Origin of the sequence: Allobaculum stercoricanis DSM 13633, from assembly GCF_000384195.1 — a bacterium.
GTDB lineage: Bacteria > Bacillota_I > Bacilli_A > Erysipelotrichales > Erysipelotrichaceae > Allobaculum > Allobaculum stercoricanis.
Genome location: NZ_KB913034.1, coordinates 951816 through 1182501 on the forward strand (window position 1 = coordinate 951816; position 230686 = coordinate 1182501).

General features: G+C 36.5%; 188 protein-coding genes, 3 tRNA genes, 2 riboswitches and 3 other annotated features (2 of these 196 only partly in view). Of the genes, 51 read left to right on the forward strand and 140 right to left on the reverse strand.

What is annotated here, in order from left to right:
* The 10 genes from ALLST_RS0104430 to ALLST_RS0104485 form a co-directional block, all read right to left on the reverse strand.
* Nucleotides 1-338, reverse strand: the 5' end (the start) of a protein-coding gene (locus ALLST_RS0104430) for an NAD(P)H-dependent glycerol-3-phosphate dehydrogenase (protein WP_019892882.1). The gene continues 658 nt to the left of window position 1, outside the view; 338 of the gene's 996 nt are visible here — the first part of the coding sequence; the start codon lies at nucleotides 336-338; its stop codon lies off the left edge, out of view.
* Nucleotides 339-342: 4 nt separating this feature from the next.
* Entirely contained in the window at nucleotides 343-1647 is a 1305-nt protein-coding gene (der, locus tag ALLST_RS0104435; RefSeq protein ID WP_019892883.1) for a ribosome biogenesis GTPase Der, read from the reverse strand.
* Between the two features lie 2 nt (nucleotides 1648-1649).
* On the reverse strand, nucleotides 1650-2315 hold the full coding sequence (cmk, locus tag ALLST_RS0104440; RefSeq protein WP_019892884.1) for a (d)CMP kinase: 666 nt from the start codon (nucleotides 2313-2315) through the stop codon (nucleotides 1650-1652).
* Nucleotides 2315-3124 (reverse strand): hypothetical protein, encoded by an 810-nt coding sequence (locus ALLST_RS0104445; RefSeq protein WP_019892885.1) that lies wholly within the window; start codon nucleotides 3122-3124, stop codon nucleotides 2315-2317. The genes cmk and ALLST_RS0104445 overlap by 1 nt, the downstream gene beginning before the upstream one ends.
* A gap of 112 nt (nucleotides 3125-3236) precedes the next feature.
* A complete protein-coding gene (gene efp / locus ALLST_RS0104450) occupies nucleotides 3237-3800 on the reverse strand; it encodes an elongation factor P (protein ID WP_019892886.1) in 564 nt (187 codons plus the stop codon).
* 259 nt (nucleotides 3801-4059) lie between these two features.
* A complete protein-coding gene (gene gltA, locus ALLST_RS10135) occupies nucleotides 4060-5478 on the reverse strand; it encodes an NADPH-dependent glutamate synthase (protein ID WP_051087241.1) in 1419 nt (472 codons plus the stop codon).
* Nucleotides 5479-6321 carry a sulfide/dihydroorotate dehydrogenase-like FAD/NAD-binding protein gene (locus ALLST_RS0104470; protein ID WP_019892889.1) on the reverse strand — a complete coding sequence of 281 codons (843 nt, stop codon included), beginning with the start codon at nucleotides 6319-6321 and terminating at the stop codon, nucleotides 5479-5481.
* 216 nt (nucleotides 6322-6537) lie between these two features.
* Nucleotides 6538-7512: a zinc dependent phospholipase C family protein gene (locus tag ALLST_RS0104475; RefSeq protein WP_019892890.1), complete on the reverse strand. Its 975-nt coding sequence runs from the start codon at nucleotides 7510-7512 to the stop codon at nucleotides 6538-6540.
* A complete protein-coding gene (locus tag ALLST_RS10140; RefSeq protein WP_019892891.1) occupies nucleotides 7513-9018 on the reverse strand; it encodes a DUF2779 domain-containing protein in 1506 nt (501 codons plus the stop codon).
* The gene (locus tag ALLST_RS0104485) at nucleotides 9002-9952 is read right to left on the reverse strand and encodes a helix-turn-helix transcriptional regulator (RefSeq protein WP_019892892.1); all 951 of its coding nucleotides are present in this window, start codon (nucleotides 9950-9952) and stop codon (nucleotides 9002-9004) included. The genes ALLST_RS10140 and ALLST_RS0104485 overlap by 17 nt, the downstream gene beginning before the upstream one ends.
* 392 nt (nucleotides 9953-10344) lie before the next feature.
* Between ALLST_RS0104485 and ALLST_RS0104490 the strand changes: the two genes are divergently transcribed.
* Nucleotides 10345-10758, forward strand: a complete 414-nt coding sequence (locus tag ALLST_RS0104490) for a hypothetical protein (RefSeq protein ID WP_019892893.1) — start codon at nucleotides 10345-10347, stop codon at nucleotides 10756-10758.
* A gap of 172 nt (nucleotides 10759-10930) precedes the next feature.
* Here ALLST_RS0104490 and ALLST_RS0104495 read toward each other — a convergent pair whose 3' ends face one another.
* The 3 genes from ALLST_RS0104495 to ALLST_RS0104505 all read right to left on the reverse strand — a co-directional run bounded on the left by ALLST_RS0104495 (nucleotide 10931) and on the right by ALLST_RS0104505 (nucleotide 13882).
* The gene (locus ALLST_RS0104495) at nucleotides 10931-12247 is read right to left on the reverse strand and encodes an alpha-amylase family glycosyl hydrolase (RefSeq protein ID WP_019892894.1); all 1317 of its coding nucleotides are present in this window, start codon (nucleotides 12245-12247) and stop codon (nucleotides 10931-10933) included.
* 170 nt (nucleotides 12248-12417) lie between these two features.
* Nucleotides 12418-12894 (reverse strand): Cys-tRNA(Pro) deacylase, encoded by a 477-nt coding sequence (gene ybaK, locus ALLST_RS0104500; RefSeq protein WP_019892895.1) that lies wholly within the window; start codon nucleotides 12892-12894, stop codon nucleotides 12418-12420.
* A 175-nt stretch (nucleotides 12895-13069) separates the two neighbouring features.
* A complete protein-coding gene (locus ALLST_RS0104505) occupies nucleotides 13070-13882 on the reverse strand; it encodes a MerR family transcriptional regulator (RefSeq protein ID WP_019892896.1) in 813 nt (270 codons plus the stop codon).
* Nucleotides 13883-13965: 83 nt separating this feature from the next.
* On the opposite strand from ALLST_RS0104505, the gene ALLST_RS0104510 reads away from it, so the two are divergent.
* Entirely contained in the window at nucleotides 13966-14595 is a 630-nt protein-coding gene (locus tag ALLST_RS0104510; RefSeq protein WP_019892897.1) for a GNAT family N-acetyltransferase, read from the forward strand.
* Between the two features lie 223 nt (nucleotides 14596-14818).
* Nucleotides 14819-16912: a glutamine synthetase III family protein gene (locus tag ALLST_RS0104515; RefSeq protein WP_019892898.1), complete on the forward strand. Its 2094-nt coding sequence runs from the start codon at nucleotides 14819-14821 to the stop codon at nucleotides 16910-16912.
* 105 nt (nucleotides 16913-17017) lie between these two features.
* Here the strand turns inward: ALLST_RS0104515 and ALLST_RS0104520 are convergent, their stop codons facing one another.
* Both ALLST_RS0104520 and epsC read right to left on the reverse strand, forming a co-directional pair.
* The gene (locus ALLST_RS0104520; protein WP_019892899.1) at nucleotides 17018-17371 is read right to left on the reverse strand and encodes a cyclophilin-like fold protein; all 354 of its coding nucleotides are present in this window, start codon (nucleotides 17369-17371) and stop codon (nucleotides 17018-17020) included.
* A gap of 80 nt (nucleotides 17372-17451) precedes the next feature.
* Entirely contained in the window at nucleotides 17452-18090 is a 639-nt protein-coding gene (gene epsC / locus ALLST_RS0104525) for a serine O-acetyltransferase EpsC (protein ID WP_019892900.1), read from the reverse strand.
* A gap of 635 nt (nucleotides 18091-18725) precedes the next feature.
* Between epsC and mgtA (ALLST_RS0104530) the strand changes: the two genes are divergently transcribed.
* From mgtA (ALLST_RS0104530) to ALLST_RS11770, 5 genes are all read left to right on the forward strand, one after another.
* The gene (gene mgtA, locus ALLST_RS0104530; RefSeq protein WP_026472781.1) at nucleotides 18726-21386 is read left to right on the forward strand and encodes a magnesium-translocating P-type ATPase; all 2661 of its coding nucleotides are present in this window, start codon (nucleotides 18726-18728) and stop codon (nucleotides 21384-21386) included.
* 14 nt (nucleotides 21387-21400) lie between these two features.
* The gene (locus tag ALLST_RS0104535) at nucleotides 21401-21904 is read left to right on the forward strand and encodes a winged helix-turn-helix domain-containing protein (protein ID WP_019892902.1); all 504 of its coding nucleotides are present in this window, start codon (nucleotides 21401-21403) and stop codon (nucleotides 21902-21904) included.
* Between the two features lie 273 nt (nucleotides 21905-22177).
* The gene (locus tag ALLST_RS0104540) at nucleotides 22178-22486 is read left to right on the forward strand and encodes a DUF3784 domain-containing protein (RefSeq protein WP_019892903.1); all 309 of its coding nucleotides are present in this window, start codon (nucleotides 22178-22180) and stop codon (nucleotides 22484-22486) included.
* A gap of 160 nt (nucleotides 22487-22646) precedes the next feature.
* Entirely contained in the window at nucleotides 22647-25412 is a 2766-nt protein-coding gene (gene mgtA / locus ALLST_RS0104545) for a magnesium-translocating P-type ATPase (protein ID WP_019892904.1), read from the forward strand.
* 32 nt (nucleotides 25413-25444) lie between these two features.
* Complete coding sequence (locus tag ALLST_RS11770; protein ID WP_019892905.1) at nucleotides 25445-25567, forward strand: hypothetical protein; 123 nt, start codon at nucleotides 25445-25447, stop codon at nucleotides 25565-25567.
* Between the two features lie 567 nt (nucleotides 25568-26134).
* Here the strand turns inward: ALLST_RS11770 and ppdK are convergent.
* Nucleotides 26135-28765 (reverse strand): pyruvate, phosphate dikinase, encoded by a 2631-nt coding sequence (ppdK, locus tag ALLST_RS0104555; RefSeq protein ID WP_019892906.1) that lies wholly within the window; start codon nucleotides 28763-28765, stop codon nucleotides 26135-26137.
* 102 nt (nucleotides 28766-28867) lie between these two features.
* A complete protein-coding gene (locus ALLST_RS0104560; RefSeq protein ID WP_019892907.1) occupies nucleotides 28868-29305 on the reverse strand; it encodes a hypothetical protein in 438 nt (145 codons plus the stop codon).
* Between the two features lie 358 nt (nucleotides 29306-29663).
* Here ALLST_RS0104560 and trpS point away from each other — a divergent pair, with 358 nt between their 5' ends.
* Nucleotides 29664-30647 carry a tryptophan--tRNA ligase gene (gene trpS / locus ALLST_RS0104565; RefSeq protein ID WP_019892908.1) on the forward strand — a complete coding sequence of 328 codons (984 nt, stop codon included), beginning with the start codon at nucleotides 29664-29666 and terminating at the stop codon, nucleotides 30645-30647.
* 64 nt (nucleotides 30648-30711) lie between these two features.
* Here trpS and murD read toward each other — a convergent pair whose 3' ends face one another.
* From murD to ALLST_RS10145, 3 genes are all read right to left on the reverse strand, one after another.
* On the reverse strand, nucleotides 30712-32034 hold the full coding sequence (gene murD, locus ALLST_RS0104570; RefSeq protein WP_019892909.1) for a UDP-N-acetylmuramoyl-L-alanine--D-glutamate ligase: 1323 nt from the start codon (nucleotides 32032-32034) through the stop codon (nucleotides 30712-30714).
* A 452-nt stretch (nucleotides 32035-32486) separates the two neighbouring features.
* Entirely contained in the window at nucleotides 32487-33491 is a 1005-nt protein-coding gene (gene mraY / locus ALLST_RS0104580; RefSeq protein ID WP_019892911.1) for a phospho-N-acetylmuramoyl-pentapeptide-transferase, read from the reverse strand.
* 175 nt (nucleotides 33492-33666) lie between these two features.
* On the reverse strand, nucleotides 33667-34188 hold the full coding sequence (locus tag ALLST_RS10145; RefSeq protein WP_019892912.1) for a hypothetical protein: 522 nt from the start codon (nucleotides 34186-34188) through the stop codon (nucleotides 33667-33669).
* 486 nt (nucleotides 34189-34674) lie between these two features.
* On the opposite strand from ALLST_RS10145, the gene rpmB reads away from it, so the two are divergent.
* Nucleotides 34675-34866 (forward strand): 50S ribosomal protein L28, encoded by a 192-nt coding sequence (gene rpmB, locus ALLST_RS0104590; RefSeq protein ID WP_019892913.1) that lies wholly within the window; start codon nucleotides 34675-34677, stop codon nucleotides 34864-34866.
* Nucleotides 34867-34946: 80 nt separating this feature from the next.
* On the opposite strand, the gene ALLST_RS0104595 is transcribed toward rpmB, so the two are convergent.
* The 11 genes from ALLST_RS0104595 to ALLST_RS0104645 all read right to left on the reverse strand — a co-directional run bounded on the left by ALLST_RS0104595 (nucleotide 34947) and on the right by ALLST_RS0104645 (nucleotide 47122).
* Entirely contained in the window at nucleotides 34947-36263 is a 1317-nt protein-coding gene (locus ALLST_RS0104595; RefSeq protein ID WP_019892914.1) for a hypothetical protein, read from the reverse strand.
* Nucleotides 36241-36846: a thiamine diphosphokinase gene (locus ALLST_RS0104600; protein WP_019892915.1), complete on the reverse strand. Its 606-nt coding sequence runs from the start codon at nucleotides 36844-36846 to the stop codon at nucleotides 36241-36243. Before ALLST_RS0104600 ends, ALLST_RS0104595 begins: the two co-directional genes overlap by 23 nt.
* Nucleotides 36840-37496: a ribulose-phosphate 3-epimerase gene (gene rpe / locus ALLST_RS0104605; protein ID WP_019892916.1), complete on the reverse strand. Its 657-nt coding sequence runs from the start codon at nucleotides 37494-37496 to the stop codon at nucleotides 36840-36842. Before rpe ends, ALLST_RS0104600 begins: the two co-directional genes overlap by 7 nt.
* A 28-nt stretch (nucleotides 37497-37524) precedes the next feature.
* Complete coding sequence (gene rsgA / locus ALLST_RS0104610; protein ID WP_019892917.1) at nucleotides 37525-38394, reverse strand: ribosome small subunit-dependent GTPase A; 870 nt, start codon at nucleotides 38392-38394, stop codon at nucleotides 37525-37527.
* Nucleotides 38395-38396: 2 nt separating this feature from the next.
* Nucleotides 38397-40070, reverse strand: a complete 1674-nt coding sequence (gene pknB, locus ALLST_RS0104615) for a Stk1 family PASTA domain-containing Ser/Thr kinase (protein WP_019892918.1) — start codon at nucleotides 40068-40070, stop codon at nucleotides 38397-38399.
* Nucleotides 40063-40806 carry a Stp1/IreP family PP2C-type Ser/Thr phosphatase gene (locus ALLST_RS0104620; protein WP_019892919.1) on the reverse strand — a complete coding sequence of 248 codons (744 nt, stop codon included), beginning with the start codon at nucleotides 40804-40806 and terminating at the stop codon, nucleotides 40063-40065. The genes pknB and ALLST_RS0104620 overlap by 8 nt, the downstream gene beginning before the upstream one ends.
* Before the next feature lie 12 nt (nucleotides 40807-40818).
* Nucleotides 40819-41880, reverse strand: coding sequence for a dual-specificity RNA methyltransferase RlmN (gene rlmN, locus ALLST_RS0104625; RefSeq protein WP_019892920.1), 1062 nt, complete (start codon nucleotides 41878-41880; stop codon nucleotides 40819-40821).
* A 200-nt stretch (nucleotides 41881-42080) separates the two neighbouring features.
* Complete coding sequence (gene rsmB, locus ALLST_RS0104630; protein ID WP_019892921.1) at nucleotides 42081-43331, reverse strand: 16S rRNA (cytosine(967)-C(5))-methyltransferase RsmB; 1251 nt, start codon at nucleotides 43329-43331, stop codon at nucleotides 42081-42083.
* Nucleotides 43332-43333: 2 nt separating this feature from the next.
* Nucleotides 43334-45481, reverse strand: a complete 2148-nt coding sequence (priA, locus tag ALLST_RS0104635; RefSeq protein WP_019892922.1) for a replication restart helicase PriA — start codon at nucleotides 45479-45481, stop codon at nucleotides 43334-43336.
* 3 nt (nucleotides 45482-45484) lie between these two features.
* Complete coding sequence (locus ALLST_RS0104640; protein WP_019892923.1) at nucleotides 45485-46354, reverse strand: DUF4438 domain-containing protein; 870 nt, start codon at nucleotides 46352-46354, stop codon at nucleotides 45485-45487.
* A gap of 39 nt (nucleotides 46355-46393) precedes the next feature.
* The gene (locus tag ALLST_RS0104645; protein ID WP_019892924.1) at nucleotides 46394-47122 is read right to left on the reverse strand and encodes an RNA methyltransferase; all 729 of its coding nucleotides are present in this window, start codon (nucleotides 47120-47122) and stop codon (nucleotides 46394-46396) included.
* A 326-nt stretch (nucleotides 47123-47448) separates the two neighbouring features.
* Here ALLST_RS0104645 and ALLST_RS0104650 point away from each other — a divergent pair, with 326 nt between their 5' ends.
* Together ALLST_RS0104650 and ALLST_RS0104655 are read left to right on the forward strand one after the other, a co-directional pair.
* Entirely contained in the window at nucleotides 47449-48579 is a 1131-nt protein-coding gene (locus tag ALLST_RS0104650) for an AI-2E family transporter (RefSeq protein ID WP_019892925.1), read from the forward strand.
* 151 nt (nucleotides 48580-48730) lie between these two features.
* Entirely contained in the window at nucleotides 48731-49645 is a 915-nt protein-coding gene (locus ALLST_RS0104655; protein WP_019892926.1) for a putative manganese transporter, read from the forward strand.
* Between the two features lie 164 nt (nucleotides 49646-49809).
* On the opposite strand, the gene tnpC is transcribed toward ALLST_RS0104655, so the two are convergent.
* From tnpC to ALLST_RS0104680, 5 genes are all read right to left on the reverse strand, one after another.
* Nucleotides 49810-51591: an IS66 family transposase gene (tnpC, locus tag ALLST_RS0104660; protein WP_019892927.1), complete on the reverse strand. Its 1782-nt coding sequence runs from the start codon at nucleotides 51589-51591 to the stop codon at nucleotides 49810-49812.
* Between the two features lie 132 nt (nucleotides 51592-51723).
* On the reverse strand, nucleotides 51724-52104 hold the full coding sequence (gene tnpB / locus ALLST_RS10150; protein ID WP_019892745.1) for an IS66 family insertion sequence element accessory protein TnpB: 381 nt from the start codon (nucleotides 52102-52104) through the stop codon (nucleotides 51724-51726).
* Between the two features lie 53 nt (nucleotides 52105-52157).
* On the reverse strand, nucleotides 52158-53927 hold the full coding sequence (locus ALLST_RS0104670) for a CHAP domain-containing protein (protein ID WP_019892928.1): 1770 nt from the start codon (nucleotides 53925-53927) through the stop codon (nucleotides 52158-52160).
* Nucleotides 53928-54247: 320 nt separating this feature from the next.
* On the reverse strand, nucleotides 54248-55105 hold the full coding sequence (locus ALLST_RS0104675; protein ID WP_019892929.1) for a deoxyribonuclease IV: 858 nt from the start codon (nucleotides 55103-55105) through the stop codon (nucleotides 54248-54250).
* A gap of 3 nt (nucleotides 55106-55108) precedes the next feature.
* Nucleotides 55109-56431, reverse strand: coding sequence for a DEAD/DEAH box helicase (locus ALLST_RS0104680; RefSeq protein ID WP_019892930.1), 1323 nt, complete (start codon nucleotides 56429-56431; stop codon nucleotides 55109-55111).
* Between the two features lie 277 nt (nucleotides 56432-56708).
* On the opposite strand from ALLST_RS0104680, the gene ispH reads away from it, so the two are divergent.
* Entirely contained in the window at nucleotides 56709-57587 is an 879-nt protein-coding gene (ispH, locus tag ALLST_RS0104685) for a 4-hydroxy-3-methylbut-2-enyl diphosphate reductase (RefSeq protein ID WP_019892931.1), read from the forward strand.
* A gap of 85 nt (nucleotides 57588-57672) precedes the next feature.
* On the opposite strand, the gene rho is transcribed toward ispH, so the two are convergent.
* The 8 genes from rho to ALLST_RS0104730 all read right to left on the reverse strand — a co-directional run bounded on the left by rho (nucleotide 57673) and on the right by ALLST_RS0104730 (nucleotide 68785).
* A complete protein-coding gene (gene rho / locus ALLST_RS0104690; protein ID WP_276885161.1) occupies nucleotides 57673-58833 on the reverse strand; it encodes a transcription termination factor Rho in 1161 nt (386 codons plus the stop codon).
* 205 nt (nucleotides 58834-59038) lie between these two features.
* Nucleotides 59039-59716: a class I SAM-dependent methyltransferase gene (locus ALLST_RS0104695; protein WP_019892933.1), complete on the reverse strand. Its 678-nt coding sequence runs from the start codon at nucleotides 59714-59716 to the stop codon at nucleotides 59039-59041.
* Nucleotides 59716-60777, reverse strand: coding sequence for an RNA polymerase sigma factor RpoD (gene rpoD, locus ALLST_RS0104700; protein WP_019892934.1), 1062 nt, complete (start codon nucleotides 60775-60777; stop codon nucleotides 59716-59718). Before rpoD ends, ALLST_RS0104695 begins: the two co-directional genes overlap by 1 nt.
* 25 nt (nucleotides 60778-60802) lie before the next feature.
* Nucleotides 60803-62539: a DNA primase gene (dnaG, locus tag ALLST_RS0104705; RefSeq protein ID WP_019892935.1), complete on the reverse strand. Its 1737-nt coding sequence runs from the start codon at nucleotides 62537-62539 to the stop codon at nucleotides 60803-60805.
* Between the two features lie 186 nt (nucleotides 62540-62725).
* The gene (locus ALLST_RS0104710; RefSeq protein WP_026472784.1) at nucleotides 62726-64111 is read right to left on the reverse strand and encodes a glycine--tRNA ligase; all 1386 of its coding nucleotides are present in this window, start codon (nucleotides 64109-64111) and stop codon (nucleotides 62726-62728) included.
* Nucleotides 64112-64413: 302 nt separating this feature from the next.
* The gene (ltrA, locus tag ALLST_RS0104715; protein WP_019892937.1) at nucleotides 64414-65718 is read right to left on the reverse strand and encodes a group II intron reverse transcriptase/maturase; all 1305 of its coding nucleotides are present in this window, start codon (nucleotides 65716-65718) and stop codon (nucleotides 64414-64416) included.
* Between the two features lie 584 nt (nucleotides 65719-66302).
* Nucleotides 66303-67091: a protein phosphatase 2C domain-containing protein gene (locus ALLST_RS0104720; protein ID WP_019892938.1), complete on the reverse strand. Its 789-nt coding sequence runs from the start codon at nucleotides 67089-67091 to the stop codon at nucleotides 66303-66305.
* 1121 nt (nucleotides 67092-68212) lie between these two features.
* The gene (locus ALLST_RS0104730) at nucleotides 68213-68785 is read right to left on the reverse strand and encodes a hypothetical protein (RefSeq protein ID WP_019892940.1); all 573 of its coding nucleotides are present in this window, start codon (nucleotides 68783-68785) and stop codon (nucleotides 68213-68215) included.
* A 434-nt stretch (nucleotides 68786-69219) separates the two neighbouring features.
* Nucleotides 69220-69388, forward strand: a riboswitch (Lysine riboswitch).
* Nucleotides 69389-69449: 61 nt separating this feature from the next.
* Between ALLST_RS0104730 and lysA the strand changes: the two genes are divergently transcribed.
* The 3 genes from lysA (at nucleotide 69450) to dapB (ending at nucleotide 72479) form a co-directional block, all read left to right on the forward strand.
* The gene (gene lysA / locus ALLST_RS0104735; protein ID WP_019892942.1) at nucleotides 69450-70763 is read left to right on the forward strand and encodes a diaminopimelate decarboxylase; all 1314 of its coding nucleotides are present in this window, start codon (nucleotides 69450-69452) and stop codon (nucleotides 70761-70763) included.
* A gap of 115 nt (nucleotides 70764-70878) precedes the next feature.
* A complete protein-coding gene (dapA, locus tag ALLST_RS0104740) occupies nucleotides 70879-71766 on the forward strand; it encodes a 4-hydroxy-tetrahydrodipicolinate synthase (RefSeq protein WP_019892943.1) in 888 nt (295 codons plus the stop codon).
* Entirely contained in the window at nucleotides 71763-72479 is a 717-nt protein-coding gene (dapB, locus tag ALLST_RS0104745) for a 4-hydroxy-tetrahydrodipicolinate reductase (RefSeq protein WP_019892944.1), read from the forward strand. The genes dapA and dapB overlap by 4 nt, the downstream gene beginning before the upstream one ends.
* A gap of 181 nt (nucleotides 72480-72660) precedes the next feature.
* Here dapB and ALLST_RS0104750 read toward each other — a convergent pair whose 3' ends face one another.
* From ALLST_RS0104750 to ALLST_RS0104785, 7 genes are all read right to left on the reverse strand, one after another.
* Entirely contained in the window at nucleotides 72661-72966 is a 306-nt protein-coding gene (locus ALLST_RS0104750; protein ID WP_019892945.1) for a (Fe-S)-binding protein, read from the reverse strand.
* 196 nt (nucleotides 72967-73162) lie between these two features.
* Nucleotides 73163-73741, reverse strand: coding sequence for an electron transport complex protein RnfA (locus ALLST_RS0104760; RefSeq protein ID WP_019892947.1), 579 nt, complete (start codon nucleotides 73739-73741; stop codon nucleotides 73163-73165).
* Entirely contained in the window at nucleotides 73741-74418 is a 678-nt protein-coding gene (gene rsxE / locus ALLST_RS0104765) for an electron transport complex subunit RsxE (RefSeq protein ID WP_019892948.1), read from the reverse strand. Before rsxE ends, ALLST_RS0104760 begins: the two co-directional genes overlap by 1 nt.
* Nucleotides 74419-74429: 11 nt before the next feature.
* On the reverse strand, nucleotides 74430-74957 hold the full coding sequence (locus ALLST_RS0104770) for an RnfABCDGE type electron transport complex subunit G (RefSeq protein WP_019892949.1): 528 nt from the start codon (nucleotides 74955-74957) through the stop codon (nucleotides 74430-74432).
* A complete protein-coding gene (locus ALLST_RS0104775) occupies nucleotides 74957-76111 on the reverse strand; it encodes an RnfABCDGE type electron transport complex subunit D (protein ID WP_019892950.1) in 1155 nt (384 codons plus the stop codon). The genes ALLST_RS0104770 and ALLST_RS0104775 overlap by 1 nt, the downstream gene beginning before the upstream one ends.
* A 14-nt stretch (nucleotides 76112-76125) precedes the next feature.
* Nucleotides 76126-77436 (reverse strand): RnfC family protein, encoded by a 1311-nt coding sequence (locus ALLST_RS0104780; RefSeq protein WP_019892951.1) that lies wholly within the window; start codon nucleotides 77434-77436, stop codon nucleotides 76126-76128.
* A gap of 623 nt (nucleotides 77437-78059) precedes the next feature.
* Entirely contained in the window at nucleotides 78060-78296 is a 237-nt protein-coding gene (locus ALLST_RS0104785) for a hypothetical protein (RefSeq protein WP_019892952.1), read from the reverse strand.
* Nucleotides 78297-78812: 516 nt separating this feature from the next.
* Between ALLST_RS0104785 and ALLST_RS0104790 the strand changes: the two genes are divergently transcribed.
* The 4 genes from ALLST_RS0104790 to ALLST_RS0104805 all read left to right on the forward strand — a co-directional run bounded on the left by ALLST_RS0104790 (nucleotide 78813) and on the right by ALLST_RS0104805 (nucleotide 82688).
* Nucleotides 78813-79928, forward strand: a complete 1116-nt coding sequence (locus ALLST_RS0104790; RefSeq protein ID WP_019892953.1) for an FAD:protein FMN transferase — start codon at nucleotides 78813-78815, stop codon at nucleotides 79926-79928.
* 280 nt (nucleotides 79929-80208) lie between these two features.
* Nucleotides 80209-80859 carry a rubrerythrin gene (gene rbr, locus ALLST_RS0104795; protein ID WP_019892954.1) on the forward strand — a complete coding sequence of 217 codons (651 nt, stop codon included), beginning with the start codon at nucleotides 80209-80211 and terminating at the stop codon, nucleotides 80857-80859.
* Between the two features lie 496 nt (nucleotides 80860-81355).
* The gene (locus ALLST_RS0104800) at nucleotides 81356-82462 is read left to right on the forward strand and encodes a M56 family metallopeptidase (RefSeq protein ID WP_019892955.1); all 1107 of its coding nucleotides are present in this window, start codon (nucleotides 81356-81358) and stop codon (nucleotides 82460-82462) included.
* A 4-nt stretch (nucleotides 82463-82466) separates the two neighbouring features.
* Nucleotides 82467-82688, forward strand: coding sequence for a hypothetical protein (locus ALLST_RS0104805; protein WP_019892956.1), 222 nt, complete (start codon nucleotides 82467-82469; stop codon nucleotides 82686-82688).
* Nucleotides 82689-82936: 248 nt separating this feature from the next.
* On the opposite strand, the gene ileS is transcribed toward ALLST_RS0104805, so the two are convergent.
* The 4 genes from ileS to hpf all read right to left on the reverse strand — a co-directional run bounded on the left by ileS (nucleotide 82937) and on the right by hpf (nucleotide 88595).
* Nucleotides 82937-85666, reverse strand: coding sequence for an isoleucine--tRNA ligase (ileS, locus tag ALLST_RS0104810; protein WP_019892957.1), 2730 nt, complete (start codon nucleotides 85664-85666; stop codon nucleotides 82937-82939).
* 110 nt (nucleotides 85667-85776) lie between these two features.
* Nucleotides 85777-86022: a binding site (T-box leader), on the reverse strand.
* Nucleotides 86017-86850, reverse strand: coding sequence for a YlmH/Sll1252 family protein (locus ALLST_RS0104815; RefSeq protein WP_019892958.1), 834 nt, complete (start codon nucleotides 86848-86850; stop codon nucleotides 86017-86019). It overlaps the preceding feature by 6 nt.
* A gap of 3 nt (nucleotides 86851-86853) precedes the next feature.
* Nucleotides 86854-87324 (reverse strand): cell division protein SepF, encoded by a 471-nt coding sequence (locus ALLST_RS0104820; RefSeq protein WP_019892959.1) that lies wholly within the window; start codon nucleotides 87322-87324, stop codon nucleotides 86854-86856.
* Nucleotides 87325-88064: 740 nt separating this feature from the next.
* The gene (gene hpf / locus ALLST_RS0104825; RefSeq protein ID WP_019892960.1) at nucleotides 88065-88595 is read right to left on the reverse strand and encodes a ribosome hibernation-promoting factor, HPF/YfiA family; all 531 of its coding nucleotides are present in this window, start codon (nucleotides 88593-88595) and stop codon (nucleotides 88065-88067) included.
* Between the two features lie 406 nt (nucleotides 88596-89001).
* Here hpf and aroF point away from each other — a divergent pair, with 406 nt between their 5' ends.
* Together aroF and mnmL are read left to right on the forward strand one after the other, a co-directional pair.
* Nucleotides 89002-90015 carry a 3-deoxy-7-phosphoheptulonate synthase gene (gene aroF, locus ALLST_RS0104830; protein WP_019892961.1) on the forward strand — a complete coding sequence of 338 codons (1014 nt, stop codon included), beginning with the start codon at nucleotides 89002-89004 and terminating at the stop codon, nucleotides 90013-90015.
* A gap of 10 nt (nucleotides 90016-90025) precedes the next feature.
* Complete coding sequence (gene mnmL / locus ALLST_RS0104835; RefSeq protein WP_019892962.1) at nucleotides 90026-90979, forward strand: tRNA modification radical SAM protein MnmL/YtqA; 954 nt, start codon at nucleotides 90026-90028, stop codon at nucleotides 90977-90979.
* 241 nt (nucleotides 90980-91220) lie between these two features.
* On the opposite strand, the gene ALLST_RS0104840 is transcribed toward mnmL, so the two are convergent.
* Both ALLST_RS0104840 and aroD read right to left on the reverse strand, forming a co-directional pair.
* Nucleotides 91221-92366: an iron-containing alcohol dehydrogenase gene (locus tag ALLST_RS0104840; protein WP_019892963.1), complete on the reverse strand. Its 1146-nt coding sequence runs from the start codon at nucleotides 92364-92366 to the stop codon at nucleotides 91221-91223.
* A gap of 286 nt (nucleotides 92367-92652) precedes the next feature.
* A complete protein-coding gene (gene aroD / locus ALLST_RS0104845) occupies nucleotides 92653-93414 on the reverse strand; it encodes a type I 3-dehydroquinate dehydratase (RefSeq protein WP_019892964.1) in 762 nt (253 codons plus the stop codon).
* A gap of 671 nt (nucleotides 93415-94085) precedes the next feature.
* On the opposite strand from aroD, the gene ALLST_RS0104850 reads away from it, so the two are divergent.
* Nucleotides 94086-94886, forward strand: a complete 801-nt coding sequence (locus tag ALLST_RS0104850) for a shikimate kinase (RefSeq protein ID WP_019892965.1) — start codon at nucleotides 94086-94088, stop codon at nucleotides 94884-94886.
* Between the two features lie 21 nt (nucleotides 94887-94907).
* Nucleotides 94908-95777 (forward strand): shikimate dehydrogenase, encoded by an 870-nt coding sequence (gene aroE, locus ALLST_RS0104855; protein WP_019892966.1) that lies wholly within the window; start codon nucleotides 94908-94910, stop codon nucleotides 95775-95777.
* 265 nt (nucleotides 95778-96042) lie between these two features.
* Here aroE and tyrS read toward each other — a convergent pair whose 3' ends face one another.
* The 3 genes from tyrS to ALLST_RS0104870 all read right to left on the reverse strand — a co-directional run bounded on the left by tyrS (nucleotide 96043) and on the right by ALLST_RS0104870 (nucleotide 101375).
* A complete protein-coding gene (gene tyrS, locus ALLST_RS0104860; protein WP_019892967.1) occupies nucleotides 96043-97278 on the reverse strand; it encodes a tyrosine--tRNA ligase in 1236 nt (411 codons plus the stop codon).
* 90 nt (nucleotides 97279-97368) lie between these two features.
* Nucleotides 97369-97564, reverse strand: a binding site (T-box leader).
* Nucleotides 97565-97624: 60 nt separating this feature from the next.
* The gene (gene leuS, locus ALLST_RS0104865; RefSeq protein WP_019892968.1) at nucleotides 97625-100021 is read right to left on the reverse strand and encodes a leucine--tRNA ligase; all 2397 of its coding nucleotides are present in this window, start codon (nucleotides 100019-100021) and stop codon (nucleotides 97625-97627) included.
* 409 nt (nucleotides 100022-100430) lie between these two features.
* On the reverse strand, nucleotides 100431-101375 hold the full coding sequence (locus ALLST_RS0104870) for an NAD(P)-dependent oxidoreductase (protein WP_019892969.1): 945 nt from the start codon (nucleotides 101373-101375) through the stop codon (nucleotides 100431-100433).
* Nucleotides 101376-101703: 328 nt separating this feature from the next.
* Between ALLST_RS0104870 and ALLST_RS0104875 the strand changes: the two genes are divergently transcribed.
* Nucleotides 101704-102951, forward strand: a complete 1248-nt coding sequence (locus ALLST_RS0104875; protein WP_019892970.1) for an MFS transporter — start codon at nucleotides 101704-101706, stop codon at nucleotides 102949-102951.
* 605 nt (nucleotides 102952-103556) lie between these two features.
* Entirely contained in the window at nucleotides 103557-104861 is a 1305-nt protein-coding gene (ltrA, locus tag ALLST_RS0104880; protein WP_019892971.1) for a group II intron reverse transcriptase/maturase, read from the forward strand.
* Nucleotides 104862-104964: 103 nt separating this feature from the next.
* Here the strand turns inward: ltrA (ALLST_RS0104880) and ALLST_RS0104885 are convergent, their stop codons facing one another.
* From ALLST_RS0104885 to ALLST_RS10160, 4 genes are all read right to left on the reverse strand, one after another.
* Nucleotides 104965-106629 carry a sensor histidine kinase gene (locus ALLST_RS0104885; protein ID WP_019892972.1) on the reverse strand — a complete coding sequence of 555 codons (1665 nt, stop codon included), beginning with the start codon at nucleotides 106627-106629 and terminating at the stop codon, nucleotides 104965-104967.
* Nucleotides 106622-107329: a response regulator transcription factor gene (locus tag ALLST_RS0104890; RefSeq protein ID WP_019892973.1), complete on the reverse strand. Its 708-nt coding sequence runs from the start codon at nucleotides 107327-107329 to the stop codon at nucleotides 106622-106624. Before ALLST_RS0104890 ends, ALLST_RS0104885 begins: the two co-directional genes overlap by 8 nt.
* Nucleotides 107330-107475: 146 nt before the next feature.
* Entirely contained in the window at nucleotides 107476-109170 is a 1695-nt protein-coding gene (locus ALLST_RS10155) for a Na/Pi cotransporter family protein (RefSeq protein ID WP_019892974.1), read from the reverse strand.
* Between the two features lie 276 nt (nucleotides 109171-109446).
* Nucleotides 109447-110514 (reverse strand): pyruvate kinase, encoded by a 1068-nt coding sequence (locus ALLST_RS10160; protein ID WP_019892975.1) that lies wholly within the window; start codon nucleotides 110512-110514, stop codon nucleotides 109447-109449.
* A 320-nt stretch (nucleotides 110515-110834) separates the two neighbouring features.
* Between ALLST_RS10160 and ALLST_RS0104905 the strand changes: the two genes are divergently transcribed.
* Together ALLST_RS0104905 and ALLST_RS0104910 are read left to right on the forward strand one after the other, a co-directional pair.
* A complete protein-coding gene (locus ALLST_RS0104905; protein ID WP_026472789.1) occupies nucleotides 110835-111689 on the forward strand; it encodes a Cof-type HAD-IIB family hydrolase in 855 nt (284 codons plus the stop codon).
* 274 nt (nucleotides 111690-111963) lie between these two features.
* Nucleotides 111964-112980: an N-acetylmuramoyl-L-alanine amidase gene (locus ALLST_RS0104910; protein WP_019892977.1), complete on the forward strand. Its 1017-nt coding sequence runs from the start codon at nucleotides 111964-111966 to the stop codon at nucleotides 112978-112980.
* Nucleotides 112981-113104: 124 nt separating this feature from the next.
* On the opposite strand, the gene ALLST_RS0104915 is transcribed toward ALLST_RS0104910, so the two are convergent.
* The 6 genes from ALLST_RS0104915 to ALLST_RS0104940 form a co-directional block, all read right to left on the reverse strand.
* Nucleotides 113105-113431, reverse strand: coding sequence for a hypothetical protein (locus ALLST_RS0104915; protein WP_019892978.1), 327 nt, complete (start codon nucleotides 113429-113431; stop codon nucleotides 113105-113107).
* Between the two features lie 34 nt (nucleotides 113432-113465).
* A complete protein-coding gene (locus ALLST_RS0104920; RefSeq protein ID WP_019892979.1) occupies nucleotides 113466-113870 on the reverse strand; it encodes a prepilin-type N-terminal cleavage/methylation domain-containing protein in 405 nt (134 codons plus the stop codon).
* Entirely contained in the window at nucleotides 113851-114204 is a 354-nt protein-coding gene (locus tag ALLST_RS0104925; protein WP_019892980.1) for a hypothetical protein, read from the reverse strand. Before ALLST_RS0104925 ends, ALLST_RS0104920 begins: the two co-directional genes overlap by 20 nt.
* Nucleotides 114188-114610, reverse strand: coding sequence for a hypothetical protein (locus ALLST_RS0104930; RefSeq protein ID WP_156816564.1), 423 nt, complete (start codon nucleotides 114608-114610; stop codon nucleotides 114188-114190). The genes ALLST_RS0104925 and ALLST_RS0104930 overlap by 17 nt, the downstream gene beginning before the upstream one ends.
* Before the next feature lie 4 nt (nucleotides 114611-114614).
* Entirely contained in the window at nucleotides 114615-114920 is a 306-nt protein-coding gene (gene comGC / locus ALLST_RS0104935; protein ID WP_019892982.1) for a competence type IV pilus major pilin ComGC, read from the reverse strand.
* A 1534-nt stretch (nucleotides 114921-116454) separates the two neighbouring features.
* Nucleotides 116455-117138: a YoaK family protein gene (locus ALLST_RS0104940; protein WP_019892983.1), complete on the reverse strand. Its 684-nt coding sequence runs from the start codon at nucleotides 117136-117138 to the stop codon at nucleotides 116455-116457.
* A 125-nt stretch (nucleotides 117139-117263) separates the two neighbouring features.
* On the opposite strand from ALLST_RS0104940, the gene ALLST_RS0104945 reads away from it, so the two are divergent.
* On the forward strand, nucleotides 117264-118214 hold the full coding sequence (locus ALLST_RS0104945; RefSeq protein WP_019892984.1) for an ATPase, T2SS/T4P/T4SS family: 951 nt from the start codon (nucleotides 117264-117266) through the stop codon (nucleotides 118212-118214).
* Nucleotides 118207-119136, forward strand: a complete 930-nt coding sequence (locus tag ALLST_RS0104950; RefSeq protein WP_019892985.1) for a type II secretion system F family protein — start codon at nucleotides 118207-118209, stop codon at nucleotides 119134-119136. Before ALLST_RS0104945 ends, ALLST_RS0104950 begins: the two co-directional genes overlap by 8 nt.
* A 133-nt stretch (nucleotides 119137-119269) precedes the next feature.
* Here ALLST_RS0104950 and ALLST_RS0104955 read toward each other — a convergent pair whose 3' ends face one another.
* The 12 genes from ALLST_RS0104955 to ALLST_RS0105010 all read right to left on the reverse strand — a co-directional run bounded on the left by ALLST_RS0104955 (nucleotide 119270) and on the right by ALLST_RS0105010 (nucleotide 129757).
* Nucleotides 119270-119905, reverse strand: coding sequence for an HAD family hydrolase (locus ALLST_RS0104955; protein ID WP_019892986.1), 636 nt, complete (start codon nucleotides 119903-119905; stop codon nucleotides 119270-119272).
* Nucleotides 119902-120543, reverse strand: a complete 642-nt coding sequence (gene thiE, locus ALLST_RS0104960) for a thiamine phosphate synthase (RefSeq protein ID WP_019892987.1) — start codon at nucleotides 120541-120543, stop codon at nucleotides 119902-119904. The genes ALLST_RS0104955 and thiE overlap by 4 nt, the downstream gene beginning before the upstream one ends.
* An 86-nt stretch (nucleotides 120544-120629) precedes the next feature.
* Nucleotides 120630-120750, reverse strand: a riboswitch (TPP riboswitch).
* A gap of 119 nt (nucleotides 120751-120869) precedes the next feature.
* Entirely contained in the window at nucleotides 120870-121499 is a 630-nt protein-coding gene (locus ALLST_RS0104965) for an MBL fold metallo-hydrolase (RefSeq protein ID WP_019892988.1), read from the reverse strand.
* 233 nt (nucleotides 121500-121732) lie between these two features.
* Nucleotides 121733-121882, reverse strand: coding sequence for a 50S ribosomal protein L33 (rpmG, locus tag ALLST_RS0104970; protein WP_019892989.1), 150 nt, complete (start codon nucleotides 121880-121882; stop codon nucleotides 121733-121735).
* A 209-nt stretch (nucleotides 121883-122091) separates the two neighbouring features.
* A complete protein-coding gene (locus tag ALLST_RS0104975; protein WP_019892990.1) occupies nucleotides 122092-124155 on the reverse strand; it encodes a peptidoglycan D,D-transpeptidase FtsI family protein in 2064 nt (687 codons plus the stop codon).
* A gap of 186 nt (nucleotides 124156-124341) precedes the next feature.
* A complete protein-coding gene (locus tag ALLST_RS0104980; protein ID WP_019892991.1) occupies nucleotides 124342-125220 on the reverse strand; it encodes a YitT family protein in 879 nt (292 codons plus the stop codon).
* A gap of 302 nt (nucleotides 125221-125522) precedes the next feature.
* Nucleotides 125523-125610 (reverse strand) — tRNA-Leu (locus tag ALLST_RS0104985).
* A gap of 202 nt (nucleotides 125611-125812) precedes the next feature.
* Nucleotides 125813-125900 (reverse strand) — tRNA-Leu (locus ALLST_RS0104990).
* A gap of 4 nt (nucleotides 125901-125904) precedes the next feature.
* A tRNA-Cys gene (locus tag ALLST_RS0104995) sits at nucleotides 125905-125979 on the reverse strand.
* A gap of 324 nt (nucleotides 125980-126303) precedes the next feature.
* The gene (locus tag ALLST_RS0105000) at nucleotides 126304-126900 is read right to left on the reverse strand and encodes a hypothetical protein (RefSeq protein ID WP_019892992.1); all 597 of its coding nucleotides are present in this window, start codon (nucleotides 126898-126900) and stop codon (nucleotides 126304-126306) included.
* Nucleotides 126901-127156: 256 nt separating this feature from the next.
* Nucleotides 127157-127903 (reverse strand): Bax inhibitor-1/YccA family protein, encoded by a 747-nt coding sequence (locus ALLST_RS0105005; RefSeq protein WP_019892993.1) that lies wholly within the window; start codon nucleotides 127901-127903, stop codon nucleotides 127157-127159.
* Between the two features lie 69 nt (nucleotides 127904-127972).
* Entirely contained in the window at nucleotides 127973-129757 is a 1785-nt protein-coding gene (locus ALLST_RS0105010; protein ID WP_019892994.1) for a phosphoenolpyruvate carboxykinase (ATP), read from the reverse strand.
* 1055 nt (nucleotides 129758-130812) lie between these two features.
* On the opposite strand from ALLST_RS0105010, the gene ALLST_RS0105020 reads away from it, so the two are divergent.
* Nucleotides 130813-132654, forward strand: coding sequence for a DUF885 family protein (locus tag ALLST_RS0105020; protein WP_019892996.1), 1842 nt, complete (start codon nucleotides 130813-130815; stop codon nucleotides 132652-132654).
* Nucleotides 132655-132835: 181 nt separating this feature from the next.
* On the opposite strand, the gene ALLST_RS0105025 is transcribed toward ALLST_RS0105020, so the two are convergent.
* The 3 genes from ALLST_RS0105025 to ALLST_RS0105035 all read right to left on the reverse strand — a co-directional run bounded on the left by ALLST_RS0105025 (nucleotide 132836) and on the right by ALLST_RS0105035 (nucleotide 136805).
* Nucleotides 132836-134530: a proline--tRNA ligase gene (locus tag ALLST_RS0105025; RefSeq protein ID WP_019892997.1), complete on the reverse strand. Its 1695-nt coding sequence runs from the start codon at nucleotides 134528-134530 to the stop codon at nucleotides 132836-132838.
* A gap of 168 nt (nucleotides 134531-134698) precedes the next feature.
* Nucleotides 134699-135919 (reverse strand): peptidase U32 family protein, encoded by a 1221-nt coding sequence (locus ALLST_RS0105030; protein ID WP_019892998.1) that lies wholly within the window; start codon nucleotides 135917-135919, stop codon nucleotides 134699-134701.
* On the reverse strand, nucleotides 135906-136805 hold the full coding sequence (locus tag ALLST_RS0105035; protein WP_083922013.1) for a peptidase U32 family protein: 900 nt from the start codon (nucleotides 136803-136805) through the stop codon (nucleotides 135906-135908). The genes ALLST_RS0105030 and ALLST_RS0105035 overlap by 14 nt, the downstream gene beginning before the upstream one ends.
* Nucleotides 136806-137059: 254 nt before the next feature.
* On the opposite strand from ALLST_RS0105035, the gene ALLST_RS10165 reads away from it, so the two are divergent.
* Nucleotides 137060-138169: an aldose epimerase family protein gene (locus tag ALLST_RS10165; protein WP_019893000.1), complete on the forward strand. Its 1110-nt coding sequence runs from the start codon at nucleotides 137060-137062 to the stop codon at nucleotides 138167-138169.
* 55 nt (nucleotides 138170-138224) lie between these two features.
* Here the strand turns inward: ALLST_RS10165 and lacZ are convergent, their stop codons facing one another.
* Nucleotides 138225-141272, reverse strand: coding sequence for a beta-galactosidase, LacZ type (gene lacZ, locus ALLST_RS10170; RefSeq protein WP_019893001.1), 3048 nt, complete (start codon nucleotides 141270-141272; stop codon nucleotides 138225-138227).
* A gap of 284 nt (nucleotides 141273-141556) precedes the next feature.
* Nucleotides 141557-145084, reverse strand: a complete 3528-nt coding sequence (gene nifJ, locus ALLST_RS0105050; RefSeq protein ID WP_019893002.1) for a pyruvate:ferredoxin (flavodoxin) oxidoreductase — start codon at nucleotides 145082-145084, stop codon at nucleotides 141557-141559.
* Nucleotides 145085-146009: 925 nt separating this feature from the next.
* Here nifJ and ALLST_RS0105055 point away from each other — a divergent pair.
* The gene (locus tag ALLST_RS0105055) at nucleotides 146010-147224 is read left to right on the forward strand and encodes an enhanced serine sensitivity protein SseB C-terminal domain-containing protein (RefSeq protein WP_019893003.1); all 1215 of its coding nucleotides are present in this window, start codon (nucleotides 146010-146012) and stop codon (nucleotides 147222-147224) included.
* Between the two features lie 228 nt (nucleotides 147225-147452).
* Here ALLST_RS0105055 and ALLST_RS0105060 read toward each other — a convergent pair whose 3' ends face one another.
* The gene (locus ALLST_RS0105060; protein WP_019893004.1) at nucleotides 147453-148727 is read right to left on the reverse strand and encodes a glucose-6-phosphate isomerase; all 1275 of its coding nucleotides are present in this window, start codon (nucleotides 148725-148727) and stop codon (nucleotides 147453-147455) included.
* Nucleotides 148728-148889: 162 nt separating this feature from the next.
* Here ALLST_RS0105060 and ALLST_RS0105065 point away from each other — a divergent pair, with 162 nt between their 5' ends.
* The gene (locus tag ALLST_RS0105065; RefSeq protein WP_019893005.1) at nucleotides 148890-149351 is read left to right on the forward strand and encodes a divergent PAP2 family protein; all 462 of its coding nucleotides are present in this window, start codon (nucleotides 148890-148892) and stop codon (nucleotides 149349-149351) included.
* Between the two features lie 25 nt (nucleotides 149352-149376).
* Complete coding sequence (locus ALLST_RS11275; protein ID WP_019893006.1) at nucleotides 149377-149739, forward strand: NifU family protein; 363 nt, start codon at nucleotides 149377-149379, stop codon at nucleotides 149737-149739.
* Nucleotides 149740-149857: 118 nt separating this feature from the next.
* Here ALLST_RS11275 and ALLST_RS0105075 read toward each other — a convergent pair whose 3' ends face one another.
* The 3 genes from ALLST_RS0105075 to ALLST_RS0105085 form a co-directional block, all read right to left on the reverse strand.
* Entirely contained in the window at nucleotides 149858-151999 is a 2142-nt protein-coding gene (locus tag ALLST_RS0105075) for a hypothetical protein (RefSeq protein WP_019893007.1), read from the reverse strand.
* A 546-nt stretch (nucleotides 152000-152545) separates the two neighbouring features.
* Nucleotides 152546-153226, reverse strand: coding sequence for a hypothetical protein (locus ALLST_RS0105080; protein ID WP_019893008.1), 681 nt, complete (start codon nucleotides 153224-153226; stop codon nucleotides 152546-152548).
* A gap of 215 nt (nucleotides 153227-153441) precedes the next feature.
* Nucleotides 153442-154194 carry an alpha/beta hydrolase-fold protein gene (locus tag ALLST_RS0105085; protein ID WP_019893009.1) on the reverse strand — a complete coding sequence of 251 codons (753 nt, stop codon included), beginning with the start codon at nucleotides 154192-154194 and terminating at the stop codon, nucleotides 153442-153444.
* A 171-nt stretch (nucleotides 154195-154365) separates the two neighbouring features.
* On the opposite strand from ALLST_RS0105085, the gene typA reads away from it, so the two are divergent.
* Nucleotides 154366-156207 carry a translational GTPase TypA gene (typA, locus tag ALLST_RS0105090; protein WP_019893010.1) on the forward strand — a complete coding sequence of 614 codons (1842 nt, stop codon included), beginning with the start codon at nucleotides 154366-154368 and terminating at the stop codon, nucleotides 156205-156207.
* Nucleotides 156208-156288: 81 nt separating this feature from the next.
* Here typA and ALLST_RS0105095 read toward each other — a convergent pair whose 3' ends face one another.
* The 4 genes from ALLST_RS0105095 to ALLST_RS0105120 form a co-directional block, all read right to left on the reverse strand.
* Nucleotides 156289-156627 carry a hypothetical protein gene (locus ALLST_RS0105095; protein WP_156816565.1) on the reverse strand — a complete coding sequence of 113 codons (339 nt, stop codon included), beginning with the start codon at nucleotides 156625-156627 and terminating at the stop codon, nucleotides 156289-156291.
* A gap of 128 nt (nucleotides 156628-156755) precedes the next feature.
* Nucleotides 156756-157538 (reverse strand): hypothetical protein, encoded by a 783-nt coding sequence (locus tag ALLST_RS11045; protein ID WP_019893012.1) that lies wholly within the window; start codon nucleotides 157536-157538, stop codon nucleotides 156756-156758.
* Nucleotides 157539-157656: 118 nt separating this feature from the next.
* Complete coding sequence (locus ALLST_RS11475) at nucleotides 157657-157836, reverse strand: hypothetical protein (protein ID WP_019893013.1); 180 nt, start codon at nucleotides 157834-157836, stop codon at nucleotides 157657-157659.
* 447 nt (nucleotides 157837-158283) lie between these two features.
* The gene (locus ALLST_RS0105120) at nucleotides 158284-160905 is read right to left on the reverse strand and encodes a valine--tRNA ligase (RefSeq protein WP_019893014.1); all 2622 of its coding nucleotides are present in this window, start codon (nucleotides 160903-160905) and stop codon (nucleotides 158284-158286) included.
* Between the two features lie 42 nt (nucleotides 160906-160947).
* Nucleotides 160948-161195, reverse strand: a binding site (T-box leader).
* Between the two features lie 379 nt (nucleotides 161196-161574).
* Here ALLST_RS0105120 and ALLST_RS0105125 point away from each other — a divergent pair.
* Nucleotides 161575-162930 carry a sodium-dependent transporter gene (locus tag ALLST_RS0105125; protein ID WP_019893016.1) on the forward strand — a complete coding sequence of 452 codons (1356 nt, stop codon included), beginning with the start codon at nucleotides 161575-161577 and terminating at the stop codon, nucleotides 162928-162930.
* A gap of 176 nt (nucleotides 162931-163106) precedes the next feature.
* On the opposite strand, the gene ALLST_RS0105130 is transcribed toward ALLST_RS0105125, so the two are convergent.
* The 9 genes from ALLST_RS0105130 to ALLST_RS0105170 form a co-directional block, all read right to left on the reverse strand.
* Nucleotides 163107-163385: a DUF2651 family protein gene (locus tag ALLST_RS0105130; protein ID WP_245553762.1), complete on the reverse strand. Its 279-nt coding sequence runs from the start codon at nucleotides 163383-163385 to the stop codon at nucleotides 163107-163109.
* Between the two features lie 102 nt (nucleotides 163386-163487).
* A complete protein-coding gene (locus ALLST_RS0105135; RefSeq protein ID WP_019893018.1) occupies nucleotides 163488-163868 on the reverse strand; it encodes a hypothetical protein in 381 nt (126 codons plus the stop codon).
* Between the two features lie 59 nt (nucleotides 163869-163927).
* Nucleotides 163928-164677 (reverse strand): ABC transporter ATP-binding protein, encoded by a 750-nt coding sequence (locus ALLST_RS0105140; RefSeq protein ID WP_019893019.1) that lies wholly within the window; start codon nucleotides 164675-164677, stop codon nucleotides 163928-163930.
* Nucleotides 164670-165542 (reverse strand): ABC transporter permease, encoded by an 873-nt coding sequence (locus tag ALLST_RS0105145; protein WP_019893020.1) that lies wholly within the window; start codon nucleotides 165540-165542, stop codon nucleotides 164670-164672. Before ALLST_RS0105145 ends, ALLST_RS0105140 begins: the two co-directional genes overlap by 8 nt.
* A gap of 85 nt (nucleotides 165543-165627) precedes the next feature.
* Nucleotides 165628-166659, reverse strand: a complete 1032-nt coding sequence (locus ALLST_RS0105150; RefSeq protein WP_019893021.1) for an ABC transporter substrate-binding protein — start codon at nucleotides 166657-166659, stop codon at nucleotides 165628-165630.
* Nucleotides 166660-167233: 574 nt separating this feature from the next.
* Nucleotides 167234-168415 (reverse strand): toxic anion resistance protein, encoded by a 1182-nt coding sequence (locus tag ALLST_RS0105155; RefSeq protein ID WP_019893022.1) that lies wholly within the window; start codon nucleotides 168413-168415, stop codon nucleotides 167234-167236.
* 160 nt (nucleotides 168416-168575) lie between these two features.
* The gene (locus tag ALLST_RS0105160; RefSeq protein ID WP_019893023.1) at nucleotides 168576-169193 is read right to left on the reverse strand and encodes a hypothetical protein; all 618 of its coding nucleotides are present in this window, start codon (nucleotides 169191-169193) and stop codon (nucleotides 168576-168578) included.
* 320 nt (nucleotides 169194-169513) lie between these two features.
* On the reverse strand, nucleotides 169514-171217 hold the full coding sequence (gene ptsP, locus ALLST_RS0105165) for a phosphoenolpyruvate--protein phosphotransferase (protein WP_019893024.1): 1704 nt from the start codon (nucleotides 171215-171217) through the stop codon (nucleotides 169514-169516).
* Nucleotides 171218-171535: 318 nt separating this feature from the next.
* Entirely contained in the window at nucleotides 171536-172171 is a 636-nt protein-coding gene (locus ALLST_RS0105170) for an ECF transporter S component (protein WP_019893025.1), read from the reverse strand.
* Between the two features lie 370 nt (nucleotides 172172-172541).
* Between ALLST_RS0105170 and ALLST_RS0105175 the strand changes: the two genes are divergently transcribed.
* Entirely contained in the window at nucleotides 172542-172883 is a 342-nt protein-coding gene (locus ALLST_RS0105175) for a cupin domain-containing protein (RefSeq protein WP_019893026.1), read from the forward strand.
* Nucleotides 172884-173065: 182 nt separating this feature from the next.
* Nucleotides 173066-173752, forward strand: coding sequence for a DUF6652 family protein (locus tag ALLST_RS0105180; protein ID WP_019893027.1), 687 nt, complete (start codon nucleotides 173066-173068; stop codon nucleotides 173750-173752).
* 161 nt (nucleotides 173753-173913) lie between these two features.
* On the opposite strand, the gene fusA is transcribed toward ALLST_RS0105180, so the two are convergent.
* The 9 genes from fusA to ALLST_RS0105225 form a co-directional block, all read right to left on the reverse strand.
* Entirely contained in the window at nucleotides 173914-175992 is a 2079-nt protein-coding gene (fusA, locus tag ALLST_RS0105185) for an elongation factor G (RefSeq protein ID WP_019893028.1), read from the reverse strand.
* A 13-nt stretch (nucleotides 175993-176005) separates the two neighbouring features.
* Entirely contained in the window at nucleotides 176006-176680 is a 675-nt protein-coding gene (locus ALLST_RS0105190) for an ankyrin repeat domain-containing protein (RefSeq protein WP_019893029.1), read from the reverse strand.
* 448 nt (nucleotides 176681-177128) lie between these two features.
* The gene (locus ALLST_RS0105195; RefSeq protein WP_019893030.1) at nucleotides 177129-177557 is read right to left on the reverse strand and encodes a hypothetical protein; all 429 of its coding nucleotides are present in this window, start codon (nucleotides 177555-177557) and stop codon (nucleotides 177129-177131) included.
* Between the two features lie 38 nt (nucleotides 177558-177595).
* A complete protein-coding gene (locus ALLST_RS11280) occupies nucleotides 177596-179236 on the reverse strand; it encodes an AAA family ATPase (RefSeq protein WP_019893031.1) in 1641 nt (546 codons plus the stop codon).
* 281 nt (nucleotides 179237-179517) lie between these two features.
* Nucleotides 179518-180759: a trypsin-like serine protease gene (locus tag ALLST_RS11285; RefSeq protein ID WP_019893032.1), complete on the reverse strand. Its 1242-nt coding sequence runs from the start codon at nucleotides 180757-180759 to the stop codon at nucleotides 179518-179520.
* 452 nt (nucleotides 180760-181211) lie between these two features.
* Nucleotides 181212-183281 (reverse strand): ribonuclease R, encoded by a 2070-nt coding sequence (gene rnr, locus ALLST_RS0105210; RefSeq protein ID WP_019893033.1) that lies wholly within the window; start codon nucleotides 183279-183281, stop codon nucleotides 181212-181214.
* A 48-nt stretch (nucleotides 183282-183329) separates the two neighbouring features.
* Nucleotides 183330-183560 carry a preprotein translocase subunit SecG gene (gene secG, locus ALLST_RS0105215; RefSeq protein ID WP_019893034.1) on the reverse strand — a complete coding sequence of 77 codons (231 nt, stop codon included), beginning with the start codon at nucleotides 183558-183560 and terminating at the stop codon, nucleotides 183330-183332.
* Nucleotides 183561-183619: 59 nt separating this feature from the next.
* Nucleotides 183620-184399 carry an HAD-IIA family hydrolase gene (locus ALLST_RS0105220; protein WP_026472796.1) on the reverse strand — a complete coding sequence of 260 codons (780 nt, stop codon included), beginning with the start codon at nucleotides 184397-184399 and terminating at the stop codon, nucleotides 183620-183622.
* Nucleotides 184400-184940: 541 nt separating this feature from the next.
* Nucleotides 184941-186215, reverse strand: coding sequence for a galactokinase (locus ALLST_RS0105225; protein WP_019893036.1), 1275 nt, complete (start codon nucleotides 186213-186215; stop codon nucleotides 184941-184943).
* Nucleotides 186216-186398: 183 nt separating this feature from the next.
* Between ALLST_RS0105225 and ALLST_RS0105230 the strand changes: the two genes are divergently transcribed.
* Nucleotides 186399-187412 (forward strand): LacI family DNA-binding transcriptional regulator, encoded by a 1014-nt coding sequence (locus tag ALLST_RS0105230; RefSeq protein WP_019893037.1) that lies wholly within the window; start codon nucleotides 186399-186401, stop codon nucleotides 187410-187412.
* Nucleotides 187413-187555: 143 nt separating this feature from the next.
* Here ALLST_RS0105230 and nusG read toward each other — a convergent pair whose 3' ends face one another.
* The 12 genes from nusG to ALLST_RS0105290 all read right to left on the reverse strand — a co-directional run bounded on the left by nusG (nucleotide 187556) and on the right by ALLST_RS0105290 (nucleotide 196288).
* Nucleotides 187556-188107 carry a transcription termination/antitermination protein NusG gene (gene nusG / locus ALLST_RS0105235; RefSeq protein WP_019893038.1) on the reverse strand — a complete coding sequence of 184 codons (552 nt, stop codon included), beginning with the start codon at nucleotides 188105-188107 and terminating at the stop codon, nucleotides 187556-187558.
* A gap of 194 nt (nucleotides 188108-188301) precedes the next feature.
* A complete protein-coding gene (secE, locus tag ALLST_RS0105240) occupies nucleotides 188302-188505 on the reverse strand; it encodes a preprotein translocase subunit SecE (RefSeq protein ID WP_019893039.1) in 204 nt (67 codons plus the stop codon).
* A 16-nt stretch (nucleotides 188506-188521) separates the two neighbouring features.
* A complete protein-coding gene (gene rpmG / locus ALLST_RS0105245; RefSeq protein WP_019893040.1) occupies nucleotides 188522-188671 on the reverse strand; it encodes a 50S ribosomal protein L33 in 150 nt (49 codons plus the stop codon).
* Between the two features lie 154 nt (nucleotides 188672-188825).
* The gene (locus ALLST_RS0105250; RefSeq protein WP_019893041.1) at nucleotides 188826-189500 is read right to left on the reverse strand and encodes a sigma-70 family RNA polymerase sigma factor; all 675 of its coding nucleotides are present in this window, start codon (nucleotides 189498-189500) and stop codon (nucleotides 188826-188828) included.
* Between the two features lie 42 nt (nucleotides 189501-189542).
* Entirely contained in the window at nucleotides 189543-190283 is a 741-nt protein-coding gene (gene rlmB, locus ALLST_RS0105255) for a 23S rRNA (guanosine(2251)-2'-O)-methyltransferase RlmB (protein ID WP_019893042.1), read from the reverse strand.
* Nucleotides 190280-190666, reverse strand: a complete 387-nt coding sequence (locus tag ALLST_RS0105260; RefSeq protein ID WP_019893043.1) for a Mini-ribonuclease 3 — start codon at nucleotides 190664-190666, stop codon at nucleotides 190280-190282. Before ALLST_RS0105260 ends, rlmB begins: the two co-directional genes overlap by 4 nt.
* Nucleotides 190666-192009 (reverse strand): cysteine--tRNA ligase, encoded by a 1344-nt coding sequence (cysS, locus tag ALLST_RS0105265; RefSeq protein ID WP_019893044.1) that lies wholly within the window; start codon nucleotides 192007-192009, stop codon nucleotides 190666-190668. The genes ALLST_RS0105260 and cysS overlap by 1 nt, the downstream gene beginning before the upstream one ends.
* Before the next feature lie 80 nt (nucleotides 192010-192089).
* Entirely contained in the window at nucleotides 192090-192764 is a 675-nt protein-coding gene (locus tag ALLST_RS0105270) for a hypothetical protein (RefSeq protein ID WP_019893045.1), read from the reverse strand.
* A complete protein-coding gene (locus tag ALLST_RS11520; RefSeq protein ID WP_019893046.1) occupies nucleotides 192761-192925 on the reverse strand; it encodes a hypothetical protein in 165 nt (54 codons plus the stop codon). Before ALLST_RS11520 ends, ALLST_RS0105270 begins: the two co-directional genes overlap by 4 nt.
* A 244-nt stretch (nucleotides 192926-193169) precedes the next feature.
* The gene (gene gap / locus ALLST_RS0105280) at nucleotides 193170-194183 is read right to left on the reverse strand and encodes a type I glyceraldehyde-3-phosphate dehydrogenase (RefSeq protein WP_019893047.1); all 1014 of its coding nucleotides are present in this window, start codon (nucleotides 194181-194183) and stop codon (nucleotides 193170-193172) included.
* Between the two features lie 405 nt (nucleotides 194184-194588).
* Nucleotides 194589-195449 (reverse strand): hypothetical protein, encoded by an 861-nt coding sequence (locus tag ALLST_RS0105285; RefSeq protein ID WP_019893048.1) that lies wholly within the window; start codon nucleotides 195447-195449, stop codon nucleotides 194589-194591.
* A 14-nt stretch (nucleotides 195450-195463) separates the two neighbouring features.
* Entirely contained in the window at nucleotides 195464-196288 is an 825-nt protein-coding gene (locus ALLST_RS0105290) for a hypothetical protein (protein ID WP_156816568.1), read from the reverse strand.
* Nucleotides 196289-196712: 424 nt separating this feature from the next.
* Here ALLST_RS0105290 and ALLST_RS0105300 point away from each other — a divergent pair, with 424 nt between their 5' ends.
* Both ALLST_RS0105300 and ALLST_RS0105305 read left to right on the forward strand, forming a co-directional pair.
* On the forward strand, nucleotides 196713-197210 hold the full coding sequence (locus ALLST_RS0105300) for an Lrp/AsnC family transcriptional regulator (RefSeq protein WP_019893050.1): 498 nt from the start codon (nucleotides 196713-196715) through the stop codon (nucleotides 197208-197210).
* The gene (locus ALLST_RS0105305; RefSeq protein WP_019893051.1) at nucleotides 197210-198385 is read left to right on the forward strand and encodes a pyridoxal phosphate-dependent aminotransferase; all 1176 of its coding nucleotides are present in this window, start codon (nucleotides 197210-197212) and stop codon (nucleotides 198383-198385) included. Before ALLST_RS0105300 ends, ALLST_RS0105305 begins: the two co-directional genes overlap by 1 nt.
* Before the next feature lie 978 nt (nucleotides 198386-199363).
* Here the strand turns inward: ALLST_RS0105305 and ALLST_RS0105310 are convergent.
* The 6 genes from ALLST_RS0105310 to ALLST_RS0105335 all read right to left on the reverse strand — a co-directional run bounded on the left by ALLST_RS0105310 (nucleotide 199364) and on the right by ALLST_RS0105335 (nucleotide 205763).
* On the reverse strand, nucleotides 199364-201073 hold the full coding sequence (locus ALLST_RS0105310; RefSeq protein WP_019893052.1) for a phospho-sugar mutase: 1710 nt from the start codon (nucleotides 201071-201073) through the stop codon (nucleotides 199364-199366).
* A 156-nt stretch (nucleotides 201074-201229) separates the two neighbouring features.
* Nucleotides 201230-201496, reverse strand: coding sequence for a phosphocarrier protein HPr (locus ALLST_RS0105315; protein WP_019893053.1), 267 nt, complete (start codon nucleotides 201494-201496; stop codon nucleotides 201230-201232).
* A gap of 111 nt (nucleotides 201497-201607) precedes the next feature.
* Entirely contained in the window at nucleotides 201608-202054 is a 447-nt protein-coding gene (locus tag ALLST_RS0105320; RefSeq protein WP_019893054.1) for a 2-thiouracil desulfurase family protein, read from the reverse strand.
* A 3-nt stretch (nucleotides 202055-202057) separates the two neighbouring features.
* Entirely contained in the window at nucleotides 202058-203494 is a 1437-nt protein-coding gene (gene glgA, locus ALLST_RS0105325; RefSeq protein ID WP_019893055.1) for a glycogen synthase GlgA, read from the reverse strand.
* The gene (gene glgD, locus ALLST_RS0105330; RefSeq protein ID WP_019893056.1) at nucleotides 203494-204621 is read right to left on the reverse strand and encodes a glucose-1-phosphate adenylyltransferase subunit GlgD; all 1128 of its coding nucleotides are present in this window, start codon (nucleotides 204619-204621) and stop codon (nucleotides 203494-203496) included. Before glgD ends, glgA begins: the two co-directional genes overlap by 1 nt.
* A 2-nt stretch (nucleotides 204622-204623) precedes the next feature.
* Nucleotides 204624-205763 (reverse strand): glucose-1-phosphate adenylyltransferase, encoded by a 1140-nt coding sequence (locus ALLST_RS0105335; protein WP_019893057.1) that lies wholly within the window; start codon nucleotides 205761-205763, stop codon nucleotides 204624-204626.
* Between the two features lie 933 nt (nucleotides 205764-206696).
* On the opposite strand from ALLST_RS0105335, the gene ALLST_RS0105345 reads away from it, so the two are divergent.
* A complete protein-coding gene (locus ALLST_RS0105345) occupies nucleotides 206697-207029 on the forward strand; it encodes a putative quinol monooxygenase (RefSeq protein ID WP_019893059.1) in 333 nt (110 codons plus the stop codon).
* Nucleotides 207030-207119: 90 nt separating this feature from the next.
* Here the strand turns inward: ALLST_RS0105345 and ltrA (ALLST_RS0105350) are convergent, their stop codons facing one another.
* The 4 genes from ltrA (ALLST_RS0105350) to ALLST_RS0105365 all read right to left on the reverse strand — a co-directional run bounded on the left by ltrA (ALLST_RS0105350) (nucleotide 207120) and on the right by ALLST_RS0105365 (nucleotide 211906).
* A complete protein-coding gene (gene ltrA, locus ALLST_RS0105350) occupies nucleotides 207120-208424 on the reverse strand; it encodes a group II intron reverse transcriptase/maturase (protein WP_019893060.1) in 1305 nt (434 codons plus the stop codon).
* 620 nt (nucleotides 208425-209044) lie between these two features.
* The gene (locus tag ALLST_RS0105355) at nucleotides 209045-210475 is read right to left on the reverse strand and encodes a hypothetical protein (RefSeq protein WP_019893061.1); all 1431 of its coding nucleotides are present in this window, start codon (nucleotides 210473-210475) and stop codon (nucleotides 209045-209047) included.
* A 299-nt stretch (nucleotides 210476-210774) separates the two neighbouring features.
* Entirely contained in the window at nucleotides 210775-211341 is a 567-nt protein-coding gene (locus tag ALLST_RS0105360) for a hypothetical protein (RefSeq protein ID WP_019893062.1), read from the reverse strand.
* Nucleotides 211342-211519: 178 nt separating this feature from the next.
* Nucleotides 211520-211906: a desulfoferrodoxin family protein gene (locus tag ALLST_RS0105365; protein WP_019893063.1), complete on the reverse strand. Its 387-nt coding sequence runs from the start codon at nucleotides 211904-211906 to the stop codon at nucleotides 211520-211522.
* Between the two features lie 314 nt (nucleotides 211907-212220).
* Here ALLST_RS0105365 and ALLST_RS11050 point away from each other — a divergent pair, with 314 nt between their 5' ends.
* Nucleotides 212221-213123: an RluA family pseudouridine synthase gene (locus tag ALLST_RS11050; protein ID WP_019893064.1), complete on the forward strand. Its 903-nt coding sequence runs from the start codon at nucleotides 212221-212223 to the stop codon at nucleotides 213121-213123.
* 37 nt (nucleotides 213124-213160) lie between these two features.
* Here the strand turns inward: ALLST_RS11050 and ALLST_RS0105380 are convergent, their stop codons facing one another.
* The 3 genes from ALLST_RS0105380 to ALLST_RS10190 all read right to left on the reverse strand — a co-directional run bounded on the left by ALLST_RS0105380 (nucleotide 213161) and on the right by ALLST_RS10190 (nucleotide 216266).
* Nucleotides 213161-214651 (reverse strand): patatin-like phospholipase family protein, encoded by a 1491-nt coding sequence (locus ALLST_RS0105380; RefSeq protein WP_169336052.1) that lies wholly within the window; start codon nucleotides 214649-214651, stop codon nucleotides 213161-213163.
* 50 nt (nucleotides 214652-214701) lie between these two features.
* Nucleotides 214702-215262: a hypothetical protein gene (locus ALLST_RS0105385; RefSeq protein WP_019893067.1), complete on the reverse strand. Its 561-nt coding sequence runs from the start codon at nucleotides 215260-215262 to the stop codon at nucleotides 214702-214704.
* 101 nt (nucleotides 215263-215363) lie between these two features.
* Nucleotides 215364-216266: an RluA family pseudouridine synthase gene (locus ALLST_RS10190; RefSeq protein ID WP_019893069.1), complete on the reverse strand. Its 903-nt coding sequence runs from the start codon at nucleotides 216264-216266 to the stop codon at nucleotides 215364-215366.
* Between the two features lie 325 nt (nucleotides 216267-216591).
* On the opposite strand from ALLST_RS10190, the gene ALLST_RS0105395 reads away from it, so the two are divergent.
* Entirely contained in the window at nucleotides 216592-218127 is a 1536-nt protein-coding gene (locus tag ALLST_RS0105395) for a 4Fe-4S dicluster domain-containing protein (RefSeq protein WP_019893070.1), read from the forward strand.
* 393 nt (nucleotides 218128-218520) lie between these two features.
* Here the strand turns inward: ALLST_RS0105395 and ALLST_RS0105405 are convergent, their stop codons facing one another.
* Nucleotides 218521-218994 (reverse strand): hypothetical protein, encoded by a 474-nt coding sequence (locus ALLST_RS0105405; RefSeq protein WP_169336053.1) that lies wholly within the window; start codon nucleotides 218992-218994, stop codon nucleotides 218521-218523.
* A gap of 1956 nt (nucleotides 218995-220950) precedes the next feature.
* Here ALLST_RS0105405 and ALLST_RS0105415 point away from each other — a divergent pair.
* A complete protein-coding gene (locus ALLST_RS0105415; RefSeq protein ID WP_019893074.1) occupies nucleotides 220951-221181 on the forward strand; it encodes a hypothetical protein in 231 nt (76 codons plus the stop codon).
* A 272-nt stretch (nucleotides 221182-221453) separates the two neighbouring features.
* Here ALLST_RS0105415 and ALLST_RS0105420 read toward each other — a convergent pair whose 3' ends face one another.
* The gene (locus tag ALLST_RS0105420; RefSeq protein WP_156816569.1) at nucleotides 221454-222545 is read right to left on the reverse strand and encodes a hypothetical protein; all 1092 of its coding nucleotides are present in this window, start codon (nucleotides 222543-222545) and stop codon (nucleotides 221454-221456) included.
* A gap of 995 nt (nucleotides 222546-223540) precedes the next feature.
* On the opposite strand from ALLST_RS0105420, the gene ALLST_RS0105425 reads away from it, so the two are divergent.
* From ALLST_RS0105425 to ALLST_RS0105445, 5 genes are all read left to right on the forward strand, one after another.
* Entirely contained in the window at nucleotides 223541-224320 is a 780-nt protein-coding gene (locus tag ALLST_RS0105425) for an ABC transporter permease (protein WP_019893076.1), read from the forward strand.
* 14 nt (nucleotides 224321-224334) lie between these two features.
* On the forward strand, nucleotides 224335-227049 hold the full coding sequence (locus ALLST_RS10195; protein WP_019893077.1) for a glycosyltransferase family 2 protein: 2715 nt from the start codon (nucleotides 224335-224337) through the stop codon (nucleotides 227047-227049).
* Nucleotides 227050-227052: 3 nt separating this feature from the next.
* Nucleotides 227053-228216, forward strand: coding sequence for an ABC transporter ATP-binding protein (locus ALLST_RS0105435; protein WP_019893079.1), 1164 nt, complete (start codon nucleotides 227053-227055; stop codon nucleotides 228214-228216).
* Nucleotide 228217: 1 nt separating this feature from the next.
* The gene (locus tag ALLST_RS0105440; RefSeq protein WP_019893080.1) at nucleotides 228218-229243 is read left to right on the forward strand and encodes a glycosyltransferase family 2 protein; all 1026 of its coding nucleotides are present in this window, start codon (nucleotides 228218-228220) and stop codon (nucleotides 229241-229243) included.
* 127 nt (nucleotides 229244-229370) lie between these two features.
* On the forward strand, nucleotides 229371-230686 hold the 5' portion of the coding sequence (locus ALLST_RS0105445; protein WP_019893082.1) for an NAD(+) synthase. Its footprint extends 640 nt past the window's final position; only the first 1316 of its 1956 coding nucleotides appear in the window; it begins with the start codon at nucleotides 229371-229373; the stop codon falls past the right edge of the window.

Below are 230686 nucleotides of genomic sequence, written 5' to 3' on the forward strand. Positions count from 1 at the left end.
CTTTCGTCTGTTTTAGGGTTAAAACCTTTCGCAACATTGATCACAATTACTTGTTTTTCTAAATAGCTAGCAGCTTGTGTTGCGACAGATTCAATCGCTTGAGTAGGAACGGCAAGTAAGACAATATCTGCATCTTTTAAAACAGAATAGTCTGTTGTTGCGTGCAAATCTTTATTAAGTTCAACGCCTGGGAAATATTTGCTGTTACGATGATTTAAATTAATATCATTTACTTCATCTTGATTTACCCCGATAAGTTGAACGGGTTGTTGATTATCCGCAAGTACTTGGGCTAAAGCTGTACCCCAACTTCCGCTTCCAATAACTACAGTTTTCATATATTTATCTCTTTCTTGCCTGAATATTAATCGGTGTTCCTACAAATCCAAATGCTTCACGCAATTTATTTTCTAAATAACGTTTATAGGAGAAGTGGAACAATTCCGGTTCATTAACGAAAATTAAAATGTTAGGTGGAGCAACCGACACTTGTGATGCGTAGTAAATTCGCAACTGTTTTCCATTGTGTGGTTTTGGTGGGTTCATCATCTGTGCATCCATGATGACATCGTTTAATACATTCGTTGGTACACGAAGTGTACAAGATTCATGGACTTCATCGATTAAAGGCATTAAGTTTTGCACTTTAGCTCCTGTTAATGCCGAAACAAATGCGATTGGTGCATAGGATAAATATTTAAATTCTTCACGAATTTTTTTCGTGATTTGAATCATTGTTTTATCATCTTTTTCCACGGTATCCCATTTGTTATAGACGATGATGACACCCTTGCCAGCTTCATGAGCAATTCCGGCAACGTGCTTATCTTGCTCGCGAATTCCCTTTTCGCCGTCAATGAGAAATAATACAACATCAGCACGATTAATGGCACTAACAGCTCGTAAAACAGAATATTTTTCTACATTTTCGTAGATCTTTCCTCGTTTACGCATTCCAGCAGTATCGATAATGACATAATCGCGTCCTTCATATCGAAATGGGGTGTCAACGGCATCACGAGTCGTGCCTTCAACATTAGAAACGATCGCTCGTTCTTCGCGTAAAATAGCGTTTGTTAAAGAGCTTTTTCCAACGTTTGGACGACCGATTACACAGAATGTTGTCATCCCATCATAAGTTTTCATTTTTTTATCTGGAAGTAATCGAACAATTTCATCGAGAACTTCGGCAACACCTGTCCCGTGGGCAGCAGACATTGCAATTGGATCACCAAGACCTAAAGAATAGAAATCATAAATTCCCATTCGTAAATCTTCGTTATCCGCTTTATTGACTGCTAAAACGACTGGTTTTTTAGAACGTTTCAGCTTTCTGGCAACAGCCATATCATCCTCTGTGACACCTTCAATGGCGCTTACTAAATAGAGAACGACATCGGCTTCTTCAATCGCGATATCGACTTGCATACCAATTTCATCTGCGAAGTCTTGATCTTCGATTTGAATACCACCTGTATCAATTAAATAGAATTGCTGAGTCAACCATTCCGCAACTCCGTAAATACGGTCCCGTGTTACGCCTGGCATATCATCAACAATACTTTTACGTTCGCCAATCATACGATTAAATACGGTTGACTTCCCTACATTTGGGCGGCCGACGACCGCGACTGTACCTTTAATCATAGTTATTCATCCTTTAGAGTATTTTCGATCAGGTCGACAATTTTTGCGACAGTTTCATCAAATGTCAAATTGCTAGAATCGATAACAGTTGCTTGTTTTGAGATTGTTAACGGATCTGTTTTTCGAGTACGATCGGCATAGTCACGATCTTGAATCGCCTTTAAGACTATTGAATAAGGAACTTGAATACCTTTTTCTAAATCTTGTAACATGCGGCGTTTTGCTCGTGATTCTACTGATGCATCCAAATAGATTTTGATTTTAGCATCAGGTAAAACGACATCGCAAATGTCTCGACCATCTAAGATATATCCTTGTTTTGAAGCGATTTGTTGTTGTAATGCAACGAGTTTTTTTCGTACCTGTGGTAAGGCAGAATACTGTGAAGCTAATGCAGATACGTGAGGTTCACGAATCTTATTGGTTAAATCAACGCCATTGACCACAACTTTTCCATTATCCATGGAAAGTTCAATTGCGTCTAATGCTTGCTGAAAGGTTTCATTGTAGGATGCAGGAACATTTTGTTCGTGAAGTGCAAGGGCAATTGCACGATACATTGAACCAGTATCTAAATGAATTAAGTGATATTTTTGGGCAATGACATCACTAATCGTACTTTTTCCTGCTCCACTTGGCCCATCGACAGCAACGTTAAAAAGTTTCATTAAAAAATCCTCAATTTTGACATCCAGAAAATTGTCAGACCGATTAACACGGACAAAATAATGCAACATAAAATCATAAAAATTAATGCTGCTTTACTTGCCGGTTTATCTAGCGAAGAATCATGAACAATTTGACGCGATTGGCGTCGAGGTTTTTTGGAGGCGAAGTATTGCTCTTGGGCAAGATCCTCCGGTGACTTTGTTCGTGATAGTTTTTGTTGAGGTTGATCTTTTTGGATTGTCTTTTTTTCTTGTGAAGGTGCATTCACCTTCGCGTCAAGAAGCTCATCTGTCTCGAGTATTTCTCTAAACTGCGCACTGCGACTGGTTTTGGTAGGTGTTGGCTTATGCGCTGTACGCACGGGCATGTCCGCAAATAAATCAATTTTTGATTCTTGATTTTTTGGGGACGGTTGTTTGACATTTGTATTTTGAACAACGGAAGAAAGATCTGAGGAGAACAAGTTTCTTGTCGTTCCCCCATCGTCTTGTTTTTGTTCCATTGTCATTAAATGCGAATTGCGTCGTTCAACGTCATGTGAAGGATTCGAAATTCGATTAAGAATTTCAATTTGTTTATCTTCTAAATGAGCGTATGAACTGTTTTGGTTATAAACAGACACTTCATCAAATAAATCATCCATGACAGAATGTGTCTGGGGTAAAACATGTTGTTGTGACGGGGATTTTTTGTTTAAATCCGACCCGACATTTTTTTCGATTTTGGGTTGATCATTGCGATCAACTTGATCGAATTGTATGGAATCCCGAAGATCCTTATATCTATCTTTACGAGATAATTTAGCCATTGAATGCCCTCCTTGGACAGTGTTTCCATTATACCAAACTTACCTAGGGCTAGTTAGTGTTTTTACCTTACATAAAGGCTAGCATAAAAAAAGCCGCAGGGCGGCTCTTGGATTAGGATTTAGCGCGTCCGGAGTATTTACCGTCAGCAGTTGAAACGACGATCATTTCTCCTTCGTTGATGAATAATGGCACTTTTAACTCAAGACCAGTTTCAAGTTTTGCGTTCTTTTGAGCAGAAGAAGTAGTGTCTCCTTTAACTGCTGGTTCGCATTCAACAACTTGGAGAGTTGCTTTATCTGGAAGAGAAACACCGATGATTTCTCCTTCATAGCTTGTGATATTTACGTTGTCGTTTGGTTTAACGAATTTACGTTCCCATTCAAGACGAACCATAGGAATTTCTACTTGTTCATATGTTTCGTTATCCATGAAGACCATTGCATCTTCAGTATCATATAAATATTGCATTTCACGTTTGTCGATCATAGCTGGTTCTACTTTTTCGCCGCCGCCCCAAGAAAGTTCAACGTTACTTCCAGTACGAAGGTTACGAACTTTTGCTTTTACGACCATTGCGGAACGTGCTGTTTTGTTTTGTAAAGTATCTAATACGATATAAATTTCACCATCTACAGTGATTGTTTGACCCGGTTTTAAATCGTTGGAACTAATCATCTTTATATAACTCCTTATTTTGTCTAAATTTACAGATCTTTATTCTAATAGTTTTCGTTTTTGTGTCAATGATTTTAGCTTTATCCATCGCTAAAATTTGAATCGTCTTCGTTTGTGTCGAGAATATCGAACATATTTTCGATTTGACTCAATTTTGAAACGCTATCTTTATTGATCAATTTAAAATATACTTCAAAATCACGAAAGAAAAACTGCTCATTTGCACCTTCCATTCATAAAGGCATTGAGCAGTTTTAATTCAATTAGAAGTAGAAAACGTCAGGCGTTTTCGCGAACTTTTTTCTGGACGAATTGATCCATTGCTGCTGCTGCTTTTTTTACCGGCACCCATTGCCGAAATAACAGTTGCTGCGCCAGTAACAGCATCTCCCCCGGCAAAAATTCCTTGACGAGAAGTCATTTCATTTTCATCTACGATCAAGCAACCTTTACGATTCGTTTCTAAACCTTCTGTAGTTGAACGAATCAATGGGTTTGGAGATGTTCCGATTGCCATAATCATGCAGTCTGCTTCAACTAAGAAATTGCTTCCTTCTTTCGCAATAGGACGACGACGTCCGGATTCATCTGGTTCACCGAGTTCCATTTTGATGCATTCTACAGAAGCAACATTTCCGTTTTCATCCGGATGCACTTCAACTGGGTTATTTAATAAATCAAAAATGATTCCTTCTTCCATTGCGTGTTCGACTTCTTCTTTACGAGCAGGAAGTTCTTCTAAAGAACGACGATAAACAACATGGACTTCAGAACCTAAGCGACGTGCACAACGAGCTGCATCCATTGCCACGTTACCACCACCTACGACAACGGTTTTTCTTGGGTGTTGAATTGGTGTATCACTATCGTCTTTGTAGGCTTTCATTAAGTTAAAGCGAGTTAAGAATTCATTTGCCGAATATACCCCTTTTAATTCTTCTCCAGGCATATTCATGAAGTTTGGCAAACCGGCACCAGATCCAACAAAGATTGCTTCGTAGCCATCGGATTCAAGATCTTCGATCGTACCAGAACGACCAACAATATAGTTTGTGACAAATTCAACGCCTAAATTGGATAATTTAGAAATTTCATGTTGCACGATCGATTTTGGTAAACGGAATTCAGGAATTCCATACATTAAAACACCACCAGCAACGTGTAACGCTTCAAATACAGTCACTTGATAACCAAGTTTTGCTAAATCGCCTGCAGCAGTTAAACCCGCAGGTCCACCACCAACGATAGCGACTTTATGACCATTTCTTTGTGGAGCAGCTAAAGGCGCCTCGCCTTGTTCTCTCATATAATCCGCAACAAAGCGTTCTAAGCGACCAATTGCGACTGGTTCACCTTTAATGCCACGAACACATTTGGACTCACATTGTGTTTCTTGGGGACAAACACGACCACAAATAGCAGGTAATGAGCTTGTTAAAGAGATAATTTCATAAGCTCCTGCAAAATCCCCTTCAGCAACTTTAGCAATGAAATCAGGGATATGAATATTTACTGGGCAACCTTCTACACAAGGTTTGTGTTTACAATTTAAGCAACGTTTTGCTTCATCGATCGCCGTTTCAGGAGTGTAACCCAAAGTTACTTCTTCAACGTTAGTAATTCGCACATTTGGATCTTGTGCAGGCATTGGGTTTTTATCCATGCGCATATTAGGCATTTAGTTTTCCTCCTTTTTATTGAGCAAATTGCATGTTGCTTCATAGTCATGACGTTCTTTTTCAAAGTATTGACGGTTACGAGACATTGCCGCATCGAAATCAACGAGATGGCCATCAAAATCTGGTCCGTCAACGCAAGCAAATTTCATTTTGCCATCAACCATTAAACGACATCCGCCACACATACCAGTACCGTCAATCATGATAGGGTTCATGGAGACAACTGTTGGAATATCATATTGTTTTGTTAATTGGCAGACGAATTTCATCATGATTAGTGGTCCAATCGCGATGACTTTATCGATTTTCTGTCCGCTTTGAATGAGCTCTTCTAATTTTTGAGTCACTAATCCTTTTTCACCAACACTACCATCATCACTCATTAAATAGTAATGATCAGAAACAGCTTTAAATTCATCTTCTAAAATCACAAGATCTTTATTGCGGAAGCCGACAATTGTATCGACATGTTTTCCTGCTTGATGGAATGCTTTAGCTGTTGGTAAAGCAATAGCACATCCAACACCACCACCAATAATGACGACATTTTCACCTTCAATTTCAGAAGGTTTGCCAAGAGGACCAGCAAAGTCAGCTAAATAATCCCCTTCATTTAAAGCCATGAGTTTACGAGTAGATGCACCTACGACTTGGTAAATAATCGTCACTGTTCCTTCTTGTGGATTGGCATCAGCAATCGTAAAAGGAACACGTTCACCTTCTTCGTCAACTCGCAAGATGATAAATTGGCCTGCTTTGGCAAGGCGTGCAGCGTTAGGCGCTTCAACTGTGATGGAAATGACTGTTGGGTTTAAAACTTTTTTGCGAAGAATTTTATACATTCTCTTTCTCCATTTCTTTAATTCTTATTAACTGATTTACGATGATAAGGATGTAAAACAGAATGAATTTCCAATATTAAATTGCTTGATCTTGATTAGTATAACCTGTTTTTGTAAAAACAAAAAACTTTATGTAATTATATTTACATTCGCTTTCAATAATTTACATTCTTGAGTAAGAAATAGATCTTTTTTCAATATCAACGATGTACCGTTTTAGATCGAAAGGTCAATAATATCGAATTCTTTCATTTCATAACCGTTTGGAAGTCCCATTTCGTAGTTACGATCCCCGATAAATTCCAACATTTTTTCTTCACTTTTTGGATCTTTAATCGCCTTTAAAAAGTAAGAAATAACAGTAATTGCTTTTTGTTGTGCTTCTTTATAGAGATCAAACAAACTTGCATTTGATTCTTCTAATGAAGCTGGGTTTTTCCATTGTTTATGCAATAAGTTACAAATATCGACATTATCCTCACATACGTTTGGAATCGAAAAGCCTGAAAGTGCGTGTTGTAAGCCTAATGCTTTTTCGATCGGTTGTAGGAATCCTTTTTTATAATTTTTTGGATCACGGAAAATTTTTTGCATCGTTTTCCAGTCTTGCAAAGCTTCTACAATCGCTGTTGGTTCAATTTTAGTGTCATAAATTTGTTGAATTGCTGGAATATAGATACGACAAATTGCGCGAGCTACAGGAAGACTTGTCGAAAGACATTCTTCTCCTGGATCATAGTCAGTGATTGTTGTGTTCTTTTTATATTTGAGCATTGCCGCATCTAATAAAGATTCAAACCGGTGATGATAGAAAGCACATTTTGCTGAATAACTATAATTACCTGTACGGTAGTAAACGTAAGGGTGGAATGTACTATCCATTGCCCAGTGGCAAAGATGACCACAAAGATAAGCGATCATTTCTTGTTGAATCGGATGTTTCTTTTCACGACGAATCGATTCTAGTGCACTGGCATAAAAAGCATTGACATTTTCTTCATGAAATTTATGGCCAAATTGAGAGATTTTATTTGGTAATAAAAGTTTGGTTGGTGTTGTGTGATAAAAGAATAAAAAGTCAGGTCCTTGTGAGCCAGTGATCGCAAACATCGGATAGCGATTCAATACTGGATCATTTAAGCTTTTCATCACATCTTCACAAAATAGCGCATGTGTAACTAAATTAGGCATCTATAGTTCCTCCAACTTCTTTTTTAAACCCAGAAATAATTCCCGTTCTGCATAAGTATCCATCGAACAATATTCACTAATCTGTTGACCTATTTTTGCTACTTCATCAGGGTCTTTAGAAAGCAAAGCTTGGCGATAGGCAAAAACAGCTTCCATACCATTATGAATATCGAGTTGTTCATAGCTTGCCCGAGATGAAAACAATGGCATCAAAGTTTTGAGTGAGCTTTTCCCTCTTTGTCTTAAATCATAGAAACATCCATTTTCAAATGGTGATTGCAAGTCGATCATGCGATTGGCAAGTTGTTCAAGTTGAATACGATACTCGGGATACTGGTTTGCAAGTTGCCGTAGACGCAACTTTTCGGCACCTTCCATATTAAAAACCATAATACTGCCTTGTTCAGGAATATCCTGCAGTAAATGATCAATAAAATCTTTTCGACAATCTCCAGTCGCAAAAAACGTCTTATGATCAAGCTGACCTTGTTCATCTTCAATATGAATAGAATATTGAAAACACAACACGTCAAAAGCTTTCATATTGACATATGGTGGAATTGCGAAGGTTTCCCATTCAAAATCTAGATAACTAATTGGATATTCAATTTGTTCTATCCAATAACGAATAGCTTGCTCATCCATGAACAGCCCGCCATTTTGGTCCGCTTTAATTTGCGCATATTGCATCGGCGTTCCTTCAAACAAATCGCTAGTAATATCGCTTAATCTAGTAATTCCTTTTTCTTCGATCCATTCTCTACTGCTCGAACTGGATAAAAAAGCACTAGCGAAATCCGGTAAATCTTGTTCATTGAAGCATTCTTCATAATACGGACATTTATTGGGTCGGGTACAAGCACTCACACGGCGCACACAAAAGTCATCTAAGTTAGAATGAAGTAATTTTTGCGTCATTTGGGCTAATTGTTCAAAACGGATATGACTCATTTTTTGCTGAATTTGTTCCGTAGCACTTAAGCGATTAAAACCGCCCCGTTTTTTCATTAAGTGAGAAGTGATTTTAAAGAAATCAGCGGGTTGAGAATTCTCTTTGCGTACATAACTTGGATTTAAATAAACAAACTCGTGCTCACTAATATCAACTCCACAAGCTTGACAAATCATCGTATCGATTACGAGTCCATTTAAAAGAGATTCTTTAGGCGAAGTGGAACAATAAGGATAAATCGCTTTATACGTCCCATCTTCTTTTTCAAACAAAAATGGAATGTTTGTGCGCAAACCATCTTTTTCAAAACGAAGGTTTCGTCCACAAGTCTCAGCTTTTAAAATGTCTAAAGAACGTTGGGTTGGATCATGAGGTTGACCACTAATCAGTGCGAATGGTCGAACAAGTTTTTCTAATTGTTCATAGTATTCCGTTCGAAGCGGAAACAAAATTGTGCTTTGCGCAAGGCTTTGTGCATATAAAAATCGTCTTGGACAATTGAGGGCTTGAACAAGTTGATTGGTATGGACAGATTGGTTAGTTGTAGTTTTCAAGAATATCTTTCAGTCCCTTCAAATATTTTTGTTTGTTTTTTTCAGGTTCTAACAAACGAATTTGATTTTGTAATTTATATAGCTGTTTAAATACCTCTTCTTCGTCATCACTATCGAATGCAAAACGATGCCAATTCGAACGGATCGGTTCTATTTCAATTAAGTTTTCTCCCCATTCAATTTCTAAAAAAGGGCGGAGTTTATCTTCATTGATTTCAACGACATAATGAACCATTTGTTGTTCGACTAGCGCTCGCTGTCCAATGTGGTCTGTGAGGTGGAATTGTTTATCCCGTGTAAAATATTGGAATGTTGGTTCAACAGAATGCATCCGTTGCTCCGAAACACGGTAAGTTCGGTATTCACAATGGGTATGATCATAACCGCATAAATACCAATAGCGATCTTTTAAAATCAAAGCATATGGATCAACAAAGCGTTTTTTCGATGTAGTGGCATGAATTGCTTGATAATCCATCTCTAACGTATTGCTTGAGTAAATCGCTTTACGAATAGTATAAAGCAGTTTGCTTACTTTTTTAGAAATAGGTTTTCCATTGTGATAAACAAATAGCCATTCTTGCTCGCGCAAATCTCCATTAATTTGGGCGATAATCTTTTCTAAGCCTTGAATGGCATTTTTTTCCCAACTTAGCGAAAGATTTGCTTGCAAGTATTCATTGACATGAATTAAAGCGTGAATTTCTTCATTTGTCAGTTGTGGCAAGATAAGACGTGCACGATGATCAAGTTGGTATCCCCCATTCGATCCCCGATACGAATGAATCGTATATCCAGCTTCAACTAATTCTTTTTTATATTCCCGAATATTCCGTGGATTCGTGTTAAGTTTTTGTGCAAGTTCTTCAATAGAAACAATATTTTTGTTTTTAAGAAGGATTAACATTTGGATACATTTAGCGGTTCGATTCATGATATCTCCAGTAATTAATGATATAAATCAAATTTACAGATTGTTCATAATTTGATCGTCTATAGTCCATCTTAAAGGATAGTTGTTTGAAAGTGTTGTATTTCAAAAAAATGTAAGTGTTTTGTTGAAATTTAAATCATTTAAATTAAAAATCGTAAAAAATCTTTCAAAAACTAAATTAGAAGATAATTTATGATCCTAATTGGCATATATACCTTCCTTTTAAGGCTTCGTTTTTTATTTTGTTCGTTTTATATTTAAATGAAATTTTTCAGAAAACATGAAACACATTGAAAGTTTTTAATCTGTTATTATGTTTAGGATTTCGAAAAGTGATTAGGAGAAAAAAAATAATTTTGTCTTAATCTCATTGAGAAGAGGAGGACTATTTAATGAACAAAAAAATTCTTGCAGCTGCAATGACTGCTGCTATGTTATTCGTAGGATGCAGCAACGGTAATTCCGATAAAGCTGCTGGCGAAACTGAAAAAACAGCTACTGTTGAAAACGTTACTGCTACTGTAACTAAAGACGAATCTGGAAAAATCGTTAAAGTTGTTATCGATGAATTTGATGATGAAGGCGTTTCTAAAAAAGATTTAGGCGAAGAATACGGAATGAAAGACGCTTCTTCTATCGGTAAAGAATGGAACGAACAAATCGAATTCTTAGAAAACTACATCGTTGAAAACGGAATCGATGCCGTTAAAGTTAACGCTGACGGTTACGCTGAAGAAGACGTTAAAACTGGATGCACAGTTTACATCGCTAGTTATTTAGACGCTGTTAAACAAGCTGCTGAATAATTCCAAATATAAAGAAATGAAGGGATCAGTCAAACGATTGATTCCTTTTTCTTTGTTTATTTAGTGCATCAAAAACAAAGAAAAAGGTGCAATTCTTTACTATACGAATCACACCTTGATTTTTATACCTATTTTATAGATTGATGATATTATTCGATCTGATCACCATTGATTAGAAGTAGCGAAAGAAAATAAACTTAAAGGAGTTAGGTTCCATATGAACAAAGCCTGGAATTTTTTCCACTTCGTCAGTAAATAAGTTGATTCCATCTTTCGTCGAGTTAACTGGAATATCCATAGGCTCATCTTTAATATTGAAACAAGCCCAAATTGCCTTTCCTTGATAAGCTCTTTCGAAAATACAATAAAGATTACTTAAAGCGATTTGTGTATAATCCCCATATACGAGTTCTAAATGGAGATGACGCATACGATTTAAAACACTGATTAAATCACAAAGTTCATTCCATTCCGGCTTTTCAATATAAGGTCTTAAAGATGTGTCATTATAGTTTTTAACACCTTCAATTCCCCATTCACTTCCATAATATACGCTAGGAATACCAGGCATCGCATATAACATAGCATAAATGAGTGGAAGCCATTCTTTCTTTTCTAAAATAGAAGCGATGCGATTGACATCATGATTATCTACAAAAGATAACGGATGTTTTCCGGTATATAAACACCAAGGTTCTTTTCCGAATTGACGGTTGAAAGAATACATGATTTCAAAGAAGTTTCGCGTATTAAAAGAGGAATGCAATCCTTTATAACACTCATAGTTGGTGACTGAATCCAACATATTATTATTCATCCATTGGTTATAATCACCATGTAATGTTTCGCCAAGTAAGAAGAAATGGCGATTTTTTTGTTTAACATGATGATGGAGATATCTTAAAAAATCTTGATCAAGGCAATAAGCAACATCCAATCGTAAACCATCAATATGGTATAAATCGATCCACTCATCAATGACATCAAAAATAAACTCGCGCACTTTTGGATTTTTTAAATTCAGGCGAACAAGCTCATCATGTCCTTCCCAGTTTTCATAGCGTAAGTGATCGTCGTATGAATTATTGCCATCAAAATCGATCATGAACCAATCTTTATATTCCGAAAGACGACGTCTTTTTAAGACGTCTTGAAATTGTGAAAAATCTCGTCCCACATGATTAAATACACCATCAAATAGAACATGTAAATCTTGATTATGAAGTGTTTGACAAACAAGTTGTAAGTCTTCAACTGTCCCTAATCTTTGGTCGACAGTATGAAAATCGATCGTGTTATACCCATGAGAGGTCGATTGAAAAACAGGATTTAATAAAATGGTATTCACTCTCAGCTTTTTATAGTGTTTAAGCCACTCAGGTGAAATCAAGTGAAGAATTCGATGTTCCAATTTAAAATCATTTTCAAATGGAGCCCCGACTGCACCTAGAGGATAAATTTGATATATATTACGTTCAACTACTTTCATTCAATTCCCTTTCTTTTCATTATTTTTTGCAATTAAAGATTAAATGGCATATCCTTTGTCCTTTCCCCATCACAAATGAATCCATTCAATCTTGATAAACATTGATTTTATTATATCGAAATTCAAATTTTAAAACAAAAACGTCCATTGCAATGGACGTTTTTTCAATCTTATTCTTCACAAAGATCAGCCGGTTTTGCTTTCGCGGATGGATCTAAATATTGTGGGTCCATTTCAATTTGGACGCCAATTTTTCCAGCTGAAAAATAAATTGTCTCAAAGTTTAATGCACTCTGATCAAAATAAGTTGGAAATTGTTTTTTCATTCCTAGTGGTGAACATCCCCCATGAACATAGCCAGTTAAAGGGAGTAATTGTTTTTGCGCAATCATTTCGACTTTCTTTTTGCCCACAATTTTAGCTGCTTTTTTTAAAGATAGATGGGCTTGGGCTGGAATCATGAAAACAAAATATTCTTTATCATTGGATACTGTAACTAATGTTTTAAAAACACGATCAACTGAAGCGTCTAATTGATTAGCGACTGTGATCGCATCAACCGCTTCACCTAATTTTAATTCATGTACAGAGTAAGGAATTTTTAATGTATCTAAATGGCGCATGGCATTTGTTTTTTTAATTTTCATAGTCTATCCTTTCTGATCCTCAATTTTTTAATTCACAATGGAACAAACCTTGTAAATTTTTTTATTCAAGGAATATGTATCGAACATAATACGAAGATACATTATAGTAATTTTTAAAATGAATGAAACATTGAATTAGAATGGAATAAGCTTCTATTCCTAAATATCGTGAAACCTATTTATTTTCAACAATTTGAATCATGATTTTGGTGATATAGTCCACTTCTTTTGAAATAACAAAGTCATTCATTCCTACTTCATAAGCATAACCAGTTAGTTCAAGATGGTGGCTTTTTGCATAATCAAGCATCTGTTGATATAAGTTGGGTAAATCGTCCCATTCTCCTTTTTGATATCCACAAAGATATTTTCCTTTTGGTTTAACAAAACAATCCAAATCTGTTTTCGGATTCAATGCCACAGTAAAGATACCGTCATAGCGTTCGAAATCCATCTCATAAACTGAATCGAGTGCTATATAACTTCCAATCCCCATTCGAATTTGTGCAATTCCCCAGATCTCTTTTAAATGCGCAAACATCTGCGAAAAATCATCTTGAGTCACATCTAGAGGATAAACCAATAGCTGTTTTTCTTCGCACTCTTCAATTCGAATGGTTTGTCCTTGCAAAGTTTCACAGAAAAGGATCTGTTCTTTTTTGTTTTGAATGATCGTTCGAATATTGCTTAACTTTTGAATTTGTTTGTCAATTTCTTGTTCTTTCTCATCCACGATGTTTAAAAAATCAGCCGGTGTTGGATTTTGACGAAATGCGGCGATCTCTTCAATACTCATATTCAATTCTTTTAACATTCGGATATATTCAAAATCTAAACTTTGTGAAACATCATAATAACGATAACCATGATCAGATTTTGTATAGGGGCAAAATAGTCCGATTTGATCATAATAATGCAGCGTTCGTTTATTGACTTCATGTAGCTTGGCAAATTGAGCAGTCGTTAGCTTTTTGGTCTCTTTACGCATTATTTAATGCCTCCTTGTTGACATTACAGTTACTGTATACCTTACCGTACAGAATGGATACGATGAAAACAAGGAGAATTACTATGCAAGTACAATTACGTGAATACCACAAGTCAGATTTTAATGAGTTAGAAGGAATTATTCGCCAAACATGGCATTATGACGAATTTGCAAGTCCTAAAATAGCCACAAAACTCGCTCGTGTATTTTTAACAAGTTGCTTAACAAACTATACGTTTTCTCGAGTTGCGGTTATGAATGGAAAAGTTGTTGGGATTATTCTGGCTAACAACATCGCCAAACATAAATGCCCATTCTCGAACCGTTTTGCCCAATTCAAAGCAATCCTATCTTTATTTTTATCGAAAGAAGGGAGAAATGTTTCAAAAATTTTCGGCAACGTTCATGGCATCGATCAACAATTGCTTGATGAAAACAACAAAAAATATCCAGCTGAATTAGCTTTATTTGCGGTTAGTTCTGAATGTAGAGGTAAAGGGATAGGAAAAATGCTATTTCAATCTGCCCTTGAATATATGAAACAAGAAAAATTAGATAACTTCTATTTATTTACAGATACAAGTTGTAATTATGGCTTTTATGAACACCAAGGTATGGAAAGATGTGTGGAAAAAGAACATATCTTTAACATTAAAGGGCAACGCGCAAGCATGAAATTCTTTATTTACGAATATCTGCTAAGCGTTGCTTAATATTCCTAAATGAATGCGGACGAACTCTTCAATCAATTCATTTCATTTTCCATCCTTTTTTTTACGTCATCATCAAGATTTCTTGACATGATCTTTTGAACTTTGTATTGTTGCATCATTGAGGGCAATGACGCCGTATTTGCTTCATCCAATTCCTTCAACCTTAGAAGACTGGTGCGGCTCGCGGAGTTTTGCCTTTTTTTTGTTAACAGGAGATCGACAGATGAAAACGAACGTTACAGAGATTTTCGGCGAAAACGTTTTTGACGATGCTACGATGCGGGAGCGTCTACCGAAAGAAACGTATAGAGAACTTCGCAAAACGATTATTCAAGGACTTCCTTTAAATCGTAAAATTGCGAACGCTGTTGCTCATGCCATGAAAGTATGGGCAATCGAAAAAGGCGCTACTCATTATACTCACTGGTTCCAACCGATGAATGGAATTACTGCAGAAAAACATGATTCATTTATCAATCCTGATGGACCAGGAAAAGTCATCATGTCCTTTGAAGGAAAAGAGTTAATCAAAGGTGAACCAGATGCCTCTTCTTTTCCAAATGGCGGATTACGTACAACATTTGAAGCACGTGGCTATACCGCTTGGGATCCAACAAGTAATGCTTTTATTAAAGAAGGTGTTCTTTGTATTCCAACCGCATTCTGCTCGTATACTGGACATGCTTTAGATAAAAAGACTCCACTACTACGTTCAATGGATGCGATCACGAAACAAGCGTTACGCATTGTCCACTTATTTGGCAATGATGATGTCCATAAAATCAATACAACCGTTGGTGCTGAGCAAGAATATTTCTTAATCGATAAAGAATATTACTCACAACGCCGAGATTTAAAATATACTGGCCGTACTTTATTTGGTGCAATGTGTCCAAAAGGTCAAGAAATGGAAGACCACTATTTTGGAACAATCCAACCTCGCGTCAAAGCCTTTATGGATGAATTAAACGTCGAGTTATGGAAACTTGGAATCATGGCTAAAACACAACATAACGAATGTGCTCCTGGCCAGTTTGAAATTGCTCCAATCTTTACAACTACAAACTTAGCAACTGACCAGAACCAATTAACGATGGAAATTATTCAACGTTTAGCAAAAAAACATGGCATGGTTGCTTTATTACATGAAAAACCATTTGAATACGTCAATGGAAGTGGTAAACACAACAACTGGTCTTTATCTACAGATACAGGTATCAATTTATTTGAACCAGGTGATACACCATATGAAAATCTGCAATTCTTAGTATTCTTGGCTGCGATTGTAAAAGCAGTCGACGATCACCAAGATTTGCTTCGCCTTTCTGTTGCAACAGCCGGAAACGATCATCGTTTAGGGGCGGATGAAGCACCACCTGCTATCCTTTCTATCTTTACAGGTGAAGATCTAGCAGCAGTGATCGAAGCGATCATCAAAGACGAAGACTATGATTCAAAAGACAAAGCATTTATGAATATTGGATCGGATGTTTTACCAAATCTTCCTATTGATGCAACAGATCGTAACCGAACTAGTCCATTTGCTTTTACAGGGAATAAATTCGAATTCAGAATGCCTGGTTCTAGCCAATCCATTGCTGGAATCAATATGATTTTGAATACAACAATTGCAGATGCCTTAGAACAATTTGCCAATTATTTAGAAGGTGCAGACGATTTCGATTCTGCTGTTCATAAATTGTTGCAAAATACTTTCAAAAAACACTCTAGAATTATTTTCAATGGTAATGGCTATTCTGATGAATGGGTTGAAGAAGCAAAACGCCGTGGTTTATTAAATTTACCAAGTGCCGTTGATGCCCTTCCTTACATGAAGGCGGAAGAAAACATTCAATTATTTGAACACGCTCACGTCTTAACCCGTGAAGAAGCCGTTTCTCGTTACGAAATTTTAATGGAAGAATACGTCAAATTGCTTAACATCGAAGCATGTACGATGGTATCCATTACTCGTAAAGAAATTTTACCGGCAGTGATGAAGTATCAAAAAGAATTAACAGATTCTGCTTTGGCTAAGATGCAATTATTAGGCAAAGATGCAGGAATTTATGAAGTAGAAATTCTTAAAAAAGGTCAGGCTTTACTCGATCAAGCCTACCTTGCTAGTGAAAAATTGTCTGAAGCCAAAGATGTTCTTAAACAATTTGACACAATTGAAGATAAAGCTAACTATGTAAAAGAAACTATCGTTCCATTAATGGATGAATTACGTGTACCCTGTGATGAATTAGAAGTCATTACTGCAACAACTGCATGGCCATTCCCTACTTATGGAAAACTCTTATATGGTCTTTAATCAAAAAGCGGCTTAAGCCGCTTTTTTTGTATCTTGAAATAAAAGAAGACAAAAAAACGGTAAGGACAAACATGTCTTACCGCAAAATAAACAACGTGAATGAGATTATTGAACTTCTTCAATAAAAACTGGACCATGAAGATGGCGTGCTTGTTCATTACCACTAATAGGCATACCAATTTCATAAAGATCTTCGTATTGAGAATATCCATCATAGTAAATGAGGACTTCATTCCATGGTTGATGATAGCAAAGCGCTTCAACACCACCTGGCGCCGTGCAGGCATCGTAAGTAATCATTTTTTTAGGACTTACAAAAGAGAATTCGTTTGATCCAGATTTTTGTAAAACAACCGTTAAAGGCAACATTTTGCAAAAAGCATGAGATAGTTCATCATCATGAACTTTATAGATGACCTGATTACCGAATTCATCTGAAAATTTAACTTTCATTTCCATTAATTCCTTTTCTTTATCTCTATTTATCACTATTGACGCTATCTATTGTATCGCTTTGTTGCATAAGAACAACTCTGTTTTTAATTTTGGTCATCTTTAGTATGTGGACATTGGTTCAATGAACCATTTTTCATGCATAAATGAGCATTCTCACAGTTCCATCTTTCTTTGCCTTGCGCACAAAGGTTAGACATTTTGCCACTTTTTAATCGGACTTGATAAGCTGGTGGACTCACTACTGTTGCATGCGGCAATACATCACGAATAACGATTGCCCCCGCTCCAACTTTACTTTCTCTACCTAAAGTGATGTTACCAATAATTTTCGCACCAGCACCGATCAAAACATCATCTTCAACTGTTGGATGTCTTCTCCCTTTTTCTTTGCCTGTTCCGCCGAGTGTTACGCCTTGATAAATTTTGACATTATTACCAATTACACACGTTTCACCAATGACAACACCTACGCCATGGTCAATAAAAAATCGTTTGCCGATCGTTGCTCCTGGATGAATATCGATCCCGGTTTTTCGTTGATTTTTTAAAGACAACCAGCGGGCGAGTACGTAATGCTTCTTTAAATAAAGTCGATGTGAAAAATACCAAGTCCTGATTGCTTTGAACCCAGGCATCATTTTAATTTCTCTTTTTGAATGTAAGGAAGGGTCTTGTTCCATAAAAACTGCTATTTCTTCCTTAATAAATTCATGATAGCTCATTGAATCCTCCCTTTTTTATTAAGCAACATTTTATCAATCGAAATTTTAAATATGTATTTCAAGCTCATTTTCTTCATAAAAGCGAAGCGAAAGATTAAATTTTGAAAATGTAAAAAGACAATGAAAGCGTTTTATCTCAAAGGTAAATAGCCATGAATTTTTTCTTGATCATCAAATACCACAAATGATATGAAAGCTCACAAATATCATCGATATTGATCTTTTAAGTTCAGTAACCCCAACGATCGTATACCTCCATTTATAATGATGGATCGGTGAATGAACACAACAATGCGTTAAGCGTATACTTTTGTAAAAATTAGATATTGAAGTGCTATTCGTATAGTCACGATCATAAATGAACTTGATTCGAGAACGATTCATGTATTTTCATAATGATAAATATTTGAAAATTGCTTTTAGACATTCACTTTATGGCATTGAAAATAAACCTGATAGATCTGCTGTTGTATTCGTAAATAGAACCATCTATGATCGAAAAAATATAAATAACAGTAGGTATCATGCACAATTGCCCCCTTTAATCAAAGAGTAAAAAAGCAATGATAAAAAAAGAGTTTATAAGTGATGATGTTAAAATAACGATATTGTCAGACAAAAGGAGGGATCATCCCGTGTCAAAAACAACCCCATTTGATCGTCGCATCACAAAATATGCCTATAGCGATCCTACACAAATTTACAAAGATATCGGTACGTCCCCGCAGGGCTTAACGAGTGAAGAAGTAGAAAGTATGCGGGAGAAGTTTGGCGCAAATTGCTTTGCAGGGCGAAAAAACGATACGTTTTTTTACAGGCTGCGACGAGCATTTATCAATCCTTTCAATGTTATCCTCTTTACCTTAGGGATTATCTCTCTTGTCATGGATGTTCTACTCGCTTCGGATTTCAGTAAAAACACATCCACTGCCATCATTATCTTGTCGATGACATTCATCAGCGGTTCGATCCGTCTCATTCAAGAGTTGCGGGCAAAAAATGCAGCTCAACAGCTTAACCGCCTCATTCACGAGAACATTATGGTAAAAAGAGCAGGAGAACGAGTAGAGATTCCGGCAGAAAATCTCGTCATAGGCGATGTTGTCCTTCTTTCTGCCGGAAATCGTGTGCCGGCAGATATTCGTCTAACTCAAGTCTCGGATCTCTATATATCCCAAGCGGCCATTACTGGAGAAAGCGCCATCGTCGAAAAAAGCAGTCGCACCCTCGACGATGACAATCATAAAACGCTCATGCAGTTTGATAACCTTGCTTTTATGGCAACCACTGTAATCAGTGGTAAGGGGGAAGGCGTAGTCATCGCCGTAGGTAAGAACACGCTCTATGGCAATTTTGCAAAGCCGGACACTGAGAACAAAAAATCCTTTCAACATGGGGCAAACTCTATTGCATGGGTCATGCTCCGCTTTATGGCAGTATTAATTCCCTTTGTGTTTATTCTTCTTGTCATAACCAAAGGACAATGGCTTCAATCCTTTGTGTTTTCACTATCTATAGCTGTGGGATTGATGCCAGAAATGCTCCCAATGGTGATCACGGCATGCCTAGCAAAAGGAAGCCTTTTAATGGGTCGTAAACAAACCATCATCAAGGACATCGACGCAATGCAGGGGTTTGGTAGCATGGACGTATTATGCATGGATAAAACCGGCACCTTAACGAATGAAGGCATCTTGCTAGAGTACTACATGGATGTGCTTGGAAACGAAAGTAACGAGGTATTGGATCTCGCTTTTCTCAACAGTAGCTATCACTCTGGGGTACGCAACCCGATTGATCATGCCATTCGATCTTGTCAAACTATGCCATTACATCAGAATCATTTTGCTACACTACTTGCTTCGTATCAAAAAGAAGACGAAATTCCCTTTGACTATTCGCGCAAGATTGTCAGCACCCTTGTAAACGCCCCAGATGGCAACAACTACATGATTATGAAGGGCGATATTGATCACATCATTTCCCGTTGCAGCCATATTGCGTATCGTGGAGATGTGTTCACTATGGAAAACGTTAGAGAAAGTGTTTCTTCTGTAGTGGACGAGATGCTACAAGATGGCATGAAGGTCATCGCCGTCGCGCAAAAAAACATGGGACATCAAACGCAGATCTCACCAAACGATGAACAAAACATGATTTTAATCGGGTACTTAGCATTTTTTGATGCTCCGAAGAAAACCGCAAAAACATCAATTGATTCGCTAAAGCGCTTGAAGGTTACACCTAAGATTTTGACAGGCGATCAAACAGATGTGGCAATTTCTATCTGCCGTCGAGTAGGCATTTGCGCTAACGTTGTACTAACAGGTGCACAGTTGAATGAAATGACGGACGATGAATTAAGAATTGAGGTAGAACGGGTCCATGTGTTTACTGAGCTAGCGCCCGGACAAAAGGTGCGACTCGTATCCGCCTTGGAACAGAACGGCCATACTGTCGGCTTTTTGGGAGATGGTATCAACGATATTCCTGCCCTTTGTGAAGCGAATGTTGGTATATCAGTAGATACAGCGGTAGATGCTGCCAAAGATGCAGCAGATGTTGTTTTGCTGCAAAAAGATCTCGGTGTTCTCGAACAAGGAATTTTGGAAGGACGAAAGACCTTCACGAATATGCTCAAATATATCAAGATCACGGCTAGTTCTAATTTTGGCAATATTCTCTCGATCATTTGTGCTAGTGCATTTTTGCCCTTTCTACCTATGACTGCCTTACAACTTTTGCTGTTGAATTTGCTTTACGATGTATTGTGCATAATCTTGCCATGGGACAATGTGGACGAAGAGGAAACCCTTTCACCAAGAGAGTGGTCAGGTAAGACATTAGGACAGTTTATGCTCTCCTTTGGTCCGATTAGTTCGCTATTCGACATTGTAACCTTCCTGTTTCTCTACTTTGTTCTTTGCCCTATGTTGTGTGGCGGTGTGACCTATTTACAACTCACCGATCCTGCCTTACGAATTCAATACGAGGCTATATTCCACACCGGTTGGTTTTTAGAATCGATGTGGACGCAAGTGCTAATTTTACATTTCCTTCGTACCCGTAAAATTCCCTTCTTGCAAAGTAGACCTTCTTTTTACGTAATGTTTACTACTCTTGTCGGGATCGTCATATTTACTAGCATTACCTTTACCAAGGCGGCAGGGCTATTTGGCTTGATTGCGTTGCCTCATTGGTACTTTGGATTTCTTTTGGGCATAGCGCTTTTGTATATGCTGATGACTACAATAGTCAAAGCGTTTTATCAAAAGAAATATCAAGGATTGATTTGAAAGGAGGAATTCACATGAAAAAAAGTATCGGATTTGTCCTCATGGATTCCTCCCTTACCACATGGCTACTCGAAAAACTGACGAATGATCCCCCGGTAAGCGATTGTGTTGACGATCTGCGCGATGGTGTTGTGAATATGCTTAGCGGAGAGGTGAATTCTTTGTTGCTGAGTAGAACGGAAGACACAAAACTTCCTTACCTTAAACAAGCAGATGAAATTCAAATCGGCGAATTGGAGATCTATCCTAAAAGTAGACGGGTTATTTTTGCAGGCAAAGAGGTCAGTCTAACGCCAAAAGAGTTTGACATTCTTTACTTCCTTGCTCAAAACCGGGGTGAGGTATTTACCAAGGAGCAGATTTACCGGGCGGTGTGGTCAGATGACTATTTACTCGATGACAGCAACATCATGGCCTTCATCCGAAAGTTAAGAAAAAAGATCGAGCCTGATCCTGATGCACCAAAGTACATCTTGACCATTTGGGGGATCGGCTACAAAATGAATGATCAATTATAAAATGGGCGAACGTTACGGCGTCCGCCTTAGTTCTTGCTAAATCGCAAGGAAATCGCAAGGTTTTCGCCATGTGATCCTCCTTGCGATTTTTTTATGCTTTGCACGGTCAAAGGAAACTAATTTCAATGAAAAGAACAATTTGAGTTCTGATTCGCTCTTTCAACTATTGTGTGATGGGTTGATCAGTTTCTTCTTGCTTTGGATGTTAAATCCTATTGCAACGACTATAAAAGCAAAACAACAAAAATCAATTAGCAAAAGGAGTGATCTACTATGAACTTTATCTGCATAGTTTTTGGCATTTTATTCATCATCGCAGGACTTATATTTGCCACAGGTAATGGACACATTCACCTTTATGCCTGGACAAATATGCCCCAATGCGAAAAAGACAAAATCAAAATTAAACCCCTATGCCGCAATATCGGACTGGTCATTGCCTTGAATGGCTTCATATTTTTGATCAAAGGCTATTTTCCTAAATTCAATCAATCCTGGTTTGTTGCGACGATGATCGCATGGTCATTCATTGCAATTTTAGATGTGTGGTACATAAGCAAAAGCAAACGATATCAAAACTGACTCGTCGCATTCAGAATTTTCAAATTCTGTAACGTAACGAAGTAAATGACATAGACAAAAGCAATAGTTTGAAAAAGCATGGAGCATGATAAGCCAAGTCTCTACATTTCTAGGCTATCTATAAACGCTTTTGCTAAAGCAAAATAAGGAGGTAATAACCATGAACAAAAAAGAAAAACGTTTAACGATTCGTCATGAGATTCAAAATAACTTGATCCATGACGATCAAAACCGCCGCATTCAGTTTGTGGCCACCCATCCTGTTACAGAAATTATGCATAACTTGCATACTACACCACGTGGTTTAGATGAAGATGCTATAAACATTAGCCGTAAACAAAACGGTAGTAATAAAGTGACCCACGAAAAGAAGAAATCTCTTGCGAAACAGCTAGCGAGTGTCTTTATCAATCCCTTTACCGCAATACTGTTCTGTTTGGCCATTGTATCCGCACTGACAGATATGGTGTTTCCTTACTTTTCCCTCTTTGGCAGCGTCCCAAACGATTTTAACCCTATGACAGTGACCATTATTTTAACCATGGTACTGATCTCTGGAACCCTTCGTTTCGTGCAGGATTCACGAAGTGGTAATGCGGCGCAAAAGCTTTTAGCAATGATCACCACCACATGCACTGTGACTCGCAAAGAACAAGAAAAGGTGGAAATCCCCATGGATGATCTAGTCGTTGGTGATATCGTTCATCTTTCTGCCGGGGATATGATTCCAGCTGATTTGCGTATGATTAAAACAAAGGATTTGTTTATTAGTCAAGCAAGCTTGACTGGTGAAAGCGAACCAATTGAAAAAACCTCTCATGAAAATGCTGAATGCAAAAGTATCACCGATTATTCCAACATCGCATTTATGGGAAGTAATGTGGTGTCCGGCAGTGGGGTTGCCGTTGTTGTTTGCACTGGAGATAGAACGTTATTTGGCTCGATGGCAAACGCCATTGCCAAAGAATCAGTAGAAACGAACTTCACTAAAGGCGTCAACGCCATTTCTTGGGTGTTAATTCGCTTCATGTTAATCATGGTCCCTTTGGTATTTTTCATCAACGGTGTCACAAAGGGCGATTGGCTGAATGCGTTTTTGTTCGGGATCTCGATTGCAGTGGGTCTTACCCCAGAGATGTTGCCCATGATCGTTACCACTTGCCTTGCAAAAGGCGCAGTTTCCATGAGCAAAAAACAAACGATTGTCAAAAACCTCAACTCTATTCAAAACTTCGGTGCTATGGATATCCTGTGCACAGATAAGACCGGTACGCTAACGCAAGACAAAGTGGTACTGGAATACCACCTCAATGTTAACGGTGAAGACGATATTCGAGTGCTTCGTCACGCTTATCTCAATAGTTACTTTCAGACCGGCTATAAAAATCTAATGGATATTGCGATCATCCATAAAACGGAAGAGGAAGAAGCGCAAGACTCTCGACTAGTTGATCTGTCCGAAAACTATATAAAAGTGGACGAAATTCCCTTCGACTTTTCTCGTCGAAGATTAACGACAGTTGTACAGGACAAGACTGGCAAAACTCAGATGGTGACAAAAGGAGCGGTAGAGGAAATGCTCTCCATCTGTTCCTATGCAGAGTTGGATCATTGTGTAGAGCCTTTGACCAAAACCATTTGCAATAAAATTCTTGCAACTGTAGAAGCTCTAAATAACAAGGGGTTCCGTGTACTTGCTATTGCTCAAAAGAGCAATCCTTCTCCAGTCGACGTCTTTGGTGTCAAGGACGAGTGTGACATGGTGTTATTGGGTTATCTTGCTTTTCTTGATCCACCAAAAGAATCGAGTGCCGATGCGATTCAAGCCCTCAAAGCACATGGCGTAACAACTAAGATTCTGACCGGCGACAATGACAAAGTAACTCGTACGATCTGCAAGCAGGTTGGATTAGAAGTTCACAATATGTTGTTAGGAGCTGATCTCGAAAATATGAGCGATGAACAACTGGCAAAGGTCGCAGAATCCACCGATGTATTCGCTAAGCTTGCCCCCTATCAAAAGGCCCGCGTGGTATCTATTCTACGAGAAAATGGTCATACAGTAGGCTATATGGGTGACGGGATTAATGACGCTGCTGCAATGAAAGCTTCTGACATTGGTATTTCCGTCGATACCGCCGTGGATGTAGCAAAAGAATCAGCAGACATCATTCTGCTCGAAAAAAATTTAATGGTTTTGGAACAAGGTATCATTGAAGGTCGCAAAACCTACATCAACATGATCAAATACATCAAAATGACGGCATCCTCGAACTTTGGCAATATGTTTTCAGTACTTGCTGCCTCGGCATTGTTACCATTTTTGCCGATGATGAGTGTACATCTTATCCTTCTAAACTTGATTTATGATTTAAGCTGCACAGCAATTCCTTGGGATAATGTAGACGAGGAATTCATCAAAAAGCCACGGAAATGGGACGCATCTAGTGTAGGAAGTTTTATGATTTGGATCGGACCAACTAGCTCAATTTTCGACTTTACCACCTATGTTTTTATGTATTTTGTAATCTGTCCTTTGTTTATTTCTGGCGGCATCTTGTTTAACGATTTAGCAGCGCACTACAGTGGTGCACAACTATTCGCGATCCAAGCACGATACATTGGCATGTTCCAGGCCGGCTGGTTTATTGAGTCGATGTGGAGCCAAACCTTGGTCATTCACATGATCCGAACTGAAAAAATTCCATTTATCCAAAGCCATGCCTCCTTAAGCGTAACGTTACTCAGCATCATAGGCATCGCTGTTTTGACGATAATTCCCTTTACGCCCATTGGTACGGCATTAGGATTTGTCGCGCTGCCCGCTGCTTATTTTGCTTATTTAATCCCTTGCATCTTGCTCTATATGGTTCTAGCAACTAGCTTAAAAAAAGCATATGTTCGTCACTATGGCGAGCTGTTGTAAATGGAGGTGTTCATCATGAATTGGAGATATTTATGGATAACCATGTTTGGAAAAACCAACTGGCTTGGTCTGAATATGGGATTTTGGGTATCTATGGTTGTGATCGTTCTGATTGTCATCTTGATGAATGTGTTTTTTTGGAGTTTAAAGCCTAAAAATTCATCGATAAACTAGAACGAATAAAACTCAATATCGAATTATTATGATCCACCTTAAACATTCATTCCATGATTAACGTCAGAAGTTTGTTCTCAGTGTATTTATGATAGTAAAAAATAAAGATATTACAGAATTATATTTTTTGATGATCATCATTCTATGTTCTTAGGAAGAGGAGAACATATAAATTATTGGTTAGCTTGTAGTCAATATAATTCAGGATTCCATTCATACTCATTTAAGTTGCACCAAGTATTTCGTTTAAAATACGTCAATCTTGGTGCATCTTTTTAATTTGACTTCTGCTTTAAAGTCACTTTATGGACAAGATCTAGCAGTATTCATTTCTAAGACGAAATAGATTCAATATGAATAATCGTTGGCTAGTCTATAGAATCTTAGAATCTATAGTATTTTCATCCATTAATTAAGCTTTGCTTTTGTTAGATTCATCATCGATTTTAGAATTTCGCATAGATCATGACCGGAAACGCCGAAAAAAAGCGGCAAGAATTAAAATGATTCTCACCGCTCATTGTTTGTAAATTTTATAGAGGTACTCTCTATTTTCTATGTTTAATTGCAGCTTGTGCAGCAGCTAAACGTGCGATTGGGACACGATAAGGAGAGCAAGATACATAGTCTAATCCAATGCCATCAACAAATTCGATAGACGATGGATCACCACCATGTTCACCACATACACCTAAGTGTAAGTTTGGACGAGTTGCACGACCACGTTGGGCAGCGATCTGAATCAATTCACCAACGCCTTCTTGGTCTAATTTTGCAAATGGATCTTGTTCATAGATTTTTGCTGAGTAGTATGCTGGTAAGAAGCTTCCGGCATCATCACGAGAGAAGCCAAAAGTCAGCTGTGTTAAGTCATTTGTACCAAATGAGAAGAATTCAGCTTCAGTAGCTAATTCACCAGCTTTTAAAGCAGCTCTAGGCACTTCGATCATAGAACCAACATGATATTTCATATTAGATCCTTCATGAGCAATGAGTTCGTCTGCTGTTTCTGTAACCAATTTCTTCACGAATTTCAATTCTTTAAGATCACCGATTAATGGCAACATGATTTCAGGTTCAACGTTCCATTCTGGGTGTTTTTTGTTCACATTTAATGCAGCGCGAATCACGGCTTCAGTTTGCATGCGAGCAATGCCTGGATAAGAAACATCAAGACGGCTTCCACGATGACCCATCATTGGGTTCACTTCGCGTAAGGAATCTACTTTTGCCTGGAGTTCTTCAACCCCCATACCCATTTCGTTTGCAAGTTCTGCAACTTCTTCTGGTTTATGAGGTAAGAATTCATGCAGAGGTGGATCTAAGTAACGAATAGTCACTGGACGGCCTTCCATTGCTTCATAAATGCCTTCAAAGTCTTCTTGTTGTAATGGTTCAATTTTCTTCAATGCATTTTCCATTTGTTCATTTGTTTTAGCAAGGATCATTTCACGGATGGATTTGATCTTATCGCCATCGAAGAACATATGTTCAGTACGGACAAGACCGATACCTTCAGCACCAAATTTTACTGCCTGGGCAGCATCTCTTGGCGTATCAGCATTTGTACGGATTTGTAAACGACGAGATTCGTCAGCCCATTTCATAAAGCGTTCAAAATAACCAGAGATTTCAGCAGGAATTGTTTTAATCGCTTGGCCATAAACTTTACCTGTAGAACCATCTAAGGAAAGCCAATCGCCACGATTAAATGTTTTGCCATTTACTGTAAAGGAGCTTTCATCAGCAGCAATAGAAATATCGCCAGCGCCAGATACGCAACATTCACCCATTCCACGAGCAACAACAGCAGCGTGAGAAGTCATACCACCACGAACTGTAAGGATACCTTCGGCAGCAGCCATACCTTGAATATCTTCTGGAGAAGTTTCAAGACGAACGAGAATGACTTTTTTACCTTTTGCGACTTCTTCGATTGCTTCATCAGCAGAGAACACGATCTGACCACATGCAGCTCCTGGAGATGCTGGAAGAGCAGCAGTTACAGGTTGTGCTTTTTTTAGTTCTTCAGGATCGAACATTGGGTGAAGAAGAGCGTCTAATTGGTTAGCTTCTACAGTCATTAACGCTTCTTCAGGAGTTAACAGTCCTTCATCCACCATGTCACAAGCAACTTTTAAAGCAGCTTGTGCAGTACGTTTACCGTTACGCGTTTGGAGCATATACAATTTTCCATGTTCAATGGTAAATTCCATATCCTGCATATTTTTATAATGATGTTCAAGAGTATTACAAATTTTCTTGAATTGTTCGTAAGCTTCTGGAGAAATTTCAGCAAGTTGTTCAATTCTATTTGGAGTACGAACACCAGCAACGACGTCTTCGCCTTGGGCGTTCATTAAGAATTCGCCATATAGTTTATTTTCACCTGTAGCTGGGTTACGAGAGAATGCTACACCAGTACCACAATCGTTTCCACGGTTACCAAATACCATCATTTGGACGTTAACGGCTGTACCCCAACTAGAAGGAATGTCGTTTTGGCGGCGGTAGTAAATAGCACGTTCATTATTCCAAGATTTAAATACCGCTTCAACTGCTTCCATCATTTGTTTCTTTGGATCAGTTGGGAATTCTTCGTTCATATTTTCTTGATAGAATTCTTTGAATAACTGAACCAATTTTTTCATGTCATCTGCATCAAGGTCGAGGTCTTCTGTAATTCCCTTTTCTGCTTTGATTTCGTCAATGATTTCTTCAAAACGTTTTTTCGATAAGCCTTTAACGACATCAGAGAACATTTGAATAAAACGTCTGTAAGAGTCGTATGCATACCGTGGGTTGCCTGATTTTTCTGCAATAGCATCAGCAACTTCGTCATTAATACCTAAGTTTAAAATGGTATCCATCATCCCTGGCATTGATGCACGCGCACCAGAACGAACAGAGACTAACAATGGATTTTCGGGGTCTGCAAATTTTTTACCAGTTTCTTTTTCTAATAAGTCTAAATATTTGAAAATTTGGGATTGAATTTCATCGGAGATTTTTTCTCCGTCTTCATAATATTTGTTGCAAGCTTCTGTAGTAATTGTAAAACCATTTGGCACTGGCATACCAAGGTTGGACATTTCAGCTAGGTTAGCACCTTTGCCTCCTAGCAAGTCACGCATATCAGCATTGCCTTCATTGAAAAGATAGACATATTTCTTTTCCATGCTTTTCCTCCTTGTGAATAAAAAATGTTTTTTTGTACTCACTTATTGTAACCGCTTTTCATTATAAATAAATAAACGCTTACAATTTGAAGGATTTTGGTTCTATTTCGTCATTTCCAGTTTATTTTTTGGAAATTTTTGCCATGATCCGACATTTTCAGTGCAATCTTTGCAGTGGGGGATTATCAAAATATCAATTTTACGCTCTCGTGCTGGACATACTGTGCTTTTCGCGCAACTCGTTTCACAACATTCAAAATAGCCTTTTTCTTGAAGTTGCTCTAAAAAAGTCACTTCTTCATCGAGTAATTCAGGTTCAATTAAAATCAAAGGCTTAGAAATGATCGATGGCGTATTTTGCAGTTTTTCTTTCGAAACATGATAGAAGTCGGCAATCATTTGAAATTCTTCTTCATGATGAATAGAATCTAAAAAATACTTTAATTGGTTAATCTCTTGATAAGGACAACTCGTATTTGTCGCAATTACTTTAATCGGTTTAACCCGGGAACATCCTGAAATAGATAAAATGCGTATCATTACGTACCTCCAATAAGTTCTATTTTTCTCATATCCATACAAAACGGTTCTTTTTTACTCTAACAAGCGTTGAAGTGAAAATCAGTTTTTATTGATTTTTCTGTTTCAAATGATCAATCAATCTTTTTTAAATCATTACTCTAATCATTCAATGCCTTTTCTGTTTACGAATTTACACATTTGAGACATTTGTTCTAAAAGATCCGTAATCCGATACAAAATCAGATCGATTTAAACAATATTTTCATTTTTTCAATATAATATCAAAAGAGTGATTTATTCCCTTACCATCACACAACACATTCAATAAAGGCAAGGTGGATAATTTCATTATTAGATTTGAAAAGAGGATTTGATCATGAAAACAATGTTAAGCGGAATTAAGCCAACAGGACGCCTAACTTTAGGAAATTATATTGGTGCAATTCGCGAATTCGTAAAATATCAAGACGAATATGAAATGTTTATTTTCATTGCTAATGAACATGCATTGACTGTTCCAATTCAAGCAAGTGAGTTAAGAAAAAATACAAAAGACTTAATCGCACTTTACTTAGCTTGCGGTTTAGACCCAGAAAAATGCACGATCTTTTTACAAAGTGATATCGCTGCTCATGCTCAACTTGGTTGGATTATGACTTGCATGTCCGGTTATGGCGAACTGCAAAGAATGACTCAATTTAAAGATAAAATGGCAAAACAAGAAACAGGAATTACTGCTGGATTATTCACTTACCCACCTTTAATGTCAGCAGACATCCTGTTATATGATCCAGATTACGTACCAGTTGGTGTTGACCAAAAACAACACGTTGAACTGACTCGTGATTTGGCAGAACGCTTTAATAAACGTTATTCTGATACATTTAAAGTTCCTGAACCACTCGTTACAAAAGTCGGAGCTAAAATCTTTGATTTACAAGATCCAACGAAGAAAATGTCTAAATCAGATACAAATCCAAAAGGATGTATCGATTTATTAGATAATCCAGCAACAGCACGCAATAAAATCAAAAGTGCAGTGACGGATTCATTAGGGGAAATCCGTTTCGATCCAGAAAATCAACCAGGCTTAGCCAATTTAATCACGATCTTATCTGCTTTAACGGATGAACCGATCGAATCAATTGTCGAACGTTACCAAGGCAAAGGTTATGGTGAATTAAAGAAAGAAACTGGCGATGTTGTCTTTAATTTCCTAACTGATTTACAAGCTCGTTATCAAGACATTACCTCAAGTGGTAAAATTAACGAAATCTTAAATGAAGGTGCCCAAAAAGCATCAAAAGTTGCCAACAAAAAAATCGCTAAAGTTTATCGTAAAGTTGGATTAACGATTTAATTCTTTTTAAACAACGAAAAGACGGAATCAATATCGATTCCGCCTTTTTTCGTTGTTAATGATTTTACGATTCAATTTTTTCGGCTTGTTTTTTAACAAGTTCTTTAAAGATTTGACCACGCACTTCATAGTTTTTAAATTGATCAAAAGAAGAAGTTGCTGGACAAAGCAAAATCACTTCCCCTTCCTTAGCTTGTTCTAAAGCGCGATTGAGGGCGCATTCCATCGTATGACAAATTTCTGTACGTGAAAAAATATCTTCAAAGACATGTTCAATTTGACCAAATGCATAGCATGTTTTGACTCGATCGTCATATTGTTTTAATTCAGAATAATCAATTCCTTTATCTTTTCCTCCTGCAAGCAAATGGACACCTGATTCAAAACTTGATAAAGCTGCCATCGCAGAATGAGTATTTGTCGCTTTAGAGTCGTTATAAATACGAACCCCGCGAATCGTATCAACATATTCAATACGGTGTTCTACCCCTTTAAAATCTTCAATCACGTGTTGAATGGTTTCTGGATTTACGCCAAGTAAATAAGCAATACAAGCAGCTTGCATTGCATTCATCAAGTTAAATTGACCAACTAGTTTTAAATCAGAGATGCAAAATAGCTGAATATCATGCAAACAAACAAATCCATCTTGGATATGTAAAGCCACATCTTGTCGATTCAGTGAACAATCAATGACTTGGCAAGGAATATTTTGGGCATATTCAATAATTGTAGGATCATCGACATTCCGAATAAAGAAGTCGTTTTCATCACAATTTTCGTAAATTTTAAATTTAGAAGCATAATAATCTTCTAAACTATTCATGTAATCTAAATGATCCGGTGCAAGGTTCGTGACAACACTGACATGAGGTCTAAATTTTTCAATTCCTAACAATTGGAAATTGCTCAGCTCTAATGCGACATGGGCTGTTTGTTCTTCATTACCTAAAACAATTTCACTTAATGGTACACCAATGTTTCCAGCTACTTTGGCATCGGAAAATTGCGCTTTTAACATCTCGTAAAGCAAAGTTGTTACAGTTGTTTTTCCATCAGTTCCGGTAATTGCGCCATAACTAAATTTTGGGGCAAACCAAAAAGCTGTTTCGATTTCAGTATAAATTGGTACTTTCTTTTCAAGAAAATAAGCAATAAAAGGAACGCGATAAGGGATTCCTGGGTTTTTCACCACAAAGTCGTACTCTTTTTCTTTCAAGCAATCAGGATGTCCTTGGTCAAACACTTCAATTCCTAGCGTTTCTAATTCTTCTTTATTTTCAATTTTATTTTGATCCGTCAACACAACATGATAGCCATGGTTGTTGAGTAACTTGGCAGCATTAATTCCTGATCTGGCTGCTCCAATTAACAATACTTGTTTCATCTTATTTGTCCTCTTTATTTTAAATCCATCCTCAAGCGATGGTTGATCTGTACATAAACGATATTATTATGAACGTTTCCTTTTCGTTTTGCATGATTTCTGTCTTGTATCGATTGATTCTTTCATGAGTTTAGTCAATTTCGCAAGTTTATCTTTTTAAAATCACTTATCCAACCAAAACAAAAAAGAAAGCTAAGATCTTCACTAATCCGATTTATTGCTTAATCACGCTAAAAACACCCTTACTCGCCAAAAGTGTTCAATCCAAATCATTCTTAAAAACCAAAATCGTCAGCATGATCAATTTTTCTAACTGAATCTCTATTTTAATCGATCCAAAACTCATCAATTGACTCAAAACAAAAAAGGTCTTCAAAGTAAGTATGAGCATTACACTCAACTTCTTTAAAGACCATTTTGCATCAATTTAAAACTTTGCCATTTGCTCGATACTAAAGAGCCAGGAATGCTAAGAAAATCGAAATTGCAGCTAGGATCGCTCCCCATGACCAGAAGACAGTGCAGACTTTCATTTCTGACCAGCCTTTCTTTTCGAAATGGTGGTGTAAAGGAGCCATCAAGAACACACGACGATGTGTCTTTTTATAATACAGAACTTGGATAATATCTGAGAGTGTTTCAACAATAAACACGCCACCTGCGATCAATAACAACAACTCCATCTTAGTCGTCATTGCTGCTGCGGCTAAAATACCACCTAAAGCCAAAGATCCGGTATCGCCCATGAAGACTTTTGCCGGATGGATATTAAATCGTAAATATCCAAACAAAGCAAAGATCACCATGATCAAAATCGCACATGCACTATATTGGCCTTGCCAAGCAAACACTAAAGCAAATGGAACAAAGGAAATAATGGACAACCCTGCGCAAAGACCATCTACTCCATCAGATAAATTGACCGCATTACTTGATCCTGTGAATAAGAAAAAGATCAAAATCACAAAGAACCAAGTTGGTGCTAACCATTGAATATGACCTGGTAAATGGATCAACGTTGGATTATGCATCATGTAATAAACTGTTAACAACACAGCAAGGACAGCTTGTAATCCAAACTTTAAGGCTGGTTTTAATCCTTCATTCGATTTTTGAACAACGATAATATAATCATCGACAAATCCAATTAATCCAAATCCTAAATAAGCGATCCACATAATGACGGTGGAATTGTCCCAGTTTAATGGCGTAAAGAAACTTGCAATAAAATAAACAATAAAAGGCACAATTAAGAATGCAAGTCCGCCCATTGTAGGCGTTCCTGTTTTCGCCTTATGGCTTGCAAGTCCTTCCTCACGTTCAGTTTGACCAAATTTTAATTTATGTAAGTAACGAATCAGAGCTGGCATAAAGGCTAGCATTCCAATGAGCACTACAATACCTAATACAATTGCTAAACCAATCATCGACCAGTCAATCGGCACAATATGATTCATAATTTCACCCTTCTTTTTGCTTGAAGATTATAACACAGAACTTTCTATATTTTTTTAAGTGTAAAAAAATTGAAAACAGAAGAACTCGTTAGATTGGTAGATCTATAAGAAAAGACGCCGTATTTAAACGACGTCTTTTCTTGATCATTAAAAATTTTATTGAAACGAATCACGATTAGTATGCAGAACCATACCAAGCAATTCCTTCATATCTCCATCCTAAACGTTGTAAAGCACGAACTTCATTTGCATTTTTTGTATAATGGTGCGTCGCTGTCGTTGCGTATGGATTGTAACAACGATAAACAGGAATACCTCTTGCTGTTTTACGATCTTCCCAAGCTAAGCTGACAGATCCCCAGGCAACTCCTTCATATACCCAGCCGCGAGCAATTAATGTATCTTTTTCATTTGTGTCCATGCAATAGTGGTGATCGCCTGTATTTGGGTTTAATAAACGGTAAACATACCATCCTGAAACAGGAGCATTCCAACCTACCCCTTCATACGTCCATCCCGCATTCACAAGATTGTAATATTCTTGAGAGAAAACAGTATAGAAATGTTCACCTGTTTGGCTATTATATAAACGGTAAACAGGTGTGCTATTGGCAGCAAGAACTGGTGTTGGTGCAATCGTTCCAAATAGAGTGCAAAGTGAAACAGCACCGGCAATTAATTTATTTTTGAATGACATAATCCATTCTCCTTTTCATCGTCATAGCTAGTTTCAATCTTCATTTAAAGATTTAATATAAATCATTGTAAATCACGAGTCTTTATAATAGATTTCTCTATCATTATGTTTGGATCAAAAGTACTATGCTCATTTAAATTATACTAAAAAGCATACAAAATGGAAATTTTCGCTTTTTTTCGGATACTAAATAGATTTAACGAATAAATGATTAATTGTGCAAAAATTCAAAACATTTAGATTTTAACCTAAAAACGAATCATTTTCTGCCAATTTATCCCTTTTTATGGCGAATTTTCCTACTCCTGGTTTATCTTGAGCGATCAATTTGTTAAAATTTCCGAGTTAATGAACATCTTCATTTTCCATTTACCCAGCATTTTGATGAGAATTATCGTTTCTTCTTGAAAAGTAATGGGTTGGGTGTTAATATGTCAAAGCGACTGTAAAAATAGTTGCTTACTTATTGGAGAAGGAGGGATACAAATGTCTAGAAAGTGTGCAATCTCTGGTAAAGGACCTCTGTCCGGTAACAAACGTTCTCACTCCATGAGAGCTTCCCGCCGTAAATGGAACGTTAACCTGCAGAAAGCTACAATCATGGTTGACGGCAAACCTCAAACGGTTAAAGTTGCTGCAAGAACCCTGAGAACATTGAAAAAACAAGGAGCTATCTAAACTCCTTTCTAAGCCGCGTTAAGCGGCTTTTTTATTCTGTATTTTTATACTTTTATCAAAACAAAAAGAAGCTAGCAACTCTATTTTTGAGTTAAGCTAGCTTCGAATGAGTGAACTCGCCTTTGAATAATGGGCGAGTTTTCTTTTTGATATTCATTTTCTAAATAATCATAATATGTACCCGGTGTGAGAATTCCTTTAACCGATAAAACATCAGCACCGACAGTACCTAAAATCAAATCAGAAAATAAGGCACAATTATCCCCAACAACCCAATACGTCTTAAATGAGCCAGATTTAAACTTATAAAACTTAGCTCCTGTACGATAATGTAAACGGCTAGGATAATCTTCTTCTAATTCAGCAAGCTTTGATGCTTTTCCCTTCCGTTCTATTTTGCTATACCAGCGTACAGAACGATGAAACAACTCATCAAGCTGTTCTTCGATTTTTTCATCTTCTTGTGGAGTTGTAACAATCGAATATTCAAATAACGTATTATGCTCGTATTTAACGAGATTCGGAACATAAAGATCTTCTGGAACAATAAAGTAAACGCCATCCCCTAATAACTGTAAAAAGCGATAGCTTTCCGTATCATAATTGCCATACGAATAGATCATACCGCGCCAAGAAAACGTAATATGACCAATTTTTTGAAAACCGTCACTCCCTATATGAATAAAAACTTTAAGCTTAGCTGGAGCATCGCGATCAACTTTGACGGTCTTTTTCCCATAGTCTTGGCCTAATTTAATTTTTTCATTAATTACCTTTAAAGCAGCATCAGGCAATAGTGTTCCTAAAACGATCGGTAAACCGATATATAAACCTCTTTTCCAAGTATAGGAAGAAGAATAGGCATCATATAAGTTCACTGCAATTCGTGCAGCAAGTAAGATAAAATATACGCCAAATATCCTTAATAAATTGACAGTATCAACGTAATCAGTAAACAACAAAACGCAACCAATAATTCCATAAATCGAAATCAAGACAACACTGCGCACTCTAATCTTGACGCGATTAGACCAGTTAATGCAAGCTTGCACAAGCATCGATATGGAAGCAATTAAACAATACCAACCAAACGATGTTCGGATAATCCACTCTGGTAGTCTTTGATTAAAAAGCAAAAGGATACCAAAGGCAATAGTGATTCCACCATAGAAATAGTTTGACTTTTTCTTTCGCGATTGAATGAAATTTTGGCTAATCAAATAAAAACCATAGATAAACACCGCAACAACCGCAATCTTTAAATTCAAATCATAAAATGCGGCCGGTATGACAAGCGAATAAATCCCCATGCCCAATAAAATCAAAACAAGGAATAAAGTGGAGATAATTTCATATGGATGATAAGTGTTTTGCTTATCTAAAATTGGTTTCGACACTAATCACCCTCCCTTCATGAACGGTTACAGTTGCCGATTCATTAGGAATTGAATTAGAACAAGTATAAATATCCTGAACATCAATCCAGCGCTGATCTAACTCATATTCAAAATGATCTAATGAAATACAAGTCTTTTCTAGCGCAAAAAAGGAGATATGCGAATATTGTGCTTTAAATTCATACTGTCCTTTTGTTAGCACGCGAATTCGCGTATTTTGATCTAACACGACTACATTGGGATATTGCCATCCGATTATTCGCAAATTAGCTAATGTATGATCTAAACGTTTTCCAATAGCACCACAAATATAAATTTGCGAGTAACCCATTTCTTTAGCCTTCATCAAGGCGAGCTCCATGTCCGTTTCATCCTTATGCGTTGGGTGTATAAAAACAGGACAATCGAGTTTAATCTCTTCATTTTTAGAATCAAAATCCCCAATCACAAAATAAGGTTGAATGTTATGTTCTAACAGCACTTGAAAACCAAAATCAACACCGATCCAGTCTACGTCTTTAAAATCAGGTAAATCGGTGGCAATCGGACTAACTAAAACTGCAATATCATGCTTTTTTAACAAAGTGAATCCACCGCTTTCTCAATATCATTTTTGAAGACATAGCTTCCTGCAACTAAAGTATCAACCCCAGCAGCTTTTGCTTCTTTGGCTGTTTGATCATTAATTCCGCCATCAATTTCAATACGGTAGTTTAATCCATGTTCTTGACGATAAGCACTTAATGTCCGTACTTTTTCAAGTGTTTCTGGCATAAAGCTTTGACCACCATATCCTGGTTCAACTGACATGATTAAAACGATATCTACTTCTTTTAATAAAGGTAAAAATGGTTCGATTGGAGTATTAGGTTTCACACTAAATCCTGCTTGAATTCCTTGTTGATGAATGTCTTCAATTAATTTCGAAATAGAAGATAAGTCATTATCTAAAGCTTCAGTATGGAATACGATCAAATCCGCACCGGCATTAATAAATACTTTAGAAAAATAAGTAGGATCGCTCACCATTAAATGAACATCTAAAAAGAGATCCGTTGATTTTTTAAATTGTTTTAAAATATCTGGTCCAAATGACAAGTTAGGAACAAAATGTCCATCCATTACATCATAGTGGATCCATTTCGCTTTTGAAGCTTCCAAAGCTTTAATTTGTTCGAGCATTTTGGTGTAATCCATCGATAAAACGGATGGGGCAATCACTAATTCTGGCATACTATTCTCCTTCATTTGTTTATGTTTATTAATACTGTTTTCTATTTTTTTGCTCTTTCATGAGCTGACAATAATCTTCATATAACACAGGATTAATCGTGTTATTTTTCACGCCTTCTTTTATAGCGCAATCTGGCTCATCGACATGAATGCAATCAGCAAAACGACACCCTTGTTCAATTCCTTCTTGAAAATCAAATAATAAATGGTCTAAACGACTGACATCCATTCTTGAAAAATCTAACGAAGAAAATCCTGGTGTATCCGCCACTAAGCCATCACCAATGGGATGGAGCTCACAATGGCGAGTAGTATGTTTCCCACGTCCAAGCGCTTTAGAAATTTGTTGGGTGTGGAGTTTAAATGTTGGATCTAAACGATTCAAAAGCGAGCTTTTCCCCGCTCCGGATTGACCACACAATACGCTAATTTTATTGGATAACAATTCACGGAGCTCTTGATCATCACTTCCCGGATGAGAAAAGAACATGCGATATCCAGCTTTACGATACCAATCGAGAATGGACTGAATCTTTTCTAATTGTTCCGGTTCAACTAAATCTGATTTTGTAATACAAATGACTGGCTCTATGTCACAAAGTAAAACCAAAAAGATTAAGCGGTTTAAAAGGTGTTCGCTAAAGTCTGGATCTTTAAGAGAGGTTACAATGAGCGCTTGATCAACATTGCATACTGATGGTCGCAATAGTCGATTTTTACGTTCTAAAACTGAATCAATTCTGACACTGTCTTCGATGATTTCATAATTCACCCAATCTCCGACATAAGGCGTTTGCCCTTTACGCATTTTACCTCGCGGTTTTGCGATGAACTGTTGTTGACCATCAAGTATCGTATATTGATTCGAGATTACTTTAATAATTCGTCCTTGTTTCATAATTAATGGTACAGCGTAATGACGCTGTCACTTCCTTCTTGTGTATAATTCGTCCCTACTGGAGGATCAATTGATTGAACTGTTTTGGATCCTTGAATATTTTTTGTGATCACTGCCATACCTAAATCATTTAATTCCTGCTTTGCTTGATCAACATCCATGCCAATATAACGATCAGAAATCATGATTGTCGGATATGCGGAAACGACAAATTCAATATTCGCTTGATCTTTGGGATCAATTCGGGTTCCAGCTAATAATCCATGTTGTTCTAAAATTACTCCTGGTGCCCGATCAACAGTTTCTTTGGTTGTGGTCGTAATCCAAATTGATAAATTGTTGTCTGTAAAGATTTTTTGAACATCTTCTAAATATTGACCCGTATAGTCTCCGACTAAAAATGTCGGTCCTTTTGCGATGTAAAGGCTAATTTTATCTTCATTAGAAACAAAATGGCCGGCAGGAATATCCGTTCCCGACGCAATTCCCGGTTCATATTGATCGACAGCAACTTCTTGAATTTCAATTTGGTTCTCCAATATTCCCGATTCAGTTAATTTGTTGAGGGCATCTTCTTGTGAAAGACCCGCAACATTAGGAACTTGTTGCCAGCCAAACCAACCATCAATGGCAACCACGCCACTACTAATTAACATCAAGCCACTAAAGGCACAAACTAAAATTCCAATCAATCCGGTTAATGCAGTGATCGGCCAAGTCGGTGTTTTTTCTTTACTGACATGTGATAGCGGGCGTTGAGTAGACGTTTGCGTAATATCAGATGTTGTAACGACCGATTCGTCTTTAGCCGGTAATTCTAGAGATGGAGTTTTCAGTTCTAGTTTTTTTACATTTTTAAATTCCGGATTTTGACACGTTTCAAGCGCATCTAATAATTCTTGAGCACTTTGATAACGTTCATCAGGATTTTTTGCGGTTGCTTTAATGACCACATTTTCAATTGCCTGTGTAACAGTTTCGTTATAGGGCAAAATTGAAGGTAATGGATCTTGCATATGTTTTAGGGCAATTGCGGCAGGTGAAGTCCCCGTAAAAGGTACACTACCGCAAAGCAATTCAAAGAATACAATCCCTAGTGCATAAATATCGACTCGATAATCTGGGGCAAGTCCAGCAGCTGATTCAGGGGCTAAATAATGAGATGAGCCCATAATGGCTTGATTTGCGGTCATATCCATAGAATCAGCAGCAATTGCAATGCCAAAATCAGTAATCTTTAATTGACCATTTTTATGAATTAAGACGTTTTGCGGTTTAATGTCGCGGTGAATAATGTTATTTTTGTGCGCTGCAGCAACAGCACTCGTCAGCTCTTTCATCATTAAAATGGCCTTTGGCGCACTCATTTTTCCTGATTTTGCGATCAACTCTTTTAAGGTGATGCCTGGAATGTACTCCATGACTAAATAATGTAAGTTTCCGCATTCTCCAACATCATAGACTTCAACAACGTTTGGGTGACTTAGTTTACGAACTGCCGAGGCTTCACGAATGAAGCGCACGACAGCTTGCGAGTCATCAGCGACTTTCGGGCGCAATATTTTTATTGCTACCGGCCGATTCATAATTTCATCATACGCAAGATAAACATCAGCCATCCCACCTTGTCCAATCAAACTTTTGATGTGGTAACGGTTTGCGATCGTATCAAGCATAGTACTTTCCTGGCGAGGTAACGATCACCGTACAATTGTCCAGGCCTCCAGCATCATTGGCAAGTTCAATCAACAAATCGCATTTGGCTTGAAGTGATAGATCCGACTCCATCACTCGCGCAATGTTGCGTTCAGTTACATAACTGCTCAAACCATCTGAACAAATCAATAACGCTTTATAGTTCGATTGGATTTTTTGAATATCTAGACGAAATGTTCGACCAACTCCTACTGCATTGGTCAAAGCTCCTTGATGTTCATGACGTTTTGCATCTTCAAGAGAAAGCTTTTGATCTTGAATTAACTCATTGAGATAGGAATGGTCTTCACTCATTTGAATTAAACCATCGCTATACAAAGCATAAAGTCGTGAATCGCCAGCATTGAAAATATAAGTTCCAATATTGGTGATGATGGCGCCAACGCAAGTTGTTCCCATGCCACGATTTTTCCGCGTCCACATTGACTTCGAATAAATCGCATCATTGATTTTACTGATCACCTTTCGCAACCATTCATCCACTTCATAATCCTTTTGAAAAGCTGGTGCATTTTCAAAATGTTTTCGAGCAAGCTCACAAGCCATACCACTTGCAACTTCTCCACTCGCAGCACCGCCGATTCCATCGCAAATGATCAAAATCTGATCTTGATGTTGATTTTCAGCAATCAAAAAGCTATCTTCATTTAATTTTCTTGATTTGCCGATATCCGACTTTCCAAAGACTTCAAGCATGCCGAATCCTTTCTATTGATGTTCTTCTTTTAGACGTTTTTCTTTTCTTAATTCTTTAATACGTAACTGACCACATGCAGCATCAATATCCGAACCATGTTCTTTACGGATTGTGACTGCAATGCCTTGTTTTTTTAATGCATCATAAAATTTCATCGCTTCTTGGCGAGTTGTCGATTGATAACCATTTTCATCCACACTGTTATAAGGAATTAAATTCACATAACAAATATAGGGACGAAGCAAATTTGCTAATTGTTTAGCATGTTCTAAAGAATCATTAACACCTTTAATCAAGATATATTCAAACGTCAAACGACGATTGTTTTCTTTTGTATAGTATTCCACTGCATCCATCAATTCTGCTAATGGATAAGCTTTATTGACAGGCATTAATTTTGTACGCAATTCATCATTTGGCGCATGTAAAGACACAGCCAAATTGTATTGATAATGACCATCGGCAAATTGTTTAATTTTAGGCACAATTCCCGATGTCGAAATCGTAATGTGACGAGAACCAATCGCTAAGCCACGATCGTGGTTGGCAGTAAGTAAAAAGTTCATCACTGCATCGTAGTTATCAAAAGGTTCACCTGTACCCATCACAACGATATGAGATAAACGTTCATTCTTCTTATCTAATTCATGTTGAACGTGCATGACTTGGCCTAACATTTCGCCAGGTGTTAAATCGCGTTGTTTTTTTGTTAACCCTGAAGCACAAAATGTACAACCCATATTACATCCGACTTGGCTAGAGACACAGATGGAATTTCCATAATCAAAGACCATCATGACACTTTCCATCAAAGCACCATCTTTTGTTTTAAACAAGAATTTGGTTGTTCCATCACTAGCAACTTGTTTAGTCACGAGAGCTAAAGGGTTAAACATAAAGTCTTTCTTTAATTCTTCCCGTGTTTCTTTTGATAGATTGGTCATCTCATCAAAATCGATAACTCTTTCTTTATATAACCATCTAAAGATTTGTTGAGTTCTAAATTTCTTCCAACCTTTAGATAGACACCATTCTTCCATTTGTGAGTAAGTTAAATCATAAATACTACGCATTCAAATTCTCCTATCGCTCATTGATATTTAGATTTGAATCCTCAAGATTCGAAATCTTCCTTTTAGTTTAACCTATAAGTGTGCTGATTTTCCATTCTGCGCTTTCGATTCGATAAATTAGACAAGAAACTGCGCAAACAAAATCAACTAAAAAAACGGACAGACTCTTCATGCCCGTTTTTTATGGCGATCTATGGCCACTATTGTTCTTTTTTAATTAATTTTGCAATATAGAACCCACCATTTTGAGAAGTTGGTTCAATCGTGATGTCTTTTTCTAAAACAAAGTTAGGATGGTCGGCTAAAAACGATTCGACTTGTTTTTCATTTTCTTTTTTATCTAATGTACAAGTCGAATAAATCAGCGTTCCATTTACTTTCGTTTGTTTAGCTGCAGCGATCAATAATTCTTTTTGAATTGGTAATAAAGAATCGATTGTTTTTGGATCTAATCGCAATTTTAAATCTGGTTTTCGTGAAAGAATTCCAAATCCACTACAAGGAACGTCGCATAGAACAACATCATATTGCACAAGCGGATCACTCACGATCGTCGAATCTTGTTGGCGCGCTTGAATGTTTGTAAGATTTAGACGTTTGGCATCTTGTTGAATTAAACGTACGCGATGTTCATGGACATCTTGCGCAACGATTTTGGCTTGGTCTTTTGCCATTTCGGCCATTGCCATTGTTTTGGTCCCTGGTGCTGCACAACAATCCAATACCGTTTGGTTGGCTTTAACATTCGCCCATTTAGCAATTTCAAAACTGCCCGGATCTTGAATGGAGATTTTTCCTTCTTGATATAGGACATCATGACCAATTTGGTTGCCGGTATAGATAAACAAACCAGTCTGTTCTGAATAATCTTGTCCAAACGTGCGTAATCTTGGACATTGTTTAGCTTCATCGATTGACCATTTCAAAGGATTGACGCGTACGACAACAGGCAGTGCTTCTAAAGAGGCATGCGCAAATTTAAACGCTTGTTGCGGCGAGTATTGTTTAATCCATAGTTGGATCAGCCATTTCGGCATCGATGTTTTGAGGGCTAAGGCTTCAATCGGATCATTGGGTAATTGTAAAGAAACATCTTTAACTTTCCGTAATAGTGCATTGACAAGTCCTTTTTGTCCTCTTAGTTGATGAACAGCTATTTTATTAGCATCATTGATCACCGCGTATGCTGGAACTTTATTTAAAAAGAGCAACTGATAGCAAGACATCGTGAGTAAAATCCCTGTTTTGGATCCAACTTTGCCATCCGTAAATCGACTCCAAGCATAATGACATAAATCATAATTTTGAAGCGTTCCATAAAATATATTTGATGCTAAAGCGCGATCTTTAGGATCCACTTCATGGAGGTGATCTTTTAAGTAGAGATTTGAATAGGTGTTCTTTTTAATCACGTCAACAAGGGCTAAGTAGACCCATTCTCGCATAAGCATGTTTATTCCTCCAATGTCATCGGATGGACGTTAATATCCATCCGGGAACGAGACGCATTCTCTTCAAACCATAGTGCACATTGCCATAGTGTTTGAATTAAATGTTCGTCATCTTTATCTTTAATTAATAATCTAGTTCGCGCTTGTTTATTGCGCATGGAAATATCGACTGGTCCAAGAACTTCAACGCCATATGCTTCTAGTCGATATTTAATTTCAAGAGCTCTTTGATACGCTTCAAATGCATCATGATTGCGAATCACTAATGTTGCTAAATAGACATAGGGTGGATAATTCCCCGCATGTCGATATTGCATTTCTTGGACGAAAAAGTCGGTATAAGAATGCGATTTTATGCATTGTAAGACGAAATGTTCGGGATTATAGGTTTGGATAATGACTTCCCCTGGTTCATTGCCTCTACCTGCTCTTCCCGCTGCTTGTTCCGTTAATTGATACGCTCTTTCATTACTCAAATAATCAGGACGATTCAACATAGAGTCGATCGAAAGCACACCAGCAAGTGTAATATCATGAAAATCAAGGCCTTTGGCAATCATCTGTGTTCCCATTAAAATATCGCCATCTTCTTTAAATTCATCTAGTAGACGCTGATGCGAACCTTTTTGTCGCGTTGTGTCATGGTCCATTCGCACAATTTTAGCTTGCGGAAAAAGACTTGCAGTATCTTCTTCAAGACGTTCTGTCCCTTGCCCTGTTTGGGTCAGTTGTTTGGAATGACAATGCGGACATTCATAAACGATTGGATAGCGATTTCCACAAACATGACAAACAAAACGATCTTCGTTTTTATGATAACTAAGGGGAACATTACAATCCTCGCAAACGAGATATTCATGGCACGATTGGCAACGAACTGTCGGTAAGTAACCACGTCGATTTAAGAAAATCAATGTTTTTTGATGTTTCGCTAATCGATTTGTGATCCGATCAATTAGCTCCGAGGAGTAATTATGAAATGAAGGGGTGATTCTTAAATCGACTAAGCGAATGGAAGCATCCCGTCCGGAAACACGTCTTGGCAAAGTGGCTAAAGCATAAACCCCTTTAATTGCTCTTGAATAACTTTCCAAACTAGGTGTTGCCGATGCGAGAAGCAGTTTGCAGTGGTGATATTTGGCTCGAAATAAAGCAGCGTCACGTGCATGATAACGAATATTGGTGTCTTGCTTATAACTCGTATCATGCTCTTCATCCATAATGATTAAACCCAAATTTTTCATCGGCAAAAAAACTGATTTTCGCGTTCCGATTACAATACAGGGACCTGCTTGTTCAATATTTTGCCAAACAGAGACAAATTGTGAATCACTTAATCGGGAATGACAACCATAGACATCACAATCAAAACGACTCGCAATTCGTTCTTCCATCATTGGGGTCAAAGAAATTTCAGGAACAAGGATCAAGACTTGTTTTCCTTGCTCTAGTTGTTCTTTTGCTAGATGGAAAAAGACTTCTGTTTTTCCCGAACCCGTTACTCCATGTAATAAAACAACTTGTTTATTGGCTTGGCGTATTGTATTCAAGGCTCGTTGTTGATCGGCATTGAGCGCTGGCCATTCGACTTGCTTGCGCTTAGGTAGCGTTCCATAATCAATAATTCGCTTTTCTTTTGTCGCTAATCCTTTTTTACATAATGCATTTACGCTATATGCGCCAAATTCATTGACGGCATCTGTATAAATCATCTCTTGCCATTCTTGTTCGTAAACCATTTTCAGCTTTGGCGTAAGGCTTACTGGATTTTGTGAATCCAGAGGTTGTTTAACCAACCACATGCGATAGGAAAAATCTGGTTTAGAACTTTTAGCATCTAATGCGCGGGGCAACATGAGATGAATCATCCCCATAATTGGTGAGATCGTGATCCATGCTAAATATCTTGCAAGTTCAATTTGTTCATGATCTAAAACAGGTTTATCATCGATGATCGTTTCGATCTCTTTAATACGAATGTTTGAATCGTGTTGTTTTTGGCCTTCTTGAATCACTAATCCAGTCAATTTCTGGCGACCAAACGGAACGAAAACCCGACAGCCAGGCTGTACGGGTTGCTCGCTATAATAAGTAAATTGTTTTGATAATGCAATCGTAGAATGTTCAATCGCTACCTCGTAATAAGGCATTCTTTATTCGTTCTCCATCTTTGAAAAATAGTGTTTTAAATTTGCCTGATCACTGACAAAAGGCATAATTGCTCCACTTTGTGATGTTGCTACGATGGCAACACCTGGGCCATGTCCGGAAGTGAAGGAATCAGAATGAACGATAACCCCAACGCTTACCGCGCCTTTTTTATAATGAGGACCATATGTGCAATCGTGATCTAAAATTGCTACGAAGTCACCAAAGCGTAAATCATTCAAACCAAATTGTTCATTTGCCTCTTTATCTTGAGTCATGATGTCATAATCACCAGACATCATAGTGGAAGATCCTAAACCAGAACCCATTAAAAATGCTGGAATAATCGTTGCGACTGGGAAACGCAATTGACCTTGATCATCCACGTCCACGTTCATCACGCTCAATAATCTTGGATCGATATTCATCCAAAATACATCCGGGGTTTGATCGACTTTCAATCCTTGACCATAAGTGCGAATTAAGAAATTCTCATTTCCTTCCATACGCTCTAAGTCTTCTGCTTTAAAATAAGCCATTGTATGTTCAATTCCACCATGTGTACCTGTTACATATCCTTTTGCACCGGCAGCAGGCCCACTTAAACAATAAACTGGATTTCCGATGCAAGAGAATGTTTCAACGGCCATATTTTCATCTGGATTTGGATTGGCCATAGAAACACCTGGTTCAACATGGTCGCCGGCAATATGCATGCAGCAATCCCCAATAGCATGAGAATAGGTAATGCCACCAGTTGCTATAGTAATACGAGCGCGTCCATCAAAACCGCCTCGGTAACCTTTAACACGAGGATGATCGACTTTAGCATTAACGGCCATTTCTACTAATTGATTTTGATTATATGTCAGCATATTTATCTCCTTATTTATTTTGATTCATAAATGTTGTCTTTATTCTATCGTATCGATATGTTGGTTCATCCAATAAAATGAGAAAACGGAAGTTGCGGAAACAGAATCCAGTGCATTTCTAAACTCTCTTCCATAAGGAATATAGTAATGTTCAGTCGATGCATTCAAAATCCGACTGGATAAACCACGCATAGCCCCACCGATACAAAGCAATACATCACGATCAAGTGAGCAATCAAATAACGATTTTGCTTGATCATCGCGCGCTGCGCTACAAATATCGCGATTTTGCGCTTCGGCAACTTCGATCAGTTGATCATCTTGACAAATCGTAACAATATTTAACCGTTCCCAAGCACCCGCTGAAGAACGAAGTAATGTCGATGTTGCATTGGACCAATCTCTTTCTTGAATGATCATTAAACTTGCACCGGCTGCATAAAGTGTTCGGGCAATACTGCCTAAATTATATGGATCTTCTACGCCACTAATGTAAACACAAAGTCCATTTAACTTTGTTTCATGACTCAATGACGGAAAGATTCTAGTTTCTGTTTTTAAGATGACTCCCCCATTATTAGGAGCCATTTCATTCATCGTCTCTTTTGAACAAAATGTCACAGGGATTCCTTTTTGTTTGGCGATCGCGATAATATAGGCGATATCACGGGATCTTTTTTTCGGATTCACGAATAATTCATAAGCTTTTCGCTTTCCTTCTTCTAAAATTGCTTTCGTTGAAATCGTACCCCAAACTAATGTTTCCATAACGAGTCCTTTCTTTTATTTCTCAAAATTGAATCTAATTTCTTATCTATCATACCATTTTGTGAACCATTCATGAGCAACAAACACTTGTCTATGCAAAAAACAAAAATTTGAATTTTCTTCCTCCGTTCTATTTTGTTTGTATTTTGTGGTCTTCAAAAATTCTTTTTTACAATTCTGTAATGAAAATAGTGATTGAATGCCGAATTTGTTATGATTGGAAATAGAAAGTTGAAAGGAGGCCAAGAAGAATCGATATCCTTTTTATCTTTCAAGATTTTGGATATCTTCGTGATCCGATTCAAAAAAATATATTTATCCGTTCAATGTCATTGATTATTGCCATGATTGCCTTTCTTTTTTTATGGCGCATCAATGATCTGATTCATTTTGTTGGATCTGTTGTAAGTTTGCTGACTCCGTTTTTACTCGGATTTGGTCTAGCATTCCTTTTGGATGGTCCAGTCAACTGGACGATGAATCGACTAATGGAGTTTAACTTAAGCCCAAAACTTTCGCGCTCTTTAGCGATCGCGATTGTAACAATCTTCTTTGTGTTATTCATCCTCTTCACATTTTGGGTGCTAATTCCGTCGTTGATTGATTCCATTACAGTCTTTGTGAATAACTTTTCTGGTTATGTGAGCCAATTGGAAAACATTTTGACACATTTAGCGGAACGCTACAACATTGATATTTCTGCACTATTAAGTTCTTTTGAAAGCATGAATATATCCGATACGTTCCAAAAAATGGTCCAAAGTTCTATGACAAAAATGATGTCCTATTCAATCGACATCATTCATTTTGCGACAAATGCGATCATCTCGCTAGCTGCCGCAGTTTACATGATTGCGGATAAAGAACATTTATTGCGAACATTTAAAGTCCTCGTCTATATGATCTTTGGTCAAAATAAAGGAAACTTTATCCAAATCTATTCCATGGATGCAAAAAATGTCTTCCAACAATATATTGTTGGAAACTTAACAGATTCCTTTATTATTGGCTTAATCACATGGTTTGGTTGCATCGTTTTAAAATTACCCTATGCTCCAATGATTGGATTAATCGTAGGCATCACCAATATCATCCCGGTATTTGGACCATTTTTAGGGGCGATCCCGGTGATCATATTATTAGTATTAATCAAACCGATGTATGCGGTAATTTTTGCGGTATTTATTCTCATTATTCAACAGATGGATGGTAACGTCATTAAACCTTTGATCTTAGGTGATAAATTAGGAATTTCTGGATTCTGGATTTTATTCTCTGTCTCAATTGGCGGTGCTTTATTTGGTGCTGTAGGCATGTTCTTAGGTGTTCCTGTCTTTGTCTTAATTTATGAAGCACTCAAAGACATTGCCGAAATTTCGTTAAAAGAAAGACATTTAGTCATTCCTGATTCATCAAGTGTCGTCATCGAACAAAAAGTAAAAAACGAAACAAAATAAAACATTAAAATAGTTAAGCATCACAGATCTTATAGGACGTGATGCTTTTGCTTTGAAATGTAATCGTTTGATTTCATTTGAACTCATTTAGTTTGTTAACAAACTAAGCGAATCAATAAACATTGACAAAAAAGGTGATATAAAAAATAACATGGAAATATTAATTGATAGTTTAATGGATGCCGTAAAAGATACCTGGTTAATGCTTCCGCTTCTTTATGTGGTTTACTTGTTTTTAGATGCCATGCAAAGAAGATCGGATGAAGATGACTCGATCTTTTGGCGTTTACAAAAATACGGCCCTCTATTTGGTGCGCTATTAGGATTGATTCCTCAATGCGGATTTTCAATTTTAGCAGCGATGTTATTTGTCTCCAAAAACATTACCCTTGGAACAATGATTGCTGTATTTCTCGCAACGAGTGATGAAGCGATTCCTATTCTTTTAGCAAACCCAAATATGCTTAGCTCTCTTTTACTACTTCTTGTATGCAAATTTGTGATAGCTGCTCTTGTTGGAATGTTCATCGATCGCGTTTTATTTCCGCATCAAAAACTGATTTATTTCTCTGAACTGCCCAACGAACCAGAAAATGAAGAAGAATTTGAAATCGAACAATATGAAGAAGAATCTTCTCAAGCTCCAAGCTGTGCTTGTTGTTATCCGCAATATCCAGTATGGCTTTCCGCATTGATTCGAACACTACGTATTTATGCTTTCGTCTTCATTGTGACCTTTGGTTTTAATGTAATTACCTTAGCGATTGGTCATGAACGCTTAAGTTCATTTTTACAATCGAGCTATGCAATTCAGCCATTACTCGCTTCCCTGTTTGGTTTCATTCCAAATTGTGCTGCAACTGTAATTCTTTGTGAGTTATTTGCGAATGGAACATTAACTTTCGCATCTCTACTTGCTGGGTTGATGACCAATGCTGGACTCGGTTTAGTTGCCTTATTCCAATATGATCCAAATCGCAAGCAACTTTGGAAAGTGATTCTTTTGATGTTAATTCCTTCTTTGCTTTGTGGATATCTCATTCAATGGCTATTGCCTCTATTCTAGAAGTAAAGAAAATCGCCTGTTCTTTGATCATTCAAAGTTACAGGCGATTTTTTTGTATATTTATTTTTCAACGACTTCTTCAAATGTAAGCGTCAAATGAATGACGTGTGTTATTAGAATAAAAGGCGCTGTATTCTGTTTGTAGCTAAACAGAATACAGCGCCTTAATTATTTGACTGAAGATATAAGTTTTCAGGAAGATTTTTAGAGTATGGAACTAACTCTTCCACTACTTTCTGTGGAATTTGCTCTTCTTTGTAATACTTCAATGTATTCAAAACGTGTTCTAGGTACATGAATGGGTTTAATCCATTCATTTTAGCTGATTCTAGCAGTGTCATATACCCAGCAGCCGATTCTGCTCCGCTGACACTGTTCGAGAACAAGAAATTCTTTCTTGCGATCACGAAACTCTTTATTTTTCTTTCGGCTAAATTATTATCGATCGGATAAATGCCATTTTCTATGTATCTCGCTAATTCTTCTTTACGCTCCAAGAAGTATGTTGCAGCTTTATGGGCTTTCGTTTTCTCTTCGAATCCTTCTGCTACAATTTCAACTTCTTGCACTAACTTTTCAAAACGAGGATTGCTTAGCTTTTTTCTAGCTTGTGTTCTCTGTTCAGTTGAACAATCGGAAAAGTTATTCTCGATTTGATACAGTTCTGCGATTTGTTTTAAAATGGCAACTAAACGATTTAAAGACTCATGTTCTTGAAGGAAGGCTTGAGCTTTTTCCGGAATATCATCGGAATTTTTATACGCATTCAAAATCTTTTTCAATTGGGCATAATCATCCCTACAGTTAACGGCATCATAAAAGTACCGTCTTGCATGTGCCAAACAAGATAGTTTTGTGCATCCTGGATAGGATCTGTAGCCTTGCAGTCCATCTGTCATGAGTGCGCCGGTAAAATCTGTCCCAAGCATACTTGTGATAAATTCTTTTTTTCGACTTTCATTGAACTGGTAAAGAACCATTTGTTGTTGTGCATATTCTCCACTAACTCCACAGATCATATAGGAAGTCGATCGGTCTTTTAAGGCAAGACACTGTAGCGGTGTTTCATCCATATGGATAACATTTTGCTTCACTAGATCCTGATTGATCTGTTCGCAGATGGGGATTAGATATTGTTCATAGCACGTCTGTAAAATATTACTCATTGTCTGTCTAGACAGATCTACTCCCAAAGCAGAGGCGTCCTTTTCAAGGCGGTATAACGGTGTGCCCATCATGAATTTTTCATAAGCGAGGCCGGCAACAAGAGAAGTTGTGGCAATGCTCTTGTCAATGAGATCTGGTTCTTTCGGTTGAGCTTTGACGATCATCGATTTTCCGTTTTCATCTGTACATCCTACCGGACAAACCTTTTTTTCCAGTTTGATTTTTCTGATTAGGTATTGAGCTGGTTGGTATTCAATAACGGTTTTTTCCGAATAATCTAAATGGGACATCTTTCTGCCACAGAATGGGCAGAGAGTGTTTTCATCGAGTTGAATAACATCGATGATATCGGGTTCGTGGTTTCTGCAGTCTTTTCTTGGTTTGTTTTTCTTAACGGCATCTAGCTTTTTCAGATCGTTTAATTGGTTGTCCAACTTTTTTCGATGATTTTGGACTTTAGCTAAAACTTCGCGATACTGTTCTTCAGTAATCTCACAGGCTTCACGTTTTTCGTTCAAGAATTCGATTGTGTCTTTTTCCAAATCAGTTGGTTCTAAGGTATCTAAGTCAAAGAGTCTGAGTTGAATGTTTTCAGTTTTTGCGGCAAAAAGAGCGTTTTGGAGATAATTATTGAGCTCTTTTCTGCCTTGAGATTCGCAGACTGTATCAATAAGTAAATTCACGACATCGTTTTTGTCCATGTCTTTTGTTTGTTCACGAATCTGAGTCGCTATGTTAGTTCGGATTTTTTGTTTAATTTCAGGATCTATTCTTACCATAACTGTATTATATCTTATTTATGCATAATATGAAACTTAATAAGATATTATATTAAATTTAAGTGTGTTAAATATGTGTTTTTTCATATGTATATAGTTCTTGTCAAAAACCCAGCAGAGTGGCCTGCTGGGTTAAATGTATTTTGGTTTTTGAGGTAAAAATTGAGGGTCTGGCACAATTGTCATTCCGGATAGTAGAGCTTGTAACTGTGATGAGCTGATTGTTTGATATTGATTTATTTCAGTAAAAGGCCATTTTAAATGAGATCTAGCTAGACGTTTATAGACCAACCAGTAACCATTGCCATCATGGAGGATTCCTTTCATTTTATCTTTGGTTCGGTTAGTAAAAAGATACAAAGAACCATCCGTTGGATCTAGGTGATAAATTCCCTGAATGATAGAAGCATAACCATCAATCCCTTTACGAAGATCGGCTGGGTTATTCACTAGAATAATGTTTTTGACTTTGGAGAAATCTATTCCAAGATCTAAATAGCCGAAATCATTCATAATAAAAAGCCCCCTGAGATAACTGATCGAATTATCTCAAAAGGCTATTCATCTTAATACCCGTCATTCATTTGACGCTTACCTTCAAATTCTTGGAACACATCCAATACTTCTTGAATTTCGCTAGAGATATCTTTAGACATAACTTTCTTTTCCACTAAACCTTTTGTGAGTTGTTTTAATGGAACTTTATTCGCATCGATATTTCCAGATGTTTTCTTTTCCTTTTTCTTCTTTTGTTTAGCATTGAAATTGACAAACTTTGTATCCTTTTTAGGCACAGCGTAAGTCACATTTCCATACAATTTTTTCATATCCTCAGAAGTTAGGCGGATTGTACGGTAATCGCGAATTGCATCACTCCAAATTGGGTTTGACACATCATCGAGATTGCCTTCTTGAATCGTTAAAATGTCTGTTTTTTCGTTATAATCCAAAACAATTCCGACATGGTTATGTTCAACATCAGAAGAGAATACCGCACCTGCCTTTGGTTTTTGAGAACGTTCAAATTTATCCGCATGTGCAGTTAATAATTCATCGACACAATCATATCCATTGCCTTTAAACTCGGGATCAAAGCCATAAAGCTCATAGAAGCGTCCCCAGGCAAACCATGTACATTGTCCCCATAAAGATGGCGTGTTATATGGCGAAAGCGATAAACGCCAAGACTGGGCATTGGCAAAATCAGGAAGCAAATTGACGACTCCCATATTGTTCACCCGAACTTTACGATTGGCCTTTGCATTGAGCTTTTTGATTCTAATTGTGCGACCCGTGCTTTGTTGGCTAGACAAGTCTGCCGAAGGAGAAATGATCACAAAGCTATTGGATAAACTTCCGTTTGATGGATAATACACTTCGCTTCCTACGATGGAATCAAAAGGCAATCCTGGCAGATTTGGATCATATGTATCATCTGGTTGATAGTTATCACCTGGATGAGGGGTTGGTCCTGGTTGCGGTTCAGTTGGTGGTTCTACATTAGGATCTTCCGGATCTTCCGGTTCACCTGGTTTAATCGCAACTGGTGGTTCGATAAATTCATCGTCCCATTCAAAGTCATCATCATCTAATCCCGGGACTAAAGCATCATTATCTTCCATTTGATTTGAATCTTCATTGGAATCAGGTTGAGAAGGTTCGACTTGTTGTGGTTCTTCAACAAAATCAATTTCATGATCAAATTGCGTATTTTGATCTACGACGATTGCATTTGACGTTGAAGTTTGCACTTGAGTTTCTTCAGTGGATTCAAAAGCTTGTCCACTTGGTTGAGAACTTTCGACATTTGGTGAAGAGTTCACATCTTCAAATTGTTCTTCCCCTATTTGTTCAATTTGAATAACAGGCTCTTCAATTGAAGTAACTACTTCATTGACTTCCGGCGTTGATGAAAAAGATTGTGGGGTTTTCTCACTTATGGTTTGTTCAACAATTGCTTGTGGCTCATTGACGATTTCAAATTGTGCCTCTTCCGTGGATGGAACTTCTTCAAAGTTTTGTTCTGTCGAAGAATCTTGAGGGACTTGTTGATTAGTGATCGGAGCAACTGGCATGACGACAGGTTGATAGATGGGGATCGTAATGCTTGTCGTATACACAATTGGCTGAACCTGATGTTGATTTCCAGAAAGGACTTCTTGTTGGGAAGGAAGAATGGAATCTTCAGTCGCATCATCTTTTGTATTCAATTGTTGATGGCGATGAATCAATGAATCATGTTTGGTTGTTGTTTTGGCAATCACATGTAAGGTACCTACTTGTTGAGCAAGCATGCTTAAAGCTAAAACCATCGCAGCATTCTTATACAATTTCATCTTACGGCTTCCTTTCTTGTAGAGTAGACAAGCTCTCAGTAAAAATCATGATACCATTACACAATTTACTGAATAAACCATCTAGATAGAGAGACAAAAACATACAATTAATATTATCTTAATAATATTGTTTTATCTGCTTGATCGTGGGAATTATAACATTGTTTTTTATGCAATAACAACAAAATCTGTTTAATGACAGACTATTTCAAATAATTAAAGCAAGATTAATAAGAAATAAAACTTGCTTAAATATGCTTTAAAATCAACTTTTAAAATCGAAAAATAGGACGCAGGGGGTAATTGCGTCCTAGTGAGCTTTATTCGTTACTCGAATATGAACGAAGTTGAGCAATTTCTTCTTTATAAGGAGGATTCCCTTCAATATAAGGCGTTTCGAGAATTTTAACGACGTTGTCTAATCGTGGATCATGGACGATTTTAGCAAGTGTTTCAAATCCGATATAACCTTTACCGATATTTTCGTGACGGTCTTTATGAGCTCCTCTTTCGTTTTTCGAATCATTGATATGGAATACTTTTAAACGATCTAAGCCGACAATAGAGTCAAATTCTTCCATAACTTCATCAAAATGTTCAAGATCATATCCAGCATCGTGTAAATGACACGTGTCTAAACATACACCCATTCTTTCTTTGTGGTGCACGCCATCAATAATCATTTTCAATTCAGAAAAGTTGCGTCCTACCTCTGTTCCTTTGCCTGCCATACTTTCTAGACAAATCATCACATCATGATCATCTTCATCTAAAACTTCATTAATCGCACGACAAATCCATTCGACACCAACCTCAACACCCGCTTTTAAACGAGCACCTGGATGTAAAACTAAATATTTTGAACCGATTGCTGCTGTGCGCACGATTTCTTCTTTGAGAAAATCACGGCCAAAATAGGAAGTATCTGGATTAGCAGAGTTTGCTAGATTAATAATGTAAGGCGCATGAACAACGATTTGGAATGGTTGCCATCCCGCTTTTGTAAATGTATCAATTCCCTCTTGGATTTTTAACTTTTCAATTGGGGCACGTTTTGAGTTTTGTGGTGGTCCTGTATAAATCATGCAGGCATCGGCACCATAGCTAAGTGCTTCTTCAATCGCACCTTGAAAATATTTGGGTGCTTTGAAGCTCACATGTGATCCTAAATATTTCATCGATTATTGTTCCCTTTTCGCACGTTGTTTTGCTTTTGCACGTTCACGTTTTTGTTGCTGAATTTCTTTACGGATCATTGCTCGTTTTGCGCGGCGTTTCACATTTTCTAATTCTTGTGCACGTTTCTTTTTGTAGTTTGGTTTTACTTTTTTCGCTTTTTTATGAACAACTTTCCCTAACTCAGCATTCATTTCTACTTTTTTATTCGGCGCATTTCGTTTCGTACGATCTTTCACTTCGACAAAATGGCCATCTTTAATGTCCATTTCTTTAAAATCAATGCCGCGTTTTCTAAGTGTTACGACTGCTTGTTGATCTTTTGGTGAAGCGATCGCAATCGCTAAACCATCACGTCCTGCTCTTCCTGTACGTCCAGAACGGTGTTCGTAGAATTTTAAATCTTTTGGGAAACCACAAGAAATAACATGTGTAATTCCTTCTAAATCAATTCCTCTCGAAGCAATGTCACTTGCGACAATATAAGACTTTTTCTGGGATTGGATTTGACGAATCGCGCGAGAACGTTCACGAGCTTCTAAATCCCCATGTAATTCGACTAAATCATATCCCGCTTGACGCATATCATGAGCAAGCGTTGCCGCTTCTTGGTTGGAGTTCGCAAAGATTAAGCATACATAAGGATGAATTACACTTAAAACATCTGATACACGTTCGGACATTGTCTTGTGTTTTAAAGGAATTAAATAATGCTCTATATCCGCCGCAAATTCTTCATTACTACTAATGCGAATGAGTTCTGGATTATTGAGATACTTTTTCAAGAATGGCTGGAGCATTTCTGGAATAGTTGCCGAGAAGACCATAACTGTAATGTCTTGGGACATGTGGCTTAAAATCATGTCGACATCTTCCAAAAAGCCGAATTCCATGGTCATATCTGCTTCATCAATGACCATGATTTTTGCGGTATTTAAAAGAAGAGTTTGATCATCTAAGAACAAATCTTTCATTCGTCCTGGTGTTCCAATTACGATATGTGGAACTAGACCACCTTCTTTTTTCTCCATTCCACCTGTGACTAAACGAATACGCACATCAAAATGATCAGCGAGCTTTTTACATCTTTCATATAATTGCCAAGCGAGTTCACGAGTAGGTACGGAAATTACAGCTTGAACTTCATCCATTGACGCGTCGATTGCTTCGAAAATCGGCATAAAGAAGGCATGGGATTTGCCTGATCCGGTTGTCGAAATTCCGATTAAATCGCGTTGTTTATCTTTACGGTGAATCACCGCTTCTTGAATCGGAGTCAAAGTTTTGAATCCTTCGACTTTCATCATCTCTTCGATACGGTTCATCATCAACACCTCTTTCTTTTATTTGTATTTCTATCTCATCTATTCTAGATCAATGATAGAATAAAAGCCGACAAGTTCAGTTCATGACTTGTTATTGGCTTATTCGATATTTTAGTTGGACGAATATAGATCGTCCCTAGTTAAAAATTTTAACATTCGAATTGCAAGTTTACCAAAACTAACGCTTATTGAAAAGAGAACGGTTATAAGATTTTGTTTTTCTTGATTCAATTTACATAAAAATACAATATGCTTTACATAAAGCTAGATAGGAAGATTCATGATCGAAATCATCGAAGCAAGTGTTCAAGGTTTTTGTAAAGGGGTGACACAAGCGCTTACCCTTGTTGATCAAACTTTACAATCCGATTGTCCACGCCCCATTACGATCTTAGGTTCGTTAGTCCATAACGATTTTGTTAATCAATCTCTTAAAGAAAAAGGAATTAGAGTTTTAGAAGCGAAACAGAAAAGTCGCCTTGAATTACTCGATCAAATTGATGCGGGTACTGTGATCTTTACAGCACATGGTGTCAGTGATCAAGTTCGCCAAAAAGCAAAAGACAAGGGATTACATGTCGTGGATGCTTCTTGTCCTTTTGTTCGCTATACTCAAAACCTTATTGCCAAACACTTACAACAAAAAGAAGTCATTTTCTATATCGGCAAAAAAGGTCATCCGGAAGCTGAAGGAGCAACGTTTCAACAGCAAGATGTCTATTTGATAGAAACGATTGCTGATATTCCCGATCATATTAATCAACCCATTTTTGTCACAAATCAAACAACGATGTCTATTGTCGATTTACAACAATTATTTGATGCTATTCAAGAACACTATCCTCAAGCTGTTTTTTGCGATGAAATTTGCAATGCAACGCGCGTGCGCCAAAAAGCCGTTTTAGATCTTGCCAATCAAAATATTGATTTATTGATTGTTGTAGGCGATCCAGCTAGTAACAACACCAGAAAACTGGCTCAAATTGGCAAAACTGCCCAAATAGAACAAGTCATCCAACTTGAAGATGCAAGCCAACTGCATCCTCAACAATTAAGTGGCGTCAAACGGCTCGCTATTACAAGTGGTGCGAGCACGCCTGCCTTTTTAAAAGAAGCCATTATTCAAAAAATTAAAGAAATTGATTCAAACACATTTTAAAAAACACCACATCTTTGGCTTATCGTCCATGGATGTGGTGTTTTTCTATCATTGAACTGTAATCTCGCTAATCAATTTATCTTTATTATTTTTCAGATTCTTTCGTTAACAATTCTACTAATGTTTGATTGTTAGAACATACCGCAAATGATTTTAATACATCCAAAGTCGCTTGTTCTTCTTTAATTCTTGCGTGCGATCGAATTAAACTAGCCGCTTTTTGTTCATCTTTGGATAACAATAAATCATCCTTACGTGTTCCTGAACGTAAAATATCAATCGCAGGGAAAATTCGCTGGAACGCTAAATCTCGACTTAAGACAAGCTCCATATTTCCTGTTCCTTTAAATTCTTCAAAGATAACCTCATCCATACGGCTTCCCGTATCCACTAATGCAGTTGCCAAAATCGTTAATGATCCCCCTTCCCGAATGTTTCGGGCTGCTCCAAAGAAGTGTTTTGGATAATAGAGGGAAAGTGGATCAAGACCACCGGAAAGGATTTTTCCCGAATTTGGTACAAGTAAGTTATATGTTCTTGCTAAACGAGTGATGGAGTCTAATAAGATCACAACATCGCCACCCATTTCGACGAGTGCTTTTGCTCGTTCAATCGCCATTTCGGCAACACGGCGATGGTGTTGCGGTTCTTCATCAAACGTCGAATATACAATTTCTACGTTATGATCGATAATTGTATCTTTAATATCGGTTACTTCCTCTGGACGTTCATCAATTAATAAAATAATTAAATGCACATCTGGATGATTCACTTGTAAAGAATGGGCGATTGTTTTTAATAATGTCGTTTTTCCGGCTTTTGGTGGAGAAATAATCAATCCACGTTGGCCTTTCCCGATTGGACAAAGCAAGTCAATTAATCGTCCAGACATATTCTCATCATCCGTTTCCATTTTAAATCGCTCCGTAGGTGAAATTGGAGTCAAACGTTCAAAATGGGTTCGATGTAATGAATGAATAATCGGTTGATCGTTGACACTCTCAACTTGACTGAGTTGTCTTGCTTTATTGTCTTCAATGCGATCGTTTAATTGACCACGAATCAAATCTCCTTGTCTTAGACGCATTGATTTAATTCGATTGGCACTAATGTAAATATCATTTTTACTCGACAAGTAGTTTTCACCACGGAGGAATCCATACCCGTCTTGCAAGATCTCTAAAACGCCTTCTACTGTTTCGCTCATAGTCTCCTCTTTTTCTATTTCACTAAAAATTGCATACAAAAATGGATTTCAACGATAGATAAAATTGATGTCAGTACAATCAAATGATTATTGAGTTCAAAAAGAATCTGAAAATTCCAAAGTTGAATACTCCAAATTGAAAAATTAAATACGAATGCAAAAAATGTATTGAATAATCAAGATCTTTTCAATCGAAAGATGCTTAGATCACGTACTTTCGATTGAAAAGACTCAATCTGTTCCTCTATTTCTCTTCTTTGTCTATCATTTTACGATAACGTCTGTCAATCCATTTGAGCTTATTTTGTAAAGTTGCTTGTTGATCCAGTGGCATTTTTTCTAAAATGGTTAACCATTGCGCTTTTTGCCATTGTAAATATTGTCGATAATCTTCATGATCGAGCACATTCAATCCAAGCAATAAATCTTCTTCTAAAGCTTGTTGTTCACAAGTAGGATGAGCTCTTTGTACGATAAGGATCGGATAAAAATGGCCATCATGAACTACTTGTTCTTTAACAATTTGCCAACCACTCTTGATTAAAAAAGCTCTTAAATCGACTGCATCTTTATGTGGACATAAAATCATTGAATTGACGGATTGTGGAATAGGATCTGCTTGCAAAATATCAATGATTAACTTTCCACCCATCCCCGCAATAATGATTTGCTTCGTATCTAAAGGCAAATTATGAATTCCACTTTCGAGGTGTGTTTCAATTTGATCTTCGAGATGAAAAGATTGGATATTTGCCTTTGCTTGTTGTAGAGGACCTTCTCGCAAATCACAGGCATAGGCTTTTTTTACTTTTCCTTTTAATACGGCATCGATACAAACTAAACCATGATCACAACCGATATCCGCAATGATCGGTTCGCTCGCTAGTGAGGCGATTGTTCTTAATCGTTTTGAAATTTCCATTATGACTCCATAAATTCTTTTAAGCGTTTTGAACGCATGGGATTGCGTAATTTTCGTAAAGCTTTTGATTCAATTTGACGAATGCACTCCCTTGTGAGTTGAAACTCTTGACCGAGTTGGTCTAAAGTATGCGTTTTTCCATCTACTAAACCATAGCGAAGCAATAAAACTTGTTCTTCTTTTGGCGTTAGTGTTTGTAGTAAATTAGCTAATTCTTCTTTGAGAAGAGTTTGATTCGTATAATCCGTAGGCGATATTGAGGTTTGATCTTCGATAAAATCTCCAAGTTGAGAATCATTTTGATCACCAATTGGAGTTTCCAAAGAAACAGGTTCAAGCGTTAGACGTTGAATTTCTCGAATACGATCAACAGATAATCCTTCCATTTTTTCGGCAATTTCCTCAGATAATGGCTCTCTGCCTAAATCTTGTGTTAATTGTCTCGAAACTTTTGTCAGTTTATTGATCAATTCAATCATATGCGCAGGGATACGAATCGTTTTTGCTTGATCCGCAATTGCTCTTGTGATCGCTTGCCGAATCCACCATGTCGCATAAGTCGAAAACTTAAAGCCTTTTGTATAATCAAATTTATCAACCGCTTTAATCAGACCGCAATTTCCTTCTTGGATCAAGTCAAGAAGTGGCAATCCGCGCCCCGTATATTTTTTGGCAATAGAAACCACGAGGCGTAGATTGGCTTGAATCAAAATATTTTTCCCCTCAATGTGCCCTTCCAAATATTGTTTTGCAGCAGCTTGTTCTTCATCTAATGTTAATAAAGGAATTTGTCCAATCTGATGTAAATACATTTTGACTGAATCATAGCTTTGATGGGTTTGTTTATTAAATGATTGTTCTAAAGTAGCTACTTCATGATCTTCAAATTGCTGTTGCAAACTTGGACACATTTGATTAACCAAATCTTCTCTTTTTTTGTCATCGAATTGTATTTCACTCATCCGATCTTCTTCCAAACGATTCTCCAGACCATAATCTAGTTTTTGTTCGGGATTGAATAAAGTTTGGCGTTTTTCGGTTGAGTTTAATGTATCTTTCATTGAAGACGGACTCCTCCTTTCTATTTTAAATCTGATTTTTTCTGCAGACCAAATCACGTTTCTTAATTAACAAATCTTTTAATTCCAAAGGATTTTTGACTTGTTTAATTTGGGTATTAATTGCATTGATTTGATTTTCAATGACATCTTTTAAAATCTTTTTTGTCGAATCATTGAACAACTGATCAATCATATCGCTATAATCCGGCCAATCTGCTAATTCTAAAAAGAGTTGTTTGACATCACTTTCTTCGAGCACTTCAAATAAAGAAAGTGGATCGATAGTCGAATGTTGTTTATAAAAAAGTTGCAGATACTTAAACAATGTCATGCAAGTTGGATTCGTAAATACTCCCACTTGCTCATTGTATTGATCGATAAATTGATCCGAGCGTAACATGCACCATAAAACGGACTTTTCGGCATGATCATGGCCAGGTTCTACTGGTGGGGTTACAATCGGTTGGGCAAATTGATGACCCGCTTTTTTCGGTTGCCAAGATGAATGTTCTTTTTCAAAACTATAACCGGTCAATTCTTTTAAACGATCAAACATCACCGGTTGTTCGTATTGTTCAAGAGAATTACGAATAATTCCCTCCATCAATTTGGCATATTGCTTTTTATCTTCATAATTTTGCAGATTATATTGGGTTTGTAGATAATCAAAGGCAAATTCTGCATAACTAATAGTAGAGTTAACCGCTTGTTGTAAAGCTTCCGCACCTTTTTCAATAAAAATATCATCCGGATCTTTGGCTTGTGTCGTATGAACAAACGAAAAGCGAATTCCGGCTTTAAATGCAGCTTGTGCAAAGTTCCATGCTGCTTTTTGTCCAGCACTATCTTGGTCATAGAAAACTACAACTGGCACATGAAGATTTGCGATCAAATCAAGTTGCATCGGCGTACAGGCTGTTCCTAGATTGGCAATTCCTTCATACATGCCTGCTTTAGCAAGACCTAAAACATCCATTGCCCCTTCGCATAAAATGACTCGTCCCGCTTTTGCGGCATATTTCTTTGCACGGTGGTAGTTAAAGATCAAATGGCTTTTTTCATAAAGTACCGTTGTCGTCGTATTCACGTATTTAGCCTTCTTGGATGAACCTGGCAAAATTCTTGCTGTATAGCCGACCGGTTGTCCATTTGCATCGTGAATCGGAATTAAAATACGTTCATAAAAATAAGGGATATAAGATGATTCCCCGGCTACGATCAAACCTGTTTGTTCTAATACATCACGATCTTTAATCCGCGCCTGCAAATATTGGCTGACCATATCAAAGGAAGGCACGTAACCAATATCAAAATCATCGATGATTTGTTTAGAAAATTTCCGCTCAGCTAAATATTGGCTCGCTTGTAAGCCATCCGGACTATTGAGTTCATATTTTCCATAAGCAGTAAATAGACGTAATGCATCATAAAGTGGTTGATTTGGATCTTTTGTTTTTTGTGGTTCATGGATTAGTTGTAAAGGATAATGAATGAGTTCGGCTACTTTGATCAATGCATCTTGATAAGTGATTTTTTCGATTTCACTGACAAATTTAATCACATTTCCCCCTGCACCACAGGCAAAACATTTATAAATTTGTTTATCCAATGAAACATGCATACTTGGCGAATGATCATCATGGAATGGACAAACGCCAACATACTCTTTGCCTTTTTTATCGAGGGGTACATAACGTGAGATGATATCGACAATATCAGCTTGATCTAAAATATTTTGATGATCTCTTTGCGAAACACGCATCGTGACTCCTCCCTTCTTTATTTGTTATAGACTAAAATTGGCAATGTTTCCTAAATATAAAGAAGGATTGAAACAATCTTCCAAAGCGCATGAGTAAAACACTTGTTTGTAACAACGTTTTAAACAAAAGCGGTAAAGTCGAAAGATGCTTCAATCCTAAAATATTATTGATTTTCGATTGAAATCTTATTCAAAACGAGTGCGAGATTCGATATATTCTTGAACTTCAGTTAATGGAATACGAACTTGTTCCATAGAATCACGTTCACGAACTGTTACACATCCATCTTTTTCAGTTTCAAAGTCAACAGTAATGCAGAATGGTGTACCAATCGCATCTTGACGACGATAACGTTTACCAATAGATTGTGCATCATCAAATGTTACGCTTACAGATTTACCTAACTGACGAGTTAATTCCATTGCTGGTTCAGAAAGTTTTTTACTTAAAGGTAAAATAGCTGCTTTATAAGGAGCAAGCGCTGGATGTAAACGTAAAACTGTACGAATATCATTTTCACTAATGACTTCTTGTTCTAAAGCTTGAGACATAACAGCTAAAATTAAACGTTCAACACCAACAGATGGTTCAATAACATATGGAATATATTTTTCGTTTGCTTCTTGATCGAAATATTCCAAAGACTGTTTAGATACGTTTTGATGAGCAGTTAAGTCGAAATCAGTACGGTCTGCAATACCCCAAAGTTCACCCCAACCAATTGGATCACCAAATAAATATTCGATATCTGTAGTCGCATTGGAGTAGTGAGATAATTCTTCTTGGTCATGTGCTCTTAAACGTAAACGATCTTTTTGAAGACCTAAATCATATAAGAACTGTTCACACATACCTTCTAATTTTTTGAACCATTCTAAATCTGTACCTGGTTTGCAGAAGAATTCTAATTCCATCTGTTCAAATTCACGTGTACGGAAAATGAAGTTACCTGGAGTGATTTCATTACGGAATGATTTACCAATTTGACCCACACCAAAAGGTAATTTACGACGCATTGTTCTTTGAACGTTTTTAAAGTTAACGAAAATACCTTGTGCAGTTTCTGGACGTAAATAGATTTCACTTTTTGCATCTTCAGTAACCCCTTGGAATGTTTTGAACATCAAGTTGAACTGACGAATTGGTGTGAAGTTTTTCTTTCCACAGTTTGGGCAAACGATATCGTGTTCATCGATATACGCTTCCATTTCTTTGTTGGACCAACCTGCTGGGATCACTTCTCCATGTGATGCATCTTCAATTAATGTATCTGCACGATAACGTGTTTTACATTCTTTACAGTCCATCAATGGATCAGAGAATCCACCAACGTGACCACTTGCAACCCATACATTTGGGTTCATCAAAATTGCGGATTGAATTCCGACGTTTTCAGGTTGTTCAGTAATAAAACGTTTCCACCATGCATTTTTGATATTGTTTTTGAGTTCAATTCCTAAAGGACCAAAATCCCATGTATTGGCAAGACCACCATAGATTTCTGAACCTTGGTAAACGAACCCGTAGTTCTTCATATGTGCAACGATATCATTGAAACTTAAGTAGCTCATTCTTTCTCTCCATTCATTTTTATCTTTTTCTTTTTGAGAACATTCAAAAGTATAAAGCTTGTCTGAAAAAAACAAAATTCGATCCCGTTTAATCGAATCATTTACAAGACAAAATAGCTCATTCATGTTTATCAATGACTAAGTTTAACACGTTTTCTCTTATGTTTCATCCGCTTTTCATCAGCATTGCCTGATCCATATATAGAAAATAGAGTAGAGGGAGACTATCTGTGAGTCTCGCCCCTCTCATTGCACCGTACGTACGGTTCTCGTATACGGCGCTACAGCTTTACAGTTTTATTTCATGCGTTATAAAATGATAAATAGAGATTAAGGGGATCGATCAATCCTGATCGATCTCCTTTTCTCATTGCCAAAATATTTGGTGAGATCAGAAAGTTCACTGTTCGCATTCCTGCTGTCCTATATAGGCCTAGCCTGGAGTTGGCCGTTTGTCTGATCAATTCAGATTCTAAAGGCCATTTAGATATGCGATTCAATTTCATCAGGTTATCGAAGATTGTTCGTGGTCTTTTCCACTGTTTCAATATGACAACTCGGATTTTATGCCTGAGCCACTCACCGAACTTAGTCAGGAACTTTTTCATCGAACCAATGCTAAAATAGTTAATCCAACCTCTGACGATTTGGTTTACTTTTGTAAACACGTCTTTTAATGGTGATGCGACCGCTCTTTTCCTACAAAGAACTTCTTTGATTTTGTCATAGAGTCTTTGTTTGCGATCATTTGTTGGTTTTGCTTTCCATCCATCTTTACCCTTCCAAAAGGTGAAACCTAGAAAGGTACTTTCTGGTGGTCGACATACATGGGTTTTAGTTGCACTGACAGTGAGAAATAGTTTCCTTTCTAACCAACTGGAAACTGATTTCATGATTCTATTCGCAGCCATTTCACTTTTGACGAAAATTACGACGTCATCGGCATATCTGCAGAATCTAAGACCTCTACTCTCTAATTCTTTGTCGAATAGATCTAGATAGATGTTGGCTAGTACTGGCGAAATGCACCCACCTTGCAGTGTGCCGAGATCACTTTTTACGATCTTGCCCTCCTCAAGCACGCCTGCTTTGAGGAAGAATCGGATCAGATGGAGAACTTCTTTTTCATTGATGAGATTTCGGATCAGTGAAATGAGTTTATCGTGATTCACTTTGTCAAAGAATTTCTCGATATCTAAATCGATGACCCAGTCGTAACCTTCGTTCAGGTAATTCAATGCCTGCATGATGGCATCATGTGCACTTCTGCCTTTACGAAAACCAAAACTACTATCACTAAACGACGGGTCAAAGATGAGATCGAGCACCTGGGCAACTGCCTGTTGAATGGCTCTGTCCATGACAGTTGGAATACCTAACGGGCGTTTCTTTCCATAAGGTTTAGGGATATAGACCCGTCTGACCGGTTGGGGCTTATATTTCATATTCAGTATAGCCTCAGTAATTTCTTCCTGATGCTTATCCCAGTAGGATTCAAGATCACCCACTGTGACTCCATCTATTCCGGCTGAACCTTTATTCCGTTGGACAGCTCGGATAGCTTGATTCATGTTTTCTGATTGAAGTATTGATTCAATTAAACGCATGATGGGTCTTTTTTCTTTTCACAAACAAATTCAGATCATCCTCGTCCAGAGTGTCCCAGAAGATTACGTTTCTTCTGTGTTGGATTTTTCCAGATTTACAGATTACTGGTTTGTTATTTCAAAGCGGAACGCTCTGAAAAACCATTAGGGCCTTCAGTCGATGACTTACTATGCCCTCAGCTGACTTCTCGCGACAAACCTTATTTCGACCGAACCCGTATTCTTGGGCCACCGATTGCTGATTTTAAAGCATCTCGGAATATCGTCCGCGAGATCTCTCGGGGTAAGACACACATCTTTCACTGCACAACCTTTTGATTTATCGTCTTGGCGTTACGTTTGTCTTTTGGGCTTTGGTTTGTTACGCAACCTTACCCGCCATTTGGCCTTATATCAGGTTTCTGTTCGTAGGCTCGACAGATTTGCTACACCGCTTCCTTCACCCCGGCCTCACGGCCTTCGGCTTGCGGTTTGCTACACTTGGCGACAAATACCCGTGGTCGGACTTTCACCGACAAGATGTGTGTCATGCCCGACACACGTAAAAAACGAAACCTGAAGATGCAGATTTCGTTTCAAATTTATTATTCATTTTCATGATTCACTAAATGTTTCTCTTCTTTAGAAGTTGTTTGTTCATCGATCAATATCGCGATCGTTTTATCATCAGTACCATCAAGCTTGTCAATGCATTGCAAAAGCCATTGATGTGTATTTTGTGGTGCCGTTTTGTCAAGATGAAATAAGCGATCGATTAATTCTTTATTGCCAGCTACTTGATGTTGTTCTTGGGAAGTGACATAGATCAACTGATCAAAAACACCATCAGTTGCGGCAATGACAGACCGAACCGGATCTTGCTGATTATCCATCACAAAAAATTGCCAAGCAAATTGGTCAGAAATTGGAGAAACACGAGAAGATGTTTTTAGATGTGTAATCATCATGCCAAATCGATCCGATTGACATTGGAATAAAATGCCACCATCTCCGGCAATCCCACCAATCAATCTGCCTTGGGCAAATAAAGCAACAATTAATGTCGTTTGACAATCAAATAATGGAATGTTCACTTTTTTCAGATTCTCTTGTAAATAGTGTTCGGCAAATACAAAAGCTTCTCGTACGAGTTGTTCAAGTTCTTCTGTTTCCATATTCTCTTGTAATGTCTCTTCTAAAAACATACTTGCTGCTTGAGAAACCAATTTAGCAGCAATTTCACTATTTGAGAATGTCCAATCTGATTTCAATGAAACACCATCACATAAAACTAATCCATGATAACCTTTAACGTCAAAAGTTCGTACGGCATCTTGGTTAGCAACATCATGTTTTTGATGAAGTGTCCCTTGTAAGGAAATCGTTTCAATCATCGGCTTTCCCTCTCTACCTTGATCTAGTTTCTATTACGAAAAAAGATATTCAAATTGCTCAATTATGTATATCCAAATCATTTTTCTAATTGTTCTTATTATCAACCATTTTTGAAAAAAAGAATAGAAATATGCAATCAATATGACCATATGGTTCAGATATGGTGAATAGATCCCAATTTTAAATAAAAGTTTTTTTCTTCTTGTTGAAGGCAAAAAAAAAAAAAAATGGTAATGAACGAAAAGTCATTCATTACCAAATCACAACTATGTTAAGTTATTTTATAGTGTCTACTTTATAAGGTCACTTTAGAATACTCCTTACCTTTATATAAACTTCTGACATAAACTCGGCAAAATTAATTTATAAATTCATATCAGAAAATAGCTTTTACGGCATAATAAAATAATAAAAATGTATTAATTGCAAACGGTATAAATAAATTACTTTTATAAAGAGTTTCTATTATACTCATTCTACCGGAAACTCCAAAACTAAATACAAAATCATAAGTTTGTGCAAATAACGCAGCCCCAATAAAGATTAATACATAGATAAAGAAGCAGAATAGTAACCTTTTCTCAAAAGGATTATTCATAAAGCATTCTCGTTTCTTAAGATAAAAATCAGGTTAATGAAAAGCAAAATATTATTCTTATATCACTCATCAGCTTGCTTATTTTTATCGATAGTAAAAATTTAAATACATTTAATTGTTTATTTAAACATTTAAAAATTGATATTAAGTATTGTTACCAATATTTATCATTCACTTTGTGCGTTTAGCTTTTACTACGTAGTAAATTAGCAAAAATGTATTGATTGCGAATGGTATAATCAAATTACTTTTATAAAGCGTCCCTATTAAGCTTACATGACCAAAAGTATAATTGATAAAAGTGCGATCATAGCCAAATAATGATGCTCCGATAAAAATTATCGTATAGATAAAAAAGCAAAATAGCAAGCGCTTCTCGTAAGGATTGTTCATAAAGTATCCCCTTTTTTAGCTTATCACGCTAATAAATGTAAGTGGAATATTCATATACATCGTTCTACTATATGTCAAAGTGCAGAACACATTAAATGATTTTTTATCTTTTGTCAAAAATATCATTATCTATTTGTAAGTTACGTTAATATATGAATTTAATGTTTGGGTAGAAATATAATCATAAGATCCATAAATACCATTCTGGTCTTGTAGATAATCTCTCATGTGTTTAACTAAAAAATCTCCATAAATACCTAAACGACTATATTTAGTTGGGTCCGCTGGTATATTTGTATCAACTCCTACAGTTTTTGTGAGTTCTAAAGTATAAGTCATTCCATCGAAAACCCCTTGTGTTGATACAGTCACAGAATCCTCTACTCTTATTGTATAAGAATCTGCTTTTGTCCATACTGGAGTTTTACTATGATATCCTACAAACTTCATATATAAATTTTGTCTTGATACTTCAACAGTAGTGACAAAATCTCCACGATGCTTCACTTCATTATTTGATGAATTTCTATTTTTCAAATAACATTGATAATCTTCTTGCGTTGAAAAAAAACACATTTCATTTTGGCTTGTCTGTACTGCAATGATTTGATTAGTTTCATTGGCTTTAATGATTGATGGACCTGGAACTATAAAAGTTACGACCATCATCATGCTAACCAAACACTTTAATGATTTTTTCATAGTATTTTCCTTTCTTTAAATTTGGTTATTTAAATGCTATGTAATTCTAAATATTAGAAAGAAATCAGATTCTTTCTTTTATATATTTCTCATTTCAATCATCCGCCTCCTATTTCTTTTGATAATTTTTTATTTAATTTAATGATATCCAATTTTATTTCAATATATAAGTCTTATATTATTTTCTTATCTCTGATATAATTATAAATAGATGTTTTGTTTTCTATATTTCGGTTTAATACACACTCAAATGGATTGTATTCATCCATAACATTACATAAACACAAATTCCGTTTCAAGTCTCCGAACCCTTCATCATTCTGTTCATTTTTTATAAATTAATTTACATTTATTTTCAACATCTGGAAATTTTTCATTTTATGTTTTTAATTGTTGCTCAAGTATTCAAACCTTTATACAATTTAGATTATAGATATTTAGATAGAGGTTGCGTTAATGACTAATGGAAAAGAAGTCGGCAGGCATTTGACTTTTCCTTTGAGCAAAGACGCCGAACAAAATAAGCAGGCATGTTTATTTTGTGGGGTATTAGAGAAGATCTAATGCACTGTCTGCATGATATGTAGGAGAGCTATCGTTCGAATCATCTTAAATTCGGCAAGATAGTCCTCTATCTTGCCTATTTTTTGGAGGTCAATTATTGATGAAAGATACGCTCAAAATTCAAAACCACGAAATTTATATTAGCGATACATCAGTTCGAACACTCGCTAGTGAATGTTCAACGCCACTCTATATATATGATCTTCCTGCTCTCAAACAAAGAATGGCGGAATTTAAAGATCACTTTGTCAGCAACACATTAAAAACGCATGTAATTTATGCTTCAAAAGCTTTTTCTTGTCTAGCAATGAATCAGCTTGTTAGTCAATTTGGCTTCTCATTAGATGTTGTTAGTGGTGGTGAATTATATACTGCCTTACAATCAAACTTTGACTTAAGTCGTGTTTATTTCCATGGCAATAATAAATCTGATGATGAATTGAACATGGCTATTGAACTTGGAGTAGGCACAATTGTTGTTGATAATCTCATGGAAGCAAAGCGTCTAGTTCGATTCTGTGAGAATCCAAAGCACAAAATTCATGTATTGCTTCGTGTAAATCCTGGGATCGAAGCGCACACCCATAAATATATTCAAACTGCATTTATCGATTCTAAATTTGGAATTTCGACTTTAAATACCGATGAAATCAAAGCAGTCATTGACACAATTCAAACGAATTCCAATTTACAATTCGATGGATTCCATGCTCATATCGGATCACAAATCTTTGAACTCGATGCTTTCAAAGCGGAAATTGAGAAAATCTGCCAATTTGTTCAAGAATTTCAAAATCAAACGCAAATTCAAGTGCGCACTTTAGATTTTGGTGGTGGCTTTGGTGTTCGTTATACCGATGAAGATCAACCTGTTGAAATTGCATTAGTCTGCAAAACAATTGTCAGTGAAGCAGAAAAACAAATTGCTGCTTATGAACTTTCGGTAGAAGAAATCTGTATCGAACCAGGACGTTCAATCATTGCTGAAGCAGGTTATCAGTTGTATACGATTGGCGATTTAAAACAAACACCCAATCGAAATTATATTTTTGTTGATGGCGGCATGACTGACAACATTCGCCCTGTTCTCTATCAAGCAGACTATGATTTTGATATTGCGACAAATGCAGATGCACCAAAAACAAAAACAGTCTGCATTGCTGGTAAATGTTGTGAAAGCGGAGATTTACTTGCCGAAAATACGCTCGTCCAACCTTATCAAACAAACGATTTATTACTTGTGAGCAGTACTGGTGCGTATGGATATTCAATGGCCAGCAATTACAACAAGCTTGCGATTCCAAGTGTTGTTTTTGTTGATCATGGAAAAATCATTCCAATCATTAAACGTCAAACGTATCAAGACTTAATCCAAAGAGAAAACCTTATTGATCAAGACCTATTCAGTCTTTAACGTTTTTTCGAGAACGATTCAACACAATTCAATTCAATTCAATTGAAGCCGATTCAGACTTCATTCCGTCATAAATAAGAAATTGATCAAGAGATCATTGAAAAGGAGATTTGACATGACGAATTTACCAAAAGGTTCAATCGTAGCTTTAATTACCCCATTTCACGAGGATGGAACGATTAACTTTGAAAAACTCAAAGAACTCATTGAATGGCATATTGTTAACAAAACTGATGGTATTCTAATTTTAGGAACAACGGGTGAATCCCCAACGCTGACTCATGAAGAAGATGACGATGTCGTCGCATGTGCAATCGAATGCGCAAATCACCGTATTCCGATCATTGTTGGTGCAGGCTCCAACAGTACCCAGACACAACTAGAAAAATCTTTAAAATACGAAAAAATGGGTGCGGACGGATTATTATTGATCTCTCCTTACTACAACAAAGCAAATGACGAAGGGATGATCCGCCATTTTACAACAGTTGCTGATCAAGTCCATATTCCAATTATTCTTTACAATATCCCTGGGCGTACGGGATGTACGATTTCTTTAAACGCTTTAAAACAATTATCTAAACACCCAATGATTCAAGGGATTAAAGAAGCGAGTGGCGACATTTCTTATGCTACAAACGCTGCTACACTTTTAAATGATGATTTTGTCATGTATTCCGGTAACGACGATATCATCGTTCCGATGATGGCTTTAGGTTCAAGTGGTGTAATCTCTGTTTTAGCGGATGTACTTCCCAAAACAACACATGACATCGTCTTCAATTGCTTAAATGGCAACTACAAAACTGCCCAACAATTGCAATTAGACAATTTAGATTTAATTCATGATTTATTTATGGAAGTTAATCCAATCCCAGTGAAAGAAGCTTTAAATATGATGGGCTTTCATGTTGGAAAATATCGACTCCCTTTATATGAAATGAGTGAAGACCATAAAGCCAAATTAGAAGCCACACTGAAAGCGAGAGGTTTAATTGCATGAACGTCGTGATCATCGGTAAAGGAAAAATGGGAACCTTGTTGGAACAAACCGCAATCGCAAATGGGATGAATGTTTTAGGTAAAGCCGACTTATTTGATCCGAGTGCATTAGAAAATTCGCTCGATCAAGTCGATGTCATTTTAAATTTCTCCCACCCTGATAACCTCGAATGGCTTTTACAAACCATTTCACATCATTCTATTGCCTTAGTTGAAGGAACAACGGGATATAGTCAAACTCAAAAAGATATGTTATTTGAATTTTCGAACACCCATCCTGTTTTCTTTAGTGCCAACTATTCTCTAGGCATTGCGATTTTATGCCAACTCGCAAAAAAAGTATCTGCTCAATTAAAAGAAGAATGGGATATTGAAGTTGTAGAGACACATCATAATCAAAAAGTAGATGCACCAAGTGGTACTGCTTTAGCACTCGTAGAAGCACTTGATCCAGAACATGAATTTGAACATGTTTATGGTCGACAAGGATCTGTTGGTAAACGCCAAAAAGAAATTGGAATTCATGCTTTACGTGGTGGAACAATTCCTGGCAAACATGAAATTCACTTTTTTGGGCAAGATGAAGAACTCACGCTTAGTCATAATGCTCAATCTCGTCAAATCTTTGTCAATGGTGCCATTCATGCTGCTAAGTTTATGGTTGGAAAACCTAATGGTCTTTATGATATGAATGACCTCGTTTCTTTAAACTAAACAAAACTAAACAAAGCTATATCGAACCAAACAAAATTCGATATAGCTTTTTTTCCGCCTTCATGAATTAACGAGAAATTTTAAATCTTCTTGAACATGGAAAAAGGCAGCATATTAAGCACTTCTGCCTTCTATGCTGCCTCTATTCTCTTGAATTAAATATTTGATTAAATTATTCGGATTAACCTTTTACTTTAATCGTCTGACCATCCGGTCCTGGTGTAGTTGCAAGGTATTCAATAATTTCAGCTTTTGCATCAGGTTTACATGGTTTGCACTGCCAAGAGCTTGTGTCTCCAGAAACTAATGCATCCGCAAAACCAGAACATCCAGGATAACCACATCCACCACAGTTATAACCAGGTAAATGAGAAGTTACATAATCTACACGAGTATCGGGTTCAACATGGAAAACTTTTGCGGCAATTCCAAGTCCGGCACCCAAAAGAGAACCAAGAACGATCATCATTACAATTGCGCTAAGCATCTTCTGCTTTAACCTCAACTTTCTTCTTTAGTGGGATGATTTGGGCAATAAATATCTTTACAGCCCTCACAATCTGCTTTGAGATTTTCACACCCCTCTGGTTTTGGTGTTTTCTTGTTCTTTAAAAACAAGAAAATATAGATTCCGACTAAAGAGCCGAAAAATAATATAGCAAGAAATAATTGTGCGAAATCCATTAAATGATTCCAGCCAATCCACTAAATGCCATTGCCATTAATCCAGCTACAATTAATGCGATTGGATTTCCTTTGAAGCATTGTGGAACATCAGCAACTTCAAGACGTTCACGAATGCAAGAGAAAATGTAAAGAACAAGGGCAAAACCAAGTGGCGTACCAATTGTATATACCAACATATGCGCAATGTCATATCCATTGGAGATGTTCACTAAGCAAACGTTTAATACAACACAGTTTGTTGTGATCAAAGGCAGATAAACACCAAGTGACTTATATAAAGCAGGTGATGATTTCTTTAAGAACATTTCAGTTAACTGAACTAAAGACGCAATAACAAGAATGAATGTTACTAAGTCCATGAATTCAAGGTTCAGTGGAACTAAAACTAAATGGTATAAACCATAAGTAACGATACCTGCCGCAACAATAACGAATACGACAGCAACTCCCATACCCAGCGCGCTGGATTTTTTACGGGATACACCCATGAATGGGCAAAGTCCTAAGAACTGGTTGAGGACGGCGTTATTCAATAATACTGAAGTAATCAGTAAAGTAATGAGTTCACCAATCATTATTTAGCGGCCTCCTGACTATTGGCTGCTGCTTTTGCTGCAGCTTCTTTCTTTTGTACATGAAGTTTATAAGCAGTCAATCCGGCAGCTAAACATGCAAATGTCATGAACGCTCCAAGAGGAGAGCTGAACATGGAGATTGTGAAGTCTTCAGGAATTAAACGTAAAGAGAATAATACCTGTGCTTCGTTAAATGGGTTAGTCATCGATAAAACACCTGTAGACAGAAGTTGACGGATAACGGACATGGATAATACCGCAAGTAAATATCCAAGACCCATACCTACACCATCTAATGCGGAATCTAAAACACCGTTTTTAGAAGCAAATGCTTCAGCACGACCGAGGATGATGCAGTTTACAACGATTAATGGAATAAATACACCCAAAGAGGAATCTAATGCAGGTGCATAAGCCTGAATTAACATTTGGATGATTTTAACTAATGTAGCGATGATTACGATATAAACAGGAATACGAATTTCATCGGGTACTAATTTGCGGATTGCTGAAATGATCATGTTCGATAAGATCAAAACGAAAATAACCGCAACGCCCATACCAATAGCGTTATTGATTGAAGTAGTGATGGCTAATGTAGAACATAAACCAAGATACAGTCCGAAAACAGGGTTATCCTTGATCAGACCGTTTTTAAAGTTTTGCATTCGGTTCATCGTGGATCCTCCTATTCTACGGTTGGTGCAATTGTTGCACATTCATTAATAGCTTCTACAACTGGAGTAGAAGTTAATGTTGCTCCGGAAATCGTATCTAATTCCCCGCTTGCCTGTTTGCCAGCTAAAGATTCAGCAAAGGCATTTTCAGTAATTTTAGATCCGATTCCTTTTGTATCTCCATTGGAGATTGCTTTGAATGAATCGATTGTATCGTCGGTTGCATTGATGGCAACTAAGAATACTGTACCGCCATCATAACCAGATACTGCGTTTTTGAAGATGACAATATCATCACCATATTTATAAACACCTTGAACGGAAGGATGATCAGCAATGATATCTTCGGCATCCACAACAACAAAGTCATCGATACTTGCATCAGGATACATTTCCAGTAAAGAAGCTTTTTCTGCTTTTTCCGCATTTGCTTTGATAACTGGAGCTGTTAAAGCGTTAGCACTATATAAAGCGCCACCAGCGATTCCGGCAGTAATAGCGAGGAAGAGAGCAAGGTAAGCAGGACTACTTTTGTTCATTACAGTACCTCCTCAACACATGGCACTACTTCTACTACTTGAGCTGTCTTTTTCACTGGTCCTTTAACACCTTTCATTGTGCTAGATGCATAGAAAGAAACGCAAAGTGCTAATACAGCGGAACAAGCAATCATGAACCAAGCTTTTTTCTTAATTTCAAGTTGTGGCCCATCCAATGCAGATTCAATCATTGGTGTGAAGCAGTTCATAATCAAAATAGAATATAAGCATCCTTCTGGTAAGTTTCCTTTTAAACGAATCAATACTGTAATTGCTGCAGCACAAATCGCAAAGAAAATTCGACCAGCAGGTGATGTTGGTGCAGTCACTGGATCGGTGAGCATGAATACACCACCAAAGATAACACCACCGGTAATCAAGTGAAGAACTGGATACCAAATCCATCCAGGAATTCCATGATAAGGTTGAACACCTGTTAAAAGTGCAAGTGCGCAAGTAATCACGAAAATTGTTCCTAAATAGAATGTTGGAATTCGCCAATCGATTACACCACGTAAAACTAAGAACACACCGACAAGTAAGATCAAAATAGAGAAAGTTTCTCCAATTGCACCAGGTGTAGTTCCTAAAAATAAGCTACCAAAGCCGCCAACGCGATCTAAATAAGATTCTAAAGCAACTTCTGTCATTGGTAACCATTTAAATGATCCCGCTAAAATTCCTGTAGGTGTAGCGGAAGTAACTAAACGTGTTGTAGCTCCAGAGAAAGAAGCAAAGATAACTGCTCTTCCTACTGCAGCAGGGTTAAAAATGTTATAACCAAAACCACCAAACATCAAACGTCCAACTGCAATTGCAAAGAATGTTGCAATAATAATTGCATATGGAGTGATGTTCATTGGGCACATCATCACTAAGATAATTGAAGTCACCCATCCAAAGGAATGAGTAATTACATCTTTAACACTTTTCTTTTTCAATTTTGCAAAGACCGCTTCGCAAACAAAAGTTGTTACTAAAGAGCAAGCTAATAAAATAACTGCTTGTAAACCAACGTTAATTCCAAACGCTGTGGAATAATAAATTACTGAAGCGACGAACACAACGAGAAGACCAATCGTCAAATCACGCATAATTTGTTGTGTGGAATTCTTAGATTGAAGGTTCGGGCTTACATGAAAGGTATATTTCATTTTCTAAATCCCTCCTACTTCTTATTTGCCTTCATCATTAATGTACGTTTTGCTTTACGAACATTTTCTGTAACTTGGATATGGCTTGGGCATACATATGTGCAAAGACCGCATTCGATACAGTTCATTGCTCCACGTTTTTCCATTTCTGCAGCATCATTCATCTTCACTGCATTGGCAATACGAACAGGTTGTAACCCCATAGGGCAATGTGATGTACAACGACCACAACGTAAGCAAGTCATTGCTGGCTCTTCTTCGTCTTTTAAAATCGTGATCGCATTCATTGCACGGTCAATCACGATTTGATCAGAAACCATAGTTCTTCCCATCATTGGTCCGCCAGAAATTAATTTAAGACTTTGTACATCTTCAATTGTGCCACCGATTTGTTCGATGATTTCTGCAACAGACATTCCGATTGGAACAAGAACGTTAGTTGGATATTTCAAACCTTCTCCAGAGAACGTTACATATTTTTTGGCTTGTGCTTGACCCATTTCAGCCGCACGAGCAACTAAGATTGCTGTATTGGCGTTGTTGACGATTACACCACATTCACCTGGTAAACGTTTATATTCACGTTTTACAAGTTGGCGGATCAAAGTTCTTTCACCGCCCATTGGATACACATCAGGTACAGCAACAACTTCAATACCTACAAGATTTTCGCGTTTGATTTCATCGCGAACTAAGTTGATTAAATCTGGGTGAGTTTTCTTCACACCAATTAAAACACGATCAACTTGCGCTAGTTTTTTCAGGATACGAACCCCATGAACAAATTGTTCAGGATAGTCCATTACACATTTGTAGTCAGCAGTAATATATGGTTCACATTCAACAGCGTTAATAATCAAAGTGTCGATATTTTCTACCTTTTGATATTTAACATAAGTTGGGAAACCTGCCCCACCCTGACCGATAATACCAGTGTTTTTAACAAACTCCACCAAATCTTCATGAGAAGCATTTTCCCAATCAATTGGTTCAAAAGCTTGTACTGCTTCTTGATCCTCATCCAGTTCAATGACCATATGAAGCTGTGGTTTGAGGCTGTTGTGAGGACGTTTTACCGTTCCTTTGTAGATACCGGAAACACTAGAATAAAGTGGTACCGGGAAAGCGGATTTCGTGTTGGCTAAACGTGTCCCAATATAGACATGGTCGCCTTCGTTGACGAGAAGTTCGACTTCAGAGTTATTCCCTGCAAAAAGTGGAATATATACTTCTTTTGCAGGCATAAGTCTTTTGACGTCGCTATGATCCGTCAATCCTTTTTTACCGGGAATGTGTTGACACATTGGCCCTAATAAAAGTGACATACTCTTCTTCCTTTCAATTTAAATCAAAATAATTTTAGGTCTCATAGTAGGCAAAATCAAATCAATTCCCATGATATTTTGACAATTACGACAATTTGTTAAAATTCTTTATTTTTTCACGTTTTCTATACAAATTGTAAATATTTCCAAAAAAAATCGGTCATTTCTGTTCACATAAAAAATACAAGCTTGTTTTGTTTCGTAATTATTTTCATTCAAAAGCAATTTAGAAAATCACATATTTATAAGATAAAGCATGTTTTTCAAACATCACAATTTTGTTATTTTTACTCTTTTTGATGTTAGTTACTTTACCTAAAACTCCAACGTGTCTTTAGTTATTCATTTATATTAAGAAAGCAATATTGTCCACCTCGTTATTTTTAAATTAAAGCAAAAGAATGCTCGTGCAAAATTTTATTTTCATTTTAAAAAACAGGAGTTTTTGTGAACTTCTGCTAAGTTACCTAGACAATCTTAATTATTGTTGTATGTCTCGTTTTACAAACGATCTATTTTCAATCACTAATTCATCATGGTGCGGCTTCAAAATAAAACCAATTCTCCTCAATTCATTCTACATATCCTTGATTGTCATCTTTTCCATGGCACTTCCATTCGGTTTAAAAGATCGGCACAAATCCAATATTCACATTTTGAAAAGCAACCAGTTCTTCATCATAAGAATAGAAAAATCCATAGTATTTTGAAGACGGAGCAATTCCTTGACTATTCACAATATATTCCATAATCAGATGTTCGCCTTGCCAATAGTTAAATGGAAAATCAAGACTGCAAGTAGGCGTCTCATTTTCTTCAATATCTTTAATTAAAGTTGCTTTGTTGGAATTAAAATACAATTTACGTATCCCTTTAAGGATTGGACATCAAATTGAACTTACAATCCCAACAAATGTAATGACCAAAATCAAGCATACAAAACAGTTTTCTTTTTCATGATGCGTTAACCTCTATAAACCTGGTATTTCTAAAGCGACATTTAAGATTGTTTTGCTAGAATACGATGAAATAACGATCTTATCTAAAAAGCAAAAATCAATTTAATCATCCCTATTACAAAAATTGAACGTACAGAACAACAGTCTGGAGCGAGTTCTTGTCTCGTTAAAATTCCAACGCATCTCTTTTATAGATTGTGCCCAAAAAACTTCTATCTACTTAAATTATAGTTCTGTAGTAAATTTAAGATAACTTTTCAAATGAGATTTTCGTTTAAAAACGAAATTTGTTATTGTGTAGGAGATTTTTACATTTCGTGATCAAATTTGTTGGAATTAATATAAATTATATATTTAACAATAAAAGATACTCAACAAAATTTATGAATGTAATTAGATATAGATAAGGATATATATATGGAAATGAATTCTAACTCTAGAAAGTCCAAAACGAATGCAAGCTATTGGATTATTGCTTCCATTGCTGTTTTAGCATTGATTCTATCAGTGATTGTATATCTTCAATCCCCTAAAAAAGCTGGAAGTGAAGTGGATACTCGCTCAGTCACATTAATCGATGTTGGATTTGATACACCTGTTACTTTACAAGCAACATGTAGCGAAGATGAATTTAACAAATATCTTGAAATCGTTAAAGAAACATTTACTGAATGCAATGAGCTGTTTGATGTATACCATACTTACGATGATCATGTCAGCCTAATGGAAATTAACCAAAATGCTCATGACAAAGCAATCGAAGTTGATCCACGAATCATTGAAGTATTGAATGAAGCGTTTAAAGCACACGAAATCAATCCAAAATTCGACGTATCACAAGGAAACTTGATTCAAGTTTGGAAACAACAATTCGATGCCGAAACTCCTGCTCTTCCTGATCCACAAGATATTCAACAAGCGATTAATCCTGATTCCATGAATGCGATTAAAGTTGACGGCAATACAATTCAACTCACAAATGATCAAGTTGCCCTTGATTTTGGCGCAATCGCAAAAGGATATACGACTCAACTTGCTGCGCAAAAATTGGAAGAAGCTGGCTTGACCTCTGGATTTATTAATGCTGGTGGAAATATTGTCTTAGTCGGACAAAAGGTAGATGGTTCAGAATGGCGCATTGGCGTTCAAGACCCAGAATCCAATGGTTCAGTACTTACTTTTATTGCTGACCAAGCAACCTCTCTAGTCACTTCCGGAGATTATCAACGCTATATGGAAATCGATGGTAAACGCTATGCGCATATCATCGATCCAGCTACTGGATATCCAAGTGAATACATGCGCTCCGTAACAGTAATCAATGACAAATCTGTTTATTGTGATGCAATGTCAACAGCTTTATTTTCAGTTTCTGTAGAAGAGGGACTTGCACTTTGCGAACAATATGATTTACAAGCGATTTGGATTGTAGATAAAGGAAGCTTAGATCTTCCAGCTGATTTTCAAACTGAACAGTTTGACATTTATGCAACTGATCAAATCAAAGATCAGATTCAAATTAAACAAAAATAAAATAAGCAAATGGCTGAAAGTTGAAAAAAATCTCAACTTTCAGCCTTAAATTTTATAGAAACAATATAAATTGTTTCTTATTTTAAATATGTTGAATGCGAAAAGATCTAAAAATTTTCTAGTCAAAATATAGATTTGATGAGTCCTCTCGTTATACAATCTTTATGTAGAAATACAAAAAACGTTCTCAAAATAAGTGCAAACCAATCTCGTTCTTGTGCGAAATATGGTAAAACTTTATTAGAGAATTTATTGTTTTAAATCACAGGAGGAAACAACTATGGAAAAATGGAAATGTAAAGTTTGTGGTTACATTCATGAAGGACCACTGCCAGAAGATATTATCTGCCCTTTATGCAAAAAACCTGCTAGCGCATTTGAAAAAATTGAACCAGCAAACAAATATGCTGGAACTAAAACTGAAAAAAACTTATGGGAAGCATTCGCTGGTGAATCTCAAGCTAGAAATAAATACACTTACTTCGCTTCTGTAGCAAAAAAAGCTGGTTACGAACAAATCGCAGCTTTATTCTTACAAACAGCTGAAAACGAAAAAGAACATGCTAAATTATGGTTCAAAGCTTTAGGCGAACTTGGTGATACAGCTGCAAACCTTTTAGCTGCTGCTGAAGGTGAAAATGGTGAATGGACTGATATGTACGTTCGTATGGCTAACGATGCAGATGAAGAAGGCTTTCACGATCTTGCTGAAAAATTCCGTGGTGTTGCTGCTATCGAAAAAGCTCACGAAGAACGTTACAGAGCTTTATTAAACAACGTTAAAAACAACACAGTATTCGCTAAAGAAGACGAAACAGTTTGGGAATGCCGTAACTGCGGTCATATCGTTGTAGCTAAAACAGCTCCTGCAGTTTGCCCTGTTTGCGATCATGCACAGTCTTTCTTCGAAGTTAGAAAAGAAAACTATTAATCTTTAAAATGAGCATCGTCAAATGACGATGCTTTTTTCTATATAATTTTAAGTTTATTCATTCAAGAAACGATTCGTTATTTATATTTTCGTTAAACAGCTATTGTGTTTATTAACGATCGTTAATTTTTCTCTTTCGTTGTCGCCTTTAAAAAGCTTTGATATATTATTCTTTAAAGGAAAAACCTTTACTGTTAATTATGACTATTTAACTAAAAGAGTCATCCAATTCATAGATGTTTTGTAACAACATGACCATAAAATATTTGCCCATGATATTAAGCTTGCTTCTAATCGACTCATCATTTCAAAACAAGAAATTGATTGTACGATTTATACTCCGTATATTTTTAAAGCTGAATTTGTTTCATCTGCCATTAAGTCAATATATAAGCAAATCGTGGTCAATCATGTATAAAACGACACAGAATATGATCAAATTCCTATGTTGAAGGTTTGATCAATTGAATTAAAAATGAATGAGTAGGCGAATGATATGATTTTTAGTATTTCTTCTGTATTTATAACATTATGTGTTTCTTTATTGCTGATCGCCTTATTTAGCTTTATATTGACGCACGAAAAAAGCTATCGTTTATTTAGATCAGATTTATTATTTATATTAGCGTTAATCACTTGTCTTCGTTTATTTTTTCCGTTCGAATTCCAATTCACAAAGACAATTGTTTTACCGCCTATCATGAATCCATTAATCGATATTTTAAATCTAGAAATATTTGGACAAATTAAACTCTTAAATATTTTATTGATTATATGGGGTATAGGAATCATTGTTGGATTAGGAATTTATATTCATAACGTTCTAACTGTAAATAAAGCGGAAAATAGAATCCTTAAAAATTCAAAACGAATAAAAATGTCTGAATTATTAAATGATTTTGCGTCTCCAGATTATGATGTATATATATCTGATTCTGTTCCATCACCTATGGTTTTAGGATTTAAAAAGTGTATTCTGATACCAGACATTTCTTTTACGAAAGAAGAGCTTTTCAATATTTTAAAACACGAAGCACAACACCTAAGACAAAATGATATCTTATTGAAACAAGTTATTTCTATTTTAGTTATTATGTATTGGTGGTTTCCTCCAATCTACTTTCTAAGAAAGAATATTAATTTTTATATTGAAGTTCGAGCTGATGAAAAGGTCACAGATCAATTGGATTCTTCTTCGACGTTAGATTATGCCCAAACTTTGCTAAATGTACAAAAAAAACTTCAGAATACGAAGAGTGTGTTTTCAAACAGCCTTTCTTCTTACCTGATCGGAGAAAGCAATAGTATTCTCTCTTACCGCATCAACTATTTGTTGAATAAACAATTCAAGAAAAAAACAAATAAACTATTGCTTGGTTTATTATTTATTTTACCTATCCTGACAAATTCCATTATTTTTGAATCGTATTTTTCCGATACTGTAATTACGGAGGGAACTCTTTCTGAAGAAGAATTAATAGACATTGGATATTTGATTCAACAAAACGACGGTACATATTTGTTTTGTATAGGAAATGAAAAATATCCAATTCAAGATCCAACAGATTTAATCAAATCAGGAATACATGTCATAAAGGAGTAACACTATGAAAAAACTACTATATTCTTATTTATTATCTTCATTAACATTAGGATTTGGTTTCTTTCAGCCTATTTCTGCCTTTGCACAGCAGATTGATCCTCAAACAAATGTCGAATCTAAAAAAGATATCATTGAATGGAGATATAAAATTGAAAATGGAAAGCTTTATAAGCGTCTCTATAATGCCTCAAAAGACGAATGGATTGGAAATTGGATCTTAGCATAAAAAACATTTATAAAACTGTGTCAGTTGCCAGAACTCTATCAGAGTTTATCTAGCACCTTACACAGTTTTATTTTATCTATGTCAATATTCACAATTTGAACCTAACCGCTAAAATCAACAAGATGTAATCCTAATAGAATCCCTATAAGTAAAAAAGGATAATTTATGAAAAAAAAGCCCGAAAAAACGATTCGGTTCTTTCGGGCTCTAATTTTGATTTGAATATTTTGGATCAATGATTCAATCGATTAGTTTTTTTCTAAAACTGCAGCACAACGATCGCATAAGCCATCTTCGTGTTCAGATTCTGTGTAGTTCCAGCAACGTGGGCAAACATGACCTACCGCTTTTTCAACTGCAACTTGGCATGCTTCATAAGCTTTCAATTCGTCTTGAGTAAATTCAACACGGCTGACCATTAACCATTGAGCTAAATTGTCGATCACAGATTTGATCTGTTTTTGATCTTCTTCGCTAATGTTAATTCTTAATGCAGCTTCGTTGGATTTTTTCAACTGACCAGCTTGTTTTGCTTCTTCTAATGCTTTAAGAACATCTTTTCTCATCGCAAGAGCTTTTGCCATATCTTCTTTTAATGTTGGATCTTCAACACTTAAACCAGATTTTTCAAAACGAGTTAAGTGAATTGATTCTTCATCAAATTTCATAAGATTGTTGATCTCTTCTGTTGTATGAGCAAGGATTGGAGCCCATAAACGAGTCAGCATGGAAGCGGCAACGTATAAAACAGTTTGTACTTCACGACGATCTCTAGAATCTTTTTGATCACAGTACAGAATGTCTTTTGTGTAATCTAAGTAGTAGCTAGATAATTCATTTGTCATCAGTGTTGTTAATGTTGTAACAACGTCAGCAAAACGGAATTCATCATAAGCTTTTTTGCATGTATCAACTGCTTCATCTAATAAAGTTAAGATATAGCGATTAGAACGACTCAATGTATTTACATCTAATAAATCTTGAGCAGTGAACGTATTTTCATCCAAGTTTGCTAAAAGGAAACGGAATGTGTTACGCACTTTACGATATGTATCGGAAACTTGTTTCAAGATTTTATTTCCCATGGAGCAGTCAGCCTGATAGTCTACAGAGCAAGCCCATAAACGTAAAATATCTGCACCATATTTAGTTGTGATTTCCGATGGAGCCATAGCGTTCCATTGTGATTTGGACATTTTCTTTCCGTTTTCGTCCATTACAAAACCATGAGAAAGAACTGCTTTATATGGGGAACGGCCATGAACAGCTGTACCAACGATTAAGGAAGAGTTGAACCAACCACGATATTGGTCACTACCTTCGAAATACAAATCAGCTGGATAAGAAATTCCTCTTTCGATCATTGCCCCTGTGTGGCTGCTTCCAGAGTCGAACCAAACGTCCATTGTGTCTGTTTCTTTTGTAAAGATTCCATTAGGGGAATGTTCACTTGTATAACCTTCTGGTAAAAGGTCTTTAGCTTCTTTTTCAAACCATACGTTTGAACCGTCTTTAGCAATCAGTTCTGCGACATGGTTGAAGATTTCTTCTTCCATTAATGGAGTTCCATCTTCTCCATAGATAATTGGGATAGGTACACCCCAAGCACGCTGTCTAGAAATACACCAGTCAGAACGATCGGAAATCATGTTGTGCATTCTTCCCTCACCCCAACTTGGTGTCCATTTTACGGAGTGGATTTGTTCTAACAGTTGATCGCGGATTTTATCAATTGATGCGAACCATTGTGTCGTTGCACGGAAGATAATTGGTTTTTTAGTACGCCAGTCATGTGGATAGGAGTGGACGATATCTTCGCGAGCGAGTAATTTATCTTCTTCTGTTAACCAATCGATTACAATTTGGTTAGCATCATCAACAGTTTTACCTACTAAACGTTCACCGCATTCTTCCATCATTCGTCCTTGTTCATCTACATTGACATAAACTGGAAGATTATATTGTTTACCGATCATGAAGTCATCCATACCAAAGCCTGGAGCGGTATGAACTAAACCAGTACCGGAATCATCCGTTACGTGTTCACCAACCATCACTAAAGATTCAATTTCTGGATATAAAGGATGATATGCAGTGATATATTCAAGATCTTTACCTTTGAACATTTCACCAACTGTATAGTTTTCGATACCAAATTGTTTCATTAAGGATTCAACGAGAGTTGCTAAAACAATTAAGTTACCTTTTTCTGTTGCAACACGAACATATTCAAAACGTGGATGAACACTGATTCCTAAGTTTGCAGGGATTGTCCAAGGTGTTGTTGTCCAGATTACAAGATAGTCATCGTTATTTAAAACGCCTTTTCCATCTTTAACTTGGAATTTAACAAAGATTGTTGGAGAAGTAACATCTTTATATTCGACTTCCGCTTCCGCAAGTGCAGATTCAGAAGATGGAGACCAATAAACTGGTTTTAAACCTTGATAAATCAAACCATCAGTTGCCATTTTTCCGAAGATTTCGATCTGACGAGCTTCGAATTTTGGTTGTAATGTGATGTATGGATGATCATAATCTCCAATGCTTCCTAAAGACAAGAAACCTTTTCTCTGACGTTCTACTTGTTCTAAAGCATAGTCGTAACAAATTTTACGGAATTCAGCGATACCGATTTTTTTGCGGTCATAACCGAGTTTTGTTACTGCAGTTTCGATAGGTAAGCCGTGTGTATCCCATCCTGGGATGTATGGAACTTTGTAACCCTCCATAAATTTAGATTTAACGATGACATCTTTTAATACTTTGTTCATCGCATGTCCTAAGTGGATATCACCATTTGCATAAGGAGGCCCATCGTGTAATACGTATGATTCGCATCCTTCACGTTTGTATAACATTTTTTCGTATAGATGCTCATCTTGCCAATGTTGCTGGATACCCGGTTCTTTTTTTGCTAAGTTTCCACGCATTTCAAAGCTTGTTTTAGGCATCTGAAGTGTGTCTTTGTAATCCATGTTTTCACCTTTCCTTTTATTTCATCATTGAATTAAAATCAATAAACATCTGTATCATTGATAGACCGCTTTTTTGAAAAGATCAATCATCAAAAAAAAATAGTCATCCTAAAAAGGACGACTATGCGCGGTACCACCTTAATTCTTCAAAGTTTGCCTTTGAAGCACTCACAGATAACGGTCTGTAGCCGGAAAAAACTAATACAAATAAATGGATCAAACATACAATTCAAATCCGTTTGGTTCGCTTTTTCAGCAACAAAGGGATACCCTAAATAACGCTCATCCAGCTTTTCACCAACCAGCTGTTCTCTAAAATCCTTTTATTTAGGACGTGTCTTTGTTTATGCTTATTGATATTTGTCGATATTAACTATAAATCTCCCTTTTCGAGACAAGCCGTCCACTTCGCCAATGCGAAACTTTCCGACACGTCGAATCGAGATGTTGTCATTATTGCACAGCGTTTTAACAGTTTCAAGAATTTCGTCGTTGACTTTAACAAACCGTTGACAAATCATATCTTTTGCCATCGTCCGTGAACAATGCGCAAGGGCACTCACGATACAATCCGCTCTCATACTCGCCGTATTAATTTTAAGTTGTTCAAACGTTAATGCAGGCATGCCCTTTGCATCAGAAGAAGTAAAACGAACACTTACATTGCCAATTTTAAAAACACTTGTCGCAATAAACTCTTCTACTGAAGGTAAACACACGATATAAATCGTATTTTCATCAGCTGTAATATCACCAATCGCATCACGTTCTAATCCTGCATGCATCAGTGCACCTAATACATCTGAATGAGACAACACTTTATTTGGATGTTGATAACTTGATTTTAAAATGGCAGTGTAAGGTGGTTGTTCTAAATTCAAATTTGTATTCGACCAAGAATAATCTTGATATTCATCCCAATCGTATTCATTGAATTGTGGATTTGTTTGTTGGTCCATTTGATCTTTAGGATCCACTTGACCAACAATTAATCGTGCGCGTAATGCATTTTCTCTTCCCCCATCAAGATAATGAGGTACTTTTGTACATAAACGCAGTGCTTGATTTTGTTGGGCCGGCGTTAAAAAACCGGTCACAAACGGTAACCCAGATTTTTCAAAACGGATAATTCCGTTTGTGATATTTCTGGAAAACTGTTCCTGTCCGGTTCTTTGTTGTTTCATTGATTAAGCAAATGTTTCGTCTTCTACTTCGAGTTCCTGGTCATCTGCTGCTGTACCAAGATTGATAGTTCCGGCCACACCGATATCACTTGGATAGCAAAGAATTACATTCTGACCAATTTTCTGTACGTTACCATCTAATGCATAAACAACGCCAGAAAGGAAATCTACTGTACGACGTGCGAATTCGCGGTCAAGTTTATGAAGGTTTACAACGACTGCTCTTCCTTCTTTTAAACGAGAACCAACAACTTCAGCTTCACCGAAGCTTCTTGGTTCAAATAAAACCATTTTTGTTTTGTCATCTAATGGTGTAGGGCCATTTTTACGACGTGTTTCATAAGTGTTTGTTGGAGCTTTGTAAGTAGCTTCAGCAACGTTTGTATTTACAGGCTGTTCAACAACTTCTTCTTCGCCTTCGTATTCTTCATCTTCAGGTTCAACGAACGCTTTGAGTTTATCCATAAATCCCATGAAAAAAACCTCCTCTTTCGGTTCAATCTTATCAACAAGTTCTAATCATACCAAAGATCAAGATGAAAGAGCCCCTGATCCATTCGTACAATTGCAATACTTAATAAAGTAAATAACACATGTGCGCTTACTATATAAAAGATATAAAAAGATTTCAGCAAAAAAAGTGCTATCCTTAAATTGCGGGTCAAAAAGAGAAAACCAAAAACGAAAAGTAACAGCTTTCAATTTTTAAGGGGTTTATACTGAACACTTACAACCAGACAGCATGTTAGTCTTTATCAAGTAATCTATCTATAAGATTTATCTTGCACATAGAGAGTTTACATGATTCACCTAAAAAAAAGTAGAGTGAAGCATGAAATTTAGGAATTCACATTATTTTTCCTAAATCCACGTTTTATGAAACAAACCACTATTTTTCTTTCAAAAAGTCTTGTTCTTTCTATTTTTTACATCTTTGTAACGCGTGTTTCACGATAAATTCACCGATCTTTTCCATATAATTCAATGTCTAAAAACTAATCAATCAAAACAAGATAAGATAAAGATATTTAAATTATTATCTCTTTTTATGCAATATATGTCACTAAAAAAAGAAATCAACCTCTTCTTGAATTGTCGAGGTTGATTTCTCTACTATTTAATATTTAAGAATTATTAGCATGATCCGATATTACATGGATCATCTCTTATTGATAAGAGTTAAAATAATATATTATCAGAAATTATTGGCGAAATTATTCCGTTTCAATTAGACCATAACCACCATTATTTCGAACGTATACAACAGCGATTTTGTCTGTTTCATCATCTGTATAAATGAAGAAGCTGTGTCCTAATAAGTCCATCTTTGCAATTGCTTCGTCCAAAGGTAATTTTTCTGGGACGATACTCTTAGTTTTTACGATTTCATCTGCAGGATCAGGTTCTCCAAGTAAATCATAATCTAAAAATGCTTCGTATAGAGGGTTTCCTTTCTTGTTTGCCAAACGAGTTTTTTGTCTACGAATTTGGTCTTTTAATTTATCCACGACTTTATCAATTGCATTGAATACATCTGCTTCGGAAGTTTCCGCACGCAGAATTGCAAATTTGGTTGGAATAGTCACCTCAATCTTTTCTTTTGTTGGATAAGATGTGAGTAGAACGTTTGCGACGTCGTTTTCACTAATCAAGAAATAGCGTTCCAAACCTTTTAGTTTTTTTGTTACTCTTTCTTCAAGAGCTTGGTTAACTGCGTAGTTCTTGCCAACGATATTGATTTTCATAAGATCACTCTCCGTTTCAATACACTTCATGTTTTGAAGTATTTCTATGATTAAATGATAGTTCATATCTATTCTTGAGTCAAAAACAAACCAACTTAGCCACTTTATGATCCAATTCAGTCCACTTTAAGCTTTTTTATTGCATTGTTTAATTTTTTGTGATTCATAAGATAGAGTGCAAGAAGTCTTTTTCTGTATGTCGTATCCTTTTATCCATCGTTATATAAAATAAACACTTTTTTAAACATCTTGTAATTTTTTTGAAAATGATTTATTTCTTACTTTTTCTTTCATTCTGTTTTCGATATTATGTGTGAAATTAAAAACTATAAATTCATAAGGATACGCAGTACAATTTTTGCGTCTTGTGAATATTAGATATACAAAGAAAGAGGTCTCTAATCTTATGATTATTACTTTAAAAAAGACAGCTCCCGAACAAGAAGTGAATCATTTGATTCACAATCTTGAAGATCGTGGTTTAACAATTACCCGCATCGTCGGTCAAAACTATGACGTTTTTGGTTTAGTTGGCGATACAGCTTCCATTGATGAACGTTCTATTTTAGCTAACCCAATTGTTTATAACGTACAACGCGTTGCTCAACCTTATAAGCTTGCTAATCGCATGTTCCATCCGGAGGATACAATTGTTGACGTTTGTGGCATCCCTATTGGTGGCAAAAAAATCATCATGATTGCCGGACCTTGCGCAGTAGAAGGTGAACAAGCAATTTGTTCTACTGCTGGCAAAGTCTTAGAAGCTGGTGCCGACATGCTTCGTGGTGGAGCATACAAACCAAGAACTTCTCCTTATTCTTTCCAAGGGATGGGCAGTGCTGGAATTGAAGCGTTAAAAAAAGCAAAAGAACAAACTGGATTACCGATCGTAACTGAATTAATGAGCATCGATAAACTTGATGAATTTGTCGAAAATGTAGATGTGATACAAATTGGTGCTCGCAACATGCAAAATTTTGATTTATTAAAAGCTGTTGGCCGGACAAACAAACCTGTCCTTTTAAAACGAGGACTTGCCAATACAATCGAAGAATGGATTATGGCAGCCGAATATATTATGTCCGAAGGCAATCCGAATGTAATTTTCTGCGAACGTGGTATCCGTACGTTTGAAAAATACACACGCAATACGCTTGATTTAGCCGTTATTCCAATTATTAAAGAACGAACTCACTTACCCATTATTATTGACCCATCTCATGCGACTGGCGATTGGAAATTAGTAGAAGCGCAAGCTTTAGCGGCGATTGCTGCAGGCGCGGATGGTTTAATCATTGAAGTGCATGAAGACCCTGCACATGCTTGGTCTGATGGTGCTCAATCCTTAAAACCGGATAAATATGCCCAACTCATTCAAAAAGCACGAGCAATTGCTTCCGTTGTTGGCAGAACCCTTTAAAATAGAATACATGAATCAAATTTTAGACAACCCGTTTCCTTATTCCAATACGAATAAGCGATACCATACTTTCTCATATGCAACCAAAGAAATGTATCATCATAAAGTCGCAAAAATCCCACTCAACGCGGGATTCACTTGTCCAAACCGTGATGGCACAAAATCAGTGGGTGGCTGTCGCTTTTGTTCATCAAATGGCAGTGGTGATACCATATTAAGCGCACAAAGTACACTTGAAACCCAATTCACAGATAACTTAAAACGTGCTCAACAAAAATGGCCAGATTGTTTAGGAATCCCCTACTTCCAATCTTTTTCCAACACATACGCGCCATTAGAATTACTCAAAAAGATCTACACGCCGTTTTATCAGCGTGACGATATCGTCGCAATTGCGATTGCAACACGCACAGACTGTTTTACCGAAGAACAAGCTAAATGGTTTTCAAAGCAAGAGAAAACAACTTGGCTTGAATTTGGCTTACAAAGTATTCATGATAAAACTGCCAAAGCGATGAACTTTGCGCATAGTGCTCAAGATGCTAAAAAAGCAATTGAACTTTGTCATCGATACCATCTTAAATCTTGCCTACATATTATTAACGGCTTACCAAACGAAACAGAAAAGATGATGTTAGAGACCGCAAAATTTGTTGCTGATCTCCATCCCGATGCTATTAAAATCCATATGTTGCATTTATTAGACAACTCTGTGCTCGGTCAAGAATGGAAACAACAGCCTTTTGATCTTTTGACTTTAGAACAATATGTCTCCATTACTTGTGATCAACTAGAAATCCTTCCATCTGAAATGATTATCGAACGTGTCACCGGTGATGGATTAGCGAGTGATTTACTTGCTCCGCTTTGGACACAAAAGAAAACAATCGTTGCAAATGAAATCGATAAAGAGCTATTGCGAAGAAACTCTTGGCAAGGCAAATATTATGTCGCAAACAAATAAATGACTTGATAGCAGACTACTGCAATCATTTCCTTATTTTTGAGCAACACTCTATCCGATCCCTTGTTGCATGAATAACCGCACAAAAAATATTGTTTAACGTAATAGAACGGTCTTTATTTTCAGGCCGTTCTTTTTTCTTATAAATTTGATCAGCCTACAGCAATAAAAAAAGCCTCAAATGGCAGACAAATGAATCAAATTAGTTATTTGTCCTTCTACATTGAGGCGTAAAAAACATTTACATACATTGTTTAAGAATCGTCAAAATTTTTTCAGAATTTAAATCCCCCACGGCACTCTCAATAATGCGTGAAGAGTTTGCAACTTTTTCTAAAATTTCTTCTGTAATTTCGCAAGTTGAGTCCAAATCTGATAATTTCGTTGGCAATCCACAATCGACAATTAATTGTTCTAATGCATCAATTCCTTGCATTGCATCATCACAATCAAATACATATTTCGCAAATTGTTTAAACTTTGAAGGTGCACTTTGTGCGATCATTCGATAATACGTCGGATGAATAGCGGCTAAACCTTGCCCATGATTACAATCGGTATAAACAGCGAGTTGATGCTCAATTTGGTGACATTGAAAACCTGTTGGTCGACCTAATTTAATGATTCCATTAATGGCCATCGATGAATCCCACATTAAGTTTGTTCGTGCTTTTAGATCATTGAAATTTGCGAGCAATAAACGCATATTGCGCACTGTATTTAAACAAATCGCTAAAGCTAGATCATCAGAAACGCTATTTTCATCTGTTGTACCAAAATACGTTTCCATCGCATGTGATAAAGTATCAAATGCACCAGAGAAAATTTGTTTACGAGGCACACTTTGAGTATAAGTCGGATCTAAGAAAGCAAATACTGGGGCTAAACCTTTCATGCCCCCTTTCCATTCTTTTTCTTCATGCGTGATGACACCGATATTGTTCATCTCTGATCCTGTTCCTGTAGCCGTTACAATTGCACCGACTGGAATTGATTGAGTAGGCATTTGTTTATTGACTATTTCCATTTGCCACAAATCTTCGTCGACCATTGCTTGCGTACCAATGATTTTCGAACAATCCATGACACTTCCGCCGCCTAAAGCCAAAATAAAATCAATATGATGTTCGCGAATAAGTTTTACCCCTTCTTGAACTTTGGCATAAGTTGGATTAGGCATAATCCCCGCAAATTCAACAACCGTTTTTCCCGCTTGGTTTAAAAGAGTAATGACTTCATCATAAATGCCGGTGCGTTTTACTGAACCTTTACCCATTGTCAATAAAACATTTTGTCCCATTTGATCCAATTCTTTACTTAACGAATCACGAACACAGTGTTCACCAAAATAAACTCTTGTTGGATATTCAAAATAAAATGGTTGCATTTTCGTACCTTCCTTATTGAATGTGTTTTTTCTTATATTGTAGCGTTAAATCAAAGCGACATTCAATAAAACACAAAACCTTTCGATCCTATATTGATAAGTGATTCATTTACGATTTCTTGTGTATCTGTTATATAAATGTTCTAGATCCACAATTTATGTTCCACTTATATCAATCCCCCAAAATTTTTTATGTTATTAAGTGTTGCACTTATTACGATAATTCACCATTAACAAAAAAAACGATCACCTGCATTCACATCAGATAATCGATTTTCGTTTCACGTTATATCGCTTGATGAATCGCATTTAATACATCATTCAAATCGGCGACGTCCATCTGACCTGGAGCTGATGCTGTTTGAGCAGCACCAAATGTCATGCTTGAACCAAAGGACTCACCCGCCAAACGAGAGATGATCCCCATTGTCCCCATCGACATCGTAATAATTGGCCGATCAGCATAATCATTTACCATTTCTTCTGTAGCAGCAAGAAGCGTTAATACATCTTTCATATTCTTTGGCATAACCGCGATTTTTGGAATATCGGCATCTAAGTCTTGCATCATTCTCAAACGATTCACAATATCGGATTTTGCCGGTGTTTGGACAAAGTCATGGTTAGATACAACAACTTTAACACCACATGCATGTGCTTGTTCAATAATTGTTTGAACAACATTATTACCAGAGAACAGTTCAACATCGACTAAATCGACTAAACCACTTTTGGCAGCATTAACATTTAATGCGATGTAGTCTTTTATATCAATTGCTTTTTTGCCACCTTCTTTAGAAGTACGGAACGTCATTAAAATTGGCGTATTAGCTAAAACGAGTCGAAGATCTTTTAATAATGTCTCCACTGCATTCCAGTCTTGGCTATGTTCAAACCAGTCCACCCGCCACTCAACAACATCTAATGGGATCTCTTTAAAAGATTTTGCTTCACGAATAATTTCTTCATGGCTCGTCCCAACGATGGGAACAATGATTTTGGGTTTTCCAACGCCAATTTCGATATTACGAACTTTAATTGTATTCATGTGTACCTCTTTCGCGATTTTAAAAATATTTATAGGTGTATTATGACCAAGGTTTATTATAAGAGCAAATCTCATAAGATTTTGCGGATCATTAATTTTTTCATTTTAAGGTGTAAAGTTCCAAAGCAAACAAAAATGGACCATCGCAAAAAAAACGCTCAACTCATTTTACAAAACACAGATCGTAATCAAACAATTTATTTTCAATCATAGGTAAAATCATACCCTTGAATTACAGTTCTTTTTGCAAATTTCAGACAAGAAATCCTCTTTTCTTCTAGCGCGATTCATTGCAAACTAAGTTGGAATGACACCAATTTGGATAATTATAATAAGAGCCAAAAAGAAGCGATAGTCAGGATGTTAACCAGATCTTAGCAAAAACAATCTTTATTGAACCACCTTTCACAGATAAATTTACTAATGTAAATTCTATGATAGATCAATTCGGTATTTAATCCTCCTTCGCCTCTCCCCCATTTCAGAATTATTATTTCGTTCAAGTTTAAAGGCAATTTTTAAAGGAACGCTTTTAACTTAAATAAAATCAAAAAGAGTGAGCAAATAATGAAAAATAAACATAGCTCGTTGTAAGAAAAGTGCGATTCCTTTACTGAACATTTTGTGCTGATTATACTAGAGGGCATATAACAAAGACAAAGGTAATAGAAATGGAAAAACTTCAAAAACTGAGTAATGATCTCGATATGTGTGATGAAGTCATCATGGACATATTGCGCATGCGTTGTCAAATCGTTCAAGAACTCATTCACTACAAACAAGAAAATGGTCTTTCACCTATTCAACCAGAACAAGAACAACAACAAAAGAAAGATATCTTCACAAAGAAATTAGCTGATTATGAATACCAACAATCGATCATGTCGATTTATGACTTTATTATTGATCAGTCCAAACGAATCCAAAGCCACGAGCTCTTTGGCCAAAATATCTTCCTAGTTGGATTTATGGGCGCAGGCAAAAGTACTGTTTCATCTTATTTGAAAAATACCTTTTCGATGGATGTTATTGAAATGGATGAAATCATTGCCAAGCGCAATGGTATGTCAATTTCCGAAATATTTGAATTGCATGGCGAACAATATTTCAGAAATGAAGAAACGGAACTACTGCGTGAATGTCAAAACAAGAAGAATCAAATCATCTCTTGTGGAGGAGGCGTAGCAATGCGCCAAGTTAACGTCGATGAAATGCGTAAATCTGGCACAATTGTCTTATTAACCGCTTCTCCAGAGACAATTTTAGAGCGTGTACAATCAAGTCATGATCGCCCATTATTAGAAAATAATAAAACGATTGAACATATCACTTCTTTAATGCAGGCACGAGAACAAGCTTATCAAAACGCTGCCGATATCATCGTCAATACTGATGGCAAATCTGTTTTTGAAATCTGCGAAGAAATCGTTAATAAAGTTCAACCTTTAAAAATTGAATCTACGACTGCTTAACGCACGAAGAAAGGAATATTTATGACAACTCCAATTACTGGTCATACGGGTTTACTTTGCCTACTTGGCTCCCCCGTTGAACATTCGATCTCCCCTGCTATGCATAATGAAGCATGTAATGCGCTAAATTTAGACTATCGTTATCTTGCTTTTGATGTTTGTGAAGATCAAATGCCTAGTGCTGTAGAAGGATTAAAAGCACTTGGCGTACGTGGTTGGAACATTACCATGCCGGGAAAAAACATCATGTGCAAATTAGCTGACGAACTGTCTGCAGCAAGTGAAATTACAGGAGCCTGTAATACAATCGTCAATGATCATGGTAAATTAACTGCCTACACGACCGATGGAATCGGATTTATGGAAGCAGTGAAAGAAAACGGTGTTAACATTATTGGCGAAAATATGACTTTACTTGGTGCTGGAGGAGCAGCATGCGCAATTTTAGTCCAAGCAGCACTTGATGGTGTTCGCCAAATCGATGTCTTTAACGTTCGTGATCCTTTCTTTTCTCGTTTAGAAGAAATCGCACAAAAATTAAACGAGCGCACAGCATGCAAAGTTATCGTTCATGATTTTGAGGATCCTCAACAATTAAAAGATGCGATTGCCAACAGTCGAATTTTAGTCAATGGCACTTCAGTTGGTATGGCACCTAAAACGGAAGCGACACTGATTCCAGATCCATCTTTCTTCCATCAAAACTTGTTCGTCTTTGATGTAATCTATAACCCGGCAAAAACACGCCTTTTAAAGGATGCCGAAGCTGCTGGTTGCCAAACTGCTAATGGATTATTCATGTTGTTATATCAAGGTGCTGCCTCTTTTGAATTATGGACAGGTCAAAAAATGCCTGTTCAACTCATTAAAGACAAATATTTCAAACAATAATTCCATTTACATTCTTAATTGATCTCTAATTTTTTTGTTCAATGTAAATTGAATCAAACAAAAAAATTCATTTTTATGTTTGATATAAGGACGCTATATTGCGTCCTTTTTCTGTATTTCCCTTCGTTTTTAAGTAAGTTTTGCTAAATCAATCAAAAATACCTTATTCATAAAGTAAAATTGCAGGAATACGAATGGACATCAAAAAACGAGCTTTTGATCAAGTTTCCTTGTCGTTAAGCTCGTTTTTTGATTTTGATCTTGATTATTCGCTAATCAATTCGATTGCATAGTTTTTCTTTTTACCACGACGAATTAATAACACGTTATCCACATATGCTTGGCTTAAATCAATGATCATATTTGGATCGTTGACTTTCACGCCATTTAAGCTAATTGCATTTCCTTTTGTCCATTCACGTGCTTCACGTTTGGAAGAAGCAATTTTACCATTGACTAAAATATCTTCTAATTTGCCTGGCGCAAGTTGAATTTTTTCCATATCAGCAACAGCTTGTTTTCTTTGATCGGCATCTAATTCTTGTAAAGAGCCTGTGAACAATGCTTCAGTGATTTTAATTGCTGTATCTAATGCTTCTTGACCGTGTAAATCACGAACAACTTCTTCAGCTAAACGCTTATGTGCTTTACGTGCACCGGCATTTTCTTCTAACTCTTTTTCTAATTCCATGATTTCTTCCACGGATAAGAAAGTCAGTTTTTTGATATATTCGATAACTTTGGAATCTTCAGTGTTTAGCAAGAATTGGTATAACTGGAATGGACTTGTTTTATTTGGATCTAACCATACTGTACCACTTTCAGATTTTCCGAATTTTGTACCATCTGCTTTTGTGATCAATGGCATTGTTAAACCATATACTTTTGTTTGCGCACCGTGTTTTTTACGGATTAATTCCAAACCTGAAGTGATGTTTCCCCATTGGTCCTGACCACCGATTTGCATTGTACAATTACGTGTTTCATAAAGATTTAAAAAGTCCATGGATTGTAAAATCATGTAGGAGAATTCTGTGTAAGAAATTCCGCTTTCTAATCTTCTTTTTACGGTTTCTTTGTTCAACATGTAGTTGATATTGAAATGTTTCCCAAAGTCACGTAAGTAGTCAATTACAGAAAGGTCTTTTGTCCAATCTAAGTTGTTAACCATTGGAAAACCCCATAATTTTTCAATTTGATCATGGAGTGCATTAAAGTTATGTAACAAAGTTTCTGGCGTTAACATGCTTCTTTCGCCAGTTGCTTTTGGATCTCCAATAAATCCAGTAGCTCCCCCAACCAACATAATTGGGTGATGGCCATGCTGTTGCAGACGTTTAGCCATTAAAAGTGAGCTGTAGTGACCAATGTGTAAAGAATCAGCAGTTGGGTCTGTTCCAATATAGAACGTTAATTCACCATTATTGATTTCATCTTCAACCTCTGGAGAAGTGACCGCATTGATCAAACCACGCCAGTTCAATTCATCGTAGAATTTCATAGTTCCTCCTTATATGTATTACAAAATTTTTTTCATCATAGACAATTGAAATTAAAGAGAGGATTTTTCCACAAAATAAAACCGCGCACTATCAAGGACGACAATGCGCGGTACCACCTTTCTTCATCAAACAATATGTGTTTAATGCACTTTTCCATTAACGCAGGATCACGTTCAATATGAAAGCTCCAAGGTGTATTTCAGCAGGCTTCCATTATGTCTTGCACCAACCGACAATTCTCTAAAATGAAAGATTCTGCGTACTTCTCCTCTTCAATGCCTTAAAAAGATTATAACGATTTATCGTTGGGTTTCAACCAACAAATGAATAGACGTTTTGGATTGTCTATTTTGCAACGATGTTCACAACTTTTCCTTTGACAACGATGACTTTTTTCACTTCTTTGCCTTCGAGTTGTTTTTGAACAGTTTTTAATTCAAGTGCCATTTGTTCGAGACTTTGATCATCTGTTCCTGTTTCAACTTCAAATTTACCACGAACTTTACCATTGACTTGAACGACAACAGTATGGCTTGTTTCTACTAATTTAGATTCATCCCATTGTGGCCAAGATTCATAAGCGATTGTTCCTTCATGGTGTAACACTTCGCTATAAATTTCTTCACCTAAGTGAGGCGCAAATGTGGAGAACATCTTCACAAAGCCTTCTGCATATGGACGATAGATTTCTTTAACTTTATACGCTTCATTAATGAAAACCATCATTTGTGAAATAGCTGTATTGAAGTTCAAAGAATCGATGTCTTTAGAAACTTTTTTAACGGTCTGGTTATAGATTTTATCTAATTTACCATCATTTGTATCTGTATAAATTGCTTCGCTAGAGAAATAACGCCATACACGTTCTAGCCATTTACGTGTTCCATCTAATCCATTTTCAGACCATGGTAATCCAGATTCCAATGGTCCCATAAACATTTCGTATACACGTAAAGCGTCTGCACCATGGCTGACAATAATGTCATCTGGGTTAACAACGTTTCCTCTTGATTTGGACATTTTTTCGCCATTGTTTCCTAAGATCATTCCTTGGTGGAATAATTTTTGGAATGGTTCTTTAGTTGGAACTACACCTAAATCATATAAAACTTTGTGCCAGAAACGAGCATACAACAAGTGAAGAACAGCATGTTCTGCACCACCGATATATAAATCAACAGGTAACCAGTGTTTCAATAATTCTGGATCTGCAATCGCATTGTCATTTTTTGGATCGATGTAACGTAAGTAATACCAGCAGCTTCCTGCCCATTGTGGCATTGTGTTTGTTTCACGAACCCCTTTGACACCATCGATTTCAACATTTAACCAATCAGCGCAGTTAGCAAGTGGGGACTCCCCATTATCTGCAGGTTGGAAGTTATCTGTTGCAGGAAGTTCTAATGGTAATTGTTCAATATCAACTGTACGTGTTGTTCCATCTTCCATATGAATAATTGGAATTGGTTCACCCCAATAACGTTGTCTAGAGAACAACCAGTCTCTTAATTTATAAGTTGTTTTAGCATTACCGCAATGGTGTTCTTCTAACCAAGCGATCATTTTATCAATCGCTTCTTGTTTGCCTAAGCCATTTAACCATTCTGAGTTAATATGAACGCCATCTTCTGTAAATGCTTCTTCTTCAACATTTCCACCTTCTAAAACTGGAATGATGTCGAGACCAAATTTTTTCGCAAATGCGTAGTCACGTGTATCATGCGCTGGAACGGCCATGATTGCACCTGTACCATAGCTAGCTAAAACATAGTCAGAAATCCAAATTGGAATTTTGCGACCGTTTACTGGGTTGATTGCATAAGCACCAGTAAATACACCTGTTTTATCTTTATTTAAATCTGTACGTTGTAAATCAGATTTAGATGCACATTCTTTTTTATATGCTTGAATGGCTTCCATTTGTTCTGGTGTCGTAATTTCATCAACAAAAGGATGTTCTGGAGCCATAACGCAATATGTTGCCCCAAATAAAGTATCGGCACGTGTTGTGAAAACAGTGAATTCTTTATCGTGTCCATCAACTTTAAATACAACATTTGCCCCTGTAGATTTACCAATCCAGTTACGTTGCATTTCTTTTGTTGAAGATGGCCAATCAACTAAATCTAAGTCTTCCAATAAGCGATCAGCATATTCAGTAATTTTTAATACCCACTGACGCATTGGTTTACGGATGACAGGATAGCCACCACGTTCACTTTTACCATCGATTACTTCTTCGTTAGCAAGTACTGCTTTTAATTCTGGGCACCAGTTTACTGGAATTTCATCGACATAAGCTAAGCCTTTTTCATAAAGTTTTGTGAAAATCCATTGTGTCCATTTGTAGTAATCTGGATGAGATGTCGCAATTTCACGATCCCAGTCATAGGAGAAGCCTAATGCTTGAATTTGTTCGCGGAAATGATCGATATTTTTTTCCGTGAAGACAGAAGGGTGATGTCCTGTTTGAATCGCAAATTGTTCTGCAGGTAAACCGAAAGAGTCAAACCCAATTGGATGTAAAACGTTATAGCCTTCCATGCGTTTTTTACGAGAAATAATATCTGTTGCGGTATATCCTTCTGGGTGACCTACGTGAAGACCATTTCCTGATGGATATGGGAACATATCTAAAGCATAAAATTTTGGTTTAGAAAAATCATAGGTATCTGTTTTAAATGTTTTGTTTTCTAACCAGTATTTTTGCCATTTCTTTTCGACTGATTGATGATCGTACATACTTATTTCCTTTCTTATGCATATCGATTCTATTCGAACCGTCGTCAACTTTTTTTATTTAAGCACTCCAAATCGCTTGCAGTCCGGATCACAAAAAAACGCCCTTACTGTTACATAAGGACGTATTATTGCAAAATACGCGGTACCACCTTGGTTCATGGTGCTCTTACACCATGCGCTCATTTGCCGATATAGCCGGTCTGCTGTCAACGATTCGGTGAGACCAGAACGCAATTGATTGGCTTGCACCAAACGCCAACTCTCTAAACAATTGTTGTATTCTGTTAGTCCGAACTTAAATGCTGCATAGCTAACTTAACAAATCTCAAGGATTGAGTCAATTATTCATCTTCAATGGCTTGAAATCACAAGATTTTTTGCGACTTTAAAGATCACTTACCAATCTTGTTTAAGCAATTTTATTTTTTTGATTGCCTTCTAGCCAAGAATAAAGATTGTCGAAAACAATATCCGCACGCAATTCCATCGACTCTACAGAATCAAAACCAATATGCGGTGTGACAATTGTATTTTTGCTGTGTAACAAAGGCTCATCTAAATTTAATGGCGGTTCAATATCAAACACATCAATTCCAGCTGCTCCAATTTGTCCTTGATTTAAAGCATTTGCCAAAGCTTGCGTATCCACAACTGCTCCTCTTGCCGTATTGATTAAAATGGCATCGTTTTTCATCATGGATAATTGTTGGCTTGAAATCATATGGCGAGTGTTTTCGTTTAATGGCACGTGTAACGAGACGATATCACTAGTTTGGAGTAATTCTTCTAATGTGCATTGTTGATCATAAATTGGATCAGTAATTAGGCTTCGACGATAGCCAATGACCTTACATCCAAAGGCTTTACACAAACGCGCTGTTGCCGTTCCAATCTCACCAGCACCTACAATGCCAACCGTTTTCCCTTTTAACAAACGTCCACGAATTCCCGCTTTTGTTTGGCCATCTCTTGCTCGTTTTGAAAGAGGGGTAACGTTACGAATGCAATCGATCATCATCATCACTGCTAATTCAGCCACGCTATCATTGGCATAGCCAGAAGCATTCGAGATCGCGATTCCTTTTTCTTTAGCAAGTTGTGTAGGAATGTGATCTACACCTGTGAAAGCAACATCGATGAATTTCAAATTTGGGTTACTTTCGATAATTTTGGCATCTAATGGCATATTAGCGAGCAGGATCACATCCGCGTCTTTTGTTTCTTCTAAAAGAGTTGGCAAATCCGTTGTTTTTTCGAATGCATAAAATTCATGATTTAATGCATTCAGTTTATTTTTTTCTTGTTCAATTCTTTGTTCACTCACACCTAAGTTTTCTAATAATACAATCTTCATATTTTTAATCCTTTTCTAGAAATTCTTGAATTCATGTTTAGTTCAGGAAATTAAATCCATCGTTTTATTTAAAAATAAGAATCTATTTTATTGTAACGAATCTTTGAGCGAAGACAAAACACATCATTTATGCATCTGTTAAGTTCTTCAATTCCTGTGAATACGATTACTTTTAAATATTGATTTAATCAACATTATAAAACGGTACTTATTTTTATTGTAAACAAGATCCTTTCTAAGTTTTTTATAAAATTTATAATCATTTCACGGATATTTCACAGTCAAATTTCAAAGAAATGATAAAATTATTTTGAAAGGAATTCGCTTTATGTTTAAAAAACTTAAATCATTGGATTACAAGTGGATCATGTATGATGTCGGAAACTCTGCCTTCATTTTATTGACCGCCTCTGTAATCCCTATTTACTTTAACTCTTTGGCGACAAGTCAAGGACTGAGTCAAGACCAATATTTATCTTGGTGGTCTTATGCAATGAGTTTTGCGACAATCTGTGTCGCTATATTCGGACCGATCATTGGAACATTGTCTGATTTCCCTGGAAACAAAAAGAAGATCTTTCTTTTAACCGCTCTAGGAGGCGCTGGAGCATTGTTCTTTTTATGGTTGCCTTCGACATGGTATAGCTTTTTATTTGTATTTGTTTTAATTAAAGTTCTCTATTCCATATCGTTAGTCGTTTACGATTCCATGTTGATTGACGTTTGCGATGAAGAGAGAATGGATGACATCTCCTCTCGTGGCTATGCTTGGGGATATCTTGGCAGTTGTGTTCCATTTATCATTTCCCTTGTCTTCATTCTGCTTCAGCCAAAAATTGGCATTTCAATGGGCACGGTAATGACAATCGTTTTCATGATCAATGCCATTTGGTGGATTTGTTTTTCCTTACCTCTCGCCCGACACTACAAACAAAAATATTCAACAAAACGGACAGGGGCTGCAGTTCAACAAACATTTAAACGCCTAGGAAATACATTAAAAGAACTTGTTCATCAAAAGAAAGTGATGTATTTCATGATTGCCTTCTTCTTCTATATTGATGGTGTTTATACGATCATCGATCTGGCAACTGCATATGGAACATCTCTTGGTTTAGATCAAACTGGCTTATTGTTAGCTTTATTACTGACACAAATCGTCGCTTTCCCTTCTGCCATTTATTTTGGAATTTTGGCTAAGAAAAAATCGACTGGATCATTAATTAAAGTTGGAATTATCGCTTATTTCTGTATTGCCTTATTCGGACTGTTCTTACAATACACTTGGCAGTTCTGGGTTTTAGCGGTTTCTGTTGGTTTGTTCCAAGGCGGAATCCAAGCATTATCTCGTTCTTACTTTGCCCAAATCATTCCAAAAAACCAATCTGGTGAATACTTTGGGTTATACGACATTGCCGGAAAAGGCGCTAGTTTTTTAGGCACAATGATCGTTGGTTTAGTCACTCAAATCACTGGTCAACAGAATATTGCGGTCGGAACTCTAGCATTTTTGTTCTTAATTGGACTATTCGTCTTCTCAAAGGCTGACAAAATCGAAAATCCGGTTTATAACTAATATTGTAAGCTTGACCCCCATCTAAAAAATGCTTGCCCTTTTTTGGGCAAGCATTTTTCTTTACGTGTGTCGGGCATGACACACATCTTGTCGGTGAAAGTCCGGCCACGGGTATTTGTCGCCAAGTGTAGCAAACCGCAAGCCGAAGGCCGTGAGGCCGGGGTGAAGGAAGCGGTGTAGCAAATCTGTCGAGCCTACGAACAGAAACCTGATATAAGGCCAAATGGCGGGTAAGGTTGCGTAACAAACCAAAGCCCAAAAGACAAACGTAACGCCAAGACGATAAATCAAAAGGTTGTGCAGTGAAAGATGTGTGTCTTACCCCGAGAGATCTCGCGGACGATATTCCGAGATGCTTTAAAATCAGCAATCGGTGGCCCAAGAATACGGGTTCGGTCGAAATAAGGTTTGTCGCGAGAAGTCAGCTGAGGGCATAGTAAGTCATCGACTGAAGGCCCTAATGGTTTTTCAGAGCGTTCCGCTTTGAAATAACAAACCAGTAATCTGTAAATCTGGAAAAATCCAACACAGAAGAAACGTAATCTTCTGGGACACTCTGGACGAGGATGATCTGAATTTGTTTGTGAAAAGAAAAAAGACCCATCATGCGTTTAATTGAATCAATACTTCAATCAGAAAACATGAATCAAGCTATCCGAGCTGTCCAACGGAATAAAGGTTCAGCCGGAATAGATGGAGTCACAGTGGGTGATCTTGAATCCTACTGGGATAAGCATCAGGAAGAAATTACTGAGGCTATACTGAATATGAAATATAAGCCCCAACCGGTCAGACGGGTCTATATCCCTAAACCTAATGGAAAGAAACGCCCGTTAGGTATTCCAACTGTCATGGACAGAGCCATTCAACAGGCAGTTGCCCAGGTGCTCGATCTCATCTTTGACCCGTCGTTTAGTGATAGTAGTTTTGGTTTTCGTAAAGGCAGAAGTGCACATGATGCCATCATGCAGGCATTGAATTACCTGAACGAAGGTTACGACTGGGTCATCGATTTAGATATCGAGAAATTCTTTGACAAAGTGAATCACGATAAACTCATTTCACTGATCCGAAATCTCATCAATGAAAAAGAAGTTCTCCATCTGATCCGATCCTTCCTCAAAGCAGGCGTGCTTGAGGAGGGCAAGATCGTAAAAAGTGATCTCGGCACACCGCAAGGTGGATGCATTTCGCCAGTACTAGCCAACATCTATCTAGATCTATTCGACAAAGAATTAGAGAGTAGAGGTCTTAGATTCTGCAGATATGCCGATGACGTCGTAATCTTCGTCAAAAGTGAAATGGCTGCGAATAGAATCATGAAATCAGTTTCCAGTTGGTTAGAAAGGAAACTATTTCTCACTGTCAGTGCAACTAAAACCCATGTATGTCGACCACCAGAAAGTACCTTTCTAGGTTTCACCTTTTGGAAAGGAAAAGACGGATGGAAGGCAAAACCGGCAAATGACCGTAAACAAAGACTCTATGACAAAATCAAAGAAGTTCTTTGTAGAAAAAGAGCGGTCGCATCACCATTAAAAGACGTGTTTACAAAAGTAAACCAAATCGTCAGAGGTTGGATTAACTATTTTAGCATTGTTTCGATGAAAAAGTTCCTGACTAAGTTCGGTGAGTGGCTCAGGCATAAAATCCGAGTTGTCATATTGAAACAGTGGAAAAGACCACGAACAACCTTCGATAACCTGATGAAATTGAATCGCATATCTAAATGGCCTTTAGAATCTGAATTGATCAGACAAACGGCCAACTCCAGGCTAGGCCTATATAGGACAGCAGGAATGCGAACAGTGAACTTTCTGATCTCACCAAATATTTTGGCAATGAGAAAAGGAGATCGACCAGGATTGATCGATCCCCTTAATCTCTATTTATCATTTTATAACGCATGAAATAAAACTGTAAAGCTGTAGCGTCGTATACGAGAACCGTACGTACGGTGCAATGAGAGGGGCGAGACTCACAGATAGTCTCCCTCTACTCTATTCAAGTTTATTAAACTTCTTGTTGTTGCTCACTTAATGGTAAACGAACAACAAAGGTACTCCCAACATCAACTTTGGAGCGAACTTTTATCGTCCCTCCTAAATTGGCCACAGCGTGATTCACAATGGATAAGCCAAGACCGGTTCCTGTTTTATTACGCGATGGATCGGCAGTAAAGAATCGTTCAAAAATACGATCCTGAACTTCATTAGGAATTCCTAATCCCGTATCCGAAATTTTGAGTTGCGCAAAGTGCTCATAACGTTTTAACCGTACGAAAATTGAACCTTCAGGTTTGTTGTAACGAATAGCATTTTCCAACAAGTTTTTGACAATGGATTCCAAATCAACAACTGTTGCAGGAACCCAAACAGATTCTCCTTCATAGCTTAAATTGAGATTTGCAAGCTGTGCAGTATGTTGATAGTCTGAAACAACTTTTTGGCAAATCTCATGGAAGTTAATACTCTCTTTGTTTTGGGGAGATTCTTGTTCTAGACGAGATAGATGAATGATATCGTTGATCATCGCACTCATTTTCTTTGCTTCATCTGTGATATACCCAGCAAAGCGTGGTACATCATTGGGTTGCACCATTCCTGATCCAAGCAATTCTGCACTTGCAGAAATTGTTTGAAGTGGGGTTTTTAATTCATGCGTTACATTTGCACTAAATTCTTGGCGACGTTGGTGAGCTTCTTCTTTTTCTGTGATATCAAGCGCTAAAATCATGACGCCAATTACTTTATCGGTCGCAATAACACTTGCGGCTTCCAAAGAGTAAATTCGGCCATTTTGATTTAATTGTGATTTGGCAGAATGATGGCGTAATGCTTGAGAAAATAATCGTTTCAGCGTCTCGTTTTCTTTGACATCAAAATTTTCCTCTAAGTCAAAAATTTCATTTCCAGCTGTATTGGAATAATTCAAAATTCCTTTGCGAGAAAACATCAATAATCCTTCATCCATACTTGAAAGAAGTGCATTCCATTCTTGGTTCCGCCGCTCAAGTTCTTTCATCTTACGATCCAATTCTTTGTTATTTTCATCAAAACGCGTAAGTAGTGGACGCAATTGTTCATATGGAATTGAATTGAGTGGGTCCGCTAAATCTATCGCATTAATGGGTTCAACGATATTACGCGCTAAAATTCGCGCTAATCCTAAACAAAATAGGACGAGGAATCCAACCATTAAAATCATTGGCCAAATCGTTTGGTAAAACAGATTCAATAGCGTGGAATGAGATCGACTCATGCGAATCACATTTCCATCATCCAAAAGCACAGCATAATAATAGATTTCTTCACTTTGGGAGTTGGAATGGCGAATGGAAAAACCGCTTCCAGTTTCACGCGCCAATTTTACTTCTTCATGACTATTGTTGTCTTCGTAATCCGCTTTTTCATTGTCTTCTTTGAATGAATCGTAAACGACATCCCCATCCGGCTCAATGAGTGAAATTCGTACTGTTTTAGAAGAAAATAAAGCTAAACTTTTAATCTTATCGGATTCATGGTTTAAGGCTGTGGCCATCAATCTTGTTTCGCTTTCCAAACTTGCGATTTGTTCCCGCACTAAGCCGTTGTAGACGGCTTGGACCGTGACGGAACAAACAATAATTAAAAGAAACAAGCAAGCCCCAAAAATAGAATAGAAAATACGTTTAGTCATTGTTTCTCGCAAAGCGGTATCCTACACCGCGTACAGTTTCAATTTGATTTCCAAATGATTTTAATTTTGTGCGCAATGAACGAATATGCACATCGATTGTTCTCGTTTCCCCTAAAAAATCAGTATGCCAAACGGCATCTAATAAGTCGTCTCTAGAAAAGACAACTCCTTGTTGAGATAAAAACAATGCGAGTAAATCAAATTCTTTTTTTGTTAAATCAAGCATTTCTTTTTGATCATTTTCAATAATCCATGCTTGTCGAGATTGTAAATCCACGCCAATCGGTTCATTTTCATGATTTGATCGACTAAGATTTTCGCGATTTTGGCAACGTCGTAGCACTGCTTTAATACGAGCAACCATTTCCATCATCCCAAAGGGTTTCACTAAATAATCATCTGCCCCTTGTTCAAGAGCTTTGATTTTGTCGTATTCCATCCCCTTTGCGGTTGTCATAATGACTGGAATAGTTGCAAATTGAGGATCTGTTCGTAACTGTTGTAATAAACTCATTCCATCCGTATTTGGGAGCATGATATCCATTAAGATCAGATCAGGACGTCCTTGTTGTAGTGCATCAAGAAAACTTTGTCCATCTTTGAAGCCACGCGATTCAAAACCAGTAGATTGTAAAGTGTATTCAAGAATATCACGAATATTTTGTTCATCTTCTACACACCATATGACTTGTTTGGCCATGTCAATCCCCTTTCTCTTTTATTAAATTCTAGACCTGTCTAGTTTATCTTACAAAAACAAAAATTGACAAATCTCCATCTCACTTTAAAAGAAATGCCCGCAATCAACGATTGAGCGGGCATTAAAATTAAATATGTAATATTAGATTAATCCAAAATAGGATCATTGTTTGCAAATACAACTTTTGTTTTATGCCATGTATCTTCATTAATTAAACGAAGACAACGAAGAGCAATTCTTTCATAACAATCTGCCGCTTCTAAGAATAACCATGCATTGTCTTGGCTTGCATGATCTTGTGCAGGTGTTAAATAGAACTGACGTAAATTCGAAATTAACTGACGAATGTTTGTACAGTTCTGTTTTGTTGTTTCGCGATCATCATATGCATCAAAATCTGTAGGTTTTTTATCTTTCATTCCTGCCTGTAGACGCAAATGATGTAATGTGTGCTTACAATCGGAGCTGATTGTTTTAATTTGTTCAGCCATTTCAGGAGTAATGTGTTTTGCCGTTAAGCCATTTTCATTAATCTTTGCAATAGCAATCGCATCAGAAGCAATTTGGTGAAGGTCACGTGCTGAAAATAGCGCTCTTTGTAAATCACGTTTTTCATGTTCATCTAAAGAGCTCATTTCAATTCCTGAACAATATTTTTTCACTTCAATACAAGCGTTTAAAATATTTTTACCTTCATTTTTCAAATCTTCTTGAGAACCATTTTCGAGCAAGCAAGCTCGTGACATACGAATGAGTTTTACACAGTCATCTCGAATAATTTCAAGTTCTCTTGCTAATGCGTTGAAAGCTGCATTAGGTATCTGTTGGAAACGTTCATCTAACAATACAGGAGTATTTTTGTTTGAACGCACTTTTCCTTGAGGAACAAGATATTCAGATAACTTAACCAGTGCATTCGCAAATGGGAATAACATTGCAGTTGTAAATACGTTAAATCCAGTATGGAAAATCGCGAGTGAAGAAGAGTTTACGTTTGCGCTCATTAAAGATGGATTGAGCATAAAGAAGACAAACGCTGCAATCCCTACGATAGTTGCCCCAATAACGTTAAATTCCAAGTGAATCATTGCCGCACGTCTTGCGTTTTTATCCCCACTAATTGCGGAAAGTACTGCAGTGATACAAGTACCAATGTTTTGTCCTAAAGCAATAAATACCGCAGATCCCCAGTTTACAGCACCAGCCATTGCCATTGTTTGTAAAATCTCCATCGACGCGGAAGAAGATTGGATAATAGCCGTAACAGCGGCACCGGCAAGGATAGCAAGTAATGGGTTAGAGCCTAGTGTTTCAAAAACAATTTTGAAAATAGGTGCATCAGTAAATGGTTTAATCGCTCCTGACATTGATGAAAGACCAACGAATAAGACACCAAAACCAATCAAAATTTTTGCGCCATCTTTGACTTTTGGTTTGTTAGCAAACATTTTGAAGCCAACACCAATCACAAGTAAAACTGGTGCAATCATTTCTGGTTTTAAGAATGCTGCCCATTCACCCATCGAGACGATCCAGCTTGTCATCGTTGTACCGATGTTCGCCCCCATAATAACACCGCAAGCTTGAATTAATGACATTAAGCCTGCGTTAACGAAACCTACAACCATGACTGTTGTCGCAGAAGAGGATTGAATGATCGCAGTGACTAATGCCCCAGCAATCATCCCCATGAAACGATTGTTTGTGATCGCTTCAAGTAACTTTCTTGTTTTATTCCCAGCTGCTTGTTGAAGTCCTTCGGCCATGACATCCATTCCATATAAGAATAAGCCAAGGCCTCCTAAAAACGACAGCAACGCGCTGATGACTTCTGAACTCATTTTAGAATCCTCCAATTTATTTTCTAAAGTTCGTTTGAATCGTGATTAAAGCATGTCTATCAGTGCATTTTCTCTGAAAAAACGCGCTTTATCATTAGGATAAAAAATGTGATAGGTATGTTTCAACCATGGATTCGAAAAAGTTTTGTAAATTTCTTGTAAAATCCATTGAGGTTTTAACCTAAACTTAATTTATCAGAACCATTATCTTATGATCGCCTAAAAAAACAAAGCCCATGAGAGCTTTGTTAATATTTATGTGTAATTTAATTCAATTTAAAGTATCGCGATCAATTCGTGAATCTTTTCTGGATGATCCCGAAGTTCTTTTGCGTGATGGGCAATTTTACAAAAATAATCCATTGCTGTTCTAGGATTTTTTGAATTTGCCGTTTCACCAGTTAACATTACTGCTGATGCCCCTTGCAAAACCGCATTGTATACATCACTCACCTCAGCGCGTGTTGGGCGCGGCTCAGTGATCATGGAATATAACATTTGTGTAACCATCATATAAGGTTTATTTGCTTTTAAGCATTCTTGTTGAATATAGGTTGCAATTACAGGCAACCATTCAAGAGAAGTAGAAGCCGCCAAATCGCCTCGTGCAATCACAATAACATCGGCGACGTTCATAATCTCATGCAGATGTCTCACGCCTTCCATATTCTCAATTTTTGCAAACATCGTCGCATGTGGAATATATTCATTCATCACTTTGCGGATTTCTTCTAAATCTTGAGCATTTTGAACGAGCGGAACCATAATTTGGTCAACCCCATATTCTTTACAAATTTTTATATTCTCAATATCTTGAGCATATAAAATAGGCAATGTTGAATCTTTATTTAACAAATGAATCGATTTTCCAGATTCGAGATAACCATCTTCTAAGGCTTGGGCTGTCCAACTATTCCCTTGAGGGTCTTGTTCTAACAACACCAAAGAATGGCCACTATCGCCAATATGCAGTTCATCGCCTTTTTCAAAATGAATCAATAAATCGCCACTAATCGGAAGTCGTTCCGGGATTTTAATTATTTCGCCTTTTCTAACATGAAAAGGTTCAAATTTACCAAGACGACGTTGTCTGCCAACTAGATCTAACATGATATGACAAGGTTTATGTGTATTGGCACACGCCTGATGAAGGTTTTTAACCCAATATTCCTTTTCTTCTAGCGTTGAATGGGAAAGATTTAATCGTATTCCAGTCATTCCCATATTGAGCATCATCTCAAGGGTTTCAACGCGATGACAAGTTGGGCCAAACGTTGCGAAAATTTGAAGATCTTGGTTTGTGATATTTTGTAAGTTTGGCGTTTGTATGAATTGCTCAGACATGAAATCTCCCTCATTATTTTATAAAAAACTAAATAAATACATTTTAATTATATACAAATAACATCAATAGATCGATATTTACTCAACATTTATCGATGTAATAAGTTGCAATTGGCGTAGTCTTTTGAACTGAATTGCCCGGTTAAGTTCAATATTTCACTCTTATTTCTTTTGTGATTATTTTATATTCAAAAATTAGTTATAAAATACCTGAAATAGCTATTTTCTATTTTTTATTGCATATAATTAGAACATAGAGAATGATTATACTTCATTATATTTTATACGACGAATAAGAAATGAAAGGTTGGGTCAAAACGATGTCTAAAATATTATTTATTGACGTAGATGGAACTTTAACTGATTATCAAGGCAACATTCCAAATTCAACAATTTATGCCATTCGCAAAGCACGTGAATTAGGTCATCGTGTCTATATTTGTACAGGGCGTTCTCGTGCTGAAGTTTACGCTAACATTTGGGAAATTGGCTTGGATGGTATGATTGGTGGCAACGGAAGTTATGTAGAAGACCATGGTCATGTCATTTTCCATCATACTTTGAGTGCTGAAGACGAAAAACATATCGTTAACTGGCTTCATGAACATAATCTCGAATTCTTTGTTGAATCAAACGCTGGATTATTTGCGAGTGAAAACTTTGAAAGTGTAGCTCTTCCTGCAATTATTGAATACTCTACAAGAAAAGATCACCCTGATGCTACTCACATGACGGTACGTAAAGCATTTCCCGAAATGATTTTTGATGGGGGACTCTATCGCGATGACGTTAATAAAATCAGTTATGTTTTATCGAGTTATCAAGATCATTTAAATGCTATACAAGAATTCCCTCATTTAAAAAACGGGACATGGGGAGGAGCTGGCGAAACTGCACTTTTTGGCGACATTGGGGTTCAGAACATTGATAAAGCACGTTCAATTCAAACTTTATTAGACAATTTAAATGAAACCTTTGAAAACACAATTGCATTTGGTGATGCCAAAATTGATATTCCTATGTTCAAACTCTGTGCTCATTCTGTTTGTATGAAAAGTGGTGGCCCAGAAGCAAAAGCAGCAGCTGAATATGTCAGCGATGATGTGGAGCGAGATGGTCTATATAAAGGATTTGTTCATTTAGGATTAATCGAAGACGATCTTCATTTAATTTAGTTTTATATATTCTTGTGATAACAATAAGCGGACCGATCATTTGATCCGCTTATTTCTTTTTTCTCTTTATCTATTTTGATTAACTTACATGAGGAAAAGATTTAAATCCAGCCGAAATGTTCAATAACATCACATCGATCAATCCACAAATTTGTGATTTCTGTCAAAAATAAAGTCAGTTTTATCGTTTTCTTTCTATTTTTGTTATTGATCTGTTAATGTAGAAAGGATCTTTTGCGTCCAAAGACGCATTCGATTAAAAAGGAGGATATACATGGTAGAAAACAATTCTCAACCATTGAAACAACGTCCCCGAAAAAAGAAAAGACGCTTAAGAAAGCCAATCCGCATTTTCTTATGGTGTGTCGGAATTGGCACTACTTTATCTCTAGGAAATTATGTTGTAAAAGCTTTTACAACTCAGGATCCTGCTAACCTCGTTGCAGCGCTTGTAACCAATCAAAATGATCATTCACAAGCTAACGAACAACAAACAAATGGTTTTATCCAGGACCCACAAACAACAGATTCAAATTCTTCCTTAGTAGATGATTCTAAAAACGGTTCGACAACTGATTCATCCAACGAAAATTCGGATGATTCAAATACGATTACCAAAAATGATTCAACAAAAGACCATTCTAGTCTTCAAGTTGAGAATGAATCCGAAAAAATTACAGAACCTATCGCAACAATCCTTGTCGATGCAGGTCATGGTGGAATCGATCCAGGAATGACTGTTTTTGATGAAGCCGGTCAACCCGTTTGGATGGAAAAAAACATCAATCTCAATGCCGCACTAAAATTCAAAGAGGCAATGGCTTGGATTAATCCAGACATTCGTGTTCTTCTGACACGAGATGGTGATTTTGCGACAACTGGTGATCAATATGAAAACTATTCAGAAGTCACTGAATTAACCAATCGAACAAATATGGTTTCCGCCTATGGAGCAAATTACTATTTGTCATTACATTGTAATTCGGGTGGATCTAGTCAATCTGGTGTAGAACTTTATGTCCGCAGCAATGATTCTTTTTCCAACACGTTAGCTCAAAACGTTTTCCAAGCTTTTGAAGCAATTGGTTGGTCCGATCGTCAAAGCGTAATCACAACAGACTCTCATCCATTACACGTTGTTGATTTAGCAGGAGTACCATCTATGCTTGTTGAAATGGGATATATGACAGACCCAGAAGATTTAGCGCAATTGGTGGATGATCAGCAACTCACCACACTTATGGAACAACTCGCTGCTGCTTATTCAGAAATGATTCTTTCTTCAAAATAGACTTTCATCTAATTGAAGACTTGAGGCATAACAATTTGTTATGCCTTTTTTTCATTTGTTTATAAAATTCAATCCGTTCACTTTTACGAAGATGTATTTAGCTACATACTCAGTCAAACTTTCTTTAATTCTTATCGTACTCAACTTTCACAATACCCGTTGCGTCATAAAATACGAGTATTTTATACGTTTGGTCTTGATCAACATAAGAGCATTCTAAATAAGTATCAAGATCGCGAAAGTACACATTTTTATCTTTGATTAATTCATTAAATTGTTGTTGATCTTCAAATTCTAAACCACAACGTTTTTTCCAAGCTAGATCTCCGGCAACATATTTTGCCCGTTCAATAATACTTAAATCGATATCGCTTCTTTTAGCCGCGCTAAGCAGATATGAACGTGCCTCAACTTGGATCGCCACCCAAGTAGAAAATAATAAAACAAACATAAAAAGAATTAAAACCGGCTCTAGGATATATCCATTAACCGATCTGAAATGTTTTGGTTCTTTTATTTTTGGTAAATACCAGATAAAGCTTTTGGTCTTTTTGTTCAAAATACACGTCCTCTAGATTTTCCATAAAAATCTCATAACCAGGTCGTTTAACCAAACGATTTTGATCAAATTCTAAGATTTCTTCTTCGCCATTCTCATATAGCACTAAATCGTGATCACGCACTGATGCATGCGCTGATAGCGAAACAAGTTCGCGAATTTGTAATATCGCAAATTGTTCTTGATGATCTGGCTTCACTTGAATTCCTTTCACTAACACCCCTGCTTGTAACATACAAATACTCGCAATAATTGTGGCTAGAATCATACCTAACAATAGTTCAACAAGCGTAAATCCATTTTTTATTCGCTTATTCTGTTCGTTTATCATATTGTTCAATATTCAAATCAAAATCGATATTCATCTCACTTTGAACATCCATTTGCATTGCTTTAGATAACGCACAACTTGAAGTGAGAACAAGAAATCCACTAATTGAACAAATCAACAATGCAAGTAATGCCTCAGAAACCATAAAACCATTGATTTTCACTTGATTATCCCCTTGCTTTTTTGGCTCTTTTTGAGTTTGTATTTTACATTGCTTTCTTTTTAATGCATTCAAAAATGTACTTTTCGATTTCAACATCAAATCAAACGGTGCCTCTTGAACTTCAAATCGCGAAAATGACTGGTTTTGCCCAAAATTATATTTCTGATTCATTTTCTACTCTTCCCCTTCCCGCTCCAAGTTGAAAAACGAGATGTATTTCTTCTTGGCCTTGATTGCATTGAATCGTTCCTCCTTTTGCGATATTGCCTCGAGAATTAAAAATTAAAACTTGGTAAGTACAAGTTACCGATCTTGGATAATCAATAATTTTTTCGTCAGTTTTTGCATGATGTACATCAATCGCCACTTCTTTTCTTGATCGTGTACTCATCGCTTTATACTGTTCAATTTGAATTTCATTTAATAGATTTTGAGCAAATAAATTAAGTGACTCTTCTTGTTTATGAACGCCAAAGACTTGCACGATAACAGCAACCATTAAAATCACCAATAAACATTGGGCGATCGTAAATCCATTTTTGGGCTGTAGCTTATTTATAGTGATGTTTGGATTCAAATTATTATTCCGCAACTTTTGCTTCTCCATTATCAATCACCACACTACTTCCATTTGGACAACGATCTTGTCCTTCTTTGAGATAACCTTTTGATATTAACTCTTGCACACTACTTGGGGTTTGTTCTTCATCAATTTCATAAAGTAAAATTTGAGAATTAACAATTTCAACTAAAGCTTTGCATCCTTTTTCGCGAATAATTTTTTCTTTTTGTTGAATGTTTGGCAAAGTGATCAACAACAACAAAGCTACAACCATCATCACAATCATCATTTCTAAAATCGTAAAACCATTTTTCTTCGTCGACATATTTTCACCTCACCTTGTTATGGTCACAAATTTAGATAATTTTTTAAATTTTAGAAATTTGATTAAAAATGAATACTCAACGATTGATCTTGACTAATAATGTGCAAAACAAATGAAAGGATTTCTTGTTATATTTTTGCTTCAAACGTTTCGTTGAAAACTTTTAAGGTAAATCTTAATACATAAACTACAGATGACTCTTCTTCAGAAAATTCAAAGCGCCAAACAAAGAGAATTCTTATTTTGACTATTTTTGATAGCTAATTTTGAGCTATTTTTATCTTATAAAATTAGTGCAAAACCAAGTAAGCCGCTTTACTAACCACCTTAGCAAACATCCTTTTCTTCTGCTTTAAAGGTGGTATTTTATAGGTGCAAGGAGAAGAAACAAAATCTTCCCTAACACAAAGAGAGGTGAAGGATATAGATCAGGCGTCAGTAAAGACGTAAAAATCATCCGAAAGGATTTCCTAAACGTTGTCACTACCCTGTAAAAAGGGAAAGTTCCAAACAGACTTGCTTAACAAGCACAACAAAAGCAGATACAGAACAATAAAAAGAAGTAAGAATAAATGATCAAAAAGTATAATTTTGATCAAGTGTAAGAGCACTAAAGAAAATACTTCTAAAATCAAAATTTTGACATCAAAAAGATAAGTGAAAATGAACAAAAAAGTATTCAAAAAAATTCAATACTTGTTGTAAAGAAAGCAGGAATTGAAAAAGTTAAAAAGAGGCATGAACAATAAGACATGACCTTAAGATTACAAAATTTGATTGAAAGACTAAATCTAAGTCCCTGAGGCAACTGCTTAACAATAAAAGTTAGAGTCAAGCACAGGCTGTATCGACAAGATCCTGAATAAACTGAATGAATCTATATAAAAAGAGTCAAATCACTAGCAGGCTAAAAAAGTAGTTAGTGAAGACGAAAAATCGGAAAGATCAATTGAACATTTTCAAAAATCGTCTAAATCAAATAACATCCTTTGCGCATATAATCATAAAAAATAACTACTGAATCTGAACAATATAAAATGTGGAGGAAGTAGAAAAAAGATTATAAGATTTAGGAAAACGACCAAAAACGATTTCTAAAAAGAATCGTGAAGAAAATGAATATCAGCCTTTTAAAAAATCCTATATTTGATTAATAAAAAAAATCAAATGAGTATCAAAAGATAGATAGGAAAAAAGGAATAAAACTTACCTGATTCAAAAAGAACAAAACGAGTGAACAGGAAAAGCGAAGAAAGAGATTAGAGATTGAAAAGTCCAAATTAAAAATCATTCAGGAGGAACAAATAAGTTGACTGACTGTAAATAAGAATTCACTAGAGAGATCTAAAGTGAAGCAGTCACAAAACTGATCAAAATTATATCCGAACATCTCAAGGGCTAGAACCGAAAGGAACTAGCCCTTTCTCTTTGCCCATTCTTCCTTTTGCAAAGAAACCAGTCCTCTACAAAAAACAAGATCATCTCATCTACAAAAATGAAATGGATCTTGTTCTTTTTGTTATTAAGAAATTTTTTATTCTTCTTCTAAAGGAATAGAAGGAGTTGGATCTAAAAACATCAATACCCAAGAGAATAGCAATAATAGGACACTTCCCCATATTGCAAAACGTCCAAATCCATCGCACGCCCATTTACCTAAGCCTGCCCCAATGATGAAAGTCAGTATAATCCTAAAATACTGGAACGCTCGATTCCTTTTAGCAGGATCATTCGTTTCAAATGAAGAAACCAAACAATCTAAACCACTTCGTAAATTTCCAATACACATCGTTGATGCAAATGGATACCCATGAACTTTTCTAAAAGATTGTAGTTGCATTGCACATGCAAATGAAACCAAACTATTAGCAAGATAATCCAGCTGAATAAACGGCGTGATCAATAATAATACAAGTTCTACTAACATAACACTCTGTCGCCAATGTAAAGATATCGTCTTGACTCGATTTTTAATACAGGCAGCACAAACAATCCCTAATGAAAACGCTAGAACCGGAAATAAATAACGTAAAAATCCTGATATGTTTCCTTCAATGACATTCGCGGCCATTAACACCATATTCCCTGTCTGAGCATTCGCAAATACTTTCCCTCTAGAAAAATATGTATAAGCATCTTGAAAGCCACCTGAGAGCGTTAAAAATGTAATTGTCCAAAATGACTCAGACATCTGTTTTTGCGAGGTTCTAATTTGCACACCATCACCCCTTTTTTCTGTACCTGTACTATTCTCTATCTTCTATTCGAAAAATCAATTTTTTTGATTTTTCGAAACGAACTATACATTTACTCCTATAAAAAAGATGAAGAGGTTGAGAGGCTATGAAAGAACTGTGTCGGATTATTTTGGAATATGCATTACGAAAAAACGCAACAGACATCCACCTTGAAGCCAAAGAAGATTCTCTCGACATTTTATTGCGAACACCTCAAGGCTTAATCAAACTCGATCAAGACATCATTCATCTCGATTTTTTAGAATACCTCAAATTCATATCCGGGATGGATTTATGTTTACCCTACAAGCCTCAATCAGGAGAATTTTCTTATCAACTCCACCAAGGTCAAATGGATTGCCGTTTTTCCATGATGACAACGGATCAAGTCAAAACAGGCGTCATCCGTCTGTTACATTCTAGTCATCACTTTGCCCTCAATGATCTGTCTAGTGCAAGTCTTGCGATTACCAAGCTAAAAGCAATGAGTAACATTGAGCACGGATTAGTGATTAGTTGTGGACCAACTGGTTCAGGCAAATCAACTACTGTACATGCCTTACTCAATGAAATCTTGAATCATCAAAATCGAAAAATCGTGACCCTTGAAGATCCAATCGAAATTCAAGAATCGAAAATGATTCAAATCCAAGTCAACGATGCGCGCGGAATTACTTATGAAAACGGGATCGAAGAGCTCATGCGCCACGATCCAGATATTTTATTCTTTGGTGAATGTCGAACATCATACGCTGCAAAAATGGCTTTACGTGCCTCTTTAACGGGTCATTTAGTTTTTACTACGCTGCATTGCGGTAGTGGTAAAGAATGTCTTTATCGATTATTGGATTTAGGGGTAGATCGTGAAGAATTACGTTGCGTACTAAAAGGAATATTTGTCTGTCGACTTGAAAATGTTGGCAATAGAAAAGAGGGTGTTTATGAAATCTGGAACGAACAAGACATCGAAAGATTATTCGCAAATCCTTTGCAAGCGAATCCTGGACTTTCTTTTGAAACCTGTCGGGCACAAGCAGGATTATCCGATTATGACTGAAAATGAAATGGAGGTTTTCTCCTTACTAGAAAAAAATGGTTTACCATTTCAAGATGCGATTCATCTTTCCTTTCACCAACACGAATCTATTACCGATCTTTTACAAAAAGGTGTACCATTCTTTGAAATTGTTCACCATCAAAAAGGACGACGATTAAAGCGGATGGCTTCTTTGATGGAGTACTTTTCCCTTTCACAAGCCGTACAATACGATCAAAAACTTCAACAAACTAGAGAGCTATTAACGAAAAAACTTCTCACGAATTCCCTCTATCCGTTATTTATTATGGCTTTTGCGAGCATTTTAATTTGGTTTTTCTCTAACAACATTCTGCCCGCCTTTAGTGCATTCGAACATGAAGACACCGCTTTACTCGACGGTTTAAAAATTTTGAGTGGTTTATTTTGGTTTATCGTAGCCGTAATCGGCATATTGATTGCTTACTTTCTTTATACTAAACCGAATTATGCCTTGATCTGGTCTTTATTGTTTAAGATTCCCCTTTTAAAAATATTATGTTCATGTGAGTGTGCTGCACTTTTTGAATGTACTCAAAATAGTGGCCTTGCGACAGTACAAACGATCTCTTTTATGCAAAAAGCAACCGGATTTCCATTTGCCTCAATTCTTTCACGTCATTGGAATAAAAAACTCTCATTAGGATACTCTTTAATGAATTGCATTCGTCAAGATAATCGTTTGGATGAATTGTTTGTTCGTTTTTTTGAGATTGGAAGTCAAGTTTCCATGATGGAAACTATGATGAAATCTTACCAAGAAAGCAGCTTACTCAAACTAGAGCGCATAACGAAGAAAATTTCCAACTATATTTTATATTTTGCCTATAGCTCTGTTGGTTTACTAGCAATTAGTGTCTATCAAATTATGCTTGCTCCATTGAATTTATTAGAATCATTTTAATTGCTTCCGTATACTCCTTAATCCTCGCTCATCCACAAGAATCATTGGCTGTGCTTAATCATGATGTCTCTTCATTTTTTCTTATATTATTAATTAAGCGGCAGTGAGAATTTCTCAATCTGCCGCCATGATTCTAAATAAATGCCGTTAGATAATCTGTAATGTAATAATCTGATATTTTCTGTATCTCTGTTTGGATTGATTCATACCCATCATGAACGCCTACAACAACAAATCCTTCATTCTTTGCGGTCACCAAAGCATGATAAGCATCCTCAAATACAAGTGTTTCCTGTTTTTCAGTTTTTAAATATTCAAGAGCTTTTAGGTAAATCTTTGGGTTAGTTTTACCTGATCCAACATCTTGAGTTGTAACGATTTGTATAAAATAATCACGTACATGCAAACGAAGCAATGCTTCGTGCGCTAATTGTTTATCCATAGCAGTAGCGATGCACATCTTAATTTGATTTTGGGAAAACTTTTCGAGTAGTTCTACAACGCCCTTTTTTAATGGAACTTCGTTTCGGTAAAAATCACTTAGCATATCGTTAATACCATTTATGATTTCACTTATTGATAAAGTGACACCATAATGACTACGGTAGTACTCAGCCGACTCCTCTAAGGTAAACGTTTCAAATGTTTCTGCTAAGTTTTCTTTTGGTTCAATTCCTAAAGAGAGTAAATAATCGTTCCCGATTGTACTCCAAATAGACATTGAATCAAAAAGCGTTCCATCCAGATCAAAAATCGCTCCTTTGATCATCTAGTGACCACCTGTTGGGTGAGTATTTTGAGTTCTGATGTTTCCTTGCAAATGTCTTTTGCGGCGAATATTGCACTGATTACGGCAATCCCAGAGATACCACTTCCTGCTAATTCTAAAACATTAGATTTGTTGATCCCACCAATAGCAACCACAGGAATAGTCACCACGTCACAGATTGCTTTGAGCGCTTCAAAACTGATCACACTCGCATTAGCTTTCGATCCGGTATGAAAGACAGCACCAACACCAAGATAGTCAGCTCCACGCTCTTGAGCAAGAAGAGCTTGCTCGACAGTTTGTACAGTTACGCCAAGGATTTTATCCTCGCCAATTCGAGCACGGACGTCACCGGCTTCCATATCTAGTTGGCCGACATGAACACCATCTGCATTCATTTGACAAGCGATATCTACGTTATCATTGATCACAAATGGAACGTGATATTTTTCGCAAAGTTTTTGTAGTCTGGTCGCTTCTGCAAAAAAATCATCATCATTTAGTTCTTTTTCTCGTAATTGTAAAAAGGTCGCTCCTCCTTGAAGCGCTTCTTCAACTTGTTCATCAAGTGTCTGATTACCAAGCCACGCCCGATCCGTAACGGCGTACAATAGCATATCATCGTTATTGAATTTCATATTTTGCTCCTTTATCTAATGATTATTCAGCAGGAGACAGAATGTAAAAAATGGAAGGCACCTTTTTGGGTAACTTCCATTTGCGTACACGATCTCTCAAGCGTCCCTACGTTGGCATTATCCAAATCAGGTTAATGGGTCGAAGGTCCTACCTTCCTCTCAGCCTGTTTGCATATCTTTATGCATCAAGCTCCCCGCTGTTTAATTATGAAGTCATTATATACACTATCAATAAAACATCAAGAAGAAACAATGTATAGCCAAATTACAGACTGAGTGTTGTACACGTTCTACTTTCTAATTCTTAATGAAGTACGGTAGATTTTTTAGAACATGTTATGAACGAAATAAGGGTTTTGCGCTTTTTCAATTTCCAAAGTAGATGAAGCTCCATGTCCTGGATAAATCGTATAATTCGTTTTAAACGATTTAATGAACTTTAATGAGTTTTTCATCTGTTTATCCGATCCACTTGGCAAATCTGTTCGGCCAATAGATCCTTGAAATAGGGTGTCTCCTGTAAATAAGTCATTATCAATGGCGAAGATCATCGAACCGATAGAATGACCTGGCGTGTAATAAGCTTTGACTTCAAACGTTCCAATTGTATTTGTTCCAATCACTAGTGCTTTAGGCTGAGTATGAATAACAATTTCTGGCACGCCCATAAAGACAGCTGAAGCATTCTTTGTTGAATCACTTAAAAAATCGAATTCTTTTTCGCAAATATATACGTCAGCATTGAAATTTTTAGCGAGTTGGTCGACTGCAGCAATGTGATCAAAATGGGCATGTGTTAAAAGAATGCCATCTACTTCTACACATAATGAATTAATTGTCTTAGTTAGAGTTTTAGCATCATCACCTGGATCAATAATTAAACAATGATTTTGATCATTAATCACAAAATAGCAGTTTGCCATTACAGGACCGACTGGTTTACAAATTACTTTCATAGAAAACCTTTCTGTTTATCGTTCGATTTTTATATATCGAATTCAGTTGGACTAAATTACGTATTCATATTATACGGAATTAGGTTAAAACCCGAATATAAATTGCTCGATGAGTTTGGTTCAAGCCCATTACAACCAAGCGAATTTTGGGTACAAAAAAAGCTTTCTATCCGTTTGGGCGAGGTGCCTGACCAAATAAGAAAGCCAAAAAAAGAGCTGCAAAATTGCAGCGATTATCTTTTCTCTTTATGCTCTGTCATTTTATTGCATTTAGGGCAGTATTTTTTAATATTCATGCGATCCGGATGTTTTTTCTTATTCCGAGTGCCGATATAGTTTTCATTTCCACATTCAGAGCATTTGAAAGTGATGCGGTCTCTCATTGTCTTCCCTCCTCGCTCATTTGCTTGTGAGATTATAACACATCCATATAATCCGTTTCAACAAATCCCAAATCAAAAGAACAAGTAGATTCTAAATTAAATCTATTTTTTATGCTCTTATTTACTGAAAGCGAATAAAAATTCAAAAAACAGCGTACAAAGCGCGATCGATGATGATCGAATTTGCTTCCATACGCTGTGCAATTCATTTACTTTTCTTCAGGATACTTTTCAAAATAGCGATCTAAAACTGGTCCCATCACTTCTGTAGTACATACGTTACCCGACAATGCCTGGCTGTTGACTGATGAAGTTGGTGCTGAACAAGCAAAAGATACAGTAGGTTTCGAAGCTGGTGCATAACCGACTAAGTTTGCGGTTGTCCATTCATTAACCTCTGCTGTACCGGTTTTTGCTGAAACTTCGTGCTCATTTGCATATAATGGATCCCCACAGTTTTTGTCAGCGACACAAGCTCTAAATCCTTGTTGAACGCGATTTAAATATTCGGTATTTTCACTTGGTAGTTCTTGTTTTAATTTCACTTCATTAATATCAAAGATTTGATCACCATTCACTTCTTTTACATATTGTAAAAAGCGTGGTTGATACATCTTACCACCTGTTGCAACGACTCCTGCATATTGCATCAATTGAACAGGAGTATATGTATCTAACTGACCAATGGAATAGTTCAAGATCATTCCTGCTGTGTTGTTTCCAGCAGCATAAACATTGATTTCATTCGGAACATCTAATCCCGTTTCATTCCCCAAACCAAACATCGAATAGTATTGGCGCATTTTATTCATGGTTCCCGAAACATCAGTAATACCTAGTGGTTGACCTGAAACATATTGATAGCCACCCAAACGCATCGCAATATTAAACATATAAACGTTTGAGGATACTGATAGAGCAGAGACATCGTCAACTAAGCCATGATTGGTGAATGAACCAAGTAATTCACCACCGATATTGAGTACTTCGTCGTTAATCACTTCTCCAGGAGTAACAACGCCTTCAGATAATCCCATATAAACGGTAACCCCTTTGACACAACTTCCCGGATTGACTAAAGACGTATAGTTTCCTGAAGCATAATAGGATAACTGTTTAGTTTCTGGATCCATCAAATATCCGGATAATGCCAAGACATCACCAGTATTTGGATTTTCTAGACACGTAAATAGTGAATAAAAGTTTTCACGATTCTCTGTTCCACCAAGACGAGTCAATACATCTTTTAAAACTGCATCTACATCTTGTTGTAAATCTATATCGATTGAAAGATGAATATCATGTCCTTTTACGGCAGGTTGGATAATTTCTTTACGAGCTAATCCATTCGATTCATAAGTGATTTTCGCAATTTCGCTTGTCCCACTTAAAATATCGTTATATTGATATTCCAAACCACTTCGTCCAACTTGGGCATTGAGTTGAAAACCTTTTGCTAAATATTCTTCCGCTAAATTCTCTGGTAACCCTTCTGTTGAAGTCGTTACAGAGCCTATAACATCACTTAACGTTTGACCATAAGGGTATTCGCGTTTCCACCCATTGAAGTCGACATCAAAACCTGGAAATTCCAATTTATGTTCAATAAGATATGCGGAATCTTCATCTCCGATATCTTCGATAATGACACTTGCCTGTCCGGTAGAAGCATTACTTGCCATTCGTTCATAAACAGCCGCTTGAATCAAATCACGTGTTTCTACAGAATTGATCTTTTCATCATTAATTGCAGCAAGCTGGATTTGGCGAAGTTTAGAGGAAGTCATCTCACCGGCTTGGTATTGAGCTTTTTCTTCTTCTGTTAACAAATCCATTCCGTTGTATGCCGGATCACTTGTTTCTAATAAAGAAGCATAGCGCAAGTAAGCATCTTTAAGCTCTGATTGGGTAAAATCTTCTTTTTTCAATTCGAATACAGTTCCAACACGATCGGCATAAATCAAAAGATCTTCATAATCAACGTTATTTGGCGTAATAAAAACCATGTTATGGCAAGGTACAGTTTTTGCGAGAACACGGCCTTTGCAATCATAAATTTGCCCACGAGGTGCAGTTGTATACTGCTTGATCGACGTGTAATCATCTTGTTTGGCTAAATAAGCAGCATGTTCAAACGCTTGGATATCCACAAGACGAACAACCATGACAAGAAACATGGAGACAATAACTAATGCTAAAACCAAAATACGATTCGATACAACGCGCTGCGTTCCATCTTGTTGTTCTTTCTGTTTGAAATAAGGTCTTTTCATATCTGTCCCCTTTCATCCTGTGATTATAACAAATCTAATTCATGAATCATACAAAAGGCCATTTAACCAAAGATTAAAACAAACTCAAAACACAAAAGGTTAGATCACAACTAAGTATATAAAAAGCTAGCAATTCCCTTTAATCAAAGTTTTGCTAGCTATTCTGTTTAAAGATGTCATTCAATTTTAGATTGGCTTTTCAAAGAAGTTTCCATAGAAACTCAATGATCGATAAACGTTAATCAAACAATTTTTATCTGCTTTTTCAATCGCATGACAAACTGGTGTTAATTCAAATGCCGAAATCGTAGATTTACAAATATAATACTTTTCCCCTTTGAAAGCCCCTGTACATTCAATAACTGACATTCCATGGCGAACAGTACTCATAAAAGCATCGATGATAATTTTAGGGTCTTTACAAGTGACTTCAATTGAAACACGTTGATAACGTTTATATGTTTTATTGATAACTGTAGTCGATAAAAATTGGAAAATAATTGAATATGCACAATAAATCCAGCCAAATCCCATTCCATATGCAATATACATACAGCAGTTAAAATAAAACACAATATTGAAGATTGAGCGGTGGATTTTTTTTGCAACATATTGCGCAATAAAATCAGTTCCGCCAGTTGAACCTCCAGAAGTTAATGCCAGTGAGCAAGAAAAGCCCCATAAGATTCCACCAAACAACAAGTTAACCGTAACATCATAGAAGAACGGTTCAAAGTGAAAGATCGTTAAAAACACAGATACACTCACGAATTGAATCGCTGATAAAACTACAAACCGTTTAGAAATTGCTTTTGCACAAAATAGAGCAACTGGTAAGTTTAGTAAAATAATCAAAAATGATGTTGACCACTCCATGCCCATCGCCGAGCCAATTCGACTCATAAATAAAGCAATCCCTGTGAATCCACCAGAGATCAAATTACAAGGATTCATAAAGACCTGCATAATATAGCTTTGTAAAAATGCAGATAATAAAACTTTAATGACCGAGATCACAAACGATATCTTCGGATTATCCTCCAATTTTTGGTAAAACTCGTACATATTCAATCCTCCCCCGTCTTTTTCTCTAATTCTATTCTAACTCGATATCTTGCTTATTCAACGAAAGCAAGATCAGCACGCTAGTTTTCGAAAATTCAGATCAAACAAAACAAACTCATTTTTCTATGATCATCTTAGTCGAAAAAGTGCTAGATTCTATTCATTCTAATTTCCTCGCTTATTTCCTAGCCTTGTTTTTCATTGATTGAACAAATACTTTGATCTTCCCGTCATCCAATTTCAAAAGGAATTTTGAAAAAAGAAAAACCGATAGGTTTAAAACCTATCGGTAAATATACAAATGGTGGGAACGGAGGGAATCGAACCCTCACGGCCGCAATGGCCGACGGATTTTAAGTCCGTTGCGTCTACCTGTTCCGCCACGATCCCAAATAAATTGTATTTGTCGATATCAATCAATTTTCAATCATTTGTTAATGACCAACCCAATGAATGAGTACTTGTTCATTATACATGAATCATTCTTCAGGTCAACAATAAATTTCGATTTTATTAAAATTAATTGTTAGCTCGAAATTCGTTCAAGTAAGAAAAAACTCGATAGATATATCCTATCGAGTTAATTAACAAATGGTGGGAACGGAGGGAATCGAACCCTCACGGCCGCAATGGCCGACGGATTTTAAGTCCGTTGCGTCTACCTGTTCCGCCACGATCCCATGATGGAGGTTCCGGTCGGAGTCGAACCGACGGTCACAGAGTTGCAGTCTGTTGCCTTAGCCACTTGGCTACGGAACCACTTTGCTTAGCGCTCATATAATATACAAAAGATGAACCAAAGACGCAAGTCATTCATCAATTTTTTTTAGAATTTTTTCTTAAAATATATTCATTAGAATTTAATATAACTCTAATCTAGCTAAAACTAACCAATTTTGAACACTAAATTATTGGAATATAAGCGATGAATAAAGCATATTTTAAATCCATCTGGAGTTTCCTTCTCTATTTTTAAAGTATTTAAATTCATTTCTTAATTTCTCCCAAAGAATATTTACAGGCTAAAAAAAGCGAGCTAAATCACTCGCTTTTTGCATATTTATAAATTTTAAAATTCAAAAACTACGCTTCAAATTGTCCTGTTGTAACTTCAGCATTTGCCATCACTTGTTTAGCTGCTTCGACAAATGGCTGAACTTGGGCTGTTTTACCATAAACAACAACGACAAATCCGTCTTGAACAACAATATCGTATTCTTCTGGGAATGTGCACAACCATTGAGCGCTCTTTAATTTTTCTTCAATTTGCGTTTGAAGTGCATCTACATCAACATCATCCTTTAATTGCCATGCTGAAGCAGTAAAATCATTGGCCATGATCGCATTCATAACACATGCTCCACTTGTACTGGAATTTGCCAAGTCCATTGGTACATATAATACGCCTTCAATAGAATCTTTTTGAGCAATATCTACTGCTCCCGGCTTTTCTTCTACCATTGTTTCGCCAATTCCACCAAAGACCATATTCGGTTTGTCATTGATGTTTTCACGATCCCAGATGTTCGTTAATAATTCAGTCGCATCTTCAAATTCAAGCTTGCTTACATCAGAAGATTGATCTTGATTTGAACAAGCTACAAAATTGAATGCCATCAGTGCGCAACAGAATGCAATCAATAGCTTCCCAACCTTTTTAAGCTCTACATTGAAATACATGTTGTTTTGTCCTCTCTTTCTTGTTCAGCGTGTATTCAATCCTAAAAACAAGTCTGGATTGAATCGTGATCTTTATACATCAGTATATCTGATATGATTCATTATTGCCCTTAAATCATCAAAATAATCATATTCCCCATAATTAAAACACGATTTAACATCGCCTCGATTCATACCATACAATTATTAAACCAAAAAAGAAGTAACGAAACTGAAGAATAAATCTTCATCGTTACTTCTTCGAAATCATAATGAATTAGTCGTTACTTGAGCTACTACCGATTCCAATTAAGCGCAATATATATAGGAAGATATTAATAAAATCAAGGTAAAGTTCTAAAGCAAAATATACAGCCCATTTTTTTGCGGTTAAGTCGTCACCTTCAATTTGCATCAAAATCATTTTCATTCGTTGAACATCCCACATTGTAATTCCAGTGAAAACGATCAAGCCAAGTGCACTATATAAATGTACGTTCATTGGTGCTCTAAATAACATGAGTACAATTTGCGAAATCACTAATACGATCAGACCAACCAGAGCAAACATTCCGATATTTGTAAGGTTACGTTTAGTCGTCATACCTACAAAGGCAAGACAGAAATAATAAACCGCTGTAATCAGAAAAGCATAGAACAACGTAGAACCTGCATAAACAAGTCCAAGCGTTGAAAAAGTGATTCCTGTCACACATGAATACGCAATAAACATCGCCAATAAAGTTAATGCAGAAGCTCTATTCATCGCAACGCCTAATCCAATCGCCAATCCGAATTGAACTAATAACAAGATCGTCGACAGGAAGCCATTGGAAAAAATGACGTTATAGAATCCAGTGGCAAGCACTAAAAATGAGACTAAAGCAGTTAAGCACAAACCAACTCCCATCAACCCAAATGAATAAGTCAAATAATAATGACTATCCATATTGAAATTTGCTTGACGACGACGATAAGCATCTTCTGGAATTGGTGGCATATTATTTGGTGTATAAGAATCCATAATTAATCTCCTTAAATGAATATTTCTATATTCATTACATTAGCCATCTCGTTCCTAAAACACAAATGATTAGTCTGAAATTTCTTGTTCAGCTTGCTGAATCAACGTCTTTTTTTGTTTGGCATTTTCTTCTTTAATTGTTTCATGATCTTTTTCTTCGTTCATGATAAATGCCAAAAGTTCTTTTGCTGCATCTTCGATACCAGAACGGTTAGTTTTATCAAATCCTAAGTGTGTATACACTTCACCTAAGAAAACACCATTTTCTTCAAGTGAAGCCATAATTGTATCGATCAATGGATCGCAAAGTTCTTGTTCTTGCATAGGTCCAAATGGATTTGCAAAGTAAGTTTTAGATAAACCTTTTTCTTGAGTTGTACCTAAAGCCATACGTGTTCCATCTTTACAAGTTGCTTTAAACACATCTAGAGGTAATTTATTCATACCTTTTTTATCTGTGTAGTTATTGGCATAGCAGAACAAGTCGATTGGATGATTTTGCGTAATGAAAGAATAACTAGATGCTGGAACAACCATACGCGCATTTGGATTTTCTGGTGCAAAGAACACAGAACGGTCCATATCTTTATATGGAGTACCTGGATCCAAGTCGTCTAAACGAATGAAGGCGCCAGTTTCTGTACCTTGACCATATGGCACACCATCTTCAATGTGAATTGTTCCCATGTCATCAAATACAACTTGTACATCACGAATTAAATCTTTACCTACACCTTTTAAAGCTTCGATAGATTCAGATTTACCTGCACCAGAGTCACCCATCAAGATAATTCCTTTTTGACGGCCATCATTTAATACAATGTTAACCATCGCACCGTGGATTGGTAACCAACCTCTTTCCATCATGGCAAGGTTATGTAAAGTTAAAGCCATTTTCTTGAGGTATCCAAAGTATTCCATACGTGGATGATCAGAGATACGTCCTACCCAAATATTATTCAATTTGTCGTGGTAATATTTTGTTTCGTTTAATCCATCTTCGTTACCATAAATCATGATCAAATCTGGTTTTGTTTCAGACTCTTCAACTGTGGCTAATTCAAATAAATTCACCATGGATAAAGCAAGGTCGATGAATTTCATATTAAAGTAGACAAAGCATAATAATTTACCGATTTTGATTGGTAAGCAGAACCATTCATCTTGGTTAATTTCAAGCATATCCGTTGGATGATACTTCGTTTCTGTAAACATACCTGTACGTTTTGAACTTTTTGGGTGAAGAATCATTGGCGTACGTAACATAACCGTATCGATCATTGGAACGTTATTTAATGGAAGATAATCTTCTGCAATAAGATTTTTTCTTTGGTGAACAGAGAAGCACGCATTCGTACCCGCTTGAACTTGACGATAAACCAAGTTAGGGCGACCCATGATTTTTTCTTCATATAAACGATAAGTTCTTAAAATCAAATCATTTAAATTGGAATCACGAGCAACTAAAGTGTTGATTCCAAAGTCTGGTGTGTTGTTAGAGTTCATGAAACCGAAACGGTTTAAAGAGCGCCATCCATGATAGATTTCTTCGATAACTTCTAGAAGAACATCACGATCTCTTGTTAATGGGTTATCCAAAAGTTCTTCATAGTCAAAAACAATCAGCTGACGTAAGAATGATACGAATTCATGAGCAGCCGCTGGTACATCTAATTTTTCATCCTGAGTGAGGTAGAAATAGATTTTTGGATAAGTCTCTTTCTGAATGCGTACGAAATAAGTAATGAACTTTTCAAAAGTTCTACTTTTTAATAAAGCTTCACGACTTTTTGGGTATGCTCGGTTGTAGTTCAATACAACCTGGCCATTGGAAATACTAATTTTCTTAAGCATATGTATCCTTTCTTTCACGTTCTTTTCTTCATTCTCTCATTTTTAAATTGAAAAAATGAATACAAGAATCGCCTGTTACTTTGCTAAAGTAGCAAAACGATCAGAGTGCGGATGGTGTACAATTGTACTTAATCCATGATCATTTTCTACACCTATTTTGAGCGATGAAAAAATAAAGTAAAGAAAGAATGTTTCAAAATATGAAAAAAAATTCATTTTTAAAAAGTAAGCGTTTTTACTTGCTCAATTTCCTACTTCAATTTTTACTTTTGCTACTTATTTCATTTTAGCGCAACACTTCTCTAAACATTTCGTTTAGACTCAGAAAAATCACGTGAACAAGAAAAACTGATTGAAATTGTCTCAAGTTTTGACTTATTCATTAATTGATCAATATTTTTTTAGTTAAAATGCACATTCTATTCAATTAAATTGTGGTGTGTGCGTGTTTGTTGCGCATTTTGATACGGCGTGGTATATTGAATGCACATAGAAATGCATTATTGTTTTGTGAAAGGAGCCCCCCCTGTGAGCAAACTTGTTTATAGCATTCGATCTTTTGATCTTCAAAACATCTATTCTGCTCATTTATTTAAAGAATGGATTCATCGATCGTTCAAACATTTATTTGAACAAATCAAATCTAAAGCAATTGACTATTTCATCAATTTTGCTAAAAAAGCACAATCTGATACATTGAGCGTCAAAGATTGCATCTTTCCCTTTTTTCTTGGTTGTGTTGTATTTCAATTGATGTTTATGTTCTTAAATATTTAAATTCAATTTTCATAAATATTTATTAACTGAAAAAAAGATGCGCACGAATTCTGATAAGTTCCCTTTTAGTGACATCTCGATTGAGTTATTTCGAGTGTCTACTTTACAAGAACGTATCATTCATTGCGCATCTTTTTTCATTTCTTAAGAATTCATAAAATCAAAGTCGATTGCATATTATCAATTTCTTGTACTGTATAATAAGATTTACCCAATTTTAGAAGAATCATGAGTGCGATCGAGACTCATTTTAATACCTCAATCTACGAAGGAGAAATATGAAAAAGAAACATCTTGTCCTGTTACTTACCGCTGTTTTAGCTGTTGGTTGCGTAGGACCTGCCAATAAATCTAGTTTTGAATCCGTTGAACAAGAAATTGTATCCAACACAGAATTTGAAAACTTCCTTGACCAATATGTTGTGAAGTATTTCGAAGACGAATATTTCTTATGCCATGTCAATTTCGTACATCCAGAAAATTACGGAATCGATCCAAATAAACAACCTAAGACTCTACCAAATTTATTTGTTAGTGATGAACAAAAACAATTTGCCGACCAAGTGGTGAAGAGTCTTGAAGCAATGGACCCACGGGACTTAAATACGACAAACCAACAAATCCGCGAGGAACTCTTGCACCAATACAAAAACCAAATTGAACTTTTTGATGAACGTTTCGATTATCTCAGCAATATTTTTACTGCTGATTTCGGTGTTCAAACGATTCCAGTCACGGTCTTTTCCGCCTATACAATGTATCAGGAATCCGATATTGCCAATGTCGTTTCTATGATTGAATCCACAGATAAATTCATCGATGAAGCATTAGAATACGCCAATGAACAAGCCAAACAAAATAAATTTGCGATTAATTACGATTCGGTCATGGCAACTATTCATTCTGTTCTCGAATCTAAAGAAAATTGTGTCATTGTAACTGATTTAATGGCCGAAATCGATAGTTTAAATCTTGAGGCAACAAAAGCTGAAAACTATAAAACACAAGTTCGAAACGCATTAAATACACACCTTTTCCCTGCTTATGAAAAACTAAAAGCTGGATTAGAAAAACTGAAAGATCAAAACCAAGGCGTTCAATCCATCGCGTCTTTCCCAAATGGAAAAGATTATTATGAACTAATCCTAAAACAATATGCGGGAACAGCCAATTCAATCGATGAAATCAAAGAAGATGTTCGTTCAAGTTTAGATGAAGTCACACGTGATTACCGAGCCTTTTTGCGTGATGATATCGAAATTTCGCCTGATGAAGAAAAAGTCACAAATTTCGAAAGTCCTGAGGCAATTATTGAGTTTTTAATGGAACGCTATCCAGCGCAATTCCCTCTTGTCTCTAAAATTAAATACAATGTTTTGCCGGCTTCAGCTGAACAATCAACCGATTCTGTACAAGCATATATGGAAGAAACCCCTTTTGATTCTCATAACCCTTATCAAATCCGCTACAACGCAAATAAAATGTCGACCGACTTCCAAACATTGGAATTTTATAAAGTCATGGCACATGAGTCTGTTCCAGGACATGTCTATCACGAACAATACAACAAAGAACATTTTAAACATCCTGCCCAATATATCCTTAATGAACAAGCATTTACTGAAGGATATGCAACCTATGCCGCTTATGAAACATTAGATTGGAGTGGCGTAGATGAATCAACTTGCGAACTGTTTAAACTCATGGATATGTATTCGGGTTATGCAATCTTATTAATGGATTTGCAGATTAACTATGATGGCTATAGTATCCAGGAATTTAATAATGTTTGGGGTGAACTAAACGAAGGTCTTTATTATCAAATCGCCGAAAACCCAGGACTATTTTTTAGTTATTACTATGGTGCATTAAGAATTTATCAACTCCAAGATATCGCTAAAGAAGCCTTAGGTGATACTTATAATCCTGTTCGTTTCAACGATGCATTACTACAAGCTGGACGAGTGAACTTTGAAATTGTTGAACAAAACATTCAAACGTATATCGATAGTATTCGTAAAGAATCACCAGAAGCATCAGAAGACAAGACTGTATCCTCTTCCCCAAACGATGCCTTGAATAATTTAAATTCAGATCAACAATTTGAAGAAGTAGAATAAATCATCCTCCTCTATTTAGGATCTATACCAAGCCACCTTTTTGATTTTTCTAAAGGTGGCTTTTTTACTTCTTCCATTTATTCCCTTTAGATCACAAAAACTTTACTGCTCTTCAAAAAAAGTCGAAGAGGTCCTTCCCCTTCGACTTTCATATTATTTGTTAAACGACGCTAATCTTATATTAACGGTTGTAGATTTTGTTTAATAATGCAGGTAAATCTTCAATAGCAACTTCGACTTTTTCACCTGTTTTACGCAGAACGTATTCTACTTTTCCTTGGGCAACACCTTTACCAAAAGTAAAGCGATGTGGAATACCGATCAATTCCATATCTTTGAATTTAACCCCAGCACGTTCGTTACGATCATCTAATAAAAGATCCATGCCTTGAGATTTTGCATATTCGTAGAATTTGTTCGCTTGTTCAACTTGTTGTTCGTCTTTCATATTGACGATCACAATCCCTGCTCTAAATGGAGCTAAATCATCTGGCCACATCAACCCATTTTCATCATGATATTGATCAGCTACGGCAGCCATACATCTTTCTAAACCAATTCCATAACTTCCCATCCAAACTGGTTCAAGTTTATTGTTTTGGTCTAAATAAAGTAAGTTCATGGCTTGTGAATATTTAGTTCCTAATTTAAAGAGGTTTCCGACTTCAATACCGTGTTCAAAAGTCAATTTTTGACCACATTTTGGACAGATATCACCTTCCATAACTTCTGTTAAATCCGCGACGGCAGTAGGTGTAAAGTCTTTTAAATTTACATTTTTGTAGTGGTGATCATCTTCATTTGCACCAACGATGAAGTTTTTCTTATGCGCAACTTGGCGGTCCATATAAATTGGAATATTTAATCCAACAGGACCTGCAAAGCCAATTCGTGCACCAGTCGCTTCTTTAACTTGTTCAGCATCCGCTAAAGTAAGTTCTAAAGCGCCTAATAACTTGCTCGCTTTTGTTTCATTTAATTCACGTTCACCTGGTAAAACAAATGCGACTAGTTTACCATCTGCACAATAGATCAATGTTTTAACAAAGTCTTTTGGTTCTTTACCTAAAAAAGAACTTACTGCTTCAATTGTTCCAGCATTTGGTGTGTAGATTTTTTCTAATGGTAATTCTTGGGCTGTGTCATCTTGTAAAGTATCAACAACTTCCGTAATTTCTTCGTTACTTGAAAAATCGCAACCTTCGCATCCAACGACGATATCTTCCCCGATGGAAGAAATAGCTTGATATTCTTCAGAAAGTAAACCGCCCATCACACCAGTGTCGGCACGAACGATTTTATAGTTTAAACCCATACGATCGAAAATCTTATTATACGCATCGTACATGTTGGCATAAGCAACATCTAAACCCGCTTCATCTTTATCGAATGTATAAGCATCTTTCATGATAAATTCACGAACACGGATCAAACCATAACGTGGACGTGTTTCATCACGATATTTAGTTTGAATCTGATACAAGTTATAAGGGAAATCTTTCCAGGATTTACCATCCATTGCAGCAGTGATCGCAAAAAGTTCTTCATGTGTTGGACCTAATACATATGGTTTATTGTAACGGTCTTTTAAAGCGAACATATTAGAACCAAATGATTCACGACGTCCAGATGAAACATAGACATCTTCAGGAATCAAAGCTGGCATTAACAATTCTTGGCATCCGTGTTTATCCATTTCATCACGGACAATATATTCAACTTTTTCTAAAACTTTTTTACCCATAGGTAAAATCATATAAATTCCATTTGCGAGTTTTTTGATCATACCCGCACGCACGAGTAAGTTACTAGAGACGGAATCTTCATCTTTAGCATTTTCTCTTAATGTAAAAAAGTAGCTATTTGATAATTTCATATTTTCTAAACGGGAGCTTAGGGCAGAACTTCCTTTCTGTTTTCCCGTATTTCTGCCAAATTCAATTTATTGTACATCGCAAGTGCTATGTTTAATAACGCCAAATGACGAATCATACATTTTTAGCGATAATTTGTTTTCTTTATTATAATCTAACGATTAAAAATGTTAGGACTCAAGGCGTTGCTTGCGGATCATCGATCCGGCAACAACATCTCCCTGCCAAGGAAGATAAACAATCTCCATCGGGTGATTACATATTGTAATCTCTTCATTTTCTTCATTAAAGATTTTTTCAATAATCGCCTGGTATGGAGCAATATGAGGCCCAAAGAGTTCAACTGGTGTTCCTTGTTCAAAGTGATTTTTCACTTGTACCTGAATCATACCTGGGCGATTTTGTGGATGAGCATCTAAAACTAAACCAATATATTCTTGCGTCACCGTTTCATCGTGTTTGCGATACAATTGAACATTTTCATCTGGAAGTCCATGATAAAACCCTGGACCTGTTGGGCGGTTTTCCGCACGAGAAAGTTCCGCACAAATGGTGGATAAAAACGCTTCATCGGCATGACCATATTGTTCAATATGATCAATGAGGCGTCGATAAGCGCCAACAACAACCGCTAAATAATAGTCAGATTTCATTCGTCCTTCAATTTTGACCGATGTTACTCCAGCATGAATCATCCTTTCAATTTGGTCGGCTGCTTGTAAGTCACGACTTGACATTGAAAACGGTCGCTCAGGATCTGTGATCGATTGCTCACCATCGCGTAATGTATATTTCCAACGACAACTTTGTGCACATCCGCCCCGATTGGCATCACGATTTGTCATATGGTTCGATAAGACACAGCGCCCAGAAAAGGAAATACACATTCCACCATGAATAAATGCCTCAATGTCATTAATGTTTTGTTGACAAATTTCTTCGATAGCAGGCATGGGTGTTTCACGTCCTAAGACAACACGATCTACGCCAAGATTTGTCCAGAACCGAACCGCTTCACTATTTAAGATTGATCGTTGCGTGGAAACATGAACTTCAAAATGGCGTGTTTCCATTTTTAATGCTCTTGTGATAATCGACGGTGAAGCAGAAATAATCGCATCGATTCCAGCTTGATCTAATGCTTGAAGATAATCTTCCAACCCTCCAAAATCACTCGGATGAGGGATAATGTTGACCGTAACATGTACTTGCGCTTGATGTTCATGAGCAAATTCGCAAAGTTCATGAATTTGATCTAAATCAAAATTTGATGCTCTTGAGCGTAAAGAGAAAGATTGGCCCCCAATATATACTGCGTTTGCGCCATAACGAATCGCAGTTTTTGCTTTTTCTAAGTTACCAGCGGGTGCGAGCAATTCAATGGCGGACATTTGTTTTCTCCTTTCGAATTAATGTTTCTTCTTGTTTTAAATTCGATTCAATCGAATTTTCATTTGGTGAATGTTCTAAAATCTTGCGATATGTCTGAAGCATTTCAATACCCCATTCATTTGATTTTAAAAAGGCATCAATTCTAAAGCGTTCAATACCACTATCTGCGATTGCACATAGATCCGATCCAGCTTGTATTGGTAAATCGGACATGATATGCGTGCCCTGATCATCTTGCCAAGTCAAAAGTCTAGCATCTCGCATTTGTTCTTGAATTGTATACACTTTATTTTGTTCAAATGCATCTTGTCGTTTGATATATCGTAAGTAGTTTTCAATTAGCGGGCGGCGACTTTCCATCCATGAATAATGACCACTAATCAACACTTCTAAATTCTTAGCGTTTGAACAATCTTGCGCACAAGCAACAATTTCATCCAGCGTTAATTCATGGCTTAAAGACGCTGCTTGCAATCCTTGTTCTAAATAGAAGTTTGCATCTTGGCCACTACATAAAAGCGTTTCAGGTTGAATGATCAATAGTTGTCTTAAATCGCGACCAATTTGGTTTCCATATTCATCAGCTAAATGAATATAGCCATCATCTGCAATATAGAATCCATCAACGCCGGTATCGATGGCTTGATGGAAAAGATTACGAACATTTGCCAATTGGCTTTGTTCAATCATTCCTTGAGCATTAATTAAAAGTTGAATGTCATGTTGATGGAATCGTTTAACCATTTCGGGTAACTCTTCAATCTGAACACAAGCATGACTTCTTGCCGCTAATGGTGCTAAACCAATACACACAGCATCAGGTTTACATTCCATTACGGCATCTAGATTTGATAAATCTTCTAAAGCAAGAATCCACATACGCATTCCTCCATCTAATCATTATAAAAAACTTTTTGATTTTTACAAATCCGAGCACTATTTACCCTAATCCTCGCGATCATTTTTTGGTTTCGCATACATTTTACAAAATGTATGCGAATACACTTAAATTAACAATCTAGTGATCTTATGTTATCATCCCATATCATTTCGTTTTAGATTGGTTATAATGAGATAAACCATGTTATTTGCATGCGCTTAGCACTAATCAAGCACATTCATTATTCAGAAAGGAAATCATGATGATTCGCAAAACTGAACAAAGACCTGACAACATTTGTTTTTATGAATTAGAAAACGATAAACTTAAAGTTTTAGTTTCCAGCTACGGGGTTACCTTAATCGAAATCGACCTTAAAGATGCAGCTGGAAATTGTTTTAACACGATTTTAGGTTATCCCACGATTGAAGATTACATCGCCCGCTCTGGCACATATTTCGGTGCATTAGTTGGGCGCACTTGTAACCGTCTTAAAAAAGGCCAATTCACTTTAAACGGAAAAGACTACCAAATTGCTGTAAACAACGGACCAAACTCCTTACATGGCGGCATTGATGGTTTTTCTTACCAAAACTTCGATTCAAGAATCGAAGATGACCAATTAATCTTTACTTACCATTCACCAGATATGGAAGAAGGATATCCAGGTAATCTTGATTTAACTTGCACTTTAAAACTTGAAGACAATGCACTGAGAATTATTTATGATGCAATTAGCGATCAAGATACACTTTGTAACTTAACACACCACACTTATTTCAACTTAAATCAAAGTGAAGACGTTTCGAACCACTTATTACGCATTGACGCTTCTCGTCATGGTTTAGTGGATCCAGATGGATTATGTATTGGTCATTATCGTGAAGTCCAAAACACGCCACTAGATTTTAGACAATTTGCTCCAATTCACCAAGGTTTTGACCAAAGTGATGAACAAGTTCAATTAGCCAACGGAATCGACCATCATTTTGTTTTAGATGACAAGGATTCAAAATGTGTCATTCAAGACCCAGTTTCAAAACGAACTGTAGAAATCGAAACAACATTACCAGGAATTCAATTATATTCTGGAAACTTCATCGAACCTTGCCAAGGACGCCATGGCGTAACCTATTCACATCATGCTGGCTTAGCTGTTGAACCGCAATTCGTTCCTGATTCAATCCATAACCAAGAACATCCTGATGTGATTCTAAAAGCGAATCAGCCTTTCCATGAAGAAATCTTATATCGCTTCTTTGACAAAGAAAATCAACCAACTGACTTATATAACGCATTTTATTCCAATGCGTCAACAACACACTATTCTTCCTGTCTATGCAGCGAAAAAAATTGCCCAAAAGACTAAACTCAACATTCAAGTCGCAAAAAAAGGAGCTCAATTTGATCAGCTCCTTTTTTATTTATGCTTGATGTTCTTCATCTAAAAGACTTTGTTTTGCGACATCTAAAGATTTCGTCAATGGATCAATAGGAAAATTCATAAAGAACGATAAATGACGACTATTTCCAGCATGGAGACAATCTCGTTCATGCACGCGAGCACCCCATGAGTCGACACCACCCACTCCCATATGATCTGCTGCGATCCGCACATAAATTCCATCTGATTCGCCAAGTTCTTCTTGATGTTGCGTCCGTAAAGTATGTTCAAACGAATATGGAACAACTTGCGCTTCAAACGGTTGACCAATCTTACTAAAACGCAGACATTGGCGATCACAATTAAACAATTCAATCCAGCGTACGTAAGTATGATTTCCTGTTTCTTGTGGTTTTAAATACGGTTGCCAATTCTCTTTTGCACTAGATTGGAACACATCCAAACGTGCACCTTCAAGCCGATCACGATAATTTTCATGAGGTCCATTTCCATAATAAAGGAAATGTTCATGATCTTTGGGGAGTTTAAATTCCATACCAAACACCGCAAGATCCGGTAAAGATCGAGAAGGTTCTAAAATCAAATCAACCCCAATCGTTCCTGGAGCAGCCACTGTATAGGTCAAAATCGCCTTATTTTTTGCCGGATAAGGAAGTTGATAATGATATTGAATCGTCGCATACATGCCTTTTGGATCTACTTTAATCTCTTGAAATGACGCTTTAGAAAACAATGTTGCCCCATACCAATAGGCATTTTCTAGATCGAATTGATAACCGCGCTCATTATCGGTAAACGCATGAGTAAATACTGGTCGAGGGAGGTCTTGTAACCATTCTTTTCCGTCATAACATAAAGACGACAAACCTGTTTTAGTAAAGTAAGCTCTAAATGATCCATACTCAAAACTGAACATTTCATCACCTTGTACCATTTTTAAAGGTGCTGGAATGGAAGCAACATAATCGGTTTTCCCAATTGTTCTTTGATCAAAACTGATGACTGATCCTTTTTCGATAGCCGCTGTTTTCTGATTTTGGAGACAATAAACCGAACAAACACTTTCTCTTTTTGTCAATTTCCAAGGAATATTAAAGTGGTCATAACTGCCCGCTTCTAAATCAACTAAAAGTTCACCGCTCAATAATATGCTGCCTTCATCTTTTTGTTCATAGATAAAGCGATATTGATTTGTGTCCATAAACAAATTGTCATTTAAAATTTGGACTCCAGTTTCATCAACAAGCAAGCGGATCGGTGAATAGAGAGCTTTAACTTCAGCTAGTTTTGCAGAAGGGGTTCCACTTGCAAACAATAAGCCATTTCCACTAAAGTTTTTGTTATTGGGATGATCGCCAAAATCTCCACCATAACCCAACATGTCATAATGACCTCTTGGATTTTGATCAGCATGAATTTGAATTGCTTGATCTTTCCAATCCCAAATAAATCCGCCTTGATATTGCGGATATTGTTCAAGTTGAATGTAGCGGTATAATCCACCTACTGAGTTCCCCATCGCATGCATGTATTCGCATAAAATTACGGGTTTTTCTGGATGGTGTTCTAAAATATCACGAAGTTCTTCAGGTGAAGCATACATTCTTGAGTAAACATCAGAGCAATCTTGGTAAGCTGCACTGCGATAACTGCTTTCATAATGAATGATGCGTGTTGGATCGTTAAGTCTAATCCAAGCTGCTTCTTCTAATAAATCATCACCATACCAACTTTCATTTCCTAAAGACCAAAATATAATCGAGGGGTGGTTTTTATCGCGTTTAACCATCGATTGAGCACGATCGAGAATCGCATTTCGCCACTCAATTCGATTTCCCGGAAGCGGGTCTTTAGGATTGTCTAGTTCATCATTGCCCCATGTACCATGGGTTTCTAGATTCACTTCATCCATCACATAAAGACCTAATTGGTCACAATATTCATAAAATATATCTTGGTTTGGATAATGACATGTGCGCACTGCATTAATATTATTTTGTTTCATCAAAACAAGATCGTTATAAATCTCTTGCGCACTTAAGACTCGACCAGTATCTTTAGAAAACTCATGGCGATTCACTCCATGAAGCATTAAACGTTGGCCATTGATAAAAATAACGCCTTGATCGATCAAAATCTGGCGAATGCCAATAGTTTGAATTACCGTTTCAATCGTATTATCTTGTTCATCTTCGACAGCAATTTCTAATGTATATAAATTCGGTTCTTCAGCAGACCATAGTTTAGCTTCTTCAATTTCAAAACTTAAATCATGACACTTCGTCGTTTGATCTAATATAACTTGTTGATCAGGATCTTTTAAACAAATTTTGAAACTCGAAGCATTTTTATGCTCAAGCACAACACGAATCGTACCTGTCGAATAGTTTTCATCTAAATTTGTTGTCACGGTAAGATCTTTAACATATATATCTTTTGTTCCTTGCAGTTCAACTGAGCGAAAGATTCCCGCAAATCTAAAGAAATCTTGGTCCTCAAGCCAGGAGCCAGAACTAAATTGATAGACTAAGACAACAAGTTCATTTCCTTTAGGTTGTAATAAGTCGGTTACATCGTAAGCACTTGGCGTAAAACTATCTGTACTATAACCAACAAAACGTCCATTCAGCCAAACATAAAATGCGCTTTCCACGCCATGGAAAACGAGTTTGACATGATCTAATGCTAATTGTTCATCTAAGTCGAAACGCAAACGATAATCTGCTTGCAGGTTTTGTTTAGGCGTATGTCCATATTCGACTTTTTCTTTTCCATCCCAAGGATAAGCGATATTTGTATATTGGATTTGTCCATAACCAGAGAGTTGTAAGTGTCCTGGAACTGTAATAGATTGAAATCCATTTAATGTTTGATCTAATGATAATGAGAGAGTTTCAGGATTCCACTTTGCTGTTTCATTCACACGAACTTGCCATGTTCCATCTAATGATTGAATATGCGAAAAACCGTTAATTTTTCGATGCATAAAGCTAGTCGGTTCAAGACGGTTCATATGTATTGTATTCGGTTGTTCTAACCATTGTTTTAAAGGTTGTTCAGTTTTCATGCTTATCTTCCTTATGATTTGATCTGTGTTCACTAGACATACAACAAAGATCAAAGTTTATTCTTTTGTCATTATAATTCAAGAATCTATATTGAAATAGATCTTAAAGAAAATCTCAACCAAATCTCTTTTCTTTATTCAATCATTGAATTTTTTCATTTCACTTTACTGAGTTTTTCGTGAATTCTATATCACTGATCAAAAAAAAGGCAATGCCTACAGAATTTCTGTTTGCATTGCCTTTCGTTTTATAAAGCTAAATTGTAGGAATCAAAATCGATGGATTAAAGTCCTTCTTTTTCAATTGCGATCAGACGTTCTCTACGACGTTTAGCGTCAGTAACAGCCTGTTCGAACATAGCATCAGAAGCTTCTTTACCTAACAGTTTAGCAAGTTGAGCGTAACGAGCTTCTTTTAACATGAATGCTTCCATTTTGGAGTAATCTGGTTCCTTTTTGGAGTCGATTGTTAATGGTTGTTCTTTATTGTCTGGGTTGTAACGGTAGAGGTCTACATAACCACATGCAACAGCGTCTCTTTGAACTTGCTGATGGTTACCTAATCCGCCTTTAATACCGTGTTCAGCACATGGTGCGTAAGCGATAATTAAGGATGGTCCATCGTAAGCTTCTGCTTCACGGAATGCTTTAAGAGTTTGGTTCTTGTCAGCACCCATGCAGACGCTTGCTACATATACGTGACCATAAGTCATAGCGATCTGACCGAGGTCTTTTTTAGCTGTGGATTTACCACCAGCTGCGAATTTAGCAACAGAGGATCTTGGAGTAGATTTAGAAGCCTGACCACCAGTGTTGGAGTAAACTTCAGTATCTAATACAAGTACGTTAACGTTTACGTTGTTAGCTAATACATGGTCAAGTCCACCGTAACCGATGTCATATGCCCATCCGTCACCACCGATGATCCAGTTGGATTTATCAACAAGGTCAGCGTCAACAAGGCCTTTAACGTCAGCATTTGCTTCGTTAGCAGCAAGTTCTTTGATTGCTGGTGCAAGAGCGCGTTGAGTTTCACGATCAAGACCACAAGCGATGTAAGCTTCGAATTTTTCTTTCAGTTCTGGAGCAACTGTTGCCATGTTGTCTTCCATGACTTTAAGGATTTTAGCTTTGTTCAGGTTATTAGCTAAAGCCATACCATAAACGTATTCAGCGTTGTCTTCGAATAAGGAGTTAGCCCAAGCAGTTCCGTTTCCGTCTTTATCTTTAACGAATGGAGTAGATGGGTTAGCACCGCAGTAGATAGAAGAGCATCCAGTAGCGTTGGAGATCTGCATATCTTTACCGAATAACTGAGAAGCTAATCTGTAGTATGGAGTTTCACCACATCCTGGGCAGGATCCTGGTACTTCAAAGTATGGCATTAACATCTGAGAACCTTTAACTGTTGTTGCTGGGAACAGATCAGTTTTGTATTCAGTTTCTTTGAAGATGTAGTCAGCCAATGGATCGAATTCAAGTTGAGAGTTGATATCAACCATTTTGAGGGCTTTATTGCCTTTTTTACCTGGGCATTCAGATACGCATAATCCGCATCCTACACAGTTAGATGGAGATACTTGAACTCTGAAACGTAAGTTAGTGTCTTTAACACCCATTAATGGAAGAGTTTCGAATTCCATTGGAGCATTTTCGATTTCTTCTGGAGTTAAAGCGAATGTACGGATTGTAGCATGTGGACATACGAAGGAGCAGAATCCGCATTGGATACAGTTTTCAGCATCCCATTGTGGTACGTTCACTGCAATTGCACGTTTTTCTTTGAAGGCAATGTTGTTTTGCATTGTTCCGTCTAATACACCATGTTTAGTGAATGCGGAAACAGGCATGTTGTAACCTTCAAGTCCGTTAATACGAGCTGCATATTCATCCCAATATGCATCGCCAGTTGGAGTATGTAATTCACCGACTGGTAATTCAGACCAAGCTTTGTCTACAACGACTTCAACAAGACCATCTTTACCCATGTCGATTGCTTTGTAGTTCAATTGAACGATTTCGTCACCTTTTTTACCATAGGATTTTTTAGCTGCTTTTTTCATTAAATCTACAGCTGTGTCATATGGAAGGATCTGTGGGTTTAATGCGAAGAATGCAGATTGGAGGATAGTGTTTGTACGACGACCCATACCGATCTGGCTCGCAATTTTGTTTGCATCAATAATGTAGAATTTAGCACCTTTATCAGCTAATTCTTTTTTCAGACGGTTAGGCATGTGTTTAACGATGTCTTCAGCGTTGAAGGAAGTGTTCAGTAAGAATGTTCCACCTTTCTTCAAGTTGTTAGCTAAATCGTATTTGAACATGTAGCTGTCTAAAGAAACAGAGATAAAGTCAGCGTTGTTGATGTAGTAAGTTTTGTGGATAGGTTCAGTTCCAAAACGTAAGTGGGAACGAGTTACACCACCAGCTTTTTTGGAGTCGTATGCATAGTAACCTTGTGCATACATGTCAGTGTTGTCACCGATAATTTTGATGGAAGATTTGTTTGCAGAAACAGTACCATCAGATCCAAGACCCCAGAACAGACATTCTGTTGTTTTGCCATCATCGATAACGAAGGAATCATCGCAAGGTAAAGATGTGAATGTTACATCATCTTCGATACCAAGAGTGAAACCGTTTTTGAGTTCAGTACCTTTGAGGTGATCGAATACAGCTTTGATATGTTTTGGAGCAGTATCGTGGCTTCCAAGACCATAACGTCCGCCGATGATTTCGATATCTTTGCCAGCAAGTGCGGCAATGACATCAAGGTAAAGAGGTTCGCCTAAAGCGCCGCCTTCTTTAGAACGGTCAAGAACAGCAATTTTCTTAACAGTTGCTGGAAGTACGTCGAGCAAGTATTTAGTGGAGAATGGACGATACAGGTGAACTTTGATCATACCAACTTTTTCACCGTTAGCGTTCAATTTGTCGATTGTTTCAGTTGCAGTTTCTGTTACAGAACCCATAGCAATGATGATGTTTTCTGCATCAGGAGCACCATAGTAAACAAATGGAGCATAATGACGTCCAGTGATTTCGCTGATTTTTTTCATGTAGTCAGCAACGATATCTGGAACAGCATCATAATGAGTGTTACGAGCTTCAACACCTTGGAAGAAGATGTCATCGTTTTCGTTTGCACCACGAGTTACTGGGTTTGTATGTGGCTGCATAGCATTTGCTCTGAATTCAGCAAGTGCTTCGTAATCGATAAGATCTTTGTATTGATCAACATCGAATACTTCAATTTTGTCAACTTCGTGAGAAGTTCTGAATCCGTCAAAGAAGTGAACGAATGGAGTGTGTGCTTTGATTGCAGAAAGGTGAGCAACACCAGCAAGGTCCATAACTTCCTGTACGGAATGGCTGGCTAACATTGGGATACCAGTTTGACGGATAGAATATACGTCGGAGTGGTCACCGAAAATGTTTAAAGAACGGCTAGCTAATGAACGAGCAGCAACGTGCAATACGATAGGAAGGTTTTCACCAACCCATTTGTAAATATTTGGGATCATTAAAAGAAGACCCTGGGATGCAGTGAAAGTTGTTGCTAAAACACCAGCTTGTGCAGCACCGTGAACGGCACCAGATGCACCAGCTTCGGACTGGAGCTCAGCGATTTTAACGACTTGGTCAAAAGCGTTTAAACGTCCCTGAGTAGCCCATGTATCCATGGTTTCTGCCATCGGAGAAGATGGAGTGATAGGGTAGATACAGCTCATTTCTGTTAACGCATAGGCGTTATGAGCAGCGGCAGTATTACCATCCATGGATTGGAAAGTTTTAATTTTTTCTACCATGTAGAAGTTTCCTCCTTTAAAATTTTGAACCTACATTCGACTCAATTATATTAAGATTAGATGGTCTTTAAAAGAGAAATGTCTTTGCTGTAAGCGTTTGCACGGTTAGATATAACAAACTCTGGTGTGTATAATTCACTTTAAAGACTTACTTGTTACAAAGTCTGTTCTTTCTCTTTCCTATTTTTTAAGCGTCAATAAACTTTTGCTTCACTTAAAATTCTCGATTACAAATTTAGGTAAAGCGGTTAAGCTTAATCACAATTTAGTTCCTTTGTTGCAGTCATAACCCTCTTTTAATTCAATGCAACTAAAACATTCCTTACGATACCTTTTTCTTTGACTCCTACTTATTGATTGAAATGCCTTTATTAAGGCATTTTTCAAAGTAAATATTTTTATTCAGAATGAATAAAGATTGATTTAATCATTCCTGAAGTCTTTTCTATTTAAAAATGAATTTTTAAAACTTTATTGTCTTTACAAAAAAAACGAATTTTCCCACTTCTATTTTTTTGCTCCGAGCATACATTTAATTTTTAATCTATGATTTAAAATAGAAAAACAACTTAGTTTTTTTCAGCATTCCGCCCTGATTTTTTTCTTATTGAAAATCTATGAAAACTATTTAATTCAAAATCCTATTTTTTACATTCTGACAATATTCATACATTCTAAAAAATCTTTAGCGCTTTCGTACCTCGTTTTATACTTTTTCATTCAGTAAGCAAACGATTCTTAGGGGTTTGTCATCGTTGTGAAAATAGTCGATGAAACATTTTCAAATCCTCGCTAAATTTGGTTATAATATTTTTTGGATTTTACATTGAACATTTGAATAAACGATTTCATCCAATCAATAATCATAAAACGATCGATATCGATTCATCCCATTGAATCCGATTCAGTTTAAGGAGAATGAAACATGCCTAATCAATCAGATCAACAAAACAAAACGGTAGAGCTTTCTAATGAAGCCCTCAAAAAAGCAATTCAAAATTTCCCTGAGGAAGTAACACCTGAATTCCTTCATAGTTTATTCGAACACTTAATCCCTGCCCGTGTTCTTTTACCTGTCGGTGAACCAGATCCGCAACAATTAGCAAATCAAGAAACAGAAGAAAAAATGCGCCAAGTTAGTCCATACTTGATCCGTAATGGAAAAGACCAAAAATTTGTTCCTTTCTTTACAAGTCTTGATGAACTCAAAACATTCTTTAAAGAACAGCGCGTTGGCTATATCACAATCCCTTTTGCCAATGCGGTTCCAATGATCAAACAAATGTCAAAAGTCATCGACGGTGTTACTTTAGACCCTGCTTCAAATAAAGTGATTTTACCTACAGTTGCAATTGAAGTATTTGGTCGCGCAGTTTTACAAGAAAAACAACAAGAAAACAAAACGAAACATTTAGTAGAAACTTTAAAAACTCTTACAGACAAGAAAGACCAAGAATCATTTTTAGCTGCCGGCAAAGCTATTATGGAAAGTGAACTGATCGTTCCAGTCAACAAAAGTCAATCCAATATTGATTCTGACAAGTCTAAACCACAATCTCTCTCACTCATGATGGTTCATAATGAGAAGAATGAAAAACTTTTAGCCTTCTTCACATCTTTAGACCAATTTAAACACTTCGTTAAAAACCCTGACATCCAGGCAGTGAAGATGAAAGCTGAAGACTTTGCTCATTTATTACAATCCGTTCAAGATCAATTTGATGCAGTTGTTATTGATCCAAATGGTTTGAACCTTGCATTTAGAATCGCCTTCTTATTAAACTTTGCGCCTGGTACTCCAAATAACTTGTTACAGAAAAAGGAAAGCAGCGCCAATTTAGATACATTGCGCGAGCCTGAAAAACACAACCAAGATTTTGAAGCAGCATTGATTTCTTGTGGATTCCATCATCCAGAAATCAAAAAAATGTATCTCAAGGAAAAAGTTGATGATCAAACCGGTGTTGTAAGCTGGTTTGTTGCCATTGATATGCCAAACCCAGATGTTGCAGTCATTGAAGACTTAGCAAAAATCACCGCTCCTCATCGTGGCGATCGCGCTGTCGCATTTAGCTTCATCAGCCCAAATCAAAGAAGTTTCTTCCAAAAAAACAATGCGATTTACTCTAGCTTTAAATAAATCAAAACAGCGTTCAAAAAGTCCATATCCGCTCAATTTGCGATATGGACTTTTTCTATAGCGATTCTTCGTCTACATTATGAACAAAAAGTGGATTAAAAAACATGCAATAGAAGCAATCATTCTTTTTTAAATCGCATCAAAAAAGACCTATCTTTGCGTATTTCAATAAACAAGACAGGTCTTCATTCTATTAAATTAGTTAAATTGATGATTCTAGAAAAGGACTTATTCTTTTCCTAATAATTTGAACATGTTCTTCTTGTACACTTCAACACCTGGTTGGTTGAATGGGTTGGAGTCGTTAAGCAGTGTAGTCATTGCGATTGCTTTAAAGAAGAATGCGCACATATTACCGAAATCGTAAGCAGTCATTCCTGGCATTGTTAAAATGATGTTAGGTACATTACCAGTTACTTCGTGAGCTTCTAATGTTCCTTTTGCAGCCATTTTGTTTACCCAGTCAACAGATTTCCCAGCGAGGTAGTTCATGTTGTCGAGGTTTTCATCGTCGTGTGGGAAAATGATGTCAATTGGTGCTTGATCTACATAAAGGTTTGTTTCAAACAACACTTTTTTACCATCCTGAACGAATTGGCCTAATGAGTGTAAGTCTGTAGAGAATACAGCAGAATCTGGTAAGATTCCTAAACCATCTTTTCCTTCAGATTCACCGAATAACTGTTTCCACCATTCAGCAACTTTTTGCATTGCTGGTTCGTATTCTACAAACATTTCAACATCATAGCCTTGGTTTTGTAAAATACGACGAGCAACAGCGTAAGCATATGCTGGGTTTTCATCCACATTAGAACTTCCGTATTCAACCATACCATCAGCAAGACCTTTCATCAGATCTTCGATGTTTACGCCTGCTACTGCAATTGGCAGAAGGCCAACTGGAGTAATAACGGAGAAACGTCCACCAATATTATCTGGAATGACGAATGTTTCGTAACCTTCTTTATCTGCTAAAGATTTTAAAGTACCGCGTGCACGATCTGTTGTTGCAACGATACGATCTTTTGCTTCTTCGCCATATTTTTCTTCCATGAACTGTTTTAAAATGCGGAATGCAATAGAAGTTTCTGTTGTTGTTCCGGATTTAGAAATCACGTTTACTGTGACTCTTTTATCTTTGATATAGTTCATGACTTGGGCAATGTAACTAGAAGAGAATGTATTTCCTGTATAAATTACTTCTACTTTTTGGTCAGCTGGATATAATCCATTAACCATTTCAATTGCCGCACGTGGACCTAAATAGCTTCCACCAATACCACAAACAACTAATACATCAGAATTTTCTTGAATTCTTTTTGCACAAGCTTGAATGCGCGCAAATTCTTCTTTGTCGTAATCTTTGTCCCATGTCAACCAGCCAATGAAGTCATTGCCTTTGCATGTGCCATTTACGAGTTCTTGATCGACACTAGCAACTTTATCTTTCCAAGCGCTTGGTGATTCATTCAATTTTGCATGTGATAAATCGAGTTTAATCAAAGTATATTCCTCCTATTCGATTGAATGTATTATACCACTGCCTTTTAAAACCTTTACTGATTCACGCCACAAGAGACGGTGGTTTCATAAAAGAATCATAAAATTTAAACATTTTCGAATTCTGATTTACACTAAGACCAGAAACACGAAAGGAGTGATTCGATGTTTCCCTCATCTCTATATCCGCTTATTACTGCTTTTTTCGCATTTTTAATTGCACAATGTTTAAAAGTTCCATTTTTCTATTTTCAAACCGGTAAATGGGCACCTAAACTAATCTGTGCATCAGGAGGATTTCCTTCTTCGCACTCTTCAACAGTAACGGCACTTACTTTAACGATTGGCATGCAAGAAGGATTTGATTCCACAATCTTTGCTGTAACCGCTGTTTTTTCATGCATTGTGATGTATGATGCTTGCCATGTTCGTTATTATAGTGGTAAAGGAATTGAGCTTGTCCAAGAACTGATAAAAGATATTAAAGACTCAGGAACAATCACTTTGGATAGCCCACTCTATTCACAAAACTTAAAAACTGTGCTCGGACATAAAAAAGTCGAAGTGCTCGGTGGATTAATCATCGGGCTCATTCTCCCTTTTTTACTTGCTCCGATCTTCTTATAAGCGTCTATGCTTCGAAAGGATTTTTATGACAAACGAAAACGAAATTAAAGAACCACAGCTTGAACAAACTTCTTCTAACTCAACAATCATTGAAGAAGATTTAACAAACGCAATTCACTTTTTACAAGAAGGAGAACGTTTAACTCGTGGCCAACGCGATGTTTGGGAAAAATATGCCAATGAAATTATCGATAAAATCCGTCCTTATATCCAACATGATGGTGGCGATGTCGAATTACTTGGTGTTGACGAAGAAGGCATTGCTTATGTCACATTTTTAGGTGCATGTGCTGGATGCATGATGGCTGGCGAAGATTTCTCTACGGGTATTCGCTTGTTACTTCTTGATGAATTTCCTCAACTCAAAGAAGTCATCCTTGTTGGCTAATCTATAAGATCAACCAATTCAATAAACAACTAAAAGGCGTTCATTGAAGGATTAAAATTCATCCCTTCATTGAGCGCCTTTTTTAATGATTAAAATCATGATTTAATCGATCCGATTTTTAAGGTTGTAACTCGAATACCTCTTGGAATAGATGCTCGTTCCAAAGGGCAAGGTACAAATCAAGTTCATCCTTTGTAAGTTCAGGATGTTTTTGACTAGCCTGCTCGATTAACCAATGTTGAACACTAGTTGGAATTGAAATAATGGTCGCATAATGACGGGGCAATTTTCCATAAGGATAAATTGTGGCTAATTGCTCAATTTGTTTCAATGTCATATTGCCTTTGAGATTCGTTTTTAACCATTGTTCATCCAAACCGGCATCGACAAGTTTGGAGATTGCTTCTAGTTTAGCAACGCTCCATGTCGGATTTAAATAAAAGGAATCCATCATCTTTCCTTCTGTTTCCCATTTTTGCTTGAGCCATTTTTGTTTTCGTGAATTCAATAAATATGGCATCACGATCTCTTCTGTCCAATCGGGATGAGTCAATACTTTTTGTAACAATTTCGGCTGTAATCCTTTTGCCAAAGCTTGGCCAACCAAGCGAATTTGATAAAACGAAAGATTACTTTTAGCTAAGCTTTTCAACTGTTCGACATCAATTTTTTGATAAATAGCGGGTTTAAACCATTTCTTTGTTGGTTGAGGATAAACGTGTACGCGCTTTTCAGACTGATTATCTGTTTGTTCTTCTTCCAGATTCGGTCTTTCGATCACTTCATCACAATCGTTTATTTCATTTAGGTCGTCTTTTTTGTGATTCATTTCTTCAAAACAATGCGGATAAATCGCCTCTTTGATCTGATGAATCCAAGACCGTTGTTGTTGATTCACAATGTAACAAGGAATAAAGCGATTATGTAGTAATTCAATTTTCATTACCAAATGATACATCGACAAGGAACAATATAAATTCGGCAGAATTGATTGCGTCGAATAATTTGCTAATACTTCTTCTAAGTCTTTTAAATAACCTGTTTTAAAGACAATTGCATTTTGTAGACGACTAAGCAACATCTCTTTATTGAGATTAGATTGTTCTGGCGAATCTAAGTGTTGATACTGTTCGAATAGTTGATTTGTGTAGTTCACCGAATCAAAACAAAAATAAGCGACTTTTTCATCTTGTGCGACAAGATAGATCGTTTTTGCTTGTCTATGTAAACAAGGGTTCTCGATCCAATTTGCCATTGATTGTTCAATACTTTGTCGGCATTTGTTTAAACCTAAATCAACTGATTCATGGATTTGGGTTTTCGCCACTTGATCATAAAGCTCGAGCCAATGTTCAAACTCATCTTCATCGTATTTATATTGTTCTTGTTCTCGTTTTTCTAATTGTTTTTCATATTCAATAGGCAAACGATTGATTGAAGTCGATAAAACTAAATCAATCCCTTCATCTAATTCTAAACAGTTTAATACTGTCTTTAAATATTCGGCATTGATTCGTTTTTTTAACCATTTTTCAACGAGACCTTCGTCCATGAGTCTTGGGGCTTGTTTAAAAATAGGTTTTAATAAATCTGCCCATTTAGGATTAAATAATTCTAAATACAAGGCAGAGCGATCAAGACTTTGCCATTTTGGTGACATCGCAATATTCGCATTGAGTTTTTTGATCATCTCTTGAATTTGCAAATCTAAATCTTGATTGTTGCAATCCTCTGCTAAAAGTGCCGCAAATAATGTTGCGGTTTGTAATTCCAAAGATGCTTCTAAATCAATTGGATCTAACTGGGCATTTAGCGTATTTTTCTTTAACCAGTTATTTATCGTTGAAGAACGAAAACTTTTGACGTCATAGCGAATCATAAACTGGCAATCCACAAACTTCTCTTTTAAAAAGTTTGCAGCATGTAAAAAAGCGTGGGTTTGCGCTAGATTTGCTTTTGACGGAAACGTTGCCCCAAAGCCCGCTAAATCAGAGATACGAAATACACTCGATGTATATTCCAAGACAAATGGTGCACAAGTTGCATCGAGAAAAGTTGCATCTAAATGATCGAGTCGATTTCCACGGACTTTTTTGGCATATAACGATTCTAGACGTTTAGAAAAATCTTTTAATCGGCCATAAGGTATCGCCAACATAAAGATTTGTTCACGAGATTCACGTTTGAATGTGGCAAGCCACACAACGATTTGATCTTTTGAGAGTGCGATAATGAACACCTCCATCCTATCTGGATCCATAGAATTCTATTATAACGACTCCTAAAAGAGATTACTGAATTCTAAGCACATCCTGCAGATCTTTCTTTAATTTCTTTTATGATCCACATCAATTTTACATAAGGATTTGCGCATACGTTTTTGGATATCGACAAAAACACGATAACTATGCCGATTTAAGATCTAAATTGTTCATAAAAAACTCATCCACTTATAGATTTTTGATTTAGAATACACGAAAAAGATTAGATTTATTTCATATAGTTTAAAGTTCCATCTTTGATTGACCTTGACGGTGATGATGACTATATTATAATGAATTTGCCCGGTGATGACCGGACAAACCTCCTTTCTATTTTTATGCTGAACCGCCGCTTATCATAAAAGGCGGAAAGAAATCATTCGATTTCTTAAAAAAAAGGCACTGTGACGTCCAGTGCCTTTTTTTCAATTTTTAGATTTCCAATTGTATAGAGTTCATTGTTATTAATAAAGCAGCTTAATTGTGTAAACCGGTTTTGTTTTTATTGCTTTATGATCTAATTTTGTCGATTTAAGCAAATAATTTTATTGTTCATCCGGTTCTTTACTATTGGCGATTGATTTATTTTCTTTATAAATTTCTACAGATTTTTCGAAAATCGCAGCTAAAATATACAAAACTATGCAAATAATAAAATGAATAAATACATTCGCATTTAATTCACCATTTATCGCTGAATTCGCTAAGCCTGTCACATTTGAAATCAAAAAAGTTAATAAGGAGGTTGCTAAATATCCAACTAAGGAAGAAGCAAGTGTCACAAATAAAATCCACATACTAAACTTAGCAATATTTTTTAAAGCAACTACATTTTCATCCTCAAAAATTATTTCTTGTTCAAAATTATTGATTAAAATTTTGTATTCTTTGTAAATCAAATAGTAAAGGTAAAGCATAGCACCAGACATTGCGACTACCGCAAGCAACAAAATAATTACCGGACCAGCAAAACCCAAACTCATTGATGACAAAATAACGAATAACATCATAAACATAGCAATAGCTAATACCGATACGAAAAGAACTAAAATAATTTTTACTACTCGCTTAAGAAATTTGATTTTCTCAATAAAGCTCATCTTTGATTCATCTCGATAAAACTTATACGCAAAATAGAAAATCAGAATTGTCACAACGATTCCAACAATCGGAATAACGCCACCACGATTTTGATTCATCAACATATCCATTCCTTGGTCACTCATGATTTTCACCTCCTAGAAATTTGGATGATGCCTTTTTTCTAATTCAATTATACTATGATTCAAAAAGAATAAATATAATAATTTCATTAAGAACACTCAAATAATTTCGAATCAAATCTCGCTTCTATTAGACTTAAAATCTTGGTTTAATCATTAAAAAAACTTCGTTTGAAAACGAAGCCTTTTGTTCAATTGAAAATGAGATTCAAACATTTTTATTCTTCAATTATTTCTGGTAAGTAAGTCAAAATTTGCTGTTCCCAACTAGGCCAATCATGTGGTGTATCTTCTCCCCAGAAATAAGATGGAATTTGGATGCCTTTTTGATACATCACGTCAGCAAGTCTTCTTAAATCATCGAGACATACATCTTCCCATGCCCCTTGTCCCACCACAAAGCAAGCCTGATTTGAATTATATTTTTGAATATAGTTGTGGTGAATATTCATATTCGGCAAATAAGCAAGCGGGCTATTTTGATAGAAATTCCCATCAAAGTTATTGTCGTAAATGTAACGAGAAAGATCATAAACGCCGGAAAGAGCGATTAATTTTGAAAAGCGATCAGGAAATCTAAAAAACAAGTTTGCGGCATGTGTTGCCCCCATACTTGCACCCATAATCATCATGTTTTCATCCAAACTTTTTTTCGCCTTTTTTAAAGCTGAAGGAACTAATTCATTCATGATGTAATTCACCCAGTTTTCATGTTGAGCCATTCGCGGTCCACTTGCTTCATGACTCGACCATGTTTCTGCATCAATTGTATCAATCGTCACAAATTGAATTTGTCCTGCATCGATCCATTTGGACATCAAATCAAACATTTTGCGATCTTCCCATTCAAAAAAACGTCCATTTTGACATGGAATGATTAAACATAAAATCCCATCATATCCATACATTTTAAATTCCATATCACGATCGAGATAGGAAGAATGTTCTTTATAATAACGACTTTCCATCATACAAACTATCCTTTCAAAAATATATGACACTATTCTCTCAATGTTAAAAAGATTTGAAAAGCATTGAAAGGCTTTTCGTTGTTGTTTAACTTCATTTGTCTCATTTCTTAAATTGAAAAACGCGATACACAAGACTATAATTCCTATGATTTCAAATGAAATGAGGATCCAATGTCAGAAAAAGAAAAAATTATTAATATAGCCGTCATTGCTCACGTCGATGCTGGTAAATCTACCCTTGTTGATGCTTTCCTTCGTCAAAGTGACGTATTTAGAAATAACGAAGAAGTTGTCAACTGTATTATGGACTCCAACGCTCTAGAAAGAGAACGTGGAATCACCATTTATTCTAAAAACTGCTCCGTCATTCATGATGGTGTAAAAATCAATATTGTCGATACTCCAGGTCACGCCGATTTCTCTAGTGAAGTTGAACGAATCATGGGTACCGTGGATACTGTTATCTTATTAGTCGATGCAAGTGAAGGCCCTATGCCACAAACACGCTTTGTTTTATCTAAAGCGTTAGAAATTGGTTTAAAACCAATTTTGTTAATTAACAAAATCGATAAAAAAGACCAACGCGCTGCTGAGGTTGTGGATGAAGTATACGAACTGTTCTTAGATTTAGATGCAACTGATGAACAGCTCGACTTCCCTATCCTTTATGGCATCGCTCGTGAAGGTAAAGTTCAATACGAACTTGATCAACCAAACGATAATATCGATCCACTGTTTAAAACGATTTTAAAACACACCGATATTTATCCAGATTTAGATGATGAACCTACGCAAATGCAAGTGTCTGCCCTTGCCTATGATGACTACATCGGTCGTTTAGGTATCGGTCGTATCACTCGTGGTGTATTGCGTAAAGGTGACTCCTACATCCGCACAAACAACGATGGTTTAACCAAAAAAGAAACAGTCTCCTCTTTATTTGTTTATAAAGGACTTTCTAGAACTCCAGTTGATGAAGCTCACTCTGGGGATATTGTTGTCGTTGCTGGTATGCCGGACTTATCTATTGGCGATACAATTTGTGCACCAGACCACGTTGAAGCTTTACCAAGTATTCCAATTGAAGAACCTACACTTTCTATGAACTTCCATGTCAATAAATCACCATTTGCCGGACGTTCTGGAAAATTTGTAACAAGCCGTAACATCAAAGAACGCCTTGAAAAAGAATTGGAAGTTAACGTTGGTTTAAAAGTTGAGCCAACTGAAAGTGCCGATTGCTTCAAAGTTAGTGGTCGTGGTGAATTACATATCTCTATCTTGATCGAAAATATGCGTCGTGAAGGATATGAACTTGCCATTTCAAAACCAGAAGTTATTTTGCACCGTGATGAAAACGGACAAAAAGTTGAACCAGTTGAAGAAGTTGTATGTATTGCCCCAGAGCAGTATTCTGGAACAATCATCAACAAACTCAACATGCGTAAAGGTACAATGATCAACATGGATGAAGATGCAGGTTATGTAAAATTAACATATACTGCTCCAACTCGTGGATTATTAGGTTTCCGTACTGAATTCATCAATGACACCCATGGTGAAGGTACTTTATTACGTCGTGTTAGTGGTTATACTCCATACACTGGTGAAATTCCTCAACGTATGCTTGGAGCAATGATCTCCACGGATACAGGAACAGCAATGACATACGCTTTATGGAACTTACAAGAACGTGGATCTTTATTTATCGCTCCACAAACAGAAGTTTATGAAGGTATGATCATCGGTGAATCATCCAGAAATATCGATATGGATGTTAACCCACTTAAAAACAAAAAGTTAACTGCGATTCGTTCTAGTGGACGTGATGAAGCGATGTTATTAACACCTCCACGTGTCTTCTCTCTTGAAGCAGCATTAGAATGGATTAATGATGATGAATTAGTTGAAGTTACACCAGATGCAATCCGCATCCGTAAAAAAGGATTAACTGCAGTCGATCGTCGAAATCTTTATCGTGAAAAGATGGCTGCTGCTGAAAAAAACAACTAATTGAATTAAAATTGAAAATTGAAGTCATATAAAAAGGAAGATCTTGTATCCATCTCGATCTTCCTTTTTTTGTTCATTGTTTTATAGTTTAATTTTATCCACGATTTTAGGTTGTAATTCAGGATCAATAAGGTTTTGCTCATCTTGATCATCTTGAAGTTTTTCTTGTTCAGGTCCCCAAATCAAATAGAAGTATGGAGAACGTTGTTGAATTACTTCTAACAACAAAGAAATATCTACCCAATTTGGGGCATCACTTGGCCAATTGAAAACTTTTGTGATGCGCAACGTTTCATCTGAATATAGAAAACTCCTAATGAGCGCAGGTTCTTGAAATGGCAAATTGTAAAATTTAGCTAAAAATTGATCCGCATCAAGCGTTGAATCGATTTGACTAGCATCAAGGATGAATGTTTGCATAGCATACATTATAGAGGGGATCATTTCATTTCCAAACTTCATAACCAAACTGTAAGATACAAGACCATTTTTTTCACCTCATACTAAGACTACTGTTTAAAAAATTAAATTACAGGTAAATTTGAATCTTATTTTCTCATCTTCAGTTCATCGAGAATGTCGATATACGCTTTTGAAACGGCAATCCCAAACTCTTCTTGAAGCACTTTTACTTTTTGATCTGTTGCTTCAGACTTGTTCCACAATAATTCAAGCAATCGCATATAGTCCCAATTTCTATTGTGTTCATTGAAATAGCTAATCACCATTCGTATTGCTGTTTTATCTAAATGTTCATCTTGGTCTTTAAATGGATCATCGATCCATCTTAATACGCATGCTTGATTACGCTTTGAATGTTCCAAAGGTAAATCGTCCACAAAAATCAAAGAATAAAACTGATCGATTGATTCTGTTTGATTTTGATGAAATTGCTTTTGCATTTGTAAGGCAACTTGCATATATAAAAGATCATTCTGCAAATCATCTTCCAATCGTTGATCCATGACAATCGCTATTCCTAGTCCAATTCTTTGTTTTTCGAATAAGTCCATTGCTTGAACAAATAAAACTTGACGAGGATAAGATACCTTTGATTTTAGGTGAATATTTAAAATTTTACGGACCATTTTTGAATCAAAATAACTTGCATCATCATCCTTTTTTCTTTCATCAAAAGATTGTTTGTGATTTAAATTCTCATTGGCAAAAAATTTTAAATCTTTAATTTCTTTTTCTTTGATCCGATATCCATGATCTTTTCTTTGTGTCCATTCATACCGCTCATGAAAAAGACAATCCTGAAATATATCAATAAGTACTTGATCATAGAGAAGTGTGTTTAAAAACAGTTCTTCCAAATCGTTTTGCATAGCCCCTCCCTTTCTTCTATTCTTTTATGGTTTAGAAATCCAGATTTGTTTGACGCAAACCAGAAAGAATGCAAAAGGAAAAGAAAAAATATTTATAGTTTTATTTCAAATTATCATTCTACTTTTTTAATCCGAGATATAACGTAATCACCAAAATGACGACGCAATATACAGTTGCTATAAAATATATACAGTTTTTCAGTTGATAATATCCATCCACAAATCGAGTGAAAATCGAGATACCAGTCATCAACAAGATCATGCTAACACATGCAAAAACATAAAATTTCTTTTCCATATTAACCTCCCGTTTATTCTAGATTCATAATTGAAATCGCAAATGACATTCCGACATCTCCAAGCATGTTGCTTATCTATACACTTATAACAACTATTTTTTCAACAAATATTAATTCAATACTTTTTTATAATAAATCTGTTTATTTGATTTTGAAAATATAATTTTTAACACTCATATTTTTACTCTTTAGCTCTTTAAGTATGCCTTATAATAAGCCATGGATCGTCTTTTCCACATTTTCTATAATCACGTTTCAAGTTTTATCATTTTCATTTTTGACCATTACATAAAAAATTCTTCACCTAAGCTATTCTATAAATTTCATTGTTAGTCTTCTATATAACATTTTATAAATTGCACTTTTGATGAAAATTCAAAACAAAAAAAGCCTTCCAAATGATCGATTAAGATCAATTGAAAGGCGATATTTTTCTAGTGTCAGTTTTAAGCTTGACGAGCTTTCATATCTGCTAAAGATTGCGTTGTTTGCGCAAGAAGTGCTTTATTTTTTTCGAGCTTTTCTTTTTCGGCATTGATTTTTGCTTCTGGTGCTTTGGAGACAAATCCAGGATTAGACAACATTTTTTCACTGCGTTGAATTTCGCTTTCTAAATGTGTCAGCTCTTTTTCTAATTTAGCAATTTCAGCTTCAACGTCGATGAGTTCTGCCATTGCAGCTTTAAGTTTAAATCCTTCTAAGTCACGAACTAATAAGTCATCAGAATCAAAAGAATCGACTAAAGCGACTTTAGCCATACCCACGAGCAACTGTTGGCCTTGTTGACTTAAAGTATAAGGTTCTCCTTTGTCATCTTCTAAAACAATTTTGATTTCATCACGAGGTTTTAAATTGTATTGAGTTTTGATTTCACGAACCGTTTCAATACTATTCAAAATCAAGTTCATATCTTTAACTGCTTTTGTGGAGGTTGCAAATTCAGGAACAACTGGCCAGTCTTCTAAGTTGATGCTGTCTTTACCCATGTTCATGCCTAAATAAATATGTTCGCAAACAAATGGCATAAATGGAGAAAGCATAATCAAGATTGCTTTAAGAACGTAGAACAAAATCGCAATTGTGTTATCACGAACTTTTGTATCTTCACTATTCAATGCTGCTTTAGATAATTCAATATACCAAGAGCAGAAGTCATTCCATACAAAGCTATATAATTCATTTCCCGCAATGGCTAATTCATAGCGGTCCATATTACGAGAAACGCTTGCTAATGTTTCTTCTAAACGGGATAAAATCCACATATCGGATTCGGATAATGCGTTGAAGTCTGGAGTATATGTTTTTCCATCTTCCATCTGCATTTGTACATAACGAGATGCGTTCCAAATTTTATTGATGAAGTTCCAAGAAGAATCAAGTTTTGTTTCATCAAAACGCATATCTAAACCTGGAGCAGAGTTTGTTGCTAAGAAGAAACGTAATGCGTCAGCACCTTTTTCGTTGATCACATCGATTGGGTCAACACCGTTTCCTAAAGATTTAGACATTTTACGACCTTCAGAGTCACGAATTAAGCCATGGATTAATACCGTTTTAAATGGACGGTTATCTGTCATATGACGAGCTTGGAATGCCATACGTGCTACCCAGAAGAAGATGATGTCATATCCAGTAACCATTGTGTCCGTTGGATAGTAACGTTCTAAATCTTTTGTTTCGTTTGGCCAACCTAAAGTTGAGAATGGCCATAATGCACTAGAGAACCAAGTGTCTAATACATCTTCATCTTGTGTCCAGTTTTCTGCATCTTCTGGTGCACTTTCTCCAACATAGATTTCACCAGTATTGTTGTTCGTCCAAGCTGGAATACGGTGTCCCCACCATAACTGACGAGAAATACACCAGTCTTCGATATTTTCTAACCATTGATTGAATGTGTGTTCAAAACGGTTTGGAACAAATTCAATTTTTTGATCCGTTTTTTGTGCATCAAGAACAGCTTGCGCTAAAGGTTTCATTTTAACGAACCATTGTTTGGATAAATATGGTTCTGCAATTACGCCTGTACGTTCCGAGTGTCCAACGTTATGTGGATGATCTTCAATATGATCCACAACACCCATTTCTTCAAAATCTTTTAATAACGCTTCACGGCATTCGAAACGATCCATACCTTCATATTTATGAGCCATTTCGTTCATTGTGCCATCTGGATTCATACAGATTGGCATTTTCAAACCATATTTCTTCGCTAATTCAAAGTCATTAGGGTCATGGGCTGGTGTACATTTCATAACGGCTGTACCAAAGTCCATATCGATGTAGCTATCCGCCATAATTGGCAATGCTTCACCATTTGCTGGGTTGATTGCATGTAAACCAACGATATCTTTATAACGTTCATCATCTGGGTGAACGAAAATTGCTTGGTCGGCAAACATTGTTTCTGGACGAGTTGTCGCAATAACTAATTCTTGGCCATTTTCTTGAATTTTGTATTTGAAGTAATACATTTTGCCTGGAATTTCTTTATAAACAACTTCGATATTGGATAATGCTGTTTTTGCTTGTGGGTCCCAGTTAATGATGCGTTCCCCTTGGTAAATCAAACCTTCGTTATATAAAGTCACAAACACTTTATTCACTGCTTGGTTTAATCCTTCGTCTAAAGTGAAACGTTCACGACTATAGTCTAAAGACAAGCCCATTTTAGCCCATTGCGCACGAATGAAATTGGAGTATTCCCCTTTCCATTCCCATGCTTTTTCCAAGAAACCTTCACGTCCGATATCGTAGCGAGAAATGCCTTGTTCTTGTAAACGAGCATCGATTTTCGCTTGCGTTGCAATCCCGGCGTGATCCATTCCTGGTAAATATAGAACATCAAAACCTTTTGTTCGTTTATAACGAGATAAAATATCTTGTAATGTGTTATCCCAAGCGTGTCCTAAATGGAGTTTCCCCGTTACGTTTGGTGGTGGAATGACAATTGTATATGGGATTTTGGATTGATCCCCAGCAGTAAAATAGCCTTGATCGATCCAATTTTGATAAACTTCTGGCGTTTCAACAAGTTTATGATCGTACTTTTTAGAGAGTTCTTTCATGTATATCTATCCTTTCTTCAAGCAAATAAAAAGGGCTCTTCGTCATAGGACGAGAAACCCGCGGTGCCACCTAAATTGTTTTCATTCAAAATAAACAAACAAAACTTATGAATAAAATTGCTTGTATCCATTGAAAACCTCTTTCGCATAACGTTGCGTCGACGATGATCTCTACACTATTCAAGATCACAGCTCCCAGACTACCTTCCCTGTTTCTTCAGGTTTTCTTGCACCAACCGAAAACTCTCTATTTTCCCAAAACAGGTACTCCTTCTGTTCTTAGCAGTTAAGAGTAGTCTAATTGATTTCATCGAGATTTCAAGAAATATATTTTTAATCCACTCGGAATCCTGTAAAAATGTAGACACTCTCGTTTTCTTTTCAGAAATCCTAACGTTGTAACTTGTTAAGTAACATTGATCAATCTTGATTTAGCTTATTTGTTTAGTTATTCTAAACCTTTACTCGATTCTCTTTTTTCGTATTCGAATTTGTTGGATTGAACCTTACAGAATGACTAAAAATTGAATATTCTTTCTTTGAAAACGTTATTGAAAATTGTATAATGTTCAACGCATTATTTACATTTTTGTTTCACCTATTTTTTTACAATTATTGAAACACATTTTGTTTTATGCACTAGATATAACAATAAAAGAAAGGATTTTTATGCAACGTGAAAAACTCAGTTCACGATTAGGCTTCATTCTGCTTTCTGCAGGATGTGCAATCGGGATTGGAAACGTCTGGAAATTCCCATATATTGCCGGGCAAAATGGCGGAGCGATCTTCATCTTGATCTATCTCTTCTTCTTACTTGTCTTGGGTATTCCTGTAATGACGATGGAATTTGCGATTGGCCGCGCTGCCCAACGTTCAATCGCAACCATGTATCAAAAACTCGAACCTAAAGGTTCAAAATGGCATCTCCATAGATGGTTAGGAATTGCCGGAAATACACTTTTAATGATGTTCTACACCACCGTAGCCGGCTGGATGCTGAAATACTTTGTAGACACATTAAGTGGAAAATTCGTTGGCTTATCCCCAGAAGCAATTGGTGAACAATTCAACGTGATGTTAAGTGACCCTGTTTCCAATGTCTTCTACATGGTTATCATTGTTTTAGTAGGTTTTGGGATTTGTGCAATCGGTCTACAAAATGGCTTAGAGAAAATTACCAAAGTCATGATGATCGCTTTATTACTTTTAATGGTTGTCCTTGCTGGAAACTCGATTTTCTTAGACGGTGCCAAAGAAGGGTTAGCTTATTATTTATTACCTGATTGGGATCGCTTTTTAGCGATTGGTCCATTCAATGTTATCGTTTCAGCGATGAACCAAGCATTCTTCACTTTATCGCTTGGGATTGGCTCTATGGCAATTTTCGGTTCTTATATCGATAAAAACCGCTCTTTACTTGGCGAATCGATCAATATTGCGATTTTAGATACATTTGTTGCTTTTACAGCTGGTTTAATTATCATTCCTGCTTGTTTTGCGTTCAATGTTGATGTCAATTCCGGTCCAAACTTAATCTTTATTACACTACCAAACGTATTTAACCAAATGGCTTTAGGTCAATTATGGGGAGCATTATTCTTCCTATTTATGACATTTGCGGCATTCTCAACTGTTTTAGCCGTATTCGAAACAATTATTGCCTTCTTTATGGATTCCTATGGTTGGAGCCGTAAAAAAGTTTGTCTATTTGCTTGCATTGCAATTTTAATCCTTGCTCTGCCTTGTGCGCTTGGATTTAACGTACTTTCCTTTATCCAACCATTAGGTCAAGGAACAACAATTTTAGACTTTGAAGACTTCCTTGTCTCCAACTTATTATTACCCTTTGGTTCTTTGCTCTTTGTGTTATTCTGTACGACAAAAATCGGTTGGGGTTGGGATAACTTCATTGAAGAAGCAAATACTGGTATTGGAATTAAATTCCCTAGATGGGTTCATGCTTATTGCAAGTATGCCATTCCAGTCATTATTGCAACCATTTTAATCATCGGTTTACTCTAACCCTTACATCAAGATCCTATATCAATTAATTTTGATATAGGATTTTTTTACGTTATACACTTAGCTTGAATAACTAAAACAACACATATCAGTTTCCCTGAGTCGCATTTAAAAAGCAGTCGCCCCTAAGGAGAACTGCTTAATATATATATCGATCTAGAATTGTAAACTGATTGTTATCTTTTTCGAAATGGCAATCCAATTAAAACGCCAATCAATGCCACTATTGCATATCCGATGATGTAAACCCACGCACTCGAGTCGTAGAAGATAAATAACGTTGGAGTAAACATGATTGCCACAATCAAAATATACCAAAAGTCAAATCCATTTCTAATCCCATAGAAAATAGACGTGATCAAACAGATCGATGGCAAAATGACTAACATAACCGCCATAGCACTTCCTGTGTCTTGAATCACCAAAGGGACGATATAAAAATCGATCAGTAACACTAGGTAGAAAACTATATTCTTTTTTAATGCCCCATCAAATTAACATCCTTTCTGTTTATACTTTTGGCTTTATTTCATCTTATTGATCGAGAACTAGTCATTTTAATCTTTGCTGTTCAATAATTTATTGATTCTTTCCATTGGAAATCTATCTTCAATATCAATGATTTCAAACAAATTATGAGGTAATTCTTTCTCTTCTATCAAAGAAAGATATTCATCAACAGCTCTTTGATCAATCATGATTTTTCCGTGACCAGCCCAATGACGATTGCTCTCTTTCTTTTTTAAACCAGAAATCCAATATTCATCTCCAGTTTCAATATCTACATAATTAGAATAACATCCATTATATTTTTGAAAAGCTTGATCATTAAAATATATGGTCTTTTTAGTTTTTGAAGTTTTTACATAACCAATCCAGGCAGGTCCATCATCTGAATATCCTGTTTTTAATTCGATATACATTAAATCTTTAATCATTTTTCGTAATCTCCTGTGTAAACAAAAAGAATTTATAGATCATTTATCTTTTTGATTTGCTATACGTCGTAACAATGCACGAGATCTTCGATTGTTAATTGTTCTTTAGCTTGACCACTAAAATCATGAGTCACTTTTCCATCTTGGAAAATCAATAAGCGATTTCCATTTTCCAGGGCATCTTTTAAGTTATGGGTAATCATTAAAGCCGTAATTCGATCTTTGGCAATGACTTGATTGGTGACTTCTAAAATCTTTTTAGCCGAAACTGGATCTAAAGCCGCAGTGTGTTCATCTAACATCAAAAGTTTCGGTGGATTGACTACGGCCATCATTAATGCCACGGCTTGTCGCTGCCCACCGGATAATAAACCAATAGGTGTTTTTAAGCGGTCTTCTAATCCCATATCGAGTTGCGAAAGAATTTGTTTAAATTGTTCTTGTTCTTGCTTGCGTACTGCAATCGCAAAAAGAGAGCGGTGTGAAGAAATCGCAAGCCCCATATTTTCTTCGACTGTCATATGTGGTGCCGTTCCTTGCGATGGATCTTGGAATAGACGTCCTAAAGTTTTAGAGCGAACATGTTCCGGTTGATGGGTAATTTCTTGTCCATCTAAAAAGATTTTGCCAGACTTTACAGGAATGGAACCAGTAATCACGTTAAAAAATGTCGATTTTCCGGCACCGTTCGAGCCTAAAATTGTCACAAAGTCGCCATCATTTATCGTTAAAGAAACGTTATCTAATGCCTTTTTTTCTAAAGTTGTTCCTTCATTGAAAATGACAGTCACATTTTGTAGTTCAAGCATTGTTCTTCGCTCCTTTCATCAGCTTTTGTAAATGTGGAATGGAAATCGTAATCGCAACTAATACTGCAGAAACTAAATTCATGTCACTTGCCGCAAACCCCAAGCGTAAGGCGATTGTATATAAGAAACGATAAATAATTGCACCAAGAACTGCCGCAATTAAACCCGTTCCAACATTTTTAGGTTTCAGAATCGCTTCACCAATAATGATTCCAGCAAGCCCTAAAACAAGCATTCCCGTTCCGCCTGAAATATCTGCAAATCCTTGAAATTGCGCGAGTAAAGCTCCGGATAACCCAACAAAAGCGTTGGACAAACCTAAACCCAAAAATTTCATAGAATCGACGTTGATTGAAGACGATTTCACCATCACTTCATTATCACCACTTGCCCGCAACATTAACCCTAAATTTGTTTTGAAGAACACATACAATAGTCCTACAATCACCAATACGATGATCAGTAGAATCGCAATGCGAAACTCTTCATTGCTCAGTAATGTTGGCGCTGGTTTGCCTTTAATAAACAAATTGACGGTTGGCATATTTTTCATCATTCGTAAATTAATGGAGTATAAACCCGTCATTGTCAAAATGCCGGCAAGCAAAGGTTGAATCTTCATTTTCGTTTGTAAAAATGCAGTTACACATCCACATAAAGCACCGACAAGCATACTGCAAATTAAGCCTAAATTCGGCATTCCCGCTAAAGTCATCATGGCACAAACTGCTGCCCCTGAAACAAATGAACCATCAACTGTCAAATCCGGCGAATCCATAATATTGACAGTAATATATTCCCCAATAGAGAGCACCGCAAAAATCAAACCTAATTGCAATGCATTCATTAAAATGGTTGGTGACATATAAATTCCTTTCTCGAATGTTTGTTTTTTTTATTCATCTTTTTTATTAAAGCGGCGCACTCGATTGAAAAGCACCGCTTGATATTTATTGTTCGCTTTGAACTAGAATTAAGTTTTCTTGTCCTTGCAAATCTTCAGGAATATCAACTTTGACTTTTCCATTTTCTTTTAAATCATTCAGGACATCTTCGTTGATATAAACATTTAAGTTGTCTTTGAACACTTTTACCGGAATATCCGCTGGTGATTTCCCTTTTAAAATTTCGATCGTCATTTTTGCGGTTTCTCTACCTAAGCTTTCATAGTTAATGCCTACTGTCGCAAAGCCACCCGTTTCAACCATCGAATCTGCACCAACATAATAAGGAACTCCGGCATCACGTGCGATTTGTGCTAAAGAAACCATTCCTGTTGCAACTGTGTTATCGATTGGTGAAAACATTGCATCAACTTGGCTAGCTAAATCAACCGCTGCTTGTTGCATGGTTGTATTGTCGGTTCCTGTTCTTTCCATTATTTCTAAACCTTTTGTTTGCGCATAATCATTAAAACGGCTAACCGTTGAAACTGAATTTGCTTCCCCTGGGTTATATAAAATACCGACTTGTTTAATCTCGGGTGAGAGCATCAACATCATGTCAATGATTTGTTCGACTTGAATTTCATCACTTGTTCCCGTGATATTTCCGCCTGGATGTTCAATACTTTCAACTAATCCCGCATCGACTGGATCTGATACAGCTGAGAATACTAATGGAATTTGATCAGAATATTTTTGAGCTGCTAATGCGGTTGGTGTCGCAATTGCGACAATCGCATTCACTTCATCTGCAGCATATCCTGTCATAATTGAATCGAGATTCGACGTTTTATTAGCTGCGTTTTGATAATTAAACATAATATTTTCGCCTTCGATATATCCTTGTTGTTCAAATTCATCCATCATCGACTCACGAATCGTATTTAATGAAGGGTGATCCACTAATTGCGCTACTCCGACGGAAAACATTGCTGATCCTTTCGATGTTGAGTTTTGGGATGTCGTCGTATTAGATGAGCATCCAGCTACCATTGCTGCTACGACTAATGCGCTTAATGTTTTTTTCATTGATTTCATATGATTTTCTCCTTCGCAGTTCAGGATAGTCATTGAGAGTTGGGGTAAAAAAAATCCTGTTTCCTTACAAAAAAATTGTAAAGAAACAGGACAGAATATACTTTTCTGCGGTACCACCTGTATTGGCTTGCGCCCACTCTGGGAATGCTATCACATTCTTCTTTCTATAACGGGAAAGGCCCGTCTTCGCTACTTTAGTTCACGTCGCCCTTAGAAGTCCATTTGCAGAACGGTAATCGTCCGGCTTCCACCATCCCGGATTCGCTTAGATCCCTTTTTCTGTTTGATCTCTTCATCATCGGTTTGAATACAAGTTGTTCTTGTTGAACAGAATATAAACTTTCTCATTGCTCATGTAAAGAGCTTAATCTGATTTTTTGTAAATATTTTCTATTTTTACATAACCGATGTAAATCATTTTCATCTTTTCACGAAAGACATTTCCTCTTTGAGCTAAGTGTCTTTTTAACATCGTCAAATAGATGATTATAAATTTTGGAAAACGAAAAGAAAAACGTGTAGATCGAATATCGAGTACACGTTTTTGGTGTTAATGGATTAAACTAACATCGTCCTATTCAGGAAGTTTAGGTAAAGATTGAATATCTTGATCTTGAGAAATACCATCACGATATGCTTGGGCAGTTTCAATTTTTTGAATACGACGTTGGCCTTCATCTGCCATTTCTTTAAATGCGTTTAGTTGTTGTTTTAGTTGTGGCAATGCTTTTTGTTTATAAGAATCTACCGCATCTAAAGCTTCAAATGTATTTTGGAACGCTTCACGTAATGTTTCCACAGAGATATTGGATTCCATTGCTTGTTGTTGAATCGATGCGCCTTGTTGTTTTAACATCATCGAAGTAGAACGAATTAAGTTATTAGTTGTATCGTTGATCATTTTCACTTTATCCAACACAATTTTTTGGTTGTATAAAGCAGATGCAACGGTAACCGCCGTACGTAAAGCCGAAACTGTAACATGTTGTGCTCGTTCAACAGCACGAATTAACTCTTTGTTGTTGCGACGAACGATTTCCATCGCAAAATAGCCTTGTTGGTTTACTGCTTGCATCTGTTGTAAATCCATGACTTTTTGACGTAATGGGAATAAGACTTCGTCTTGAATATATTTAATCTTTTCTGGATCTTCGTTGTTTACTTGTGCATCTTCTAGTGCTTTAGAAACTGCGCTATCCATCTGCATACCTAGTTCAACTTGTTTTCCAAGTTTAACAGTTAAATCACGTAAAGAAGCTTGTTCAATTTCCAAGGTGGTATTATCGTTTTGAAGAGCTTTTTTACCTGACTCTAAGTTTTCTAGAATTTCTTCAATTTGATCATCTGCTTTTTCAAAGCGTTGGAAGTAGTTTTTAACAGGATTGAACATCTTGCCAAAAAAACTATCATTATTGAAGTTTACCCCACTAGGGTCGAGTTCTTTCATTTCGCGGTTTAATTTAGCTAATGAATCTACGACTTCTCCACCTTCATTGCCTGTTTTAGAAAGATCAGCTAATGTTTTTTCTAACATTTTATTTTTTTCGCTCGATTTTACAACGATATCTTTTCCGAAACTTTCAATGGTATTGGCAATATTTCGTCTTTCTTCTAATGAATCCAAGTCTATTTTCATCACTTCACTAGCATTCTCTTCCGCCATAGACGTTAATTGTTGTTTTTGGACTGGCGTTGGATTTAAAGGAGCAGTAACTTCTTCTTTATTTAAATCATCGACGTTCATGCTAAAAGCCATCATTATCCTCTTTCTAGTCGATCATTCTTTATCGACTCTTTTTCATTTTTAAAATTGTTGCTGTTTATGCTTTATATTATCGCACTTTTTCGCCTATTCCTCACTGATTTATAGGGGATTTGCCATGATAAATGACGAACCAACAAAACTGTAAGATCAATTAGTTTTGTGTGCGATACAGTTTTGTCTGATCGATCAATGTATTGAGCTCTTGCATGGCCTCTAATTCAAGAACATCTAATTTTGGATCCGAAAGTTTATGAATTTCCATTAAAAGCTTGTCAAAACGAGTTAAGATTTCTTGATTCACTTTTAAATCCTCATCTACGGCTTCAAAGCTTGCTTGATAAGGTTCAATTGCCTCACCGTATTCTTGATGCGTTTTAAAGAGATGTTCATAGCCGTCTTGATCGAAAATCTGGATTCTCGATAAAATCCGATCAACATTTTGTTTGAATACACCAATCCCACCGTTAATTGAGTTTGCAAATTTGGCGATAGAAATACGGGAATCGCCAAAATAATCGTTGATCGCTTGATCGAGTTGATTCATCTTTGCATTCATGCGATCACATTGATTCTCCAATTCACGCATTTGTTTTTTAAATGATTTTGGATTTGTTTTCTTCACTTTTTTTGTGATTTGTTCAATTGCTTCTGTGTTGATTAAGGAAATCGATTTTTGCTTTTGTTGCTCATTTTGTTGGTGTTTTTTGAACCAAACAAATCCGATCCCAACGAAAATAATGACCAATCCTATCCCCATCCATAATCCCATATTGTTTTGCCTCTAATCTTAATTTATATCGAATTGATCACATTTACATTTATAACAAAGTATCAATTCATTCCCTATTTCTACTATTTGAATATACCATGATTACCCTGTTTTGATGCTGATGCGCTCAGTTTTTTAACGATCGAAATAGAATCTAGAATCAAAATATTTTATATTCTATTCCTTTTCGGACAGTCTAAAAGTAAATTGAATCAAAGTTCATCACAACTTAAAATGACTGTTTTTACCATATCTTTACGTCCAACAAAGCACAAAAAAACGCTTGAGCATAATCTCCAAGCGTTTTTTGATTAATTGTCTTATTTTACTTCAGATTGTACGAAGTCTAATACTTCTTGAGCAGTGTCTAAAGACAGGCATTTTTGAGCCATTTCTTGCATTTGTTCATAGCTTAAGCCATTAACAACTTTACGAGCTTTTAAGATCTGAGTTGCTGACATAGAGAATTCATCTAAGCCAAGGCCTAATAGAATTGGTACTGCATTTGGTTCACCAGCCATAGCACCGCACATACCAACCCATTTACCATTTTTGTGAGCACCTTGGATTGTCATGTTAACTAAACGCAAGATTGCTGGGTTGTATGGTTGATAGAGGTAGGAGACTTTCTGAGACATACGGTCTGCTGCCATAGAGTATTGAATTAAGTCGTTTGTACCGATAGAGAAGAAGTCTGCGTATTTAGAGAATTCATCAGCAAGTACAGCTGCTGCTGGGATTTCAACCATCATACCGATTTGGATATCATCGGAAACTGGAGTACCTTCAGCGATTAATTCAGCTTTGCATTCTTCAAATACAGCTTTAGCGTCTTTGAATTCGTTTACTGTAGCGATCATTGGGAACATGATGCAAAGTTTTCCGTAAACGGAAGCACGGCAAAGTGCACGAAGTTGTGTTTTGAAGATATCTTTACGGTCTAAGCAAAGACGGATTGCACGGTAGCCCAAGAATGGGTTCATTTCTTCTGGGAATTCGAAGTAAGAAAGTTTTTTGTCCCCACCGATATCGAGTGTACGAACAACAACTTTTTTACCTTTCATTGTTTCGAGTACCTGTTTATAAACAGCGAACTGTTCTTCTTCTGTTGGGAAGTGATCGTTATCCATATATAAGAATTCTGTACGGAATAAACCAACACCTTCACCACCATTAGCGATGACTTGTTCAGCATCTTTTGCATTACCGATGTTTCCAGCAAGTTCAACTTCATGACCATCTACTGTTACGGATTTTGCGTTGATTAAAACTTTAAGTGCTTGTTTTTCTTCTTTATATTCTTTTTCTTTTACTGCAAGTCTTTCAACAGTTTCAGCATCTGGGTTAACGAATACTTCGCCATCAAGAGCATCCATACCGATTACATCACCAGTGTTAACTGCTTCAAGAATTCCTGTAGTTCCTACAACAGCAGGAATTTCAAGGGAGTTTGCCATAATTGCAGAGTGGCTTGTTTTACCACCGATTGCAGTAACGAAACCTTTTACGTATTCGTTAAGTTGAGCAGTGTCAGATGGAGTTAAGTCATGTGCAACGATAATGCTAGGTTCGTTGATTGCTGTTAAATCAGGAATTTCAAGACCTAACAAGTTGCATTTCAAACGGAATGTCACGTCTTTAACGTCAGCTGCTCTTTCACGGAAATAATCGTTGTCCATGCTTTCGAACATAGCAACCATCATATCTGCAACTTGAGCTGCTGCATATTCAGCATTAACACCATCAGTGTTAATCATATTTCTCATCTGGCCAATGAGTTCAGGGTCGTTTGCCATCATCAAGTGAGCATCGAATACTGCTAATTCTTCTTCAGAAAGACGTTTAGCGGCGCGTTCTTTAACTCCTTCGATATCTTTAATTGTTTTTTCAAAAGCAGCATCAAGTTTTTCGATTTCTTTTGCTGCATCTACATCTGTAGTTTTGTTGATTACAACAACTGGTTGTTCAAGCTTATAAGCTTTAGCAGTCGCAACTCCTGCTGAAGCGGCAATACCTTTTAACATTCTTTTCTCCTCCTATAAATGAATGCGTTTTACTTTTAAAATTGTAACATGATTCGCCCCGCGATGAAGGTGATTTTTATTCAACATATCATATCTTTTTAACAAAAAGTTCACATTCAACCACTCTATAATGATAATTATAGTGTATATATCATGATTTATACCCTTTTTCAGATTATTTTTTCTGTCTTATTATTTCAATAAATATTTTCAAAGAATTAAAAATGTTCATCTAATTTAAACAAATAAATTAATCTTTAAACAAAAAAGAAGGGTTCCCAGCGTCCCTTCTAACGATTTCTATATAAATTTTTTTGATTAAGAATTTGTTGATCCTTGATTAGATACCATACTTGGCTTAATGGCTTTGGCCAAAGCCATGCTGACAATGCCAGCAGCAATCATTTCGAAAATTCCATTTGTTAAAACAACTAAAGCTAAATACATCAATAATGTATCCGGACTTTGTCCAATTGCTTGCGCATATTGTGGTCCCCATAATAAAGCAATCAGTCCTAGCACCATAATGGTATGACATAAAGTTGCCAAAACACCGGAAACAAGTGCACTAAGCGGACGATTGAGTTTTTTATTGAACGCATTGAATAACGTACCTGCAATCCATCCTAACAACACGCGAGGGACAATGGCGATAATTAAAGATGTCCAATTTCCCGATACGCCTCCAATTGTTACGAATGGTGAAAAACAAAAGGATGTGATCGTAGGCGACATTGTAGCATTCCAAACTGAAGTTAAACCGAATACCAAACCTAAAGCAGCGCCATAACTAGGTCCCATCAAAATTCCTGCTGCAATTACAGGAATATGCATGACAGTGATTGAAAGGAATGGAGTACGAATATATCCAAGCGGAGTCAGTACTAATAATAGTTCGATGGCTAAAAACATCGAAAATAAAGCGATGGTTTTTGTTTTTTGATTTCTTTTCATAAATTCCTCTACTTTCGTTTCATGATGAATACGATGTAATGTATAAAACTTCAAAATGAATCTTCATTTTGTTTGGTGACATTTAATTGGCTAGCTTTCCTGGGATAAGTTACCTATGTCGGTTTCAGAATACTCATTCATTTTGAAAAATCAATAAATGATCGACAATTCCATTTTCATATTTTCATCATTGATTCGTGGTCGTGAAATATCCCCCACGTGAAAGCGAATACAATAATTTCCATTTTTTTAGTCCTTATCTCTTTTCGATTGTCATTTCGTATTTCAATACATATGATTTGCATGTCTTGTATCGCAAATTTACAATGAAGAATAAGATGAACAAATATCTAGAAAGCGAGTGTTCCTCATGATCCGTAAAGAAATTTTAACCCAAGCCGAACATGTTCAAAACGGCCGAGGTATTGTCAAAACTTATCACATATGCACAAAAGAAGAATTAGGCAAAGTGGGGCGCTTATATGGGCGCGTTGTATTAGATCCGGGTTGTTCCATTGGTTGGCATCAACACCTTGGCGAAACAGAACCTTATTATGTTCTAAAAGGTCAAGGTACATTTATTGACAACGATGAAAAAGCCTACCCAGTTGGTCCCGGTGATGTTTGTTTAATTGAAAACGGGCAATTCCATTCTATTGAAAATAATAGTGATGAACCTCTTGAATTTATGGCTTTAATTTATAATCTTTAGTTGATTCATTTTCTTCATTTTCAATTATCCATTGTTTTTCGTATTTTCTAACTCGCGTTTGGCTTAAGACTCGTCTTCCAAACGCTTTTTTCTTGGAACTTTCTACTTACCCTGCTCACTTTTTCATTTTCGATCAAAAAGAGTATGATAGAGAAGTTAATCAAATCAGAAAGAAACGTATTATGAAAAAAATTCTCTATTATTTTGGCCAAGCCATGCTCATTCTTAGCTCCCTATTGTTGTTTATCTTGGATTCAACACAAACTATGATCATCTCTTACTCTTGTATCATAACGGGCATTCTTTTAATGCTTGCTTATGCTGTAGGGACTAAAACTAAAACGAACTGGGCAGGATTTTTCTTATTCTCTAGTATTTCGATGTGTCATCTCTTTTATGTCTCCGTCTTCACATCCTTTTCCGGTTGGATTATGGGCGCATTTGTCGTGATGATGATGACTTCATTTTTATTTTTATATCGTGCAGTTAAAGATGATTTAGATTTACGAGCTCTCTTGTCCTATACATTATTTTCTAAAATTGCTATTGTCCCTGAGCTCATTCTCAATCAATATCTTGCACAAAATCCGGATTATTCAATGCTTGGCAATTTCAACTGGATTCTTTTGGCATTCACTTCCTTATTTGCGATTAGTGCTTTAGTCAAAATGTACCAAAAAGAAATCATCGTCCAAAATTGGGCTATTGTTTTAGGCTTATTCCAGTTCTTCTTTGTCAGCGATATTTTTTCTGTGGTTGCTATGCTTGTGCTTGTTTTACGATATAAAGAACCAATTTCCGAAAAGAAAATCCCGGTTTATCAAAAAGGTTCTTTTGCATCATCTAAAGTGCATAAACCAAAACGATAATGATCCAATTCATAAACATAAACTTTATCTCCCTGCTCATTCAAGTAGGGAGATTTCATTAACACAAAAAAGCCCTTTAAGCAAGAACTCATTTAATTACAAGTCTTGTCAAAAAGGGCTTTGATTGTTTAATGAATAGGGTTATGGATGAATATTTTACGTTATTTATTATCTTCTTGGGCTTGAGCAATAATGCGTTGAGCAATATTGTCTGGTACTGGATCATAGCGATCCATAGAAATTGTATAAGTACCTAAGCCTTGAGCCATTGAACGTAAGTCGATGGCATAACGTGAAACTTCCATCATTGGCACTTGGGCAGAAATCACTTGTTCGTCACCTTCTGGATCCATACCAAGGATTGCACCACGACGTTTGTTTAAATCACCAATAATTGTACCTGTGTATTCATCAGGAACGCGTACTGTGATATTCACAATTGGTTCGAGTAAGATTGGACGACATTTTGTCATCGCATCTTTGAATGCAAGACGAGCTGCTTGTTTAAATGCCATTTCAGAAGAGTCAACATCATGGTATTTACCATCTAATAATGTTGTTTTGACATTAACCATCTTATATCCAGCTAATGGGCCAACTTGAGCATTTTCACGTAAACCGTTTTCTACAGCTGGGAAGTATTGTTTTGGAACTGCACCACCAAATACTTTTTCATCGAATACGAGTTCTTCTGTATCTGGATTTGGCGCAAACTCAACAAATACATGACCGAACTGACCATGACCACCGGATTGTTTTTTATGACGTCCTTCGCCTACTGCTGTTTTTGTGATTGTTTCACGGTAAGTTATTTTTGGATCTTTAAGTACAACTTCCGCTTTGAATTTAGATTTTAATTTATTAACGATTACATCTAAATGCTGATCACCTAAACCATAAATTACAGTTTCTTTAGTTTCTGGGTTATTTTCAACACGGAATGTTGGATCTTCTTCAGCAATACGGTTTAAACCTGTAGATAGACGATCTTCATCGTTTTTCGTTTTAGGACTTACTGCTTGACCATATAATGGTTCATCAAATGTGATTGGATCATAGATCAAACGAGTGCCTTTTGCGCAAAGTGTATCATTTGTTTCTGTGCTGACGAGTTTAGAAATCGCACCAATATCACCGGTAAATAATTTACCTGCAGCGGTTTGGAAACGACCTTTGATTGTGAACAGAGAACCTAATTTTTCTGGTTTTCCATTATTTCCATTCACAACTTGGCTATCAGAAGCAAGTGTTCCTGAAAGAACTTTGACATAGGAAATTCGTCCTACGAATGGGTCCATGATTGTTTTGAACACTTGCGCAGTCATTGTTTCTTCTTCAGCTGTTAATAATTCAACTTCTTCGCCTTCTGGAGTATGAAGTTTGATTAAACCTTTTTCAGAATAAGATGGGAAATAAGTGACGATTAAATCCATCAAGCGGCCGATTCCACGAGATTCAACGGCAGAACCAGAGAATACTGGAATAATTTCACCTGAGCGAACACCAATACGAACGCCACGAGTCAGTTCAGCATCAGTAAATTCTTCACCAGAGAAGAATTTTTCCATCAGTTCGTCATCACCCATCGCAACTGCTTCAGCGATCTGATCTTTATACATGCTGATTTCATCAGCCATTTCTTCAGGAACTGGTTGAGCTACGGAATCAGATGCTTTTGGTCCATGATGATACCAAGCTTTGTTTTTGAGAATATTAACGGTTCCCACGTATTTGCCATTTTCGATGATTGGTACTTCAAATGGAATAACGGATTTACCGAATTTTTCGTGAAGTTTTGCATAGGCATCATCGAAAGAAGTATTTTCTTCATCTAAATGGTTGATAAAGAAAATCGTCGGTTTTTTAGCCGCTTTAGCTTCTTTAAATGCTAGAGATGTACCAGGTTCGAGTGGATCTTTAGCGTTAACTACGATGAGCACGCTATCCCCAGCAGCGAATCCAGCTTGTTTTTCACCTGTAAAATCGAGGTAGCCAGGTGTATCGATAAAGTTAATTTTGCAGTCATCCCATTCAATTGGAACAATTGACGTGTAAATGGAAATTCCACGTTTAATTTCTTCAGGATCAAAATCGATTAAACTAGAGCCTTCAGATGTTTTTCCAAAACGATCTGTTGCATCAGTGTAATAAAGCATTGCTTCAAGTACACTTGTTTTTCCAGCTCCAGAATGTCCTACAACGCTGACGTTACGAACTTCGTTACTTTTATAGTCTCGCATAACTCAAACCCTCTTAAACTGCTAACAATGGCTCTAATTGAGCTCTGCAGTATTCTCTTACGTATTCAAGTGCTGTATTTCCTTGTTTATCTTTCATGTCTTTGTCAGCACCATAAACTAAAAGTTTTTCAACGAGGGATGGATATCCACCATAAGCAGCTCTCATTAAAGCTGTGCAACCATTATTATCAAATAAGTTTACATCTGCGTTACGATCTAACAACATGTTGATTGTGTCGCGTTTGAAGGCGATACATGCTTCCATTAAAGCGGAACGTCCGACTTCGTCTTGGGCATTGATATCTGCTCCAGCATCTAATAAAACTTGAATGCAACGGTCTTGACCAAGTAATGCAGCACGCATTAAAGCTGTTCTTCCATTGTCATCTTTCAGGTTTACATCAGCACCTGCTTCAATTAGTGCTTTACAAATTGTTCGGTTGCCTTTTTTAGCAGCACCCATCAATGCAGTTTTTCCATAATTATCTGTAGCATTAACGTCTGCTCCATTATCGATTAAAAGTTGAACGATATCCTTGCGGTCACGTTTTGCTGCACGCATCAATGCCGTTCTTCCATCACCGTTTGCGTAGTTAACATCAGCGCCAGAGCGAATCTGACCAACTGCCATCGCGAAGTCACCATTTGCACATGCGTCCCAGAACACTTTATTGAATTTTTCATCCATGAGATTTTTCCTCCTATTATTAACCCATTAAAAAATCGGACCGATCTGCCGCCTAAAAAATGGCGGATTTTTTAAACTTGGGTCCGATGACACACGGAAAGAAAATCCGGTTTTCTATAATTTTTATTTTTGTTTACTTGAACATTGCTTTTCATGAAAACCACTTCCTTCCTTAACGTGATTCTATTGTAAGTGCTTCCACGTGCGATTACAAACTTTTGACCAAACAAGCCACTTAAACGTCCTAGTTGGCCTACTTACATAATTATTTATTTTGGTAACATCTAAATCAGATATGTTTTCTGCAATTATAGACTATAATTAGAGTTGGTTTTTTCGTTCATTCCCTTTTGTATGCAAAAAGGCGCGTTGAAATTGAGCATTCAACTTCAACGCGCCTTTTTAGACTCATTTTTCTTTTCTTCTTGGTAAGGAACCCTTCTGCTGACTAAAGCGTTTCGGGCATGACGACAATATCAAGATGATCAAAAGCTTGTGGGCTTTCTTTAGTCCAATCTTGATAATTATCTGACCAAGTTTCTAAATAATCTAAATAACATCCAAGTTCATAAGTTGGATGTTGTGGTGTATAAGTTTGACCATAGTTTAAAGCTTCCAACAAGAAATTTTCGCTAACTTCTATATTTTGACCCATTAAAATGTGAGCACGAATCAGTCTTGCTAAATACAAACGCAAGCCGATATGATAAAGCTCTTTTTTGCTTTCTGGTACTTGCTTGTCGTCATCTTGCATTTGAAATGCTTCTTTGGCCATCACAAGTGTTTCATAGACTAAAAACCAACGTAAGTCTTCACTGATCAGTGGACAAATTGAATCATAATGTTCAAGAATTTGTGGGCTAGTCGGTTGATTCATGTTCCTATTCCTTTCTTGGTCCAAATGCGATCTTTCAATCACATTTCATGATCATTAATCTGTATTGATACAGATTCTGAATTCGACAATTCTTCTTTAAGCTCATCGCTTAATGCGAGTTTTCCACTTTGAATGAGCTTAGCTTGTTCAACTGCTTTATGATATGCAGCGACTTTTTCATTTAATTCCACACTGACATCATTTTTGTTATCTTCATCTAAATGCGCTGTACTTTGCCGGAAATCTTCTGGTAGATCTTGCTGCTCGAGTGTTTGTAACTGTTCATCACTAATTTCAGATAGCGAAGCCAAACGATTGGCTTGTTTGGTCATAACTTTTTCAAAAAAATTACGGACAGTTCGGCCATTGGCAAAATTTTCATCACGATGAGCATAAAGATCTTTAAATATCGTTTTTGCTTTCTCTTGCGCTGCTTCATTGAGTACATATCCATTCTTCGAACACATGCCTTCAAAGATCACAAACAATTCTTCTGGCGTGTAATCGGGAAAATCAATAAATTTATTAAATCGCGATTTTAGCCCAGGGTTTGAGCTTAGAAATTGTTTCATCGGCTTAGGGTATCCGGCAACGATCACTGCTAAATCATCACGATGATTTTCCATTTCGACAAGCAATGTATCTACTGCTTCATAACCAAAATCTTCTTTACTTTTCCCTGCCGTTAAGGCATACGCTTCGTCGATAAATAATACGCCACCAAGTGCCGAATTTGTTACTTCTTGGGTTTTTAATGCGGTTTGTCCAACATAGCCACCGACAAGTTCCGAACGATCGACTTCGACTAATTGGCCTTTGGACAAAGCTCCTAAAGAATGATAAATTCGTGCTAATAAACGGGCTACAGTTGTTTTTCCTGTCCCCGGATTTCCGGTGAAGACTAAATGCATAGACACGGGAATATCTTTCATGTTCCGTTCTTGGCGGATTTTGCGAATCTTCAACAAATTAATCAAACTATTCACATCTTCTTTAACGTTTTGTAATCCAGTTAATTCATTGAGTTCAGCAAGTAAGTCTTCTAATTTTTCCAGCTCTTTTTCTTCTTGCTTATCTAATTTAGAATCTGTTGCTTGCCCAACTTGACTATTGATTTGACTATGCAATGGCTTGGATAAATCACGATGAGAAAAAGAAGAAGCGTTAATTAGGGATGTATTTGGGACATTTTGATCATGAGCCCAATTTTGTAATGACAACAAATATATTTGCCGATCTAGTTCTTCTAATGCATTTTTCTCGTTGCTATAGTTGGCGATATTTTCACCAATAACCGTAAAGATTTGGATAATTTGATCTTTATACGAGGTGGGTTGAGCAAGGATGCGATCCACTCGTGCAGCCGCTTTTAACATCAAAGGAACAAGAGAAGAAAAGTCACTATTATGCAAAGATAAACGACGTGACAATTCCATTAAATCTTCAGCCCGATATGAGGTATCAAATACCGCATTGATATATTCAGTTCGTTTAAAACTGATTGTTTGTTTGGTTTCACTTAAATACAACAAGTATGAAAGTAATTCGATTTGAAATTGGTTTTTCAAAGAATGATCCAAGGGTTGGACAAATTCCGGATCGACTTTTTCAAAATATTGAGCAAGTTCTTGGCCTGTTTGATAGGCACGTAAAGACGTTTTTAATACAAAATCATCCATAATAGGGGTACTTTCTATGTTCAAAGGAACAAAAAATTGATCGGATTATGACTGAAAGAAAGATCAAAACACTTTCTCTTATTTTTATAATCTTCAGTTTACAATCACATGTACAAATTGTATCAAACATCTTGCACTCCGATTTACATTGTCGATAACAAATCCGTTTGTTTTGATCATTTTTCCAAACGCTGTGAACTAATCATTTATCATCATAAAAAAAGATGCCTATTGTCGATTCAATTCACGGCAACTAGACATCTTAAATTATGAATAAACAATTAATTTTTAGGTACTGGTGCAGTACGATAACCAACACCTTCATCGTTCCATCCTAAAGCAACCAAAGCTGTTTTTTCTTCGACATCCATTGTGTAATGATGTTGTCCATCATTTGGATTATACAAACGATAAACTGCTGCATGTGTAGGATTTACAGAAGCGTACCAAGCGATTCCTTCATCGTTCCATCCGATTTTGACTAATTCATCGCGTTCTTTTGTATCACTTGTGTAGTGGTGCAACCCATCATTTGGGTTATAAAGACGATATAAGGCTTCCCCATTTTTTTCCGTTTGTGTCATCCAAGCAACACCTTCATCATCCCATCCTTGTAAAGTAATTGCCTTGAATTCAGTATAGTTTGGAGTAAAGAAGTGTTCTCCACTATTTGGGTTATAAGCACGGTAAACCGCATTCGTCATCTCTTTTGTTGGGTTAGCACGACGGATCAGCTTATGGATTGAATCATTAATTTTTAATCCCCCGTTTGCATCCACTCTTGCTAAAGCGTTGATATGGATCGCAACAACTTGATATTCACCATCTTTTTCAATAAAGAGCGGTGAACCACTTTGTCCTGATGCTGTATCGACATCATGCAAAAGCATGTTTGGCTGACCATTTACAGTTGTCGTTAAGATCGTACCTTTCATTGTCCATGGAACAAGATCTTTAATATCGACGCCAGATTCATTCGTAAAACCAGCTAATTGAACTTTATTTTTCTGATCCACTAAAGAATTAATCGTTGCTTCATTGGCAAGTGTGAAATATTTACGTTTTCCCGTAAGAGGCGTATTTAAGTGAATTAAACCCGCATCTTCACTGTGGTTATCTGGATCTTTTACATATTCAGGGCTAACGAAAATCGCATCTGGACCTAATTCGTATACTTCATTCGTTCCCCCAATCACGACTGTTACTTTTTCTACAGCACCATGGTCAGGGTCATATACAGCATGGCCAGCTGTTAAAATATTAGATTCATCAATCAAAAAGCCAGAACTAAAGTAAGTTCCTTTTGCAAATTTAATTTTGATTTTGACTAAGCTATTGTATGGAGCTTGATTAGGATCTTTAACTTTTTCACGCTCGTCTTCTCCAATGACTTTAAATGGAACGATATCAATTCCATCCATCGTAAAAGACTCTTCAAAGGTTTGTTCTGTTTTTGCAAGTAAAGGGCTTGCTGATGAAAACATCATCATAGAGCTAAGTAAAGAACAAACTGAACATTTCATCCATTTTCTCATAATTGTATGGCAGAAATTCTTTGTTGTTTAACAAAGCGGAATTTGAACTTCTTTCAAGGTTCTCTGCAACAATTCCTCGTCAACGAACATATTTTAAACTGTTCCACATGATTTTAACGCAAAATTCACTTAGATTCATCCGTATCTTTCGATTTCATTGTCTGCGAAGTATACAAGTGCGTAATTTTTGATCGTTTCCATCTATCTCTAAGGAAATTTTATTCTTTTTTAAATAAAATTTATTCCTTATATACAGTTTGTTTATTATCTTTTTTTCGTTTGTTTTATCCTCAAAAGATTACAAACATGAATCAAAGTTAAATTGAAATCAACTTTTGTTACTAGCGATTGTTAATTTCATATTTAGTAGTAAAAAAATCGATCCAATAGCACAATTGCTAGTGAATCGATGATTACTTCATGCATTAAACTCTATTTGCCTAAAACACATTGGCGATATAGGCAAATGTAATTTGACGTTTTGGTACACTCGCTTCAACAACTTCCACTTGTACACGAGTTCCTAAACGGAAAACTTTACCTGTGCTTTCCCCCGTTAATGTCATTGTGTCCTCATCGTATTGATAGAAGTCATCTACCATTTTACGTAAAGGAACTAAACCTTCAATGGAGTTGTCTAAAGAAACAAAGAAACCAAAACTTGTCACGCCACTTATGACACCTTCGAACATTTGTCCTACTTTGTTTTGCATAAACTTCGTTGCTTCTAAATCGTTAACGGCACGTTCAACCGTCACTGCGTCTCGCTCTTTTTGAGAAAGATGCAATGCCGCTTTTTCCATACGATAACGATCGTGATTCAATGTTTTTTCATCATTCTTCTTTTCAAGAATATGACGACGAATCATACGATGAATTAATAAGTCTGGATAGCGGCGGATTGGTGAAGTAAAATGGCAATACTCTTCTAATGCCAATCCGTAATGTCCTAAGTTTTCTTGAGAATAACGCGCTTTTTGCATCGATCGTAATGCAACAGAAGATAAGATTTCTTTTGTATTCTCATCTTGAATTGAATCTAAAAATTGCGCAATATCGATCGGTTCACATTGATCAGGATCAATCTGGCATGGGCAATGCAAAATCCGAGCCAAATTCACAACAGATTGCAATTTTTGTGGATCTGGTTGTTCGTGAACACGATACATTCCTGGAAATTCATGAGTTACCAATTCATGGGCAACTGTGACATTGGCAGCGACCATTGCTTCTTCAATCATCTGTTCGCTCCAACCATGTTCTTTAACATAGACATCGATTGGCATTCCTTTTTCGTCTAATACATAATAAGGCTCTTGTGTCTCAAATAGAATATGGCCACGCGCAATCGTTTGTTCATTGAGTTTTTTAGCTAAGTTGGAGAACTCTTGCAACATTGGACCAAATTCTTTGTATTCTTCTACAGAGTCTGGATTTTCTAAATATTCGTTGACCTTTCCGTAAGTACAACGTGCATCAGAGCGAATTACGGAATCATAAATGGAATATCCAATTCGTTTACCCTTTGCATCGAAATCCATTTCACAAGTCAGTGTTAAGCGATCCACGTCTGGGTTGAGTGAACAAATTCCATTGGATAACACAAATGGCAACATTGGAACTACACGATCGGCAACATAAATGGATGTTCCCCGTTTATACGCTTCTTCATCAATTGGATCACCTTCAGAAACGTAATAGCTTACATCGGCAATGTGAACATAAAGCTTCCATCCGCCATTTCTTAGTTTTTCAACTGAAATTGCATCGTCGAAGTCTTTCGTCGTTTCTCCATCGATTGTAACCGTTAAAAGATTTCGTAAATCGTGACGTCCCTTCATTTCTTTTTTGTAAACGTGACTTGGAATTTGATCACAAGCATGTTTAACCTTCTTCATGAAATGTTGACGAACATCATTTTGTGTCAAAATTGCCGTCACATCCACACCGGCTTGATCTTCAAAACCAAGGATTTCAACAATTTCAACAACCAGTGGTTTTTGGTATTTCTGAACTTTTACCACCGCTTTAATGCCGGGTTTAAGTTTAAAATCTGCTTTATTTGTCACTTTAAATGACGTATGTAAATCAACGTCACTATAAAACTCATATCTGTTTTTGTATTTGATAAATTTACCAACAATATTGGTTACCCCTCGTTGATAAATTCGAACAACTGACGTTTTTTGTTTTGTTTTATGGACTAACACTTCATCGCGGTCCATTAATAAATCTGTACCCGCTTTGGATACATAAACTTTTTTATCCTGATCGAAAACTGCATATTCAAATGGTGAAACATCGCGTACTCGACCAGCAATCCATTCCTCGCCATCAATTAATACGTATTGATCATGATCGTTATGAATCAAACGTTCATCTTCTAATTCGTTGAGTGTTACCACAAACTGTTTAAATTCTTTCGTAGAATTCACATTCAGTTCTTTAGCAATTTCGCCCGGTAACATTTGTTTATTGGTTTTGAGGAGGTTTAAAATTTTATTCTTCATCTTTTCCTCCTTTCGCAAAGAAAAAGGGCCCTATTATGGCCCAATGATTTAAATGACCTGTAAAGCAATGACGAGCGCTAAAAAAATTACACCACATACTAAAGTCATTCGAGAAATAACTTTTTCTGGGCCTCTTTCTTTTTGAACAGCGAATAAGTTCAAGTCGCCACTACCTGTAAAAGCAGCGGATAAACCATCAGATTTACCACTTTGTAACAGGACGAGAATAATGACTAATCCTGCGTCAATCATTAGTAAAATATTTAAAAAATTCTCCATAATTCACTCTCTCTTTATATTCATGGATCGTATTTCAGATCGTAACATAAATCTTTGTCTTATGCATTTGCTAGTGCCAGAAAGTCGACATCATCCAAAGACGAAACAGTTAGATCAGGAAAAATCTGTAATCTTTCAATATCTTTTTCTTGATGAACCCCGCTTTGGACAAAAACGGTCTGAACTTGATTATTATATCCAAGAGCAACGTCAGTTTCTAGGTTATCGCCTATAATTATCGCATCTTCCTTCGATATCCCCGCTTTTTTTAAGGCTGTTTCTAAAATTGGCAAGTCTGGCTTCCCAATTTTTGGGGATGGTTTCCCTGTTGCATACTCAAACAAAGTTACAACTGCACCATTTCCCACTTCAAATCCACCAGGTTTAGCCAAAATGCGATCGTGATTGGTTCCGATTAACATTGCTCCATCCAACAACATTGCGAGTGCTTTTGAATACGTTGCATAATCTGCAGTTTTATCTAAACCGATAAATACATAATCAGGATGATCGTCAGTAATTTCAAAACCTTCATTGAATAAAGCTTGGCGCATTCCATTTTGACCAATCATCCAAGCTTTTCTTTTATTTGGATCTAAACGAGCTGCATAGTCTGCTGCCGCCATTGCCGAATTGACAAAGTCTTCAGCATGCACATTTGTATAACCCATATCTGTCATATGTTTGACGTTTTCTTCAGGCGTACGCATCGAGTTATTCGTCAAAAACAAATAAGGAATATGATGTTCGGCACAAAAATTAACAGCTCTAATACCCGCTTCAATTGGTTGTGGGCCGCGATACATCGTGCCATCGAGATCAAATAGCATCGTTTTCATCTTGTTTTTTCCTTCCCTTCTTTTGTCTGTCTTTTCATTAAGTTCTATAAAATGGACATCCAATTTTGGCAATTTAGATCTTTGATTTATAAATTGCATTGTTTTGAATTGAATCTGTTTATTCATACGTTTCTATTTTCAGTAATTTTGATTACTTCTTGGGATACAGTACCAAAATTTCAATTTCAAGAAAACTGATATTCGTATTGAAATGCCTATCATTTTTCAAAGGTCTAAATCTAAAAATAATACATGACACTTGGCATCGTAAAACCCATTAGACAGGAAATTTAATCCACTCTTCTTCTTACGAGTAAAACATTTTTTCTCGCCATAAGAAAAACCCTCTTGCGAGGGTTTTCGAGGAGGATTGCGAAACAGGAAACATTTAGATGCTTCATTTATTGCCTCAACCCCGATAAAGCGATTAAAAAAAAGCAAATAAATGTTGATCATGTAAATGAAATACCGAAGTAGATCTCTACACTTTGCACATTCGTTTAAAATGTAAAGATCTAAACAGTTTATCCGTTCATTCTATTTAGAATACTTTGTATCCACCAAATGGACGAATCTGAAGAATATAACATGCACCTGCACCAAAGACTTGATCCATTTCATTGCGATAAGCTTCAACTAAGTCATTTGGAACAAATGCTTGGATCGTACCAGCAAATCCACCACCATGAACACGGTGTGCGCCACGACCATTTAATACTTTTTCGCTTAAGAATAAAGCGAGAGATACTGCCTGGTTTTTGAAATCTGCAGGACTATAAATATTTTGGAGATATTTAAAAGAAGAGTTTCCGGAAGCTAAAATTTGTGCTTCAAAGCCAGTTAAATCGTTGTTATTTAATGCAGCAACTGCTTTTTGAACGCGTTTGTTTTCTTCGAAAACATGCATTGCACGAAGCAGAGCTCGATCGTTGTTTACTGTATTTCTAAGTTCAACTAGACGAGCATAGAATTCATCTTCGTTAACATCACGTAAGAATTCTTGACCAAAGAATTGGTCCACTTCTTTTAATTCATAAGGGATATCTGCATAATCTTGTGTTAAATCCGCATGAGATGCGTGCACATCTGTAATACAAAGTGAAGTATTGAAATCCGCAAAGTTTACATCGACTTTTTCGACGATTGGATTTTTTGGATCTGCAAAATCAATATGAATTAAACCACCAACTGAACATGCGCATTGGTCCATTAAACCACAAGGTTTACCGAAGTATACGTTTTCTGCATACTGACCGATTTTTGCTAATTCAACAGGATCTAAATTTCCTTCATTATATAAATTAGAGAAAATATTTCCGACCATAACTTCAAATGCAGCAGAGGAAGATAATCCACTTCCTTGTAATACATCACTTGTCATGAATCCATCGAATCCGCCAATTTTTCCGCCGTCTTCGGCAATTTTTGCGGCTACACCGCGAATCAATGCTTGGCTCGATTCCTTTTCATTTTCATTTGGATTTAAATCACTTAAATCAATTGCAGGGATATCATAGTTATCACTAAGCACTTTTACAACGCCATCTTCACGAGGACTGACCACTGCAATGATATCTAAGTTAATGGATGTGGCTAAAACTTCTCCGTGTTGATGGTCAGTATGATTCCCGATCACTTCAGAACGACCTGGAACGGAAATCACTTGAACTTCTTTGTCACCATAGAGATCAATAAATGTTTGGATACTTTTAATATAACGATTTTTTTGAGCTTCAACATCGTCACCGTAAAGTAAAACTAAACGTTCGTCTTTTTTACCTTCGGCAATCGCTGTTTTTAACTGACTTGCTAACATAACGTTTGTCTCCTTTTTAAAACGCTTTCATGTACCTATTGTAGTAAAAAGCAACTTAACAAGCAATATTTTACTAAATTTAATTACTGAAAAATGGAGTTTTACTAAATTCTCAAAAATATCTTTACCTAATATTTCACTTTTCTCGAAGAATCAAGTACATTTAAAGAAAGGAATGAAACTATGGCTACATTAAAAGACGTGGCTAATCTTGCAGGCGTGTCGAGTGCAAGTGTTAGCCGCATATTAAATAACGACCTTACTCTGTCTGTCCCCCAATCGACACGGGATAAAGTTCTTGAGGCAGCAGAAACATTAGGTTATGTTAAAAAGAAAAAGAAAGTTTCGATCTCAAGTATGGTGGTCGGAATTGTTCAATGGATTTCAGCTGAGGCTGAAGCACAAGACCCTTACTATCTCTCCATCCGTCAAGGTGTAGAAAACTATTGTTTTCATCATAAAATTTCGACAATCCGATGCTTTGCATCAGAAGTTGAATTATCAAAAAAACTTGAAAAAGTAGATGGTACAGTATGTATCGGCAAATACTCCGATGAAGCACGTGAAATGTTGACGAAGATTTGTCCAAATATTATTTTCTTAGACATGAAACTCGATCCAATTTCTTCTTGCTTCATTACTCCGGATTTTAGAGGTGCCTTGCAGCTTGTCATTGATCACTTTCAAGCTGAAGGTCATAAGAAAATTGGCTATTTAGGTGGAATTGAAAAAATCGACGATAAGATTTATCCCGATGATCGTCTAAAATATTTCAAACGTTTTGCCAATGAAGCAAATATTGAATTTGAACCTTGGATTCGTTTAGGACAGTTTTCTCGTGAATCCGGCTACGAAATGATGAAAGATATCCTTTCAAGTCAAAATATGCCAACTGCAATTTTTGCAGCGAGCGACCCTATTGCGATTGGTGCATTACGTGCTTGTCATGAAGCAGGTATTAAAGTTCCTGAAGAACTTTGCATTATCGGATTTGACAACATCGATGAAACGAATTATACATTTCCTCCTCTAACAACAGTATTTGTACCAACTTATGAAATTGGTTCAACAGGTATGAGAATGTTGCATGATGCTTGGAAACGAAACGAAAACTTAGCACCAATGCGAATTGTTTTACCTTGTTATCTCATCAATCGTCAAACAACTCGTTTAGCGCCTGATGCTATTGAAAATTAGTCTCTATTTAACGAACTCGATCATTGATCTAGTTCGTTTTTTTATTTTCAAAAATGATGATCATCATCGTAGCTTTTTGCGAATAAAAAAAGCTTCTTTTCATCACATAGGATTAAAGAAGCTTAAGTATCTAATTAATTAAATTAGTCTTCAACTTTTTTTAAATCTGCTAAAGGTACTTCTACACTAGATTCTTTACCTAAGATGTAAACAGAAACTTTTGCAGTTTTTTCTTCCATATTAATGGAAAGAACTTCAACACGGTTACCTTCTAAAGTACCAGAAATAACATCGACCATATCACCTGGTGCATAATCGATGTTTAATGTTTGGGCACCTTTATTTAAGCGAGATAAAACCGCATCAACTTCTTCTTGTGCAACTGGGAATGGTTTTGCCCCTTTACCAGAAGATCCGATAAATCCAGTTACACCTGGTGTATTTCGAACGATGTACCAAGCTTCATCAGTCATTCTCATTTGAACTAAGATATAACCAGAGAACAAGTTATGTGTTTTTTGAATTTCTTTTCCGTTTTTATATTCAATTTCAGTTTCTTCAGCAACAACGATTTGGAATAAAGAATCTTCCAAGCCCATTGTTTTAATTCGTTTTTCGAGATTTTCTTTTACGCGGTTTTCTTGTCCAGCATATGTATTGACAACGTACCAACAAATGTTTTCTTGTGCGCTCATATGTGCATCTCCTTTAATTTTTATGTTTTCAAAGATTGAATCTCTTATTCAATCGAATTGAAATGCGTTCTTCTTTTATTCTATATCACGAAATAGATTTCGCAAAAATAGTCATATGTATTTTATTTAAAAGAAAAGGACAGAACTACCGGCTTGAAGCTGAGTCTGTCCTGTTGCCTTGCATGTCGTGAATCTTACAGAGAAAGGATCCAGCTAATTAGTCCGGTAGCTGCAATTTCACAAATGAAGAAGTAGAGTCCGAACAACAACGTGAACACAATGACCAGTGCTGAACTAGAAGAAAGTTTTTTAAATGTTGGCCATTGAACTTTTTTCAGTTCAGCAACTACAGCACCTGGTGCAAACGTTGCTTTATGAAGTAAATCTTGATCTTCCATGATATATACCTAATTTCTATTTCGATTCTTTATGCAAAGTATGTTTGTTGCATTTAGGGCAGAATTTTTTAATTTCCAAACGCCCTGTCTGCGTTTTTTTATTTTTGTCTGTTGTGTAATTTCTAGAAAAACACTCACTGCAAACTAGTGTAATTTTATCAGCCATTTTCAGGCCTCCTTTGCAAGATACAAGAATAACATTGTCAATGAGTCAAGTCAACGAACGCAAGGCGTTCTTCCCATGCGCATCGCGAAAATCGCCTTTAAATTCAATAGATCACGACCAATTTGCATTTATTCCATCCCTTCATTCTCATTTGTTAAAGAGGGGTCGAAGGCGGAAAGAATGAATTCTGTTGAACATATTTCCATTTATCAGACGCTTTACGAATAATCCGATACACCTTTTGTTTTGTGATATCCATCTGTTTGGCAACATCGCTTGTTGGATAACCAGCTTGCATCATCGTTAAAACTTCCATCTCTTCTTTAGATAACTGTGACTCTAGGCAATGAAGTACTGTTTCTAAAGTAAGATGATTAATGAGATCATTTTCGAATTGAACAAAGCTCGTGCGCGAATAGCGTTCCCATTCAACCATCGTTCCATCTTCATTGGTCTGTTGCAATGAAACGATTTTATCGCTCGGGATTGTCTTTTTGTATGTTTGCACACGCAATACATTTCGCGCTTTATTGACCAAATATTTATATAAACATGTGCCAAAACTAGCGTCCATATCTTCGCGATATAAATCGACTAGATCACAAACGATAGTATATGCATCATTCACCCATTCTTCCATCGTCATAATTCGCGACGGAATGCAAAAGCGGTGATAAATCGAATGAATTGTTGGCAGATATAAGTTTAATAACATGCTCAACGCTTCTTGATCTTTCATACGAGATAGATACAACAATTCGTTTGTTTGTTCTAAATCGTTATTTTTAAATTTATTGTTATTCTTTTGTGAAGTGATTAAACCAACCATATTCCAATTCCTTTGAAATCTGGTCGCTATATTGTTGAGTCTTTATTGAAGATTGTCTCTTTGATTTTGAATTTCGTACATCAAGACACCAGCAGCAACTGATGCATTTAAAGATTGTACTTTACCATACATCGGAATATGAACTTTGAAGTCACAAGCGTCTTTAACACTTTTAGACATTCCTTTTTGTTCATTCCCAATCACGAGGACTAAAGGTCGATCATACAAGCCTTTTCGATAATCTACACTTTTCTCATCAAAGTCACTACCAGCAACCCAATAGCCTGCATCTTTAAGCTTTTTTAAAGCTTGAGCCATGCTTGATACGCTTGCAACCGGAACACTATAAGCAGCCCCAGCAGACGTTTTGACTGCCGCAGGCGTTAATCCAGCGCCTTTGTGTTTGCAAAGAATTAATCCATTAGCACCCGCTGCATCAGCAGATCTTAAAATCGCTCCCACGTTATGTGGATCTTGGATTTCATCTAATGCGATCAAAAGTGGATAACGAGTGTTTGTAGAATCCGGCAATGAATTTAATAATTCATCGAGTGACATTAAAGCCATATCTTTAACACGTGCTGCAATTCCTTGATGAACGCCATGATCGGTCATTTTATCCATTTCCTTTTTGGAAACAGTTTTTAAACGAATCGATTTTGGTAAATTGCTTAAAATCTTTTCAATACGTTGGTCGCGTGCTCCGTTTTGAATATATAAATCAAGAATTTCTTGAGGATTTTCTTTGAGCGTTTCAAATACATTTTTTCCATAAACAATCATAGAAGGTCCCCCAATTCCATACATTGATCCAACAAAATCGCCATGCGATCTTCGTGATGATACAAATATAAATAGCCAAATAATGCTTCAAGTGCAGTCGCTTTTAAATACGTTTGTAAGTCGGAATTTTTTGCCACACTTTTAACATGTGCATTACGTCCGCGACGAACAATTTCCATCTCATCTTCGTTTAAGCATTCAGATTCAATAAGTTTTTCTAATACAAAAGCTTGTCCACTCGCGCTACAAATTTTAGCGTTGCGTTTTTGCAATTGATCCGCTTTGCGAATTCCGGCATCTAAAATATGTTTACGCGCTTTTGCACTATAAATGGCATCCCCCATCCAAGCTAAAACAACGGGGTTTTCCATAACGATTTCCATTAGATCAAACCTAATTCCATCAATTTAGCGCGGCATTCATCTGCTGTCGCATAATCTTTATTGCATACTGCTTGTTTCCAGTTGCAATAGAGTTGTTTATCTTCTTCGGATGGTTGAGGGAATTCTAAATCAATTCCAAGTACATAAAGCATTCCTGAGATTGATGCAAACAACTGATTAAGTTTGTCATAATCCAACTCACGTTTTCTTAAAAGTTGGTTCATTTCTTTTACTGTTGATTGCAAAGCAGAAATCGCATTTGGTGTATTCAAATCGTCTTCCATGGCTTCGATAAATGTTTTCCAAGATGCTTCGTCTTTTGGTGCATTCAAATCGAATTTATCCGCCAAGCATAATTGGAATTTAGCTTGGCTCATTGGTTTTTGGATTTTAGAGATTTCTTTTTGCGCATTTTCTAAAACTGTTTCAGAAATTGTCAACGGTGCACGATAGTGTGTAGAAATCATCATCCAGCGGCAAGCAGGACCACCAAATTCTTCAATCAGATCTTTGGCTTGCATAACGTTGCCTAAAGATTTAGACATTTTAACTTTATCTTTTCCGACATTAATCATGCCGTTATGAATCCATGTGTTCGCCAATGTTGAATTGCATGTTTGACGAGCTTGAGCCATTTCATTTTCATGGTGAGGAAATTTTAAATCTAAACCTCCCCCGTGAATGTCAATCGCTGGCTTTTTAAAGACGTCTTGAATCATAACAACACATTCTGTATGCCAACCTGGACGTCCTTTACCCCATGGAGAATCCCATTGGATTCCTTGGTCTGTTTTTTTCCAAAGCGTAAAGTCGAGTGGATTTTCTTTTTTATCATTTTCGTCAATACGCGCTCCCACAAGTAAATCATCTACTTTTTGATGGGATAATTCACCATAATGAGAATCAGAGTTTACACGGAAATAAACGTCTTGATCCACAACATATGCAGAACCGTTTTGAACGAGTTCATCGATAAAATGAATAATCTTATCCATTGTTTCCGTTACACGAGGAGTATAGTCTGGGTTTCTCGCCCCCAAATCTTTTCTCACTTGTTTGTAAGATTCGATATAGCGGTCAGTAATTTCTTTTTCTGTTTTATTTTCTTCAATTGCTTTTTTAATGATTTTGTCATCGACATCGGTGTAGTTTGAAGCGTAAGTTACATCGTAGCCTAAAGCTTCAAAAGTTTTATAAAGTGTGTCGAATACAACAATAGGCCTAGCATTTCCGATATGAGGATCGTTATAAACAGTCGGCCCGCACACATACATGTTTACTTTGCCCGCTTCCATCGGTACAAAATCTTCAACTTGTTGCGTATAGCTGTTATAGAGCTTCATAAATTTTCTCCTGTTAAAAAAAGGAAGTTCGCACTTCCTTTTAATAATATATCAAATTTTTAGATGTTCATCTTAGGATATTACCGACCTTTAAGCAAGTCAGAGATTTCTGATTCAAAAGGCGTACCTTTTAGATGAATTTCGGCTTTTTCAAGCCATTCTTTCATATTCGCTTTGTCGTTTTTATATGAATATTGAAGTCCAATTAAATATTCGAATGTTCCCGCACTCACGAGATTGTTTTCTGGAATATTTCCATTTTGATCTTTTAGTTTTTCATAGCGTTCTTTTACTTGATCAATATATTTTGCTTCTTTTTTTAACAAAATCGAGTGTTGCATGACTAATGGTTCAACTTGAGCAGGTGTACCAAATTCTTTGACTAAATCGATCATGTGTTCAGCTTTTTTAATTTTTCCTTGTGCGAGGTAGAAATAAAATCCGCGTTCACCTAACTGCGCACGCTGTTTACGATTCAAACGCATGTGGGTCATGAACTGAATCAGCTCATCCCCTTTTTTCATATCTTTTTTTGCTTCGTATAAACTCAAACGCATACTTTCACGTTCAAACGCAGAGAATGTCACTTTTGCGATAAAAGAATCTAAATGTTTTTCATAAAGAATTAAATTATCTTCATCTAAATCTTTCATTAATTTTGAGTAGTACACTCGTTTAACTAGTGGCGGTACAAGTAATACTAATAATAAGAATACGACCGCATACATTAAATACGTCCAAGCTATATTACTCATCGACTTTGCCCATCCTCTTTCAATAAATCTGCGAATTGGCGAAGCAATTCTTCACTCACGCCACTCTTTTTCATATTCTCGATATATGCCGCATCAAGATCATCAACGTCTTTTGTTAAATCATCTCGTTCGTCATTCACCAATCGTTCACGAATAGCCATAAAAAATCCTTTCTTATTATACTATGGTTTTTACTCATTACCATAAGCGCTTATTAGTAATATCATACTCCGTTTTGGATTAAATTGTCGAAATTGCGTTTGTTTATTTTAGTAGCATTTCGCACAATCAGTTTAATATGAAATGATACAAACTCATTATGACTCAATCATAAATGTAAAAAAAAGAGATCCGAAGATCTCTTCTTTTATTGTTATTAAAATTTAAAATATTTGCTGGCGAAAACTAGTTCATTTCAGCGAAGTACTTAATTGTACGAACCATCTGAGATGTGTAGGAGTTTTCGTTATCGTACCAAGATACAACCTGTACTAATGTGTTTCCATCACCAGTAGGAGCAGCCATAGTCTGAGTAGCATCGAATAAAGAACCGTATCTCATACCGATGATATCGGAAGAAACGATTTCTTCAGTGTTGTAACCGAAGCTTTCAGTTTGAGCAGCAGCCATAGCAGCGTTGATTTGATCAACTGTAACTTCACCTTCAACTTCAGCAACTAAAAGAGTTGTAGAACCTGTAGGTACTGGAACACGCTGAGCGGAACCGATTAATTTACCGTTTAATTCTGGGATAACTAAACCGATAGCTTTTGCAGCACCAGTAGAGTTAGGAACGATGTTCACTGCTGCAGCGCGGGAACGACGTTTGTCACCTTTTCTTTGTGGACCATCAAGAGTCATTTGGTCACCAGTGTAAGCATGAACTGTAGTCATGATACCGGATTTGATAGGTGCTAAATCGTTAAGAGCTTTTGCCATAGGAGCAAGGCAGTTAGTTGTGCAGGAAGCCGCAGAAATGATTGTGTCTTCTGCTTTTAATGTTTCGTGGTTAACGTTGTAAACGATTGTTGGAAGATCGTTTCCTGCAGGTGCAGAAATAACGACTTTTTTAGCGCCAGCATTGATGTGTGCTTGTGCTTTAGCTTTAGAAGTATAGAAACCTGTGCATTCTAATACTACGTCTACATCGAGAGCGCCCCAAGGTAAGTTGTTAGCGTCTGCTTCTTTGAAGATTTTGATTTCTTTACCATCTACGATGATAGAATCTTCTGTAGATTCAACTTTGTCAGCTAATTTGTAAGTTCCTTGAGTGGAATCGTATTTAAGTAAATGAGCTAACATTTCTGGTTTTGTCAAATCGTTGATAGCAACTACTTCGTAGTTTGGATCATCAAACATTTGACGGAATGCAAGACGGCCGATACGTCCAAAGCCGTTTAAAGCAACTTTTACTGTCATGGTCAGTAAATCCTCCTTTAATAACAAATTAATTATAAGTTTATGGGTATAGACTGTCAATCATTTAGACTTTCGCAAAGTTCATGAGGGTCATCTTTTCTTCTCAACAAAAATGTCACATTTTTGAATATTGAAAAAGTGCGATTGCTAGGGCATACATTGTGTTTCACTAAAAACCATTGAAAAAGTCTTTTATCCTAAAGAATTCTTTTTTTACACTAATCCCTCAAACAAAACCAGTCTCAACAAAACATTCGCTATCTTGGACGTCAACTTCAAATTGTATATTTCAGCATTTTATACACAAAAAATTCCCTTTAATGAGAACTCGTTTAGCTATATCGAGCAATCGTTTGAAAGGGAATTTTGCATTGAATCTCTATAAAAATTAGAATAATTTTATTTTTAATAGCCTACTGCTACCAATGCTTTATCAATTTGCTCCTGATTAAAACCATAATAAAGCATCTCTTCAGTCAATTTATTCTTTGATTCACCTCTACCATTTTCCTTGGCATATTTTACAGCTTCTTCTTTCCAATCTACATTCATATGATCTACCGCAAAAGTCGCATCTTCTATTGGGTATCCATCATCTGAAACTAAAAGTTCATTAATAAGATAATCTCGACCACAATGCCAACTATTAACTCTCTCGTAAGCTTTTAAAATGGCATTTCTTTGACTTGTTGTTAGTTCAATTGTATATTCTCGAGAATTTAGCTCTTTACCACACGATTTACACTTTTGAACTTCTTCACCTGGAGTGACAACTGCCTGTGCAGAAATTACACAATTCGTTTTAACTTCCCAATCTCCTGTTGTATGAGCGACTTTGTCTAAACTTTCAGAAACAGTTTCTTTGCATCTTGAGCAAGTCCCTTCTTTAAGACCGTCTTTGCTGCAAGTTGATTCTTTAATCGTTGTCCATTTCGAAACTTCGTGTCCTAAAGGCTTTCCTTCTGTTTTTTTGCAAACAGAACATGTCCTAGGCGTTTTGCATGTAGCCTCTTCCCATTTATGTCCTAGTGGTTCCCCATCTGTTTTTTTGCAAACAGAACATGTCTTAGGTGTTTCACATGTGGCTTTTACCCATTTATGTCCTAATGGTTCCCCATCTGTTTTTTTGCAAATGGAACATGTCTTAGGTGTTTCACATGTAGCTTCATTCCATTTATGATAGCTCGTATAAAAAATGATCCCTGAAAGAACTATTACCGCCAAAGTTGATAGGATGATAATCGTCCGTTTTTTCTTCTTATCCATTTAACTCTTCATCCTTACTTAGCAGGAACATCAATCATATAATTTGTAAACATCAAATCATAATTATCACTGTATGAATCAGGCAAAACAAATTGGAAAGGTTCGTTCTGTTCGATAGCTGGGAAAATCACAGTTCCTGATGAACTCGTTCCAGCCATCACCTCATAAGATAGTTCTTGTAGTTCCGGTGTGTTGTAAATTGTCATACTTTGATTGTTTTGATCTAGTTGTTGCCCATCAATAACTAATTTTGAAGAATACACTCCACAACTAAAATTATAATCTGTTCCATTTTTGATTGTCACATAGAGCCGTGTTTCATCTTTAGCGTATTCGACTTTATCCACTGTAACGACAATGCCATTTTGGTCCTGGCTAACTGCTGGAGAAATTTCAGCAATTGTTGGCGTAACAATATCCTTATAGGAACTTTTTGTTACTTTTGCGTCAACAATTAATGGACTCACTACTTCACCACCAAAAGAGTTTTCACCTTTTAAAGTGCCATCAACCTTTCCATCGACGATTACATAATCATTTGCCTTAATATCCTCTCCAGCTTCTGTGTGGGCAATGAAGTCCTGATCATAATTTGAAACATCGTGCCATATTTGAATTGACATTCTCTCTTCATCATCTTGCGGAATTGAAAAGACCTGGCCTGTAAGTTTTACATGTTTACCTTTGTATGCGTTTGGATTGTTAAAAAAATCTGTAATCTCAGATTCTTCCAAGTACACAACTTCTTTAGGCTCATTTGAATTTCCACTACATCCTGTCAATGTACCAGCGAGTATTGTCATAACACTCATAAGAGTAAATATTTTTTTCTTCATCATTTTTTCTCCTTTACTTCCTCTTATTTCTCTACAAGCTATATTTTAGCATAATGGTATTTGTATTTATATCATCTATATCATTTTATATGCATAATTAATTTTAGTCTTGCAAAAACTTCTACTTTATTTGTTATAAATCATAAGTTTTATATGAAAATCAAATCATAATCAACATCAAATTCAGTAGATCAAAAAAGTGAAAATTCTAACCCTTGGAGTAAACGAAAAAACATAGGCACCATTGTTAAATCGATACCGATTTCATTCTTATAAAGAGCGATCTTGATACCATACATTGTGTTTCATTGAAAAGCATTGAAAATCATATCGTTTTTGAAAATATTCTGATTTTTTTCACACATGCATTATAATGGTTTAAACGTCTGCATTTTTGATTCTTCACAAGCAGACAGAAAGGAATACTATGATTAATCAAGAAATTCTCGAACTTCTCGAAAAAGATGCTCGTCTTACACCAAAAGATCTCTCTGAAATTCTCAATGAGGATGAAGCAAAAGTTCGTGAAGACATCGCTCAAATGGAACAAGATAAAATCATCTGTGGTTATCATACCGTGATTAACTATAATAAAGCTTTACGTTATGAAAAAACTATGGCATTCATCGAAGTCGGCGCTCGTCCAATGAAAGACAAAGGATACGATCACACCGCTAATATCATCGCTGGTTATCCTGAAGTAAATTCAATGTATTTAATCACTGGCGATCATGACTTCATTTGTCTAGTTGAAGGAAAAACAATGTTTGAAGTTTGCCAATTCGTCTCTGACAAAATCGCTTGTATTGAAGATGTCCAATCGACGAAAACATTATTTGTTTTAAAACAATACAAACAAAACGGCGTCATGACTGGCGCTGGCAAAAGCGATCACAAAGATGACAGATTGGTGGTGAGCTATTAATGCTTCCAATCAACGAAACTGTTCGTGATTTAAAACCTTCTGGCATTCGTAAATACTTCGATTTAGCGAACTCTATGGAAGGGGTTATTTCCTTGGGTGTTGGTGAACCTGACTTTGCGACACCTTGGCACATTTGTGAAGCCGCAGCTGATTCATTTAAAGACGGTAAAACGCACTACACTGCCAACCGTGGAACTTTAGAGTTACGCGAACTAATTTGTCAGTATTATCAAGAAAATTTCGGCGTCCAATATAACCCGGTAAACGAAGCACTCGTTACGGTTGGTGGGTCTGAAGGAGTCGATCTTTGTTTCCGTACTTTATTAAATCCTGGAGATGAAGTCATTGTCCTCGATCCAAACTACGTTGCTTATGAACCAGCAATCTTAATGGCCGGGGGCAAACCTGTCTACATTACATTGACTCAAGAAAATGACTTCAAACTTTTACCTGAAGATCTAAAAGCTGCAATCACACCTAAAACCAAAGCCATCATGCTCAACTATCCTTCAAATCCAACTGGGGGAACGATGAGTAAAGAAGACTATGCAAAATTAGTACCGGTCTTTAAAGAATCCGGCATTTATATCATCTCTGATGAAATTTATGCAGAACTTACTTTTGATGGTCAATTCTGCACTCCTGCTTCTTTTGATGAAATCAAAGACCAAGTCATTATTATCAACGGCTTTTCCAAAGCCTTTGCGATGACCGGATGGCGTTTAGGTTTTCTGCTTTGCAATGCAGAGTTATCTAAACAGATGACAAAGGTTCACCAGTTCATTATTATGTCGGCTCCAACCGCTGCTCAAATCGCTGCTGTACAGGCTTTAAAAGAAGGTCGACACGATATTTTGGAAATGCGCAAAGAATATGAACGTCGCCGCAATTTGATCTGTTCAAGACTCAATGCCGTTGGCTTAAAAACAAATATTCCAAAAGGAACGTTCTACGTCTTCCCTGATATCACTTCCACTGGATTAACATCCGATGAATTCTGTATGCAGCTATTAGAAAAGAAAAAAATTGCTGTAGTGCCAGGGACAGCATTTGGCGTTCATGGTGAAGGTCACATTCGTATCTCTTATGCAACGTCTTATAACAACATTAAAATTGCATGCGAAAGAATTGCCGAATTCGTTTCTGAATTAAAAGAAAAAGAAGAAGCAAAATAAACACGTCACTTTAGAGGAATGTTATGCTTTGACATCAACTACTCACTGAATCAATCAACAAAAAAAACTGGAATTTCCACCTACTGTCGAAATTCCAGTTTCTTTCTTATTTTTTATTACCTGTCTTTTTAAAGCGCATAGTTGCTAATTCATGTCTATTTCAAGATAGACTTAAATAAGATATTTTGCTTAAATCAGAAAAATAGACAAAATAAAACGACTCCTTCGTATATGAAGAAGCCTTTTTATTTTGCCCATTTTCAAAAGGTGGATTTGTTCAAATCTTTGTCTCAACTTCTCTTTTTAATAGAAACAATTAAGCGATTGAATTGATCAAAATCCTCAAGCGAGTCACCACACTCTGCAAATCCGCTCCTGAATCACTTGCATTTTAATCTGCTTCACGAAAATGCGTTTTAAATTTAACTTGATTCTTTCAATCTTGGGCAACATTAGACACCTTAAACAAGATGCCAGCAAACCCAAAAAACGAATGTTTTTAAGTTTGTTTGCGTGTGAATAAGAATTGATGCCTATCCAAATGATACGTGTTATTCACATTTTCTGCCATCTTGTTAGTTCATTCAAAGAATTATTCCTGAAATGGACGTCGAGATCGCTTTCAAAAGATGCCTCAACACCAAATAAGCATCGCCTTTGAAACTAAGTTTACGCTCACAAGCAAACGAGAGTTTAACAATCTTAAATTAGGTTGTCAATCAATTCATCTTGTTCCGTTTTTGATTGTGATTGGGATCACTCAAAATCGCACAATGTGTTGGGATTATTTTGAATGCAATAAAACCCACAGGTATTCTAACGCGTTATATCTTTAACAACCACAAATATACATTGTTTTAGTTGTGATTTTTGACAAAATACCTATCAAAATAATGAAAACTCGGTTTTATCAAAACAAAGACAAAACCGAGTTCGACTTGTTCAATCTATATTCAACGATTCTATGAAGTTCAAGAATTATTTATCTGTTCCTGTAATTTCTGCCATTGCTTTTTGGAACGTTGCTGTTTTCGCTTTTGCATCAGCGTGGTCTGTCCCTTTTACGCAATAGTAGAATTTACATTTTGGTTCAGTTCCGGATGGACGAACGGCAATCCAGCTACCATCTTCAAGATAGTATTTTAATACGTCAGATTTCGTGAATCCTTCTAATGGTTTTGTTTCTCCATTTTCTTTGATCACTGCATCGTTATAGTCTTCAAAACGAACGACTTTTTCTCCAGCAATTTCATCTAAACCATTTGTTCTTAAATCAGCAAGGATCTGTTGGATTCTCTTCGCTCCAGCTTCCCCTTCTAATTCAACTGCAACTTGGCTTTCTTCATAAGTTCCATGTTGTTTGTAGAGGTCTTCTAAAACATCGACTAAAGTTTTGCCTTGTGCTTTATAAACAGAAGCAGCTTCGGCAAGCATTAAACAAGCTTGTGGAGCATCTTTATCACGGACGAATGGTTTAATCAAAGAACCATATGATTCTTCATAACCGAATACGTAATTCTTTTCATGTGTTGTTTCGTATTTTGCGACTTTTTCGCCAATGAATTTGAATCCAGTTAATGTTTTTTCTACAGCTACGTTATGGGCTAATGCAACTTTTTCGCCTAAATCTGATGTAACTACCGTGTTAAACATCACTGGGTTTTCTGGCATCGTTCCTTTTTTATCCATCTGATCGAGGATGTATTCTAAAAGAACAGCACCAGATTGGTTTCCTGTCATCACGACATATTCACCATCATGTTTAACGCCAACACCCATACGGTCAGCATCTGGGTCACATACTAAAATGATGTCTGCATCATTTTCTTTAGCATATTTTAATGCCAGTTCATAAGCACCTGGCTGTTCAGGGTTTGGTGTTGGTGTATTAGAGAAATCAGGGTCTGGTGTGCATTGTTCTTCTACTGGAATGCAATGATAACCAACTTCTGAGTAAATCGTTTTTACAGGAACGTTCGCTGTACCATGTTCGGGGGAGAATACGATTTTGATGTCTTTTTTCACATCAGGATTTAATTGAATTCCTTCTACTGCATCATAATATGGACGATCGACATCAGCACCAATTACTTGTACAAGTTCTTTTCTTACATTGTCAGAAATATCTGTTTTGATTGATAATTCGTCTTCGATCGCATTAACTTTTTCAATAACTTGTTCAGCTAAACAAGGGATTAATTGGCATCCTTTTTCATCATAAAGTTTGTAACCGTTATATTGTCTTGGGTTATGGCTCGCTGTAATCATAATTCCGCCAAAGCAGCCAAGATGACGTACTGCAAAGCTTAATTCTGGGGTTGGGCGTAAACTTTCGAATACATATGCTTTAATACCGTTTTTAGCGAGAAGATCAGCACAATCAAAAGCAAGTTCTCTAGACATGTGGCGGTTGTCATAACCGATCGCAATACCTTGTTTGCAAGCTTCTTCACCATTTTCTTTGATATATTCAGAATAACCTTGCGTAGCTTTACGAATTGTATGAATATTGATTCGGTTTGTACCTGGGCCTAATAATCCTCTCATGCCTGCAGTACCAAATTTAATTGTGGTATAGAATGCATCATTTTTTTCTTCTGCATTCATTGTTTCAAGAGTTTCTTTATATCTTGAATCTAGATTTGGGCTGTTGACCCATTTTTGATAGCGTTCTTCAACAATAGACATTCGCTAATACCTCCATGTTCTTTAGAATTATACCATTTTTATGTAATCGCTTCCTTGATTTTTCATATCTCATTCAATTTGTTTTCAAAAAGAAAACAAGCGACAACTCCCTACAAAAAAAGACCCTAGCGGGTCTTTTTCAATTTTAAAATAATATTATTCAATAACTTTCTGAGCTCTTAATGCTTCTTCGATAGCTGCGATAGCTTGTTCTTCGTCTTCACCAGTAGCGGAGATAACGATTTCAGCTTGTGTAGGAATACCTAAAGACATAACACCCATGATAGATTTCATGTTTACTTCGCGGCCTTTGAAAGCAACGTTAACATCAGATTTGCATTTGTTTGCTGCGTTAACTGCTACAGTAGCAGGACGAGCGTGTAATCCAACTGGATCAATAACTTTAACAGTAGTTTGTTTCATTTTTCATTTCCTCCCGAAAAATATTACATAATAATTTTAGTGCATAATTCGCAATTTACAACTTTTTATTCAATTCTTTCGCCAAAAAACTAAGGCATTACACAATTCAGGTCATTTCTCTATATCTGCAAGGAGTTTTACAGCAAATTCTTCATTACTTACTACAGGAATATTTCGTTTCAATAACTGTTGAGTTAACAAACCATTTCCTGGAATCAGCTTTGATGAAAAGGTTCCGTCATAGATTAATCCACATCCACAAGTTGGTGAGCGCTGTTGAAGAACGGCCAATTTACAGCCTTGCTCTTCAATCATCTTCATTGCTTCGTCCAAGCCTTGATTAAGTTGATTCGTAATGTCTTTTCCTTGTTTTGTGATCACCTGTCCGCTTACAAGTTCACACGGATCGCGTGGTGTACCTAGATTTGCAAGCATCTCTGGGCAAACAGGAACGAGTTCGTGTTGTTCTTGAAGAGCAGCGACTTTTTTATCATAACAACCTTTGTGATCGTAGCGACAAGGAATTCCTAACAGACAAGCACTTACTGCGATCTTCATCGTTTAAAGTAAAGTTTCGTACATTCTGTTGTAAATTTGCGCAGAATTTTCCCAAGAAACATCACGGTTCATGGCGTTTTTCTGCAATGCTTTCCAGTCCTCTGGACGGTTGTAGTAAACGTTGATGGCGTTGTTGAGCGTATTCATAAGCTCATCAGAGCTATAGTTCGCAAAAGAGAATCCATCACCAGATTTATCATACTCGTTATATGGATTAACAGTATCTTTTAAACCACCAGTTTCTCGAACAAGAGGCAAAGTACCATAGCGTAAAGAACAAAGCTGTGATAATCCACATGGTTCGAATAATGATGGCATTAAGAACAAGTCACTACCAGCATAAATGCGGTGGGCAAGGTCTTCGTTATAGCCTTGATAGAAGCAAATTTTACCTTTATTTTGATTTTCCATGTCTCTAAACACGTTTTGAATTGCTTCTTCTCCAGTACCAAGAATCGCCAATTGAATTGGTGCATTTACTAATTCTTGATACTTTTCAAGCATTAAATAGAATCCTTTTTGATAAGTCAAACGGCTAACTACACCAACGAGCATTACGTTAGGATTGACTTCAAGACCAAGTTCTTTTTGTAAAGCTTCTTTACATTTTGCTTTACCTTTAGACATTGTGATTTTGTTGTAATGATAAGGCAGAGCTGGGTCTGTATTTGGATTCCAGTTCTGAATATCGATACCGTTGACAATTCCCCATAAGTCATAGCGACGCATATTTAATACGCCTTCCATATGTTCACCATATTGAGGAGTCAAAATTTCTTGAGAATAAGTTGGAGAAACCGCAGTCACTTTATCGGCATATAAGATGCCAGATTTCATGAAGGAAACTCCACCGTCAAAACGGATATTACCGTTATCGAGCAAATAGTAAGGTAAGCCTAAGCAGGAATCTGTCATTTCTGGTCCAAAGTTCCCTTGGAATAATAGGTTATGAATCGTATAAACAAATCTGATTCTTGCATAACGAGCATCATGAGAATGCGTTTCTTTAATCATGCAAGGGATCATACCTGTTTGCCAGTCATGACAATGAATAATGTTTGGCCAGTAATTTAACTGGTTCAACATTTCAACTACTGCTTTTTGGAAATAAGCATATCTTTCGCCATCATCTTGATAACCATAAAGTGCATCTCTTTCAAAATACCCTTGATGTTGAACAAAGAAATAAGCAACTTTGCCGATTGTCTGAGAATAGATCGTTACAGGAACTTCGTTGTAGTTAATGTTTACGGAATAACTAGCACACCGAGTCAAATCTTTGAAGTTCTTTTCTGCGATCTTTTTATACATTGGCATGACGACTTTAACTTCATGACCAATTTCGGCAAGTGCTTGTGGCAAAGAACCAATAACATCTGCTAAACCACCAGTTTTAACAAATGGTAAACCTTCTGCTGCGACCATTAAGATCGATGCCATTAAACAATCTCCCTTCTGCCAATGTAAAGTGGGTTGTCATCATAGCCAGTAATTTCCTGTTTATGGATGACTTTAGCGTCTTTATCCACAATAACGTTTGTTAACATTACGTTTTCGCCAATTTCTGCACCTGGCAAAATCAAACAGTTATTGATAATAGAGCCAGCACCAACTTTTACGCCACGCCCAAGAATCGATTCGTTGACTTTACCGCTAATTTCGCAACCATTTGAGATTAATGCGCATTGAGCAGTTCCTTGACCACGATAGATTGTTGGCGCGGAGTCGTTTGTACGAGTGAAAATAGGCCAATTTGGATCATTGAAGAAAGCCATATTGCGTTCTTGAAGCATTTCCATATTGGAATTGTAATAGCTCTTAATATCCAAGATTGGGAATACTGGATAATTATACGGAATTTTATTGACTTTTAATTCGCCTTTTTCTGTTAACACATTGATTAAATCTGTCATCCAGAACATTGGAGAATATTCATGAGCCACTTTGATGAGTTCCATAAATTTCACTTTTGTCAAAATATAAGTGTCTAAAGAAACATCAAAAGTTGCTTCCCCACCGATATAGCGTTTAATTTCTTTGAATGCCCCATTTTCATCGGAAACAATTAAGTTTGCATTCAACAAGTTTCCAGGTTTTGTATTTTCATCATAGTGACAGCAAAGAACAGAAACATCTGCTTTAGAATCAATATGGTTTTGGAGTAAATCGTTGAAGTTTGCTTTGTAGATCCAGTTTACTGGAGCGATGATCACGTATTCATTTGTTGCATCTTCGATTTCATCGAGGTTTGCATAATAGCCAGCAAGGTCAGATACGAATTCGCACTGCATGCTTTCATTCATGACTGGAATAACTGAGATGTGGCCATGTTTATTATTGATATTGTAATGTCTTCCACTTCCAACATGATCAAATAAAACTTTAGGGTTTCCGTTTGTATAAACTTGAATATCTTGAATTCCAGAATTTGTCATATTGGAAATTGGGATATCGACTAAACGATAACGTCCTACATAAGAGAACGCAGCTACAGGACGATAGCTAGAGATTCCTCTAACGAAGATTGCCGGACTAGTAAAGGAAACAATACCGAGAGCGTTTGGCATAATTACTCTTCTCCTTTCACATCAGCAGCGACCAGTTCGATTTTCTTAGAATCTGGGCTTCCTACAACGGCATTAGCGCCGATTTTTACTTTTTCAGCTAAAATTGCACGATAAACTTTTGCACCTTTTTCAACAACTGTTCCTGGCATTAAAACAGATTCGATGACTTCAGCGCCTTCATCAATTGTTACTCCATTGAATAATACGGAGTCTTTAACATGACCACGGATGATTGCTCCTTGGTTGATGTAACAATGTTCAACTTTACCTGTACGAGATACGTATTGTGGCAATGTTGGAATATCTGCTGTGTAAATTTTCCATTCTTTATCGCCAAGGTCGAGTTGGTCGTTATGGTTAATTAAGTCCATGTTTGCTTCCCATAACGAATCAACTGTTCCAACGTCTTTCCAATAACCGTTGAAGTTATAGGCAAATAATCGTTTTTGTTGGTTCAATAAGTTCGGAATGATGTTTTTACCAAAGTCATGTTCAGAATTTTCGTCTTGGGCATCTTCAATTAAAGTTTGGCGTAATAATGGCCAATCAAAAATGTAGATTCCCATTGAAGCTAAGTTAGACTTTGGTTCTGCTGGCTTTTCCTGGAATTCTAAAATACGGTTGTTCATATCAGTGTTCATGATACCGAAGCGAGGTGCTTCTTCCCATGGTACAGGACGAACAGCGACTGTTAAATCAGCAGCATTGTTACGGTGTTCCGTAAGCATTTTGTCGTAATCCATCTTGTAGATATGGTCACCAGATAAAATCAAAACATATTGGGGGTTGAATTCATCGATAAAATCGATGTTTTGGTTGATTGCATCCGCAGTTCCTTGATATACACCAAATTTTGTTCCGTCTTTTTCACTAGGTGGTAAGACATAGACACCACTACCACGAGTATCGAGACCCCAGCGTTGTCCAGCTCCTGCATAAGCGTTTAATTCTACTGGTTCATATTGCGTCAACACACCAACTACATTGATATTAGAGTTTGCGCAGTTGGATAGAGGGAAGTCGATAATGCGATATTTTCCACCAAAATAAACAGCAGGTTTTGCGGTTTTGTTTGTCAGATCATACAAACGAGTGCCCCGCCCGCCAGCCAGAATCATGGCAAGCATTTTGTTGTTTTCCATATTTTTCCTCCTGAAACTGATTTCATAGTGATTATATCACTTACTCATAGATCATTCTCGTTTGAATTCTTTTTTTACAAGATTTTTCCAGCGCTCACAAATTCATGTTTTTTATTCACTATTAAAAGATTCACTTCCTCATGTCGTTTTGAAAATCAGAACTATATTTCTTTTAAATTATACATATTAGATATAATTTAAATTATTATGATTTATATTTTATCTTATTCAGATTATTTTATGAGAAAGATAAAAATATCAAAAATATTCACTCGTAACTTGACATACTTATTATTTTGTGTAAACTACATAATTTTAACGCCGATTTTCATTATTTTTTAGATAAATTTGACGCAAAAAAACAAAAATATTTCCTGTAATTCTTTTCATTTTTAGTCATTTTTTCCACTTTTTTTCATATTGTTTTTAGATAAATTCCAAATATCCTTCACTCGTCTTTTCGACCATTCCTCCAATCGAGCTACATTTCTATGATTAGTATAAAATTCCATAAGCCATCTTAAAATTATTTCGACTTGTGTAATTCATTCTACATCGCAATTGTTTTATCCTTAAATAGATCCGAATCAAAATTGTTCAATCATCTGTACACGCTTATCTTGGGCTTTATATTCACCAAAAAGTAACCATTCTTTTTTTGAAAAGCGATGAATAAAACCAAAACTTCTTGTTCACTTCCAGATCACAACTCGTTTTTCTTTGTAAAGTAAAAAATAAACGCATGATCATAATTTTTTCGTGATTCATATTTTTCCTTCTTAGAAAGTGACATTGCAATGGAATGTTCTTTTTCTTTAAATTTTTACAAATAGGCATGCTATCTTCTGATGTTCCAATTGTTCACATGCATTGTTTAGGTGGATAATTTGTGACAGTTAAGCTATATCGACTTAACTAACAGGAGGAAATTTTATGGCTATTACCGTCAATCTTTATTATCACGGAAAAAATGGCAGTGCTCGCAAATTCGCCGAAGAAATGATATCCAATGGTGTAGTTGATGCTATCCGCCAAGAAAAAGGAAACTTAAAATATGATTATTTCTTGTCTCTAGACAATCCCGAAACATTGCTTTTAATTGATAGTTGGGAAAATCAAGAAGCAATTGATCTTCACCATTCTTCTAAAATGATGAAGCAGATTATCGAACTGCGAAATAAATATGATCTTCACATGGACGTTGAACGCTATATTTCCGATGAAAATGGTGTTCCTGAATCAGATCAATCGTTCATTCGCAAATAGAGTAGAGGGAGACTATCTGTGAGTCCCGCCCCTCTCATTGCACCGTACGTACGGTTCTCGTATACGGCGCTACAGCTTTACAGTTTTATTTCATGCGTTATAAAATGATAAATAGAGATTAAGGGGATCGATCAATCCTGGTCGATCTCCTTTTCTCATTGCCAAAATATTTGGTGAGATCAGAAAGTTCACTGTTCGCATTCCTGCTGTCCTATATAGGCCTAGCCTGGAGTTGGCCGTTTGTCTGATCAATTCAGATTCTAAAGGCCATTTAGATATGCGATTCAATTTCATCAGGTTATCGAAGATTGTTCGTGGTCTTTTCCACTGTTTCAATATGACAACTCGGATTTTATGCCTGAGCCACTCACCGAACTTAGTCAGGAACTTTTTCATCGAACCAATTCTAAAATAGTTAATCCAACCTCTGACAATTTGGTTTACTTTTGTAAACACGTCTTTTAATGGTGATGCGACCGCTCTTTTTCTACAAAGAACTTCTTTGATTTTGTCATAGAGTCTTTGTTTACGGTCATTTGCCGGTTTTGCCTTCCATCCGTCTTTTCCTTTCCAAAAGGTGAAACCTAGAAAGGTACTTTCTGGTGATCGACATACATGGGTTTTAGTTGCACTGACAGTGAGAAATAGTTTCCTTTCTAACCAACTGGAAACTGATTTCATGATTCTATTCGCAGCCATTTCACTTTTGACGAAGATTACGACGTCATCGGCATATCTGCAGAATCTAAGACCTCTACTCTCTAATTCTTTGTCGAATAGATCTAGATAGATGTTGGCTAGTACTGGCGAAATGCACCCACCTTGCGGTGTACCGAGATCACTTTTTACGATCTTGCCCTCCTCAAGCACGCCTGACTTGAGGAAAGATCGGATCAGATGGAGAACTTCTTTTTCATTGATGAGATTTCGGATCAGTGAAATGAGTTTATCGTGATTCACTTTGTCAAAGAATTTCTCGATATCTAAATCGATGACCCAGTCGTAACCTTCGTTCAGGTAATTCAATGCCTGCATGATGGCATCATGTGCACTTCTGCCTTTACGAAAACCAAAACTACTATCACTAAACGACGGGTCAAAGATGAGATCGAGCACCTGGGCAACTGCCTGTTGAATGGCTCTGTCCATGACAGTTGGAATACCTAACGGGCGTTTCTTTCCATTAGGTTTAGGGATATAGACCCGTCTGACCGGTTGGGGCTTATATTTCATATTCAGTATAGCCTCAGTAATTTCTTCCTGATGCTTATCCCAGTAGGATTCAAGATCACCCACTGTGACTCCATCTATTCCGGCTGAACCTTTGTTCCGTTGGACAGCTCGGATAGCTTGATTCATGTTTTCTGATTGAAGTATTGATTCAATTAAACGCATGATGCGTCTCCTTTCTTTTCACAAACAAATTCAGATCATCCTCGTCCAGAGTGTCCCAGAAGATTACGTTTCTTCTGTGTTGGATTTTTCCAGATTTACAGATTACTGGTTTGTTATTTCAAAGCGGAACGCTCTGTAAAACCATTAGGGCCTTCAGTCGATGACTTACTATGCCCTCAGCTGACTTCTCGCGACAAACCTTATTTCGACCGAACCCGTATTCTTGGGCCACCGATTGCTGATTTTAAAGCATCTCGGAATATCGTCCGCGAGATCTCTCGGGGTAAGACACACATCTTTCACTGCACAACCTCCTGATTTACCGTCTTGGCGTTACGTTTGTCTTTTGGGCTTTGGTTTGTTATGCAACCTTACCCGCCATTTGGCCTTATATCAGGTTTCTGTTCGTAGGCTCGACAGCTTTGCTACACCGCTTCCTTCACCCCGGCCTCACGGCCTTCGGCTTGCGGTTTGCTACACTTGGCGACAAATACCCGTGGCCGGACTTTCACCGACAAGATGTGTGTCATGCCCGACACACATAAAGAAAAAACCAAGTTGTGACGTTCTTATTTCACAAGAACAGCAACTTGGTTTTCTTTTGATCTTTATACTTAATATTAGCGACGAATACTTCCTTCTAATAAACGGTTCAAATCTTCTTCGGCAATGTAGTCAAAGCGTACAGATGTTTTATTGATCAAATAATCGAGACACTCATCGGAATAGCCACAAACTGTATATACAGATTGACGGCCTTCATCATAATCGAGTAAAACTTGGTTATTTTGAACACGGTAATGTCCTGTTCTTTCTTCAACTAAACGATCATTGCGGAAGTCATATTCTTTGAAGTCACCATCATCCCAGAAACATTGGCATGTAAACATATCTTTTGTGAAGTAATGAATCCAGTTCCCTAAGATTGCTTCACGAGGAAAACGAGCTCTAACTTGCGTACGTTCGTCGCGGCGTCCAACACGAATTGTTTCAATTGTTTCTGGAGTTGTTGTTTGTGTATTCAATAACTCTTGGGCAGTTTTTGCTAATTTTTTTGAATTTTCTAAACGTTCTTCAACACTGCGGATAAATGATTCTTTTGTTTTTACATCTTCAGGCAAGGAGAAAGATGTATCTGTTTTTAAATCACTCAATAATTTTTCTAGAGCTTGCATTTGTTCAACAACTTTTTCGTACATTTCCAAAACTTCTTGTTTATGACGTTGTTGTTGTAACTCCATTTCTTCTTCGATTTCTTCCATTACAACTTCGTTTTGTTCCGTGTTTTTCTGTAAATCAGAAAGTAAGTTTTTCCAAATGTTGATATCAGATGTATTCATCGTGGCTGTATCCCTTTCCGCTACGTTATTTTGTTGCATTGGCATTAAAATTTCTTTTGGATCCTCTTTATGCTCAATACCTTCATCACTTTCCTGTGCTTTTGGTTTAGATCGTTTTAAAACCGGGCGAACGAGTTCTTCTTTTTGCGCTTCGTCATTAGGCGTGGAGGAATAGGTAGTTCCCATATTCACTTCAACATTCGAATCATTGCTTTGCAAACCATGTGGACGAATTAATGCTTCTGCTAATAGATCATGAGGGTTGATCGGTGCATGTTCTTTAATTCTTAAGTTTTCGCTTGCAGTGGTTTCATCTAATTTCATGACATCGCGCGCCACAATTTCCGCTTCATCCACTTTCGAATTATCTTGTTGATTATTCGCTTTAAAGACATCAAATGGTAAATCAAGTGACCAGTCTGAGTTTTGATTTGGAGTTTTATTGATTTTATTGGACATATCGTTTTGTTGCATTCCTTCCTGGTTTATCGTTTCATTCAATGGAGAATCCATTTGTTTTATTTGTTCAGATTTCGTACCTTGAACCAAAATCTCTTCCCTTTGTTCTCGCTGGTCCGTGATTTTGGATGTGGATTGATCTAAGGCTGTTTCGCTTTGCGCTGCCTGTTTTGTTACGTTGAACTCGAGATTCTTATTGCGTTTTGTTTTTGCTTTATAACGAGCTCTAATTTTCTTATTTGATTTTTTCACAGTTTTCCTTTCTGGAACCAAAATTTCATTTTTTTAGAATTCAAGATTCTCAGTATTAGGTAAGACAAAGTCTTTTGTCACCCTACATTATGCAAAGTGATTAAATTTTGGTCAAATTTTGCTGATATCCGTCCGCTTTCTTAGCAATATTCAACTCAAAAATAGATATTTCAATTTCAACAATCCTTACATGTAATATCAAAATAATAAAGATTCACGCATCTTTCTTTCGTTAAAAAATCCGAAACTCATCCATTTAATTCTGAGTTTCGGATAGATTGATGCCGTGCTATTTATAGTTATGATTTAAAAATATTACGAATTACAGTCACCAGACCAATCAGCATTAAAATCGCTGCGAGAACTTGTTTAATCGTGGTTTGTGGATCTTCTTCCATCTTTTCATTGAACGTTTGAATTGAATCAGATGCTTTGTGTTTAAATTGATCCAGTTGCTCAGTTGCGTTAGTCGTCAATTTCGTACCTGTTTCTTTAATTTGATTCAATCGATCATTCATTCTTTCTTCCCACTCTAATTGATCTTGTTCATCGATTAATGGTTTAGGATGAACGTCCTCTTTTACGCGATGCTCAGATGCGATCTGTTCCCGAATTTGAGCTGGTGTAGGTTCTTGATTCATCAATTTATTGCGAATACTTTCTACTCGTTTTTCTAATTCTGCAATTTTATTGAGTGCTTCTACACGTTCTTCATACATCTTCGCTAAAATTTGATGATCAATTTTCTTGCACTCTTCCATTGTTTCTTGTTGACAAGCTAATTCAGCTTCCTCTAATTGTTCTGGTGCATTTTCTTTTACTTGTTCGTCTGAAGTTTCTTCGATGACACGTTTATTTTCTTCCATATCCAAAGCCCTTCCTTTGTTCTTATTATGCGCAATATTTATGGGATTGAATACTCTTTCACACAAAAAGTTTCATTATTTTTATCATTTTATTTTCGTATCTTTGAACAGAGAAAATAAAAAGCACTCTTGACTCGAATGAATCTAAGAATGCTTTGTAGTGAATCAGATTAATTGATTAAAGTTCGATTTCTGCTTTCCAAAGACCATGGAGGTTGCAGTATTCGTAAACAGTTGCAAGACCTTTTTTATCTTTTGGATCAAATTCAGCAACTGGTTGTTCACCTGGAAGTAAAGTTGCTTTTTCTACACTACCGTCTGCATATTCAATCCAAATATTTGTAATCCAGTGGTTTTCAAGCATTGGGTGTAATGTAGAACCTACTTGGACTTTTACTTTACCATCTTCTAATTTAACTTCTGGTACGTGTTTTTCTTTTGCTGCATCTACTGCACCAGCAACTAATAATTTTGCAGGTTCGCCATTGATTGCAACTTCTACATCGGCATCAAGTGGTAAAACAACTTCTACGAGTTCACCGTTTGTTCCTTTAAATACTTTCATAATTGTTTCTCCTTATTCTTAATTAATTTTTTATACTTCGTTTTGAAGCATTTCTTTTCATGGCCTAATTTTCTCATGATTAGTCTATCCTTACTAGTCAAATACTCAAAATCTTTTAGATTTTTTTGGATCGATCGTCTCCATATTGAAGTTAAGTCTAATTTCTTCAATGAATATTTGATGAGTTTTGTATGTAACAAGCGATGATCTAGTTTCAATTGAACAAAAAGTTAAAATTCTTTTTATTCCCTTTGTTTTCTCAAGACTTTTCAAAAAAAGGCGGTATCATAGAAAAGATTGAAAGGAAGGTCAATATGTCAATTCAAATTCAGCTCCTTTCGAATGGAAACCTCCAAGTCAAAACTGACCAAGCAATTACTCTAGAGGATGTTTGGACAAAACTGGATCTTTCCAAAGAAAAGAAAAAGCATGTGCAAATTCTAAAAGGCGCACAATCTATCACAAACCCTCAAGAAGAAATCAACCCATCTGACAAAATCAGTGTGGTCATCGATGATACTTATGATTTTAATGAAGAAACTCCCGTATATTACGCAGGTATTGCGGTTGTATACGAAGATGACTGGTCGATTGTTGTCAATAAAAAACCATTTTTGTTAGTCCATGGTGATGGCTACAGCGAAGATACACTCACCGCACGTATCAATGCATACTTACAAGAAAACAATGCTCGTTTCCCTGCTTTAGCAGTCAATCGAATCGACTTAGAAGCAAGTGGACTTGTTCTATTCTCTAAACACCCTCTTGTAAAGTCTTATCTCGATAGCCAATTTGAAGATGGTACAGCAAAAAAAGAATACCTTGCGGTTGTCGATGGTCGTGTCGATCATCGTGAAATCGATATCAACAACCCTATTGCAAGAAATCGTCATGAAGCTGAAAAAATGATGGTGTTCAAAAAAGGCAAACCTGCTCACACTCATATTTCACGATTGAAATTATTTGATGACAAATCTTTAGTCAAAGCAAAGATTACTACAGGACGTAAACACCAAATCCGCGTCCATCTTGCTCATATTGGTTATCCAATTATGAACGATCCTCTTTATGGCATGGTACGCAACAACAAAGGATTGATGTTGCAATCGTATCGTTTATCTTATAAACAACCATTTACTCACGATACAATTTCTCTTGAAATCGATATGGATACTCGTTTTAAATGGTTTGATCCAAACCTTGCTAAAGAAGCTTAGTTTAAAATCCATTCACATAAAAAAGGGCCTTATCACTTTAAGGCTCTTTTTTCTCATCATTTTGTTGTTCATTATTCTTTGATTGTGCTTTATTGAACATCTTTTCGATTTTTCCTAACTGTTCTAAATAGATGTTCTCGATTATTTTCCATCGATCTTCTGTCTGTTCATTGTCTTTATGTTCTATTTTTGTTGTAACTTTAGTTACTTCACTTAATCGATGACGGTGATCCAGTTTTTGCAAAAAGTTCCAAGCCCAGGCAAGAACGATTTCATTTGGATAAATAGAGGCAAATGCTTGTAGTTTGCTTCTTGCTTCATATTCCCCATCACGACGCATAATCCATTGAAATAGACAGACGGCATTGATGCGACTGATATTTCTTTTGGAAAGTTGGTTGATCATTTCACCAATTTCATCTTGTGAAAGTTCATTTTCGTTTAATCGATCAAATAATTGTGCTAAAAAAGCAAACACATCCCACTCTTTATAGGCATCGATTTCGAATAGGTAAGCAAGCAATTCGACAAGTAATCCATATGATGCCCTTTCAAATAGTGTATCGGAAAGATCTGACTTTGAATTACCCACAGTTGCACGCGCAATACGATCGAGTCGTTCAAAATCAATATCGATCCCTTCTACTGCAAAACAAAATTGCAAATATCCGCTTAATAAATCCAATACACTTTGTTGCAAAAGAGCAAACGTGTAAATTGCCCCAGCCCGTTTTTGAAACAGTTTAAGTGTTTCAAAATAACCAACTTGCAGATTTTTCATACCCGAAGTCGCAGTAAAATCTAAAAAGTTCATCAAAGGTAAAATGGGCTTCATCATAAACACATCCAGTTTTGGATCGACACTTCGAACAACACCGGGTCCTTCTACATCAATTGCAAAAATATGGGAACAATTAAAGTCAGCTACTAAATCAATCGGGACGTTATCTGCATAACCTCCATCAATATATTGTTCGCCATTCATTTCTAAAACCGGAAATGCGGGATAACAAGAAGCAGACGCAATCAAGATATCTTTGGCATTTTCGAAATGCATATCTGCTTTTTGATAAGCAACTGGTTTTAATGTCGTAATATTAAATGTCATACACGCAAAATCGATAGGTGATTGTTTGAACGCTTGATGATCATACAATGAGTCAATCTTTGTTTTTAATGGTGAAATATCCATGCCTGATCTTGAAAAAATATACTTTTGTAAAAATGATCCAATTTCTTTGCGGTTTTTAATCCAAGTGCTGAGTGTTTCAGGAAAAGCAAATAAGTCTTTGGCGATCGCAACAGGTTCTAAATGTTCAACAAAATCAAGCATCAAATCCAAACGGTTTTGAACATAAAACGCTCCAACTAACGCACCAATGGATGTTCCCGATACCGCATCAAAATAAATTTCATTTTCATTTATCGCTTTCCAAAAACCGATTTCATAACAACCACGGGCTCCGCCCCCACCTAAAGCGAGTCCTTTGCGAATATCATCTTGTTTGATCCAATCTAAACTTTTCATGATTTTCCCCTTGTTTCCCATCATAAGCGTTCTCTAAACCATCTTTACCATCAAAAGGTCAGTGTGATCATCCAAACGGTATTGATCACTAAAGCACTTATGAATGGAATATAGGTTTTATGGGTGCATATTGCATCTAGTAACCCCATTATACTGGATGTGATTAATAAAAGGAGCAATCGCCAAAAGCCTAACACCCCACCAATCACAATTATATAAATCCAATCCGCCAAACCTAACCAATGAAAATAAACAGCAATCCCCATCATTCCTGCATATGCACAAGCCATAAGGCGCGAACAAAATTCAACCGGACAATAAGGGATGAATAAAATTGCGATCAATAGTAAGCAGAGCCATCGCAAAGAAAAATATTGAGTTGTCCAATCTTGATAGAACGCCAATACGCAACTAATCAAGATCATTAACGATAAAGTGTGTGGCCAAAACGAATATCGAAAGATCATTCCACTGATCAACACCCATAAAATTAAAAGACCATTAGAAAGTGGCTTAAATGTTTTGTAGATCTTGATTTGTTGAACTCCATAATAGATATGGATTGTCACTAAGACGAAAATAAAAACAATACTCGAAAAAAAATGATCCATACGTTTAGCGTACAGATCATGAATGACAAAATATTCAATGTATTATCGAATCAAAATGGTAAAGTCTATCTATTTTCACAATGCTAAAGTTCAAATCTCATCTATTGATTGAACTCAAGATGGATTTGTTTCGATTTAGGAATTTCAACAACGTTTGCTTGATGAAACGGCGTATCATTTAAATCAATTTTATAAGCTTGTAAATAATATCCTTTTTTATTCGGCGTTCCTTTATATTTTAAATCACCCCAAAGTGGCGTATGCAAATAAGCTAGGCAAGCGCGAATTTGATGAAAACGTCCTGTCATCAATTCAATTTGTGATAAATATAAGCCATCTTTTTGTTGAAGCGTTTTAACTTTCATTTTCGCTAGATCGTATTGATCTTTTGGCCGATCACTGACAAGAGCCCTAGTCCCCTCTTTTTTAAGATAAAGTTCAATCAAACCTTGTTTTGGATATTGATCGGTAATTGCTAGATAGTATTTATGAACTTGATTTTGCGCAATTGCCAAACTTAAATCTCGCGCAGCTTGGGCAGTTTTCCCCGCCAAAACAAGTCCAGAAGTATTGCGATCTAAACGATGAGCAATCGAAGGAGTGAATGATTGTTCAACATTCGGATCATATCTTTTATTGGCAACCAACCATGATAGCAAACGATCATTTAATGTATCTTGTTCTGTAGCCTGGTCTTTCATCGACAAAAGGCCTGCCGGCTTATTCATCACCACAATTTGATCGTCTTCATAAATGACATCAAGCTTTTTGGCTGGCTGGATCTTCTTTGTTTCTTTCTCTAATAAATCAGGTGGTAAAAACAAAAGCAAAACATCGCCTTCAACAAGCTTTTGGTCGTACTGCGCCCGTTTACGATTGACTTTTATTTTCTTATTACGAATCGCTTTATACATCGCACTCGTTTTCAAATTGGGATAGGCTTTTAATAAAAATTTATCTAGACGCTGATTGGCATCATTTTTAGAAATGATCACTTCTTGCATATTCTTATCCTCTTTATCCTTTAAATTATTTCAACTTTTATTGAGCTTAATCGATCTTTTGATATTGAGCAAGCTATAGAAATGATGTTGCTATAGATCTGTAAATGAATAAAGATCTATCATTTTCGAATCTATCCACTAAACCAAAGAAACTGATTTGTAATCGGTTCCAGTCATGCTCATACAACACTTTCGGAATCTATTTTGTGATTTTTTACACATATGTCATCAATATTCACTTGTTTTTGTATATTATTCATATTCTTAAAGCAAGAAATATGAATTGTTTGATAGAGTATAGATAAGAATTGAGAGGAGAAAAACAATGAGAGGAGTATACAACTCAGTAACCGATATTCGTCGTAAAGTCTTTGCGGCAATTGCCGAAATGGCTTATGAAGAAGATGTAAATTATACAGAAAGATTAGAATCCATCCCTTACGAAATTATCGAAGGTAAACAAGCAAAATACCGTGATTCCATTTTCTTAGAACGTGCAATTATTGGTGAACGTTTACGTTTAGGAATGGGGCTTCCTGTTCGTGATATCACAACAGCAGGTGCGATTAGTGATGGTGTCGAAGAAAGTATTATTGCCGAAAAATTCTATGATCAACCATTGATTAATATTATTTCTTTTGCATGCCACGCATGCCCAGAAAAGAAAGTTATGGTTACCGATGGATGCCAAGGATGCCTTTCTCACCAATGTGTAGAAGTTTGTCCTAAAAAAGCAGTCTCTATCGTGAATGGTCGTTCTGAAATCAATCAAGACCTTTGTATTAAATGTGGTAAATGCCAAGATGTATGTCCATACAACGCAATCATCAAAATCGAACGTCCATGTGCTGCAAGCTGTGGTATGAACGCCATCACAAGTGACGAAGATGGAAAAGCAAAAATCAACTACGATAAATGCGTATCTTGTGGTCAATGTTTAGTAAACTGCCCATTTGGTGCAATTGTTGACAAAGGTCAAATTTTCCAAACGATTTATGCGATGCGCGAACATGAAGTTATCGCTGCCGTTGCTCCTGCCTTCATTGGTCAATTCGGAGCGAATGTAACTCCAGAACAAGTCATTGGTGGCTTAAAAGAATTAGGTTTCGCCGATGTTGTGGAAGTTGCGATCGGTGCTGACTTATGTACGATTGAAGAAGCAGAAGACTTCTTAAAGAAAGTTCCAGAAGAACTCGACTTCATGGCAACATCTTGCTGCCCAGCTTGGTCTGTTCTTGCGAAAAAAGAATTCCCACAATTCAAAGACAACATCTCCATGGCTTTAACACCAATGGTTTTAACAGCTCGTATGATCAAAAAAGATCATCCAAACGCAAAAGTTTGCTTCATCGGTCCATGCGCTGCTAAAAAACTGGAAGCAAGCCGTCGTTCCATTCGTTCAGATGTCGACTTCGTTTTAACATTCGAAGAAGTAATGGGTATGTTCAGTGCTAAAAAAATCGACTTACCAACAATCACATGCGAAGAAACATTCGATAAAGCAACTGCTGCTGGACGTGAATTCGCAGTTTCCGGTGGTGTTGCTAAAGCGGTTAAAACTTTAATCGAAAAAGAACACCCAGGTACAGTTGTTAAAGTTCAAGCGGCTGAAGGCTTAAAGAACTGCCGTACAATGTTATTAATGGCAAAAGCAGGACGCTTAAATGGTTACCTACTTGAAGGTATGGCTTGCCCTGGCGGATGCGTTGCTGGTGCAGGTACACTTGCTCCAATCGCAAAATCTTCTGCTGCTGTTAAGAAATATTCAAAAGACAGTGCAATGGTTACTGCAGACGAATCCGAATTCAACGATCTCGTACATCCAATCTCTCATATGTACGATGCTCCAGAAGAAGAATAATCAAATCTGCTCACGATCACAAAAACTTTTATTTCAACAAACATATTGAATGATAAGGACACTAGAAATAGTGTCCTTTTTTAGAATTCAGCAGAATATTTTGATTGACTAGACAAAAAAATCCCTTTTAGTGACGACTCGATGGAATTATTTCGAGTATCAACTAAAAGGGAACTTATCATTCGTTTTCTTTATTTTGTCGACTTTGTTTTATATCATCCAGTAAAAGCTTTGCCTTATATATCAAAATAAAAGGACCTAATATTGTAAAAAGAATGTGAATTATGTCCGGTGAATAATTATCCGTCACTATTTGTATCACCTGTCTTATATATGCTATTAAAACAACAACAAACCAGAAAATATGAGATTTTTTCATCAATATCAATCCCATTAATACGCTTGATAACTTGTCCGCCAATATGCATAAGGTGGTTCATTACATTGTTGAGAATGTGGAGGAAAAGGACATGGTTTCTTTACGATGTCTCGTATTACTTTGAATCTTTTTCGAGTTCCTACTGCAATCAAATTATCTATAACTTGCTTAGAAATTTCTCCACATACATCTACTCCAGATACCCCTTGGATCAATTCACACCCTGATATTACATCTCCAGCTGCATCCATAAATTTAAAAAGCCAAACTAAAGCTTCCCATAAAATGCTTCTTTTGTTCTCATTATAATTTTCTAACATTTCAGCTTCTTCTTTTGTTGGTGATGTTAAAACCACAAATTCAGTTTTAGATTCAACTATAGTAACAGAGGTTGTTCCATTACCATTAAATTGCACAAACACATTATCATCATTACGAGAAATATTATATTCATTTTCTATGAAATTTATAAATGCTTCGTCTGTCATAGTACCTTTAGTTCTTGGTGGTGGACAAGCGGTAATTTTGGTATTCGTGCTATCTAATTTATTTTCTTGAGCAAATACGGAAATACCAGAAGATACAATACAAGTTGATAAACATGTTAGAAAAACGGCGATTTTCTTTTGTAAAGACTTCATATATAATACGCGAATGATTAATTAGTTCATCCGTCTCCTTTCAAAGAAATTATAACAAAATGAAAACGCTAACACAAACATTTTTACATTCATAATTCCATTTTGTTTCGATCATATTGTAGGTCACCTTTAAGTTCATTTAAATTTTATAATTCTCCACTTTCAAATTGATCATAAATATGTTTAGCAAAGAACATCTCCTTCAAAAAAATCCTATCCATCCAAATTTGGGTATGAGATTACTCTTCGACAAAAATTAGATTTCTATTAGGACGAAACTTTAACTAGGCAATCAATCTAAAAACACTAGACTTCGAATAACAGTTTATTCACTTCACTGACAAGCTCATGTTTGAAGAAAGCTTGTTTAAGTTACCAGCAAAGATTTGAACTGTATCAAAACGGAAGAGAAAATGCACTATGTGATGATGGTTTTGTGATAATAGCTGATAAAAAACAATATAAAATTCAAAATTCAGCCAAATACATCTATCTATACATGCTTTACAAAAATAAAAACAAGAAAAATTCACGTAGTGTATAAAAATAATCAGAATCGTTAAAGCCCATTTTTATCTTTTCTCCATAATGTTAGTATCCGTTTCTTTCTTCATTCGCATTGGCTGATCATCGAATGAAGGGATAAAAAAGGGGCTGTAACGAACGCCTAGGATTTTGAGAAAATTTGCAAAATTCTGCGCTCTACAGCCCCTTTTCTAAGATTTGATTCAATGCTATTGAATCTGCATGGATCTACAATTAAAAATAGGCGGATCCTTTTGAATTTGACCTTTCTTTTCGCAAGTTCAATTCAATCGTTTCTCGCCTTGTATTTTGTTTTAAATAAAGAATAAATCCACATGTAAACCTAGAATTTTTCTAAAAAAATAAGCCATCTAATTTGATGAATTGCAGCGATTAAAGTATATAATCAATTTCTCTTTAACTTAATTTTAAGTTAATAAAACTTTTAGATTATGCATATACTTATTAATATGCAAACATCGAGAAAAATGTTAATGTTTATACATAGATAGCGCTGTCATTGTTTTATATCAGTTTTAAGAGTAGAAAGGAGGCATACCCAATTAAAAATTCATTCTTAAAACTATTGTTATCATCTTCTTTGATAGTAGGATCTACTATCACAAGTTTTAATAGCACACCTATTAAAGCTGCTAGTTTTTTTGAACCTGTAGTTACAGCATGTGATTACAGCATTGCACCAATTCCTAAGAAAGGTGACGTCATTCTTCTTGAGGATCTTTCTTATACCGAACCTCAACCAGCTAATTCGATCGCTAGAAGCCCTTCTAGAGTTAATGTAAATCAAACGTATGTGATCGAATTCAGGATGTCGGCGGTAGTTGTGTATCAAGCGCGAAAGTGAATATTAGTGGATATTACTATTATGATGGAGGAACTGCTTCTGTCAGTGATATTCATCTTTCCGCTCGTGTAACATATGTTCCAGCTCTTTGAACTTGTGAAATTACCAATCAGTGGGCTACTCCAAACATGTCGAAATTAACTTACACAATTAATTATCATTCATATGTTAATGATCCATATAGTTGCTTAGTTGATGGCGGTTATTGGTACAGTGGTGCTAATTTCTCGATTAGATAGTCTTGCTGGGTGATGTATTCTAATATAGAGGAAATTGTTTTAACTGGTTCTTTACCTAACTAGTTTTATAAATATTTTATAACAGTAATTTTATTTAAAAACATTTTATTCTAAGATCTAAATGTTAAAATTTTATTGTAAAAGATCATTCAAATCATGATCAGGAGGCTGCATATGCAAAAGAAAAACAATCTGCTTAACGGACTGTTGCTCGTTTTGATTTTTGTTGTAGTAGCAGTCATGTTGTACTTATCCTTGACCGGTAAGGTTGAGATGTCAACTGGCATTGTAATTATGATTGTTAGCGTAGTAGCCATTGCAGTAGTACTTTATTTGTTGAACGCAAAGAATAGTGCTTATGGTGGTCGCTTCAAACATAATTATCCAGACGCAAAAAATAATTAAAGCAACCGTCTTAAACAAGCGATGATTGATGTTGATCATCAATCATCAAAAAAGCACCTCTCGTTAGGTGCTTTTTCTATGCTTAGACTAAAAGTACAATTTGATTCTATAAAAAATGGAAAATCGTCTAGATTTATCTATTCATCATGCTGATTACTAAAGAATTGTATAAACAGAAAAGATTCTCCCCGATTCAATGAAGAGAATCTAAATAGAGAATGAATTTGAATGATCGCTTACGAAATAAAAATAATTCTTGTAAGAGTATAAAACTATTTAATATTCACTAAATAGAATATCGGTCTTGCTCCTTTTCCTTCTGGATCATCGTCAAATCCTAAAAATAATGCTCTTTGCTCGTCTATCGGATAGATATAGAAATAGCGATTTGGCTCGAGGCCAGGAATTTTTCTAACTACCAATCCCTGATTGTTTAACGTACCTTTCCATACTCCCTCTTCTTTTGGATGATGGAACAAAATCGATTGATCGATCGCTGTTACATCCGCAATATTTCCGAGCTGTTTAAAAGAAGAATGGACTGGATAAACTTCTTTTGTCGATAATGAAATTGCAACATATTCATTATCGGTATTTGCATTGCCATCATTGCCATTTACAACAACTGGTGTTTTCCGATCGGAATAAGCGACAAAAATATCGTCTTCTAATAATAAGCTTTCATATATGACATGATTTGGCTGTTCTACAATTTCATAGCCGTTAGCATCTACGAGTACATACACGTTCTTTTCATCTTTAGTCGAAGTAAAAAGAACTTTTGAACGATTCGAAGATAAATTCGGCGACGGAAATAAATGACCTAAACCATCTTGACCCGATTGTACTAAAGTCGTGATGGAATGATCGGGATTGATTCGGCAAACGACATCCGTCTTTTGTCCTTCAATTGATGCTACCCCTTCAAACAACAAATGATCATCAACAACAAAAAATTGTGGTTCGCTAAAGCCAGTCCAAATTTCTATGTCATCCGCAAGGATTCTAAAACGAATGGAAGGATCTTGAAGATCTGTAATTGCCTCATAAAGAACTCCGTTGAATTCGATAAAATCAGAAACTCTTACTTTACTTTGTGGATATCCCTTTATAAGAGTAAGATTTCCGTTATTTAAATCTAATTTGTATTCACGAGCTGTATACGATATTGAATTCGTTCCGCGGCCTCTAACAGAAAAATAGAAATGATTATTGTAGACAGTGGCACCCCCTGGAGCAACGTTTTCCCATAAGCCCTCAAACTCATTTTTAATTAATTCCCCATTAGTTTCTAACAAAATAACGTTTTGATCTTTCTCACTTTCTGTTGATGAGGTTTGCGAAGATGCTTCGGTTGTAGACAAATGTGACTATTGGGATAACGAAGAAGAATTTGGATTGGTTGAACAAGCGAAAAGTACACTGCTTGCTATGAATACACTAAGTCGTTTTAAATGTTTTTTCATTTTAGTTCACCTCTTTTCTGATTCATTCATTTTTTATGTTTCTAATTAACTTGAACATGTATTCAAGTTGAAGAAAAGTCATGGTCATCACGTCCTTATCGATATTTTTTGTCGATCTTTCATATTGAATAAAAATTTATGAACGAATCACCCGAAAAACTTGAATACAAATAGAGATTGAAATCATTATGATGATTTAATGCTCTTGTTTGGGTGAACATTCGAATTAAAGTTGATTTAGACTGTAGGTCTTCCCTCTTGCTTGATCATGAAAAATGATGGTTGGTATTATGATTAAAAGTGATGATACAAGCTTTATCTATCGACAAAAGATATCTTTTCTATTTTGATTTTAACAAGTGATATATTCGTTTTCAATTAGTTTATAAATTATTCATAATTTGCAAAAAAGCACTCATAACTGTTTTGATTTTTTAACTTGTGTCTTTGACGATTAAGCTTTTCGTATTCTTTTTATTCATCGTCTTGAGGATTATTTGAATCGTTCAACAAGTTGATCCCAACTTTAACTCCCTCATAAATCAATAAAAGCATTTAGGTTCATTTTTAAACATGTTAGACTGGTTAAATAGCGCGTTCATGCAATGCAGCAAGAGCAATTGAAGGTTTTGTGAGTTGAGCAGACCTGATTCTCAAACTTGATAGCGCTTTGTTGTCCATTTAATTCGCTTTGCATGTCCTTGCTATCATTCTTTTGTGTTTGTTTTCCATATCTATTTGTGATTCCTGGAAAACTTCTTTTATAATGTAAGTTGGCAAAACTGAATTTTGAATTTCAATGATTAGATTTACTCCCTTTATTGAAATCAAATATTGTTGTTCAACAACAAATCTCACTTGCTAGTGATTGCATACATTTTTGGAGGTATTCAATGCAAACTCTACGAGAATTCTATGAATATCGTGAGCTTTTAAAAACCAATGTTCGTAAAGACATACGCGGTCGTTATAAAGGTTCAATTCTGGGTATGTTATGGTCATTCATCAACCCATTACTTCAGGTATTCGTTTACTACCTTGTATTCCCTTATTTAATGCGCGGATCCATGGAAAACTTTCTTGTTTTCTTAATTACAGCCTTTTTCCCATGGAACTTCTTTTTAGCGAGCATCAATGGCGCGACTGGTTGTATTAAAGCCAATGCAGGTATTATCAAAAAAGTCTATTTCCCACGAAAGATTTTAATTTTATCTCAGGTGATCTCGAATTTGATTAACTTCTTCTTCGCGGTACCAATTATTTTAATCTTTGTAGTTATTTTCCAAATCCCACTCACTTGGAATTTAATCTTCCTTCCTTTAATTGCGGTTGTTGAAGCTTTATTGTGCTATGGCTGCGGATTGATTTTGTCCGCAATTAACGTTTATGTTCAAGACGTTGAAAACTTAGTTCAATTCTTCTTGAACTTATTATTCTATGGCACACCAATCATCTACTCATTGGATATGTTCCCATCTGGAAGCATGTTATATTTCTTAGTTTCACATAACCCAATGACATTATTGATGAACTGTTACCGTAACGTCATGATGTACGGCACAATGCCAGAATGGGGTTCATTAGCTGTTCTGCTTCTTATCTCATTTGTATTAATTATGATGGGTAACTGGGTATTTGATAAACTGCAAAAAGGTTTTGCGGAAGAACTATAGAACTGGAGATCATTATGAAAACAGACATTTCCCGATTCCAAGTGGATCGAATTGAAATCATTGACCATCCCGATCACTCTTTCCATGTTTTAGCATGGGGGAGTGCAGTAGACCCCACTTCAAAAGAGGATCACTTTAAAACAAAGGTCAATTTCAAAGAAGTCCCTTGCCGAATCCGTCGTATGGAAAATGCATCGATAGATCCGCAACCCGGCGCTCGTCCGGGTTATGTTTTGCGTATGGACTTCACTGCTCCTATGCAATCTGACAAACTGCAACGAATTGAAATTGCGTATAACGACTTTGCGCCGATCATTTTTGAACCGGAATCCCTCGCTCCTTTCTATAACATGAGCGGTTGTGATTTTTCCGTTGATTTATGTGAACTACGCTATAAAAAATTGCTCATTGGTGGATGGTTCGTTACGCCTTCTTTAGAAGATTTAACATTTGAAGTATTCGATGCCAACGACAAAAAAATCGAAAATGCGCGAATTACAATGACAAAACGTTTAGACGTTCGTCGCTTCTATTTTGTCCTTGGTGAAACAATTTGCGGATTTAATATCAGCATTCCTCAAGGTGAACAAGTTGCAACGCCTGTTTATTTAAAAGTATCCAATTCAAAAGATACTTGGATTATTCATACTGATCCAACTAAACAGCTTGTCCCTGTTCCCCACGATCCAATCAAACCAACTACGAGCTACACATATAATCTTTTAAAAGAAAAAATTGCTCGTCGAACTCGATACTATGCAACACGTTTAACGGGAAAACGACCAACTCCGCCACGTCTTGCAGCCAATTTACCTGTTGACTTTATGCAACAACAACTCGCAAAAGAACGTGCTGAAAATAATCTTGATCCAATCGATGAAAAAGAAAAACAAACAAATATTGTAGCTGAAGAAGTCGAAGCAGATTTCAATGATCGCTACAACGTTTGGTTTAGAGCCCATCGCACAAGTGCTGATGAACTAGCTAAACAACGTCAAGAAACATTTGAATATCAACCTTTAATTTCATTAATTGTTGCTGCGTTCAATACTCCTCTTGATTTGCTTGAAAAAACAATTGGATCAGTCAAAGAACAAACCTATCCAAATTGGCAATTATGTATTGCCGATGGTTCAACAAATGACCAAGTCGAAACTTGGTTAAAAAACAACCCAGATCCAAGAATTTCTTGGTGTCGTTTAAATGAAAATAAAGGTATTGCCGGCAACATGAATGCTGCTGTTGATCTAGCAAAAGGTGAAATCATTGCCTTATATGATCATGACGACTTCCTTGAACCAGATTGCTTATATCAAGTAGTCAAAGCATTTAACGAAGACGATTATCAATACGTATATACAGACGAAGACAAATATGAAGATTCCACTGGACGTTATGTCGGGCCGAACTTCAAGCCTGACTACTCCCCTGCTCTTTTACAATCCACCAACTATATTTGCCACTTCTTAGCAATGAAACGGGAGATTTACGATTTAGCAGGAGGAACACTTCGTTCTGAATTTGATGGAGCGCAAGACTTTGATTTAATGTTGCGTCTCGATGATGTTTGTGATCCAAACAAAATCAAACATATTCCAAAGATTTTGTATCACTGGCGTATGCATGATGGATCAACTGCATTAGATGCGGATAGTAAGACTTGGGCTTATGATGCTGGTGAACGCGCCTTAATGGATTGGACTGAACGTAATCATACCCGCGGTCATTTAATCAACACCGAAACTCCAGGTCATTACCATATGCGTTTCGATGTTCCTCAACAACCATTGATCTCGATCATCATCCCAAACAAAGATCATGCCGATGATTTAACTTATTGCATTCAGTCTATTGAGAATTTATCTCGCTATCGCAATTTTGAAATCATTATTGTTGAAAACAATTCCGAATTTGCTTCAACCAAAACAAAATACAAACAACTTCAAGCACAATATTCAAATGTCAAGGTTGTTGTTTGGGATAAGCCATTTAACTACTCAGCGATCAACAACTATGGAGTAACCTTTGCCAAAGGTGAATATTTATTATTCTTAAATAACGATACTGAAGCTTTTGACCATTTATTACTTGAAGAATTATTAGGTCAATGCGTTCAAAAAAATGTCGGTGCTGTTGGCGCAAAACTCTACTATGAAGATGGTACATTCCAACACAACGGTGTCATCATCGGTCATTCCGGCGTTGCCGGTCACGCATTATGTGGGCAAAGCGATGTCAACACCAACTATCGTGTCCGCACTGTCCATAACGTTTCTTGTGTTACAGCCGCTTGTATGATGGTGCCTAAAAAAGTCTTTGATGAAGTTCAAGGCTTCAATGAAGATTTACCAGTTGCATATAACGACGTCGATTTCTGCTTACGAATTCGTGATCATGGCTATTGGATTGTGCAAAACCCATATGCCCAAATGTATCACTATGAATCAAGAACACGTGGTTTCGAAGATTCACCTGAAAAGAAAAAACGTTTTGAAGACGATGTTCGCAAAATGTATCAATACTGGCCAGATGTTTTACGTACACCTGATCCGTTCTATAACATCAATCTCGACATTACAAATGGTACATATCAATTACGTCAAGACGATGAATTCAACCCCTATATTAACCCGCTCTTTTTAGGCGATGCTTACTATACGGCAGGAACAATTCGTCCTGAAAAACCAACTGAACAACAACTGGCAAGACTTAAACAAAGGGAGGGTTAATCGATGGATCCAAATCATGCTATTGAAATCCGGAACATGAGCAAAACCTTCAAGACTTATAAAGATAAACAAAAAACGCTCAAAGAACGACTCACTCGTCGTCGTGGTGAAGTTCAAGAAAATACAGTCTTGAAAAATATCAACCTCGATATCAACAAAGGAGAAACAGTTGCTTTAATCGGAACCAATGGTTCTGGTAAATCCACACTCCTTAAACTCATGACGCGTATCCTGTATCCAAATGAAGGAACAGTCGAAACAAACGGAAAAGTCACTAGTTTATTAGAGCTAGGGGCTGGCTTCCACCCTGACTTTACAGGACGTGAAAACATTTATTTTAATGCCGCTATTTTTGGCTTAACTCGTGAAGAAATCGATAAACGTATCGATGACATTATTGAATTCTCAGAACTTGGTTCTTTTATCGATGAACCTGTCCGCACATACTCTTCTGGTATGTATATGCGTTTAGCCTTCTCAGTAGCGATCAACGTCGATGCAGAAATTTTATTGATTGACGAAATCCTTGCTGTTGGTGACCAACACTTCCAAAACAAGTGCTTTGATAAACTCGAACAACTGCGTGACTCAGATAAAACAATCGTCATTGTCTCTCACACTTTAGGCATGATGAAAATTCTTTGTACAAGAGCTGTATGGATCTACAAAGGAACACTACGTTTAGATGGTGACCCAACTTACGTCATTTCTAAATATCTCGAACAATCCGCAATCGACAATAAAGAAGAAGTGAAAAAGGCAAAAGAAGAAAAAATTGAAGATTTAACTCCTCGTGGTTGCATCTTCTTAGATCAACCTTCTAACTTCGAAGTACTTGATTCACAAGTCAACTTACATTTAATTGGTTGGGCTGTTTCAAACTCATTAGATGAACAAATCGAAGTTTTAATTGACGATCAGCCTCTTGATGATATCGCTCGTTCTGTTCGTACAGATGTTTACGATGCTTACTCTGAAGACTATGCTGGTTTCCTCGATGAAAATAAAATTGGATTTGAAAAGATCGTTGCTGCTTGGGATTTAACTCCAGGAACACACCGTATTGAAGTCATTTTGCGTGATGGAGTGACTCGACGTCAAATCGACCATAAAACAATCCGTGTTCGTCTTGAAGGTGAACAAGCTATTCAACCAAAGGAGGACTAGAATGCCTGAAGCGTTCAATCCAAAATTAAGTGTTGTCCTTGCTGCTTATAATGGGGCTAACTATTTAGCAGAACAACTCGATTCCATTGCCAATCAAACTCATCCTGTCGATGAGATTTTAGTTCGTGATGACTGTTCAACAGATGACTCGAAACAAGTGATTCAAAACTGGATCAATACCCATCCAAATGTTCCAGCCCGTTTAATCGAAGCAGATCAAAACCTCGGTTATATTGGTAACTTTGCTTGTTTATTAGAACAAGCAAGTGGGGATTATATTTTCTTAAGCGATCAAGATGATCGTTGGCATCTAGATAAAGTCGAAAAACTTTTAGCTGCGGCCAAAGAAAAACCAAACGCAAAACTCATTGCCTCTTCATTTGAATTTATGAATCAAGAAGGCGAAATTTATCAAGTCCCACTCAATGACGGCTGGTCTAACCAAAACTTAATTCCATGGCAAGTTGAAAATCCTAATGGAATTAATGTCGTCACAAAAGATCAAATGTTGCTGCATAACTACTTCCAAGGTTGTGCAATGATGATCACTAAAGAACTTGCCCAAGACTACACAAAGCGACACGACTTTGCTTTAGCTCACGACTGGTTTTTAGCTTTATTAGCTTCTAGTTATGATGCCCTTTACTACCTCGATGAGCCTTTGTTTGATTATCGAATTCATAACTCAAACGTCACGGGTTTACCACAAGCAAAAGCCGATTCTAAATTGTTGCGTTTACGTCGCCATTTCAACCGTTATTACCGCATCTCCGTAATTGCCGATATGGAACGTGTTTACTCCACGATTCAACGCGCCATCCCCGAATTAGATGGTCAAGAAATTCAAGAACGACTTGAATTCTGTCGCGCTTATTTAAAAGCAATCGATTCAAAAAGCGTTAAGGAATATCGCAAAATTAAAGAACTACCTGGCTTTAGTCGTTGCATCTCTCTACCTGAATATGAATTAGGCGAGCTATATGTTAAACTTTCGCGATTTGTTAAAATGCCAGACAAACGCATCTAACTTATTGATTCAAAATCCGCTGACTTGATGTTTGCGGATTTTTTATCTTTTGCCAAAAATTCGATATAATCAAACACGAAACAAAACGAATTCGGTTTTGAAATTAGAACTAGAAAGTGAGAATAATATGAAGCCTTATTCTTATTTTGAAGTGAGTGCTCTAACACCATCTGTAGCAATTGGCAATCCGATGGCCAATGCGCAAGCCATTTTAGAGCTCACCCGAAAATTATCCAAAAACGTCCGACTTGTTGTGACGCCAGAACTCTCTTTAACCGGTTATACTTGTCAAGATTTATTCTATGAATCATTACTCCAACAAAAAGCTTTAAAAGCCTTAGAGTATTTAACTCGCAATCTTGATTCCCATTTATCTTGCTTTGTCGGTTTACCCCTACAAATTGGCAATCATTTGTATAACTGTGCTGCCTTTATTAGTCATAACGAAGTATTAGGTGTGTATGCCAAAACATATTTACCAAACTATAACGAATACTATGAGCCACGTTGGTTTACCTCATCGATGTATTTACCAGATAATGCCCATATCCAATTCATGGACAAATCCATTCCAGTTAGCGATAAAATCGTTTTTGAAGATCAAACGACTGGAGCAGTGGTCGCTGCGGAAATCTGCGAAGACTTATGGGTTTCGATTCCAGTCAGCAGTCACCATGCGGCAGCAGGAGCAAACATCCTTTGTAACTTATCGGCATCTAATGAAGTCATCGCAAAAGAAGAATATCGAAAAAACATCGTGATCGATCAATCAGCCCGTAACCTAGCTGGATATATTTATGCTTGTGCAGGACCAGATGAAAGTTCGAGTGATTTAGTTTTTGGTGGTCAAGATTTAATTGCTGAGAACGGCAAACTTTTAGCCTCCAGTAGCTTATTGAATCCTCAAGAGATCATTACTGCCCAAATTGATTTAGAGATTTTAAAAAACGATCGTCTCAAATACAAAACCTCGTTTGAAAACTTTGAAGAAGGATATTTAAGAATTCCTTTTACCTCAAAACCAATTGTAAAATCTGAATTTGAACTCACACGCCATGTGGATGCTTATCCTTTCGTACCTGCTAATTTAGACAATCGAATTGCTCGATGCCAACATATTTTAGCCATACAAGCCCGAGGCCTAGCGACGCGATTATCCAAAATTAACTGTTCTAAAGTCGTGATCGGAATTTCCGGTGGCTTAGATTCCACTTTAGCCCTTCTTGTTTGTGCAAAAGCGTTTAAACTGTTAAACCTGGACTCTAAAGGAATCATCGCCATTACTATGCCAGGCTTTGGCACAACAAAACGTACGAAATCTAATGCCCAAAAGTTAATGGACTTACTCGAAGTCACTTCTTTGGAAATTCCAATTGGCCCGGCTGTTCTGCAACACTTTGCTGATATCGATCAAGATCCAAATACGCACGATATTACTTATGA

Excerpts from the sequence above, each read along its gene's own strand:
- ALLST_RS0105190 (WP_019893029.1), bottom strand. The coding sequence starts at position 176,680 with ATGGATGAAAAATTCAATAAAGTGTTCTGGGACGCATGTGCAAATGGT.
- dnaG (WP_019892935.1), bottom strand. The coding sequence starts at position 62,539 with ATGCGTGTTTCGCAAAGAGATCATCAAAATATTTTAGATCAAGCTGAT.
- comGC (WP_019892982.1), bottom strand. The coding sequence starts at position 114,920 with ATGTCGACGAAGAAAAATGGTTTTACGATTTTAGAAATGATGATTGTG.
- ALLST_RS0105125 (WP_019893016.1), top strand. The coding sequence starts at position 161,575 with ATGCAACGTGAAAAACTCAGTTCACGATTAGGCTTCATTCTGCTTTCT.
- ALLST_RS0104945 (WP_019892984.1), top strand. The coding sequence starts at position 117,264 with ATGAAAGAACTGTGTCGGATTATTTTGGAATATGCATTACGAAAAAAC.
- ALLST_RS0105135 (WP_019893018.1), bottom strand. The coding sequence starts at position 163,868 with ATGATTAAAGATTTAATGTATATCGAATTAAAAACAGGATATTCAGAT.
- ALLST_RS0104920 (WP_019892979.1), bottom strand. The coding sequence starts at position 113,870 with ATGATAAACGAACAGAATAAGCGAATAAAAAATGGATTTACGCTTGTT.
- ALLST_RS0104820 (WP_019892959.1), bottom strand. The coding sequence starts at position 87,324 with ATGGGATTTATGGATAAACTCAAAGCGTTCGTTGAACCTGAAGATGAA.
- aroE (WP_019892966.1), top strand. The coding sequence starts at position 94,908 with ATGACAACTCCAATTACTGGTCATACGGGTTTACTTTGCCTACTTGGC.
- secG (WP_019893034.1), bottom strand. The coding sequence starts at position 183,560 with ATGGAGAATTTTTTAAATATTTTACTAATGATTGACGCAGGATTAGTC.
- mraY (WP_019892911.1), bottom strand. The coding sequence starts at position 33,491 with ATGAATCATATTGTGCCGATTGACTGGTCGATGATTGGTTTAGCAATT.
- cmk (WP_019892884.1), bottom strand. The coding sequence starts at position 2,315 with ATGAAACTTTTTAACGTTGCTGTCGATGGGCCAAGTGGAGCAGGAAAA.
- gltA (WP_051087241.1), bottom strand. The coding sequence starts at position 5,478 with ATGCCTAATATGCGCATGGATAAAAACCCAATGCCTGCACAAGATCCA.
- rpmG (WP_019893040.1), bottom strand. The coding sequence starts at position 188,671 with ATGGCTGATAAAATTACACTAGTTTGCAGTGAGTGTTTTTCTAGAAAT.
- ALLST_RS0104695 (WP_019892933.1), bottom strand. The coding sequence starts at position 59,716 with ATGGAAATTTCAAAACGATTAAGAACAATCGCCTCACTAGCGAGCGAA.
- ALLST_RS0104925 (WP_019892980.1), bottom strand. The coding sequence starts at position 114,204 with ATGAATCAGAAATATAATTTTGGGCAAAACCAGTCATTTTCGCGATTT.
- ALLST_RS11275 (WP_019893006.1), top strand. The coding sequence starts at position 149,377 with ATGACAAACGAAAACGAAATTAAAGAACCACAGCTTGAACAAACTTCT.
- ALLST_RS0104650 (WP_019892925.1), top strand. The coding sequence starts at position 47,449 with ATGTCATTGATTATTGCCATGATTGCCTTTCTTTTTTTATGGCGCATC.
- rsmB (WP_019892921.1), bottom strand. The coding sequence starts at position 43,331 with ATGCTTATGCGAGAATGGGTCTACTTAGCCCTTGTTGACGTGATTAAA.
- tnpC (WP_019892927.1), bottom strand. The coding sequence starts at position 51,591 with ATGGTAAGAATAGATCCTGAAATTAAACAAAAAATCCGAACTAACATA.
- ALLST_RS10190 (WP_019893069.1), bottom strand. The coding sequence starts at position 216,266 with ATGCAAGAAGTGATCATTTCTAAAAATGATGCCAATCAGCGTCTAGAT.
- ALLST_RS0105365 (WP_019893063.1), bottom strand. The coding sequence starts at position 211,906 with ATGAAAGTATTTAAAGGAACAAACGGTGAACTCGTAGAAGTTGTTTTA.
- tnpB (WP_019892745.1), bottom strand. The coding sequence starts at position 52,104 with ATGAATGATTTCGGCTATTTAGATCTTGGAATAGATTTCTCCAAAGTC.
- ALLST_RS0104620 (WP_019892919.1), bottom strand. The coding sequence starts at position 40,806 with ATGCTTGAAGTCTTTGGAAAGTCGGATATCGGCAAATCAAGAAAATTA.
- ALLST_RS10155 (WP_019892974.1), bottom strand. The coding sequence starts at position 109,170 with ATGAGTTCAGAAGTCATCAGCGCGTTGCTGTCGTTTTTAGGAGGCCTT.
- mgtA (WP_019892904.1), top strand. The coding sequence starts at position 22,647 with ATGAACAAAAAAGAAAAACGTTTAACGATTCGTCATGAGATTCAAAAT.
- ALLST_RS0105250 (WP_019893041.1), bottom strand. The coding sequence starts at position 189,500 with ATGGTTGGTTTAATCACTTCACAAAAGAATAACAATAAATTTAAAAAT.
- ALLST_RS0104485 (WP_019892892.1), bottom strand. The coding sequence starts at position 9,952 with ATGAATCGAACCGCTAAATGTATCCAAATGTTAATCCTTCTTAAAAAC.
- ALLST_RS0104520 (WP_019892899.1), bottom strand. The coding sequence starts at position 17,371 with ATGGAAATGAAAGTTAAATTTTCAGATGAATTCGGTAATCAGGTCATC.
- secE (WP_019893039.1), bottom strand. The coding sequence starts at position 188,505 with ATGGAAGATCAAGATTTACTTCATAAAGCAACGTTTGCACCAGGTGCT.
- ALLST_RS0104905 (WP_026472789.1), top strand. The coding sequence starts at position 110,835 with ATGTCTAAAATATTATTTATTGACGTAGATGGAACTTTAACTGATTAT.
- aroD (WP_019892964.1), bottom strand. The coding sequence starts at position 93,414 with ATGAATACAATTAAAGTTCGTAATATCGAAATTGGCGTTGGAAAACCC.
- ltrA (WP_019892937.1), bottom strand. The coding sequence starts at position 65,718 with ATGCGTTTAATTGAATCAATACTTCAATCAGAAAACATGAATCAAGCT.
- fusA (WP_019893028.1), bottom strand. The coding sequence starts at position 175,992 with ATGCGAGACTATAAAAGTAACGAAGTTCGTAACGTCAGCGTTGTAGGA.
- priA (WP_019892922.1), bottom strand. The coding sequence starts at position 45,481 with ATGCCTTATTACGAGGTAGCGATTGAACATTCTACGATTGCATTATCA.
- ALLST_RS0104975 (WP_019892990.1), bottom strand. The coding sequence starts at position 124,155 with ATGAAAAGACCTTATTTCAAACAGAAAGAACAACAAGATGGAACGCAG.
- pknB (WP_019892918.1), bottom strand. The coding sequence starts at position 40,070 with ATGCTTGATACGATCGCAAACCGTTACCACATCAAAAGTTTGATTGGA.
- ltrA (WP_019892971.1), top strand. The coding sequence starts at position 103,557 with ATGCGTTTAATTGAATCAATACTTCAATCAGAAAACATGAATCAAGCT.
- gap (WP_019893047.1), bottom strand. The coding sequence starts at position 194,183 with ATGACAGTAAAAGTTGCTTTAAACGGCTTTGGACGTATCGGCCGTCTT.
- ALLST_RS0104760 (WP_019892947.1), bottom strand. The coding sequence starts at position 73,741 with ATGATTGGTGAACTCATTACTTTACTGATTACTTCAGTATTATTGAAT.
- ALLST_RS11285 (WP_019893032.1), bottom strand. The coding sequence starts at position 180,759 with ATGAAATGTTCAGTTTGTTCTTTACTTAGCTCTATGATGATGTTTTCA.
- ALLST_RS11280 (WP_019893031.1), bottom strand. The coding sequence starts at position 179,236 with ATGGATGATTTTGTATTAAAAACGTCTTTACGTGCCTATCAAACAGGC.
- ALLST_RS0105300 (WP_019893050.1), top strand. The coding sequence starts at position 196,713 with ATGATTAATCAAGAAATTCTCGAACTTCTCGAAAAAGATGCTCGTCTT.
- rlmN (WP_019892920.1), bottom strand. The coding sequence starts at position 41,880 with ATGCGTAGTATTTATGATTTAACTTACTCACAAATGGAAGAATGGTGT.
- rbr (WP_019892954.1), top strand. The coding sequence starts at position 80,209 with ATGGAAAAATGGAAATGTAAAGTTTGTGGTTACATTCATGAAGGACCA.
- ALLST_RS0104770 (WP_019892949.1), bottom strand. The coding sequence starts at position 74,957 with ATGAACAAAAGTAGTCCTGCTTACCTTGCTCTCTTCCTCGCTATTACT.
- ALLST_RS10160 (WP_019892975.1), bottom strand. The coding sequence starts at position 110,514 with ATGTCTGAGCAATTCATACAAACGCCAAACTTACAAAATATCACAAAC.
- ALLST_RS0104890 (WP_019892973.1), bottom strand. The coding sequence starts at position 107,329 with ATGGCCAAACAAGTCATATGGTGTGTAGAAGATGAACAAAATATTCGT.
- ALLST_RS0104885 (WP_019892972.1), bottom strand. The coding sequence starts at position 106,629 with ATGACTAAACGTATTTTCTATTCTATTTTTGGGGCTTGCTTGTTTCTT.
- ALLST_RS0104495 (WP_019892894.1), bottom strand. The coding sequence starts at position 12,247 with ATGAAAGTAGTTGAACGTAATATATATCAAATTTATCCTCTAGGTGCA.
- ALLST_RS0105120 (WP_019893014.1), bottom strand. The coding sequence starts at position 160,905 with ATGAAAGAACTCTCTAAAAAGTACGATCATAAACTTGTTGAAACGCCA.
- ALLST_RS0104870 (WP_019892969.1), bottom strand. The coding sequence starts at position 101,375 with ATGAAGATTGTATTATTAGAAAACTTAGGTGTGAGTGAACAAAGAATT.
- leuS (WP_019892968.1), bottom strand. The coding sequence starts at position 100,021 with ATGTACGATCATCAATCAGTCGAAAAGAAATGGCAAAAATACTGGTTA.
- ALLST_RS11770 (WP_019892905.1), top strand. The coding sequence starts at position 25,445 with ATGGATAACCATGTTTGGAAAAACCAACTGGCTTGGTCTGAATATGGG.
- ileS (WP_019892957.1), bottom strand. The coding sequence starts at position 85,666 with ATGGATTACAAAGACACACTTCAGATGCCTAAAACAAGCTTTGAAATG.
- ALLST_RS0104505 (WP_019892896.1), bottom strand. The coding sequence starts at position 13,882 with ATGCGTAAAGAGACCAAAAAGCTAACGACTGCTCAATTTGCCAAGCTA.
- ALLST_RS0104515 (WP_019892898.1), top strand. The coding sequence starts at position 14,819 with ATGAAAACGAACGTTACAGAGATTTTCGGCGAAAACGTTTTTGACGAT.
- ALLST_RS0104790 (WP_019892953.1), top strand. The coding sequence starts at position 78,813 with ATGGAAATGAATTCTAACTCTAGAAAGTCCAAAACGAATGCAAGCTAT.
- ALLST_RS11050 (WP_019893064.1), top strand. The coding sequence starts at position 212,221 with ATGTCAATTCAAATTCAGCTCCTTTCGAATGGAAACCTCCAAGTCAAA.
- murD (WP_019892909.1), bottom strand. The coding sequence starts at position 32,034 with ATGAAACAAGTATTGTTAATTGGAGCAGCCAGATCAGGAATTAATGCT.
- ALLST_RS0104560 (WP_019892907.1), bottom strand. The coding sequence starts at position 29,305 with ATGATACGCATTTTATCTATTTCAGGATGTTCCCGGGTTAAACCGATT.
- ALLST_RS0105380 (WP_169336052.1), bottom strand. The coding sequence starts at position 214,651 with ATGAAAAGTTTAGATTGGATCAAACAAGATGATATTCGCAAAGGACTC.
- nusG (WP_019893038.1), bottom strand. The coding sequence starts at position 188,107 with ATGAGCGCACAAGAAAACATTTGTTGGTACGTTGTCAATACATATGCT.
- ispH (WP_019892931.1), top strand. The coding sequence starts at position 56,709 with ATGATCGAAATCATCGAAGCAAGTGTTCAAGGTTTTTGTAAAGGGGTG.
- ALLST_RS0104910 (WP_019892977.1), top strand. The coding sequence starts at position 111,964 with ATGGTAGAAAACAATTCTCAACCATTGAAACAACGTCCCCGAAAAAAG.
- epsC (WP_019892900.1), bottom strand. The coding sequence starts at position 18,090 with ATGAGCTATCATGAATTTATTAAGGAAGAAATAGCAGTTTTTATGGAA.
- ALLST_RS0104850 (WP_019892965.1), top strand. The coding sequence starts at position 94,086 with ATGGAAAAACTTCAAAAACTGAGTAATGATCTCGATATGTGTGATGAA.
- ALLST_RS0105320 (WP_019893054.1), bottom strand. The coding sequence starts at position 202,054 with ATGAAGATCGCAGTAAGTGCTTGTCTGTTAGGAATTCCTTGTCGCTAC.
- aroF (WP_019892961.1), top strand. The coding sequence starts at position 89,002 with ATGATTATTACTTTAAAAAAGACAGCTCCCGAACAAGAAGTGAATCAT.
- ALLST_RS0104805 (WP_019892956.1), top strand. The coding sequence starts at position 82,467 with ATGAAAAAACTACTATATTCTTATTTATTATCTTCATTAACATTAGGA.
- ALLST_RS0105290 (WP_156816568.1), bottom strand. The coding sequence starts at position 196,288 with ATGATGAAGAAAAAAATATTTACTCTTATGAGTGTTATGACAATACTC.
- ALLST_RS0105425 (WP_019893076.1), top strand. The coding sequence starts at position 223,541 with ATGCAAACTCTACGAGAATTCTATGAATATCGTGAGCTTTTAAAAACC.
- ALLST_RS0105075 (WP_019893007.1), bottom strand. The coding sequence starts at position 151,999 with ATGGATCCAGATAGGATGGAGGTGTTCATTATCGCACTCTCAAAAGAT.
- ALLST_RS0104980 (WP_019892991.1), bottom strand. The coding sequence starts at position 125,220 with ATGTACGAGTTTTACCAAAAATTGGAGGATAATCCGAAGATATCGTTT.
- typA (WP_019893010.1), top strand. The coding sequence starts at position 154,366 with ATGTCAGAAAAAGAAAAAATTATTAATATAGCCGTCATTGCTCACGTC.
- ALLST_RS0104680 (WP_019892930.1), bottom strand. The coding sequence starts at position 56,431 with ATGATGAACCGTATCGAAGAGATGATGAAAGTCGAAGGATTCAAAACT.
- ALLST_RS0104965 (WP_019892988.1), bottom strand. The coding sequence starts at position 121,499 with ATGAAAGTAATTTGTAAACCAGTCGGTCCTGTAATGGCAAACTGCTAT.
- ALLST_RS0105395 (WP_019893070.1), top strand. The coding sequence starts at position 216,592 with ATGAGAGGAGTATACAACTCAGTAACCGATATTCGTCGTAAAGTCTTT.
- ALLST_RS0105010 (WP_019892994.1), bottom strand. The coding sequence starts at position 129,757 with ATGCTTAAGAAAATTAGTATTTCCAATGGCCAGGTTGTATTGAACTAC.
- ALLST_RS0105305 (WP_019893051.1), top strand. The coding sequence starts at position 197,210 with ATGCTTCCAATCAACGAAACTGTTCGTGATTTAAAACCTTCTGGCATT.
- ALLST_RS0104710 (WP_026472784.1), bottom strand. The coding sequence starts at position 64,111 with ATGAGCTACTTAAGTTTCAATGATATCGTTGCACATATGAAGAACTAC.
- ALLST_RS0105025 (WP_019892997.1), bottom strand. The coding sequence starts at position 134,530 with ATGAAATTATCAAATAGCTACTTTTTTACATTAAGAGAAAATGCTAAA.
- ALLST_RS0105020 (WP_019892996.1), top strand. The coding sequence starts at position 130,813 with ATGAAAAAGAAACATCTTGTCCTGTTACTTACCGCTGTTTTAGCTGTT.
- ALLST_RS0104730 (WP_019892940.1), bottom strand. The coding sequence starts at position 68,785 with ATGAAAAAATCATTAAAGTGTTTGGTTAGCATGATGATGGTCGTAACT.
- lacZ (WP_019893001.1), bottom strand. The coding sequence starts at position 141,272 with ATGAAAACTGAACAACCTTTAAAACAATGGTTAGAACAACCGAATACA.
- hpf (WP_019892960.1), bottom strand. The coding sequence starts at position 88,595 with ATGAAAATCAATATCGTTGGCAAGAACTACGCAGTTAACCAAGCTCTT.
- ALLST_RS0105170 (WP_019893025.1), bottom strand. The coding sequence starts at position 172,171 with ATGAAAAGAAATCAAAAAACAAAAACCATCGCTTTATTTTCGATGTTT.
- ALLST_RS0105175 (WP_019893026.1), top strand. The coding sequence starts at position 172,542 with ATGATCCGTAAAGAAATTTTAACCCAAGCCGAACATGTTCAAAACGGC.
- ALLST_RS0105150 (WP_019893021.1), bottom strand. The coding sequence starts at position 166,659 with ATGAAATCAATGAAAAAAACATTAAGCGCATTAGTCGTAGCAGCAATG.
- ALLST_RS0104720 (WP_019892938.1), bottom strand. The coding sequence starts at position 67,091 with ATGATTGAAACGATTTCCTTACAAGGGACACTTCATCAAAAACATGAT.
- ALLST_RS0104915 (WP_019892978.1), bottom strand. The coding sequence starts at position 113,431 with ATGTTTGTTTTATTATTTTCTACTTGGGTGGCGATCCAAGTTGAGGCA.
- dapB (WP_019892944.1), top strand. The coding sequence starts at position 71,763 with ATGAACGTCGTGATCATCGGTAAAGGAAAAATGGGAACCTTGTTGGAA.
- ALLST_RS0104815 (WP_019892958.1), bottom strand. The coding sequence starts at position 86,850 with ATGAAACAACAAAGAACCGGACAGGAACAGTTTTCCAGAAATATCACA.
- ALLST_RS0104655 (WP_019892926.1), top strand. The coding sequence starts at position 48,731 with ATGGAAATATTAATTGATAGTTTAATGGATGCCGTAAAAGATACCTGG.
- ALLST_RS0104750 (WP_019892945.1), bottom strand. The coding sequence starts at position 72,966 with ATGCTTAGCGCAATTGTAATGATGATCGTTCTTGGTTCTCTTTTGGGT.
- ALLST_RS0104640 (WP_019892923.1), bottom strand. The coding sequence starts at position 46,354 with ATGCTGACATATAATCAAAATCAATTAGTAGAAATGGCCGTTAATGCT.
- ALLST_RS0104780 (WP_019892951.1), bottom strand. The coding sequence starts at position 77,436 with ATGTCACTTTTATTAGGGCCAATGTGTCAACACATTCCCGGTAAAAAA.
- ALLST_RS0105285 (WP_019893048.1), bottom strand. The coding sequence starts at position 195,449 with ATGGATAAGAAGAAAAAACGGACGATTATCATCCTATCAACTTTGGCG.
- ALLST_RS0105405 (WP_169336053.1), bottom strand. The coding sequence starts at position 218,994 with ATGACAGACGAAGCATTTATAAATTTCATAGAAAATGAATATAATATT.
- ALLST_RS11475 (WP_019893013.1), bottom strand. The coding sequence starts at position 157,836 with ATGGAAAAGAAATTTTATGTTTTTGCATGTGTTAGCATGATCTTGTTG.
- glgD (WP_019893056.1), bottom strand. The coding sequence starts at position 204,621 with ATGCCAAACGCTCTCGGTATTGTTTCCTTTACTAGTCCGGCAATCTTC.
- ALLST_RS0104775 (WP_019892950.1), bottom strand. The coding sequence starts at position 76,111 with ATGAAATATACCTTTCATGTAAGCCCGAACCTTCAATCTAAGAATTCC.
- ALLST_RS0105065 (WP_019893005.1), top strand. The coding sequence starts at position 148,890 with ATGTTTCCCTCATCTCTATATCCGCTTATTACTGCTTTTTTCGCATTT.
- ALLST_RS0105415 (WP_019893074.1), top strand. The coding sequence starts at position 220,951 with ATGCAAAAGAAAAACAATCTGCTTAACGGACTGTTGCTCGTTTTGATT.
- rsgA (WP_019892917.1), bottom strand. The coding sequence starts at position 38,394 with ATGAAACAAGGACGAATTATTAAAGTAATCTCGAATCAATATACGATA.
- ppdK (WP_019892906.1), bottom strand. The coding sequence starts at position 28,765 with ATGGAAAAGAAATATGTCTATCTTTTCAATGAAGGCAATGCTGATATG.
- ALLST_RS0105315 (WP_019893053.1), bottom strand. The coding sequence starts at position 201,496 with ATGAAACAAACTACTGTTAAAGTTATTGATCCAGTTGGATTACACGCT.
- ALLST_RS0105345 (WP_019893059.1), top strand. The coding sequence starts at position 206,697 with ATGGCTATTACCGTCAATCTTTATTATCACGGAAAAAATGGCAGTGCT.
- ALLST_RS0105260 (WP_019893043.1), bottom strand. The coding sequence starts at position 190,666 with ATGGAAATCGTTATGGAAAACCCCGTTGTTTTAGCTTGGATGGGGGAT.
- rnr (WP_019893033.1), bottom strand. The coding sequence starts at position 183,281 with ATGAAGAATAAAATTTTAAACCTCCTCAAAACCAATAAACAAATGTTA.
- ALLST_RS0105440 (WP_019893080.1), top strand. The coding sequence starts at position 228,218 with ATGCCTGAAGCGTTCAATCCAAAATTAAGTGTTGTCCTTGCTGCTTAT.
- ALLST_RS0105005 (WP_019892993.1), bottom strand. The coding sequence starts at position 127,903 with ATGGATTCTTATACACCAAATAATATGCCACCAATTCCAGAAGATGCT.
- mnmL (WP_019892962.1), top strand. The coding sequence starts at position 90,026 with ATGAATCAAATTTTAGACAACCCGTTTCCTTATTCCAATACGAATAAG.
- ALLST_RS0105000 (WP_019892992.1), bottom strand. The coding sequence starts at position 126,900 with ATGTATTTCAATGTAGAGCTTAAAAAGGTTGGGAAGCTATTGATTGCA.
- ALLST_RS0104490 (WP_019892893.1), top strand. The coding sequence starts at position 10,345 with ATGAACAAAAAAATTCTTGCAGCTGCAATGACTGCTGCTATGTTATTC.
- ALLST_RS0104955 (WP_019892986.1), bottom strand. The coding sequence starts at position 119,905 with ATGATCAAAGGAGCGATTTTTGATCTGGATGGAACGCTTTTTGATTCA.
- ALLST_RS0105140 (WP_019893019.1), bottom strand. The coding sequence starts at position 164,677 with ATGCTTGAACTACAAAATGTGACTGTCATTTTCAATGAAGGAACAACT.
- ptsP (WP_019893024.1), bottom strand. The coding sequence starts at position 171,217 with ATGTTAAAAGGTATTGCCGCTTCAGCAGGAGTTGCGACTGCTAAAGCT.
- rpoD (WP_019892934.1), bottom strand. The coding sequence starts at position 60,777 with ATGAAAGATACATTAAACTCAACCGAAAAACGCCAAACTTTATTCAAT.
- ALLST_RS0104535 (WP_019892902.1), top strand. The coding sequence starts at position 21,401 with ATGAAAAAAAGTATCGGATTTGTCCTCATGGATTCCTCCCTTACCACA.
- ALLST_RS0104800 (WP_019892955.1), top strand. The coding sequence starts at position 81,356 with ATGATTTTTAGTATTTCTTCTGTATTTATAACATTATGTGTTTCTTTA.
- ALLST_RS0105035 (WP_083922013.1), bottom strand. The coding sequence starts at position 136,805 with ATGCGTATGTGGATTCTTGCTTTAGAAGATTTATCAAATCTAGATGCC.
- rpe (WP_019892916.1), bottom strand. The coding sequence starts at position 37,496 with ATGCCAGAATTAGTGATTGCCCCATCCGTTTTATCGATGGATTACACC.
- ALLST_RS10165 (WP_019893000.1), top strand. The coding sequence starts at position 137,060 with ATGATGATTCGCAAAACTGAACAAAGACCTGACAACATTTGTTTTTAT.
- ybaK (WP_019892895.1), bottom strand. The coding sequence starts at position 12,894 with ATGAAAATTAAAAAAACAAATGCCATGCGCCATTTAGATACATTAAAA.
- trpS (WP_019892908.1), top strand. The coding sequence starts at position 29,664 with ATGAAAACAATGTTAAGCGGAATTAAGCCAACAGGACGCCTAACTTTA.
- ALLST_RS0105055 (WP_019893003.1), top strand. The coding sequence starts at position 146,010 with ATGCCTAATCAATCAGATCAACAAAACAAAACGGTAGAGCTTTCTAAT.
- ALLST_RS0105310 (WP_019893052.1), bottom strand. The coding sequence starts at position 201,073 with ATGTCTATTGTTGAAGAACGCTATCAAAAATGGGTCAACAGCCCAAAT.
- ALLST_RS0105155 (WP_019893022.1), bottom strand. The coding sequence starts at position 168,415 with ATGGCTTTTAGCATGAACGTCGATGATTTAAATAAAGAAGAAGTTACT.
- rsxE (WP_019892948.1), bottom strand. The coding sequence starts at position 74,418 with ATGAACCGAATGCAAAACTTTAAAAACGGTCTGATCAAGGATAACCCT.
- ALLST_RS0105270 (WP_019893045.1), bottom strand. The coding sequence starts at position 192,764 with ATGAGTAATATAGCTTGGACGTATTTAATGTATGCGGTCGTATTCTTA.
- ALLST_RS11520 (WP_019893046.1), bottom strand. The coding sequence starts at position 192,925 with ATGGCTATTCGTGAACGATTGGTGAATGACGAACGAGATGATTTAACA.
- ALLST_RS0104445 (WP_019892885.1), bottom strand. The coding sequence starts at position 3,124 with ATGGCTAAATTATCTCGTAAAGATAGATATAAGGATCTTCGGGATTCC.
- ALLST_RS0105030 (WP_019892998.1), bottom strand. The coding sequence starts at position 135,919 with ATGTCCGCCATTGAATTGCTCGCACCCGCTGGTAACTTAGAAAAAGCA.
- ALLST_RS0104540 (WP_019892903.1), top strand. The coding sequence starts at position 22,178 with ATGAACTTTATCTGCATAGTTTTTGGCATTTTATTCATCATCGCAGGA.
- ALLST_RS0104675 (WP_019892929.1), bottom strand. The coding sequence starts at position 55,105 with ATGAAATATTTAGGATCACATGTGAGCTTCAAAGCACCCAAATATTTT.
- ALLST_RS0104470 (WP_019892889.1), bottom strand. The coding sequence starts at position 6,321 with ATGTATAAAATTCTTCGCAAAAAAGTTTTAAACCCAACAGTCATTTCC.
- rpmG (WP_019892989.1), bottom strand. The coding sequence starts at position 121,882 with ATGAGAGACCGCATCACTTTCAAATGCTCTGAATGTGGAAATGAAAAC.
- cysS (WP_019893044.1), bottom strand. The coding sequence starts at position 192,009 with ATGAAGCTCTATAACAGCTATACGCAACAAGTTGAAGATTTTGTACCG.
- ALLST_RS0104475 (WP_019892890.1), bottom strand. The coding sequence starts at position 7,512 with ATGCCTAATTTAGTTACACATGCGCTATTTTGTGAAGATGTGATGAAA.
- ALLST_RS10195 (WP_019893077.1), top strand. The coding sequence starts at position 224,335 with ATGAAAACAGACATTTCCCGATTCCAAGTGGATCGAATTGAAATCATT.
- glgA (WP_019893055.1), bottom strand. The coding sequence starts at position 203,494 with ATGGCATCGATCTTAATGGTCGCAGCAGAAGGTTTACCATTTGTTAAA.
- ALLST_RS0105220 (WP_026472796.1), bottom strand. The coding sequence starts at position 184,399 with ATGAAAACGATGCTATTTGATCTCGATGGCACGATGTATCGCGGCCCA.
- efp (WP_019892886.1), bottom strand. The coding sequence starts at position 3,800 with ATGATTAGTTCCAACGATTTAAAACCGGGTCAAACAATCACTGTAGAT.
- rlmB (WP_019893042.1), bottom strand. The coding sequence starts at position 190,283 with ATGATTGTTTATGGAAAAAATGTATTTGAAACGCTCAAAGAAAATCCT.
- ALLST_RS11045 (WP_019893012.1), bottom strand. The coding sequence starts at position 157,538 with ATGCAAAACGATTTGGAAGAACTGTTTTTAAACACACTTCTCTATGAT.
- ltrA (WP_019893060.1), bottom strand. The coding sequence starts at position 208,424 with ATGCGTTTAATTGAATCAATACTTCAATCAGAAAACATGAATCAAGCT.
- ALLST_RS0105180 (WP_019893027.1), top strand. The coding sequence starts at position 173,066 with ATGAAAAAAATTCTCTATTATTTTGGCCAAGCCATGCTCATTCTTAGC.
- ALLST_RS0105080 (WP_019893008.1), bottom strand. The coding sequence starts at position 153,226 with ATGAGTGACCAAGGAATGGATATGTTGATGAATCAAAATCGTGGTGGC.
- der (WP_019892883.1), bottom strand. The coding sequence starts at position 1,647 with ATGATTAAAGGTACAGTCGCGGTCGTCGGCCGCCCAAATGTAGGGAAG.
- rpmB (WP_019892913.1), top strand. The coding sequence starts at position 34,675 with ATGTCTAGAAAGTGTGCAATCTCTGGTAAAGGACCTCTGTCCGGTAAC.
- ALLST_RS0105230 (WP_019893037.1), top strand. The coding sequence starts at position 186,399 with ATGGCTACATTAAAAGACGTGGCTAATCTTGCAGGCGTGTCGAGTGCA.
- ALLST_RS0105335 (WP_019893057.1), bottom strand. The coding sequence starts at position 205,763 with ATGGAAAACAACAAAATGCTTGCCATGATTCTGGCTGGCGGGCGGGGC.
- dapA (WP_019892943.1), top strand. The coding sequence starts at position 70,879 with ATGACGAATTTACCAAAAGGTTCAATCGTAGCTTTAATTACCCCATTT.
- ALLST_RS0104840 (WP_019892963.1), bottom strand. The coding sequence starts at position 92,366 with ATGCAACCATTTTATTTTGAATATCCAACAAGAGTTTATTTTGGTGAA.
- ALLST_RS0105385 (WP_019893067.1), bottom strand. The coding sequence starts at position 215,262 with ATGGATCATTTTTTTTCGAGTATTGTTTTTATTTTCGTCTTAGTGACA.
- ALLST_RS0105095 (WP_156816565.1), bottom strand. The coding sequence starts at position 156,627 with ATGCAAACATTCATCCTTGATGCTAGTCAAATCGATTCAACGCTTGAT.
- nifJ (WP_019893002.1), bottom strand. The coding sequence starts at position 145,084 with ATGGTAGAAAAAATTAAAACTTTCCAATCCATGGATGGTAATACTGCC.
- ALLST_RS10145 (WP_019892912.1), bottom strand. The coding sequence starts at position 34,188 with ATGTCATTCAAAAATAAATTAATTGCCGGTGCTGTTTCACTTTGCACT.
- ALLST_RS0104875 (WP_019892970.1), top strand. The coding sequence starts at position 101,704 with ATGTTTAAAAAACTTAAATCATTGGATTACAAGTGGATCATGTATGAT.
- ALLST_RS0105085 (WP_019893009.1), bottom strand. The coding sequence starts at position 154,194 with ATGATGGAAAGTCGTTATTATAAAGAACATTCTTCCTATCTCGATCGT.
- ALLST_RS0105145 (WP_019893020.1), bottom strand. The coding sequence starts at position 165,542 with ATGTCACCAACCATTTTAATGAATGCATTGCAATTAGGTTTGATTTTT.
- lysA (WP_019892942.1), top strand. The coding sequence starts at position 69,450 with ATGAAAGATACGCTCAAAATTCAAAACCACGAAATTTATATTAGCGAT.
- ALLST_RS0105360 (WP_019893062.1), bottom strand. The coding sequence starts at position 211,341 with ATGGAAGAAAATAAACGTGTCATCGAAGAAACTTCAGACGAACAAGTA.
- ALLST_RS0104950 (WP_019892985.1), top strand. The coding sequence starts at position 118,207 with ATGACTGAAAATGAAATGGAGGTTTTCTCCTTACTAGAAAAAAATGGT.
- ALLST_RS0104670 (WP_019892928.1), bottom strand. The coding sequence starts at position 53,927 with ATGAAATTGTATAAGAATGCTGCGATGGTTTTAGCTTTAAGCATGCTT.
- thiE (WP_019892987.1), bottom strand. The coding sequence starts at position 120,543 with ATGAAATTCAATAACGATGATATGCTATTGTACGCCGTTACGGATCGG.
- tyrS (WP_019892967.1), bottom strand. The coding sequence starts at position 97,278 with ATGAAATTCTACGATGAATTGAACTGGCGTGGTTTGATCAATGCGGTC.
- ALLST_RS0104645 (WP_019892924.1), bottom strand. The coding sequence starts at position 47,122 with ATGGAAACATTAGTTTGGGGTACGATTTCAACGAAAGCAATTTTAGAA.
- ALLST_RS0105225 (WP_019893036.1), bottom strand. The coding sequence starts at position 186,215 with ATGTTAGCAAGTCAGTTAAAAACAGCGATTGCCGAAGGTAAAAAAGAC.
- ALLST_RS0105160 (WP_019893023.1), bottom strand. The coding sequence starts at position 169,193 with ATGGGATTATGGATGGGGATAGGATTGGTCATTATTTTCGTTGGGATC.
- ALLST_RS0105435 (WP_019893079.1), top strand. The coding sequence starts at position 227,053 with ATGGATCCAAATCATGCTATTGAAATCCGGAACATGAGCAAAACCTTC.
- ALLST_RS0105195 (WP_019893030.1), bottom strand. The coding sequence starts at position 177,557 with ATGAATCAACCGACTAGCCCACAAATTCTTGAACATTATGATTCAATT.
- ALLST_RS0104510 (WP_019892897.1), top strand. The coding sequence starts at position 13,966 with ATGCAAGTACAATTACGTGAATACCACAAGTCAGATTTTAATGAGTTA.